This is a genomic window from Asanoa ishikariensis (genome assembly GCF_900107455.1).
GTDB lineage: Bacteria > Actinomycetota > Actinomycetes > Mycobacteriales > Micromonosporaceae > Asanoa > Asanoa ishikariensis.
The window spans coordinates 2498318-2729003 of the sequence record NZ_FNQB01000001.1; the positions used below are offsets into that span (position 1 = coordinate 2498318).

208 protein-coding genes, 1 other RNA gene and 2 pseudogenes (1 of these 211 only partly in view) are annotated in these 230686 nt (G+C 72.0%); 122 read left to right on the forward strand and 89 right to left on the reverse strand.

Annotated elements, in window-relative coordinates:
- From BLV39_RS11825 to BLV39_RS11845, 5 genes are all read left to right on the forward strand, one after another.
- Positions 1-1783: the 3' portion of a DUF1800 domain-containing protein gene (locus BLV39_RS11825; RefSeq protein WP_090790155.1), read on the forward strand. Its footprint begins 203 nt before the window's first position; 1783 of the gene's 1986 nt are visible here — the last part of the coding sequence; its start codon lies beyond the left edge, outside the window; its stop codon occupies positions 1781-1783.
- A 17-nt stretch (positions 1784-1800) separates the two neighbouring features.
- A complete protein-coding gene (locus BLV39_RS11830) occupies positions 1801-3168 on the forward strand; it encodes a DUF1501 domain-containing protein (protein ID WP_239083942.1) in 1368 nt (455 codons plus the stop codon).
- A 79-nt stretch (positions 3169-3247) separates the two neighbouring features.
- A complete protein-coding gene (locus tag BLV39_RS11835) occupies positions 3248-4588 on the forward strand; it encodes a ferredoxin reductase family protein (RefSeq protein ID WP_090790160.1) in 1341 nt (446 codons plus the stop codon).
- A 9-nt stretch (positions 4589-4597) separates the two neighbouring features.
- Complete coding sequence (locus tag BLV39_RS11840; RefSeq protein WP_090790162.1) at positions 4598-5146, forward strand: FMN-binding protein; 549 nt, start codon at positions 4598-4600, stop codon at positions 5144-5146.
- Positions 5147-5165: 19 nt separating this feature from the next.
- On the forward strand, positions 5166-5876 hold the full coding sequence (locus BLV39_RS11845; protein ID WP_090791421.1) for an FAD:protein FMN transferase: 711 nt from the start codon (positions 5166-5168) through the stop codon (positions 5874-5876).
- Between the two features lie 344 nt (positions 5877-6220).
- On the opposite strand, the gene BLV39_RS11850 is transcribed toward BLV39_RS11845, so the two are convergent.
- Positions 6221-6883, reverse strand: a complete 663-nt coding sequence (locus BLV39_RS11850; protein WP_090790164.1) for a bifunctional DNA primase/polymerase — start codon at positions 6881-6883, stop codon at positions 6221-6223.
- Positions 6884-7128: 245 nt separating this feature from the next.
- Here BLV39_RS11850 and BLV39_RS11855 point away from each other — a divergent pair, with 245 nt between their 5' ends.
- The 7 genes from BLV39_RS11855 to BLV39_RS11885 all read left to right on the forward strand — a co-directional run bounded on the left by BLV39_RS11855 (position 7129) and on the right by BLV39_RS11885 (position 13943).
- Entirely contained in the window at positions 7129-8358 is a 1230-nt protein-coding gene (locus tag BLV39_RS11855; RefSeq protein ID WP_090790166.1) for a helix-turn-helix domain-containing protein, read from the forward strand.
- Positions 8359-8365: 7 nt separating this feature from the next.
- The gene (locus tag BLV39_RS11860) at positions 8366-8932 is read left to right on the forward strand and encodes a flavoprotein (protein WP_090790168.1); all 567 of its coding nucleotides are present in this window, start codon (positions 8366-8368) and stop codon (positions 8930-8932) included.
- 143 nt (positions 8933-9075) lie between these two features.
- Positions 9076-9915, forward strand: a complete 840-nt coding sequence (locus BLV39_RS11865) for a Nif3-like dinuclear metal center hexameric protein (RefSeq protein ID WP_090790170.1) — start codon at positions 9076-9078, stop codon at positions 9913-9915.
- A complete protein-coding gene (locus BLV39_RS11870; protein WP_090790172.1) occupies positions 9912-10652 on the forward strand; it encodes a zinc ribbon domain-containing protein in 741 nt (246 codons plus the stop codon). The genes BLV39_RS11865 and BLV39_RS11870 overlap by 4 nt, the downstream gene beginning before the upstream one ends.
- Positions 10610-11752 carry a bifunctional RNase H/acid phosphatase gene (locus BLV39_RS11875; RefSeq protein WP_090790174.1) on the forward strand — a complete coding sequence of 381 codons (1143 nt, stop codon included), beginning with the start codon at positions 10610-10612 and terminating at the stop codon, positions 11750-11752. The genes BLV39_RS11870 and BLV39_RS11875 overlap by 43 nt, the downstream gene beginning before the upstream one ends.
- A gap of 37 nt (positions 11753-11789) precedes the next feature.
- Positions 11790-13376, forward strand: a complete 1587-nt coding sequence (locus BLV39_RS11880) for a tetratricopeptide repeat protein (RefSeq protein ID WP_176984865.1) — start codon at positions 11790-11792, stop codon at positions 13374-13376.
- A 24-nt stretch (positions 13377-13400) separates the two neighbouring features.
- On the forward strand, positions 13401-13943 hold the full coding sequence (locus tag BLV39_RS11885) for a hypothetical protein (RefSeq protein WP_143049735.1): 543 nt from the start codon (positions 13401-13403) through the stop codon (positions 13941-13943).
- A gap of 30 nt (positions 13944-13973) precedes the next feature.
- Here the strand turns inward: BLV39_RS11885 and fxsT are convergent, their stop codons facing one another.
- Positions 13974-16400 carry an FxSxx-COOH system tetratricopeptide repeat protein gene (gene fxsT / locus BLV39_RS11890; protein ID WP_176984866.1) on the reverse strand — a complete coding sequence of 809 codons (2427 nt, stop codon included), beginning with the start codon at positions 16398-16400 and terminating at the stop codon, positions 13974-13976.
- 178 nt (positions 16401-16578) lie between these two features.
- On the opposite strand from fxsT, the gene BLV39_RS11895 reads away from it, so the two are divergent.
- The 4 genes from BLV39_RS11895 (at position 16579) to BLV39_RS11910 (ending at position 21293) form a co-directional block, all read left to right on the forward strand.
- Positions 16579-17904 carry a glycoside hydrolase family 18 protein gene (locus tag BLV39_RS11895; protein WP_090790182.1) on the forward strand — a complete coding sequence of 442 codons (1326 nt, stop codon included), beginning with the start codon at positions 16579-16581 and terminating at the stop codon, positions 17902-17904.
- Positions 17905-18021: 117 nt separating this feature from the next.
- The gene (locus BLV39_RS11900; protein ID WP_090790184.1) at positions 18022-18252 is read left to right on the forward strand and encodes a DUF3311 domain-containing protein; all 231 of its coding nucleotides are present in this window, start codon (positions 18022-18024) and stop codon (positions 18250-18252) included.
- A gap of 5 nt (positions 18253-18257) precedes the next feature.
- The gene (mctP, locus tag BLV39_RS11905) at positions 18258-19925 is read left to right on the forward strand and encodes a monocarboxylate uptake permease MctP (protein WP_090791423.1); all 1668 of its coding nucleotides are present in this window, start codon (positions 18258-18260) and stop codon (positions 19923-19925) included.
- 162 nt (positions 19926-20087) lie between these two features.
- Positions 20088-21293, forward strand: a complete 1206-nt coding sequence (locus BLV39_RS11910; RefSeq protein WP_090790186.1) for an MFS transporter — start codon at positions 20088-20090, stop codon at positions 21291-21293.
- 292 nt (positions 21294-21585) lie between these two features.
- On the opposite strand, the gene BLV39_RS11915 is transcribed toward BLV39_RS11910, so the two are convergent.
- Entirely contained in the window at positions 21586-22350 is a 765-nt protein-coding gene (locus tag BLV39_RS11915; protein ID WP_090790188.1) for a sulfite exporter TauE/SafE family protein, read from the reverse strand.
- A gap of 43 nt (positions 22351-22393) precedes the next feature.
- On the opposite strand from BLV39_RS11915, the gene rnpB reads away from it, so the two are divergent.
- An RNA gene (rnpB, locus tag BLV39_RS11920) (RNase P RNA component class A) lies at positions 22394-22790 on the forward strand.
- A 351-nt stretch (positions 22791-23141) separates the two neighbouring features.
- Here rnpB and BLV39_RS11925 read toward each other — a convergent pair.
- Positions 23142-23447, reverse strand: a complete 306-nt coding sequence (locus BLV39_RS11925) for an Imm32 family immunity protein (RefSeq protein WP_090790190.1) — start codon at positions 23445-23447, stop codon at positions 23142-23144.
- A 321-nt stretch (positions 23448-23768) separates the two neighbouring features.
- Here BLV39_RS11925 and BLV39_RS11930 point away from each other — a divergent pair, with 321 nt between their 5' ends.
- A complete protein-coding gene (locus BLV39_RS11930; protein WP_090790192.1) occupies positions 23769-24899 on the forward strand; it encodes a GTP pyrophosphokinase in 1131 nt (376 codons plus the stop codon).
- Between the two features lie 1200 nt (positions 24900-26099).
- Here BLV39_RS11930 and BLV39_RS11935 read toward each other — a convergent pair.
- From BLV39_RS11935 to BLV39_RS11955, 5 genes are read right to left on the reverse strand one after another with little or no spacing between them, the layout of a single operon-like run.
- Positions 26100-26744, reverse strand: coding sequence for a DNA alkylation repair protein (locus tag BLV39_RS11935; RefSeq protein WP_090790194.1), 645 nt, complete (start codon positions 26742-26744; stop codon positions 26100-26102).
- An 11-nt stretch (positions 26745-26755) separates the two neighbouring features.
- Positions 26756-27193, reverse strand: a complete 438-nt coding sequence (locus tag BLV39_RS11940; protein ID WP_204082914.1) for a cytidine deaminase family protein — start codon at positions 27191-27193, stop codon at positions 26756-26758.
- A complete protein-coding gene (locus BLV39_RS11945; protein ID WP_090790198.1) occupies positions 27186-27935 on the reverse strand; it encodes a CPBP family intramembrane glutamic endopeptidase in 750 nt (249 codons plus the stop codon). The genes BLV39_RS11940 and BLV39_RS11945 overlap by 8 nt, the downstream gene beginning before the upstream one ends.
- A 7-nt stretch (positions 27936-27942) precedes the next feature.
- The gene (locus tag BLV39_RS11950; protein WP_090790200.1) at positions 27943-28257 is read right to left on the reverse strand and encodes a hypothetical protein; all 315 of its coding nucleotides are present in this window, start codon (positions 28255-28257) and stop codon (positions 27943-27945) included.
- 29 nt (positions 28258-28286) lie between these two features.
- Positions 28287-28751 (reverse strand): MarR family winged helix-turn-helix transcriptional regulator, encoded by a 465-nt coding sequence (locus BLV39_RS11955; protein WP_090790202.1) that lies wholly within the window; start codon positions 28749-28751, stop codon positions 28287-28289.
- A gap of 170 nt (positions 28752-28921) precedes the next feature.
- Between BLV39_RS11955 and BLV39_RS11960 the strand changes: the two genes are divergently transcribed.
- From BLV39_RS11960 to BLV39_RS11980, 5 genes are all read left to right on the forward strand, one after another.
- Positions 28922-29125: a hypothetical protein gene (locus tag BLV39_RS11960; RefSeq protein ID WP_090790204.1), complete on the forward strand. Its 204-nt coding sequence runs from the start codon at positions 28922-28924 to the stop codon at positions 29123-29125.
- An 88-nt stretch (positions 29126-29213) separates the two neighbouring features.
- Positions 29214-29972 (forward strand): histone H1-like repetitive region-containing protein, encoded by a 759-nt coding sequence (locus BLV39_RS11965; RefSeq protein WP_090790206.1) that lies wholly within the window; start codon positions 29214-29216, stop codon positions 29970-29972.
- Between the two features lie 45 nt (positions 29973-30017).
- A complete protein-coding gene (locus BLV39_RS11970; RefSeq protein WP_090790208.1) occupies positions 30018-31460 on the forward strand; it encodes an RNB domain-containing ribonuclease in 1443 nt (480 codons plus the stop codon).
- 20 nt (positions 31461-31480) lie between these two features.
- Positions 31481-32173 carry an NADPH-dependent F420 reductase gene (npdG, locus tag BLV39_RS11975; RefSeq protein WP_090790210.1) on the forward strand — a complete coding sequence of 231 codons (693 nt, stop codon included), beginning with the start codon at positions 31481-31483 and terminating at the stop codon, positions 32171-32173.
- A gap of 26 nt (positions 32174-32199) precedes the next feature.
- Positions 32200-32913 carry a helical backbone metal receptor gene (locus BLV39_RS11980; RefSeq protein WP_090791424.1) on the forward strand — a complete coding sequence of 238 codons (714 nt, stop codon included), beginning with the start codon at positions 32200-32202 and terminating at the stop codon, positions 32911-32913.
- On the opposite strand, the gene panB is transcribed toward BLV39_RS11980, so the two are convergent.
- Positions 32896-33726, reverse strand: a complete 831-nt coding sequence (gene panB, locus BLV39_RS11985; RefSeq protein ID WP_090790212.1) for a 3-methyl-2-oxobutanoate hydroxymethyltransferase — start codon at positions 33724-33726, stop codon at positions 32896-32898. The two genes, BLV39_RS11980 and panB, sit on opposite strands and share 18 nt — an antisense overlap.
- A gap of 102 nt (positions 33727-33828) precedes the next feature.
- Complete coding sequence (locus BLV39_RS11990; RefSeq protein WP_090790214.1) at positions 33829-35631, reverse strand: NAD+ synthase; 1803 nt, start codon at positions 35629-35631, stop codon at positions 33829-33831.
- 142 nt (positions 35632-35773) lie between these two features.
- Between BLV39_RS11990 and glnA (BLV39_RS11995) the strand changes: the two genes are divergently transcribed.
- From glnA (BLV39_RS11995) to BLV39_RS12020, 6 genes are all read left to right on the forward strand, one after another.
- Complete coding sequence (gene glnA / locus BLV39_RS11995) at positions 35774-37126, forward strand: type I glutamate--ammonia ligase (RefSeq protein ID WP_090790216.1); 1353 nt, start codon at positions 35774-35776, stop codon at positions 37124-37126.
- Positions 37127-37208: 82 nt separating this feature from the next.
- Positions 37209-38159, forward strand: a complete 951-nt coding sequence (locus BLV39_RS12000; RefSeq protein ID WP_090790218.1) for an ABC transporter ATP-binding protein — start codon at positions 37209-37211, stop codon at positions 38157-38159.
- Positions 38156-38947 (forward strand): ABC transporter permease, encoded by a 792-nt coding sequence (locus BLV39_RS12005; protein ID WP_090790220.1) that lies wholly within the window; start codon positions 38156-38158, stop codon positions 38945-38947. The genes BLV39_RS12000 and BLV39_RS12005 overlap by 4 nt, the downstream gene beginning before the upstream one ends.
- Positions 38948-38967: 20 nt before the next feature.
- Positions 38968-40185: a sensor histidine kinase gene (locus BLV39_RS12010; protein ID WP_143049736.1), complete on the forward strand. Its 1218-nt coding sequence runs from the start codon at positions 38968-38970 to the stop codon at positions 40183-40185.
- Positions 40182-40799, forward strand: coding sequence for a response regulator transcription factor (locus tag BLV39_RS12015; protein ID WP_090790224.1), 618 nt, complete (start codon positions 40182-40184; stop codon positions 40797-40799). Before BLV39_RS12010 ends, BLV39_RS12015 begins: the two co-directional genes overlap by 4 nt.
- A 107-nt stretch (positions 40800-40906) precedes the next feature.
- Positions 40907-41332 (forward strand): DUF350 domain-containing protein, encoded by a 426-nt coding sequence (locus BLV39_RS12020; protein ID WP_090790226.1) that lies wholly within the window; start codon positions 40907-40909, stop codon positions 41330-41332.
- Here the strand turns inward: BLV39_RS12020 and BLV39_RS12025 are convergent.
- Together BLV39_RS12025 and BLV39_RS12030 are read right to left on the reverse strand one after the other, a co-directional pair.
- Entirely contained in the window at positions 41329-42447 is a 1119-nt protein-coding gene (locus tag BLV39_RS12025) for a nitrate- and nitrite sensing domain-containing protein (protein ID WP_090790228.1), read from the reverse strand. The genes BLV39_RS12020 and BLV39_RS12025 overlap by 4 nt on opposite strands.
- 134 nt (positions 42448-42581) lie before the next feature.
- Positions 42582-43457: a S66 peptidase family protein gene (locus BLV39_RS12030; RefSeq protein ID WP_090791426.1), complete on the reverse strand. Its 876-nt coding sequence runs from the start codon at positions 43455-43457 to the stop codon at positions 42582-42584.
- Between the two features lie 246 nt (positions 43458-43703).
- Between BLV39_RS12030 and BLV39_RS12035 the strand changes: the two genes are divergently transcribed.
- Genes BLV39_RS12035 through BLV39_RS12045 form a run of 3 tightly spaced genes read left to right on the forward strand, consistent with a single transcriptional unit; the run spans position 43704 to position 48808 of the window.
- Positions 43704-44465 (forward strand): type 1 glutamine amidotransferase, encoded by a 762-nt coding sequence (locus tag BLV39_RS12035; protein WP_090790230.1) that lies wholly within the window; start codon positions 43704-43706, stop codon positions 44463-44465.
- Between the two features lie 3 nt (positions 44466-44468).
- Complete coding sequence (locus BLV39_RS12040) at positions 44469-47411, forward strand: bifunctional [glutamine synthetase] adenylyltransferase/[glutamine synthetase]-adenylyl-L-tyrosine phosphorylase (RefSeq protein ID WP_090790232.1); 2943 nt, start codon at positions 44469-44471, stop codon at positions 47409-47411.
- On the forward strand, positions 47411-48808 hold the full coding sequence (locus BLV39_RS12045; protein WP_090790234.1) for a pyridoxal phosphate-dependent decarboxylase family protein: 1398 nt from the start codon (positions 47411-47413) through the stop codon (positions 48806-48808). Before BLV39_RS12040 ends, BLV39_RS12045 begins: the two co-directional genes overlap by 1 nt.
- Here the strand turns inward: BLV39_RS12045 and BLV39_RS12050 are convergent.
- The 3 genes from BLV39_RS12050 to BLV39_RS12060 all read right to left on the reverse strand — a co-directional run bounded on the left by BLV39_RS12050 (position 48798) and on the right by BLV39_RS12060 (position 51371).
- A complete protein-coding gene (locus BLV39_RS12050; RefSeq protein ID WP_090790236.1) occupies positions 48798-49322 on the reverse strand; it encodes a hypothetical protein in 525 nt (174 codons plus the stop codon). The two genes, BLV39_RS12045 and BLV39_RS12050, sit on opposite strands and share 11 nt — an antisense overlap.
- Before the next feature lie 145 nt (positions 49323-49467).
- On the reverse strand, positions 49468-50718 hold the full coding sequence (locus BLV39_RS12055; RefSeq protein WP_090790238.1) for an MFS transporter: 1251 nt from the start codon (positions 50716-50718) through the stop codon (positions 49468-49470).
- 89 nt (positions 50719-50807) lie between these two features.
- Positions 50808-51371, reverse strand: a complete 564-nt coding sequence (locus BLV39_RS12060; RefSeq protein WP_143049737.1) for a hypothetical protein — start codon at positions 51369-51371, stop codon at positions 50808-50810.
- 192 nt (positions 51372-51563) lie between these two features.
- On the opposite strand from BLV39_RS12060, the gene BLV39_RS44760 reads away from it, so the two are divergent.
- From BLV39_RS44760 to glnA (BLV39_RS12075), 4 genes are all read left to right on the forward strand, one after another.
- On the forward strand, positions 51564-51698 hold the full coding sequence (locus BLV39_RS44760; RefSeq protein ID WP_275414304.1) for a hypothetical protein: 135 nt from the start codon (positions 51564-51566) through the stop codon (positions 51696-51698).
- A 41-nt stretch (positions 51699-51739) separates the two neighbouring features.
- Positions 51740-54973, forward strand: a complete 3234-nt coding sequence (locus tag BLV39_RS12065) for a helix-turn-helix transcriptional regulator (protein WP_090791428.1) — start codon at positions 51740-51742, stop codon at positions 54971-54973.
- Positions 54974-54983: 10 nt separating this feature from the next.
- Positions 54984-55679, forward strand: coding sequence for a DUF4191 domain-containing protein (locus BLV39_RS12070; RefSeq protein ID WP_090790242.1), 696 nt, complete (start codon positions 54984-54986; stop codon positions 55677-55679).
- A 315-nt stretch (positions 55680-55994) separates the two neighbouring features.
- The gene (glnA, locus tag BLV39_RS12075) at positions 55995-57419 is read left to right on the forward strand and encodes a type I glutamate--ammonia ligase (protein WP_090791430.1); all 1425 of its coding nucleotides are present in this window, start codon (positions 55995-55997) and stop codon (positions 57417-57419) included.
- Positions 57420-57660: 241 nt separating this feature from the next.
- Here glnA (BLV39_RS12075) and BLV39_RS12080 read toward each other — a convergent pair whose 3' ends face one another.
- A complete protein-coding gene (locus BLV39_RS12080) occupies positions 57661-58527 on the reverse strand; it encodes a DUF4253 domain-containing protein (RefSeq protein WP_090790244.1) in 867 nt (288 codons plus the stop codon).
- Between the two features lie 126 nt (positions 58528-58653).
- Here BLV39_RS12080 and BLV39_RS12085 point away from each other — a divergent pair, with 126 nt between their 5' ends.
- The 6 genes from BLV39_RS12085 (at position 58654) to BLV39_RS12110 (ending at position 63450) form a co-directional block, all read left to right on the forward strand.
- Positions 58654-59160: a hypothetical protein gene (locus BLV39_RS12085; protein ID WP_090790246.1), complete on the forward strand. Its 507-nt coding sequence runs from the start codon at positions 58654-58656 to the stop codon at positions 59158-59160.
- 109 nt (positions 59161-59269) lie between these two features.
- Positions 59270-59566, forward strand: a complete 297-nt coding sequence (locus BLV39_RS12090; RefSeq protein WP_090790248.1) for a hypothetical protein — start codon at positions 59270-59272, stop codon at positions 59564-59566.
- Positions 59567-59587: 21 nt separating this feature from the next.
- Entirely contained in the window at positions 59588-60091 is a 504-nt protein-coding gene (locus BLV39_RS12095) for a DUF2199 domain-containing protein (protein ID WP_239083929.1), read from the forward strand.
- A gap of 15 nt (positions 60092-60106) precedes the next feature.
- Entirely contained in the window at positions 60107-60697 is a 591-nt protein-coding gene (locus tag BLV39_RS12100; RefSeq protein ID WP_176984869.1) for a tetratricopeptide repeat protein, read from the forward strand.
- 39 nt (positions 60698-60736) lie between these two features.
- Entirely contained in the window at positions 60737-60988 is a 252-nt protein-coding gene (locus BLV39_RS12105; RefSeq protein WP_090790252.1) for a hypothetical protein, read from the forward strand.
- A gap of 167 nt (positions 60989-61155) precedes the next feature.
- Entirely contained in the window at positions 61156-63450 is a 2295-nt protein-coding gene (locus BLV39_RS12110) for a tetratricopeptide repeat protein (protein ID WP_176984870.1), read from the forward strand.
- Here the strand turns inward: BLV39_RS12110 and lipA are convergent.
- A complete protein-coding gene (gene lipA, locus BLV39_RS12115; protein WP_090790256.1) occupies positions 63447-64379 on the reverse strand; it encodes a lipoyl synthase in 933 nt (310 codons plus the stop codon). The two genes, BLV39_RS12110 and lipA, sit on opposite strands and share 4 nt — an antisense overlap.
- 347 nt (positions 64380-64726) lie before the next feature.
- Here lipA and aspS point away from each other — a divergent pair, with 347 nt between their 5' ends.
- Positions 64727-65986 carry an aspartate--tRNA(Asn) ligase gene (gene aspS, locus BLV39_RS12120; RefSeq protein ID WP_090790257.1) on the forward strand — a complete coding sequence of 420 codons (1260 nt, stop codon included), beginning with the start codon at positions 64727-64729 and terminating at the stop codon, positions 65984-65986.
- 55 nt (positions 65987-66041) lie between these two features.
- Here the strand turns inward: aspS and lipB are convergent, their stop codons facing one another.
- A complete protein-coding gene (gene lipB / locus BLV39_RS12125; RefSeq protein WP_239083928.1) occupies positions 66042-66680 on the reverse strand; it encodes a lipoyl(octanoyl) transferase LipB in 639 nt (212 codons plus the stop codon).
- Positions 66681-66734: 54 nt separating this feature from the next.
- Here lipB and BLV39_RS12130 point away from each other — a divergent pair, with 54 nt between their 5' ends.
- Positions 66735-67151: a hypothetical protein gene (locus BLV39_RS12130; protein WP_090790261.1), complete on the forward strand. Its 417-nt coding sequence runs from the start codon at positions 66735-66737 to the stop codon at positions 67149-67151.
- Here BLV39_RS12130 and BLV39_RS12135 read toward each other — a convergent pair.
- A complete protein-coding gene (locus BLV39_RS12135) occupies positions 67139-68935 on the reverse strand; it encodes a DUF6311 domain-containing protein (RefSeq protein ID WP_090791433.1) in 1797 nt (598 codons plus the stop codon). The two genes, BLV39_RS12130 and BLV39_RS12135, sit on opposite strands and share 13 nt — an antisense overlap.
- 89 nt (positions 68936-69024) lie before the next feature.
- Here BLV39_RS12135 and BLV39_RS12140 point away from each other — a divergent pair, with 89 nt between their 5' ends.
- From BLV39_RS12140 to BLV39_RS12150, 3 genes are all read left to right on the forward strand, one after another.
- Positions 69025-69987, forward strand: coding sequence for an ATP-binding protein (locus BLV39_RS12140; RefSeq protein WP_090790263.1), 963 nt, complete (start codon positions 69025-69027; stop codon positions 69985-69987).
- Positions 69988-69997: 10 nt separating this feature from the next.
- Positions 69998-70381: an SCO5389 family protein gene (locus BLV39_RS12145; protein WP_090790265.1), complete on the forward strand. Its 384-nt coding sequence runs from the start codon at positions 69998-70000 to the stop codon at positions 70379-70381.
- Positions 70382-70481: 100 nt separating this feature from the next.
- Positions 70482-71657: an extracellular catalytic domain type 1 short-chain-length polyhydroxyalkanoate depolymerase gene (locus tag BLV39_RS12150; protein ID WP_373315407.1), complete on the forward strand. Its 1176-nt coding sequence runs from the start codon at positions 70482-70484 to the stop codon at positions 71655-71657.
- Between the two features lie 8 nt (positions 71658-71665).
- Here the strand turns inward: BLV39_RS12150 and BLV39_RS12155 are convergent, their stop codons facing one another.
- The gene (locus BLV39_RS12155; RefSeq protein ID WP_090790266.1) at positions 71666-73366 is read right to left on the reverse strand and encodes a hypothetical protein; all 1701 of its coding nucleotides are present in this window, start codon (positions 73364-73366) and stop codon (positions 71666-71668) included.
- Between the two features lie 47 nt (positions 73367-73413).
- Positions 73414-74310 carry a TIGR01777 family oxidoreductase gene (locus BLV39_RS12160; RefSeq protein ID WP_090790268.1) on the reverse strand — a complete coding sequence of 299 codons (897 nt, stop codon included), beginning with the start codon at positions 74308-74310 and terminating at the stop codon, positions 73414-73416.
- Between the two features lie 65 nt (positions 74311-74375).
- Between BLV39_RS12160 and BLV39_RS44765 the strand changes: the two genes are divergently transcribed.
- Entirely contained in the window at positions 74376-77123 is a 2748-nt protein-coding gene (locus tag BLV39_RS44765; protein WP_275414299.1) for an ATP-binding protein, read from the forward strand.
- Here BLV39_RS44765 and BLV39_RS12170 read toward each other — a convergent pair.
- The 7 genes and pseudogenes from BLV39_RS12170 to lpdA all read right to left on the reverse strand — a co-directional run bounded on the left by BLV39_RS12170 (position 77088) and on the right by lpdA (position 87340).
- On the reverse strand, positions 77088-78836 hold the full coding sequence (locus tag BLV39_RS12170; protein ID WP_090790272.1) for an NACHT domain-containing protein: 1749 nt from the start codon (positions 78834-78836) through the stop codon (positions 77088-77090). The two genes, BLV39_RS44765 and BLV39_RS12170, sit on opposite strands and share 36 nt — an antisense overlap.
- A 973-nt stretch (positions 78837-79809) precedes the next feature.
- Positions 79810-80460, reverse strand: a pseudogene (locus BLV39_RS45105) (NACHT N-terminal helical domain 7-containing protein); the annotation flags it as partial.
- The gene (locus BLV39_RS12175; protein WP_090790274.1) at positions 80382-81584 is read right to left on the reverse strand and encodes an MFS transporter; all 1203 of its coding nucleotides are present in this window, start codon (positions 81582-81584) and stop codon (positions 80382-80384) included. The pseudogene BLV39_RS45105 and the gene BLV39_RS12175, both read right to left, overlap by 79 nt.
- Entirely contained in the window at positions 81581-82777 is a 1197-nt protein-coding gene (locus BLV39_RS12180) for an MFS transporter (protein ID WP_239083927.1), read from the reverse strand. The genes BLV39_RS12175 and BLV39_RS12180 overlap by 4 nt, the downstream gene beginning before the upstream one ends.
- Before the next feature lie 42 nt (positions 82778-82819).
- Positions 82820-83992, reverse strand: a complete 1173-nt coding sequence (locus BLV39_RS12185) for an MFS transporter (protein ID WP_090790279.1) — start codon at positions 83990-83992, stop codon at positions 82820-82822.
- A 72-nt stretch (positions 83993-84064) separates the two neighbouring features.
- A complete protein-coding gene (gene sucB, locus BLV39_RS12190) occupies positions 84065-85876 on the reverse strand; it encodes a 2-oxoglutarate dehydrogenase, E2 component, dihydrolipoamide succinyltransferase (RefSeq protein ID WP_090790281.1) in 1812 nt (603 codons plus the stop codon).
- A 36-nt stretch (positions 85877-85912) separates the two neighbouring features.
- Positions 85913-87340 (reverse strand): dihydrolipoyl dehydrogenase, encoded by a 1428-nt coding sequence (lpdA, locus tag BLV39_RS12195; RefSeq protein ID WP_176984871.1) that lies wholly within the window; start codon positions 87338-87340, stop codon positions 85913-85915.
- A gap of 104 nt (positions 87341-87444) precedes the next feature.
- Here lpdA and BLV39_RS12200 point away from each other — a divergent pair, with 104 nt between their 5' ends.
- Positions 87445-87768, forward strand: coding sequence for a hypothetical protein (locus BLV39_RS12200; RefSeq protein WP_090790283.1), 324 nt, complete (start codon positions 87445-87447; stop codon positions 87766-87768).
- A gap of 56 nt (positions 87769-87824) precedes the next feature.
- On the opposite strand, the gene BLV39_RS12205 is transcribed toward BLV39_RS12200, so the two are convergent.
- Complete coding sequence (locus BLV39_RS12205; RefSeq protein WP_090790285.1) at positions 87825-89393, reverse strand: leucyl aminopeptidase; 1569 nt, start codon at positions 89391-89393, stop codon at positions 87825-87827.
- A 147-nt stretch (positions 89394-89540) separates the two neighbouring features.
- Between BLV39_RS12205 and gcvT the strand changes: the two genes are divergently transcribed.
- Positions 89541-90650 carry a glycine cleavage system aminomethyltransferase GcvT gene (gene gcvT / locus BLV39_RS12210; RefSeq protein WP_239083926.1) on the forward strand — a complete coding sequence of 370 codons (1110 nt, stop codon included), beginning with the start codon at positions 89541-89543 and terminating at the stop codon, positions 90648-90650.
- Here gcvT and BLV39_RS12215 read toward each other — a convergent pair whose 3' ends face one another.
- Both BLV39_RS12215 and BLV39_RS12220 read right to left on the reverse strand, forming a co-directional pair.
- Positions 90651-91397 carry an adenosylcobinamide-GDP ribazoletransferase gene (locus tag BLV39_RS12215; protein WP_090790289.1) on the reverse strand — a complete coding sequence of 249 codons (747 nt, stop codon included), beginning with the start codon at positions 91395-91397 and terminating at the stop codon, positions 90651-90653.
- Positions 91390-93483, reverse strand: coding sequence for a bifunctional adenosylcobinamide kinase/adenosylcobinamide-phosphate guanylyltransferase (locus BLV39_RS12220; protein WP_090790291.1), 2094 nt, complete (start codon positions 93481-93483; stop codon positions 91390-91392). Before BLV39_RS12220 ends, BLV39_RS12215 begins: the two co-directional genes overlap by 8 nt.
- A 94-nt stretch (positions 93484-93577) precedes the next feature.
- On the opposite strand from BLV39_RS12220, the gene BLV39_RS12225 reads away from it, so the two are divergent.
- Both BLV39_RS12225 and BLV39_RS12230 read left to right on the forward strand, forming a co-directional pair.
- Positions 93578-93778, forward strand: coding sequence for a hypothetical protein (locus tag BLV39_RS12225; protein ID WP_089251232.1), 201 nt, complete (start codon positions 93578-93580; stop codon positions 93776-93778).
- The gene (locus tag BLV39_RS12230; RefSeq protein WP_090790294.1) at positions 93775-94566 is read left to right on the forward strand and encodes a site-2 protease family protein; all 792 of its coding nucleotides are present in this window, start codon (positions 93775-93777) and stop codon (positions 94564-94566) included. The genes BLV39_RS12225 and BLV39_RS12230 overlap by 4 nt, the downstream gene beginning before the upstream one ends.
- 48 nt (positions 94567-94614) lie before the next feature.
- On the opposite strand, the gene BLV39_RS12235 is transcribed toward BLV39_RS12230, so the two are convergent.
- Entirely contained in the window at positions 94615-95643 is a 1029-nt protein-coding gene (locus BLV39_RS12235) for an aldo/keto reductase family protein (RefSeq protein ID WP_090790296.1), read from the reverse strand.
- Between the two features lie 52 nt (positions 95644-95695).
- The gene (locus tag BLV39_RS44770) at positions 95696-100270 is read right to left on the reverse strand and encodes a WG repeat-containing protein (RefSeq protein WP_280515076.1); all 4575 of its coding nucleotides are present in this window, start codon (positions 100268-100270) and stop codon (positions 95696-95698) included.
- Positions 100271-100520: 250 nt separating this feature from the next.
- Between BLV39_RS44770 and BLV39_RS12245 the strand changes: the two genes are divergently transcribed.
- Genes BLV39_RS12245 through BLV39_RS12255 form a run of 3 tightly spaced genes read left to right on the forward strand, consistent with a single transcriptional unit; the run spans position 100521 to position 103064 of the window.
- Positions 100521-101300 (forward strand): ABC transporter permease, encoded by a 780-nt coding sequence (locus tag BLV39_RS12245; RefSeq protein ID WP_176984872.1) that lies wholly within the window; start codon positions 100521-100523, stop codon positions 101298-101300.
- Positions 101301-101310: 10 nt separating this feature from the next.
- Complete coding sequence (locus BLV39_RS12250) at positions 101311-102102, forward strand: ABC transporter permease (protein ID WP_090790299.1); 792 nt, start codon at positions 101311-101313, stop codon at positions 102100-102102.
- Positions 102102-103064 (forward strand): ABC transporter ATP-binding protein, encoded by a 963-nt coding sequence (locus BLV39_RS12255; protein WP_090790302.1) that lies wholly within the window; start codon positions 102102-102104, stop codon positions 103062-103064. The genes BLV39_RS12250 and BLV39_RS12255 overlap by 1 nt, the downstream gene beginning before the upstream one ends.
- Here the strand turns inward: BLV39_RS12255 and BLV39_RS12260 are convergent.
- Positions 103048-103602, reverse strand: coding sequence for a helix-turn-helix domain-containing protein (locus tag BLV39_RS12260; RefSeq protein WP_090790304.1), 555 nt, complete (start codon positions 103600-103602; stop codon positions 103048-103050). The genes BLV39_RS12255 and BLV39_RS12260 overlap by 17 nt on opposite strands.
- A 68-nt stretch (positions 103603-103670) precedes the next feature.
- On the opposite strand from BLV39_RS12260, the gene BLV39_RS12265 reads away from it, so the two are divergent.
- Positions 103671-104363, forward strand: a complete 693-nt coding sequence (locus tag BLV39_RS12265; RefSeq protein ID WP_090790305.1) for an AzlC family ABC transporter permease — start codon at positions 103671-103673, stop codon at positions 104361-104363.
- A gap of 118 nt (positions 104364-104481) precedes the next feature.
- A complete protein-coding gene (locus BLV39_RS12270; RefSeq protein ID WP_090790307.1) occupies positions 104482-104790 on the forward strand; it encodes an AzlD domain-containing protein in 309 nt (102 codons plus the stop codon).
- Between the two features lie 126 nt (positions 104791-104916).
- Here the strand turns inward: BLV39_RS12270 and BLV39_RS12275 are convergent, their stop codons facing one another.
- The 3 genes from BLV39_RS12275 to nadA form a co-directional block, all read right to left on the reverse strand.
- Positions 104917-105510, reverse strand: a complete 594-nt coding sequence (locus tag BLV39_RS12275) for a DUF3043 domain-containing protein (RefSeq protein WP_090790309.1) — start codon at positions 105508-105510, stop codon at positions 104917-104919.
- Between the two features lie 100 nt (positions 105511-105610).
- On the reverse strand, positions 105611-106966 hold the full coding sequence (murA, locus tag BLV39_RS12280) for a UDP-N-acetylglucosamine 1-carboxyvinyltransferase (RefSeq protein ID WP_090790311.1): 1356 nt from the start codon (positions 106964-106966) through the stop codon (positions 105611-105613).
- Positions 106967-107188: 222 nt separating this feature from the next.
- Positions 107189-108358 (reverse strand): quinolinate synthase NadA, encoded by a 1170-nt coding sequence (gene nadA, locus BLV39_RS12285; protein ID WP_090790313.1) that lies wholly within the window; start codon positions 108356-108358, stop codon positions 107189-107191.
- A gap of 68 nt (positions 108359-108426) precedes the next feature.
- On the opposite strand from nadA, the gene BLV39_RS12290 reads away from it, so the two are divergent.
- The 4 genes from BLV39_RS12290 (at position 108427) to BLV39_RS12305 (ending at position 111680) form a co-directional block, all read left to right on the forward strand.
- A complete protein-coding gene (locus BLV39_RS12290) occupies positions 108427-109554 on the forward strand; it encodes a glycerate kinase family protein (RefSeq protein ID WP_090790315.1) in 1128 nt (375 codons plus the stop codon).
- A gap of 149 nt (positions 109555-109703) precedes the next feature.
- Positions 109704-110069: an iron-sulfur cluster insertion protein ErpA gene (erpA, locus tag BLV39_RS12295; RefSeq protein ID WP_089251258.1), complete on the forward strand. Its 366-nt coding sequence runs from the start codon at positions 109704-109706 to the stop codon at positions 110067-110069.
- Positions 110070-110199: 130 nt separating this feature from the next.
- Positions 110200-111177, forward strand: a complete 978-nt coding sequence (locus BLV39_RS12300) for a carbohydrate kinase family protein (protein WP_090790319.1) — start codon at positions 110200-110202, stop codon at positions 111175-111177.
- Positions 111174-111680 carry a P-loop nucleotide/nucleoside kinase family protein gene (locus tag BLV39_RS12305; protein WP_090790321.1) on the forward strand — a complete coding sequence of 169 codons (507 nt, stop codon included), beginning with the start codon at positions 111174-111176 and terminating at the stop codon, positions 111678-111680. Before BLV39_RS12300 ends, BLV39_RS12305 begins: the two co-directional genes overlap by 4 nt.
- Before the next feature lie 8 nt (positions 111681-111688).
- Here the strand turns inward: BLV39_RS12305 and BLV39_RS12310 are convergent, their stop codons facing one another.
- Positions 111689-111904, reverse strand: coding sequence for a sulfurtransferase TusA family protein (locus BLV39_RS12310; RefSeq protein ID WP_090790324.1), 216 nt, complete (start codon positions 111902-111904; stop codon positions 111689-111691).
- Positions 111901-113040, reverse strand: coding sequence for a cysteine desulfurase family protein (locus BLV39_RS12315; RefSeq protein ID WP_090790325.1), 1140 nt, complete (start codon positions 113038-113040; stop codon positions 111901-111903). Before BLV39_RS12315 ends, BLV39_RS12310 begins: the two co-directional genes overlap by 4 nt.
- Before the next feature lie 121 nt (positions 113041-113161).
- Between BLV39_RS12315 and ctaC the strand changes: the two genes are divergently transcribed.
- The gene (gene ctaC / locus BLV39_RS12320; RefSeq protein ID WP_239083925.1) at positions 113162-114076 is read left to right on the forward strand and encodes an aa3-type cytochrome oxidase subunit II; all 915 of its coding nucleotides are present in this window, start codon (positions 113162-113164) and stop codon (positions 114074-114076) included.
- Between the two features lie 10 nt (positions 114077-114086).
- Entirely contained in the window at positions 114087-114512 is a 426-nt protein-coding gene (locus BLV39_RS12325) for a cytochrome c oxidase subunit 4 (protein WP_090790330.1), read from the forward strand.
- A 342-nt stretch (positions 114513-114854) separates the two neighbouring features.
- Here the strand turns inward: BLV39_RS12325 and trpD are convergent, their stop codons facing one another.
- The 3 genes from trpD to BLV39_RS12340 are packed head-to-tail and all read right to left on the reverse strand — an operon-like array spanning position 114855 to position 117325.
- Entirely contained in the window at positions 114855-115916 is a 1062-nt protein-coding gene (gene trpD / locus BLV39_RS12330) for an anthranilate phosphoribosyltransferase (RefSeq protein ID WP_090790332.1), read from the reverse strand.
- A gap of 47 nt (positions 115917-115963) precedes the next feature.
- The gene (locus BLV39_RS12335) at positions 115964-116380 is read right to left on the reverse strand and encodes a response regulator (protein ID WP_090790334.1); all 417 of its coding nucleotides are present in this window, start codon (positions 116378-116380) and stop codon (positions 115964-115966) included.
- Between the two features lie 18 nt (positions 116381-116398).
- A complete protein-coding gene (locus tag BLV39_RS12340; RefSeq protein ID WP_090790336.1) occupies positions 116399-117325 on the reverse strand; it encodes a cytochrome c oxidase assembly protein in 927 nt (308 codons plus the stop codon).
- A 103-nt stretch (positions 117326-117428) separates the two neighbouring features.
- Here BLV39_RS12340 and ctaE point away from each other — a divergent pair, with 103 nt between their 5' ends.
- From ctaE to BLV39_RS12365, 5 genes are all read left to right on the forward strand, one after another.
- On the forward strand, positions 117429-118028 hold the full coding sequence (ctaE, locus tag BLV39_RS12345) for an aa3-type cytochrome oxidase subunit III (protein ID WP_090790338.1): 600 nt from the start codon (positions 117429-117431) through the stop codon (positions 118026-118028).
- Between the two features lie 73 nt (positions 118029-118101).
- Positions 118102-118932 (forward strand): cytochrome bc1 complex diheme cytochrome c subunit, encoded by an 831-nt coding sequence (gene qcrC / locus BLV39_RS12350; RefSeq protein ID WP_090790341.1) that lies wholly within the window; start codon positions 118102-118104, stop codon positions 118930-118932.
- Entirely contained in the window at positions 118929-120065 is a 1137-nt protein-coding gene (gene qcrA, locus BLV39_RS12355; protein WP_090790343.1) for a cytochrome bc1 complex Rieske iron-sulfur subunit, read from the forward strand. The genes qcrC and qcrA overlap by 4 nt, the downstream gene beginning before the upstream one ends.
- On the forward strand, positions 120062-121666 hold the full coding sequence (qcrB, locus tag BLV39_RS12360) for a cytochrome bc1 complex cytochrome b subunit (RefSeq protein ID WP_090790346.1): 1605 nt from the start codon (positions 120062-120064) through the stop codon (positions 121664-121666). The genes qcrA and qcrB overlap by 4 nt, the downstream gene beginning before the upstream one ends.
- A 167-nt stretch (positions 121667-121833) precedes the next feature.
- Positions 121834-122019, forward strand: coding sequence for a hypothetical protein (locus BLV39_RS12365; RefSeq protein ID WP_090790348.1), 186 nt, complete (start codon positions 121834-121836; stop codon positions 122017-122019).
- A gap of 13 nt (positions 122020-122032) precedes the next feature.
- Here the strand turns inward: BLV39_RS12365 and BLV39_RS12370 are convergent, their stop codons facing one another.
- The 7 genes from BLV39_RS12370 to BLV39_RS12400 all read right to left on the reverse strand — a co-directional run bounded on the left by BLV39_RS12370 (position 122033) and on the right by BLV39_RS12400 (position 128696).
- Positions 122033-122467 carry a hypothetical protein gene (locus BLV39_RS12370; protein ID WP_090790350.1) on the reverse strand — a complete coding sequence of 145 codons (435 nt, stop codon included), beginning with the start codon at positions 122465-122467 and terminating at the stop codon, positions 122033-122035.
- 10 nt (positions 122468-122477) lie between these two features.
- Entirely contained in the window at positions 122478-123323 is an 846-nt protein-coding gene (locus BLV39_RS12375; RefSeq protein WP_239083924.1) for an alpha/beta hydrolase family protein, read from the reverse strand.
- Positions 123310-123597: an Lrp/AsnC family transcriptional regulator gene (locus BLV39_RS12380; protein ID WP_090790352.1), complete on the reverse strand. Its 288-nt coding sequence runs from the start codon at positions 123595-123597 to the stop codon at positions 123310-123312. The genes BLV39_RS12375 and BLV39_RS12380 overlap by 14 nt, the downstream gene beginning before the upstream one ends.
- A gap of 33 nt (positions 123598-123630) precedes the next feature.
- Positions 123631-124443, reverse strand: a complete 813-nt coding sequence (locus BLV39_RS12385; protein WP_090790354.1) for a nucleotidyltransferase family protein — start codon at positions 124441-124443, stop codon at positions 123631-123633.
- Positions 124436-125002, reverse strand: a complete 567-nt coding sequence (locus BLV39_RS12390; RefSeq protein WP_090790356.1) for an NUDIX hydrolase — start codon at positions 125000-125002, stop codon at positions 124436-124438. Before BLV39_RS12390 ends, BLV39_RS12385 begins: the two co-directional genes overlap by 8 nt.
- Positions 125003-125049: 47 nt before the next feature.
- Positions 125050-126831 (reverse strand): RelA/SpoT family protein, encoded by a 1782-nt coding sequence (locus BLV39_RS12395; protein WP_090790358.1) that lies wholly within the window; start codon positions 126829-126831, stop codon positions 125050-125052.
- A gap of 155 nt (positions 126832-126986) precedes the next feature.
- Positions 126987-128696, reverse strand: a complete 1710-nt coding sequence (locus BLV39_RS12400) for a DEDD exonuclease domain-containing protein (RefSeq protein WP_373315408.1) — start codon at positions 128694-128696, stop codon at positions 126987-126989.
- A gap of 131 nt (positions 128697-128827) precedes the next feature.
- Between BLV39_RS12400 and BLV39_RS12405 the strand changes: the two genes are divergently transcribed.
- From BLV39_RS12405 to BLV39_RS12420, 4 genes are all read left to right on the forward strand, one after another.
- On the forward strand, positions 128828-130204 hold the full coding sequence (locus BLV39_RS12405) for an NYN domain-containing protein (protein ID WP_090790364.1): 1377 nt from the start codon (positions 128828-128830) through the stop codon (positions 130202-130204).
- Positions 130205-130276: 72 nt separating this feature from the next.
- Positions 130277-130510, forward strand: a complete 234-nt coding sequence (locus BLV39_RS12410; protein WP_090790366.1) for a hypothetical protein — start codon at positions 130277-130279, stop codon at positions 130508-130510.
- A 36-nt stretch (positions 130511-130546) separates the two neighbouring features.
- Positions 130547-131806 (forward strand): M48 family metallopeptidase, encoded by a 1260-nt coding sequence (locus BLV39_RS12415; RefSeq protein ID WP_090790368.1) that lies wholly within the window; start codon positions 130547-130549, stop codon positions 131804-131806.
- Positions 131807-131810: 4 nt separating this feature from the next.
- Positions 131811-132935 carry a glycosyltransferase family 4 protein gene (locus BLV39_RS12420; RefSeq protein WP_090790370.1) on the forward strand — a complete coding sequence of 375 codons (1125 nt, stop codon included), beginning with the start codon at positions 131811-131813 and terminating at the stop codon, positions 132933-132935.
- Between the two features lie 461 nt (positions 132936-133396).
- Here the strand turns inward: BLV39_RS12420 and BLV39_RS12430 are convergent, their stop codons facing one another.
- Positions 133397-134050 (reverse strand): class I SAM-dependent DNA methyltransferase, encoded by a 654-nt coding sequence (locus BLV39_RS12430; RefSeq protein WP_090790374.1) that lies wholly within the window; start codon positions 134048-134050, stop codon positions 133397-133399.
- 73 nt (positions 134051-134123) lie between these two features.
- On the opposite strand from BLV39_RS12430, the gene BLV39_RS12435 reads away from it, so the two are divergent.
- Both BLV39_RS12435 and BLV39_RS12440 read left to right on the forward strand, forming a co-directional pair.
- Complete coding sequence (locus BLV39_RS12435) at positions 134124-134759, forward strand: thioredoxin family protein (protein ID WP_239083923.1); 636 nt, start codon at positions 134124-134126, stop codon at positions 134757-134759.
- A gap of 110 nt (positions 134760-134869) precedes the next feature.
- On the forward strand, positions 134870-135319 hold the full coding sequence (locus BLV39_RS12440) for a DUF4395 domain-containing protein (protein WP_239083922.1): 450 nt from the start codon (positions 134870-134872) through the stop codon (positions 135317-135319).
- Here BLV39_RS12440 and BLV39_RS12445 read toward each other — a convergent pair.
- The 3 genes from BLV39_RS12445 to BLV39_RS12455 form a co-directional block, all read right to left on the reverse strand.
- Positions 135316-135984, reverse strand: coding sequence for a response regulator transcription factor (locus BLV39_RS12445; protein WP_089251312.1), 669 nt, complete (start codon positions 135982-135984; stop codon positions 135316-135318). The genes BLV39_RS12440 and BLV39_RS12445 overlap by 4 nt on opposite strands.
- Positions 135985-135991: 7 nt before the next feature.
- Complete coding sequence (locus BLV39_RS12450; RefSeq protein ID WP_239083936.1) at positions 135992-137626, reverse strand: sensor histidine kinase; 1635 nt, start codon at positions 137624-137626, stop codon at positions 135992-135994.
- Between the two features lie 65 nt (positions 137627-137691).
- Positions 137692-139485, reverse strand: coding sequence for an AMP-dependent synthetase/ligase (locus BLV39_RS12455; RefSeq protein ID WP_090790380.1), 1794 nt, complete (start codon positions 139483-139485; stop codon positions 137692-137694).
- A gap of 121 nt (positions 139486-139606) precedes the next feature.
- Here BLV39_RS12455 and BLV39_RS12460 point away from each other — a divergent pair, with 121 nt between their 5' ends.
- Genes BLV39_RS12460 through BLV39_RS12485 form a run of 6 tightly spaced genes read left to right on the forward strand, consistent with a single transcriptional unit; the run spans position 139607 to position 144646 of the window.
- The gene (locus BLV39_RS12460; protein ID WP_090790382.1) at positions 139607-140062 is read left to right on the forward strand and encodes an SRPBCC family protein; all 456 of its coding nucleotides are present in this window, start codon (positions 139607-139609) and stop codon (positions 140060-140062) included.
- Positions 140063-140091: 29 nt separating this feature from the next.
- Positions 140092-140733 (forward strand): hypothetical protein, encoded by a 642-nt coding sequence (locus tag BLV39_RS44120; protein WP_090790383.1) that lies wholly within the window; start codon positions 140092-140094, stop codon positions 140731-140733.
- Positions 140734-140779: 46 nt separating this feature from the next.
- Complete coding sequence (locus BLV39_RS12470; RefSeq protein WP_090790385.1) at positions 140780-141727, forward strand: ROK family glucokinase; 948 nt, start codon at positions 140780-140782, stop codon at positions 141725-141727.
- Positions 141724-142392 carry an endonuclease/exonuclease/phosphatase family protein gene (locus tag BLV39_RS12475; protein WP_090790387.1) on the forward strand — a complete coding sequence of 223 codons (669 nt, stop codon included), beginning with the start codon at positions 141724-141726 and terminating at the stop codon, positions 142390-142392. The genes BLV39_RS12470 and BLV39_RS12475 overlap by 4 nt, the downstream gene beginning before the upstream one ends.
- Positions 142393-142424: 32 nt before the next feature.
- Positions 142425-143840, forward strand: a complete 1416-nt coding sequence (locus BLV39_RS12480) for a flavin-containing monooxygenase (protein ID WP_090790389.1) — start codon at positions 142425-142427, stop codon at positions 143838-143840.
- Entirely contained in the window at positions 143837-144646 is an 810-nt protein-coding gene (locus tag BLV39_RS12485) for an alpha/beta hydrolase (RefSeq protein ID WP_090790391.1), read from the forward strand. Before BLV39_RS12480 ends, BLV39_RS12485 begins: the two co-directional genes overlap by 4 nt.
- A 160-nt stretch (positions 144647-144806) precedes the next feature.
- Here BLV39_RS12485 and BLV39_RS12490 read toward each other — a convergent pair whose 3' ends face one another.
- Both BLV39_RS12490 and BLV39_RS12495 read right to left on the reverse strand, forming a co-directional pair.
- Complete coding sequence (locus BLV39_RS12490) at positions 144807-145847, reverse strand: LacI family DNA-binding transcriptional regulator (protein ID WP_090790393.1); 1041 nt, start codon at positions 145845-145847, stop codon at positions 144807-144809.
- 112 nt (positions 145848-145959) lie between these two features.
- Complete coding sequence (locus BLV39_RS12495; protein WP_239083921.1) at positions 145960-149346, reverse strand: galactose-binding domain-containing protein; 3387 nt, start codon at positions 149344-149346, stop codon at positions 145960-145962.
- Between the two features lie 170 nt (positions 149347-149516).
- Between BLV39_RS12495 and BLV39_RS12500 the strand changes: the two genes are divergently transcribed.
- Positions 149517-150833: a GH1 family beta-glucosidase gene (locus BLV39_RS12500; protein ID WP_204082910.1), complete on the forward strand. Its 1317-nt coding sequence runs from the start codon at positions 149517-149519 to the stop codon at positions 150831-150833.
- Here the strand turns inward: BLV39_RS12500 and BLV39_RS12505 are convergent.
- Together BLV39_RS12505 and BLV39_RS12510 are read right to left on the reverse strand one after the other, a co-directional pair.
- A complete protein-coding gene (locus BLV39_RS12505; protein WP_090790398.1) occupies positions 150830-152245 on the reverse strand; it encodes an alpha,alpha-trehalose-phosphate synthase (UDP-forming) in 1416 nt (471 codons plus the stop codon). The genes BLV39_RS12500 and BLV39_RS12505 overlap by 4 nt on opposite strands.
- A gap of 227 nt (positions 152246-152472) precedes the next feature.
- Entirely contained in the window at positions 152473-153318 is an 846-nt protein-coding gene (locus BLV39_RS12510) for a DUF308 domain-containing protein (RefSeq protein ID WP_090790400.1), read from the reverse strand.
- A 174-nt stretch (positions 153319-153492) separates the two neighbouring features.
- Between BLV39_RS12510 and BLV39_RS12515 the strand changes: the two genes are divergently transcribed.
- Positions 153493-154221, forward strand: coding sequence for a lysophospholipid acyltransferase family protein (locus BLV39_RS12515; RefSeq protein WP_090790402.1), 729 nt, complete (start codon positions 153493-153495; stop codon positions 154219-154221).
- On the opposite strand, the gene BLV39_RS12520 is transcribed toward BLV39_RS12515, so the two are convergent.
- On the reverse strand, positions 154218-157748 hold the full coding sequence (locus BLV39_RS12520; protein ID WP_090790404.1) for an AAA family ATPase: 3531 nt from the start codon (positions 157746-157748) through the stop codon (positions 154218-154220). The genes BLV39_RS12515 and BLV39_RS12520 overlap by 4 nt on opposite strands.
- Positions 157749-157907: 159 nt before the next feature.
- Between BLV39_RS12520 and BLV39_RS12525 the strand changes: the two genes are divergently transcribed.
- Positions 157908-158180: a hypothetical protein gene (locus BLV39_RS12525; protein WP_090790406.1), complete on the forward strand. Its 273-nt coding sequence runs from the start codon at positions 157908-157910 to the stop codon at positions 158178-158180.
- Between the two features lie 48 nt (positions 158181-158228).
- Here BLV39_RS12525 and BLV39_RS12530 read toward each other — a convergent pair whose 3' ends face one another.
- Positions 158229-158921 carry a Crp/Fnr family transcriptional regulator gene (locus BLV39_RS12530; protein WP_090790409.1) on the reverse strand — a complete coding sequence of 231 codons (693 nt, stop codon included), beginning with the start codon at positions 158919-158921 and terminating at the stop codon, positions 158229-158231.
- A 300-nt stretch (positions 158922-159221) separates the two neighbouring features.
- On the opposite strand from BLV39_RS12530, the gene BLV39_RS12535 reads away from it, so the two are divergent.
- Positions 159222-160091, forward strand: coding sequence for a phosphotransferase enzyme family protein (locus BLV39_RS12535; protein WP_090790411.1), 870 nt, complete (start codon positions 159222-159224; stop codon positions 160089-160091).
- Here the strand turns inward: BLV39_RS12535 and BLV39_RS12540 are convergent.
- A complete protein-coding gene (locus BLV39_RS12540) occupies positions 160088-160915 on the reverse strand; it encodes a DUF1028 domain-containing protein (protein WP_090790414.1) in 828 nt (275 codons plus the stop codon). The genes BLV39_RS12535 and BLV39_RS12540 overlap by 4 nt on opposite strands.
- 50 nt (positions 160916-160965) lie before the next feature.
- Between BLV39_RS12540 and BLV39_RS12545 the strand changes: the two genes are divergently transcribed.
- The 4 genes from BLV39_RS12545 to BLV39_RS12560 all read left to right on the forward strand — a co-directional run bounded on the left by BLV39_RS12545 (position 160966) and on the right by BLV39_RS12560 (position 164001).
- Entirely contained in the window at positions 160966-161469 is a 504-nt protein-coding gene (locus BLV39_RS12545) for a polyadenylate-specific 3'-exoribonuclease AS (RefSeq protein WP_090790416.1), read from the forward strand.
- 170 nt (positions 161470-161639) lie between these two features.
- On the forward strand, positions 161640-162668 hold the full coding sequence (locus BLV39_RS12550; protein ID WP_090790418.1) for a 6-phosphofructokinase: 1029 nt from the start codon (positions 161640-161642) through the stop codon (positions 162666-162668).
- A 28-nt stretch (positions 162669-162696) separates the two neighbouring features.
- A complete protein-coding gene (gene proC / locus BLV39_RS12555; protein ID WP_090790421.1) occupies positions 162697-163509 on the forward strand; it encodes a pyrroline-5-carboxylate reductase in 813 nt (270 codons plus the stop codon).
- A gap of 108 nt (positions 163510-163617) precedes the next feature.
- A complete protein-coding gene (locus tag BLV39_RS12560) occupies positions 163618-164001 on the forward strand; it encodes a hypothetical protein (RefSeq protein WP_090790423.1) in 384 nt (127 codons plus the stop codon).
- An 83-nt stretch (positions 164002-164084) separates the two neighbouring features.
- Here BLV39_RS12560 and BLV39_RS12565 read toward each other — a convergent pair whose 3' ends face one another.
- The 4 genes from BLV39_RS12565 to BLV39_RS12580 form a co-directional block, all read right to left on the reverse strand.
- On the reverse strand, positions 164085-164396 hold the full coding sequence (locus tag BLV39_RS12565) for a hypothetical protein (protein WP_090790425.1): 312 nt from the start codon (positions 164394-164396) through the stop codon (positions 164085-164087).
- Between the two features lie 24 nt (positions 164397-164420).
- Positions 164421-165152 (reverse strand): class F sortase, encoded by a 732-nt coding sequence (locus BLV39_RS12570; protein ID WP_239083919.1) that lies wholly within the window; start codon positions 165150-165152, stop codon positions 164421-164423.
- 6 nt (positions 165153-165158) lie between these two features.
- Positions 165159-166031, reverse strand: a complete 873-nt coding sequence (locus BLV39_RS12575; RefSeq protein ID WP_176984873.1) for a DUF4397 domain-containing protein — start codon at positions 166029-166031, stop codon at positions 165159-165161.
- A 218-nt stretch (positions 166032-166249) separates the two neighbouring features.
- Entirely contained in the window at positions 166250-166735 is a 486-nt protein-coding gene (locus BLV39_RS12580) for a glutathione peroxidase (RefSeq protein ID WP_090790429.1), read from the reverse strand.
- Between the two features lie 122 nt (positions 166736-166857).
- Here BLV39_RS12580 and BLV39_RS12585 point away from each other — a divergent pair, with 122 nt between their 5' ends.
- From BLV39_RS12585 to tuf, 4 genes are all read left to right on the forward strand, one after another.
- Positions 166858-168486, forward strand: coding sequence for a glycosyl hydrolase family 18 protein (locus BLV39_RS12585; protein ID WP_090790431.1), 1629 nt, complete (start codon positions 166858-166860; stop codon positions 168484-168486).
- Positions 168487-168642: 156 nt separating this feature from the next.
- Positions 168643-169062 carry a YciI family protein gene (locus BLV39_RS12590; RefSeq protein ID WP_090791450.1) on the forward strand — a complete coding sequence of 140 codons (420 nt, stop codon included), beginning with the start codon at positions 168643-168645 and terminating at the stop codon, positions 169060-169062.
- Positions 169062-170270 (forward strand): RNA polymerase sigma factor, encoded by a 1209-nt coding sequence (locus BLV39_RS12595; RefSeq protein ID WP_090790434.1) that lies wholly within the window; start codon positions 169062-169064, stop codon positions 170268-170270. The genes BLV39_RS12590 and BLV39_RS12595 overlap by 1 nt, the downstream gene beginning before the upstream one ends.
- A gap of 346 nt (positions 170271-170616) precedes the next feature.
- Positions 170617-171804: an elongation factor Tu gene (tuf, locus tag BLV39_RS12600; protein ID WP_090790436.1), complete on the forward strand. Its 1188-nt coding sequence runs from the start codon at positions 170617-170619 to the stop codon at positions 171802-171804.
- An 85-nt stretch (positions 171805-171889) separates the two neighbouring features.
- On the opposite strand, the gene BLV39_RS12605 is transcribed toward tuf, so the two are convergent.
- Entirely contained in the window at positions 171890-172552 is a 663-nt protein-coding gene (locus BLV39_RS12605; RefSeq protein WP_176984874.1) for a DUF4389 domain-containing protein, read from the reverse strand.
- A gap of 165 nt (positions 172553-172717) precedes the next feature.
- On the opposite strand from BLV39_RS12605, the gene BLV39_RS12610 reads away from it, so the two are divergent.
- From BLV39_RS12610 to BLV39_RS12625, 4 genes are all read left to right on the forward strand, one after another.
- Positions 172718-173182 carry a hypothetical protein gene (locus BLV39_RS12610; protein ID WP_090790438.1) on the forward strand — a complete coding sequence of 155 codons (465 nt, stop codon included), beginning with the start codon at positions 172718-172720 and terminating at the stop codon, positions 173180-173182.
- 24 nt (positions 173183-173206) lie between these two features.
- Positions 173207-174613, forward strand: a complete 1407-nt coding sequence (locus tag BLV39_RS12615; RefSeq protein ID WP_090790440.1) for a class II 3-deoxy-7-phosphoheptulonate synthase — start codon at positions 173207-173209, stop codon at positions 174611-174613.
- Positions 174606-175634 carry a threonine aldolase family protein gene (locus BLV39_RS12620; RefSeq protein WP_090790442.1) on the forward strand — a complete coding sequence of 343 codons (1029 nt, stop codon included), beginning with the start codon at positions 174606-174608 and terminating at the stop codon, positions 175632-175634. The genes BLV39_RS12615 and BLV39_RS12620 overlap by 8 nt, the downstream gene beginning before the upstream one ends.
- Before the next feature lie 80 nt (positions 175635-175714).
- Positions 175715-177253: a GGDEF domain-containing protein gene (locus BLV39_RS12625; RefSeq protein WP_090790444.1), complete on the forward strand. Its 1539-nt coding sequence runs from the start codon at positions 175715-175717 to the stop codon at positions 177251-177253.
- Here BLV39_RS12625 and BLV39_RS12630 read toward each other — a convergent pair.
- Positions 177224-178204, reverse strand: coding sequence for an ArsR/SmtB family transcription factor (locus BLV39_RS12630; protein ID WP_090790446.1), 981 nt, complete (start codon positions 178202-178204; stop codon positions 177224-177226). The two genes, BLV39_RS12625 and BLV39_RS12630, sit on opposite strands and share 30 nt — an antisense overlap.
- 59 nt (positions 178205-178263) lie before the next feature.
- Between BLV39_RS12630 and BLV39_RS12635 the strand changes: the two genes are divergently transcribed.
- Positions 178264-179448 (forward strand): MFS transporter, encoded by a 1185-nt coding sequence (locus BLV39_RS12635; protein ID WP_239083918.1) that lies wholly within the window; start codon positions 178264-178266, stop codon positions 179446-179448.
- A gap of 9 nt (positions 179449-179457) precedes the next feature.
- Here BLV39_RS12635 and BLV39_RS12640 read toward each other — a convergent pair whose 3' ends face one another.
- The 3 genes from BLV39_RS12640 to BLV39_RS12650 all read right to left on the reverse strand — a co-directional run bounded on the left by BLV39_RS12640 (position 179458) and on the right by BLV39_RS12650 (position 183048).
- Positions 179458-180291 (reverse strand): deoxyribonuclease IV, encoded by an 834-nt coding sequence (locus BLV39_RS12640; RefSeq protein WP_090791454.1) that lies wholly within the window; start codon positions 180289-180291, stop codon positions 179458-179460.
- On the reverse strand, positions 180291-182282 hold the full coding sequence (pknB, locus tag BLV39_RS12645; protein ID WP_090790450.1) for a Stk1 family PASTA domain-containing Ser/Thr kinase: 1992 nt from the start codon (positions 182280-182282) through the stop codon (positions 180291-180293). The genes BLV39_RS12640 and pknB overlap by 1 nt, the downstream gene beginning before the upstream one ends.
- 73 nt (positions 182283-182355) lie before the next feature.
- Positions 182356-183048, reverse strand: a complete 693-nt coding sequence (locus BLV39_RS12650) for a hypothetical protein (RefSeq protein ID WP_090790452.1) — start codon at positions 183046-183048, stop codon at positions 182356-182358.
- 69 nt (positions 183049-183117) lie between these two features.
- On the opposite strand from BLV39_RS12650, the gene BLV39_RS12655 reads away from it, so the two are divergent.
- The 3 genes from BLV39_RS12655 to BLV39_RS12665 are packed head-to-tail and all read left to right on the forward strand — an operon-like array spanning position 183118 to position 184163.
- Positions 183118-183483, forward strand: coding sequence for an Rv2175c family DNA-binding protein (locus BLV39_RS12655; RefSeq protein ID WP_090790454.1), 366 nt, complete (start codon positions 183118-183120; stop codon positions 183481-183483).
- Between the two features lie 3 nt (positions 183484-183486).
- On the forward strand, positions 183487-183810 hold the full coding sequence (locus BLV39_RS12660) for a lycopene cyclase domain-containing protein (protein ID WP_090790456.1): 324 nt from the start codon (positions 183487-183489) through the stop codon (positions 183808-183810).
- Complete coding sequence (locus BLV39_RS12665; RefSeq protein ID WP_090790458.1) at positions 183807-184163, forward strand: lycopene cyclase domain-containing protein; 357 nt, start codon at positions 183807-183809, stop codon at positions 184161-184163. Before BLV39_RS12660 ends, BLV39_RS12665 begins: the two co-directional genes overlap by 4 nt.
- Here BLV39_RS12665 and mptB read toward each other — a convergent pair.
- From mptB to BLV39_RS12680, 3 genes are all read right to left on the reverse strand, one after another.
- Positions 184100-186028, reverse strand: a complete 1929-nt coding sequence (gene mptB / locus BLV39_RS12670; protein ID WP_143049738.1) for a polyprenol phosphomannose-dependent alpha 1,6 mannosyltransferase MptB — start codon at positions 186026-186028, stop codon at positions 184100-184102. The genes BLV39_RS12665 and mptB overlap by 64 nt on opposite strands.
- A gap of 89 nt (positions 186029-186117) precedes the next feature.
- On the reverse strand, positions 186118-187101 hold the full coding sequence (locus tag BLV39_RS12675; RefSeq protein ID WP_239083934.1) for a polyprenyl synthetase family protein: 984 nt from the start codon (positions 187099-187101) through the stop codon (positions 186118-186120).
- A 341-nt stretch (positions 187102-187442) separates the two neighbouring features.
- The gene (locus BLV39_RS12680; protein WP_176984875.1) at positions 187443-188828 is read right to left on the reverse strand and encodes a helix-turn-helix domain-containing protein; all 1386 of its coding nucleotides are present in this window, start codon (positions 188826-188828) and stop codon (positions 187443-187445) included.
- 238 nt (positions 188829-189066) lie between these two features.
- Between BLV39_RS12680 and metF the strand changes: the two genes are divergently transcribed.
- Both metF and BLV39_RS12690 read left to right on the forward strand, forming a co-directional pair.
- A complete protein-coding gene (metF, locus tag BLV39_RS12685) occupies positions 189067-189984 on the forward strand; it encodes a methylenetetrahydrofolate reductase [NAD(P)H] (RefSeq protein ID WP_090790462.1) in 918 nt (305 codons plus the stop codon).
- Between the two features lie 30 nt (positions 189985-190014).
- Positions 190015-190692 (forward strand): CDP-alcohol phosphatidyltransferase family protein, encoded by a 678-nt coding sequence (locus tag BLV39_RS12690; RefSeq protein WP_090790464.1) that lies wholly within the window; start codon positions 190015-190017, stop codon positions 190690-190692.
- 268 nt (positions 190693-190960) lie between these two features.
- On the opposite strand, the gene BLV39_RS12695 is transcribed toward BLV39_RS12690, so the two are convergent.
- The 7 genes from BLV39_RS12695 to BLV39_RS12725 all read right to left on the reverse strand — a co-directional run bounded on the left by BLV39_RS12695 (position 190961) and on the right by BLV39_RS12725 (position 196723).
- Complete coding sequence (locus BLV39_RS12695) at positions 190961-191548, reverse strand: GrpB family protein (protein ID WP_090791459.1); 588 nt, start codon at positions 191546-191548, stop codon at positions 190961-190963.
- 5 nt (positions 191549-191553) lie between these two features.
- A complete protein-coding gene (locus BLV39_RS12700; RefSeq protein WP_090790466.1) occupies positions 191554-193002 on the reverse strand; it encodes a phytoene desaturase family protein in 1449 nt (482 codons plus the stop codon).
- 15 nt (positions 193003-193017) lie between these two features.
- Positions 193018-194142 carry a glycosyltransferase family 2 protein gene (locus tag BLV39_RS12705; protein WP_090790468.1) on the reverse strand — a complete coding sequence of 375 codons (1125 nt, stop codon included), beginning with the start codon at positions 194140-194142 and terminating at the stop codon, positions 193018-193020.
- A complete protein-coding gene (locus BLV39_RS12710; protein ID WP_090790470.1) occupies positions 194139-194888 on the reverse strand; it encodes a carotenoid biosynthesis protein in 750 nt (249 codons plus the stop codon). Before BLV39_RS12710 ends, BLV39_RS12705 begins: the two co-directional genes overlap by 4 nt.
- Positions 194885-195439 carry a GNAT family N-acetyltransferase gene (locus BLV39_RS12715; protein WP_090790472.1) on the reverse strand — a complete coding sequence of 185 codons (555 nt, stop codon included), beginning with the start codon at positions 195437-195439 and terminating at the stop codon, positions 194885-194887. The genes BLV39_RS12710 and BLV39_RS12715 overlap by 4 nt, the downstream gene beginning before the upstream one ends.
- Positions 195436-196131 (reverse strand): monooxygenase, encoded by a 696-nt coding sequence (locus tag BLV39_RS12720; RefSeq protein WP_090790474.1) that lies wholly within the window; start codon positions 196129-196131, stop codon positions 195436-195438. The genes BLV39_RS12715 and BLV39_RS12720 overlap by 4 nt, the downstream gene beginning before the upstream one ends.
- Positions 196132-196231: 100 nt before the next feature.
- Positions 196232-196723 (reverse strand): YbaK/EbsC family protein, encoded by a 492-nt coding sequence (locus BLV39_RS12725; protein ID WP_090790475.1) that lies wholly within the window; start codon positions 196721-196723, stop codon positions 196232-196234.
- Positions 196724-197196: 473 nt separating this feature from the next.
- On the opposite strand from BLV39_RS12725, the gene BLV39_RS12730 reads away from it, so the two are divergent.
- The 5 genes and pseudogenes from BLV39_RS12730 to BLV39_RS12745 all read left to right on the forward strand — a co-directional run bounded on the left by BLV39_RS12730 (position 197197) and on the right by BLV39_RS12745 (position 204579).
- Positions 197197-197640 carry an SAV_6107 family HEPN domain-containing protein gene (locus tag BLV39_RS12730; protein ID WP_090790477.1) on the forward strand — a complete coding sequence of 148 codons (444 nt, stop codon included), beginning with the start codon at positions 197197-197199 and terminating at the stop codon, positions 197638-197640.
- 193 nt (positions 197641-197833) lie between these two features.
- Positions 197834-198586, forward strand: a pseudogene (locus tag BLV39_RS12735) (hypothetical protein); the annotation flags it as partial.
- A gap of 491 nt (positions 198587-199077) precedes the next feature.
- On the forward strand, positions 199078-199323 hold the full coding sequence (locus tag BLV39_RS42300) for a hypothetical protein (protein ID WP_143049739.1): 246 nt from the start codon (positions 199078-199080) through the stop codon (positions 199321-199323).
- The gene (locus BLV39_RS12740; RefSeq protein WP_090791460.1) at positions 199316-200887 is read left to right on the forward strand and encodes a DNA polymerase Y family protein; all 1572 of its coding nucleotides are present in this window, start codon (positions 199316-199318) and stop codon (positions 200885-200887) included. Before BLV39_RS42300 ends, BLV39_RS12740 begins: the two co-directional genes overlap by 8 nt.
- A 335-nt stretch (positions 200888-201222) precedes the next feature.
- On the forward strand, positions 201223-204579 hold the full coding sequence (locus tag BLV39_RS12745; RefSeq protein WP_090790479.1) for an error-prone DNA polymerase: 3357 nt from the start codon (positions 201223-201225) through the stop codon (positions 204577-204579).
- Here the strand turns inward: BLV39_RS12745 and BLV39_RS12750 are convergent.
- Positions 204551-205324: an alpha/beta fold hydrolase gene (locus tag BLV39_RS12750; RefSeq protein ID WP_090790481.1), complete on the reverse strand. Its 774-nt coding sequence runs from the start codon at positions 205322-205324 to the stop codon at positions 204551-204553. The genes BLV39_RS12745 and BLV39_RS12750 overlap by 29 nt on opposite strands.
- A 75-nt stretch (positions 205325-205399) precedes the next feature.
- Complete coding sequence (locus tag BLV39_RS12755; RefSeq protein WP_204082908.1) at positions 205400-206059, reverse strand: TetR/AcrR family transcriptional regulator; 660 nt, start codon at positions 206057-206059, stop codon at positions 205400-205402.
- A gap of 120 nt (positions 206060-206179) precedes the next feature.
- Here BLV39_RS12755 and BLV39_RS12760 point away from each other — a divergent pair, with 120 nt between their 5' ends.
- From BLV39_RS12760 to BLV39_RS42960, 5 genes are all read left to right on the forward strand, one after another.
- Positions 206180-206923, forward strand: coding sequence for a methyltransferase domain-containing protein (locus BLV39_RS12760; RefSeq protein WP_090790485.1), 744 nt, complete (start codon positions 206180-206182; stop codon positions 206921-206923).
- Positions 206920-208065, forward strand: a complete 1146-nt coding sequence (locus BLV39_RS12765; protein WP_090790487.1) for an alkaline phosphatase family protein — start codon at positions 206920-206922, stop codon at positions 208063-208065. The genes BLV39_RS12760 and BLV39_RS12765 overlap by 4 nt, the downstream gene beginning before the upstream one ends.
- A gap of 206 nt (positions 208066-208271) precedes the next feature.
- Positions 208272-209558 (forward strand): DNA polymerase IV, encoded by a 1287-nt coding sequence (gene dinB, locus BLV39_RS12770; RefSeq protein ID WP_090790489.1) that lies wholly within the window; start codon positions 208272-208274, stop codon positions 209556-209558.
- A 78-nt stretch (positions 209559-209636) separates the two neighbouring features.
- Entirely contained in the window at positions 209637-210020 is a 384-nt protein-coding gene (locus tag BLV39_RS12775) for a DUF3040 domain-containing protein (RefSeq protein ID WP_090790491.1), read from the forward strand.
- A 103-nt stretch (positions 210021-210123) separates the two neighbouring features.
- Complete coding sequence (locus BLV39_RS42960; protein WP_176984876.1) at positions 210124-210300, forward strand: hypothetical protein; 177 nt, start codon at positions 210124-210126, stop codon at positions 210298-210300.
- 248 nt (positions 210301-210548) lie between these two features.
- Here the strand turns inward: BLV39_RS42960 and BLV39_RS12785 are convergent, their stop codons facing one another.
- The 3 genes from BLV39_RS12785 to BLV39_RS12795 are packed head-to-tail and all read right to left on the reverse strand — an operon-like array spanning position 210549 to position 215333.
- Positions 210549-212981 (reverse strand): transglutaminase TgpA family protein, encoded by a 2433-nt coding sequence (locus tag BLV39_RS12785; RefSeq protein WP_090790495.1) that lies wholly within the window; start codon positions 212979-212981, stop codon positions 210549-210551.
- Entirely contained in the window at positions 212978-214285 is a 1308-nt protein-coding gene (locus BLV39_RS12790; RefSeq protein WP_090790497.1) for a DUF58 domain-containing protein, read from the reverse strand. Before BLV39_RS12790 ends, BLV39_RS12785 begins: the two co-directional genes overlap by 4 nt.
- Before the next feature lies 1 nt (position 214286).
- Entirely contained in the window at positions 214287-215333 is a 1047-nt protein-coding gene (locus BLV39_RS12795; protein ID WP_090790499.1) for an AAA family ATPase, read from the reverse strand.
- Between the two features lie 298 nt (positions 215334-215631).
- Here BLV39_RS12795 and BLV39_RS12800 point away from each other — a divergent pair, with 298 nt between their 5' ends.
- The 4 genes from BLV39_RS12800 to leuS all read left to right on the forward strand — a co-directional run bounded on the left by BLV39_RS12800 (position 215632) and on the right by leuS (position 221848).
- Positions 215632-217095 carry an APC family permease gene (locus BLV39_RS12800; RefSeq protein WP_090790501.1) on the forward strand — a complete coding sequence of 488 codons (1464 nt, stop codon included), beginning with the start codon at positions 215632-215634 and terminating at the stop codon, positions 217093-217095.
- A 34-nt stretch (positions 217096-217129) separates the two neighbouring features.
- Positions 217130-218134 (forward strand): acetamidase/formamidase family protein, encoded by a 1005-nt coding sequence (locus BLV39_RS12805; RefSeq protein WP_090790503.1) that lies wholly within the window; start codon positions 217130-217132, stop codon positions 218132-218134.
- A gap of 28 nt (positions 218135-218162) precedes the next feature.
- Entirely contained in the window at positions 218163-218789 is a 627-nt protein-coding gene (locus BLV39_RS12810; protein WP_176984877.1) for a GOLPH3/VPS74 family protein, read from the forward strand.
- 197 nt (positions 218790-218986) lie between these two features.
- Positions 218987-221848, forward strand: a complete 2862-nt coding sequence (leuS, locus tag BLV39_RS12815) for a leucine--tRNA ligase (protein WP_090791462.1) — start codon at positions 218987-218989, stop codon at positions 221846-221848.
- A gap of 104 nt (positions 221849-221952) precedes the next feature.
- On the opposite strand, the gene BLV39_RS12820 is transcribed toward leuS, so the two are convergent.
- Complete coding sequence (locus BLV39_RS12820; protein ID WP_090790507.1) at positions 221953-222627, reverse strand: VOC family protein; 675 nt, start codon at positions 222625-222627, stop codon at positions 221953-221955.
- A gap of 107 nt (positions 222628-222734) precedes the next feature.
- Here BLV39_RS12820 and BLV39_RS12825 point away from each other — a divergent pair, with 107 nt between their 5' ends.
- Together BLV39_RS12825 and BLV39_RS12830 are read left to right on the forward strand one after the other, a co-directional pair.
- Positions 222735-223496, forward strand: a complete 762-nt coding sequence (locus BLV39_RS12825) for an SDR family NAD(P)-dependent oxidoreductase (RefSeq protein ID WP_090790509.1) — start codon at positions 222735-222737, stop codon at positions 223494-223496.
- Positions 223493-223936 carry a GNAT family N-acetyltransferase gene (locus tag BLV39_RS12830; RefSeq protein WP_090790511.1) on the forward strand — a complete coding sequence of 148 codons (444 nt, stop codon included), beginning with the start codon at positions 223493-223495 and terminating at the stop codon, positions 223934-223936. Before BLV39_RS12825 ends, BLV39_RS12830 begins: the two co-directional genes overlap by 4 nt.
- Here BLV39_RS12830 and BLV39_RS12835 read toward each other — a convergent pair.
- From BLV39_RS12835 to BLV39_RS12845, 3 genes are all read right to left on the reverse strand, one after another.
- Positions 223869-224564, reverse strand: coding sequence for a TVP38/TMEM64 family protein (locus tag BLV39_RS12835; protein WP_239083932.1), 696 nt, complete (start codon positions 224562-224564; stop codon positions 223869-223871). The two genes, BLV39_RS12830 and BLV39_RS12835, sit on opposite strands and share 68 nt — an antisense overlap.
- A gap of 74 nt (positions 224565-224638) precedes the next feature.
- Positions 224639-225349 carry a type 1 glutamine amidotransferase gene (locus BLV39_RS12840; protein ID WP_090790513.1) on the reverse strand — a complete coding sequence of 237 codons (711 nt, stop codon included), beginning with the start codon at positions 225347-225349 and terminating at the stop codon, positions 224639-224641.
- The gene (locus tag BLV39_RS12845; RefSeq protein ID WP_090790515.1) at positions 225339-226559 is read right to left on the reverse strand and encodes a MurT ligase domain-containing protein; all 1221 of its coding nucleotides are present in this window, start codon (positions 226557-226559) and stop codon (positions 225339-225341) included. The genes BLV39_RS12840 and BLV39_RS12845 overlap by 11 nt, the downstream gene beginning before the upstream one ends.
- A gap of 524 nt (positions 226560-227083) precedes the next feature.
- On the opposite strand from BLV39_RS12845, the gene BLV39_RS44125 reads away from it, so the two are divergent.
- The 4 genes from BLV39_RS44125 (at position 227084) to ftsL (ending at position 230544) form a co-directional block, all read left to right on the forward strand.
- A complete protein-coding gene (locus BLV39_RS44125; protein WP_239083917.1) occupies positions 227084-227884 on the forward strand; it encodes a C40 family peptidase in 801 nt (266 codons plus the stop codon).
- Between the two features lie 389 nt (positions 227885-228273).
- Complete coding sequence (mraZ, locus tag BLV39_RS12855) at positions 228274-228705, forward strand: division/cell wall cluster transcriptional repressor MraZ (RefSeq protein WP_089251465.1); 432 nt, start codon at positions 228274-228276, stop codon at positions 228703-228705.
- Positions 228706-228901: 196 nt separating this feature from the next.
- Positions 228902-230011, forward strand: a complete 1110-nt coding sequence (gene rsmH, locus BLV39_RS12860) for a 16S rRNA (cytosine(1402)-N(4))-methyltransferase RsmH (protein ID WP_090790517.1) — start codon at positions 228902-228904, stop codon at positions 230009-230011.
- Complete coding sequence (ftsL, locus tag BLV39_RS12865) at positions 230008-230544, forward strand: cell division protein FtsL (RefSeq protein ID WP_090790520.1); 537 nt, start codon at positions 230008-230010, stop codon at positions 230542-230544. Before rsmH ends, ftsL begins: the two co-directional genes overlap by 4 nt.
- The last annotated feature ends 142 nt before the right edge of the window (positions 230545-230686 follow it).

Sequence of the window (230686 nt, forward strand, 5' to 3'; positions counted from 1 at the left end):
CGGCCCCGACAAGGGACGGCGGCGGGCGCTGCTGGCCCTCGGTGGCGCGGTCGCGCTGGCCGGTGGCGGCGCCGCGCTGAGCTTCACCTCGCAGGGCCAGGACCTGCTCGACAAGCTGCTCGGCGACGGCGGGGTGGACACCACGGCCGAGCAGCTCAACAACGCGATCTCGAACTCGCCGGCCCAGCAGCAGCCGAGCCAGGTGCGCACCTACACCGAGCAGAACGAGTCCTACATGGGCTCGCGGGCCGGCAACGAGCTACGCAAGAACGCTCCGGCCACCGGGCGCGCCTACTCCTCGCCGAGCGCCGCCGCGGCCAACACGAAGGTGACCGTCAAGACGGTCCTCGCCAAGGACCCGATCCGGCACCTGGCCAGCCGGGCGACGTTCGGGCCGACGCCCAAGGTGCTCAGTGACATCCGCCGGCTCGGCATCGACGGGTGGATCCGGGCCCAGCTCGCGCCGGACAAGATCGCGCCGACCCCGGGCGAGCTCAAGCTCGCCGAGCTCAGCACGCTGACCATGTCCATCCCGCAGCTCCGGGCCAACCGGGAGGCGCTCAACCAGAAGGGCACCCAGGCCGACCAGGAGGTCGTCGACGCCGCGGTCGGTCGGATGATCTTCTCGGAGCGGCAGCTCTTCGAGGTCATGGTCGACTTCTGGAACGACTTCCTGCACGTCGGGCCGTTCTTCGACGGTTCCGACATGGTGCGGTCGAGCTTCGACCGGGACGTGATCCGCAAGCACGCGCTCGGCAACTACCCGGAGATGCTGGTGGCAGCCAACCGCCACCCGGCGCTGCTGATCTACCTCAACCAGAACCAGTCCTCGAAGGACAACGTCAACGAGAACCTGGCCCGGGAGAACCTGGAGCTGTACTCGGTCGGCGTCGACGGCGGCTACACGGAGAAGGACGTCAAGCAGGCCGCGCTGCTGCAGACCGGCCGGGGCGTGCGCGAGGACCAGTACGTGTACCAGCCCGAGCGGCACCACGTCGGGCCGGTCAAGATCATGGGCTTCAGCCACCCGAACTCGACCGCGGACGGCGGTGAGGCGGCGAGCGACGCGTACTTCCGGTTCCTCGGCCTGCACCCGTCGACCGCGCGCTACGTCGCCATGAACCTGGCCACGCGGTTCGTCTCCGACGCGCCGCCGAAGTCGCTGATCGACCGGCTGGCCAAGACCTACCTGACGCACAGCGGTGCGATCAAGCCCGTGCTGATGACGATGTTCAGCTCGTCGGAGTTCTGGGCCGCGGTCGGCCAGAAGGTGCGCCGGCCGATGGAGTACCTGACCGCCACGTACCGCACGCTGGGCGTCTCGCCCGTTCCCAGCCCCGGCTTCCAGCAGGGCAACCGCGACCGCACCCCGTTCGCGGAGGGGCTGCGGCAGATCCGCAACAAGATGGACGAGCTCGGCCAGTTCCCGACCGGCCAGGCGACGCCCAACGGCTACCCCGACGTCTTCGTCGCCTGGACCTCGGCCGGCACAATGATCAACGGCTGGAACGAGGCGCTCGACATCGTCAACGGCAACCGCCGGATGTTCTCGTACCTGAAGCCCGAGCGCTTCGCCGGTGCGAACCCGCCGGACACCGCCGGCGCCTACGTCGACGCGCTGTCCAAGCGCCTCGTGCACCAGAAGCTCAGCGCCAAGGAGAAGGCGGCGATCCTCAGCATCGCCGGCGTCACCGCCAACACCAAGGTCGACGCGTCGTTCAACGGCGCGCTGACGTCCGTCGTGCGGGCGCTGCTCGCATCCCCGCAGCACCACCTCCGGTGAGTCCCTTGGAGAGCAGCGTGTCCACTTTTCCGATCCACCCGGACTGCCCCGACCTGGCGCGGCTGGCCGACAACCCGGTCGACGCCGTGCTGCGCGCGGAAGCGGCGGCCGTCACGGCCGAGGACACGGCCGAGCGCGACCGGCTGCAGGACCTCAACGAGCTGGAGGAGGCGCAGCAGGACGGCCGCGGCGTCACCCGGCGGAGGTTCGTCACGGGCGCGGCCGCGACCGCCACCGCACTGGCCACGACGCAGTTCATCTCGACCCGGGCGTCGTTCGCGGCGACCAAGACCGGCACGCTGATCCACGTCTTCCTCTACGGCGGGCTGGACGGCCTGGCCATGATCGCGCCGGCCGACGACCCGGTGCTGGCCAAGGTCCGCCCGGACCAGCTCATCCCCGAGAACGGCGGCATCGCGCTCCAGCGCGGGTTCCGGCTCAGCGGCTCGTTCGCGCCGCTGAAGAAATATCTGGACGCCGGGCAACTGGGCTTCGTGCCGGCGGTGACCGACCCGCGCCTGTCGCTGAGCCACTTCCAGGCCGCCGACGCCTGCAACCTCGGCGGCCTGCCGGGGGAGACCGGCGGCCGGGGCTGGCTGGACAGCCTCGTCGACGCGCTCGGGCCGGGCACCGCGTTCCGCAGCGTCGGCATCGGCAGCACGCTGCCGCGTTCGCTGGTCGGCAACAACGGCGCGATCGCGCTGAACAGCGTCGGTTCCTTCAACCTCAACGGCGACCAGCGCTTCAAGGACGCCACCGCCAAGGCGATCAAGACCCTGTTCACCGGCATCAACCACCCGGTGCAGGAGTCGGTGCAGGAGGGCCTCGCGGCGCTCACCCTGGCGCAGAAGCTGGCCGCCGACGGCTACGAGCCGCGCGCGGGCGTGGAGTACCAGGGCATCGGCAACGCCTTCCGGCAGCTCGCCCAGCTCATCAAGGGCGGCGCGAACGTGCGTGTGGCCACCATCGGGATGGGTGGCTGGGACACCCACGAGAACCAGGGCACCCAGGGCGGCTACGTCTTCAACCACATGGGCGAGCTCGCCGGCGCGATGGCCGCGTTCTTCGACGACCTGGGCCCGGCCGCGGCCGACGTGACCGTGATGGTGTCCAGCGAGTTCGGCCGCCGGGTCAGCCAGAACGGCAGCGGCACCGACCACGGGCATGGCGGCGTGATCTGCGTGCTGTCCGGCAAGAAGCTGTCCGGCAACCTGCTGGGCCGGTGGGACGGACTCGAGAAGCTGGACGGAGGCAACGTCCCGGAATACAACAACATGTTCAACGTCTACGGTGCCGTCGCGCAGGGCCGCTTCGGTCTGACCAACGCCGAGGTGGACAAGATCTTCCCCCGACAGAAGTACGCCCCGGTGAAGCTCTTTGCGTGACTACCCTTCGGGCACCGTAGTAGCGGGCCGCCGTCGGACCGGGGACCCCCCGCCCCGGTCCGACGGTCGCCCCGCGACCGTGCCCGCCAACGTTCCCGCGCGGCGTGGTGCCACCGGCCGCCGTGTGCTGGTGCTGTTCTTCTGGGCGGGCCTGGTGCTCGCCGTGCTGCCGTGGTGGCTGGCCACCCCGGCCGGCTCGCTGTCCGACACCGGCGCGGTGACGCTGGCCGCAGGTCGGATCGTCGGCCTGGTCGCGGGCTACGTGATGCTCGTCCAGGTGCTGCTGATGAGCCGGCTGCGGCTGCTCGACCGGCTGGCCGGCGAGGAGCTGATGACCCGCTGGCACCGGGACATCGGCGGCGCGCTGATCGTCGCGGTGCTGGGCCACATGGCACTGATCCTGGTCGGCTACGGCGCGCTCGACGGCTTCAACCCGCTGGTCGAGGCCCGGGTGCTGATCACCGGCGTGCCCGACATGCTGACCGCGTTCCTGTCCGCCGGCATCCTCACCGCGGTCGGGCTGTTCTCGATCCGGGCTGTCCGCAACGCCATGCCTTACGAGCTGTGGCGCTGGCTGCACATGTCCACCTACCTGGTGCTCTACCTGTCCTTCGGGCACCAGTTCTCGTTGGGCCAACAGCTTTTCCAGCCCGGCGTCGTACGCACCGGCTGGCTGGCCGCGTACGTCGGCGTCGTGGTCGTCCTCGCGTACGGCCGGGTGATCGCGCCCGTGTTCTTCAACCTGCGCTACCGCCTGCGGGTGGCCGACGTGGTCGCGGAGGGCCCGGACACCATCTCCATCTACCTGACCGGCCGCCGGCTCGACCGCCTCAAGCTCCTGGGTGGACAGTGGTTCCGGTTCCGGTTCATGGGCCGCGGACTCTGGTGGCAGTCGCACCCGTTCTCGGTCTCGGCCGCCAAGAACGGCCGGTGGCTGCGGCTGACGGTCAAGGTGGTCGGCGCCTACACCCGCGAGCTGAGTGAGCTCGACTCCGGTGGCCGCGTGTGGGCGATCGGCCCGCGTGGCTCGTTCACCGCCGCGCAGCGCACCGCGCAGCGCTCGTTGCTGATCGCCGGCGGCATCGGCATCACGCCGATCCGGGCGATGCTGGAGGAGTTGCCGCCCGGCGCGACACTGATCTACCGGGCCAGCACTCCCGCCGACGTGGTGCTGCAACGGGAGATCGACTGGCTGGCCCGGGCGCGCGATCTCGACGTCTGGTACGTGATCGGTGCCCGCACCGACCCCGGGCCGCGCCAGGTGATGAGCCCCAACGGCCTCCGCCGGCTCGTGCCCGACCTGGCCGGCCGGGACGTCTGGCTCTGCGGCCCGCCGGGGTTCGTCGAGTCGGCGCACAAGATCGTGCGGCGGTCCGGCGTGCCGCGCAAGAAGATCCACCTCGCCGCCTTCGAACTCTAGGAGCTTCTCGTGCGCCGTGCCGTGCTGGCGGTCGCCGGTCTTGCCGCCGGCACCTCGTTGCTGGTCGTGGTCAAGGGTGGTGCCGGTGCCGCGCCGGACACGGTGGCGGCGGCCAACGCCGGCCCTACGCCGTCGTCGTCGGCTGGCACTCCGGGCTCACCCGACCCCTCCGCCCCGGCCAGCAAGGCGCCGGTCGCCAAGAAGACCACCGCCAAGCCCAAGCCCGGCAAGAACAACACGGCCGCCGCGCCGCCCCCGGCCGCACCGAAGTCCAACAAGGTGGTCGGGCCGCGGGTGGAGAACCCGTACGGCGCCGTCCAGGTCGTCCTGGAGCTCGACGGCAACCGGATCGTCAACGTGCGCACATTGGAGATGCCCGACCAGGAGGCGCGTTCGGACCAGCTCAGCGCGCAGGTCGAGTCGCAACTGGGTGACGAGGCGGTGCGGGAGCAGGGCGCCGACCTTGACACCGTCTCCGGCGCGACCGAGACCAGTGAGGCCTACAAGGAGTCGCTCCGGAAGGCCATCGACCGGATGAAGAAGGGCGAGCGTGACTGAGTTCCGCGTCCGTGAGTGCATGGGCACGGTGATCAGCGTCGAGATCGCGTCCGGCGGCTCGGCCGCGCTGCTCGACGAGGTCTTCGCCTGGTTCGACGAGGTCGACGCCAGGTTCAGCACGTTCAAGGCCGACAGCGAGGTGTGCCGGTTCGATCGGGGCGAGCTCGGGCTGCCGGACGCCTCGGCCGAGCTGCGCACGGTGCTCGACCGCTGCGCCGACCTGTGGCGGGAGACCGACGGCTACTTCGACGGGTACGCCTCCGGCCGGCTCGACCCTTCGGGCTTCGTGAAGGGTTGGTCCGTGCAGGTCGCCTCGGACCGGCTGCTGGCCGCGGGCGCGGTCGACCACTGTGTGAACGCCGGTGGGGACGTGCGGGTCCGCGGGCAGTCGCCGGCGGGCCGGCCCTGGCGGGTCGGCATCCGGCATCCGTGGAACGCCTCGGCGACCTGCCACGTGGTCTCCGGGTCGGACCTGGCCATCGCCACGTCCGGCGTCTACGAGCGCGGTCACCACGTCGTCGACCCGCACACCGGGCGCCCGGCGACGGGGCTGCGGTCGGTCACCGTGGTCGGTGCCGATCTTGGCACCGCCGACGCGTACGCGACCGCCGCGCTCGCGATGGGCACGGCCGGTGTGCGGTGGCTGGGCGGGATCGTCGGTTATGCCTGTGTTGTCGTCACCGACGAGGGACGCAAGCTCAGTTCTTCCGCCCTATCGTCGGTAGCTTAAGACAACTACCATGGTAACTCGTGTATGGTCAGCGCCTGATCGGACGGTGGGTACCCGCGGGTCGTGACCCGTTCGGGCGAGATCCGTTCGGCCGCGATCCCGAGGGACGCGTGCCGGCCCATCGTTGGCATCGACTTCCGCCGTTCAGGGGGTCGACCTCGGCGGACACCACCGTTACCTTGTCACCTAGCATGAGCGCCCCTCCCCGCCGCGCCCCCATGTGGGCCGCCACCTGCATCAACGACCGGTCAGCACACCGGACGTGCGGGTTCGCGCGTCCTGTTGACGGGATCTTCGGCAGTCTCGCCGACGGGATCCGCGATTCGCGGATCCCGGGAAGCCGGTCAGGCGGCGCGGCGCGCGGTCGACAGTTGGCGGGGCAGGTGTGGCATCGAGCCGAGCCGGGTGAACAACGAGTCCACGATCATCCGCTGCACCGCGTAGGAATCCGGCAGGCTCCAGGCGACCTCTTCCGGGGCGATCACCCAGCGCACGGCGCCCTCGGGCAGCCGGGTCGGCGGGGCGGGCACCCACGAGCCGTGGCCGTGTCGCACCACGTCGAGCGAGGTCTCGAGCTCGGGCCGCAGCGGGTCACCCGGGCGGACCAGGAACATCCACCGGCCGAGCGGGGTGGCGGCCACGGGCCCGCGCACCTGGAAGCGCCCGGGGCCGAGCACGCCGGCGTGCAGCCGCGCCGCGGCCAGCACCCGGCCGCCCAGCGTGTTGGGCACCTCGAGCACGTCGAAGGCCCGGCCGGTGGCCAGCAGCACCGCGTGTGCCCGCTGGCTCCACCACTGCTCCACTCTGGACGGGTCCGCGCTGGCCTGCCGCTCCCAGCCCTCGACCGCCGGGTGGCAGCTCGACGTCGGGCAGCCCGGCCGCTCGCACGAGAACCGGCCGCCGTCGAGCCACGCGCCGGGCACCACATCCCAGTGATGATCGGCGTAGCGCAGCGCCGATCGGCGCATCGCGACTCGGGCGAATGGTGGTCGGATATTCCACCGCATGGTCAGAAACTCCCTACGTGTGGGGTCGACTCGCCTTAGCAGGCGATCGGCGCCGTATCTCGGATCAACACGCGGTCGTTGCGTTTGACAGATAGCTGAATGCAACTTGCAATCGAAAACTACGAGTGCAGCTGTGACGGGGAACGCACTCGATGTGCGATCGGCACAAACGGGTGATATCCGCAACACCGCCCAGCAAGCCCCGAATCAGACAGCCCCTGAACGAGCGAGGGGGGAGGACGGACATGGATGAGCTTCCCATCGGCCGCCGCGTCGCTTACTGGCGCGCGCGCCGGCGCATGTCACAGCAGGTTTTCGCCGACCGGCTGGGCAAGTCGAAGAGCTGGGTCGACAAGGTCGAGCGAGGTGTCCGCCGGCTAGACAAGTTCTCGGTGGTCTACGAGATCGCCGACGTCCTCCAGTTGGACGTGCAACTCCTGCTGGGCAAGGACCCGGAGCGCCGGCCCGACGCGATCAACTGCATCGACCAGGTCGAGGTCGAGGAGATCCGCGCGGCGCTGGAGCGCTACGACTCGATCAGCGCGTTCTTCGACACCACGCCGAACCCGCAGCCGCTGACCGAGATGAAGAAGGCCGTCAGCCACGCCTGGCTGACCTTCCAGCACGCGAAGTACGGCGTGCTCGCCCGGGCCCTGCCCAAGCTGCTGCGGGACGCACAGTCGGCCGACACGGCGTACGCCGGAAGTGGTGACGCGCACGACGCGGCGCACCTGCTCGGGCAGGTCTATCAGATCGCCTCCTCGTCCCTGCGCAAGCTGGGCGAGCACGAGCTGGCCTGGCTCGCCGCCGACCGCTCGATCGCCGTCTCCCAACGGGCCGGTGACCCGCTGCTGGCGGGGATCGCCACCCACCGGGTGGGCAGCGCGCTGCTCGCACTCGGCCGGGCCCGTCCGGCCCTCGAGGTCAACGTCAACATCGCCAATCGGCTGGCGCCCGGCGGCACCAACGAGAGCACACCGGCACGGCTCTCGGTGTACGGCATGCTGCTGCTCCAGGGCGCCATGGCCTCGGCCCGGATCGGCGACGGCGCCACCGTGCGCGACCTGCTCAACGGGGCCGAGGAGGCCGCCGCCGAGATGGGCGCGGACCACAACCACTACTGGACCTGCTTCGGCCCGACCAACGTCAAGCTGCACCGGGCGGCCGCCGCCGTCGAGCTCGGCGAGGGCCGCGCCGCGGTCGAGGTCCACGAGAACATCGACCAGGCGGGCTTCAACAGCCTGCTGCCCGAGCGCCGGGCCCACCACATGCTCGACATCGCCCGGGGCTTCGCGCAGATGGGTGACGTCGAGAAGGCCAGCGAGATGCTCCTCGAGGGCGACCGGCTCGCCCCGTCGGAGATCCGCTGCCGCCCGATCGCCCACGAGGTCATGTCCGACGTCCTGCGCCGCACCAGAGGCACGCCACCGCCGGCGGTCGCCGAACTGGCGGAGCATATGGGCGTCGGAGTTTAGTGGTGGTATGAGAGGGGTCCTCTACGCGATCTGCTGCGGCTCGCCCGTCTCCCGCGGCGTCGGCCGACTGGTCGACCTGGCGAAACAGCGCGGTTGGGACGTCTGTGTCGTCACCACGCCTGACGGCCGCAAGTTCGTCGACGTCGCGGCCCTGGCCGGGCTGACCGGCCATCCCGTGCGGTCGTTCTACAAGAATCCCGGCGACCCCGACGTGCTGCCGGCGGCGGACGCCATCGTGGTGGCGCCCGCCACGGTCAACACGGTCAACAAGTGGGCCGTCGGCATCGCCGACACGCTCGCCCTCGGCCTGGTGGTCGAAGCCCAGGGCAAGGGCCTGCCGATCGTCGCGATGCCGTTCACGAACGCCGCGATGGGCGCCCATCCCGCGTTCCGCGAGTCGATGGACCGGCTCCGCTCCTGGGGCATCACGGTTCTCTTCGGCGACGAGGTCCTCCCGCTGCACCCGCCAGGCACCGGGGGCGACCTGGTCGACGTGTTCCCCTGGCAGTTGGCTCTGGACGCGCTCGACACTCGTCTGGGTGGCGACCACCACGTGTCTCTGCGGTTCTCCTGAGCGACCAGCCGCGGAGGCCGAAGCGCAGCGCAGCGGAGCGGACTCTGGCGGGAGCGACGGTCGTGCCCACGACGGACCCGAGTCATGCTGTCCCTGACCTTCGACCGTTTGAGCTCGATGAGCCACCGGTAAGATCTGCGCCGATGAGCACGACACTGGCGACGGCGGTCGCGGCGCTCGACGACCGTTATCCGCCCGCATGGGCGGAAGAGTGGGACCGGGTCGGTCTGGTCGTGGGTGATCCTTCCGCGTCGGTGACCCGCGTGCTGTGCGTGGTCGACGCCGTCCCGGAGACCGTCGCCGAGGCCCTCTCCGCCGGCGCCGACCTGATCGTCGCCCACCATCCGCTGCTGATGCGCGGTGTCTCCTCGGTCGCGACGACCACCTACAAAGGACGGATCGTCCACGATCTCGTCAAGAACGACGTGGCTCTGTTCACCGCGCACACCAACGCCGACGTGGCCTCGCCCGGCGTCTCGGACGCCCTCGCCGGCCGCCTCGGGCTGGTCGACCTGCGCCCGCTGGTGCCCTCGGGTCATGACGTCGCGGTGGGGACGGGCCGGATCGGCCGGCTGCCGGTGCCCCGGCCGCTGTCGGCGCTCACCGCCCAGGCCGCTGCCGTGCTCCCGCCTACCGCCTGGGGTGTCCGGGCCGCCGGCGACCCCGACCGGGTGATCGAGACGGTGGCCGTCTGTGGCGGCGCCGGCGATTCCTTCCTGGCCGCGGCCGCCGCCGCGGGCGTCGACGCCTATCTCACCGCCGACCTCCGCCACCACCCGGCCAGCGAGGCGGTCGCCGGAGGTGGCCCCGCGCTGCTGGACGCGGCACACTGGGCGACCGAGCGCCCGTGGCTCGACGACCTCGCCACCTACTTGCGTGCCACGCTGGAGGTCGACGTCCTGGTCTCGGACCTCGACACCGACCCCTGGACGCTGCACGCGACGTCCGCCCGTTTTTCCCCGTCGAAGGAGCCGCTTCCGTGAAGGCCGAACCAAAGGCGCAGCGCCGGCTGCTCGACCTCCAGGCGATCGACACCGCGCTGGCCCAGATCGCACACCGGCGCCGGACGCTGCCGGAGAACGGGGAGCTGGAAGGCCTGGCCCGAGAGCTCTCGGCGCTCGAGGACGAGCGGGTCCGCGCCCAGGTGGGCGTCGACGACCTCGACCGCGACATCGCCCGGATGGAAAAGGACGTCGAGCAGGTCCGCGCCCGCAAGGACCGTGACCAGGCCCGGCTGACCATGGGCAGCGGCCCGGCCCGCGAACTGGAGGCGATCCAGCACGAGCTGGTCTCGCTGACCCGCCGCCAGTCTGAGCTGGAGGACAGCGAGCTCGAGCTGATGGAGCAGCGGGAGACCGCTCAGGCCTCCCTCGACGAGGTGCTCGGCCGGCTGGAGGCCACCCGCGGCAAGCGCGGCGATACCGAGGTCCGCCGCGACCAGTTGCTGGCCGAGATCGACGCGGACGAGCAGTCCCGGATCTCCGCCCGCGGGCCGATCGCGGGCGACATCCCGGCCGACCTGCTCAGCCTGTACGACAAGGTCCGCGAGTCGTCGGGCGGGCTCGGCGCGGCCCTGCTGACCCACGGCCGCTGCGGAGGCTGCCGGATCGAGCTGTTCGGCGCCGACCTCGGCCGGATCAAGGCCGCCCCGGCGGACGACGTGGTCCGCTGCGAGGAATGCCGCCGGATCATGGTCCGCACCCAGGAGTCCGGCCTGTGAGTGCGCCCACCCGCGTCGTCATCGAGGCCGACGGCGGCGCGCGCGGCAACCCGGGCCCTGCCGGCTATGGCGCGGTTGTCCGCTCGCCGTCCGGTTCGGTGCTGGTCGAACGCTCCGAGGCGCTGGGCATCGCGACCAACAACGTCGCGGAGTACCGGGGCCTGATCGCCGGCCTGCGGGCCGCGGCCGACCTCGGCGCGGTCGAGGCCGACATCCGGATGGACTCGAAGCTCGTGGTCGAGCAGATGTCCGGCCGCTGGCAGATCAAGAACGCCGGCCTGCGCCCGCTCGCGGCGGAGGCGGCCTCCCTGGTCAGCCGGTTCGACAAGGTCACCTTCACCTGGGTGCCGCGGGACCGCAACACCCACGCGGACGCCCTGGCCAACGCCGCCATGGACGCGGCGGCCGGCATCGCGCCGGTGTCATCCGCCGAGCCGGCGGCGGCCTCGGCCCCCCGGTCGTGGGAGCCACGCCCGCTGGAGGGCGCGACCCGGATGCTCCTGGTCCGGCACGGCGAGACGGCGTTCACGTCACAGGGCCGCTACTCGGGCCGGGGAGACATCCCGCTGTCGACGGTCGGCGAGGCGCAGGCAACGGCGGCCGGCGTCCAGGTCGCGGCCCGCGCCCCGGACGCGGTCGCGGTGGTCAGCTCGCCGCTGGCCCGCTGCCGCTCAACGGCGGAGGCGATCGCCCGCGAGCTCGGCGGCGTCCCGATCCGGATCGACGACGACCTGATCGAGTGCGACTTCGGGTCCTGGGAGGGCCTCACCTTCGCGGAGGTCCGCGCCGGGTGGGCAGCCGAGCTCGACGCGTGGCTGGCCGACCCGTCGGTCGCGCCACCCGGAGGCGAGTCGTTCGCCGCGGTCGCGACCCGAGCCCGGCGAGCCACCTCGGCGTTGCAGGCGACGTACCCGTCGAGCGCGGTGGTCGTGGTCTCCCACGTCTCACCCATCAAACTGATCCTCCAGGACGCGCTGGCGGGCGGGCCGGGTTTCCTGCACCGGCTCTACCTCGACCCGGCGGGTGTGTCCACGGTGGACACCTGGCCGGACGGCGGGGTCGCGGTCCGCACGGTCAACGACACCTCACACCTGCGCTGATCTGCGGGCTCGGCGACATTGTCGTACGTTGATCGGCGTGGACGATCTGGTCGAGGCTCGGGCGCGGTCGGTCGCCGGTGACTGGTCCGCTGCCGCGGAGTTGTGGGGGCGGGTCGTCGAGGCCAATCCCGTGCACGGCACCCACTGGTGGCGGCTGGCCGAGGCCCGGGTCGCGAGCGACGACGTGGCGGGGGCGTTGGTCGCGTACGAGCGGGTGGCCGAGCTCGGCGCCTGGGACGGGCCGGCGACGCCGTTCCCGGCCGAGGTGGCGCACCGGATCGCACAGTGCCGTGCCCGCCTGGGCGACGTCGACGGCGCCTTCGACGCGCTGCGCTCGGCGCTCGAGCTAGGTTTCCGCGACCTCGGCGTGCTGGCCACCGACCCGCATCTGGCCGCCCTGCGCCGGGACGAACGCTGGCCGCTTCCCACTGCCCGCACCCGGGCCGACGATCTGGATCTCTTCGCGCGTGAGGTGAAGCGGCGGGCGTTCCGGCACACGTCGTTCGACGCCGAGGTCGGGCGGCTCCGACAGCGCGTCGACCACCTGTCGGACGCGGAGTTGCTCGTCGAGCTGTCGCGGCTCGTGGCCACGCTCGGCGACGGGCACGCCCGGGTCGAGCCTCCGGCGGACCGGGCCGACCTCCACCTGGCGATACCGGTGCGGCTGGACCACTTCGCGGACGGGGTGTTCGTCACCGCCGCGGCGCCGGAGCACGCTGACCTGCTGGGCGCCGAGGTGCTCGCGTGCGACGGCGTCGACCTCGACCTGGTGCTCGCTCGGGTCGAGGAGATCGTCTCCCGCGACAACGCCTACGGTGCCCTCGCCGGCGTGATGCGCAAGCTGCCGCGGACCGCTGTGCTGCACGCCCTCGGGATCGCCGAGCACGCCGACCGGATGACGCTGCGGCTGCGGTCCGCGGACGGCAGCGTCGCGGAGACGACCGTGCCCGCCCGGCCGATCAGCAAGGAGCAGGCGGACGCCCGGCCCTGCCCGCCGGAGTGGCGTTTCCTGCTGTCGCCGCCGCTGCCGCTCTACCTGCGCAACGTCGCAGCGCCCTACTGGTACGTCGACCAGCCCGACGACGACCTGTTGTACGTCCAGATCAACAGCGTCAGCGACGACCCGGCGGAGCCCTTCGACGCGTTCGTGTCGGGGCTCTTCGCCGACCTCGCCCGTCGGGCACCGCGCCGGTTGGTCGTCGACCTGCGCTGGAACGAGGGCGGCAACACGTTCCTCACCATGCCGCTGTTGCACCGGCTCATCGCGTACGCCGGGGAGATCTTCGTCGTCATCGGCCGGCACACCCTGTCGGCCGCTCAGAATTTGAGCACGTTGATCGCCCACCACACGCCCGCGCTGTTCGTTGGCGAGCCCACCGGGTCGAGCCCCAACTTCGTCGGCGAGACGGCGCCGTTCGAACTGCCGCACAGCCGGTTCCAGGTCAACGTGTCCGACCTGTACTGGCAGACCTCGTGGCCGATGGACCACCGGACCTGGCTGCCACCCGACATCTACACCCCACCGACCTTTGCCGCGTACGCCAGGAACCAGGATCCGGCCCTCGACGCCATCCGTGCGTACCCCCGTCAGACCCGGCCGTCGTACGCCACTCGCACGCCCTGACCTTTCGCCTGGCATCATCTGCGGATGACCATGGGGCCGGAATCATTCACTGCCGGGTGGACCAGGCTGTGGCGGTTGGCCGAACGGCTCGGGGGAGACCCGGAGTCCGTCTTCGCGCCGGTCGGCTTGTTCCTGGGCGACCCCACCCTGGCCCGCGCGTGGGCCTACGACTGCACGCCGGCGAACGCCACGACGTTTGCCGCCACGGGCGTCAACGGCGTGCACTTCTCGCTGGTGGACTGCGACGGCGTGGCCCCGGTCGTGATGACGGTGCCGATGGCGTTCGACAAACCGAACCACATCCTGGCGGGCGACATCCGCGAGTTCCTGGCGCTGGGCACGCACGCCGGCTACTACGGCCTCGAAAGCCTCGCGTACGCCTGGGACCGGCAGGACATGATCAACCGCCTGGAGCGGGGCGGGCCACCGGATGACCCGACCGAGGCCGAGTTGCTGCGGCACCTGACAGCGGAGTTCGCCCTCGAACCCGGCGAGCACATCGCGCGGCGGATGGAGCAACTGGAGACCATGTACGGCGCACGCGTGAGCCCGGCCCAGGAAGCCTAGGCGCGCCAGGCCCGACGGGCGGGCCGGCGACTACCCCGCGCGCGGGTCCGCCAGGTTGTTGGCCAGGTTCATCGTGTGCGGGTGGTCGTCGCCCTGGGTCCGCCGGCGGCGGACCAGGGTGTCCTCGTCCAGAGCGCGGGCCTGCTCATGTTCTCCCAACTTGCGCAGGACGTAGGCAAGGTTTTCGGCCGAGCTCAACGTTTGCGGATGGTCGTCGCCCAAGATCCGGCGGCGGCGGACCAGGGTGTCTTCGAACAAAGCCCGGGCGCGCTCGTTCTCTCCCAGCGCGTGCAGGGAGCTGGCCAGGCCCATGGCCGAGAACATGGTCTCGGGGTGGTCGTCGCCCAAGATCCGGCGGTACCGGGCCAGGTTGTCCTCGGACAGGGCCAAGGCTTCGTCATGCTCACCCAGCGCACGTAGGGAGACGGCCAGGCTCATAGCCGAGATCAGGGTGTTCTTGTGGTCGTCGCCTAGGGCTCGGCGGCGACGGGCAAGGGCGTCTTCGTGAAGGGCTCTGGCCCGCTGATAATCGCCCAGCTCATACAGGTCGCCGGCGAGGTGGGTAGCCAATAGCAGCGTGGCTTCGTGATCGTCGCCCCAAAGCCGGCGGCAGCGGGCCAGGGCATCTTCGTCCAACGCCCGGGCCCGCTCGTAACGGCCCAGTGCGTGGAGGCATTGCGCGACGTTGTCCGCCCCGAAAATGGTGACGAGGTCGTCTGGGCCGTGCCGGCGTTGCCATTCGGCGAGCAGGTGCTCGGCCAACGGCAGTGCTGCGTGGGCGTCACCGCGAGCGTGCAGGTGCCAGACCGCAGAGCCGGCCAAGTTACGGAGCTCGTTGTTGCTCGTGTTAGCGGGGTCGGCGGCCAGGATGTGGGGCAGCAGGGCTGTCCAGCGCGGCCAGTGGGCCGGGGTGTTGCCGTCGCCCGGACGGGCGGCCACCAACATTCGCTCGACGCGAACGCGCGTCGCCGCCTGCTCGTCGGCCGTGAGGTCGTCGCGGAGAATGGCCTGCACGAGGCGGTGCAGCAGGATCCCGTCCGGGCCGACCCGGGCCAGGCCGTAGCGACCTAGCCGGCCGACCGTCGTGGCCAGCGCCAGGGTGCCACCGGCCACCATGGCCAATGGCTCGGGCAGCACGTCGTACGGAACGGTTCCGAATAGGTCGGTCGGGATTGGCTCCGGGGCCAGAAACGCGCACAGGCGCAGCAACGTCCCGGCGGCCGTATCCTCCTTGCCCAGGCGGCCGGCGGCCAGCCGTACCGCCGCGGCCAGCGACGTCGGATATCCCACGGGTGTCCCGGCCTCGGTGACCGCCGCCGCGTGGGTGTGCAGCTCGCGCAGATACTGGCCCGCGGACAGCCCGGTTTCGGCCATCAGACGGCCGGCCTGGGCGACGGCCAGCGGGAGGTCACCCAGCTCGTCGGCGAGCGCGTCGGCGTCCGAGTCCGTCACGGTCGGTAGGTGCTGGCGCAGCAGTGCTATCGATTCAGCCCGGGCGAACACATCCACCGGTAGCGGCCGGGCGGTACCGATCCAGTTTTGGTCGCGCGAGGTGACCAGAACGTGGCCGGGGCCTTGCGGCAACCACTCGTGCACCTCGGCCGGCCCGGGTGCATTGTCGAACACGATCAGCCACCGTCCGCGGCCAGCCAACTCCGGCCGCAGCGCCTGAACACCCGCCGCTACTCCGCCCTCGGCAGAGGCCACTCCCAAAGCCACCGCCAGCCCGGCCAGGCGCTCGCCGATCAGCTCCGGCTGCTCACTGTCCACCCACCACACCACGTCGTAGTCGGCGGCGAACCGGTGCGCGTACTCGATGGCCAACTGGGTCTTGCCGACGCCGCCCCAGCCGTGCAACGCCTGCACCACCACCGGCTGCCGGGCACTGAGCCGCTCCCGCACCCCGAGCAGCATTCCGTCGCGGCCGGTGAACGCCGCGTTCCGGCCCGGCAGATTCCACACGGGCGGCAACACGCCCGGCAGCCGCGGCCCGTCGACGGCCGGGGCTCGCTGTGCCGGCGGGAAGCCTGGCGGACGACCCGGCCGACCACCGCCGGTCAGCGCCGACAGCAGCGCCACCCGCGCCGCCTCCTGGTCCAGCCCGAACAGGTCACGCCAGATGATCGGACGCAACACCGCCGGCGGCGTGACCTCCTCCAGGCGCAGCGGCACCAGCCGGCCCTGCCGGTCCGGGCCGGCCATCACCGCCGTCCACTCGTCCGTGGTGAACCGGTGCCGGTCGAAATAGGCCTGCGAATAGAGGGACACCACGCGATCGGCCCGTTCAAGCGCATCGCTGATCCGCAACACCGCGTTGTCGCCGGTCGACCAGTCCCACACGTCCAACTCGACCGAGTGGCCGGCCGCCTCCAGATGCCAGGCGACCCACTCCGCCCACGCCCGGTCCCGCCCGGCGTACGACACGAACAGTCGCTCACCACCACCGGTCCCAGTCACCGGACCAGGATGCCGCAACCACCCAGCGTCGCGCACCATCCGACCCGATCGAAGGATCCCGCTGTCGGCCCATGCCGCCGGCCTGCCCGACCGGACGCTTGACGAGCATCGATTCGACAGCCTACGTTCTGCCCGTACAGGAAAGAAGCCTTACTGTTTCCTTCCGACAGGAGTCCAGATGCGCAGAATCGCCGCCGTGGCGGCCGTAGCAACGCTCCTCGTGTCCGCTCTTGGCGCGGCGCCGGCATCGGCGACCGAACGCAAGGGCCAGAGCTTCCGCCAGGTCGGCTACTTCACCCAGTGGGGCATCTACGGCCGGGCTTTCCCGGTCAAGAAGCTCGACACCTCCGGCGCCGCGGCGCGGTTGACGCACCTGAACTACGCGTTCGGCAACGTCAGCCCTGACGGCAAGTGCTACGTGGACGGTGCGGCGCCCGAGGGCGACTCGTGGGCCGACTACCAGCGGACCGTGCCGGCCGAGGAGAGCGTCGACGGGGTCGGCGACAACTGGGGCGAGCCGCTGAACGGCAACTTCGGCCAGTTGCAGAAGCTCAAGGTCAAGCACCCGAAGCTCAAGGTCCTGATCTCGCTCGGCGGGTGGTCCTGGTCGACGCACTTCTCAGATGCCTCATTGACCGACGCCTCGCGCAAAACGTTCGTGAGCTCTTGCATCGACCTGTACCTCAAGGGCAACCTGCCCAACCCCGACGGCAGCGCGGGCGGGCCGGGCACGCTGAAGGGCGTGTTCGACGGCATCGACCTCGACTGGGAGTGGCCGGGCTCGCCCGGTGACGTCGACACGGTCTACCGCCCCGAGGACAAGCAGAACTTCACCAAGCTGGTCGCCGAGTTCCGCAAGCAACTCGACGCGTACGGCAAGGGCCAGCGGAAGCACTTCGAGCTGACCGCGTTCGTTCCGGCGAACCCGACCGCCATCGACGCCGGGTTCGAGGTGCCCAAGGTCATGAAGAACCTGGACTTCGCGACCGTCCAGGGGTACGACTTCCACGGCACCTGGGAGACGACCGCCAACCAGCAGTCGGCGCTGCGCATCCCGGCCGGGGCGCCCGGGCCGTCGTTCTCGATCGAGAACACCATCAAGGCCTGGCGGGACCGTGGCGCGCCGCGCGACAAGCTCGTGGTCGGCATCCCGTACTACGGCCACGGCTGGACCGGCGTGACCGGCGGGCGCAACGGCCTGTTCGGCACCGCGACCGGTGGCGCCGCGCCGGCGACGTTCGAGGCGGGCTCCGAGGACTACAAGGTGCTCAAGACGAAGATCGGCACCGACGGCTACCAGGTCTACCGTGATCTGCGCGCCGGCACCGCCTGGCTCTACAACGGCACCACCTTCTGGAACTACGACGACCCGGCCGTTCTGCTCCAGAAGGCACTGTGGATCCGCTCGGAGCGGCTCGGCGGTGCGATGGTCTGGTCGCTCGACGGCGACGACGACAACGCCACCCTCACCAAGACCCTCCACCTGGGGCTCTGGACGCCGTAGCCATTCGGCGCAGGTGAATAGCCGTTCAGCGCGTCGGCTCCGTTGAACGGCGAGTTATGTCACACCGGACAGTTAACCTCCGGCCGTCAAACGATCCATGACGGCCGGAGGTTTGTCATGAGTGATCCTGAAGTGCCCGCGCCAGCGGTTGCCCGCGCCAATGACAAGAACGCGTGGAACTGGCTGCTGTTCGTGCCGATCGTCATCCCGCTGATCACGCCGCTGTTCAACCATGACTCGCCGCGGCTGTTCGGCTTCCCGACGTTCTACTGGCTACAGCTGCTGTTCATCGTCCTCGGCGTGTCGACGACCACCGTCGTCTACCAGATGACCAAGAAGCGGCGGTGAGCACGATGGGCGACCACGTAACCGAGATCATCGTTTTCTCGCTGCTGTTCCTGTTGGTCAGCGGTATGGGCTTCGTCGCGGCCCGGTGGCGCGCGCCGAACGACATGGCCCACCTCGACGAGTGGGGCCTGGGCGGGCGCAGCTTCGGCGGCTGGATCACCTGGTTCCTGGTCGGCGGCGACCTCTACACCGCGTACACCTTCGTCGCGGTGCCGGCCCTGCTCTTCGGCGCCGGTGCGGCCGGGTTCTTCGCCGTCCCGTACACGATCATCATCTATCCGTTGGTCTTCCTGGTCCTGGTGCGGCTCTGGTCGGTCTCGCACCGGCACGGCTTCGTGACACCGGCCGACTTCGTGCGGTCCCGCTTCCAGTCGCCGACGCTGGCTTTGCTGATCGCGATCACCGGCATCGTGGCCACGATGCCCTACATCGCGCTCCAACTCGTCGGCATCGAGGCCGTGCTCAAGACCATGGGCGTGACCGGCGACAGCACGGTGGCCCGGCACCTGCCGATCATCATCGCGTTCGCGATCCTGGCGGCCTACACCTACCAGTCCGGGCTGCGGGCGCCGGCGCTGATCGCGTTCGTCAAGGACACGCTGATCTACATCGTGATCCTGGTGGCGATCATCTACCTGCCGTACAAGCTGGGCGGTTGGGGCTCGATCTTCGACGCGGCCGAGGCGAAGTTCAACGCCTCGCCAAACCCCAACGACGGCATCACGCTGAATGCCGGCAACCAGTGGCAATACATCACGCTGGCGCTGGGCTCCGCGCTCGCGCTGTTCCTCTACCCGCACAGCCTCACCGGCGTGCTGGCCAGCCGCAGCCGCGACGTGATCAAACGCAACATGTCCGCGCTGCCGGCCTACAGCCTGCTGCTCGGCCTGATCGCGCTGCTCGGCTTCATGGCGATCGCGGCCGGCGTCAAGCCGCTGCCCGGGGCCAAGGAGGGCTCGGTCGACAGCAACACGGTGGTGCCGCTGCTGTTCGACCAGCAGTTCCCGTCGTGGTTCACCGGCGTCGCGTTCGCCGCGATCGGCATCGGCGCCCTGGTGCCGGCCGCGATCATGTCGATCGCCGCGGCCAACCTGTTCACCCGCAACATCTACAAGGAATACCTGAAGCGCGACGCGTCGCCGGCGCAGGAGGCCAACGTCTCCAAGATCACCTCGCTGGTGGTCAAGGTCGGCGCGGTCGCCTGCATCGTCTTCCTGGACCCCCAGTTCTCCATCGACCTCCAACTCATCGGCGGCGTGATCATCCTGCAGACGCTGCCGGCGGTGGCGCTGGGCATCTACACCCGCTGGTTCCACCGCGGCGGCCTGATCGCCGGCTGGGTGGCGGGCATGGGCCTGGGCACCTGGATGCTCTACCAGATCCCCAACCAGGCCACCGGTCGCGCCCACTTCGGCGGCTCGGCGTTCTCGCTGGAGAAGTTCGGCTTCGACACCAAGACCACCGTGTACGTCGGTCTGGTCGCCGTCGCCGTCAACCTGGCCGTGGCGGCCCTGGCCACGCTCGCCCTGAGGGCCGGGAAGGTCCCGGACGGCGGCGACGACACGGTCCAGGACGACTACTTCGCCGACGAGGGCGACCCGCGGGTCTCCGTCCCGGCGCAGGCGACCAGCACCGACCCCGATCTGGACCCGGCACCGTCCCCGAAGGTCTGAACTTCGTGGGCGCCCCCTGTCGACAGGGGGCGCCCACGATCATAAGATCCACACATGTTCCTCCTCTGTGCGTAGGACGCCGGCCGCCTCTCGCGGCCTTCTGGCGTCCCTACCCACCCGGCCGCCCGCATCCTGGGCGCCGATCTCCCGAGGAACATCCCGATGTCCTATCGCGCTGTGCTGCGCACTCCGCACGCCCTTCGAACCTTCGTCGCGGCCCTGGTCGGCCGCCTCTCCTACGGCATCGTCTTCGTCTCCCTCACGGTCGCCGTCACCGGCGCGACCGGTTCCTACTCGTTGGCCGGCGTCACCATGGCGCTGTTCGGCCTCGGCGTCGTCCTCGTGGCGCCGCTGCGCGCGGGCCTGATCGACCGGTACGGGCCGCGGCGGGTCCTGCCCCCGCTGGCCGGTGCCTACGCGGTCCTGCTGGGCGGGCTGGCCGCCGCCACCTGGCGACCCGGCGCACCGGCCTGGCTCCTGCTGGCACTGACCGCCTCGGCCGGGGTGTGCTCGCCACCCCTCGGCCCGATCATGCGCGCGATGTGGAGCAACCTGCTGCCCGACCCGGCCGGGCGGCAGCGCGCGTTCGCCCTCGACACGGTCGCCGAGGAACTGCTGTTCGTGACCGGCCCACTGCTCGCGGGCGTGTTCATCGCCATCGGGTACCCGGCCCTCGGCGTCGCCGTCAGCGCCGTGCTGGTGCTGACGGGGACGCTGGCGATGGTCTCGTCCCCGGCCGCCGCCGCCTGGCCGAGACCCGCTGTCGTCGCGGTCCGCGCTCGTGTCGGCCGGGCGCTGTTCGAGCCGGTCTTCGTGGCGGGCGGGATCGGGCTGGGATTGGGTGCCGCCAACCTGTTGGTCGTCGCGTTCGCGACCGGTCAGGGCCAGACCGCCGCGGTGGCCTGGGTCGAGGCGGCCCTGGCGGCGGGCAGCGCGGTCGGCGGCATCGCCTATGGCGCACGGAGCTGGTCCCTGCCGCAACGAACCCAGCTCGCGCTGCTGGCGCTCGCGCTTTCGGCGGTGCTCGCCGTGTTCGGGTTGGCGCCGGGGATCGCGGCGTTGGCTGGGGCGGCGGCGCTGGCCGGGTTGTTTGTCGCGCCGGCGCTGACCGCGGCCTACCTGCTCGCGGACAAGGAGGCGCCGCCGGCTGCTCGTACTAGGGCCGGCACTTGGGTGAACACGGCCTTCAACGCGGGGTCGTCGGGCGGCACGGCAGCGGTCGGGCTGCTGATCGGGCGGTTGCCGCTGGCGTTGTGCTTCGCGCTGGCGGCGCTGCCGATCCTGCTGTCCGCGGTGGCCACGCTCGCACCACGGGCGCCGCAGCGGCAGCGGGTCGCGACCGCCGTCGAGGAGTACGCGAGCCAGTAGGCGCCCGGCTGACTCGCCCGCGGACCGGGATGAGTGGCGGGGTCAGCGGCACGACAGGCGGTTCTGGCTCCGCCGTGAACGGCGAACGGTGGCGGGGTCGGCCGTGGGGCAGGACGGTGGCGTTGGCTCTGCCGTCGACGGCGAACGGTGGCGGGGTCGGGGTCGGCCGCAGGTTGGAGGGCTTGCTCTGGCTCCGCCGCAGACGGCGATGGATGGCGGAGCCAGCCCGCGGCCGGGAGGCGGGCTGCCGCCCGCCGTGCGAGCCGGCCCTAGCGGTGCGGCTCGGCTTCGTTCAGATGAAGGCGTGGACGAGCAGATAGAGGCCGATGCCCGTCCCGAAGATCACGATGATCAGCTTGAGGACGCCGCTGCGCAGGCGGCGGGCCAGCCGGGCACCGAAGTAGCCGCCCACGATCGTGGCCGGCGCCAGCACCGCGACCGTGGCCCAGTTGACCGGGCCGAAGAGCGCGAACACGACCACGGTCGTCAGCCCGACGGTGGCGGACAGCAGGTTCTTCACGGCGGTGACCCGGGCCAGCGACTCGTCGAGCACCAAGGCCAGCCCGGCGACGAACATCACACCGAGGGCGGCGCCGAAGTATCCACCGTAGACACTGCCGATCGCGACCATCCCGTGCAGCAACCCCTGCTGCCGGGACGGGCTGATCCGCGCCGGATGGCCGACCACCCGGCGCAACTGGTCCTGGAACGCCAGCACGGCGGTCGCGCCGAGCACCAGGAAGGGCACCACCTTGTCGAACGCCGAGTCGGGGGTGATCAGCAGCAGCACGCACCCGGCGACCGACCCGGCGACGGCGGTCGGCAGCAGGAGCACCGTCCGCCGGACCTGCCCGCGAAGCTCGTGCCGACTCCCGTACACGCTGGCGAAGTAGCCCGGACACACCGCCACGCTGTTGCTGACGTTGGCGGGCACCGACGGGAGCCCGATCCCGAGCAGGGCGGGGAACGTGATCAGCGAACCCCCACCGGCGATCGCGTTCATCAGGCCGGCCGCGAGCCCGGCGGCGACCAGCAACACGGCTTGGGAGAGATCCATCGGAGGGCAGCCTAGCCGCACCGGTACGATGGAGCATGACGGGCGAGTCGGCTGGGCGGCCGCGTCGGTGGCCTTCGGGCCGCCGCCGAGGAACGTCCGGACTCCGCAGGGCAGGGTGGTTGTTAACGGCAACCCGGGGTGACCCGCGGGAAAGTGCCACAGAAAACAAACCGCCGGGCGTACGCGCCCGGTAAGGGTGAAACGGTGGGGTAAGAGCCCACCAGCGCACCGGGTGACCGGAGCGGCTTGGTAAACCCCACCCGGAGCAAGGCCAAAAGGGCCGTCCAATGGACGACCTGCGCAGGTGTTCGAGGGCTGCCCGCCCGAGCCTGCGGGTAGGCCGCTCGAGCCTGCTGGCAACGGCAGGCCTAGATGGATGGCCGCCACCGGCCGCCGAAAGGCGGCAGGAACAGAATCCGGCGTACAGGCCGACTCGCCCGTCACTCTCCTGGTAGCTGCCCTGTTCACCCTGCCTGACCTGCTGTATTTCCCGGCTGTACTGGTCGACGTTGGTCGATTTCGGGTGGCGTTTGACGGCCCCGTGGCGGCCCAGACGGCCCACAGACGGCCCAGCGGAGATCGTCTACAACGGTGTGTTGGCTGGCTTTTGACCTTCGCGCTGGTGGCGGTTGTGTGGGCCGGTGGGCCATCCCGTCGCGCAGGCTTCGCCCGGCTGCCTGTGGTGTGCGGCGGGCGCACCTGATCTGCCGGCCATCCCAGAGCTGCCGAGGGTCCAGGGGCGAGTAGCCCCGGCCGCCGGAGGCCACCTCCGGGTCGTAGGGCCGGAGGCCCTACCCGCCGGAGGCGTCGGTAGACGGGGCACTCGTAGCTGTCTGCGGGTCCCGCGCCAGCATCAGAGATGCGGACTCCAGCGTCAGCGGGACAGTGCCCGGGTCCAGATGGATGTGTGCGCCCGGCGGGGCGTTGCCGTCAGACAATGCGAGGCACCATCGCGCGAGGTCCCGAAGACCGGCAGGGTCGCCGAAGATCTCCACGGTGCCGCCGCGAACCTCAATAGTGATGTTCCCGCCCTCGGCGGGCGCGACGACGCCGCGACCGGGGTCGTACGCAGGGACGGCCAATGCAATATCGTCCATGCGCCAATTGTGCTGTAGTCGACCGCGGTCCGATCAGAGCTGCCCGACGCCCTCAATTAAGGCGACGTCGGGCTTCGTCGCGTCCGCTGTGCCGCCGCGTCTGCTGCCGGCTCGCGCCGGGAGCGAAGCGGCAAGGCGCGAACGGCCGGCAGGGCAGCGACGCGCGGCCCGCAGGGCCGCCTTGAAGACGCATAGAAAGTTCTCACCAGGTGGGGGCATCGTCAGGAGATCGTGTTAGATCCAACTGAGGCTCCGGGCAAACCTTCGCGATTAGCCTTGCCTAGCTACACTGTGGACCGAGAATCTGAAGGTCGATCGGAGATGAACGTGGCCGAAGAGGGCTCGCAAGTTGTGGCGCAATATGCGGTTATTCGCCCGCAGTTCGTGGATTTTGCGGTAAGAATCGAGGGTCTACTAAGGGACTTGCTTACAGAGGCGACCATCGATGTTATTCAGTTAGAAAGCAGAGCAAAAGCTGTTGATAGCTTTGAAGCAAAAATCAGGAGTAAGGGCGGTAAATACAAAGATCCGCTAGGGGAAATGACCGACCTCGCTGGCGTACGCGTTATCACATACTATTTGGAGGATGTGGAGACGGTCGAGACGTTGATAAAGCGCGAGTTTGCGGTCGACCTCAACAACTCGATCGACAAGAGTGCCCAGCTGGATCCCGATAGGTTCGGCTACCTCTCTCGCCACTTCGTCGTGTCGATAAAGTCGCCGCGATCAGACCTGCCTGAATGGGTGCAATTCAAGGATCTCAAGGCCGAGGTTCAAGTTAGAACCGCCCTTCAGCACGCATGGGCAGCGGTAAACCATAAACTGGAGTACAAGAGTGTTGAAGAGGTCCCGAGAGAGCTGAAACGCGGACTTGGCCGACTCAGTGCCCTTTTCGAGATTGCGGACAGTCAATTTTCCTACTATCGAAAAGAAGGTGAGCGCATCGCGGCCAACTATGAGTCGAGTCTTGCGAAAGGTGATTTCGACCTCGAACTTGACTTGTCTTCGTTGGTTGCTGTTCTAGAGAATGCTGAGATCGTCTCTGGTCTGATGCAGGCGGCCGCGAATGCTAACCAAGTCATCCTTCCCGATGATGGCAATGGCGGCGAGCATGCGCTGTTTATCATGTTGAGAGAATTGCGGATTACTTCAGTCGCCCAACTGCTTGAGTGGCTGAGGGAAGCCAGTGGCGACATGGCGCTCGTAGAGGCCGCAAGAGACACTGGTACGGCTAGGATGCCAGTGGACCTCGCAACGTTTATAGCGAATATGCTTCACATAGCTCATCCGGAAATTGATGGGACGGCCTCCGAGCTTTTCCGGATTTCAATCAATTCCGTTAAGGCAGCCCGAAAAGAATACCTTCGCAAAAAGCAGAATAGTCACATTCCAGAACCAAGAGCGCAGAAGCAGTCGACCCCGAATGACGCCCCGGGTTCGACCAGCCCTTAGCCACGTGAGTTCGATGCGGCCCGGTCACCCGCTCAAAATCGTCTTTCCGCCGCCACTTTGGCCGTCAAATCGCACCACACAAGCCGAAAAAAGCCCTTGAATGTCCCGGTCCCCTGGGCAGGCCCGGGGTCGTGCCGTGGTGGCTCGACCAGGCGGCCGCCATCCGGACCGGCCGTCGTCTTGGTACCGCGTTGCGGTCGACCTGAGGAGCGGGGTGCGGGATGCGCCAGCGCGAGGTGTTCGGCCTTGCCGTGGAGGACGTCGAGGTGGATGGCGGGTGGCTGCATGTCGCGCGTCAGGTCAAGCGTGTGCGGTCACGCCTGGTCTTCGGTCGCCGAAGAACGACAACGATCGCCGGGTGCCGCTGCCTAGCTCGGTCGCGGCAAGACTCGCCAGGCACATGGCCGACAACCGCCCGTCGCCCTGACGCTGCCCTGGGAGGACCCTGCCAGTTCCGAGCTGCGGACCTTCCTGCTGGTGATCCACACGACCAGGGACAACGTGGTCAACCGGGGTTGGTTCGACGAGCGCGCGTGGCATCCGTCGCTCCTGTCGGGGGGCCCGGCACCCGCGCGAGACACGGGCATGCCCGCGCTGTGGCACCTCTGCGCCTCAGCGCTGCTCGACGGCGGCGAGAGCATCAAAAGCGCTGGCCGCCTGCCTCGGCCACGCGGACTCCGGATTTACCCCTACGGACCTACACGCACCTGATGCCGGCCAGCGAGGAAAGGACCCGGCGTGCCATTGACGGTCTCTTCGGCCTTCAGCAGCCCCCACAAGGGGAAGTAGCAGGCAAAACCGAAGGTCAAGCATGTCTTCGGTAGCGAATCCGGCGTACAGGCCGACTCGCCCGTCACGCCCTGTTTCGTACGCCATTGCTGCTGGCTACTCTCTCCGCATGGGTCAGCCAGACTGGGTGGTGTTGTCGAGCCGAGGCGACTTGCCGTCGCGGGACCGGCACCGGGCCTGGCGGGCTTGACTCCGCGGCTGGGGCATCGACTGGGATCCCTTCCGGCCTGACGAGCGTCGCGTGGACCACTACCGGGTTTCGGCAGCGGATGGACAGGGCCCCGGCTGCCTATGGGTGTGGCGCGTCCGAACGACGGCACTCGCCCGACTTGGTATCGAGCCGCCCCCACTCTGACTGTGTGGAGGTGTGACACTCCAATGTGGAAATGTGGAAACGCGCGTCCCAGTGTCCTACGTGGCGTGCTGCCGCCGGACCATTTCGGTGATCCAGATCGGTGCGAACGGGGACGTGCAGCCCGGGGAGGTCGGGTAGTCCTCGAGGACCCGCAGGCGCTCGCCGATGTCGATCGCGCGGGATCGGTGGTCCGGGTGGTCGATGCCGATCTGGGCCAGGCAGTGGTTCATCGCCCACTGCAACCGCTCTGGCGCGCCCTTCATCTCCGCCTCGATGACGGACAGCAGCCCGGCCAGATCCAGACCCGCCGGCTTCTTCGTCACCCGGTCGGTGGTCAATGCCCACCCGGCGCTGGCAACGACCGGGTCCCGATCGGCGAACCAGGCCACCCGTAGCTCTTCGGCGTGCGGGCTCTTCTTGACCACATAGTTCACGAGCCAGTCATGGACCTTGGGCGCGCGCGCCGAGCCCAGCATGGCGTCCAGTTCCGGGCGCGAGAACGCCTTCGGGCGGCAGATCAGCAGCGCCAGGAGCCGTGCGGCGGTGTCGTTCGTTGCCCAGAGCTCGACCGCCAGCTCCTGCTGCGTCTTGAGCCGCTTCGCGACCGCGCGCAGCTTGCCGAGGTTCACCCCGTGGTCGTTGCCGTGCTTCTCGTTGGCCGCCCGCGCCTTCGGGTCGTCCAACGCCTCCAGCTCGGCCATTACCGCATCGATCACCGGAACACCGCCGGGTCGAAAGGCTGGGTGCCTTCTGACACCGTCCAGACTCCGCCGAAGGGCATGAGGTCCGTGATGCGGACGCTTCTGACGCCCTGGTCCGTGGGAAGCAGGACGCGGATCTTCGGGTGGTAGTCGAAGAGCACCTGGCGGTCCCGCCCGCACGGACCGACGGGGCCACGGCCCAGGTTGCCGACCGCGACGATCGTCGTCAGCTCCCGGGCTCCCGAGGCGCGCGCGTGGCCCAGGGCAACGAGCTCGGCGCACGGGCCGCCGGTGAAGTGGTAGAGGTTGATGCCGCCGTACATGCGCCCGTCCGCGCCCCGGACCGCCGCGCCCATCGTGTGCACGCCGCCGTCCCCGTCGGTGTTGGCGTCCACGATCTGGCGCGCGTACTCGATCAGCTCGTGGTCCGAAGCGGTCAGTTCACGCATGGCCAGCACCATAGAGGGCCGCGATCACGAAGGGTGTCAACAGGAGCCAGTCGTGGGCGATATGTGCCCCGGTGGCCACCCAGAGCTTCTTTGTCCGGATGTATGACCACGTCAGCGCCATCCGGGCCGCGCCGACGACGAGGACGCACATCGGCACGTTCCAGCCGTACGCCGGCAGGTGCACCAGGCCGAACCACACCGACGACACGACCCACGCCAGTACGATCGCGCGCGTACGCCCGCGGCGCGCGGCTAACCAGTGCAGCAGCGCGAGGAACGGCAGGACGGTCAGCAGCTCCTCGCCGAGCAGCTGCAGCGCGGTCCGCGGGTAGAACGTCGCCAGCCACAACGGTGGTGCGTCGGCGATCTGGTCGAAGATCGGGTTCGGCGGCACCGTGCCGACCAAAGGCCCGACGACGTAACCCGCCACGATCGTGGCGAGAATGGACAGCACGCCGTAACCGAGCATCGCGCGGACGTCGCGCCAGGTCAGGCGCGCGAACAGGCCCGAGACCCGGCCACCGGTGGCGTACGCCAGCGCGGCCAGGGGAATTCCCACGAACAGGGCGGTCGGCACGAAGACGCTGAACGGGCCGTGCAGGAAGTGGCCCACGACGAAGAACGTCGCCAGTGCTGCCAGCACGGCCAGGACCACGACCAGCCAGCGGCGGCCGCTCACCTGGCCGTAGTACGGGAAATCGGCACGACCGGGCCGCTCGAGGGAGAGCGTCAGCTCACGCACGGCGGTGCTACAGCTTGACTGGATTCCAGGTGTAGCGCGCGATCCAGTCCGGGTCCTGGCGGGCGTACGCCTGGAACGCCTCGACCACCTCGTCCAGTGCGGTGACCTCGGTGCCCACGTGGGTCTCGTCGCCGCCCGCGCGGCGTTCCAGGGCGTACCAGTCCTCCTTGACCGCCACCTGGAGGAAGGTGTCGTCGCCGAACTCGAGGATGACGAACCAGTCGTCGATCGTCAGTGCCCGCACCGCGGCCGCGATCTGGGCGGGATCCGGGTCGGGGAGCTGCGTGCCGTCCGCGGTGACGAGGGTGGGGGAGGCAGTCATGCGTGGCAGTATGCCCGGGACAGCCACGCCTAAGGGCGGCGGCGGGCCTGGCTGCGCGCGGCCAGCGCCTCGTTGAGCCGCGTGAGCATGGTGGCCAGCTCGGCCCGGTCGGTCTCCGACCACGAAGCGAGCATCTCGTCGTAGATCTCGGCGCGGGCCATCCGGACGGTCGACATCCGCCGCAGGCCCGACGCGGTGGCCGAGACCAGGGTGCCGCGGCCGTCGTTGGGGTCGGCCTCTCGGGCGATCAGGCCTTCCCGCTCCATGGCGCCGACCTGCCGCGTGACCGTCGAGCCGTCGAGGTTGAGGCGGGCGGCGAGCGCGGAGACGTTCTGTGGGCCGGCTTCGTCGAGGTAGCGCAGGATCACGTAGGCCGCACGGTCGAGGGACCGATGCGCCTCCACAGGGGTGGCCCGCCGGGTCGCCTCGGCGAAGCGCATCAGGAGGGCGACCTCGGTTTCGATCCGGCCGATGACGGAGTCGTCCGCGTTCATGACTGTATGTTACAGACGGAAAACAGCGCGAATTCACGGCCCTTCACTCGGTAGGGACACGCCAGGGGCGATTCAGTCCCTTCCCGTCGCAGCCGGTCTACAGTGGATGGGACCCCCTCTTTTTGTGTGAAACGGTGGCGCTTGGCCGTTTTGCGGTGCACAGTGGTCCCATGAGCGACAGCGGACGTGGGACGGAGTACTACTGGTGCACCCGTCACCACAGGGTCGAGACGCAGGCTGACATCTGCCCTGCGATGTACGTGCTCGGTCCCTTCGGGTCCAAGTCCGACGCCGAGAACGCCCTGCAATCCGTGCAGGAGCGCAACGAGGCGTGGGACGAAGAGGACCGCCGCTGGGCAGGGGAGGAGAGGTAAGCGCCGCGGCACTCGTACACGGCGAGCAACTCCGCGGTCTCCGCGACGGAGCCGGACCCGACGCACGTCTCGCAAGGAGGAAACCACCATGGCCGAAGCGTTGAAGGCCAAGACACCGAAGGCCGCGAAACGCGCGGCTCCGAAGAAACCCGCGGCCAAGCGTACGAGCGCGGCTTCCCGCGTCTCGAGCACCGCGCGGAAGACCGTCGTTCGAAAGAGTGTGGCCGCGCAGACGCCCGCGCGTAAGACGGTCACCAGCAAGGCAACCGCCAAGAAGGCGCCCGCGAAACGGGCTGCGGCGAAGCGGACGACCGCCAAGAAGACCACCGCGCGCAAGACCGCGACGACCCGGACGCCCGCGAAGCGCACCACCGCTAAGCGGACCACCGTGGCGAAGCGGACCACCGCGGCCAAGCGGACCACCGCGGTGAAGCGCACCGCCGCCAAGAAGACCACCGCGCGCAAGGCCACCACCGCGCGCAAGACCGCGGCCAAGAAGACCACGACGCGCCCCACGGCGCGTAAGGCCGCCACCAAGGCGCCCGCGAAGCGGGCCACTGCCAAGAAGACCGCGGCGAAGAAGACCACGGCCCGCAAGACCACGGCCAAGAAGACCAGCGCCGCGCGCAAGACGGCCACCAAGCGGGCCACCACCGCCAAGACGGCCGCGAAGCGCGCGCCGGCGAAGCGGGCAACCGCCAAGAAGGCACCCGCCAAGCGGACGGCGGCCAAGAAGACCACCACCGCCCGCAAGACGGCTACCAAGCGGACCACCACCGCGCGCAAGAGCACGGTGCGCAAGGCGGCCAGCCCGCGTAAGGCGACCGCCCGCAAGTCCGCCCGATAAAAAGATCCATCGAGCGGGGCGCTCGGCGGCTGGTATGAAGTACCGGTGGTGACCAGACGCGTCCGAGCGCCCCAGTTCGACTTCGCCGCGCTGCGTCGCGAGTTGGACCTGCCTGACAGGTTCCCGCCCGCGGCGCAGCGCGAGGCCGAGGAGGCCGCGTCCGCTCCGCTGCCGGACCGGCCCGACCGCACCGACATCCCGTTCGTCACGATCGACCCGATCGGGTCCCGCGACCTCGACCAGGCGATGTGCCTGACGCGCCGCCCGGGCGGCTATCGCGTGCACTACGCGATCGCCGACGTGGCGGCGTTCGTGCGTCCGGGCGGCGCGCTGGAGGAAGAGACCTGGCGCCGCGGCCAGACCGTCTACCTCCCGGACGGCAACGTCCCGCTGCACCCGGTCGCGCTCAGCGAGGGCGCGGCGAGCCTGCTGCCGGACCGCACCCGGGCCGCCGTGCTGTGGACGATCGACCTCGACGCGCACGGCGGCACGACCGCCGTCGCGCTCCAGCGGGCCCTGGTGCGCAGCCGGGCGCAGCTCGACTACGCCACGGTGCAGGCCCAGTTCGACGCCGGCACGGCGGCCGAGTCGATCGCCCTGCTGCCGGAGATCGGCGCCCGGCTGACCGAGCGCGGCCTCGACCGCGGGGCGATCAACCTGCCCCTGCCCGAACAGGAGATCGAACGCGACGGCGCCGGCTACCGGCTGGTGCTCCGGGCGCCGCTGCCGGCCGAGGAGCACAACGCGCAGATCTCGCTGCTGACCGGCGTGGCCGCCGCCGGCATCATGCTGGCCGGCGGGGTCGGCCTGTTGCGGACCATGCCGCCGCCGGACCCGGCGGCGGTGCAGCGGCTGCGCGCCGCCGCGCACGCGCTCGGCATCGCCTGGCCGGACGGCGCTGCGGTGGGCCGGGTGATCGCCGCGGTCGACGCCTCCGACCCGCGCGGGGCCGCGTTCCTCGACCAGGCCGCCGAGCTGATGCGCGGCGCCGGCTACACGGCCTTCGACGGCACGACCCCGGAGCAGTCCACGCACGGCGGCGTGGCGGCCTCCTACGCGCACGTGACGGCCCCGTTGCGCCGGCTGGCCGATCGGTACGCCACCGAGGCCGCTCTGGCCCTCACAGGCGGCCTGACGGTGCCCGAATGGGCGCGCGCGGCACTGCCGAAGCTGCCCAAGGTGATGGGCGGCACCGACCGGGTCACGAGCGCGGCGGCCCGGGGCGCGGTCGACCTGACCGAGGCGGTGCTGCTCCAGGACCGGATCGGCGAGACGTTCGACGCCGCGGTGGTCGACGTCGACAGCCCGCGCCGCACCGCGCCGGCGCCGGCCAACCCGGACGGCCGCCAGCCCGGCGGCACGGTCGCCCTCGACGAGCCGGCCGTTCGCGGGCGGTGCACGGGCGAGCTGCCGCTCGGCGAGCGGGTCAGGGTGACCCTGGTCACCGCGGACCCGGTCAAGCGGACGGTGCTGTTCACCCGGAAGTAAGTGTTTGGGACGATGCCCGCATGGCCTACGACCCCAGCGCGCTTCCCGACGTGTCCGGCTTGACCGTCGCCATCATCGGCGGCACCGGCGACCAGGGCCGGGGCCTCGCGTACCGGCTGGCCCGCGCGGGCCAGAGCGTGCTGATCGGCTCCCGCCAGGCCGCCCGCGCGACCGCCTCGGCGGACGAGATCTCCGCGCTGCCGGGCGTCACCCGGCCGGTCGAGGGCGGCGCCAACGCCGACGTGGCCGAGGCCGCCGACCTGACGATCATCGCGGTGCCGTGGGCCGGCCACCGGGACACCGTCACCGCGCTGCGCCACCCGCTGGCCGGCAAGCTGGTCGTCGACTGCGTCAACCCGCTGGGCTTCGACAGCCACGGTCCGTTCCCGCTGCACGTCGACGAGGGCAGCGCCGCGCAGCAGGCGGCGGCGCTGCTGCCCGAGTCGACCGTGGCCGCGGCCTTCAACCACGTGAGCGCGCCGCTGCTGGCCGACCCGGCCGTCGAGTCGATGGACCTCGACGTGCTGATCTGCGCCGAGGACCGGCACCTGGCCGGCGTGGTGGCGGGGCTGTGCGCCCGGATCCCCGGCATGCGCGGCATCTACGCGGGCCGGCTCCGCAACGCCCACCAGGTCGAGGCGCTGACCGCCAACCTGATCGCGATCAACCGCCGCTACAAGGCGCACGCCGGGTTCCGGGTGACGGACGTCTGAACGACGACCTCGGCACGCCCGTCCCGCTGGCCGGCCCGCCCCGCCGGGTCGTCTCGCTGGTGCCCTCGCTGACCGAGGCGGTCGCCCGTACCGTGCCGTCGCTGCTGGTCGGTGCGACCGACTGGTGCGTGGAGCCCGCCGGGCTCGACGTGCTCCGGGTGGGCGGCACGAAATATCCCGATCTCGACCGCGTCCGGGCCGCCGCGCCCGACCTCGTGCTGGCCAACGCCGAGGAGAACCGCCGCGCGGACGTCGAGGCGCTGCGGGCGGCCGGAGTGCCGGTCTGGGTGACCTATCCGCGGACGCTGCCCTCGGCTCTGACGTCGCTCGAACGGCTGCTGGCCGCGCTGGGCGCGGCGCCGCCGGATTGGTTGCGGTCCGCGCGGGAGGCCTGGTCACAGCCGTTCACAGGGGTACGCCGGAGCGCGCTGATCCCGGTCTGGCGGCGGCCGTGGGTCGTGCTGGGTTCGGACACCTTCGCCGGCGACCTGCTGGCCCGGCTCGGCGTGGACAACGTCTACGCGACGGCCGCCGAGCGCTATCCGCGCCCACCGCTGGCGGAGTTGCGAGCGGCGGGCGCGGACCTGCTGGTGTTGCCGGACGAGCCGTACGCGTTCACCGCCGACGACGGCCCGGAGGCGTTCCCGGGACTGCCGTACGCGCTGGTCAGCGGCCGGCACCTGACGTGGTACGGCCCATCCCTGGCGGAGGCGCGCGCGGTGCTAGAAGCTGTGCTCTGAGCTGGGGAACTGCCCGCCGCGCACCTCGTCGCCGAACTGGGCGGCGGCGTCGCGGAGGGTGCCGTGCAGGTCGGCGTAGCGCTTGACGAACCGCGGCAGCTTGCCGGTGCGCATCCCGGCCATGTCCTGCCAGACCAGCACCTGGGCGTCGGTCTCGGGCCCGGCACCGATGCCGACCGTGGGCACGCCGATCTCGTTGGTGATCCGCTTGGCGACGTGGGCGGGCACCATCTCCAGCACCACGGCGAAGGCACCGGCGTCGGCCACCGCGTGCGCGTCGGCGATCACCTCTTCGGCCGCGTCGCCCCGGCCCTGCACCCGGTAGCCGCCGAGCGTGTGCTCACTCTGCGGTGTGAACCCGATGTGCGCCATGACCGGGATGCCGGCCGCGGTGATCGCCTCGATCTGCGGCGCGGTCCGCCGCCCACCCTCGAGCTTGACGGCGTGGCAGCCGCCCTCCTTCATGAACCGCACAGCGGTCCGCAGGGCCTGGGTCGGCCCCTCCTCGTACGAGCCGAACGGCAGGTCACCGACGACCAGCGCGCGTTTCGTGGCGCGGACCACGGCCTTCACCAGCGGCAGAAGCTCGTCCACGGTGACGGCCAGGGTGGTCTCGTACCCGAACACGTTGTTGGCGGCCGAGTCACCGACGAGCAGCACGGGAATCCCGGCCTCATCGAAGATCGCGGCGGTGTACTGGTCGTACGCGGTCAACATGGGCCACCGCTCACCGCGCTCCTTGGCGGCGATCAGCTCCCGAGTGCGTACACGACGGTTGGGGGGCCCGCCGTAGAGGGACGGTTGCTCGCTCATCGCAGCTTCTCCTCTCGCCTCAAGGCCGCTCCGGTGCGGTCCCTGGGCACCCTCCGATCGTCCCACCGGAGTCCCGCCGAGGAGAGACGAGCGTGGAATCTTTCACACGCCGGACGGGTCGATCTCGCGCCAGCGGCTCGTGATGGGTAGGCGGCGGTCGCGGCCGAAGGCCTTGATGGAGATCTTGGTGCCCGGGGCCGACTGGCGGCGTTTGTACTCCGCCAGGTCGACCAGGCGCAGCACCCGGTCGACCAGGGCCGGGTCGTGGCCGGCGGCGATCAGGTCGGCGCGGCCCTGGTCGCCGTCGACGTAGGACAGCAGGATCGCGTCGAGTTGGTCGTAGTCGGGGAGCGAGTCCGTGTCGAGCTGGTCCGGGCGCAGTTCCGCGCTCGGTGGCTTGGAGATCGAGTTCTCCGGGATCGGCGGCTCCTCGCCGACCCGCAGGGCCTCGTCGTTGCGCCAGCGCGCCAGCTTCCAGACCAGCGTCTTCGGCACGTCCTTGAGCGGGTTGAAGCCGCCCACCGAGTCGCCGTAGAGGGTCGAGTAGCCCACCGCGAGCTCGCTCTTGTTGCCCGTGGTCAGGACCAGCGGGCCCTCCTGGTTGGAGATCGACATCAGGACGACGCCGCGGACGCGGGCCTGGAGGTTCTCCAGGGCCAGGCCCGAGAGCGACATCTTCGTCTGGAAGCTGTCGACCATCGCCTGGATCTCGTGGATCCGCAGCTCCAGGCCGGTGCGCTTGGCCATCTCGGCGGCGTCCTCGCGGGAGTGCGACGACGAGTGCTGGCTGGGCATCGACACGCCTATCACGTCCTGCGCGCCGATCGCGTCGACCGCGATCGCGGCGACCACCGCCGAGTCGATGCCGCCCGAGACGCCGAGGACGACCTTGTGGAACCCGTTCTTGCGGACGTAGTCGCGCAGGCCCAGCACCAGCGCCTGCCAGACCTCCGCGTCGTCGTCGAGGCGCACGGCGTGGCCGCCCTGGACCGGGGGCTCGCCGAGCGCGGGGTGCGGGTCCGAGACGTGCACCCGCTCGATGCCCATCTGGTCGCCGCCCACCTCGGCCCTGATCGGGGGCGTGGAAGGCGGGCTCGACGGTGGCGGCGGCAGCAGGCCCAGCGGCAGGTCGAGGTCGTGGATCAGCAGGTGCTCGGCCATCTGCGGCGACCGGGACAGCACCTCGCCGCCGGCGGTGACGATCATGGAGTCGCCGTCGAAGACGAGCTCGTCCTGGCCGCCGACCATGTTGAGGTAGGCCACCGTGGCGTCCGCCTCGGCCGCGCGCCGGCGGACCAGCGCCAGCCGGGTGTCGTCCTTGTTGAGCTCGTACGGCGAGCCGTTGATGGTGAGCACCAGGCCCACGCGCGCCCGACGGGCGGCCGCGAACGGGCCGCCGGCCTGCCACATGTCCTCGCAGATGGTCAGCGCCACGTCGATGCCCTCGATCCGGACCACGACGAGCGTGTTGCCGGGTACGAAATAGCGGTCCTCGTCGAAAACGCCGTAGTTGGGCAGGTGGTGCTTGAAGTAGCGGGCCACCACCCGGCCCCGGTGCAGTACCGCGGCCGCGTTACGGGGACCGGCGCTCGGGTCGGTCGCGGAGTTGACGGCCGGCGGGCCGTCGGCGTCGAGGTAGCCGACCACGACCGGGGTGTCGCCGAGCCCGTCGGCGTCGAGGTCCCCGGCCAGCCGCTGCAGCGCGGAGCACGTCGCGGCCAGGAACGACTGGCGGAAGACCAGGTCCTCTATCGGGTAGCCGGTCAGCATCATCTCGGGGAACACGACGAGACGGGAGCCCGCGTCGACGGCGGCGCGCGTGCTGGAGCGGACGATCGCGGCGTTGCCGGCGAGGTCGCCGACCGTCGGGTTCACCTGCGCGAGCGCGATACGCAACGTGGGCATGCGTCAATCCTTCCACCCGCGAGCGAGTGTGTGATCACCACGAACCCGCCGCATCGGCGGGCATCGTCCTACCGTAACGTTGCCGTAACGACACCGAGCAACACTGGTCGGCTAGCACACATGCAGCTCAGAGGGGTTGGCCGTGGATCGTCAGCAGGAGTTCGTGCTCCGTACGTTGGAAGAGCGCGATATCCGGTTTGTCCGGTTGTGGTTCACCGACGTCCTGGGCACTCTCAAGAGCGTCTCGGTAGCGCCGGCCGAGCTCGAATCGGCCTTCGACGAGGGCATCGGCTTCGACGGCTCGGCGATCGAGGGCTTCGCCCGGGTCTTCGAGTCCGACATGATCGCCATGCCCGACCCGACCACCTTCCAGGTGTTCCCGTTCGAGGGCGGCGTCAGCGGCGAGAGCGCCCGGATGTTCTGTGACGTGCTGCTGCCCGACCGCACCCCGTCCTGGGCCGACCCCCGGCACGTGCTGCGCCGCATGCTGTCCCGGGCGGCGGAGAAGGGCTTCACCTTCTACACCCACCCCGAGATCGAGTTCTTCCTGCTGGAGGACGGTCCCAACGACGGCTCGGTGCCGGTGCCGGTCGACGCCGGGGGTTACTTCGACCACACCACCCACGCCGTGGCCCGCGACTTCCGCCGCCAGGCCGTGCTCGCGCTGGAGCGGATCGGCATCTCGGTCGAGTTCAGCCACCACGAGGTCGCGCCCGGCCAGCAGGAGATCGACCTGCGCTACGCCGACGCGCTGACCACCGCCGACAACATCATGACGTTCCGGCACGTGGTCAAGGAGGTGGCGCTCAGCCACGGCGTCCAGGCCACCTTCATGCCGAAGCCGTTCACGGACCAGCCGGGCAGCGGGATGCACACGCACCTGTCGCTGTTCGAGGGCGAGCGCAACGCCTTCCACGACGCCGGCGACCCGATGAAGCTGTCGAAGGTCGCGCGCGCGTTCATCGCCGGCCTGCTGGTGCACGCCCGGGAATACACCGCGGTCACCAACCAGTGGGTCAACTCCTACAAGCGGCTGTTCCCACAGGCACTTCCGGACCGGATCACCGAGTCTCCGGCGTACGTCTGCTGGGGTCACCTCAACCGCTCGGCGCTGGTCCGGGTGCCCGCCTACGGCAAGCCGAACTCGGCGCGGGTCGAGGTCCGCTCGATCGACTCGGCCGCCAACCCCTACCTGGCCTTCGCGGTCATGCTCGGTGCCGGGCTCAAGGGCATCGAAGAGGGCTACGAGCTGCCGCCGGGCGCCGAGGACGACGTGTGGGCACTGTCCAATGCGGAGCGCAAGGCCGCCGGCTACGAGACGCTGCCGGAGAACCTGGCCGAGGCGATCGACGTGATGGCCGGCTCGGAGCTCGTCGCCGAGGTGCTGGGCGAGCACGTCTTCGACTACTTCCTGCGCAACAAGCGCGCCGAGTGGGAGCAGTACCGCCGCGAGGTCACGCCGTACGAGCGCGAGCGGTACCTCGGCGCTCTCTAGATCAACATCCCTGACATTTGTCACGGTCGCCTCGTGACGCGCGGCCCCAGCTCAGGGGCCGCGCGGCCGCGACAGTGGTCTCATGCGAACGGACACTCTCGCGGCTAGCGAGATCACGGGGACCCGCACTCCAGCCGTGCTTCTGCGGGGTCTGACCAAGAAGTTCGGCTCGGTGACCGCGGTGAACCAGCTCGACCTGCGGATCGAGCAGGGCGAGGTGGTCGCGTTCCTGGGGCCAAACGGCGCCGGGAAGACCACCACCATCGACATGATGCTCGGCCTGGGCCGCCCCACCGAGGGCTCGGTCGAGGTGTACGGGCTGACGCCGACCGAGGCCATCAACCGCGGCAAGATCGCGGCCGTGATGCAGACCGGCGGCCTGCTCAAGGACGTGTCCGTCGCCGAGATCGTGCGGATGACCGCGTCGTTCTTCGCGCACACGCGGCCGGTGGCCGAGGTGCTGGAGCGCGCCGGCATCGCCGACATCGCGGACCGCCGGGTGGCCAAGTGCTCCGGCGGCCAGCAGCAGCGCCTGCGGTTCGCGCTCGCGCTGCTGCCCGACCCGGACCTGATGGTCCTGGACGAGCCGACCACGGGGATGGACGTCGAAGGGCGGCGGGACTTCTGGAACGCCATCCGCGCCGACGCCCAGGCCGGCCGCACGGTGCTGTTCGCGACCCACTACCTGGAAGAGGCGGACGCGTACGCCGACCGGATCGTCCTGATCCGCAAGGGCCAGGTGGTCGCGGACGGCACCGCCAGCGAGGTCAAGGCGCTGGCCGCCGGCCGTCAGGTGCGGGCGACGCTGCCCGGCGCCGACGAGGTGCGGCTGGCCGCGCTGCCCGGCGTCGACCGGGCCGAGGTGCGCGGCGAGACCGTGCTGCTGCACACCAACGACTCCGACGGGGTCGCCCGCTACCTCCTGAACCAGACGTCCGCCCGCGACCTGGAGATCACCTCGCGCAACCTCGAGGACGCCTTCCTGGCCCTGACCAGCGGCGAGGACACCGACCTGGAAGGGATTTCCCGATGACCGCCGCCGCCCTGCCCCGCACCGAGATCGACCGGCGACCGGCGTTCGGTGGGTTCTCGCTGACCTACCTGGGCCTGGAGATCCGCCGGGTGCTCCGGAACCGCCGCAGCCTCTTCTTCATCCTGGTCATGCCGGCGGTGTTCTTCCTGCTCTTCGGCCTGCCGCAGAAGGGCCAGAACATCGACCAGGCCAACAGCGCGGCCGCCATCGCGTACATCATGATCAGCCTGGCCGTGTACGGCGCGATGACCGCCTCGACGGCGACCGGTGGCGCGGTGGCCGTGGAGCGGGCCCAGGGCTGGAGCCGCCAGCTCCGGCTGACCCCGCTGCGCCCGCCGGCGTACGTGGCCACGAAAGTCCTGTCCGCCCTCTCGCTGAGCCTGCTCTCGGTGGTCGTGGAGTTCGTGGTCGGCTCGATCGGCGGCGTGCGGATGCCGGCCCACGTCTGGCTGCTGGCCGGCCTCGGCGCGTGGCTCGGCTCCCTGGTCTTCGCCGCCCTCGGCCTGTTCGTGGGCTACCTGGCCCCGGCGGAGAACGTGATGCAGTTCATGGGCCCGATCCTGGCCCTGCTGGCGCTGTTCGGCGGCCTGTTCGTGCCGTTGGAGGTGCTGCCGCACGTGATGCAGACGATCGCGAAGTTCACGCCCGTCTACGGCGTCGGCTCGATCGCCCGCAGCCCGCTCACGCACGACTTCCAGTGGGTGGCCGTGCTCAACGTGGTGCTATGGACGGCCGGCTTCGGCCTGGGCGCCGCGCTGCTCTTCCGCCGCGATACCGCCCGGGTCTGAACGCGGTTAGCGTGTTCGGCATGACGGCCATGTCCCCGACGACCGGCCCGGCTCCCGCCGGGCCGGCGTCGGTGCACGACCAGGGCAACGGGATCCGCCCGACCCACCTGGCGGGCACGCACACGTTCGGGCCGCCGGTCCCGAAGCCGAGCCCGTTCTTCCAGCACGGCTTCGGCTGGCTGGTCGGCTCGGTCTGGCTCTTCTACCTCGGGCAGCCGCTGGGCACGATCCTGAACCATCCGGGCGGCTTCGCGAAGTGGTTCAGCCTGGGGGCGCTCGTGGCGTTCGGGCTCTCGTACGTCCTCGTGTTCCTCTGGACCCGGCGGATGCACATCGAGGAACGCCAGCCCCGGCTGCGCGACGGGCTGGTCTGGCTCGGCGTCACCCTGGTCCTCGGGCTCGCGATGCTGCCCGGTGCGGGCGGCGACTGGATGGTCGGCCTGGTCTACATCGCGGCCTCGGCGGTCATGGTGCTGCCACCGCGGGCCGCCGTCGTGGCCGTCGCGGTGGTCGCCGCACAGCCCCTGCTGCTGCCGGTGCTGGTGCCGGAGTGGAAGCACGAGAACGGGCTGTTCTTCTCGATCGTGCTGGCCGCGTTCGCGATGTTCGGCGTGACCCGGATGATCGACCACAACATGCGGCTGACCGCGGCCAACCGGGAGATCGCCCGGCTCGCGGTCGCCGAGGAGCGCGCTCGCGCGGCCCGCGACCTGCACGACATCCTCGGCCACTCGCTGACCGTGATCACCATCAAGGCCGAGCTCGCCGGTCGGCTGCTCCCGGACGCGCCGGACCGCGCCAAGACCGAGGTCAACGACATGGAACGGCTGGCCCGGGAGGCGCTGGCCGACATCCGTCGCACGGTCGGGGCGTACCGCGAGGTGTGCCTGGAGGAGGAGTTGGCCAGCGCCCGCTCCGCGCTGTCGGCGGCCGGCATCGAGGCCCAGGTCCCGCGCTCGGCGGACGTGCCGGAACCGCGCGGCACGCTGTTCAGCTGGGCCGTCCGCGAGGGCGTGACCAACGTGGTGCGGCACAGCGGCGCGACCCGCTGCGTGATCACGGTGCGCCCCGACGCGGTGGAGATCGCCGACAACGGCAGTGGTCCCGTGGCCGCGGCGGGTGCCGGTGGATCCGGCCTGCGCGGTTTGCGCGAGCGGGCCGAGGCGTGCGGGGGACAGCTCTCCGTCGGCCGGGCGCCGGGCTCCGGGTTCGTGCTGCGCGTTAGCGTCCCCGCGTGACCGACACGCCCATCAGGGTCCTGCTCGCCGACGACCAGGCCCTGGTCCGCGGCGCGCTGGCCGCGTTGCTGTCGCTGGAGCCCGACCTGGAGGTCGTCGCCGAGGTGGGTCGGGGCGACGAGGTGGTCGAGGCGGCCCGGCGGACCGGACCCGACGTGGCGCTGGTCGACGTCGAGATGCCCGGCGGCGACGGGATCGCCGCGACCGCGGCCCTGGCCGACGCGGTGCCCGGCTGCCGGGTGCTGGTGGTCACCACGTTCGGGCGACCCGGCTATCTGCGCCGGGCGATGGAGGCCGGTGCCAGCGGCTTCGTCGTCAAGGACACCCCGGCCCGGCAGCTCGCCGAGGCCGTCCGCCGGGTGCACGCCGGCCTGCGGGTGGTCGACCCGTCGCTGGCCGCCGAGACGCTGGTCGCCGGGCGCAGCCCGCTCACCGCGCGGGAGACCGACGTGCTGCGCGCCGCTCGCGACGGCGGCACGGTCGCCGACCTGGCCGCCGTCGTGCACCTCTCGGAGGGCACCGTGCGCAACCATCTGTCGGCGGCCATCGGCAAGACCGGGTCCCGGACCAGGGCCGAGGCGGTCCGCATCGCGGAGCAGAACGGCTGGCTCTGACACCCGAACGGGCCGATCGGGCATAGCCCGGCTTGCATGATCGCGCTATCGTCCCCTGAACGCCACATGGGTGGCATCGACGGGCCTGGCTTTGGAGGACGTGCACCATGTGGGAGGACCTGTTCACCGGCGCCTGGCACAGCATCGTCTACGGCGTGGTCGGGATCGCCCTGATGGCGGCCGGCTTCATGCTGGTCGACATGCTCACCCCCGGCAAGTTGCGGGAGCTGATCTGGATCCAGCGCAACGCCAACGCGTCGCTGCTGCTCGCCGCCAACCAGCTCGGCATCGCGGTGATCGTGTTCACCGCGATCATCACGAGCTACGCCGACTTCGGCTACGGCCTGGCCTCGACCGTCCTCTTCGGACTGCTCGGCATCGTGCTGATGGGCCTGGCGTTCCTGGTGCTCGACATGCTGACCCCGGGCAAGCTCGGCGAGATCATCTGTGACGACCAGCCGCACCCGGCCGCGCGGGTCAGCGCGGCCAGCCACTTCGGTGTAGCCCTGATCGTCGCCGCCTGCATCGCCTAGGCGCCGCCGGCCCGGGTCGTCGCCAGCGGACGGTCCGGGTTGTCCGCCCGGTCGCCGGGCTCGTCCCGCCGCCGCGTTGTCGCCCGCAGGACCAGCCAGGCGACGAGCAGAGCGAGCAGCAGGGCCGCGCCGGGCACGCCGGTCCGGACGAGCAGGCCGCGGCGCTCGTCGTCGGCGGCTTCGGCCGCGGTGTCGACGAGCGCGGTGTCGAACTTGCGCTCGACACCGCGGATCGCCCGGCCGTATTCGAGCAGCGCGCTGTCCCAGATGTCGATGTTGAACGGCGCGCTGGTCAGCGCGCCGGTGGTCGGCATGGCGCCGATGATCCAGGTCTCGAAGGCGGTCGACGAACGCAGGTCGGGCCCCGCCACGGCCTGGTTGAAGTCGTCTTTCTCGCCTTCCGTCGCGACCGAGGCGAACTGCTTCAGCGCCTCGCGGCGGCCGGCCTGCGCGGCGACGAACTCGCTCCTGAGATTCGCGTTCAGGGCGCCGGCACCGTAGCCGTGCAGCACGACCAGCCGTTCCTGCGAGAGGAGCTCCTTCTGTCGCGACACCGTCGAGGTCGCCCGCATCCGCTGGGCGAGGTTCGGGTCGGCGGTCAGGTTGGCGACGGCGTCCCGGAACTTGAGCAGGTTGTCGACCAGGGCGTTGTAGGCGTTCGCCGCGTCGGTGAAGGCGAGCTTGAAGCCGACGATGGCGCTGCGGTGCGCGGCCAGATCACGCAGCCCGTCGTCGATCTGGCTCAGCGTGGTCGCCAGGCCGCCGGGCAGGTCGGTCAGGGCGACGCGCCGGGTCGTGTAGGCGCTCACCGCGCCGTCCACCGCGCCACCGGCGTCTTCGAACGCGGCACGATATCGCGACAGGCCCGGGGATCGGTCGTTCGCCAACATCATGGCCGCCGCCGCCCGCTCGTCCTGGACGCCCTGGACGAGCCCGCCCGTGGCGGCCACGACCGTCGTCAGCGCGCGCATCTCGTCGGCGTGCCGCGTGGAGTCGCGCCCTTCGCGCAGCCCGGTGCCGACGAGGGCCACCGTGGCGAGGATCGGCACGAGCATGACGAAGCCGATCTTCGGCCAGATCGATCGACGCGCTGTGCCCTTCGGCCGCTCGCTCATGGCCGCCGCCTTCCGCGAATGGGCGCCGGTAGCCACACGGACACCGCGATGCGCCCGACCCGAGCGGGCCGGAACCCGGGCATTCCACCACGTCGATCGACGTGGCGTGACCCGCGCGGGACATTCCGTGAAATTCAGCCGACTGCGGCCTCGACGGTCAGCACGCCGGCGGTGGCGTCCACGGTGGCCAGCGCGCCCACCGGCACGCTGAGCTGACCCTGGCCGTGCCCGATCGGCAGCCCGCCCAGCACCGGCACGCCGAGGTCGCCGAGCCGGTCCAGGAGCATCGCGGCCAGGCCGGTTCCCCAGTCGTCCGAGCAGTCCGTGAACTGGCCGAGCGCGACACCGGCGAGGCCGTCGAGCGCACCCGCCCGGCGCAGGTGGGTGAGCATCCGGTCGATCTTGTAGAGCGGCTCCTGCACCTCCTCGACCAGCAGGATGGCGCCAGTCAGGTCGGGCATGTCCGGGGTACCGACGGACGCGGCGATCAGGCAGAGGTTGCCGCCGAGCAGGGGGCCGGCGGCCAGGCCGGGCACGCGTACGCCCGCGGTGTCCTCGGTCGGCAGGCTGGCGACCGTCACCGGGTCCGTGCTCATCAGCGCCGACCGCAGCGACTCGGCCGATTCGGCCGGTGTCCGCTCGTCGTTCCAGGCCACACCCGGGCCGTGTACGGACGCCAGCCGCGCGCCACGCCAGAGCGCGAACTGGAGCGCGGTGATGTCGGAGAAGCCGGCCACCACCTTGGGGTCGCGCCGGACGGCGGCCATGTCGACCGCGTCGACCATCCGCTGCGCGCCGTAGCCGCCGCGGGTGCACAGCACGCCACGGATCCGCGGGTCGGCGAACGCCTGGTTGACGTCGGCCGCCCGGGCCGCGTCGTCGCCGGCCAGATAACCCGTCCGGTCGTACGCGTGTGGCCCGAGCACCGCCCGCAGCCCCCACGACTCGAGCAGTTCCAGCCCGCGCTCCATCCGCTCGGGTCGGGTCGGACCTGCCGGTGAGACCAGCATCACGGCGTCGCCAGGACGCAGAGCAGGGGCCTTGATCGCGTGCACGACCCGACCTTAAGGGGGTGCCTCGTGGGCCAGGGCGGCACCCCGCCGGGTCCAGGCGGTGTCCGACCGCACGCGGGGGCCGGCCAGATACAACACCGGTATCCGACCGACCCCCGCGCACGCCCGGACACCGCCTGGACCTCGCCGGGCCACCACCCTGGCCCACGAGGCACCCCCTTGTCTCCCGATAAGGTCGAACCCGTGGCTACCGCACTCGTGATCGAGAACGACCCGACCGACGGCCTGGGCCGGCTCGGCGACTGGTTTACCGAGGGCGGCCTGGAGCAGCACGTGCTCCGCCCGTACGACGACGACCAACTACCCGAAGACCTGAGCGGCTACGACGCGTTCGTGGTGCTCGGCGGCGAGCAGAACGCCTACCCCGACCCCGACGGGGTCTGGGACGGTTGGTGGCTGCCGAAGGTCGAGGGCCTGCTGCGCAAGGCGGTCCGCACCAACCTGCCGACGCTGGGCCTCTGCCTGGGCGCGCAGTTGCTGGCCACCGCGCACGCCGGCGCCGTCGAGCGCAGCGCGTCCGGCCCCGAGATCGGCCCGGCGCTGGTGGCCAAGCGGGACGCCGCCGACCACGACCCGCTGTTCCGCTGGGTGCCGATCGCGCCCGACGTGTTGCAGTGGCACCAGGACGAGATCACCGAGCTGCCCCGGGGCGCGGTGCTGCTGGCCGCCTCGACGTACTACCCGAACCAGGCGTTCCGGCTGGGGGAGCGGGCCTGGGGCCTGCAGTTCCACATCGAGTGCGACGCCGACATGATCGCGTCCTGGGCGGCCGGCTCGACCGAGCTCGCGGAGCTCGGGCTGTCCGAGGAGGCGGTGGTCGGCGCCTGCGCGTCGGTGCTGCCCGACATCGAAGACGTGTGGCAGCCGTTCGCCATCCGGTTCGCCGCGCTCGCGGAAGGCGAGCTGGACCTGCCCCGGACGACGCTCCCGCTGCTCGGGCGGTGAGCCGTGGCCCGGCCGGCGAGTGAGCGCACGAACCGGCTGGCCCGGTTCGGCTTCGGAGAGCGGGCCGCCGACGTCCTCGGGCCTGGCGGCCTGGGGCTCTGGGACCCGACGACCCAGGAACCCGCCGGCGAACAAGCGGCCAGCTTGATCGCGGCGCTGTCCCGCGCCGCCGACCCCGACCTGGCGCTGCGGCAGTTGCACCGGCTGGTCGAGGCCCTCGACCGCACCGGCGGGCGCCAGGAACTGCTGGACGCCCTGCTCGTCGACAACGGCGTGCGGCGCCGGCTCGTCGCGGTGCTGGGTGCGTCGTCGGCACTCGGCGACCACCTGGTGGCCAACCCGGGGCAGTGGACGGCGCTGCGCGACCAGAACGGCCAGGCACCCGACGCCTCCGGCGAGCTCTCTCCGGTGGAGGGTCCGAACGCGGTGGCCGCGCTGCGACTGGCGTACCGGCTGGCGCTGTTGAAGATCGCCTCCGCGGACCTGACGGGTGGGCGCGGGCTCGAGCAGACGATGGCGGCGCTCTCGGCACTGGCCGACGGGACCCTGCGGGCGGCGTACGCGATCGCGGCGGCCGAGGTCGGCAGCGACCCCCGACTCGGCGTGGTGGCCCTCGGCAAGTGCGGCGGCAACGAGCTCAACTACGTGTCCGACGTGGACGTCATCTTCGTCGCGGCCACCGACGACGACCTGCCCGCCGCCACCGGCATCGCGACCCGGCTGATCGAGATCTGCGGCCTGGTCGCGTGGCCGGTCGACGCCGCGCTGCGCCCCGAGGGCAGCCGTGGCCCGCTGGTCCGCACGCTGGCCAGCCACCAGGCCTACTACCAGCGCTGGGCCCGCACCTGGGAGTTCCAGGCCCTGCTCAAGGCCCGCCCGGCGGCCGGCGACACCGCGCTGGCCCAGGAGTGGATCGACACGCTGGCGCCGCTCGTGTGGCACGCCGCCGAGCGGCCGGAGGCGGTCGACGACGTGCGGGCGATGCGGCGGCGGATCGTCGACAACGTGCCGGCCCGCGAGCTGGAGCGGGAGATCAAGCGCGGGCCGGGCGGGCTGCGTGACATCGAGTTCGCCGTCCAGCTCCTCCAACTCGTGCACGGCCGGGCCGACGAGACGCTGCGGGTCACCGGGACGATGCCGGCGCTGCGCGCGTTGGTCGGCGGTGGCTACGTGGGGCGGGCCGACGGCGAGACGCTGCTGCGGGGCTACCGGTTCCTGCGCACCGTCGAGCACCGGCTCCAGCTCCAGGCGCTGCGCCGCACCCACACCGTCCCGGCCGACCCGGCCGGGCTGCGCTGGCTGGCCGCCGCCATGGGCTACACCGCCGAGCCCGGGCGCGACGCGGTCGAGTCGTTCAAGGCCGACTGGGTGGCGCACGCCAGCGAGGTGCGCCGGTTGCACGTCAAGCTGCTCTACCGGCCGCTGCTGGAGGCCGTCGCCCGGGTGCCGGCCGAGTCGCTGCGGCTGACCCCGGAGGCCGCCCGGCGCCAGCTCGAGGTGCTCGGCTTCGCCGACCCGACCGGTGCGTTGCGGCACCTGGAGGCGCTCACCGGTGGCGTCAGCCGCACCGCCGCGATCCAGCGCACGCTGCTGCCGGTGCTGCTCCAGGAGTTCGCCGACGCCGCCGAGCCGGACCGCGGCCTGCTCAGCTACCGCCAGGTCTCCGACACCCTCGGCTCGACGCCCTGGTACCTGCGCCTGCTGCGGGACGAGGGCCCGGTCGCCACGCGGCTGGCCCGGGTGCTCGGCCTGTCCCGGTACGCCGCCGACCTGCTCGCCCGCGACCCGGAGGCGCTGCGGCTGCTGGCCGAGGACGCGGAGCTCGCGCCCCGCCCCGGCGACGTGCTCCGCGACGGGTTCGGCGCCGCTGCGGACCGGCACGAGGACCCGGTCGCGGCGATCCGCGCGGTACGCGGACTGCGCCGCCGCGAGCTGTTCCGGATCGCCTGCGCCGACGCGCTCAGCCACGGTTCGCTCGCACCGACACCGGTGCTCGACATCCGCGGCGTCGGCACCGCACTGTCCGATGTGGCCGAGGCGACACTGGGCGCGGCGCTGCGGGCGGCGGCCCGGGTCTATCCGCTGCCGGCGGGGCTGACCTTCGCCGTGATCGGGATGGGCCGGCTGGGCGGCTTCGAGCTCAACTTCGCCTCGGACGCCGACGTGCTGTTCGTCTACGACCCGCCGCCCGGTGTGCCCGACGGCGCCGCGTCGGCGGCCGCGCACGCCGTCGCCGAGGAACTGCGCCGCCTGCTCGGCATGGCGGCCCCCGACCCGCCGCTGGGCGTCGACGCCGACCTGCGCCCCGAGGGCCGGCAGGGTCCGTTGGTGCGCAGCCTGGCCGCGTACGCGCAGTACTACTCCCGCTGGTCGAAGGTGTGGGAGGCGCAGGCGCTGCTGCGGGCGCGACCGGTGGCCGGCGACGTCGCGTTGGGCGCGCGGTTCGTCGCGATGGCCGACCGCGTGCGGTACCCGGCCGCTGGGCTGACCCGGGAACAGCACGTGGAGATCCGGCGCATCAAGGCCCGGGTGGAGAACGAGCGGCTGCCGCGCGGTGCCGACCCGGCCACGCACGTGAAGCTCGGCCGGGGCGGGCTCGCCGACGTCGAGTGGGCCGCGCAGGTGCTCCAGCTCCGGCACGCGGGCGCGCACGCGTCGTTGCGTACCACCCGCACCGTCGACGCGATCGCGGCCGCCGACGAGGCCGGGCTGCTCTCCGCCGCGGACGCCGCCGTGCTGGCCGCCGGTTGGCTGCAGGCGGCCCGGGCACGCGACGCGCTGACCCTGGTCCGTGGCCGGCCGGGCGACCAGCTACCCCGGCACGGCGTGGAGCTGGCCGCCGTGGTGCGGTTGCTCGGACGCGACGACGCGGGCGAGTTCCTCGACGACTATCTCCGGACCGCGCGCCGGGCGCGGACGGCTCTGGAGCACGTTTTGGAGGGCTAATGGATCCTCTGCACGACGACGGTACGGACGCCGCACTGCACGCGGTGTTCTCGGCGGCCGGGCCCTATCTGTCCTCGTTGGCGGATCGGCCCGTCTACGCGGGTTCCGAGCGGGTCAAGGAGCTCGGCGGCTCGCTGCCCGCCGACGGCGCGGGGGCGGCCTTGGTCGCCTCGCAACTGCTGTCCGTGGGCATGGAGTCGGCGACCCATTCGGCCGGGCCCAGGTTCTTCCACTTCGTCACCGGCGGCGTGACGCCCGCCGCGCTGGCCGCCGACTGGACCGTGTCGCTGCTCGACCAGAACGCCTTCTCGCGGGCCGCGTCGGAGTTCGCGACGTCGGTGGAGACCACCGCGCTGGACTGGTTGCGGTCGCTGTTCGGGCTGCCGCCGTCGTTCGGCGGTGCGCTCGTGGCCAGCGCGACGTTCGCGAACTTCACGGCCCTGGGCGCGGCGACGCACTGGTGGGCCTCCCGGCACGGCGTGGACGTGGCCGCGGCCGGCCTGCACGGGCTGCCCAGGATGCCGGTGTTCTCCGGCGGCTACGTGCACGCCAGCGCGCGCAAGGCGCTCCAGATGCTCGGCCACGGGCGGGAGTCGGTGTCGGTGCACGGCGCGGGGCGGATCGATCTGTCCTCGTTGGACCGGGCGCTGGCGTCGTCCGGCCCGGCGGTGGTGATCGCCAACGCGGGTGAGGTCAACGCGGGCGACTTCGACCCGCTGGCCGAGCTGGCCTCGGTGGTGGCGCGCCATGACGCGTGGCTGCACGTCGACGGGGCGTTCGGGCTGTTCGCCGCGCTGTCGCCGCGGACGGCGCACCTGGTCGAGGGGCTCTCTCAGGTCGACTCGATCGCCTGCGACGGGCACAAGTGGCTCAACGTGCCGTACGAGAGCGGGTTCGCCTTCCTGCGCGAGCCGGTCCGGCTCGGTGCGGCGTTCGGGATGCCGGGCGCCCCGTACCTGCCGGGCGCGGACTCGCCGCGTGGCGGCTACGGCCTGCTCGGGCCGGAGTCGTCGCGGCGGGCGCGGTCGGTGCCGATCTGGGCGACGCTCGCGGCGTACGGGCGGTCCGGCTACCGGGCGATGGTGGAGCGGCACCTGGACCTGGCGCAGGAGCTGGCCGGGCTGGTCGACGCGGCACCGGACCTGGAGCGCTTGGCCGATGTGCCGCTGTGCATCGTCTGCTTCCGGGTGCGTCCGCCCGGGGTGCCGGAGTCGGCGCTCGACGACCTCAACCGGCGGGTGGGCGAGGCGCTGCTGGACGACGGGCGGGTGTTCGCGGGCACGACGGTGTACGAGGGCAAGGTGGCCCTCCGACCGGCGATCGTCAACTGGCGCACGACGTCGCGCGACATCGAGCTGTTCGTGTCGGTGGTCCGGGAGCTGGCGGCTACGGTGTGAGGTCCGCGGCGGTGACGGTGAGGGTGTTGTCGCCGAGGGGTTTGTAGCCCCCGGCCGGGTCGACCTCGTACTGAGCCTGGTCGGGGTTCAGCAGCGACGCCGCCGCGTCCGGATAGGTCTCCAGGAACAGCAGATATGGGGTGCCGTCCCGGAACGGCACCTGCTCCGGTTGCTCGTAGACCACGCCGTCGATCTCGCCGCCCATCTGCTTCACCTGGACCACCTGGCCGACACGCGCCGATCCCTTGTGGACCTTCGTCACGGTGGCGTCGTAGACGGTGATGACGACGGCCGTCTCCTCCGTCTTCTCGCCGTCGGTGGGATAGAGCTTGTCGAACCTCGGGTTGGCCGTGGTCGCCTCGACGACGAGGGTGGCCCTCTCCAGGAGCTCGGCGACGCTCTGGTAGCGGGGATAGTCGCCCTGGTAGACGACCCGCCCGCCGAGGGCCTTCCCGCACCCGCCGGCGGCGAGCAGCGCGACGACGGCGACAGCGACGATTCTGCGCAAGGCCATGACAAGTAGACGCGGTGGCGCGTGATGTCGTTCCGTCCGTGGTTTGTCCGGCGACCCGCCGCGGACCTGCCAGCGCAGCGCAGCGGAGCGGTCCCCGGCGGGAGCGACGGTCGCGCCCCCGACGGACCCGGGACCGCTCGGCTCTTCACGCTCTTGCCGTTGCGACATCGGCGGTCGCCTTGCTATCCCTGAGGTTGCGGATGGCGGGAAGCGTCAGCAACGCGAGCCCGGAGAGCACCTGCCACATGACGCCTGTCGCGAGGACGGCGGGGATGCTGGTGGCGGTGGCGACGGGACCGGCCAGGGCCAGGCCGATCGGGCCGACGGAGAACGAGCCGAAGACCACATAGGAGTTGACCCGGGACATCGCCTCTTCGGGTACGCGCTGGTGGATCGCGGTCATCCAGAGGGCGCCGAAGATGGCGCTGACGATGCCGGCCAGCAGTGCGCCGCCGCAGACCACCAGGAGCGGGGCGCGGGCGGCCAGGGCCGCGGACGGTGCCGCCCAGAGGATGGTGGCGGCCGTGGCGACCAGCAGTGGGCGGGTGGGTTTCCAGCCGAGCACGACGAAGCCACCGAGGATCGCGCCCGCGCCGTACGTCGCGGTGATCGCACCCCAGGCGCCGGCGCCGCCGTACCAGCGGTCCGCGGAGACCGGGCCGAGCACCAGGTACGGCGCCCAGAGCAGCAGGTTGAACAGGGTGAACTGGAGGGTGATCGTCCACAGCCACGGCAGGGACGCGAACAGCCGCCAGCCCGTGCGCAGGTCCCGCAGCATCGACGGGCGGTCGACCCGGTCCGGGTCCGGAACTTTCAGCACGAGCAGGGCCAGGATGCTGGGTACGTAGGTGATCGCGTCGACCAGCAGCACCGTCGCGGGTGAGGTGACGACGACCAGTGCCGCGGCGACGGCGGGGCCGGCGACGTTGGCGGTCGACTGGACCAGGCCGATGAACGTGTTGGCCTCGTGGCGGCGGTCGGCGGGCACGAGTTGCGGCACCAGGCCGTCGAAGGACGGGCGGAAGACCGCCTCGCCGAGACCGCCGAGCGCGGCGAGGATAAGGAGCAGGCTGAGGTCCGGGATGCCGGCGAAGAACAGCACCGCGATCGCGGCCTGGGAGACGGCGCGCAGGATGTCGGCCCAGAGCATCACCAGGCGGCGCGGGAAGCGGTCGCCGAGGACGCCGGCGAACGGCAGGATGGCGACCATCGGGACGATCCTGGCGGCGAGTACGTAGCTGAGGGTGGCGGGGGAGCCGCCGCTGTGGAGGACGGCGAACGCGAGGGCCACGCTCGCCATCTGCGTGCCGATCATCGACGTGACGTAACCGCCGACGAAGATGCGGAAGTCGCGCAGTCGCAGCACCGCGAAGCGCGCGCCGAGAGTCGGTCGCACGTGTCCTCCCCAGGACCTTGAGCCGTTGCGACTCAGATCCTGGGGTTAGGTGGGGTGGCGTGTCAACCGTTGGTTGAGTCTGGTCGGCTTTAGGTCAGGGCTTTCCTCAGGTCGTCGGCCGCCTTGGTGATCGGTAGCGGTAACGCGGTTTCGGTGGCTTGTCGCAGGTCGTCGATCACGCTGCTGGCCAGGGCGAACAGGGCGCCTGGCGGTGCTTCGGCGGCCATTCTGAGGGTGTCTTTGGCGAGGGCGGCTCGGGTGAATCGGCTCGTCCAGGCATCGTCGGCCTCGACTCTGCGGAGGAGGGCGCGGGTGGCGGCGCGGAGGGTGGCGATGGCTGGGCCGTGACTGGTGTCAACGGATCGCTGACGCTGTCTGGTGATTCGGCTCGGCGCCACGTCGCGGTTCTGGTCGCCGGTGAGCCTCAGGTAGCGCTGCTCGGCTGCCTGACGGCTGGCCAGGCCCAGGGCGGTGGCGACGGTAGCCCAACTCGCCCCGCCGGCGCGGGCCGACTCGATCAGCGCGCGTTCGGTGGCGTCCAGTCGCTCACGGACGCCGCGCAGCAGGGTGAGCGCGTCGAGCGCCGGGTCGGGGTCGTCGCTCCTGGCGGCGGTCAGCAGCGTGTGCAGGTCGCGTTCGACGTCGGGCTCCACGGCGTTGATGGTCTCGTGCTTTCGTGCGTTGGTCAACGATGCGTTGACGACTGAGTACCTTACCTTCCTCAGGCGGGGTCGGACGGGGAGGTAAGGAGGGCGGGATTAGGGCTGGTGCCGGGTGTGGCGGGGCTACCTGCGCGCGGATGGTCAACGTCGACACCACCGACGGCCCGTTCCGAGGAGCTCGCGATGATCAACGACCCGTACCTGACCCTGGAGCTGCACCGCGCCCGCGTCGACGCGTTGACCGAGGACGCCCGCGCCGGCCGGCTGATCCGCGCCCTGCGCAGGCGGGCGTCCACGAAGCGGCGCCGGCCGGCTTGAGCGCGGGAAATCTCGGCGGCGACATGTCGTACCCACATGGCATCCTCGATGCCGTGACCACTCGCACCCGCAGCACCGCGTTCGTCGGCCGTGACGCCGAGATCGCGGCGCTGCGCGAGGCACTCAAGCGGGTCCGCACCGACGAGCCGGCGATGGTGCTCGTCGGTGGCGAGGCCGGGGTCGGCAAGACCCGGCTGCTCGAAGAGTTCGCCAAGCACGCGGCCGGCGCGCGTTTCCTCACCGGGCAGTGCCTCGAGCTCGGTGAGGAGGGCCTGCCCTACGCACCGTTCGCGGGCATCGTGCGCGAGCTGGTGCGCGCAGAGGGCGTCGCGGTCCTCGACGGCCACGAGGCCGAGTTCGCCCGCCTCCTGCCGGAGCTGGGCGCCGTCTCGCCAGAGCCCGACCGTGGCGTGCTCTTCGACCGGGTCTCGACGCTGCTCGCCCGGCTGGCCGTCGACCAGCCGCTGGTGGTGGTCCTCGAAGACCTGCACTGGGCCGACCGGTCCACCCGAGACCTGATCGACTTCCTGGTCCGCGCCGCCCGCACCGCGCGGGTCCTGCTGGTCTGCACCTACCGCACCGACGAGCTGCACCGCGGCCACCCGCTGCGCGGCTTCGTCGCCGAGCTCGACCGGGCGCGCGGCGTCGAGCGCCTCGACGTCGGCCGCCTCGACCGCGACGGCACGGCCGAGATCCTGGCCAGCGTCTACGGCGCCGAGCCGGGTCAGCGAGCGATCGACAAGGTGCACCAGCGCGCCCAGGGCAACCCGTTCTTCGTCGAGGAGCTGGCCGCCTCGGGCGACCCGGCCGCCTGCGCCGACATCCCCGAGAGCCTGCGCGACCTGCTGCTCGCCCGGGTCGACCGACTGCCCGAGTCGGCCCAGCCGGTCCTGCGGATCGCCGCGGCCGGCGGCAACCGCATCGGTCACGAGCTGCTCAGCACCGTGGCGGCCATGCCGGAGGCCGCGCTGGATGCCGCGCTGCGGACGGCGGTCACCGCACAGCTCCTGGTCGCCGACGCCGAGGGCGGCTACGAGTTCCGCCACGCGCTGGTCCGCGAGGCCGTCCACGACGACCTGCTGCCGGGCGAGCACGCGCGCCTGCACGCCCGCTACGCCGCCGCCATCGAGGCCGACCCGGCGCTGGTCGCCGCCGGGCGCGCGCCGGCCGAGGTCGCCCACCACTGGTACGCGGCCCACGACACCCCACGCGCCCTGGTCACCTCGCACGCGGCGGCGGTCGCGGCCGGCGAGCGCTACGCACACGCCGAGCAGGCCCGGCTGCTGGAGCGGGTGCTCGAGCTGTGGGAGCAGGTCCCGGACGCGGCCGACCGGCTCGGCCTCAACCACCTGACGCTGCTCGAGGAGACGCTGGTCGCCACCTACACGGCCGGCGACTTCAAGCGGGCGCTGAGCCTCAACCGGGCCGCGCTGCACGCCATCGACGAGTCCGCCGAGCCACTGCGGGCAGCCCGGCTGCTCACCCGGCGCGGCAAGCTGCTGGCCTCGCTGGGCAAGAGCGACGGCGTCGCCCAGCTCCAGGAGGCCGTCACCCTCGCCGAGACCGCACCCGACGACGCGGCCCGGGCGATGCTGCTGGCCGACATCGCCTACCAGATCAGCCGCGCCGACCGCGACGAAGGAGCGCGGATCGCCGCGCTGGCCCGCGCCGCCGCCGAGTCGCTCGGCCACGACGGCGCGGCGGTCCACGCGACGCTCACGATGCAGCGCGCCTGCAACCGCATGGTGTCCGCCGAGGTCGGCCTGCCGGACCTACGCCAGGCCGAGGCCAGAGCCAAGTCCCTCGGCGACGTGGAGGGCCTGGTGCACGCCCGCATCAGCATCTCCGACGCGCTCTTCGAGGTCGGCGACTACGCGGGCTCGGCCGAGTCCGCGGCCCTGGGCACCAAAGACGCCGGCAAGGTCGGCGTCGACCGCTCCAGCGGCGCGTTCGTCCGCTCCAACCACGCCGAGGCGCTGATGGCCCTGGGCCGCTGGGACGAGGCCGACGCGATCTGCGCCGAGTCCGCCCGCTTCGACCCACCGGGCCACCTGGGCCTGCACTGGCTCCAGCTACGCGCGGGTCTACGCCTGGCCCGCGGAGACGCCTCGGCGACCGAGCTGGTGGGGCGCTCACTGGCCTTCCTGGCGCGGCCCTACGTGAGCCCCCAGCACCGGCTGCCGCTGCTCACACTCAAGATCGAGGCCGCACTGGCGGCCGGCGACGCGACCGGCGCGGCGGAGGCCGCGCGCGGCGCGCTCGGCAGCTTCGGTGGGGGCATCGCCGGGTTCGCGGCTCCCGCACCACGGGGCGGCGAATCGCACGTCGGCCGCATCGCGGCTCCCGAGCCATCAGGCGGCGCTGGCGTCGCGCGCGGGGCTGCGGGAGCCAACCACCTGGTCGGCGGCGGGCGGGACCTGGACACGGGGGCCGAGGTCCCGGCCGGCGTCGCTGACCTGCTCGTCAATCCGCGCTACGCCTGGCCGCTGCTGGCGGCCGCGGCGCGGGCCGCTGTCGCGGCCGCCGACCGGGACCTCGGCGCCGCGGTCAAGGGTCTGGTCGGGCGGGTCGAGTGCCAGTATCCGGCCGAACGCGCCTACGCGGCCGAGATCGCCGCGTGCCTGGGCGACGACACGGCGGCACATGCCGGCCATGCGTCGCCCGGTCACGCGTCGGCCGGTCACGCGTCGGCCGGTCACGCGTCGGCCGGTCACGCGTCGCTCGGTCACGCGTCGGCCGGTCACGCGTCGGCCGGCCACGAGCCGCCGGCCGGAGGCTCGGCGCCGACCGCAGGTGTCATCGAGCGGTGGGTCGCCGCGGTCGAGGCGTGGCGCACCGACGGCCAGCCCTACGCGTTGGCCCGGGCGCTGGTCGGCCAGGCCGAGGCGGCGGCGGCCGCGGGCGACCGCACCACGGCCCGCGAGGCGCTCGAGGAGGCCGGCGCCATCGCCGCCGATCTCGACGCCCGTCCGCTGCGCGACGAGGTCGCCCGACTCGCCCGGCGGGTCGGGTTGCGCGGGGCGGTGCGGGCCGGGCCGGACGTGCTGACCGCCCGCGAGCGTGACGTGCTCCGCCTGGTCGCGGTCGGGCACAGCAACAGCCGAATCGGTGCGGAGCTCTATCTGTCGCCGAAAACGGTCAGCGTGCACGTTTCACGCATCATCGCCAAGTTGGAGGTCACGAATCGGATCGAAGCGGCAGCAGTCGCCCACCGCCTTGGTCTGCTCGGGCCGGACATGATTGCCGGCGGACAGACGACGGCATCCGGCCATTAGACTGCGTCGCATGGCCAGGGCAGAAGAGAAGGTGTCGTTCGGCGGACGCCTTAAGCAGATCGGGATGGTTTTCTCGTTCACCGCTAAACAGGACAAGATGTTCATCCCGTTGGCGGCCGGAGCGGTGCTCATCCCGCTGCTGCTCGCTGCCCTCGCGGTGGTGCTCGGCTGGGGCCTCATCTTCATCCCGCTGGGCATCCTGATCGCCCTGCTCGCGCTGCTCATCGTGCTCAACCTGCGCTCCAACCGCGCCATGATGAACGCGGCCGAGGGGCAGCCCGGTGCCGCCGCGTCGATCATCGAGAACATGCGCGGTGACTGGCGGGTCCGCCCGGCGGTGAGCTCCACGACCGCGATGGACATGATCCACCTGGTCGTCGGCAAGCCCGGCGTCATCCTCCTCGGGGAGGGCAACCCCCAGCGCGTACGCGGCATGCTCGGTCAGGAGAAGCGCCGCCTCGCCAAGGTCATCGGCAACGCGCCGCTGCACGACTACGTGATCGGCAACGGCGAGGACGAGGTCCCGATCCGCAAGCTCCGGATGACCTTGACCAAGCTCCCGCGCGCCCTGACCGGCAAGGACGTCAACTCCCTCGACAAGCGCCTCACGGCCCTGGCCGCTGCCCGGCCGCAGATGCCGAAGGGCGCGATCCCCAAGAACATGCGCCCGTCGAAGGGCGCCTTCCGCCAGACCCGCGGTCGCTGACCTGTCCGATGGAACCCCGCGCCTCCGCCGTTCACACCACGGAGCGCGGGGTTCCGCATATCCGGGGACCACGGAACGAGCATGGGCGGCGTCACTTGGTCGGCGAGTCCACAGGTCGTACGCACCCGCGGGTATATGTTCGGTTTTGATCGGTTCCATCGCCGGTCAACGCGCATTCCTGGCGGCTCGCGGGTGACGTAACACGGCAGAAACTTTTGCGACACGCTCGGGCAACGGCCTCGCCATAGCGTCGCTGCCAGCCTTGCCGAAGAGACAAAGCCGCAAGCCAAGTAAGCGACGTGCCAGGAGGACGTGTTGTTCGCCAATCCCGAGGAACTCCTGCGATACCTCAAAGACGAGGACGTGAAGTTCGTCGACGTCCGGTTCTGTGACCTGCCCGGCGTGATGCAGCACTTCAACGCCCCGGTCGAGTCCGTCGACGACGACATCTTCACCACCGGCCTCGCGTTCGACGGTTCGTCGATCCGTGGTTTCCAGCAGATCCACGAGTCCGACATGCTGCTGCTGCCGGACGTGGCTTCCGCGTTCATCGACCCGTTCCGGGCGCAGAAGACGCTGGCCCTCAACTTCTTCATCCACGACCCGTTCACCCGCGAGGCCTACTCGCGTGACCCGCGGAACGTGGCCAAGAAGGCCGAGGCCTACCTGGCGGCGAGCGGCATCGCCGACACCGCCTACTTCGGTCCCGAGGCCGAGTTCTACATCTTCGACTCGATCCGCCACGAGACCAGCGCCCACCAGGCCTTCTACTACATCGACTCGGTCGAGGGCGCCTGGAACACGGGCCGCGAGGAGCCGGGCGGCAACCGCGGTTACAAGACGCCGTACAAGGGTGGCTACTTCCCGGTGCCGCCGGTGGACCACTACGCCGACCTGCGCGACTCGATCGTGCGCAACCTGGTCGACAGTGGCTTTACCGTGGAGCGCTCGCACCACGAGGTCGGCACCGCCGGCCAGGCCGAGATCAACTACAAGTTCTCGACGCTGCTGCACGCGGGCGACCAGCTCCAGCTTTTCAAGTACATCGTCAAGAACACCGCCTGGGCCGCCGGCAAGACCGCGACGTTCATGCCCAAGCCGCTGTTCGGTGACAACGGCTCCGGCATGCACACCCACCAGAGCCTCTGGCTCAACGGCGAGCCGCTGTTCTACGACGAGACCGGCTACGCCGGCCTGTCCGACATGGCCCGCTGGTACATCGGTGGCCTGCTGCACCACGCCCCGTCGCTGCTGGCGTTCACCAACCCGACGGTCAACTCGTACCGTCGCCTGGTGCCCGGCTTCGAGGCCCCGGTCAACCTGGTCTACTCGCAGCGCAACCGCTCGGCCTGCACCCGCATCCCGGTGACGGGCAGCAACGCCAAGGCCAAGCGCGTCGAGTTCCGCGTGCCGGACCCGTCGGCCAACGTCTACCTGGCCTTCTCGGCGATGCTGATGGCCGGCCTCGACGGCATCAAGAGCAAGATCGAGCCGCCGGAGCCGATCGACAAGGACCTCTACGACCTGCCGCCGGAGGAGTACAACTCCGTCAAGCAGGTCCCGGGCTCCCTGCCCGAGGTCCTCGACTCGCTCGAGGCAGACCACGACTACCTGCTCGAGGGCGGCGTCTTCACGCCGGACCTGATCTCGACGTGGGTGGACTACAAGCGCGCGAACGAGGTCGACCCGGTCCGCCTGCGTCCGACCCCGCACGAGTTCGCCATGTACTACGACGTCTGAGTTGGTAAACCGCTGACCTGGGGCTAAGCATCTTCGACACCCCCCGGGAACAGCACGGGAACATCTGGCGAGCCATCGACCAAGCCGGACAAGGCGCGGTCGATGGCTCGCCGCACTCTGTCCGGCGTCGACGCCATCAGATGCGCGGGGTTGGTCGGCGAGATCGTGTTAGCTGTCCAGCCCTCGGCAGATCAGCGGCACCCGGACCGGCTGGCCGAACTCATCGATCCCGGGCGCCGGGTCAGGGGCGGTCGTGCAGGAACCAGGCGTCGCTGCGAGTCAACGCAAGAGCCAGCTTCCAGGCTGGTGTTTCGAGACTGCCGCCGACCGCCAGGTGCTGGAGAGCGAGCTGCCACGCCTGTTCGCCCAGGGCGGGCTGCCTGCTGACGACGAACTGCAGCATCGTCCCCCAGGACGCCACCAGTTCGGCGCCCCACTGCTGCTCCCATTGACGGATCGCCGCAGCGAGCCCGTCCCGGCCGGGGTCACCACCACGATTGCCCAGCGAGATCGCACCCCAGTAGTCGAACCATGCCGGGGCAAGCCACTGCACCGGCGTCGGCAGCAGCACTACATCGGCCCCTTCGAGGGGCGTGAACCAGCACCGGGTGCCGACATACGGCGCAGTTTGCGGCCAAGCCTGCTCAAGGGCCGTTGGGTCGGCCAACAGCCGCTCCCAGATCCACCGCTGGACCGCGACCGGTGTCGTGGGTGGGCTGAGATCCCGCCGGGCCTGCTCCGCGGCGTCCTGCCCCAGGAAATCGGGCAGCCGCAGGTGCAGCTGATCGGGCTCGATATGGGAGTGTGCGTCAGCCCCCCACCATTGATAGACCGTCCACGGATCCACCGTCCGGGCCGCACGCTGAAGCGCCTCGATCTGCTCGCGTTCGGGGTCCAGCCACTGCCCGTCGACCATGGCGAGGACGGGCCATCGGCCGGTCTGTGCCGTCGCCGCCCGTGCCGCCCGCCAGGCGGGAAGTAGCTGGCTTTTGTCGACGCCGGTGACTACCCAGGTGTCGCCGAGGCCCTCCTCGATCGAAAGCCCGTCCAATACAGTCCCCCGGAATACGGCGGCGATCTCGTCGGGGTCGTCCAACACCGAAGTCACGCCGCGAACCGTAGCCCTTGGCGGCAATCCCGATGACCCGGCGGCGTCGACGCCGATCGCGCGGCCTAGGCGCAGGGCATGCGCTCACGGCCGGCGCGGTGGCGGTGAGGTGCGATCCTGACGCGCATGGGCATCGCGCGGGCGGACCAAGCTGCGATCTTGGGCGCCATCATCGCCGTCTTCTTCACTCTGGACAACAACGAAGGTCGTTGGTCGGGGACCGACGCCCTTGTCGGCGTCGCTGCGGGCCTGATTCTGCTGGGGTTCGCTCACCTGCCAAGTCGTCCCTGGACGGTCCGCGGAGCGGCGCAAGCAGCCGTCATCGCCGTCGTGGGCTCGCTGTGTCTGTTCCTCGTCGTCTCGCCGATCGGCCAGACCCCGTCCCTGCCGTTCGTGGTCGGCGTCGGTTTCCCGTCGATCCTTGCCGCACTTGCCGGGGGTGACCGCTGGTCGCTTGCCCGCAAAGCGGTCGACAAGATCAACCACTACCTCGGCGTCCTGACCCGACCCCCGGCGAGCAGCACGGACCCGCTCGCAGCCGCACAGCTGGAACCATCCGACGACACGGCGACGACCCACCGCGTGGAGCAACGGACCGACAGCGAGGGTGGCCGGGCCGGATCGCGCGGCTGACCGGCACCAAGAACCCGTCAAACCAGGCAAACCACCACACCGACGGCGGCGTACGCGGGAAACTGTTTAACGGCCTGGGATTGGTGGCCGGACACAAGGGGGAACCGCGATGCGCATGGTCATGACGATGCAGATGGAGACCGAGGCCGCCAACCGCGCCATCGCCGACGGGAGTCTGGCCACGGTCATGGACTCCATGATGGAGCGGGTCAACCCGGAGGCGGTCTACTACACCACCCGCGACGGCATGCGGACCGCGTACGTGTTCTTCGAGCTCAACGAGCCCGCCCAGATGATGGACGTCGCCGAGCCTCTGTTCGTCGGTCTGAAAGCCAAGATTGACTTCGCTCCGGCCATGACTCCCGACGATGTGCGCCAAGGGATGAGCAGGCTGTCGAAGCGCTGAGCCGCGCTGTACTGTGCCGCAGTGATCGAGACGAGTTTTCGCTGTCGTTCCTGTGCCGCGGAGCATGAGGGGCCGCCGTTCTCCTACGGTTCGGACGCGCCCGCCGTCTGGAGCGACCAGTTCGCCGCCGACGACAACAGCGAGCTCGACGGCGAGCGGTGCGTCATTCGCGGCGAGCACTTCTTCGTGCGCGCCCGCATCCTGATCCCGGTCGTAGACGCGGACACCACCTTCGACTGGGGCGTGTGGACCACGCTGAGCGAGCCGAACTTCCGGCGTATGAGCGAGCTGTGGACCACGCCCGGCCGTGAAGAGGAGCCGCACTACTTCGGGTGGTTGTCGACGGACCTGCCGGGCTACGAGCGCTCGACGCTCTGGCTCAAGGCCCACGTGGTCACCCAGCCGGTCGGTGAGCGCCCGATCCTGCGGCTCGAACCCACCGACCACCCGTTGGCCGTCGAGCAGCGCGAGGGCATCACGACCGCCCGGGTACGGGAGTTCGCCGAGCTGCTCCTGCACGCGTGAGCGAGGATGGGGACCATGGCGGGTGCGGAGCGGTGGCTGCGACGGGCCGCCGAGGGCGGCGACACTGACGCGATGGCCGCCGTCGGGCAGATCCTGCAGGACCGGTGGGACCTGGCGGAGGCCGAGGAGTGGTACCAGCGTGCCGCCGACGCCGGGCATTCCGGCGCGATGGTCAACCTCGGTGTCCTGCTGACGATGCGCGGCGAGCTGGCCGAGGCGGAGCGCTGGTACCGGCGGTCGGCCGAGACGGCGGACACCGACGCGATGATCAATCTGGCCGGGCTGCTGGCGGACCGTGACGACCGGGCCGGCGCCGAGCAGTGGTTGCACCGCGCCGCCGACGCCGGTGAGACCGACGCGTTGGTCAACCTGGGCATCCTGGCCGGGACCGGCGGCGACGCGGACGAGGCCCGGCGGTGGTTCGGCCTCGCCGCCGACGCCGGCAACGCCGCCGGCATGTTCAACCTCGGTGTCCTGGCCGAGGAACGCCGCGACCTGACCGCGGCGGAGGAGTGGTACCAGCGCGCCGCCGCCGCCGGGAACCACCACGCTCAGGTCAACCTCGGCAGCCTCCGCGCCTCCCGGGGTGACTCCGGCGGATTCTGACTCTCGCGCGCGCGGCACGCGGGGGACTAACCTGCGACGATGGCGGACGAGTTCACGCGGGCCCTGCTTCTGATGCGACGACGTGACCCGCAGTTGGCCGAGGACGGCTTCCAACGGCTGCGCGGCCTCGCCGCCGAGCACGTCGACCGACTGATCGACGAGTTCCGCCGCGAGCCCGCCCACGACGTCCGCAGCCGGCTGTTGAAGCTGATCGCCGAGACCGGCACTCCGCGCGCGCTCGAGCTCATGGCCACCCAGGCGCACGACGATGGGAAACAGCCCGGAATCTAGGGAGATCCCGGGTTCGTCGTGGGCGCGGCCGTCGCTCCCGTCGGGGACCGCTCCGCTGCGCTGCGCTGCCAGGTCCGCGACGGGTCGCGGTCACGGCACGAGCGGGCCGGCAAATCGAGCCGGACGGTGGCTCGTCCCGGCTGGACGGGATGAATGACCATATGGCCATGCGTCCACGAAGGCTGATGTGGTGGGTGGCCGCCATCGGCCTCGCTGTCGTGGTCTTCTACGTCTTCCGTGACCTGCGTGATCTGGGCCCGGACTGGCTCGGCGCGCTCGGTGGGCTGCTCGTCCTCGGCGGGTTCGTCGGCGCGCTGGCCTGGCCGGGCGACCGCCGCGCCGGCACGGCGTCCACTGCGGACAGTCAACTGCCGGCGCGGGCCGAGGCCGGTGACGTCGAGGCCATGGTCGCCCTCGGGCGCGAAGCGGCGCGCGAGGACCCAGCGGCGGCCACACGCTGGCTGGAACGGGCCGCGGAGGCGGGCGACACCAGCGCGATGGCCGAGCTCGGCATGCTGCTCGAACGGCGGGGTGACCGGGCCGGCGCGCTGCGCTGGAGCCGCCAGGGCGCCGACGCCGGCGACACCGACGTGATGGTGGTGCTGGGCCGCCTCCTGCGAGCGTCCGGCGAGGTCGGCAAGGCGAGGAGGTGGCTCCGGCGGGCGGCGGACGCCGGAGACAGCGTCGCCATGTACCACCTCGGCGAGCTGCACGAGGAGCACGGCGACCTGGCCGAGGCCGAGCGGTGGCATCGGCTCGCCGCGGAGGCCGGCGACGAGGACTCGATCGTCTGGCTGGGAGGTGCGCTGGAGCAGCGGGGCGAGCCGGCCGAGGCCGAACGGTGGTACCGCCGCGGCGCGCTGGAGGGCCAGGCCGAATCCATGAAGCGTCTCGGCCGCGCACTGCTGGACCGGGGCCAACCGGACGAGGCCATGCGGTGGTTCCGGCGCAGTGCCGAGGCCGGCGACGGCGAGGCCATGGTCCGCCTGGGGAACCTGCTCGACGACCGCGGCGACGCGGTCGGTGCCGAGCGCTGGTTCAGGGCCGGGGCCGAGGCCGGCGACGTGATCGGAATGGTCAACCTCGGCCTGGCCCTCGATCGGCGCGGCGACCTCGCCGAGGCCGCGCGATGGTACCGAAGAGCGGCCGACGAGGGCGACCCCGACGCGATGGTCAACCTGGGCGCGCTGATCGGCCGGGACGACCCCACGAGCGCCGAGGCCGAGCAGTGGTTCCGCCGGGCCGCCCGCAGCGGCAACGCCGCCGCCATGGTCAACATCGGTACCGCCATGGCCCGGCGGGACAACCCGGCCGCGGCCGAGGTCTGGTACCGGCGGGCGGCCCGGGCGGGCGACGCCGGCGCCATGCTCCAGGTCGGCTACCTCGTGCACGGTCGCGGGGAGCCGGCCGAGCCGTGGTTCCAGCGGGCCGCGGACGGCGGCGACATCTGGGGGATGTGCGAGCTCGGCAACCTGCTCCAGGAGCGCGGCGAACGCGACGAGGCCGAGCGGCTGTTCCGGCGTGCGGCCGAGTCGGCGGACCCGACCGCGTTGTTCAACCTCGCCGCCTTCTACGACCGCCAGGGTGAGCGGCCGGATGCCGAGCGCTGGTTTCAGAAGGCGGCCGAGGCCGGCGACACCGACGCGATGAGCCGGTTGGGCGACTACTGCCACGAGCGCGGCGAGACGAAGACGGCCGAGCGCTGGTACCGGCAGGGCGCCGAGGCCGGGAACGCCGCCGCGATGGGCGGCCTGGGCGCCGTCCGCTGGGAGCGCGGCGACCGGGCGGAGGCCGAACGGTGGTGGCTGCGGGGCATCGAGGCCGGCGACCCGGCGTCGTTCTACTACCTCGCCGACCTGACCCAGCACCGCGTCGACGAGGAATCGGCCGAGCGCTGGTGCCGCCCGGCCGCCGAAGCCGGCCACCCGGACGCGATGCACGTCGTGGGCTGGTCGCTGCGCGAGCGGGAGCCGGTGGAAGCCGAGCGGTGGTACCGGCGCTCAGCCGAGGCCGGTGGCGCCGGGGGGATGAACAGCCTGGCCATCCTGCTCAGGAGCCGAGGGGAACGCGTGGAAGCCCGGCGCTGGCTGCACACCGCCGCGGAGGCCGGTCATCCCAACGCGATGTTCAACCTCGGGCTGCACGACCAGGAGGACGGCGACCTGGCCAGCGCCCGGCTCTGGTACGAACGTTCCGCCGACGCCGGCAACCCCTTCGCCGGCTACAACCTGGGCCGGTTGCACGAGAAGGCCGACGAGTTCACCGAGGCCGAACGCTGGTACCGGCAGGGCGCCGACGCCGGTGACCCGCTCGCGATGAACGGCCTCGGCATCCTGGCGGAGCGGCGCGGCGACCAGCGCCGGGCGAACCGGTGGTACCGGCGCGCGACGCGGGCCGCCACCCCCGACCAGTTGGTCGAGCTGCGTACGGACGCCGAGGAGCGGGCGAAGCTGAGCGGTTAGACGGCCGGCGTACGCGCGGCGAGAGCCTGCTTGTAGAGCCGACCCGCGCGGTAGCTGGACCGCACCAGCGGGCCGCTCATCACGCCGGCGAAGCCGATCTGCTCGGCCTCCTGCGCCAGCTCGACGAACTCCTCCGGCTTGACCCAGCGCTCGACCGGGTGGTGCCGCGGCGACGGGCGCAGGTACTGCGTGATCGTCACCAGCTCGGTCCCGGCCTCGTGCAGGTCGCGCAGCGCCTGGGAGACCTCGGAGCGCTCCTCGCCCATGCCCAGGATCAGGTTGGACTTGGTCACGAGCCCGAACTCACGCGCCTGGGTGATGACGTCCAGCGACCGCTCGTAGCGGAAGCCCGGCCGGATCCGCTTGAAGATCCGCGGCACGGTCTCGACGTTGTGGGCCAGCACTTCCGGGCGCGACTCGAAGACCTGAGTCAGCAGCGACGGCGTGCCGTTGAAGTCCGGGATGAGCAGTTCGACGCCGCAGCCCTCCTGGAGGGCGTGGATCTGGCGGACCGTCTCCGCGTAGAGCCAGGCGCCGCCGTCGGGCAGGTCGTCGCGGGCCACGCCGGTGACCGTCGCGTAGCGCAGGCCCATCGTGGCGACCGACTCGGCGACCCGGCGGGGCTCGTCGGCGTCGAACTCGGCCGGCTTGCCCGTGTCGATCTGGCAGAAGTCGCAGCGCCGGGTGCACTGGTCGCCACCGATCAGGAAGGTGGCCTCGCGGTCTTCCCAACACTCGTAGATGTTGGGACAGCCAGCCTCCTGGCACACGGTGTGCAAGCCTTCGCGCTGAACCAGACCGTGGAGCGAGGTGAACTCGGGGCCCATCTTGGCCTTGACCTTGATCCACGGTGGCTTGCGCTCAATAGGCGTCTCGGCGTTCCGCGCCTCGATGCGCAGGAGCCGGCGGCCTTCTGGAGCGATCGTCACGAATCCGAGCGTATCCCGGTGTTCATCCTTCCTGCATACGGGGCGACACGGAACACATGTGCAACAGACCTGTGACGGCGGTCACGGTGCTAAACGGTTGGCGCCATCCGGTAATCTCGGCCGCAACGGCGCAGACGGAACCAAGTAGCGATCGACCACGCCGGCAGAGAGAGCCACCAGCAGCTGTGACGGTGGCCCGGCGCCCGGTCGCGAAGACACTCCCGAGCCGAGCACGACAAATGAGGCCCCAGCGCCGAAACGCGGGGGCGAAGGTGTGGTGGCACCGCGAGGAACCCGCTCGCCCACACCTCCCGGGGATCGCGTTGCGATTGACGAGGAGGTCCACCATGCAACGCATCCTGTCCAGCCAGCTACCCGCCTACGCGGGCCGCACCGTCACCGTCGCCGGCTGGGTCCATCGCCGCCGCGTGCTGAAGGCGGTCGCCTTCCTGATCATGCGCGACCGGGCCGGCCTGGTCCAGATCGTCATAACTGACCCCAAGGTGCGCGAACAGCTCGAGCGGCTGACCGAGGAGACGGTCGTCGAGGTCACCGGCCTCGTGACCATCAACAGCGCCGCCCCTCTGGGCGTGGAGCTCACCCAGCCGGTGGTACGCGCGTTGAGCGCCGCCGCCGCACCGCCCCCGTTCGACCTCTACCGGCCGCTGCTCACGGCGAACCTGCCCACGCAGCTCGACCACGCGTCGGTGGCCCTGCGGCACGCGACCCGCCGCCGCGCGGTCACGGCCGCCGCGGCCGCCGCCGAGGGGTTCCGCGCGACCCTGGACGAACGCGGCTTCACCGAGATCTTCACGCCGAAGATCGTCGCCTCGGCCACCGAGAGCGGCGCCAACGTCTTCGGCATCGACTATTTCGGCAGCCAGGCCTTCCTCGCCCAGAGCCCGCAGTTCTACAAGCAGCTCATGGTCGGGGTCTTCGAGCAGGTCTACGAGGTCGGCCCGGTGTTCCGCGCCGAGCCGCACGACACCGCCCGGCACCTGGCCCAGTACACGTCGCTGGACGTCGAGCTGGGCTTCATCGACGACCACCGCGACGTGATGGCGGTGCTGCGCGACGTCGTGGCCGGCATGACCGACGCGGTCTCCAACCGGCTGCCGGGCGTCAAGATGCCGGTCGTGCCCGCCGAGATCCCGGTCGTCCACTTCACGACCGCGCTGGAGATCGCCGGGGCGCCGGACGACGAGCCCGACCTGGCCCCCGCGCACGAGCGGGCGTTGGGTGAGTGGGCGCTCCGCGAGCACGGCTCGGACTTCCTCTACGTGACCGGCTACCCGATGCGCAAGAGGCCGTTCTACACGCATCCCGAGCCGGGCCGCCCGACCCACTCGAACTCGTTCGACCTGCTGTTCCGGGGCCTGGAGATGGTCACCGGCGGGCAGCGGCTGCACGAGCACGCCGACTACGTCGCCGCGTTGAAGGGCGACCTGACCGGCGTCGAGACCTACGTCGAGGCGTTCCGGCACGGCATGCCGCCGCACGGCGGTTTCGCCATCGGCCTGGAGCGCTTCGTGGCCCGCCTACTCGGCGCGACCAACGTGCGCGAGGTCGCCGTGTTCCCGCGCGACCTGCACCGCCTCACGCCGTAAGAGAACCGGGCGTGCCGGCGCTCCTCAGCCGAGGAGCGTCGGCAGGCGCCGCGCCTTAGCCCAGGAGCGTCGGCAGGCGCCGCTCGACGATCGGCAGCACGTCGTCGACCGTCACCTGTCGGCCGAGCTCGGCGGTCAGGGACGTCGTCGTGGCGTCGCGGATGCCACAGGCCACGATGTGGTCGTACGCCGCGAGGTCGCAGTCGGCGTTGATGGAGAACCCGTGCTGGGTGACGCCCCGGGAGACCCGGATGCCGATGGCGGCGACCTTGCGGGCCGGCCCTCGGTCGTCCTCGGCCACCCAGACGCCGCTGCGGCCCTCGATGCGGGTGGTGGTCAGGCCCAGCTCGGCGCAGGTGTCGATGAGCAACTGCTCGGTGCGCCGGACGTAGGCGACCACGTCGATCGGGGCGGGCAGGCGCAGGATCGGGTAGCCGACCAACTGACCCGGCCCGTGCCAGGTGATCTTGCCGCCGCGGTCGACGTCGATCACCGGGCTGCCGTCGGTCGGCCGGTCCCAGGGCTCGGTGCGCTTGCCGGCGGTGTACACGAACGGGTGGTCCAGGAGCAGCACGGTGTCGGGAGTGACACCGTCGGCCACCTCGTCGTGGAGGCGGCGCTGTTCGTCCCAGGCGACCTGGTAGTCGATCGTGCCGAGACGGCGGGCCTGAAGCTTGGGAAGCACGCTGGTCACGCCCCAAAGCGTAGCCCTCGCCCGGCGGCGCGACCCCCTGACATGATTCGCGTCATGGTGACCCGGGCGCTGGTGCTGATCCATGCGGGGGTCGCCGCGCTCTGGCTCGGCTCGATGGCCTACAGCCTGTTCGTGGTGCAGCCCAAGCTGCGCGCGATCGCGCAGGACCACGAGGACGCCCAACGCACCCTGGCCCACGGCAACCGCCGCCCGGTGGTCGCCATGATCACTGTGCTCTGGGTCACGGGCATCGCGCTGACGGCGAGACAGCCCAGCGCCACGGCGGCCGCCAAGGCGGGATTGCTCGCCGCCGCCACCGCAGTGTTCTGGTGGGTCTCCTGGCGCGGCTGGCCGCGCCGGGTGTTCGCCCTGCCGGCCGAGCTACCGGCCCTCCAGCGCCGCTTCCGGGCCGCCGCATTGGCGATGTTCGCGCTGGTCGGCGCCGCTTTCGCGATCAGCTACCTCTGGTGAGGTGACATCCGCCAGACCCAGACGTCGTCCACCCGCTCGCCGGGGCCGAACAGCGCCCGGGTCGCGGTGAGCAGCGCGTCGTGCTGGACCGGCCACTTCGAGCCGTGGATCCGGTCGGCCAGCACCAGCGCGTCGACCCGCCAGTAGGCCACGTCCGCCCGCGCCTGGGCCTGCTCGGCCGGCCCGATCGGCGGGACCACCCCGCTCTGGGCCACCTCGTAGAGCATCCCGTCGGTGTACCGCGGCACCGGCCCGATCCGGCCCCGCCCGTCCGGGCCGCCCGGGCCGAGATAGAAGCCGGACGCGAGCGAGAACTCGCCCTGACCGTGCGTCCACGCGTACGCCTGCCAGCGTTGCCCGTCCGGAACGGTGTCGAGCGTGAACGGCACTGTGGCCATGACCCCGCCCGCAGGCACGACCGACGTCCAGTTGCCCGACGTGATGAAGGTCGGGATCGGCTCGCGGGCGACCGTCAGCAGGTTGACCGGCAGGATCGGCACCAGCGCCACCGCGAAGGCGGCCAGCCAGACCCGGCCGCGCGGCCGGGCGTCGACCAGCAGGGCGAGCAGCAGCCCGACGATCGGGGTGACCACCAGCGCCAGTCGTTGCGGCAACGCGGCGTTGAAGACGGGGAGCGGGTTCAGCAGCGCGTACGGCAGCGGAAAGTCGGTGTAGTTCTTGAAGATCTTCACCGCCGGTCCCCAGGACAGCACGGCGAAGACCAGCGCGGTCACCCCGAGCGCGCGCAGCGTGGCGCGGCGGCCCGGCGCGGCGACCCGCCAGAGGTACCAGAACGCGGCGATCGTCAGCAGCACCAGCGGCAGGCCGAAGAACGAGTTCTCCTCGGTCTCGTTGGGCGCCAGGCGGGTGTCCAGGCCCGCGATGCCGGCCAGCGAGCGCTGCGGGAACGCGAAGTACCCGGCGATGTCCTCGCTGTGCACGCGGGCGTCGAAGCCGGTGCCGTGGAACCGCTGCGGACCCAGGAAATGCATCCAGATGGGGTACGCGAGCAGCGCGAACCCGACGACCGCGGTGACGCCGAGGCCGCGCAGCACGCCCGGCAGCGCGGCGCGCGCCTCCGCCCGGGTCGCCTTCGACAGTGACCAGACGCCGAGGAAGACCAGGCAGGCCAGGGCGATGAAGAAGAGCCCCTCGGCGGCGATCGAGAACGCGACCGCGACCAGCACGCCGAGGATCGCGCCGTCGCGCAGCCAGCGTCCGTCGCGCAGCCGGAGCACCCGCCAGACCACGATCGGCACGAGCCAGCCGGCGGTCCAGTTCAGGTGGGCGTTGGCGTGGGAGACCATGCTCGGCGCGAAGGCGATGAACAGCGCGCCGGTCGCCGCCGCGAGCTTCGCGCTGACCAGGTGCCGGGAGAGCAGCCAGAACCAGGCGTACGCGGTGGCGACGAGGTTGAGGGTCAGGATCACCAGGAAGGTCGCCGGGGCGCCGACCAGGAACGTCAGCGGCGCGAACAGCACCGCGTACACCGTGATCGAGGTGTTGACGGCCAGGTTGGCGCCGTCCGGGAAGCCGATCAGGTGGGTGAAGAACGGGTTCTCCCCGTGCGTGATCGCCCGTGCGCCGTAGGAGAGCAACCACTCGAACAGGGCCTGGTCGCTGGAGTTGACCTTGATCGCGCGGCCGTTCGGGTCGATCCACAGGCCGCTGGTCACCCAGACCGCCAGGACCAGCGCTATGCCGGTGACCAGCAGGTCCGCCCGCCAGCGGGAGGCGCGTGCGGGTATCGCCGGTGCGACGTCTGGGTGAGCGGGGGACGCGATCGACACGGGCGGAGGCTACCAATCGGGACGACACGCCCAGGAAGCGCCCGTTGTTTGTGAACTTATTGAAAATGACTTCCAATATCACTATGAAAATCGCCTTCGTCGGGAAAGGCGGCAGCGGCAAGACGACGCTGGCCGCCCTGCTCGCCCGCCACCTGGCCGCGGCGCCGGACCGCCCGCCGCTGCTCGCCGTCGACGCCGACATCAACCAGCACCTCGCCGCCGCGCTCGGCGGAGGCGAGGACGCGGTGCTTCCGGCGCTGGGTGACCACCTGACGGAGCTCAAGGAGTACCTGCGCGGCGACAACCCGCGGATCGCGTCCGCCGCCGCGATGGTCAAGACCACGCCCCCGGGTCGCGGCTCGCGTCTGCTCACCGTCGCCGGCAGCAATCCCGTGTACGACGCGACGGTCCGTCAGGTGCGGGGCGTGCGGCTCGCGGTGACCGGGCCGTTCGCGGAGCGGGACCTGGGAGTCGCCTGCTACCACAGCAAGGTCGGCGCGGTCGAGCTTCTGCTCAACCACCTGGTCGACGGCCCGGGGGAGTACGTCGTGGTGGACATGACCGCCGGCGCCGACTCGTTCGCGTCCGGGCTGTTCACCCGCTTCGACGCGACGTTCCTGGTCTGCGAGCCGACCCTGCGCAGCGTCGGGGTCTACCGGCAGTACCTCGGCTACGCCCGGGACCACGACGTGCGGGTGCACGTGGTCGGCAACAAGGTGGCCGACGCGTCGGACGTGGAGTTCCTCCGCGCGCACGCCGGTGCCGACCTGCTGACCTGGTTCGGCCGCTCCGACTGGGTGCGGGCGGCGGAGCGCGGCGAGGTGCGGTCGCTGGACGCCCTGGAGCCGGACAACCACGCGGCCCTGCACCTGCTTCGCGGTGCCGCCGACGCCGCGGAGAAGGACTGGCCGTCGTACGCCCGGCAGGCCGCCGAGTTCCACCGGCGCAACGCGACCGCCTGGGCCAACGACCGGGCCGGCGCGGACCTGACCGACCAGATCGACCCGGACTTCGTGCTGGGTGACCACCACCTGCTCGTCCACTGAGGAGAGAGTCATGTCCCTGACCGTTCCCACCGACCTGCTCGACCGCGCCGAAGCCGGCCCCGTCGACGACGCCGACTTCGTCGACTGCGTGCGCACGTCCCTGCCGTACGCCTGGGAGGTCGTCTCCGACGTCGCGTCCCGAGCTGACACCGATCTCGCGGAGCACGCCGTGCCGCCGCCGAGCGAGGCCGAGCGTGGCCAGTTGCTGCGCGCGCTGGCCAGCGACGCGATCCGGGGGGCGCTGGAGCGGCACTTCGCCGTCAAGCTGGCGTTCCAGAACTGCCACCGGGTCGCCGCGTTCCCGCCGGCCATGGTGGACGGCGCCGACTACCGCGAGTTCGTCTCGCCGCGCGCCCAGCTCCGCAACCAGTCACCCGAGCTCCGGGACTGTTAGCCACGCCACATTCCGGGTCGACGGGTTGTGGGTTCGCCGGCCATGTCATATCGACGGTCGCGAATCATAACCTCCCTGAAACACCTAGAGGGAGGTCCCCGTGACCAAACGAATCCTGTCCCTCTGTGCCGCCGGCGCGGCGCTGGTCGTCGCGGCTGTGCTCGCGCTGGCCGCGCCCGCGCAGGCGGCACAGCTCTCCCCGGTCAGCGGCTTCGGGTCCAACCCCGGAAACCTGGCCATGTACGCGTACCGGCCCGACGGCCTGCCCAGCGGCGCGCCGGCCGTGGTGCTGCTGCACGGCTGCGGCCAGGACGCCAACGGCTACTTCACCAACAGCGGCTGGCGTACGTTCGCCGACCGGTGGCGGTTCGCGCTCGTCATCCCGCAGCAGAACAGCGGCAACAACTCGACGTCGTGCTTCAACTGGTTCGAGACCGGCGACATCAGCCGGGGACAGGGCGAGGCGGCCTCGATCCGCGCCATGGTCGCGTACGCGGTGAGCACCTGGGGCACCGCGGCCAACCGGGTCTACGTCAGCGGGCTGTCGGCCGGCGGTGCGATGAGCGCGGTCATGCTCGCCACGTACCCGGACGTGTTCGCGGCGGGCTCGGTGGTCGCCGGCATCCCGTACCGCTGCGCCACCAGCATGGTCAACGCGTTCAGTTGCATGAACCCGGGCGTCGACAAGACACCGGCGCAGTGGGGCGACCTGGTCCGCGGCGCGTACTCCGGTTACACCGGCGCCCGGCCGAAGGTGGCCGTCTGGCACGGCACCTCCGACTTCACGGTCGCGACCGCGAACGCCAACGAGTCGCGTGACCAGTGGACCAACGTGCTCGGCATCTCCGCGAGCCCGACCGGCACCTCCGCGCTGACCGGTGGGACCACGCTGGAGCGCTACGGCAACGACCAGGTGCGGGTCTACCGGGTCTCCGGGATGGGGCACGGCACGCCGGTCGATCCCGGCAGCGCGGCCGACCAGTGCGGCACGGCGGCGGCGTACTTCCTGGACACCATCTGCTCCGCGTACCACGACGCGACGTTCTTCGGGTTGAACACCGGCGGGCCGACCACACCGCCCACGACCACCCCGCCTCCGACCTCCGGTCCCTGCGTCACCGCCACCAACTACGCGCACGTGTCCGCCGGACGGGCCTACCAACAGCTCGGCTACGTGTACGCCCGAGGCTCCAACCAGGCGATGGGCCTCTACAACGTGTTCCAGACGAACGCCCTGCGGCAGACCGGCCAGAATTACTGGGTGGTCGGCTGCTGAAGCCCGCTTTACGCCGCGCGGTCCCGGTCTCTGGTGCCGGGGCCGCCGAAGCGGCTGCCGTACGGGCGGCCGGTCTGGTCCGGCGCGTGCACGATGCCGCCGAGCAGCGCGCACTCGAGACCCTCGGCCGTGGGCGGTGTCCAGCGCTCCACGTCGGCGCGGGCCGCGGCCAGCGACTGGTTCGCCAGCGACTCGGCCGCGCGGGCGGCGGCCAGGGCCTCCACCGGTTCCGCCTCGGTGGCCACGGCCGCCTGGCCCAGCTCGCAGCGGGCGGCGAAGAGCCGGGTGCGGGCCCGGGCGCCGACCGCGCCGCGCCGGGTGACCAGGAAGCCGGCCGCCGCGTCGATCGTGGCGCGGGCCGCGAACATCGCCTGGTCGAGCTGCTCGCGGGCGTGCGAGACGCGGGAGGACGGGTCGCGGACCGCGCCGAGCGACTCGCCCAGCGGCCCGGAGGCCGCCTCCAGCCGTCGAAGGCCGGCCACCGGGTCCGGTCGCGCCTCCGCGAGCTCGGTGGCCAGGGCGCTGGCGGCCTCGTCGGCCCGGGTCACGTCGGCGGCCAGCCCGACCTTGTCGCCCCGCGCGTTGCCGGGCGGGCGGCCGGCCATCGCCAGCACCGCCTTGCCGGCCGCGACCTCGGCGTGCAGGTCCGCGAGGAGCTCGGCCGCGGCGTCCTCGGCGGTGGCCAGGTCGGCGGCGTAGGTGTCCAGCGCGTCCAGCAACGCCTCGGCCTGGCCGAGCGCCTGCTGGGCGGTCCGCAGGCCGGTCCGGCGGCCCTCCTGCTCGATCTCGGCGCCGGCGAAGTCGATCCGGGCGGCCGCCTGCGCCAGGTTGTCGGCGATCGGCCGCAGCGCGCTGTCCGCGTACGCCGCGGCCAGCTCCTTCCAGGTCGTGCCCGCGACCGTCAGCCGGGTCCGGGCCTCGTCCCGGCGGACCGTCAACCGGCCGCCGAGGCGCGCCTCCTCGCTGGACCGGAGCAACTCGAACGGCTCGGCCCGGGCGTCCAGGCGCTGGCCGGCCGCCGCGCAGTGCTCGACGATCGCCCGCAGCACGCGCCGCCGGCTGAACTCGTCCTCGGGCTCGTGGTCGTCGAGGTGCTGCCGGATCCGGAACGCCTCGGCGACGTCGGCCCGGGCGGCGGTGACCGCCTCGACGAACGCCACCGTCGCGTCCCGGCCGTGCTGGGCCTGCGCGAACGCGAGCTCCTGCTCGCTGGTCGACAGGGCGTTGTCGGCGGCGACCAGCGCCGCGTCCGCCTGCGCGAGCAGCCGGGCCGTGGGCAGGTCGCCGCCGAGGTCGAGGGTGTCGGCGTCGTCGCGCGGACCGGCGCGCTCGGCCGGACCCGCCGGGCCGGCCGGTTGGGTCGTGCCGCCGGTGTCGACGCTCGGTGCCCAGCCGCCCTGGTCCGGCGGCGCCCAGGCCGACGCGGGCGGTTCGTCGAAGATGTGCACGGGCTCCGGCGGAGCGGTCGCGACCGGCTCGGCGGCCTGCTCCGCCGCCGCCTGCTCCGCGCGCTGCCGTTCGCGCCGGAAGAGGTTCCTGCGGCGGCGGTGGCCCGTGTGGCCGGAGTCGCGACCGAGGCGGTGCCGGGGCCGGGCGCGGTCGCCCGCGCGACGGCGGGCCACCGCCAACGCGACTATCACCACTCCCAGGACGAACAACACGCACGCCAACAGCGAAAGCGCGTTGTTGTCGCCCGATGCCGCCGACATGCGGTCAGGCTATTCGGGCGCGGTTGCGCAGTCTGCCGAATAGGCAGTCACCGATCCGTCAGGGCCTCCGTGAGCGCGGAACGGACGTCCTGGTGTCGGAACGTAAAACCGGCTCGGCTCAACACGCCCGGCACGGCACGCGTGCTCATTACAGCTAGTTCGGCCACGCCGCCCACGACCAGCCGCACACCGAACTCGGGCACCGGCAGCAACGCCGGGCGGTGCAATGCCGCGCCGAACGCCTTGGTGAACTCGGCGTTGGTCACCGGCACGGGAGCGCAGACGTTGACCGGGCCGGTGAGGTCGGTGCGCTCGGTGAGCACGAAGCCCACGGCCCGCAGCCAGTCGTCCAGCGAGATCCACGGCACCCACTGCCGGCCGCCGGCGATCGGACCGCCGATGCCCAGGCGGAACGGGAGCATCTGCGGCTTGAGAAAACCTTCGTCCTTCTCCAGGGGTACGCCGCTGCGCAGCAGGACCACCCGCACACCGGCCTGCTCGGCCGGCCGGGTCGACGCCTCCCAGACCCGGCACAGATCGGGGAAGAAGCCCTCGCCGGGCGTGTCGGACTCGTCGACCACCCGGTCGCCGGTGTCGCCGTAGATGTTGATGCCACTCGCGCTGATGAAGGTCATGGGGCGCTGGCTGTGCTTGGCGATCGCTTCCGCGAGCGTGCGGGTCGGCTCGACCCGGCTGTCCCGCAGCAGCCGCCGGAAGGCCGGGGTCCAGCGTTGGTCGCCGATGTTGGCGCCGGACAGGTTGATCACCGCGTCGACGCCGTCGAGGGCGGCCGGGTCGAGCTGGCCGGACGCGGGCGTCCAGCGGATCTCGTCCGCGCCGCGCGGCGCCCGCCGCACCAGCCGGACGATCTCGTGGCCGCGCAGCGGGCCGGTGATGAGCCGGTTGCCGAGAAAGCCGGACGCGCCGGCCATGAGAATCCGCATGCCGGCATTCTCCCCCGGTTTTCGCGGGCTGCGGAGTTGTCGGTGCCCACGGGTAGCCTGTCGGCGTGCGGACGACGCGGGGAGGCGCCAGCCCGGTGATGATCGGGCGCGATCGCGAGTTGCGCCAGCTACGAAAGCTGGTCGCGGCCCGCCGATCCGGCGTGGCCATGATCGCCGGCGAGCCCGGCGTCGGCAAGACGCGACTCGTCCGCGAGCTGCTGTCCACTCTCGACGCCGACGCCGTGGTGTTGGTCGGCCAGGCCGAGCCGGGTTCGCTGTCGCGGCCCTACGAGGTGCTGATGGACGCCCTCGACGGCCGCGACGGGGTCGACCCCGCCCTGCTGGCCGAGCTCGGCGACTCCGCCCGCAGCCCCGTCGAGCGCCTGCACAGCGGCGTCCGCCTGGTGACCGAGCTGATCGCCGGCCGACCCGCGGTGATCGTCTTCGAAGACCTGCACTGGGCCGACTCCGAGAGCGCCGCGCTCTTCGAGCGCATCGCCGACATCGAGGGTCCGCAGGTGCTGATCGGCTCCTTCCGGCCCGCCGAGGTGACCGGCCGCGACCCGGTGACGGCGCTGCTCGCCCGGCTCGGCCGCCGCCACTCGCTGACCCGGCTCGACCTGCACCCGTTCGACGAGGCCGACACCGCCACCCTGCTCGCCGCCGTCACCGGCCGCCCCGCACCGCCGCGTGCGGTCGCCGCCCTGCACCAGCGCACCGGCGGCAACCCGTTCTTCCTCGAAGAGCTGCTCCGCGGCCACGAGAGCGACGACCTCGAAGCCGTCTACGAGCAGCCCCTGCCGTGGAGCCTGGCCGAGGTCCTCCGCCGGCAGGTCGACGACCTCGAGTCCGAGCAGCGCCGCATCGTCGAGGCCGCCTCCGTGCTCGGCCACCGGGTGCACTTCGACCTGCTGGCCGCGGTGACCGGCGCCGGCGAAGACGAGCTGATCCGCGCGCTGGGCGCCCTGGTCGCCCGCGACGTGCTGGTCGAGACCGGCGACGACGAGTTCAGCTTCCGGCACGCCCTGCTCCGCGAGGCGATCGCCGGCCACCTGATCGGCCGCCAGCGCCGCCGGCTGCACGAGGCGGCCCTGGAGGCGTTGCTCGCCGACACCGAGGGCCGCTTGCCGCACGACCCGGCGATGCTCGCGCACCACGCCCAGGCGGCCGGGCGCTACGAAGACATGCTGGCAGCGGCCCGCAAGGGCGTCGCGCTCTACCTGTCGATCGGCTCGGCCTACCAGGCGCTCGAGCTGGCCGAGATGGGCCTGGCCGAAGACGCCGAAGACCCGTCGCTGCTGGCCGGCGCCGCCCGCGCGGCCTGGCTGGCCGGCCTGCTGCCCGACGCGATCGGCTACGCCCGCCGCTGGCGCGACCGGGCCCGCTCGGCCACCGACCGCAACGACGCGCTCTACCTGATGATCCGGCTCGCCTGGGAGGCCGACGAGGTCGCCGAGATGGACGAGCTGACCCACGAGGTCGAGCTGCTGATCGCCGAGCTGCCGCCCGGCGCCGACCAGGCACTCGCGATGACCGCCGTGGCCCAGTCGTCGATGCTGCGCGACGAGACCGCCGAGGCCGTCGCCTGGGCCGACCGCGCGCTGGCCCTCGCCGAGGAGCTCGACCTGCCCCGCGTCCGCCTGGCGGCGCTGGTCGAAAAGGGCCTGGCGATGACCGAGTGGCCGTCCACCGCGGCGGAGGGCCAGGCCATCCTGGCGGGCCTGGTCGACGAGGCCGAGAAGGCGGGCGAGTGGGTGCTGGCCGCCCGCGCCCTCAACGAGCTGGTCCAGGGCGTGCCGCCCAACTCCCCGGCCGAGCACGCCGAGCTCCTCGAACGCATGCGGGTCGACGCCGAGCGGGCGGGCTTCGAGTCGCTGGCCGTCGCGGCCTACTTCCAGGGCCAGGCCCGGATCGCGGTGCGCGAAGGTGACCTGGGCCGCGCGATCGCCGCGCTGGAGCAGGGCCGCGAGCGCGACCGCAGCTACCTGCGGCGGGGTCGCTGGGCCGACTACCACGCGGTGTTCCTGGCGGGCCTCTACCTCGAGTTGGGCTCCCACGACGGGGTCGCGACCATCATCGAGTCGCTCCGTTCCGGCCCGACGGTCGAGCCGTTGACGGTGCCGGGTCTGGCCTTCCACCTGGCCTGCCGGCGCACCGGCGCCGGCGACGTTCCCGCGTTGCTCGACGAAGTGCTGGCCGCGGTGGCCGACCAGAGCTGGCGCAGCGGCTCCCAGGCGCACGACCTGCTGGCGGCGGCCATCGAGGGCGGCCTGCCGGGGGAGCGGCTGACCCAGCTCACCCGCGCGCTCCTCGACGACAACGTCTGGGACGACTACCGGACCCTGGTCGACGCGCAGCTCGCCGAGGTGGCTGGGCGCCTGCCCGACGCGCTGGCCGGCTATCAGGCCGTCTGCGGGTCGTTGATCCTGCCGCCGTCCGTGCGGGGGAGCGCGGCGGTGGGTGCGGCGCGGTGTGCGCTGGCGCTCGATCGGCCTGGCGTCGCCGCCGCCGAGGCTGCTCGCGCGAGCGAGCTGCTGGCCCGCTGGGGCGGGTGGCGGGTGGCCGCCCTCGACCGGGTCCGCGACCAGCTCGGCCTCACCCCGCGTGACGGAGAGCGCGGGGTCACCGGTGCGGCGGCGTTGACACCACGGGAGCGTGAGGTCGCGTTGCTCATCGCCGACGGCCTGACCAACGCGGAGCTCGCGCGGCGCCTCTACATCTCACCCAAGACGGCCGCGGTCCACGTCAGCAACATCCTGCACAAGCTGGGCGTCACCTCACGCACCCAGGTCGGCGACGCCGTCGGTCGCTAGGCCGGTCCGCATCGCGTCGAGGCGCCGGGCCAGGTCCGGACGTGCGGCCAACGTGTCGGCCCAGTTCTCCATCCGTGCGTTCTCGACGAGCAGGCCGCCCGCGAACCCGAGCTCATGGAAACGCACCACCGCCTCGATGACGAGGAGGTCCCTGGGCGGGCTCAAGACGTACGCGTAGCTCCGCACATAGCGGGAGAGGATTCCGAAGAGGATCGGGTCGGTCTCGCGATCCCGTCCGATCAACGCCAGCAGGCATCTGACGAACGGGTTCGGCAGGGACTCCTGGAACTCGAGGTCAGGGTCCGCCGCGAGCCTTCGCACCACTTCCGTGGCGAGCGCCGCCGGGGCGTGGTCGTCGGTCGTGATCCGGTCGAGGAGCAACCTGGCGAAGTCCAACCGCTGCTGGCTGCCCCACATCGGCCAGTCGTAGGTCGCGGCCATGGCAGCCCGTTCGTACGCCACCTGCCGTTCGCCGGAAGTGAGCTCTCGCGTCGGGATCAGCCAGGCGTCCAGCAGCAGGTGCGCGGCGGATGACCGGTTGTCGGGGGACCAGACCGCGAAGCTGTGCAGGCTCACGCCGAGCGGGCGCACCAGCGGTTCGATCGCGTGGCCGATGACGTCGTCGATGCGCTCGCACTCGAAACGAGCCCGGCTGAGGAACGCGTCCGGGCCGTCGTTCCAGTGCGTGAAGGCGTGGTCTCCGCGGGCGTCGCCGGGCGGGACGTCGTATGTCCAGTATGGATCGAGGCTCGGCGGGTCCTGCTCGCCGGCCCAGGTGAGACGGAGCTCGCGGCGGCCGTCGCTCCAGCCGCGTTCGACGCGGACGACCGCGACCAAACTGCCCCACGGATCGGCGGCGAGCTGGGAACGCCACAGCAGGGCCTGGCGGCGCCAGGTGTCCACCACGTCGGCGCCGGCGGGGCAGAGCCGCGAGTACCGGACCTCCCGGACCGCGCACAGTTGCAGCAGCACGAGGTTCGCGCTGTACGCGGCGAACCGGGCCGCGTCCGGCAGGCGTTGGGGGCGGTAGTCGCCGTAGCGACGGGCGGCGGGGGCCGTTCCGGCCGCCAGGTACAGGCGGGTCGTGAGGCCGGCCAACCCGTCGTCCGTGGCGAGCTTCTCCTCGATGAAGCCAGGGATGGCCGTCGAGAAGGTCAGCGGTGTGTAGGAGAGCAGCGCGTGCAGCAGGTCGTCGTCGACCGGCGCCGCGGCCAGCGGCATCATGGTCGCCTTCTCCTGTGCCGCCAGGTTCTGGAGGACCTGGCAGGTGAGGCGGGCGACCAGGAACTCGCCGAAGGTCGCGTGCAGGAACTCGTACGTCTCGCGGCGGTCGTCGGCACCGGCCTCCGCCCGCGCGCGGTGCACGAAGAAGAACCGGCCGACCATCAACTCCGCGGCACGCAGCGGGACGCGCAGGTCCGTGCCCGGCGTCGGCACCCGGGGGATGCCGAACAACGCCGGGAGGTCCGACTGCAGCTCCTCCTGCGTGACCCAGAGGTTGCCGCGGTTGTGCATCGCGAAGGCCACGACCGACAGCGTGCGCAGCTCCTCCTCGACGGCGACGCGTAGGTCGGCTTCGGACAGGCCCGCGCGATGCTTCTCGATCTCGCGGCGGGCGAACGTGGTGAGCAGGCGTTCGTAGAGCTCGTACCGCCCGATGTCCGGACCGAGCTTCTGCAACGCGTTGCTGTCCGCGTCGTAGATCGCGAGCATCAGCAGGAGCAGCGGCTGCCGCCAGGTCGCGCTGGGCCAGGACGGAACCGGCCGACAGCGGTGCGACGCCCGCGGAGCGGAACGACGCCGCGTTGAGGCCGTTCCATAGGTCCAGCCACGCCTCGATCCTCGGCTCGTCGAACGGCTCCAGCCGGAGCAGAACCGTTCCGGTGGGCACGTACGCCCGGTCGGCGACCGCCGTGCGGCTCGTGACCACCACGGCGACGGGCCGGCCCCGGACCTCCTCCAGGCGTTGGAAATCGGCCACTTTCCGCAGGTAGTCCGTGTGACTGACGCCGACCGCCTGGAGCAGCTCGTCGAAGCCGTCGAGCAGCACGACCGGCAGGGCGCCGCCGGCCGAGGCCGCGAGGGTCGACCACTCCAGCCGTTCGCCGGTAGTCTTCCGGATCGCCTGTTCGAGCTGTTCGTGCAGGTCGGCGGCCGCGTGCACGTCCCGCAAGGGCACCCGGACCGGCATGAAGTCCGCCGGTGGCAGACGGGCGGCGAGCACCTTGGTGAGAACCGACTTCCCGGAGCCTGGCTGGCCGAGCACGAGCAGCGGAGCCGTGAGAGCGGTCCTGGAGGTGAGGTGCCCGACGAGGAACTCGTCGAAGTCGTCGCGGATCTCGTGCCGTTCCCACCAGCCTTCCTCGTTCGGCTTGTCGGCCGAGTCGGCGTCACCGACCCGGAACCGCGGCGCGAGGTAGGCGGTGCCGAGCGTGGGCACCTTGAGGTTGTCGGGCACGTCGCCGCCGGTCACAACGGGAAGATCCAGCTCCGCCCGATAGACGCGGGCGAGCGCGCTTCGCCGGGCGTCGGGGGAGTCGCCGGTGGAGCTTCGGGTCAACGCGTCCTCAAGCCGTTCCAGTCCGGCCCGCAGCGCCCGTACCTCTGTGCGGGTCTGCGTGTGCTGGCCCAGATTGATCCAGAAGCCGACCTCCGGGAAGTCCACGACGAGCTGCCGCAGGAGCTCGGAGTACCGGCGACAGGCGGCCTCGGGCAGCGCTTCGAGCCGCGTCGGGAAATCCCTCTCGTCGCGCCCGGGCAACCGTTCCCACACCGCGAGCTGGCTGACGAAAAGGCGCAGGTTCACGCACATGTCCTCGTAGAAGACCGCCACGACCCGCAGGTTGCTGTCATGGCCGAAGTGGGCCAACGGAATCGGCGGTTCGGAGGTGAACAGCTCACGGAAGGCACGGCCCGTGGCGATCGTCAACTGTTCGCCCGGGGTCAGCTCGAGGTCGGCGGCGGAGAAAGGAAGGTCGGCCTCGTGCAGCGCCTCGAAGAACGCCGCGACGACGATCACCGTGTGGGCGGCCTCGAAGCGTTGGGTGCGGTCGTAGCGGGACAGGCCGCTGCGGCGTTCCGATGCCTTCCGGACAAGCTCGTGCGACAGGCGGATGAACTCGGACTTGGCGTCGAACAGGCTCAGCACCCCGGGTGCGGGAACCGACAGGCCGAGCAGGAGGCCGCCGGTGACCAGGTCGAGGGCCTTGACCAACTTGCTCTCGCCGCCGCCGAGGAGGCGTGCCGCGTACGCGTAGGTCAGCTTTTCCGCCACCCGTCGACTATGGACCAGGCGGTGTGGGCCGGAGAAGTCCCCTTTCCGGCACCGACGGCCCACACGGTCAGGGCCGCGACGCTCGTCAACAGGCCCGCCGTGGTGACGGCCGGCCAGCCGCCCACCGGCCAGAGGGCGGTGGCGAGCGCGGAACCAAGCGCGCCGCCGGCGAAGCAGGCCACGACGTACGCCGTGTTCAGGCGGCTGCGGGCCGTCTCCGAGACCGCGAGGATCCGGATCTGGTTGAGGATCGATGCGCTCTGGAAGGCCACGTCCAGCGCGACGATCGCCACGACCAGCAGCACCGCGGAATCGCCGGCGACGGCGGCCACCCCGAAGGCGACCAGGATGACCAGCCACGCGGCCCCGGTCGCGGGGACGGAGCGGCCCGCGTCGTGCAGGCGGCCGGCGTTGCGGGCGGCGACCGCGCCGGCCAGGCCGGCCAGCCCGAACAGGCCGATGACCGAGACCGGGTAGTCGAACGGCGGGGCGCTCAGCAGGAACGTCAGCGCCGTCCAGAACATGACGAAGGCCGCGAAGCCAAGAGCGGTCAGGGCCAGCGTCCAGCGGACCGTGCGGTCGCCGAACGCCACCGCGGGGATCGAGGCGATCAGCTCCGGGTACCTGATGGTCTGCTTCGGCGGCAGGGGCGGCAACGCGCGGTGCAGGACCACCGCGAGGGTCGCCGTGGCCAGGGCCGCGACGGCGAAGACCGCGCGCCAGCCCGCGGCGGCGGCGAGCAGGCCGCTGATCGTGCGGGCGGCGAGAATGCCGGTCAGCACTCCCGACACGACCGTGCCGACCACCTGGCCCCGGCGTTCCGGCTGCGCCAGGTCGCTGGCCAGCGGGATCAGGATGGGTGCGGCCATGGTGGTCAGACCGAGCAGCGTGGTGGCGACCAGCAGGACGCCGATCGTCGGCGCCACCGCGCATGCCAGCAGCGCGGCCGTGCAGCAGAACAGCAGGGCGGGCAGCAGGCGGCGGCGGTCGCGCACGTCGCCGAGCGGGACGATCAGCAGCACGGCGACCGCATAGCCGAGTTGGGTGGTGGTGACGAGCCACCCCGCGGTCGCGGTGGAGACCGACAGGTCGTCGGCGATCAGGTGGAGCAGCGGCTGCGCCCAGTAGAGGTTGCCGACCGCCACGCCGGCCGTGACGGCGAACAGGACGGTCAGGCGGCGCGTCATCGGGTCGCGGTGGCCACGACGAGGGCGCTGCGGCGGCCGGCCGCCCAGACGGTCAGCGCGAAGCAGCTCAACACGACGCCGGTGGTGGTCACCGCGGACCAACCGCCGGCCGTCCACAGTGTGGTCGCGGCCGCCGAGCCGAGGGCGGCGCCGACGAAGTTGCTGACCACGTACGCCGTGTTGATCCGGCTGCGGGCCTCGTGGGAGACGGCGAAGACCCTGGTCTGGTTGAGGATGGCGAGTGTCTGCAGCGCGGCGTCCAGGGCGACGACCACGACGAGCACGAGGGTGACCGATCGGCCCGCGAAACCAGCGACCACGAACGCGACGAGTACGAGGAGCCAGGCGGCGCCGGTGGCGGGCAGCGACCAACCCCGGTCGTGCAGGCTGCCGGCGCGCTGCGCGGCGATCACGCTGGCCAGGCCGGCGAGTCCGAAGAGGCCGATGACGGAGACCGGGTAGCTGAACGGCGGTGCGGACAGCAGGAACGTCAATGCCGTCCAGAACATCGAGAACGCCGCGAAGCCGGTCGCGCCGAGGACCAACGTCCAGCGCACCGTGCGCTCGCGGAAGGCGACCGTCGCGACCGACGCGATCAGGGCGGGATACGGCAGGTGGGCCTTCGGCTTCAGCGGCGGGAGGGCCCGGAACAGCAGGACGGCGAACAGGACCGCGACGACCGCGGCCATGGCGAAGATGGCCCGCCAGCCGGCGGCATCGGCGACCAGGCCGCTCACCGTACGCGAGGCGAGGATGCCCGTGAGGATGCCGGACGCGACGACGCCGACCACCTGGCCCCGGCGTTCCGGCGGAGCCAGGTCGCTGGCCAGCGGGGTGAGGAGCTGGCCCGACACCGTCGTCAGCCCGACCAGGGTGACGGCGGCCAGCAACAGGCCGATGGTCGGCGCGAGGGCGCAGAACAGCAGCGCGACCGCGGAGCAGAGCAGCATCGCCGGCACCAGCCGGCGGCGGTCGAGGATGTCGCCGAGCGGCACGACGAACAGGACGCCGACGGCGTAGCCGACCTGGGTGGCGGTGACCAACCAGCCCGCGCCGGTGGTGGACGCGCCCAGATCCTCGGCGATTACGTCGAGCAGCGGCTGCGCCCAGTAGAGGTTGCCGACGGCGGCACCGGCGGTCACGGCGAACAGGAACGTCAGTCGGCGGTCCATGACCGGCGGCGAGGGTTGCACCCCGCCATGCTCGCCTGCTGGCCCCCGACATGAAAAGGCCTTTCACGCGTGGGACAGCGTCACGAGTGCACCCCGGCGGCCGGCCGCCCAGACGGTCAGGGCCAGACCGGACAGCGCGATGCCGGCCGTCGTGATCGCTGGCCAACCACCGGCGGACCACAGCACCGTCGCCGCCGCCGAGCCGAGACCGCCGCCGATGAAGTTGCTGACGACGAAGGCCGTGTTGATGCGGCTGCGGGCGTCGTGGGAGATGTCGAAGAGGCGGGCGCGGTTGAGCAGCGAAGCGGTCTGCAGGGCCGCGTCGAGGGCGACGATCCCGACCACCAGCAGGACGATGGAGCGGCCCGCGAGACCCACCAGGACGAACGACAGCAGGGCCAGCAGCCATGCGGCGCCGGTGGCCGGGAGGGACCAGCCGCGGTCGTGCAGGCGGCCGCCGCGCTGGCCGGCGAGCACCCCGGACAGGCCCGCGAGGCCGAACAGGCCGATGACCGTGGCGGAGTAGTCGAACGGGGGTGAGCTGAGCCGGAACGTCAGCGCCGTCCAGAACATCGCGAACACCGCGAAGCCGGTCGCGCCCAGCACCAGCGTCCAGCGGACCGCGCGTTCGCGCAGGGCGACCGTGGCCACCGATGCGATCAGGGCCGGGTAGGGCAGCGCGGTCTTGGGCGCCAGCGGAGGGAGGGCCCGAAAGAGCAGAGCGGCGAGCAGCACCACGACCACCGCGGCGCAGACGTAGATGGTGCGCCAGCCGGCGCTGCCGGCGACGAGGCCGCTGATCGTGCGGGCGGCGAGGATGCCGGTCAGGATGCCCGAACCGACCTTGCCCACCACCTCGCCGCGCTGCGTCGGAGAGGCCAGGTCGCCGGCCAGCGGCGTGAGGATCTGGCCCGCGACCGTGGTCAGGCCGAGCAGGGCGATCGCCGCGAGCAGGACACCCATCGTGGGCGCGACCGCGCAGAGCAGCAATGCCACGGACGAGCACAGCAGCATTCCGGGTACGAGCCTGCGCCGGTCGACCACATCCCCGAGCGGGACGATGAGCAGGACGCCGACGGCGTACCCGACCTGGGTCGCGGTGATGAGCCAGCCGGCACGGGACGGCGACGCGTGCAGGTCGTCGGCGACCAGGTCCAGCAGGGGCTGCGCCCAGTAGAGGTTTCCGATCGCGACGCCGGCGGCCACGGCGAACAGGAACGTCAGTCGCCGGGACACCCGGACATGCTCGCGCGTACCCCGGGAAAGCGAAAGGCCCGGCCGAAGCCGGGCCTTTCACGAAACGACAGCTCAGGCGAGACCGAGGTCCGCCTCGAAGTTGCCGGCCTCCAGCCGCTCCTTGATCGCGGTCAGGAAGCGGGCCGCGTCGGCGCCGTCGACGATCCGGTGGTCGTACGACAGCGAGAGGTAGACCATCGAGCGCGGGACGATGACCTCGCCCAGGTCGGGGTCGTTGATGACGGCCGCCCGCTTGACCACCGCGCCGGTGCCCAGGATGGCGACCTGGGGCTGGTTGATGATCGGGGTGTCGATCAGCGCGCCGCGGCTGCCGGTGTTGGTCAGCGTGAACGTGCCGCCGGACAGCTCGTCCGGGCTGATCTTGTTGGTGCGGGTGCGGTCGGCCACGTCGGCGATCCGCTTGGCCAGCCCGGCCAGGTTGAGGTCGCCCGCGTCCTTGATGACCGGGACGACCAGGCCCTTCTCGGTGTCGACCGCGACCGCCAGGTGCTCGGCGTCGTAGTAGGTGACCTCGCCGGCCTCCATGTCGATCTTCGAGTTGACCGACGGGTGGGTGCGCAGGGCCTCCACCGACGCGAGCGCGAAGAACGGCAGGAACGACAGCTTGACGCCGTGCTGCTGCAGGAAGTCGTTCTTGGCCCGCTGGCGCAACTGCGCGATGCGGGTCACGTCGACCTCGACGACCGTGGTGAGCTGGGCCGAGACCTGCAGCGACTCGACCATGCGGGTCGCGATCGTGCGGCGGATGCGGGACAGCTTCTCGACCCGGCCGCGCAGCGGGCTCGGAGCCGCCTTGGCGGCGGGTGCGGCGGCCGGCTTGGCGGCGGCAGCCGGGGCGGGAGCGGCCGCGCGGGCCTCCGCCTCGGCCTTGGCCTTGGCAGCGGCGTCGAGCACGTCCTGCTTGCGGATGCGGCCACCGACGCCGGTGCCGCTGAGCGTCGACAGGTCGACGCCCTGGTCGCTGGCGAGCTTGCGGACCAGCGGGGTCACGTAGCCGTTGCTCTCGTCGCCGCTGGGAGCGGCGGACGGTGCCGGGCGGGCCGGAGCGGCCGCGGCCGGGGCGGGCTCGCGGGCCGGCGCCTGCCGAGGAGCCGGAGCCTTCGCCGGAGCGGGCTCGGGGGCCTTCTGCGCCGCGGGTGCGGGCTCCTCCTTGGGCTTCGCCTCCGGCTGCACGGTCTCCGTCGGCGCGGGAGCACCGCCACCGGCGGACCCGGCCGCACCGATCAGCGCGAGCACGGCGCCGACGTCGGCGGTCTCGTCCTGGGGGACCTTGATCTCGAGCAGCGTGCCGGCGACGGGCGACGGGATCTCGGTGTCGACCTTGTCGGTCGAGACCTCGAGCAGCGGCTCGTCGACGTCGACGGTGTCGCCGACCTCCTTGAGCCAGCGGGTGACCGTGCCCTCGGTGACGCTCTCGCCGAGCGCCGGCATCGTGAGCGCGGTGGAATCGCCACCGGCGGACCCGGAGTCGCCGGACGCGGCCGCCGGCTGCGGCTCGGGCTCTTCGGCCGGCTCGGCCTCGGGCTCCACGGCCTCGGGCTCCACGGCCTCGGGCTCAGCGGCCGCGGCGGGTGCCGCCTGCTCCGCCGGAGCCGACTCCTGAGCCGGGGCAGCGGCGCCATCGCCGTCGCCGTCGATCACCGCGAGCTCGCTGCCCACGTCGGCGGTCTCGTCCTCGCGGACGACGATCCGGCTGAGCACGCCGGCGGCGGGCGACGGGATCTCGGTGTCGACCTTGTCGGTGGAGACCTCCAGCAACGGCTCATCGACCTCGACGGTGTCACCCTCCTGCTTCAACCAGCGGGTGACCGTGCCCTCGGTGACGCTCTCGCCGAGGCGAGGCATGGTGACCGATACCGGCATCTCTCTCAGGACTCCTTTGTCGTGCGACCGAGGTCGTCAGGCGTGCGCGTGCAGCGGCTTGCCGGCCAGGGCGAGGTGGGCCTCGCCGAGTGCCTCCGACTGCGTCGGGTGCGGATGGATGAGCTGGGCGACCTCGGCCGGGTAGGCCTCCCAGTTGTAGATCAGCTGCGCCTCGGCGATCAACTCGCCGACCCGTGCGCCGACCATGTGAATACCCACAACGGGCCCGTCGTCCACCCGGATGACCTTGATGAACCCCTGGGTCTTGAGGATCGCGCTGCGGCCGTTGCCGCCGAGGTTGTAGTTGTAGGCGGTGACCTTGTCGTCGCCGTAGCGCTCCTTGGCCTTGGCCTCGGTGAGCCCGACGGACGCGAGCTCCGGGTCGGAGTAGGTGACCCGGGGGATGCCGGCCTCGTCGATGACCGGCGGGTTGAGCCCGGCGATCTCCTCGGCCACGAAGATGCCCTGCTGGAAGCCGCGGTGGGCGAGCTGCAGGCCGGGCACGATGTCGCCGACGGCGTAGACGTTGGGGACGCTGGTGCGCAGGCGCTCGTCGGTGGTGACGAAGCCGCGGTCGAGCGTGACGCCCTGCTCCGCGTAGCCGAGGTTGGCGGTCGTCGGGCCACGGCCGACGGCGACCAGCATGATCTCGGCCTCGATGGTCTCGCCGCCCGCCAGCGTCGCGCGTACGCCGTTCTCGGTGCGCTCGACCTTCTCGAAGGGCTTGCCGACCTTGAAGTTGATGCCGCGCTTGCGGTAGGCCCGCTCCAGCGCCTTGGACAGGTCCTCGTCCTCGGCGGCGACCAGGCGGGGCAGTGCCTCGACGATCGTCACCTCGGCGCCGAAGGACTTCCAGGCGCTGGCGAACTCGACGCCGATGACGCCGCCGCCCAGCACGATCGCGGAGGTGGGCACCCGGTCGAGGGTGAGCGCGTGCTCGCTGGAGATGACCCGCTTGCCGTCGAGCTCGAGGCCCGGCAGGCTCCGCGAGTAGGAGCCCGTCGCGAGGATGACGTTGCGCCCGGTGTAGCGGGTGCCGTCGACCTCCACGGCGTTCGGGGCCACGAGCGTGCCGTGACCCTCGACGTACGTGATGAGCTTGGAGCCCTTGACCAGGCCCTGGAGGCCCTTGTAAAGGCGGCTGACGACGCCGTCCTTGTAGGTGTTGACGCCGGCCATGTCGACGCCGAGCAGCTCGGCCTTGACGCCGAACGCCTCGGACTCGCGGGTCTGGTCGGCGATCTCGCCGGCGTGCAGCAGCGCCTTGGTCGGGATGCAGCCCCGGTGCAGGCAGGTGCCGCCGAGCTTGTCCTTCTCGATCAGCACCACGGACAGGTCGAGTTGTGCGGCACGCAGCGCTGCCGCGTAGCCGCCGCTGCCACCTCCGAGGATCACGACGTCGAAGGTTGCGTCGTTCGGCTGGCTCACAGTCATCTCCCAGGTCGCGCGGTCTACCTCGGCCATCTTGTCACTTGTGGAGCCAGGCCGCGTAACGAGGTACCCGCCGATGTGGCGTTGGGACGTACGCTTGCCGCAGTCTTCGATGTCCGTTTCGTAGGGGAGGGTCGGTGTCCTGGTTCCGACGGCGGAAGGCAACGCCCGGTCGGCAGTCGGGAAGGCCGACCGCACAGGCCGATCTCGACCATCTTGAGAACTTTGTCCGCTCCCGCCGCGGCGTCGAGGCGTTCATCGAGCCGAAGACGACGGTCACGGAGACCACAGTGATGCTGATCGCACACGACGGCGAGTGGACCCGGCGCCGCGTCGAGGGCCCTGAGGGTGCCCGTCGTTTCGCGCACCGGATGGCGATCCCCATTTACGACGTGCGACTGGTCGGATACCCGCAGCGCATGCGTGACTACAACGAGCGACGTAAGCGCGCCGCCAACTGACCTGAGCGAGAAAGGCCCCACCGCGTACGCGATGGGGCCTTCTCACTTGAGTCCGCTTATTCGGCGGCGATCCGGTCGACCAGTTCCAGCAGCGTGCGGACCGGCACACCGGTGCCGCCCTTCGACCAGTGCCCGGTCGGCTCGCCGGAGTGGTAGCTCGGCCCGGCGATGTCGATGTGCGCCCACGGGACGCCCTCGGCCACGAACTCGCGGAGGAACACGCCGCCCTGGAGCATGTGGCCGGCTCGGTCCATCACGGCGTTGACCTGGGAGATGTCGGCCACGTCGGAGTCCATGCCGGTGCGCACGTCGTCGGGCAGCGGCATCGGCCAGGCCGCCTCGCCGACGGTGTCGCCGGCGTCGCGGACCCGCTCGCACATCTCCTGCGTGCCCATCACGCCGGCCACCCGCTTGCCGAGCGCGATCACCTGGCCGCCGGTCAGCGTCGAGGTCTCGAACAGGTAGTCACAGCCGTCGGCGCAGGCCCGGGCCATCGCGTCACCGAGGATCATCCGGCCCTCGGCGTCGGTGTTGAGCACCTCGACCTTCTTGCCGTTGAACATCGTCACGACGTCGCCGGGCCGGTAGGCGGTGGCCGACGGCATGTTCTCCGCCATCGGCAGGTAGCCGGTGACCTCGACGTCGGGCTTGAGCTCGGCGACGGCGAGCAGCGTCGCGGCGACGGCGGCAGCGCCGGCCATGTCGCTCTTCATCTCCCACATGCCCTGCGCGGGCTTGATGGACACGCCGCCGGTGTCGAAGGTGATGCCCTTGCCGACCAGCGCGACCCGCTTGCGGGCGCCGTCGCCGACCGGCCGGTAGGTCAGCTTGACCAGTCGCGGCGGCGCCGACGAGCCGAGGCCCACGGCGAGGATGCCGCCGTAGCCGGCCGCCTTGAGCTGCTCCTCGTCGAGCACCTCGACCTCGAGGCCGGCCGCCGTCGCGGCCGCGCTGACCGCGTCGGCGAACTGCGGCGGGCGAAGCTCGTTGGGCGCGGAGTTGACCCAGTCGCGGCAGAGCCCGACCACGCCGGCCACCACCTGGGCGCGGGTGATCTCGTCCTGCACGGTCTTGTCGGTGGCGTCCGGCACGTGCACGGCGATGTCGCCGACCGGCCCGCGGGGCGCCGGCTTGGTCTTGTAGCCGGCGAACTTGTAGGCGCCGAGCAGCGCGCCCTCGGCGACCGCGCGCAGCGCGGCCGGGCCGTCCTCGTCGTCCGGCAGCGGCAGCGAGACCGCGACCGACGCGCTGCCGGCCAGGGAGCGGATCGCGGCGGCGGCGCCGCGGCGCAGCGTCTCGGGCGCGGGGGCCGCTCCGGACGGCTCCGGGCCGAGGCCGACGACCGCGACCACGGGGGCGGCGACGGTGCCGAGGGTGGCGACCTTGGTCACCTCGCCGGCCGCGCCGGACGCACCGAGCCGGGCCAACGTCTCCGTGAGCTTGCCGTCGAACGCCGCGGCGATGCTCTCGGCGCCGCTGGCCAGCAGCAGCGTGCCGGCCAGACCCGGCGGGCCGTCTCCACCCGCGTCGGCGACGCTGTGCACGCCGATCACGATCGCGTCGGTGGTGAGTTCGGCCGGGTCGGTGTCGACGAGGCGAAGGTCGGTGGTCAAGGGCGCGGTCACGCGGCGGCTCCGGGCTGGGCTGCGGGGCGGCCGCTCATGACGGCCGGCCGGTCAGGGGACGGTCTCTGCGGCCGAAACCTACCGACCCGGAGCCGTCTTGTCCCGCCGATGCTAACCATCCGGACCGATCCCGGTAAGTTGCCACCCATGACCGACGCCGTACCGCTCCTTTCTCCCGTCCACGACCGGCACGTCGCGCTCGGCGCGAAGTTCGCGTCGTTCGGCGGCTGGGAGATGCCCCTGGAGTACCCGGGCGGCGGCGTCATCCGCGAGCACACGGCGGTGCGCACGGGCGTCGGCATCTTCGATGTGTCACACCTCGGCAAGGCCCGGGTACGCGGCGCGGGCGCGGCGGCGTTCGTCAACAGCACCCTGGCCAACGACCTCGACCGGATCGGTCCGGGCCAGGCGCAGTACACGCTGTGCTGCGAGCCGGCGACCGGTGGCGTGGTGGACGACATCATCGCCTACCGCTACGCCGACGACCACGTCTTCCTCATCCCCAACGCGGCCAACACGGCCGAGGTCGTCCGCCGCCTGGCCGCGGCGGCGCCGGCCGGGCTGACCGTGACCGACGAGCACACCGGGCACGCGATCTTCGCGGTGCAGGGCCCGTCGTCCGCGTCGGTGCTCGCGGCGCTGGGCCTGCCGACCGAGCACGACTACATGAGCTTCGAGCCGGGCACCGTCGAGGGCGTCGACCTCGTCGTCTGCCGCACCGGCTACACCGGCGAGCACGGCTACGAGCTGGTCGTGCCGGCGGCCGGGGCCGGCGCGGTGTGGGACGCGGTGCTCGCCGCCGGCGCGGCGTTCGACATCCTGCCGTGCGGTCTCGGCGCCCGGGACACGCTGCGCACCGAGATGGGGTACGCGCTGCACGGTCAGGACCTGGGTCCGGACATCACGCCGGTGCAGGGCCGGGTCGGCTGGGCCGTCGGCTGGAACAAGCCGGAGTTCTGGGGCCGCGAGCCGCTGCTGGCCGAGAAGGCCGCCGGACCGCGCCGCACGCTGCGTGGCCTGGAGGCGGTCGGCCGGGCGATCCCCCGCCCGCACATGACCGTGTACGTGGGCGACGAGGCGATCGGCGAGATCACCAGTGGGACGTTCTCGCCCACGAAGAAGGTCGGCATCGCGCTGGCCCTGCTCGACACGGCCGCCGGGCTCAAGGACGGCGACACCGTCGAGGTCGACATCCGCGGCCGCCGGGCCGAGATGAAGGTGGTCAAGCCGCCGTTCGTCACGCCGTCCGTGCGCTAGCTAGCGCAACACCAGCACCACGAGCGCCACGCTGGCGGCGGTTTCGACCGCGGCGCCGAGCACGTCGCCGGTGATCCCGCCGAAGCGACGCACGGCGTGCCGCACCAGCTGCAGGCTGGCCGCCAGTCCGGCGGCCACCGCCAGCGGTCCCTGCCACGGCCGCCCCGGCACCGCGGGCACCGCGACGGCGGCCGTCAACAGGGTCCCGAGGGCCAGTGCGGGCGTGCCGACCGTGCCGGCGACCAGCGCGCCCAGCCCGTCCGGCCGAGCCGCCGGCACGCCTCGGCGGCAGGCCCAGCTCACCGCGACCCGCCCGGTGGCGAACGCGGCCGTCCCGGCCAGCACCGCGGCCGTCCCGGAGAGCCCGCCCAGCGCGCCCGCCTGCAGCAGCACGGCGACGACCAGCGCGACCACGCCGAACGGGCCGATGTCCGGGCGCTTCATGATCTCGAGCGCGGCCGGGCCGGAGCGATAGGAGCCGAGGCCGTCGACGGTGTCGGCGAGCCCGTCCAGGTGCAGGCCGCGGGTCAGCAAGGCGGCCAGCCCGACGCCGGCCGCGCCCGCGACCAGCCCGGGTGCGCCTCCGGCGTGCAGCAGGGCGGTCGCCCCACCGGCCGCGGCACCGAGGCCGGCGCCGACCAGCGGTGCCAGGCCCATCGCGGTCGCCGCGGCGGACCGGTCGACCCGGCCGGCGCGGACCGGCAGGACGGTGAAGGTGGTCAGCGCGAGCCGCAGGCCGTCAGGCACCGCGGGTCGGCTGGTCCGTTCCGGTGTCGGCGGGCTCCGGCTTGGCGTCGAACCAGGTCTCCAGCGCGGACGGCCTCCGCTCGGGCTCGACCGGAGCGGTGCCGTTGCCGGCCGCGTGGTCGTCGTCGTTCTCCCGCTGCGCGGGAACCGCGTCGGCCTGGACGGGCCAGGTCGAGGTCGGCTCGGCGGACGGGTTCGACCAGGTCGTGGCCGTCGCGTCGACCGGGTCCGGGTCCGGGTCCGGGTCCGGGTGGCCCTGCCAGGCCGACGGCGGAAGCTCGGCCGGGTCGGCCGGCTCGTCGAAGGAGTCCGCGGCGGCCAGCGTCTCGTCGTCGGGCGCCACGGCCGGGTGCACCGGCAGCCCGGCGGCCAGCGCGAGCGCGGAACGCAGCAGCGGCAGGGCGGCCAGCGAGGTGGCACCCTCGCCGAGCCCGAGCCGCAGGTCCAGCACCGGTTGCAGGCCGAGCACGTCGGCACCGAGCTTGACCGCCGGGTCGTTGCCGTGGTCGGGCAGCAGGCACCAGTGCCGGGCCTGGCCGGCCAGGTCGCGGGTGACCAGGCCGGCGGCGACGCCGACCGGCCCGTCGAGCAGCACGGGGACACGGCGCGCGGCGGCGCCGAGGATCAGGCCGGTGGCCACCGCGATGTCGCCACCGCCGACGTCGACCAGCACCTGCTTGGCGCTGCGGGCGCTGCGCCGCACGCGGTGCATCGCGTCGCGGACCGCCGCGCAGCGGATCATCCAGGCGTCGTCGTCGATCTCGGCGCCGGGCACCACGACCCGGCCGAGGACGGCGGCCGGCTCGGCGCCGGTGGTCGAGGCCAGGACGGCCGCGGCGGCCGCCTCCGAGCCGCTGCCCACGGCGCCCAGGACCAGCACGTCGACGCCGTCGTCCGAGGCCTCCTCAGCCAGCCGCCAGCCGTAGCGCAGCGCCGACTCGACCTCTTCCAGCGTCAGGACCTCGCGCTCCTCCATGGCGGCGCAGGCGGGCGCGTCGACGACCTGGAGGGTGGCGCCCGCGGCGGCAGCCAGGCGGGCGACCGGGCCTTCGCCGGCCCGGGCCTGGTCGGCCCGCCGGCGGGACTCGCCGGGCAGCGTGCCGGCGGCGGCACCGCCGTTGTGGTCGCCCCGGATCAGCACCACGCGGGGCTTCCGCCACGGCTGCGGCACCGCGCGGCCCTGGGTCGCGGCGGCGAACTCGACGACCCGCTGCAGGCCGCCGAAGCCGGCGCCGCCCAGGTCGAGGGTGCCGAGCCGCTCGCGGGACAGCGGCGGGGTGTACTCGTCGGGCATCGGCAGGGACATGCCCTGCTGGATGACCAGCCCGGTGGCGAGCGCGGGCAGCGTCATGGTCGGCGCCGACCAGGCCGGCTGCCCGTCCGTGCCGGAACCGTTGGCCGCCGCGGCCGGTGCCGGCGTGGGGGTGAGCACCTCCGGCGACGTGGCCGGCACCACAGGCGTGGCCGCGGGCTCAGTCGCAACAGGGGCGGGGGCGGCTACAGCGGGGGCGGCCACCGCGGCGGCGGCCTGCTTCAGCCAGGTGACCTGGCCGGCGACCACGAGTGCCACCGCGTCGGCCGCGCCGGCGACCGCCTGGTTCGTGGCGCCCAGCGCGTCGGTGTAGGCCCGCCCGACCGTGGTCAGCGGCACCAGGGAGAGGCCGACCTCGGAGCTGACCAGGATCAGTCGCGCCTTGCTCTCGCGTACCGCGGTGGCCAGGTCGGCGATCGTCGCCACGTCGTCGGCGGGCTGCCGCTCGGGGTCGATCAGCCCGGTCACCCAGCCGCCGAGATCGTCGACCAGCAGCGTCTCGCCGTCCTCGGCCGCGGAGATGAGCTCCAGCAGGCGGGTCGGGTCGGCGCCGGTCTCCTCGGTCGGCCAGGACGCCGGCCGCCGATCCCGATGAGCGGTGATCCGGGCGTCCCAGTCGGGGTCCTCGGTGCCGTCGGCGCGCGGGCCGGCAGGGGAGCCGGTGGCGACATAACGGACAGGGCCGCCCTCGCCAACCAGGGATTCAGCGAACTCTGACTTACCGGACCGGATCCCGCCGAGGACGAGAACGGAGCGCCAGCCGACTACGGACATGCCCCGTACCTTACGGGCGCGCGCTATGGCTCGGGGTAGCGGTGGTCGCCCGACTAGGCTGTGTGCTGTCCGGATCACGAGGGGAGTCGACACGATGCCGTGGAGCTGGCGGTACGAGGGAGCGGACGGCAAGCCGGTCACCGGTCCTGCCGAGACGTTCGGGAGTCAGGCCGATGCCGAGTCCTGGATCGGGCAGACCTGGCGCGACCTCGCCGGCGCCGGTGTGGCGACCGTCGCGCTTGCCGAGGATGACAGGGTCGAATACCGGATGCCGTTGGCACCGGCGGGCGAATGAGCGATTGGCGCCGGGGCGACCCGTTGGTGCTCGGCCTGCCCCGGGCGGCGTTCCGGCCGAGCGGCATCTTCCTGGCGCTGGTGGCGATCTTCGCCGTCAGCGGGTTCATGGCGTGGCATCAGGTCACCCCGCGCTTCGCGGTGTTCCTGTTCGTCATCTCGGGCTGGCTGGTCTCGCTGTGCCTGCACGAGTACGCGCACGCCCTGGTCGCCTACCGCTCCGGGGACACGGATGTGGCCCACCGGGGCTACCTGACGCTCAACCCGCTCAAGTACAGCAACGTCCTGCTGTCGATCATCCTGCCGTTGCTGGTGGTGCTGCTCGGCGGCATCGGCCTGCCCGGCGGCGCGGTCTGGGTCGACCATGCGGCGATCCGGGGCCGGCTGCGCAAGTCATTGATCAGCCTGGCCGGCCCGGCGGTCAACCTGGCCTGCACGCTCCTGCTGCTGATCCCGTTCGCGTTCGACCCGGACGTCTGGCTGCACCTCGAGTTCTGGTCCGGTGTCGCGCTGCTGGCCTTCCTGCAGCTCACCGCGACCGTGCTCAACCTGCTCCCGGTGCCCGGGCTCGACGGTGGCAACGCGCTGACGCCCTGGCTGAAGCCCAACACCCAGCGGATGTACAACGTCCTGGCGCCCTACGGCTTCATCCTGCTGTTCGTGCTGCTGTGGCAGCCGGAGATCAACCGTTACTTCTTCGACTTCGTGTTCTTCGTGGGCGACGGGCTCGGGCTTCCCGACCAGTTGTACGCACTGGGCCGCGAGCTGATCCGGTTCTGGCAACGCTGACGGCGGCGCGGCCGGGCCCGAGAGGGTCCGGCCGCGCCACCGCCGCTGTCACGCGCGGATGTTGCGCGGCGACTCGGTCTTGGCCGGGTCGCGCTCGACCAAGCCGCCCAGCGCCTCGTCGATCTGCTTGAGGAGGCCCTCCTCCAGCTTCACGCCGGCCGCCTTGACGTTGTCGTGCACCTGCTCCGGGCGGGTCGCACCGACGATCGCCGACGCCACGTTGGGGTTCTGGAGCACCCACGCGACCGCGAGCTGGGCCATGGTCAGCCCGGCCTCGTCGGCCAGCGGCTTGAGCTTCTGCACCGCGGTCAGCACCTCGTCGGACATGAACCGGGAGATGAAGTTGGCGCCCGACTTCTCGTCGGTCGCCCGCGAGCCCGCCGGCGGGGGCTGGCCCGGCAGGTACTTGCCGGTCAGCACGCCCTGGGCGATCGGCGACCAGACGATCTGGCTGATGCCCAGCTCCTCGGAGGCCGGAACGACCTCGGTCTCGATGACCCGCCACAGCATCGAGTACTGGGGCTGGTTGGAGACGAGCGGGATGCGCAGCTCGCGGGCCAGCGCGTGGGCCGCCCGGAGCTCCTCGGCCCGCCACTCGGAGACGCCGATGTAGTGCGCCTTGCCGGAGTGCACGACGTCGGCGAACGCCGACATCGTCTCCTCCAGCGGCGTGCCGTAGTCGAACCGGTGCGCCTGGTAGAGGTCCACGTAGTCGGTCTGCAGCCGGCGCAGCGACCCGTCGATGGACGCCATGATGTGCTTGCGCGACAGACCGCGGTCGTTGTGACCGGGGGTGACGGTGTCGTCCGGTCCGCTGGGGACGGCCGGCCAGTACACCTTGGTGAAGATCTCGAGGCCCTCGCGGCGCTGGCCCTTGAGGGCACGGCCGAGCACGGCCTCGGCACGCGTGCCGGCGTACACGTCGGCGGTGTCGAACGTGGTGATGCCCGCGTCGAGTGCGGCACGGACGCAGGCGCCCGCGGCGTCCTCCTCGACCTGGGAGCCGTGGGTGATCCAGTTGCCGTACGAGATCGCGCTGACCTGAAGGCCCGATCGGCCTAGGTGACGGAATTCCATGTGGGACACATTAACCCCGAACGAAGTTCCGAACCCACGCGGATGATCTTGCTTACAGTACGGGCTTGGTGTCCGCGAGTAACCGGTCGATCTCCTCGGTCACCGCGGCACGGCTGCCGTGGATGATGTCGATCAGCGGCTCGCCCCGCCGGTCGAGCGCGCCCCACAGGCCCTGCCCGCCCCCGACCAGGAACGCGACAGGGTGGATGACCAGCGCGGGGAAGCGCGGCGGCACCAGTACCCGGCCGTTGCGGTCGACCACGCCCTTGCGCCCGCCGGAGTCCACGACGGCCAGTCCCTCGTCGGTGAAGCCGTCCACGTAGCGGCCGTCGGTCAACGCCGTCGCGAACCCGGTGTACTGGGGCGGCAACACGGTGCGACCACCCTTGTCGATCGCACCCCAGGCGCCCCGCTTGACCGCCGCGACCCCGCCGCGGAACGGGCGTACGTCCTCGAAGCCGATGTTGATGACGACGTCGCCGGACTTCTCGATGGCCAGCCAGTTGCCCCGGCCGTTGTGCGAGACCCACGCGAGTCCGTCGTGGAACGAGCCGACGCCCAGGTAGCCCAGCGACGCGAACAGGCGCACCTCACCCGACTCGTCGATCAGCTCCCACGGCTCGGTCTCCGGCCGGCGCACCCAGGCGACACCCTCCCGGAACGGCTGCACCTCGGCGTAGCTCGGCGCGATCGCCCACTCACCCTCCGCGTCCACGTACCCCCAGCGCTGCACCTTCTCGCTGAACCTGGGCTTGGGCGGCTTGTGGATCTGGAGGATCTCGTCCTCGTCCCGCGGGTACGGGCCGAGACCGTTCGTCGCCACCTTGGCCAGGACCGCGTCGAGCGCCTGCTCGGTCCGGGCGATCAGCTCCGGGTCGTCCACCTTGCGCAGGTCGAGCGCCTTCTCGAAGTGGTTGCAGGCCTCGATGTAGCGACCCTGGTCGTAGCAGGAGCGCCCGGCGTGCTCATGCATCGTCGCCCGCAGCCGGTCGGGCAGCTCGGGGGAGTTGGCCAGCGCGTTGAGCCGGTCCGCCTCCGCGTAGTCACCGCGCCACTGCAACACGTGCGCCAGCCGCGCCTGCGCGATCGAGATCCGGCGCAGCTCGCCGGTCGCCTCCGCGTGGGCCAGCGCGAGCTTGCCGTCGGCGAGCGCCTTGCCGAGGTCACCGAGAATCCGCGAGACGACCGCGCGCAGGCTCAACAGCCGGGCCCGGGAGGCGTTGTCCGTCGCGACGTCCACCTTCACGGTGAGCTGGTCACGGATTGTCCGCAGCTCGTCCGGGTCCTCGACCAGCTCGCGCAGGGTCTCGTGGTGGAACCGCCACTGGTACCCGGCCAGCACCTGTTCAGGGTCCTTCGGCTCGTCAGGTTTCGGCTCGTCCTCGTCGTCGGTCGTGACGACCGGGTGCAGCATCGTGGGCGCGCGCAGGGCGGTCGCCGCACCGGCCGCGGTGCCTTCCGGCACCGGCAGCACGGTATCGGCGGACGCCTGCATTTGCTCAGCCGCCGGAGCGCCTTCCGGCTCGGGGGCTGGTTCCGGCTCGGGCGCGGGTTCCGGCTCGGGGGCCGGTTCCGGGTCGGGCGTCGGTTCCGGTTCGAGGGCCGGTTCCGGTTCGAGGGCCGGTTCCGGGTCGGGCGTCGGTTCCGGTTCGGGGGCCGGTTCCGGGTCCGCGGTTGCTTCTGGCTCATCCTGGGATACGGGCGACGGTGCCGGACCGGTGTCGTCGGTCGTGCTGTCGTCCGGTGCTGGTTCCGCCTCACCCGCGGCTGGCTCGTCCGTGCCCGCGTCCGCCGGGGTCGGCGTCTCGATGATGCCGCCGTCCGCCGGCGTGGCGTCCTCGGGTTCCGTGGTCGGCTCTGCCGACGCGGTGGCGTCGGGCTCGGCTTCTTCCGCCTCCGCGATCGGCTCTGGCAGCGGAGCCGGCTCTGGTTCGGCCGGTTCGGTGGCCGTCGGGGCCTCGGCCGGGGTGGTGGCCTCCACCGGCTCGGCCTCGGCCGGTGTTGCCTCTTCAGCGGGCTCTGCCGATTCGGTGGGCGTTGCGGCCTCGACCGGCGGGGTGAGCTCGACAGCCTCGACCGGCACGGGCTCCGCGACCGGCTCGGGCTCCGCGACGAGTTCCGGCTCGGGCTCCGCGACCGGTTCTGGCTCCGCGACCGGCTCGGGCTCCGCGACGAGTTCCGGCTCGGGCTCCGCGACTGGCTCTGGCAGCGCGACCGGTTCCGGCTCGGGCTTCGCGACTGGCTCTGGCAGCGCGACCGGTTCCGGCTCGGGCTCCGCGACGGGTTCCGGTTCCGCGACGAGTTCCGGCTCGGGCTGGGCGACGGGTTCCGGTTCCGGCTGTGCGACCCGGTCGAGTTGCTCGACCGGTTCCGCCGGCTGGGCAGGTTCGGTCGGCTCGGTCGGCTCGGTGGGTGTGGTGGGTTCGGCGAGGGCGGCCGCGAACCAGCCGGAGTCGCCCCGCGGCTCGACCGGTGCCGGCGCCTCTTCCGTCGGTGGCGCGGCGTGCAGCTCGGCATCCGAGATCCGCCGGGGGTAGGCGGGCGCGGAGTCTCCCGTGCGCGGCGCCGGCACGCGGACGCCAGTGGCGGCCTCGGCCGCCGGTGGCACCTCGGCCACCGGCAGCTCGACAGCCGGCACCTCGGCCGGCGGGGGCACCTCGGCACGCACCGGCACGTCGGCCACCGGTGCGACGGCGGGCGCGGGTGTGCGCTCGCCGAACTCCGGCACGAACGGCGGCGGCGGTGCCACGAGCCACGGCTCGGGGGTACCACCGTCGCGGGCGGCCCGCGTCGGTGTGTCGCCCAACCGCTCCGGCTGGCGCGGCGGGGGCGGGGACAGCGGCGCGGTCGGCAGGTCGTCGACCAGCGGCGGCCGTGGAGCGACCCGCTCGTCGTGGCGCGCGGCGGGCCGCTGGTCCACCCGGGGCGCGTCGGTGAACGGCGCGGGCTCGCGGAACGCGGCCGGGCGCTCGTCGCGGCGCGGCGGCTCGGCATACGGCGGCACCGGCTCGCGGCGCGGCGCGGGCCGCTCCGGTCGGCGCTCGGGCACGTCGGCGTGCGGCGGCGGCTCGCGCCGCGCGGCCGGCCGTTCGTCGCGGCGTCGCTCGTCGGGCTCGCGGAACGGCACGACGCGCTCGTCGCGGCGGCGCTCGTCGGGCTCGCGGAACGGCACGACGCGCTCGTCGCGGCGGCGCTCGTCGGGCTCGCGGCGCCGCTCGTCCGGGAACGGCACGACCCGCTCGTCACGGCCCGGCGCGTGGCGCGGTGGCGCCTGGTCGCGGTAGGCGGCCGGCCGTTCGTCACGGCGCGGTCCGTCGGGCGCGTCGGACCAGGGCGGCGGCGGTCCGGGCTGGCGGAACGCGGCCGGGCGCTCGTCGCGGTGCGGCCGGCGGTCCGGCTCGCCCCGGCGGACGGGCTCGTCCGGGTAGGCGGGCGAGATCGGCTCGACCGGCCGGTCCCGGTAGCCCGGAGGCGGCCCACCGCGCCGCTCGTCCCAGCCACCCGGGCGGTCCGGACGGCGCGGACCGTCGCGGTCGTCGAACGGCGCGCGGTCGTCGTAGGGACGGCCACGCCGGGTCTCGTCGTGCAACGCCGCGGGCCGGTCCACCTGGCGGGGCGGCCCCGCCGGGCGACGGGCGGGCGGCCGCTCGTCCGGGAACTGCTCGTGCGGGTAGCCCGGCGACACCGGACCGGCCGGCCCGCGCCGGCCGCCGTCGACGGGCGGCCGACCGCCGCGGTCCCACGGCTCCGCTCCGCGCTCGTCGTGGAAGGCGGCCTCACGTCCGGGTGGCGCGGTGCGCCGGTCGGGCCGCGACTGTGGCCGGTCGTCCCAGCCCGGTCCGGCCGGCGACTGCGGTCGTTCGGCCCAGCCGGGTCCGGCGGGGGACTGCGGCCGGTCGGCCCAGCCGGGAGCGGGCGCGCGTCGGTCGTCGGACACCCGGCCGCCCCGCGTGGGGTCGTCGTGCGCCGGGCCGCGCCCGCGCTCGTCGTGGAAGGCGGCCTCGCGCCCGGCCGGTGCGCTCCGGCGGGCCGGTGGGCCGTCGACGCGCCGGCCCACGCCGTCGACCGGCGAGATCGGGTGCGGCGCGCGGGGGTCGGGCATGTGTGGGTCGGTGGCGCTCGGGTCGGCCAGCCGGGGGTCCGCGTTGTAGGACTCGTCGACCGGATCCGGCGCCGCGCCGGCCCGGCCGCGCACCACGGCGCGCCCGGACGAGCGCCCGGGGCGCTGAGGCGTCTGGTCGCCCGGGTAGCGCTCGCCGCTGGCGGCCGCCCATTCGTCGGTGCGCTCGCTCACCCAGGAGGGCTCGGTGGACGCCACTCGCCGGGGTCCCGGGCCGCCGCCCGGCTGACTCGGCGGCTGGCCGGGAACATCGTCCCAGCCGGGCCCGCCGGGGCCGGCCGGTACGCCGGTCGGTTCCCAGCCGGGCGCCGGTGGGCGGTCCTTGGCCCAGGCCCACGGGTCGTTGGGGTCCTTGTATCCGCTGCCGCCGCTGGAGCCGCTGTCACTGCGGCCGAGCTCGCGGAGCCAGCCGTCCTCGTCGCCTAGTCGGTCGTCGTCGCCGCGCCGGTCACGGTCGCGACCCCGGCCGCCGTCGCGGCGCCGCCGGTCTGCCCGTTCGTTGCTCATCCGGGCACACCGATCCGCCGGGCGTTTCCCGCGCGCGAGCCGCTGGAGCGCGGTTCGCGTCGATCGTTCACGGCGGGTCACCTCGTCGGAATTTGTGTCGCGCGGCATCCGCCGGCACCCGATACTGTCATGCGGCCCGATACGGCGTATGTCGCGGATGGAGGGTAACGGCGTGGACTTGGTCACCGCCACTGTCCCTCGCCCGCGTTATGCGAATGTCGCCAGTGATATCAGGACATTTTTGGCGCTAATGGGCGCTGGATTCCGCCGATACTCGACCTATCGGCAGGCCACCATCGCAGGCGCGTTCACCAACACCGTTTTTGGCTTCCTTCGCTGCTACGTGTTGCTGGCCGTGGTGGCCGGCGCGGGCACCGCGACGGTCGGCGGCTACGACGCCGCCCGCCTCGCCACGTTCGTCTGGTTCGGACAGGGTTTGCTGGCTGTCGTCCTGCTCTGGGGCTGGACCGAGCTCGCCGACCGGATCCGCACGGGTGACGTGGTCGCCGACCTGCTCCGCCCGGTCGACCCGGTGACCCGTTATCTGGCCACCGATCTCGGCCGGGCCGGTCATGCCGCGGTGACGCGACTCGTACCCCCGGTGCTCACCGGTCCGTTGTTCTTCCCTTTCTATGTCCCGCACCGCTGGACGACCGTGCCGCTGTTCGTCGTGTCGGTGGTGCTGGCCACGGTGCTCTGCTTCGGTTGCCGCTACCTGGTGAACGCCACCGGCTACTGGCTGCTCGACATCCGCGGCCCGATGATCCTGTGGGCGCTGGTCTCCGGCGTACTCGGTGGGCTCTATTTCCCGTTGCGCTTCCTGCCCGACGCTCTCGTCGTGCCGCTGTGGGTGCTCACGCCGCTGCCCAGCCTGTTCCAGACGCCGCTCGACATCATGGTCGAGATCGACTCGACCCCGCGCCAGCTCTGGCTCGTGGCGCTGCAGGCCGCCTGGGTCGCGCTGGTGCTCGTGCTCTGCCGCGTGGTGCAGCGCAGGGCCGAGCGCCGCTTGGTGGTGCAGGGTGGCTGACCCCGGCGCCATGCGCGCGTACTGGGCCCTGTTGCGCGGCCAGGCCCGCAGCCAGACCTCGTACCGGCTGTCCTTCGCCATCGACTTCGTCTCCAACGTCTGGGCCACCGTGCTCGACGTGTTCACGGTGTTCGTGCTGTTCGGGGTGACCCGCAGCCTCGGCGGACTCGACCTGCGCGAGGCGCTGGTGGTCACCGGCATGTCCGCGTGCGCGTTCGCCACGGGCGACATGCTGGTCGGCAACATCGAGCGGATCACCTTGTACGTGCGCACGGGCCGCTTCGACGCCGTGCTGGTCCGCCCGCTGCGGGCGCTGCCGCAGCTCGTACTGCTCGACCTGCCGTTGCACAAGCTGTCGCGGGCCGCCTTCGGCACCACCGTCTACCTGGTCGCGCTCGGCGCCGCCGACGTCGCCTGGACACCGTCCCGGGTGCTGCTGGCCGTCGTCGCCCCGGTCGGCGGCGTGGTCTTCTTCGGCGCGGTATTCGTCATCACCGCCTCGGTCGCGTTCTGGTGGACCGAGTCCGGCGAGTTCGGCAACGCCTTCACCTACGGTGGCCGGGACTTCACCAGCTATCCGATCAGCGTCTACAGTGGATGGTTTCGGAACGCCTTCGCGTACGGGCTGGGATTCGCCTTCGTCTCCTACTACCCGGCGCTGGCACTGCTGGGCAAGCCCGACCCGATCGGCCTGCCGGGCTGGGTCGGCTGGCTCGCGCCGCTGGTCGCCCTGCCGGCCACCGCCGCGGCCGCGCTGATCTGGCGGGCGGGCCTGCGGCGCTACACGAGCACGGGGTCATGATGACGGTCATAGCGGCGCACGGGTTGCGCAAGGAGTTCACGGTCCGGGTCAAGGTCGGGTGGCTGCGGCGCGACCGGCGCACGGTGGCCGCGGTCGACGGCGTCGACCTCGCGATCGAGCGGGGCGAGATGGTCGGCTACATCGGCCCCAACGGCGCCGGCAAGTCGACGACGCTCAAGATGCTCACCGGCGTCCTGACGCCGACCGCCGGACAGATCAGTGTCTGCGGGTTCTCGCCGGTGCGGCAGCGTACGCGGCTGGCCCGTCGGATCGGTGTGGTCTTCGGCCAGCGCAGCCAGCTCTGGTGGGACCTCCCGTTGCGCGAGTCCTTCGACCTGCTCCGGCACATCTACCGGGTGCCGCCGGCCGAGCACGCCGTCCGGCTGCGGCGGTGCCGGTCACTGCTCGACCTCGACGAGTTCCTCGACACCCCGGTCCGCCAGCTCTCGCTGGGCCAGCGGATGCGCGGCGAGCTGACCGCGGCGCTGCTGCACGGCCCCGAGGTGCTCTTCCTGGACGAGCCGACGATCGGTCTGGACGTGGTCAGCAAGCAGGCGGTCCGGGGCTTCCTGGCGGAGCTGGGCGCGACCGGCGACGTGACGCTGATGCTGACCACCCACGACCTGGCCGACATCGAGAAGCTGTGCCGGCGGTTGCTGGTCATCGACCACGGGCGGGTGGTGCACGACGGCACGATCGAGGCGCTGCACGCCCGCTACGGCTCGCGCCGGCGGGTGGTGGTCGAGCTCGAGTCGCCGGAGGCGCCGCCCGAGGTGCCGGGCGCGACGCTCACCGTGGTCAGCCCGCTGCGTTTCGAGTACGACCTGACCGGTGCGACCGCCGGTGAGCTGTTGGTCCGGTTGGCCGGGCTGCCGATCCGCGACGTGTCCATCGTGGAGCCCGACATCGAGGACGTGGTGGCCCGCCTCTACACCGGTGTGCCCGTCACGGATGCTCCATGACCAGCACGGCGAACGTGCCCGGGGCGAGCGCCTCGTAGGTGTGCGGCACGTCGCCCGCGAAGGTGGCGTAGTCGCCGGGGTCCAGGTCCACGGTCTCGCCGGCCGGCCCGGTGCGCAGCCGGCCCGCGGCCACCACGATGTGCTCGACGCTGCGGGGCGTGTGCGCCTCGGCGTGCCGCACCGCGCCCGGCTCGATGGTCATCACGTAGATGTCCCGCCGCACCGCCCGCGACCCTGCGGCGACCAGCGTGCCGGTGTAGTCGAGCTGGTCCGACTTGATCCGAGGCCCGTCGCCGGCCCGGATCACCCGCAGCGCCGGCACGGGCGGCTCGACGAGCCGGCTGAACGGCACGTCGAGGGCGACGCCGAGCGACCAGAGGGTCTCCACGCTCGGGTTGCCGACGCCGCTCTCGAGCTGGGAGAGCGTCGACTTCGCGATGCCGGCGCGGCGGGCGAGCTCGGTCAGCGAGATCCCGGCCCGCTCCCGCTCGTGCCGCAGCGCGGCGGCGATGGTGGCGGCGATGGTCGGCTCGGTCACTCGTTCGCTCCATCGGTCGCTTTGTTCGGCTTGACGAACGTTACCCCGTGCGGGCACGATCGGTAACCATGACTGTCGGCGCTCGGTCCATCCTGGGCGATCGCTCCCTGGTGCGCGACGTCGCCGCCCTCGGTCTCGCGGTGTTCGCGGTGAGCATCTCGTTCGGCGCGATCGCGGTCGCGGCCGGCATCCCCGCCGGGCTGACGATCCTGATGTCGCTGGTCGTCTTCGCCGGCGGCTCGCAGTTCCTGGCCGTCGGGCTGATCGCGGCCGGCAACCCGTTCGCCGCGATCTTCGCGGGCCTCCTGCTCAACGCCCGGCACCTACCGTTCGGCCTGGCGATCGGCGAGGTGATCGGCACCCGCTGGTGGCAGCGGCTGGTCGGCGCGCACCTGCTGATCGACGAGTCGGTCGCGTTCGCCCTGGCCCAACCCGATCCCGTGCGCCGCCGCCTGGCCTACTGGGCCACCGGGTGCACGCTGTTCGTCCTGTGGAACATCGGAGCATCCCTCGGCGTGCTGCTCGGCAACGTGGGGGACCCGGCCCGGCTCGGCCTCGACGCGGCGTTTCCCGCAGGGCTGATCGCGCTGCTGCTGCCCACCCTCCGGGATCCAACCGTTCGGCTGGTCGCGTTGACGGGGGCCCTGGTCGCCCTGGTCACCACACCGATCCTGCCCGCCGGCCTGCCGGTCCTCCTGGCCCTGACGGGCCTGCTCATGGTGGCGCTACCGCGCCGCACCGGCCCGGAGGCGGCGTCATGACGCCCGCGATGGGCGCCGACCTGGCGCTTGCACCGCGCGGTGGCGGAGGTCGCGTCGTGAGGCCCGCGATGGGCGCCGGCTTACCCCTGACGCGCGCCGCTCTGCCGGAGGTTTCCTCATGATCCTGGCGGTGATCGTCGGCCTGGCGATCGGCACCTACGCGTTCCGTCTGGCCGGTGTCGTCCTGCGCGAGCGGGTCGCCCTGCCGGAGCGCGTCCAGGTCCTGCTCCCGATGGCCGCCGCCGCCCTGCTCGCCGCGCTGGCGGCCACGGCGACCTTCTACGACTCGGGTGTCTTCGCGGGCGTGGCGCGGCCAGCCGGCGTCGCGGTGGGCGCGCTCCTGGCCTGGCGCCGAGCCCCGTTCGTGCTGGTGGTGGTCGCGGCCGCCGCCACCGCCGCCCTGCTGCGCCTGGCCGGCCTGGACTAAGCAAGGGCCCCTTGTTAACGCTTTCCGCAGAGGAAGGGCCCCTTGTTAACACCTGGCCCGCGGCCAAGCGTTAACAAGGGGCCCTTCCTATAGCGAAAGCGATAACAAGGGACCCTTGCTTCAGCGTCAGACCTTTTCGCCGAACTTCACGGCGGGGCCGGGCACGCGCATGCGGCGGAAGGTGAGCGACCGCATGATCGCGTACATGTAGAGCGAGCCCATCTTCTGCTCGGTCTTGGGGTAGCGCTCGGCGACCAACCGCTTGATCTTGCGTGCGATCAGGACCGCGTCGACGACCACGGCGAGCAGGAGGACGCCCCACAGTGAGGTGGCGACCGTGCGCACCAAGTCGGGCATGGCGCCGTTCGAGCCGATCAGCACGATCAGCGCGCCGCCGAAGAAATAGGTGCCGGCGGTGCGGCGGGAGTCGACCACGTTGCGGGCGAGTTGGCGCTCGGGGCCCCGGTCGCGCGGGCCGCCCTCACGGCGGTACTCAGCCGCGGCCTCCTGGCGCAGCGTCCGCTTGCGCTCCTTGGACTCTTCCTTGGTCAGCGCCTTGGCGTTGCCGGCCGGTTGGCGCCCAGCGGTTGGGCGCTTCGGAGTCTCCCGGCCCTTGGCCGGCGTGTAGCCGGCCTTGGCGCGGCCAGACTCGACCGACTCGGGAGCCCCAGAGGTCTCCTCGACCACATCAGATGACTTGCGGCGAAACAGCGACTGCACGGGATGCCCTTCTGCGGCGCGGCTTACCAGAAGGTTAACCGGCCCGGGCGCACCGAGACGAGCCGACCCCAAGATCAGCTCGCCTCGGCATCGACCAAGGTCAGGGGCGTTCGACGTGCGCGCCCAGCGCGGAGAGCTTGCTCTCGAAGTCCTCGTAGCCACGGTTGATCAAGTCGACACCGTAGACCCGCGACGTGCCCTCCGCGGCCAGGGCGGCGATCAGGTGGCTGAAACCGGCCCGCAGGTCGGGGATGACCAGGTCGGCCGCGTGCAGCTTGGACGGGCCGGCGATCACCGCGGAGTGCTTGAAGTTGCGGCGCCCGAACCGGCACGGCGTGCCGCCGAGGCAGTCCCGGTAGACCTGGATCGTCGCGCCCATCGTGTTGAGCGCCTCGGTGTAGCCCAGCCGCTGCTCGTACACGGTCTCGTGGACGATCGACAGCCCGCGCGCCTGGGTCAGGGCGACCACCAGCGGCTGCTGCCAGTCGGTCATGAAGCCCGGGTGCACGTCGGTCTCCAGGGCCACCGCGCGCAACTCGCCGCCCGGGTGCCAGAACCGGATGCCGCCCTCGGTGCCCGGCGAGGAGCCGCGCGGCGGGAGGGTGTCGGTGACCTTGTATTCGCCGCCGATGGAGCGGAAGACGTTGAGGAAGGTCATCATGTCGACCTGCTGCGCGCCGAGCACCTCGATCTCGCCCCGGGTGGCCAGCGCCGCCGCCGCCCAGGAGGCCGCCTCGATCCGGTCGGGGATCGGCCGGTGGGTGTAGCCGCCGAGCCGCGGCACGCCCTCGATCTCGATCACCCGGTCGGTGTGGACCGTGATGATCGCGCCCATCTTCTGGAGCACGCAGATGAGGTCGATGATCTCCGGCTCGACGGCCGCGTTGCGCAGCTCCGTCACGCCGTTGGCCAGCACCGCGGTCAGCAGCACCTGCTCGGTCGCGCCGACGCTGGGGTACGGCAGCTCGAACTTGGTGCCGTGCAGGCCCGCGGGCGCGGTCAGGTGCATGCCCTCGGGGGTCTTGTCGACCACGGCGCCGAACTCGCGCAGCGCCTGGATGTGGAAGTCGATCGGGCGCGGGCCGATGTGGCAGCCGCCCAGGTCGGGGATGAACGCGTGGCCGAGGCGGTGCAGCAGCGGGCCGCAGAACAGGATCGGGATCCGGCTGGACCCGGCGTGCACGTTGATCTCGTCGGTCGACGCCCGCTCGACGTTGGCCGGGTCGAGGATCAGCTCGCCGTCCTCCGCGCCGTCGGTGACCTTGACGCCGTGCACGCCCAGCAGTCCGCGGACCACCTCGACGTCGCGGATCCGGGGCACGTCGAACAACCGGCTGGGCTCGTCACCGAGCAGGGCCGCGACCATCGCCTTGGAGACGAGGTTCTTGGCTCCGCGGACCCGGATCTGACCATGCAGGGGCGTGCCGCCGTGTACGACCAGGACGTCATCGGGCAAGGCAACCTCCGGGGCGGGCAGCGATCCAACACGTAGGCCGTAACCAATGCGTGGAATCGCGGGTTGATCGGGAGTGGCGCCCGGGCAGCATAGCGCTCGGTGATGGGCCTGGGGCCACACACACCGGGTTGTCTGGCACGAAATCAGGACGACTGTGGCACCCGGTAACGTCGGCCGCCACGATCAGTTACGGCCGCCCGGTCAGCCCGGGCGGCGCCGGCCTCACGGCAGGGCGAGCATCTGGTCCAATGCGGATCGCGCCTCGAGCGCGGTCTTCGGATCGACCGTGATCTGATTCACCAGCCGCCCCTCCGCCAACTCCTCCAGCGCCCACACCAGGTGCGGCAGGTCGATCCGGTTCATCGTCGAGCAGTAGCAGACCTGCCGGTCGAGGAACATGACCTGCTTGTCGGGGTGGGCCAGGCCCAGCCGCCGGACCAGGTTGAGCTCGGTGCCGATGGCCCACGCGGAGCCGGCCGGCGCGTTCTCGATGGCCTTGATGATGTATTCGGTGGAACCGACGTAGTCAGCGGCGGTCACCACGTCGTAGCGGCACTCGGGGTGGACCAGCACGTTGACGCCCGGCACCCGCATCCGCACCTCGTCGACGGCCGACTTGGTGAACCGGCCGTGCACCGAGCAGTGCCCGCGCCAGAGCAGCATCTTCGCCTCGCCGAGCTGCGCCTGGGTCAGGCCGCCGTTGGGCTTGTGCGGGTCGTAGAGCAGGCAGTCGTCGGCATCGAAGCCCATCTCCAGCACGGCGGTGTTGCGGCCGAGGTGCTGGTCGGGCAGGAAGAGCACCCGCTGGCCCCGCTCGAACGCCCAGGTCAGCGCCGCCTTGGCGTTGGACGACGTGCAGACCACGCCGCCGTGTCGGCCGACGAAGCCCTTGATGTCGGCCGAGGAGTTCATGTAGGTGACCGGGACGGTCGAGTCGGCGACACCGGCGTCGACGAGCGCGTCCCAGGCCGCCTCGACCTGCTGGAGCTGCGCCATGTCGGCCATCGAGCAGCCCGCGGCGAGGTCGGGGAGCACGACCTTCTGCGCGTCGGTGGTGAGGATGTCTGCGGACTCGGCCATGAAGTGCACGCCGCAGAACACGATGTATTCGGCGTCGGGGCGGGCCGCGGCCTCGCGCGCCAGCTTGAACGAGTCACCGGTCACGTCGGCGAACTGGATGACCTCGTCGCGCTGGTAGTGGTGGCCGAGCACGAACACCTTCGAGCCGAGTTTGGCCTTCGCGGCGGTGGCTCGGGCCACGAGATCGGGGTCGCTCGGCGCGGGCAGGTCACCCGGGCAGTCGACACCTTTCTCGGACGACGGGTCGGCGCCACGCCCGAGCAGCAGCAGGGCGGTCGCCGTGTTGGTGGGTTCGGTCCAGGTCGACGTCACCGATCAATCTTCCCACCGTCACGCCCGCCCCCAGCGGCCTGGTGACTGTGGGCTGTCACACTGCCGCTATGCGGATTCTGGTCTGCCCCGACAAATTCGCCGGCACGATCTCGGCGCCCGAGGCGGCCCAGGCGGTCGCCGACGGGTGGCGGGAGCACGCGCCGGGCGACGAGCTCACCCTGCGGCCGCTCTCGGACGGCGGTCCGGGCTTCGTCGAGGTGCTCGCCGCACCCGTGGGTGGCGCCAGGATCCCCGTGCGCACGACCGACCCGCTGGGCCGTCCGGTCGACGCCGAGGTGCTGTTGAGCCCGGACCGGGCGACCGCGTACGTGGAGAGCGCCCAGGCCTGCGGCCTGCACCTGCTGAAAAGCGACGAACGGGACCCCAAGGCGACCACGTCGTACGGGCTGGGCGTGCTGATCCTCGCCGCCGTCGAGGCCGGCGCCCGCACCGTGGTGATCGGCCTCGGCGGCTCGGCGACCAACGACGCCGGCGCCGGCATGCTGGCCGCGCTGGGTGCCGCACCGCTGGACGAACACGGCGCCGCGCTGCCCTACGGCGGTGCCGCGCTGGCCCACGTGGGCGGGCTCGGCGGCCTGCCGATGACCCGCGGCGCGACGCTGGTCGCGGCCACCGACGTCGACAACCCGCTGACCGGCCTGCACGGCGCCTCCAACGTCTACGGCCCGCAGAAGGGCGCCGACCGCGCCGACGTCCTGCTGCTGGACGCGGCGCTGGAGCGCTTCGCCGGCGTACTCGTGAAGGATCTTCCGAACTGCCCCCCGGACCTCGCGGCGCTCCCCGGTGCCGGTGCCGCCGGTGGCCTCGGCGCGGCCGTCCTCGCGCTCGGCGGGCGCTGCGAATCGGGCATCGGCCTCGTCACCCGGATGATCGGGCTGGAAGCGGCCCTCGACGCCGCTGACCTGGTGATCACGGGGGAGGGCTCGTTCGACCACCAGTCGCTGCGCGGCAAGGTGGTGGCCGGGGTGGCCGGCGGCGCCCGGGACCGGGGCGTGCCCTGCGTGGTGCTGGCCGGCCGGGTCAGCACGGGCCGCCGGGAGGCCGCCAACGCCGGTGTGACCGAGACCTACAGCCTCGTAGATCACTTCGGCGACGAGGCCCAGGCCATGACCCGCCCGGCTGCTGGACTGCGCGAACTCGCTACCCGACTCGCGGGGCAGTGGTCACGCCAGTGACATTCGCCTCACCAGGCCCGGCAACGGCGACAAGGGTAGAATTTGGCGGCGACCCTGATGGGGAATGCCCGGCCGACGGGCTAGCGTTGGCCCGAGAGACCACGTTGGTCTTCAGGGACCGGCGATCGCAGCGAGCAGGGAGATCCCACGTGACCACTTCAGCGCAGACCGGGTCGGCCGAGACCGCGGCTACGACCGTTGTCCTCACCGACGTCGCGGCGGTGAAGGTGAAGGCCCTGATCGAGCAGGAAGGCCGCGACGACCTGCGGCTCCGCGTGGCCGTCCAGCCGGGTGGCTGCTCGGGCCTGCGTTACCAGCTCTTCTTCGACGAGCGCTCGCTCGACGGCGACATCGTCAACGCGTTCGGTGGCGTCGAGGTCGTCATCGACCGGATGAGCGCGCCTTACCTCACCGGCGCCACGATCGACTTCGCGGACCGGATCGACGCTCAGGGCTTCACGATCGACAACCCCAACGCGCAGAACTCGTGCGCCTGCGGCGACTCGTTCCACTAGCCGCACCAACACCGTCGACGAACGGGGCCGCCTCCTCCGGCGGTCCCGTTCGTTGTGTCTGACCGGCCGGTAAGCTACCCCGCGCACCGCAGCCCGATGCCCATCTGTCCACCGACCCCCGAGGGCCGAAATGAAGATCGCCGTTAGCGGCTCGATCGCCACCGACCACCTGATGCACTTCCCCGGTCGGTTCGCCGACCAGCTGATCGCCGACCAGCTCCACAAGGTGTCGCTCTCGTTCCTGATCGACGACCTGGTGGTCCGGCGCGGCGGGGTGGCCGCCAACATCGCCTTCGGAATGGCCCGGCTCGGGCTGCGACCGGTGCTGATCGGCGCCGTCGGCACGGACTTCGACGACTACCGGGCCTGGCTGGAGCGCCACGGCGTCGACTGCGACTCGGTGCACGTCTCCGAGGTGCTGCACACCGCGCGCTTCGTCTGCACCACCGACGAGGACATGTGCCAGATCGCCTCGTTCTACGCGGGTGCGATGAGCGAGGCCCGCAACATCGAGATCGCCCCGGCCAACGACCGGGTGGGCGGCTTCGACCTGGTGCTGATCAGCGCCGACGACCCGCAGGGCATGGTGCGCCACTCGCAGGAGTGCCGGGACCGCGGCTACCGCTTCGCGGCCGACCCGTCCCAGCAGCTCGCCCGGATGGGCGGCGAGGACATCATCTCGCTCATCGACGGCGCCGCCTACCTGCTCACCAACGACTACGAGAAGTCGCTGCTGGAGAGCAAGACCGGCCTGTCCGACGCCGAGGTGCTCGACCGCGTCGCGGTGCGGGTCACCACGCTGGGCAAGAACGGCGTCGAGATCACCGGCAAGGACATCGAGCGGATCCACGTGCCGATCGCCCGCGACGTGCAGCCGATCGACCCGACCGGCGTCGGCGACGGCTTCCGCGCCGGCTTCTTCGCCGGCCTGTCCTGGGGCCTCGACCTCGAGCGCTCCGCGCAGATCGGCTCGCTGCTCGCCGGGCTGGTCCTCGAGGGCGCCGGCGGCCAGGAGTACGACCTGCGCGCCGACACGTTCCTCAAGCGGCTCGGTGACTCGTACGGGCAGGAAGCGGCCGACGAGGTGCGGCCGCATCTGAAGGGGTGACTCCCCGCCTGGTCGTCTTCGCCGGCCTGCCCGGGGTCGGCAAGAGCACCCTGGCCGCCCGGGTGGGTACGGCGCTGGCCGCACCCGTGCTCACGGTCGACCACGTCGACCGGGTGCTGCGCGCGCACGAGGTCGTCGAGACCGCGCCGGGCGTCACCGCGTACGACGTGGTCGCCGCCCTGGCCGAGGCCCAGCTCGCGATGGGGCTGACCGTCGTGGTCGACGCCGTCAACGCGGTCGCCGCCGCCCGGGCGACCTGGCCGGCACTCTGCGAACGCCGCGGGGCGGCGCTGCGCGTCGTCGAGGTCTGGTGCGGCGACATGACCGAGCACCGGCGTCGCGTCGAGACGCGCCACGCCGCCGCACCCGACGGCAACCCGACCTGGGAGCAGACGGTGTTGCGGATGGCCGAGTACGAGCCGTACATCGGCCGCCGCCTGGTCGTCGACACGTCGATCGCCGGCGACCCGCTGCCCGGCACCCTCTCCTGGATCGAGGACTAGGACACGCCCTAGACGTCGCGCCGCACGTCGAACGCGTGCGGTGACGGCGAGCCCAGGTACTGCTGGCCGCGCATCCGGCACCAGGCCGGGATGTCGGTCGCCGCGGCCGGGTCGTCGGCCAGCACCCGCAGCGTCGCGCCGACCGGCAGGTCCGGGAGGCGGCGGGCCAGCGCGATCACCGGCAACGGGCAGCGCTGGCCCCGGCAGTCGAGCACCTCGGTCATAGGTCCACCACTCCGGCCTCGGCGCGCAGGTCGGCCACGATGCCGGGAAGCTCCGCCAGGAACCGGTCGACGTCGGCCTCGGTGCTGTCGCGGTGCAGCGAGACCCGCACGTTGCCGTGCGACAGCACGCCCATCGCGACCAGCACGTGGCTCGGGGTCAGCGTCGACGAGGTGCACGACGAGCCGGACGACACCGCGAACCCGCGCCGGTCCAGCGCGTGCAGCAGCGCCTCGCCGTCGACGTAGAGGCACGAGAACGTCACCAGGTGCGGCAGCCGGTCGTCCGGGTCGCCGACCACCTCGACGTCGGGCACGGTCGCGGCGACCGTCGCGCGGATCCGGTCGACCAGCACGCGATGCCGTTCGGCGAGCGCCGCGGCCTCCGCGTGGGCCGCCCGAAGGGACGCCGCGGCCGCCACGATCGCCGGCAGGTCGGTGGAACGGTCGGTGCGCTCCTCGGAAGGGCCGGGCGGCACGAACCGGGTGCCCTTGCGCACCACCAACAGTCCGACGCCGGGCGGTCCGCCCCATTTGTGCGCACTGGCGCTCAGCAGTGACCAACCGAACGGCAACGGCACGCGTCCGACCGACTGCGCCGCGTCCACATAGAGCGGCACGCCGTGCTCCGCGCAGGCCTCGGCCGCCGCTTCGACCGGCTGCACCGTGCCGACCTCGTGGCTCGCGCTGATCAGCGCGGCCAACGCGGTGCCCGGCTCGGCGACGGCGTCCGCGAACGCCGCCAGGTCGACCCGGCCGAGCCGGTCCACACCCACCTCACGCACCGTGCCACCGGCCGCGGCGTGCCGTTCCGCCGCGTGCAGCACCGCCGAGTGCTCGATCGCCGAGTGCACGAACCCGCGGCCGACGCGTTCCCGGCCGGCGAGCCCGCCGAGCACTGCCGTGTGCGCCGCGGCGGTGCCGCCCGACGTGAACGACAGCTCGTCCGGACGCACCCCGAGCACCTCGGCCGTCGCGCCGCGAGCCGCGTCCAGGAGCTGTCGGGCCCGCCGCGCTCGTGAGTAGAGCCGAGCCGGATCGGCCCAGCCGTCGTCCAGCGCCGCGGCTAACGCCTGCCTGGCCGCCGGGTGCAGCGGAGCCGCGCTCGCGGTGTCGAAATAGGCTTCTGAAACCCCCACGATCAAACGTTATCCCCGGACGGCGCGCCGACCCCCGGAGCGGTGTGACGACCTTGGTCGAGTAATGTGCGACCGTCGGTGACGGCAGGTGCGAGAGGGGCAGGACCACAACGTGTCCGCAGTGCGTTCGAAAGCGCGGTCGACGGCCGTCCGGTTGGCCGGTGTCGGCGTCGGCGGTGCGCTGCTGTTGCTGCTCTCCGGTTGTGACGTCGGCAGTCACGTCGACGGCTTCGGGTGGCCGCAGAACGGCATCACCGAGCAGTCCAAGCGGATGTACGACCTCTGGATCGGGTCGACCGTCGCCGCCCTGATCGTCGGCGTGTTCGTCTGGGGCCTGATCTTCTGGTGCGTCATCCGCTATCGCAAGCGGGGCGACAAGCTTCCGGTGCAGACCCGGTTCAACATGCCGATGGAGTTCCTCTACACCATCGCGCCGGTGCTCGTGGTCTCGGTGCTCTTCTACTACACGGCGATCGTGCAGACCGACGTGAACAAGACCACCGCCAACCCGGCCGTGACCGTCGAGGTCGAGGCGTTCAAGTGGAACTGGCAGTTCAACTACCAGTCCGGCCCGACCGAGAACGGCAAGGTGGGTGAGACGGTCACGTCCACCCTGGGCACCACCGAGATCATCCCGATCCTGGTGCTGCCGACCGGCCGCACGATCCGGTTCGAGGAGACCAGCCGCGACGTCATCCACTCGTTCTGGGTGCCGGAGCTGCTGTTCAAGCGCGACGTCTTCCCGGGCAACGTGCGCAACGTCTTCGAGGTCACCATCGACCAGGAGGGCGCGTACGTCGGCCGCTGCGCGGAACTGTGCGGCACGTACCACTCGATGATGAACTTCGAGCTGCGCGCCGTCTCGGGCGACAAGTACGACCAGTTCCTCGCCGCGAAGCAGGGCGGGCAGACCACGCAGCAGGCGCTCGAGACGATCGGTGAGGACCCGCTGGCGTCGACCACGTCACCGTTCCCGACGCGACGTGACCTTTCGAACTTCAACCCGGGCGGCACCGCCGCCGGCACGGGCAACTGAGAGGCCGGCCATGCGCACCGAGTGGAAACTGTTCAGCGTCATCTCCGCCTTCCTGTTCGTCGCGACGTTCGTCTACGCCTTCTGGACCAACGCGCAGACCCAGGGCATCGACTGGGTCGGCACGGTCGCGCTCGCACTGAGCTTCCTGCTCACGACGATGTGCGGCGGCTTCTTCTGGTTCGTCAGCCGGCGCATCGAGCCGCGCCCGGAAGACCGCTCCGACGGCGAGATCGCTGACGGCGCCGGCGAGATCGGCTTCTTCAGCCCGGGCAGCTACTGGCCGTTCGGCATCGCCCTGGCCGCCACGATCGCGGGCCTCGGCCTGGTGTTCTGGCAGGTCTGGCTGCTGGCCATCGGCCTGATCTGCGTGATCCTCACGGCCTGCGGCCTGATCTTCGAGTACTACACCGGAACCCGCCGCACCGCGGAGCACTAGCTCATTAGTCGAAGTCCTTGGTTGAAAGGCCGGCCCGGATTCCGGGTCGGCCTTTCGCCTTTCCCGGGTCCGCGTTGGTCCCGACCGTCGCTCCCGCCGGAGACCGCTCCGCTTCGCTCCGCTGCCAGGTCCGCGCTGGGTCGCGCTTCCGAGATCTAGGTAAACGGCTGCTGCTCCCGCAGCATCCCTTTACCTAGATCTGCCACCAGAGGGGCTTTCGGCGGCGTGCCGGCCGCCGGGTGGGTCGCTCCGCCGACGTGAGTGGGTGGCTGGCTGCGCCGATGTGGGTGGGTGCAAAAGCAGAAGGCCGCCCCGTGGGGCGGCCTCTCGCACGGGAAGGGGTTACAGGCCGTCGGCCTTGGCTGCCTGGGCGACCTCGACCCAGCGGTCCAGGAGGGCCGCTGCGGCGCCGCTGTCGACGGCGGCGGCCGCGCGCTCCAGCGCCACGCCCAGGGCCGGCAGCAGGTCGTCGGCGCCGCCGGCGTGGGCGACCAGAGCCGCTGCCGCGTTGACCAGGGTGGCGTCGCGGACCGGGCCGGGCTCGCCGGCCATCACCCGGCGGGCGGCGTCGGCGTTGAAGGCCGCGTCGCCGCCGCGTAGGTCGCCCGGTGCGGAGCGGGGGAGGCCCAGGTCGACCGTGTCGAGGCGGGTCTCGCGGACCGCGCCGTCGTGGGCCAGCCAGACCCGGGTCGGCGCGGCGGTGCTGATCTCGTCGAGGCCGTCCTCGCCGCGGACCACGAGCACCGAGTCGCCGCGGCCGGCGAACACCGCGGCCATCACCGGGGCCATCCGCTCGTCGAAGCAGCCGACCAGGCCGGAGCGGGGGCGCGCCGGGTTGCTCAGCGGGCCGAGGAAGTTGAACGCGGTCGGCACGCCGATCTCGCGCCGGGTCGGGCCGGCGTGCCGCATGCCCGGGTGGAACCGGGCCGCGAAGCAGAAGCCGATGCCCGCCTCGGCCACCGTGCGGGCGACCCCGGCCGGGCCGAGCTCCAGCGGGATGCCGAAGTGCTCCAGCAGGTCCGCGGTGCCGCACAGCGACGACGCCGCGCGGTTGCCGTGCTTGACCACCCGCACTCCGCAGGCGGCCACCACCATCGCCGCCATGGTCGAGATGTTGACCGTGTGTGCCCGGTCGCCGCCCGTGCCGACCACGTCGACGGCGTCGGCCCGGACCGACTCCGGCAGGTCGACCGTGACCGCGGCCGTGAGCATCGCCTCGACGAGGCCGCCGAGCTCCGCCGGGGTCTCGCCCTTGGCCCGCAGCGCCATCATGAACGCGGCGATCTGGGCGGGGGTGGCCGAGCCGGCCATGATCTCGCCCATCGCCCACGCCGTGTCAGGGGTGGCGAGGTCCTCGTCGCGCAGCAGCGCGGCGAGCAGGTTGGGCCAGGTCCGATCGCCCATGCCGGGCCTCCCGTGTCGGGCCGGAGGTATTGGGGGAGTGGTGCCCGTCAGGCGGTGGTGACCGGCCCGCCGGCGGCGTACGTGCGGAGCATGGCCGCGACGGTGCGGCCGGTCTCGATCGGGTCGAGCGGGAACATCAGGGTGCCCTCGACCTGCGCGTAGGCGGCCAGCCAGCGGTCGGCGGCCCGGGCCAGCACCAGGCAGACCGGCGGCGAGGCGTTGGGGCGGTCGTCCTTGATCTGCCGGGCCAGGCCCAGGCCACCGGCCGGGGTCGCCTCGCCGTCGAGCAGCATCAGGTCGATCTCGTAGTCGTCGACCAGGCGTACGCAGGCGTCGTAGTCGTCGGCCTCGACGAACTCGACCCGCAGGTCAGCCGCCGGCCGGGTGCCCACGGCCAGGCGCATCCGGTCGCGCACCTTCGGGTCGTCGCTGTAGAGCAGGACGGTGTACGTGCGGTCGGTCATCGAAAGGCTCCCACGTGGTTAGTCGTGCGCCGCAGATCGTACCGCCGCATCGTTTTGATCTTGAGCCCGCTCCCGGGCCTCCTGCCGGTCCAGCTCGCGGTCGATCCGGCGGGCCTCCCGCTCGGAGGCGCGGATCCACTGCACCACCAGCACCGCGATCATCGTCACACTGACGAACTCGCCGCCCGCCCAGAGGATGCCGCCGGCGGCCCGCTGGTCGTCGAACGGGTTGGCCCAGGCCAGGTGGAGCGACGGGTACCAGTCGCCGCCGAGCAGCGTCGTGCTCTGCATGATGGTCAGCCCGAGCACCGTGTGGAACGGCACGGACAGCAGCATCAGCAGGGCGCGGGCCGGGTACGGCCAGCGGCCGGGCAGCGGGTCGAGGCCGAGCAGCGGCCAGAAGAACAGGCAGCCGACCAGGATGAAGTGCGCGTGGGTGAGCTCGTGCAGCCACTCGTGCCGGAGCGTCTGCTCGTAGAGCCCGGTGAAGTAGAGCGCGAACGGGGTGGCCACGAACAGGCCGAACGCCACGAGCGGGAAGGTGAGCACCTTCGCCACGTGGCTGTGCACGACCGCGAGCAGCCGGCGCCGGGGCGCGCCGTGCAGCACACGCAGGGCCAACGTCATCGGCGCGCCGAGCGCGAGGAAGATCGGCGCGACCATGGACAACACCATGTGTTGCACCATGTGGACCGAGAGCAACGTCGTGTCGTACGCGTGCAGGCCACTGACCGTAACCGAGGCGATACCGCCGAGGCCCGGGAACAGGAAGAACACCGTGCGGGAGACCGGCCACCGGTCGCCGCGCAGGCGGAGCCGGTGCACGCCGTACAGGTACAGCCCCGCCGCCACGACCAGTAGGACCGACAACCAGCTGTTGAGCCGGATCTCGGTGAACACCGACGCGATGGTGAACGGCGGGGGCGTCGCTTCTGCCAGGACCACGCAGCCAGGTTAGTACCGGGTAGGTTGGTGGCATTTGCCGGGCCACGGCGCGGCGGATGCACCCCCGCGATCGTCTTCGCTCGTGGAGCGCAATAATGACCGCGTGACTGCGGCCCCAGCGATCGACAAGAGCCGGATCCATTCCCTGACGAGACCAAACATGGTCTCGGTGGGAACGATCGTCTGGCTCTCCAGTGAACTGATGTTCTTCGCGGCTTTGTTCGCGATGTACTTCTCGATTCGCGCTGCGGCGCCTGAGCTCTGGGCGGAACACACGCCAGAGCTCAACATCCCGTACGCGACGACGTTCACGGTCATCCTGGTGCTCTCGTCGATCACCTGCCAGATGGGCGTGTTCGCCGCCGAGCGGGGCGACGTCTACAAGCTGCGGCAGTGGTTCACGCTGACGTTCTTCATGGGTCTGACGTTCCTGTGCGGCCAGCTCTTCGAGTACCACACGCTGGTCGGCGAGGGCATCAAGATCAACACGGACGGCTACGGCTCCATGTTCTACCTGACCACCGGCTTCCACGGCCTGCACGTGGCCGGCGGTCTCCTCGCCTTCATCATCTACATGATCCGGACGACGATGGGGCGCTTCACCCCGGCGCAGGCGACGACGGCGATCGTCGTGTCGTACTACTGGCATTTCGTCGACGTCGTGTGGATCGGCCTCTTCCTCATGATCTACGGTCTCCAGTGATCATGAGCGTCACGTTTCCGACCCCAGCGCCGTCCCAGGGACAAGGTCGCACACCCGTGAAGGACAAAGCCTGATGACATCTCCGCACCGGTCCGGCGGTCTGCTCGCCCGGATGCGCAGGAGGCGCGCCGTGCCGCGGAGCCGGGCCCGTCGCCGAGCCGCTTCGGCGCTCCGGCTGATCGCGGCCCTCGTCTTCGCCGGTGGCCTCTACACGGCGTTCGCGCCGGCCATCTCCGCCCAGGACGCACCGCTGTCCCCGGCCGCCATGGAGGGCAAGGCGCTCTTCGACACGAGCTGCATCAGCTGCCACGGCATGAACGGCCAGGGCATCGAGGGTCGCGGCCCGAGCCTGATCGGCGTCGGCGGCGCCTCGGTCGAGTTCCAGGTCAGCACCGGCCGCATGCCGCTCGGCTCGCAGGGCGCGCAGGCGCTGGAGAAGCCCCCCGTCTTCAACGAGGAGCAGACCCGCCAGCTCGCGCAGTACGTGCAGGAGCTCGGCGGTGGCCCGCAGCTACCGGAGGGCAACGACCTGCACTCGGGCGGCGACATCGCCGCGGGAGGTCAGATCTTCCGCCTCAACTGCTCGTCCTGCCACGCCTTCGGCGGTGGCGGCGGCGCGCTGTCCTCGGGCAAGTTCGCGCCGCGGATCAGCGACACCGACGACCGGGTCATCTGGGCCGCGATGCTCTCCGGCCCGCAGAACATGCCCGTGTTCGGTGACAACCAGCTCACCCCGGACCAGAAGCGCGACGTGATCGCGTACATCCAGGAGACGCTGAAGGACCGCGACCCGGGCGGCTTCAACCTCGGCCGGCTCGGCCCGACGACCGAAGGCCTCGCGGTCTTCGTCGTGGGCATCACCGCGCTGATCTTCACGGCACTGTGGATTGCGGGGAAGTCATGACCGTCCAGACCACCGGAGGCAACGGCAACGGCCACGGGTCGTCCGTTCCGGAGGAGATCGACTACGACGACCCGCGTACGACCCGGTTCGAGAAGGTCAAGGCCGCCGCCCGCCAGGACGGCGTCGACATCGTGCACTACGAGCCGCAGTTCCCCGAGCGGGGTTCGCGGCTCGAGAAGCGGATGTCCCGCAACGTCTCGTTCATGTTCCTGCTCGTCGGGCTGTTCTCGACGGCGTTCATCGTGCTCTACATCGTCTGGCCCTGGCGCTACAAGCAGGGCGACGTGATGATGAAGTACTACACGCCGCTGCTCGGCATCACGCTCGGCCTGGCGCTGCTGTTCCTCGCCTTCGCGATCCTCACCTGGGGCAAGAAGCTGCTGCCCAAGGAGGTCTCGATCCAGGACCGGCACGACGGCGGGGCGCCCGAGGGCGACCGCCGGGCGGTCGGCCAGACCCTGGCCTACATGGTCGAGGAGCTCGGCGTGAAGCGCCGGCCACTGCTCGGCCTCGCGGCCGCGGCCGGGCTCGCCCCGGTGGCCGCGGTCGTGGCGGCACCGCTGATCGGTGGGTTGATCAAGAACCCGCACGCCGACAACCAGATGTTCGTCACCGGCTGGGCGCCGATCAAGGAGCCCGACGGCAGCACCCGGCTGGTCCGGCTGACGCGCGACGACGGCACCCCGATCCGGCCCGCCGACGTGAGCGCCGGCGGCCAGATGACGGTCTTCCCCGGCATCCCCGAGGGCGCCACCAACGTGCACGCCGACTCACCGACGCTGCTGATCCACCTGCGGCCCGACGACGCGGCCGTGTCGCGAGCCAACAACGTCAAGGGCACCGGGCACGACAAGTTCGACCGCGGCGACTTCATGTACGGCGACTACATCGCGTACTCGAAGATCTGCACGCACGCGGGCTGCCCGGCGAGCCTCTACGAGCAGCAGACCAACCGGCTGCTCTGCCCCTGCCACCAGTCGCAGTTCCTCATCACCGACAACGCCAAGCCCGTCTTCGGCCCTGCGAGCCGCAGCCTGCCGCAGCTTCCGCTGGACGTCGATGACGAGGGATACTTCGTGGCGAGGTCGGACTACCAGGCCACCGTCGGCCCTGACTTCTGGGAGCGGCCGTGAAGCGCCGAAAGATTGACCTGAAGACCCTGCCGGCCAAGGCGGGCAACGAGGTCGAGGACCGGCTCGGCGTAGCCACCCCGCTGCGCAGCATCATCAACAAGGTCTTCCCCGACCACTGGTCGTTCCTGCTGGGCGAGATCGCGCTGTTCTCGTTCATCGTCCTGCTGCTGACCGGCACGTTCCTGACCCTCTTCTTCGAGCCTTCGCTCAAGGAGGTCACGTACGACGGCAGCTACACCCCGCTGCGGGGTGTGCACATGTCGGCGGCGTACGCCTCGTCGCTGGACCTGTCGTTCGACGTCCGCGGTGGTCTGGTCATGCGCCAGATGCACCACTGGTCGGCGCTGGTCTTCATGGCCGCGATCATCGTGCACATGCTGCGCATCTTCTTCACGGGTGCGTACCGCAAGCCGCGTGAGGTCAACTGGATCATCGGTTCGCTGCTGTTCTGGATCGGCTTCCTCGCCGGCTTCACCGGCTACTCGCTCCCGGACGACGCGCTCTCCGGCACGGGCCTGCGGATCGCCTCGGCGATCATGCTGTCCATCCCGGTGATCGGCACGTGGCTCACCTCGTCGATCTTCAACGGCGAGTTCCCGGGCGACATCATCATCAGCCGGTTCTTCATCGCACACGTGCTGCTGATCCCGGCGTTGCTGGTCGCACTGATATCCGTGCACCTCGCGCTGGTGTTCAAACAGAAGCACACCCAGTGGCCCGGCCCCGGCCGGACCAACACCAACGTGGTCGGCGAGCGGTTCTTCCCCCGCTACACGATCAAGCAGGCCGGCTTCTTCATGGCCGTCGCCGGCGTGATCGCGGTGCTCGCCGGTGTGCTCCAGATCAACCCGATCTGGCTGTTCGGCCCGTACGAGGCCGGTGTCGTGTCGGCGGCGTCGCAGCCTGACTGGTACGTCATGTTCCTCGACGGCTCGACCCGGTTGATGCCCGCCTGGCAGATAAACATCGGCATAGGCAACGGGTACGTCATCCCGCCGATCTTCTGGCCGACGGTGGTGCTGCCCGGCATCCTGACCACGCTGCCGCTGGCGTATCCGTTCATCGAGGCGCGGCTCAACAAGGACAACAAGATCCACAACCTGCTGCAGCGCCCGCGTGACGTGCCCCAGCGCACCGCACTCGGCGCCATGGCGGTGGCGTTCTTCCTGGTGCTGACCCTGTCCGGCGGCAACGACGTGATCGCCGACAAGTTCAACATCAGCCTGAACGCGATGACCTGGGCCGGCCGGATCGGCTTGCTGATCCTGCCGCCGCTGGCCTACTGGGTGGCCTACCGGATCTGCCTGGGCCTCCAGCAGCACGACCGCGAGGTGCTGGCACACGGCGTCGAGACCGGCATCATCCGGCGCTCGCCGGACGGCCGCTTCTACGAGGTCCACCAGCCGCTGGGCCACGACCACGAGGCGCTTCCTTACGCCGGCTGGGTCGTCCCGAAGAAGATGAACCGCCTGGGCGCGCTCGGCCCGGCGCTCAAGGGCTTCTTCCGGCCGCTCGAACGCCCCGCCGAGGCTCCGGTCTCACCCGGCCACCCGCCGGTCGAGGCGGCGCCCGAACGGCGCGAGATCGAGTCCAAGCACTGAGGTTGGCTTGGCGAAGGGCGAGGATCCCGCTGGGATCCTCGCCCTTCGCGTGTGCGGCGACACGCCGACCCACTTCCCACGGTGCGACCACGGAGCGTGGCAGCGTGGCCCGTGAGTGGTGATGACGGCCACTCGCGTTCGGGTTCCGCTCTTCGAAAGGAGACGCCATGCGTGGCGAAGAGGAACTCACCTGCTCCGTGTGTGGCACAGCGCTGCCGTTCGGTCACCCGACCGACAGCCCGGAGCTGATGTGCGAAGGCTGCGGCGCCGCCGTGGTCGTCGCCCCGATCACGGTCTGGCTGCGCTACAGCCGCAAGGGCGGCGTAGCACCGGTGCAACGCAGCGCGGCCTAGGCCGGGTGGCTGCTTAGGTCGGTGTGGCCGTCCGGGCCAGCGGGTCGGTCTCTCCCTGCAGCGCGGGGTTGCCCATCGGCTCGACGGTGTCGTCGGTTCGGGCGTAGCGCTGGCTGAGCAGCGCGCTCTTGGCCAGGCCGACCTGGTGTGCCTCGACGAACACCGCCTCGCTGCGGTTGCCGTCGACCGTCAGGTAGCCGTCCCAGGCCAGGGCGACCGCCGTAGTGCCGGCCGGCACAGTGGCCAGTGCCGCCCGGCCGGCGTTGACGCTGTCGGTCAGGTCGCCGTCCGCCACGAAACGGGTCAGGTCGCGACTGCCGTCGGCCCGGTCGAGGAACGCGAACGGCACGAAGCCTTCGGGGGCGATCGCGGCGTTCTCCAGCGCGTAGTCCAGGGCGGCGAAGAGCAGGTCCAGGCTCGACTCCGACATGTCGTCCAACACCGTCATGCCGAGCAGACTAGGTGATCTTCTCTGCGGCGTCCGACCCGTTCAGGCCGGCGAACCAGTCCTGGATCAGGGCGGTGACGGGCTCGGGCGCGCGTACCCACGAGAAATGGGCCGGCCGCCCCTCCGCCTTGACCCGCGCGATGCGCTCGCGCCGGACCGGCGCCCGGCGCAGCTTGGCGGCCGTGTGGTCGACGGCCTCGTGCGGCGTGTAGATGTCGCCGTCGATGCTGATCGCGAGCACCGGCGTGGTCACATCGGCCACGGCGGCGTCGGCGCCCGGGAACCGGCCCGTGCGCGCGGTCCGCGCCCAGTCGGTCATCACCCGGCGGGCCTGCCGGCCGCCGAACGTCCAGCCGGGCCAGAAGCGGAGGACCGTCGAGACCGCCCCGATCGCCTGCGTGGACGCCCAGATGACCAGGCCGTGTCTCGGGTACGCCCGCCAGTAGGGCACCGCGGCCGCCACCAGGGCGATCCCGTCGACCGGTGCGTCCGGCGTGGTCGCGAGGTGCAGCAGCCCGGCCTGACCGCCGAGCGAATGCCCGATCAGCAGGACCCGGCGGTCGTCGGCCTTGAGCTCGGCGAGCACGGCGCCGACGTCGTCGGCCAGGTCGGCGTAGCCGTAGCGGGACGAGCGCCCGGCCCGCGGCCTGCTGTCGCCGGTGCCGCGTAGGTCGGCGACCACCACCGCGAAGCCCGCGGCAACCAGGGACTCCGCCAAGGGCCGGTAGAAGCGCGCGGCGGCACCCATCGCGGGCAGCACCACGGCGACCGGCGCGGTCGGCGAGGGCGAGGGGTAGTGGTGCAGCGCGAGCCGATCGGACCCGCGGTCGAGGAACTCCGGGTCAGTCGGACTCACGGAGACCGATCGCGAACGCCTCTTCGAGGTCGTGCTGCGAGTAGGCCCGGAACGCGATGTGGGTGTCGGTGCTGATCACACCGTCGACCTTGGAGATGCCGCCCGCGATCACGTCGGCGATCTGGTCGAACTCGCGGACCCGGACGATCGCGATCAGGTCGACGCCGCCCGCGACGGAGTAGACCTCGCTGACGCCGTTGATGTCGGCCAGCTTCTCGGCCACCTCGGGGATCGAGTCGGCGGCGCAGTCGATCAGGACGATCGCGGTGATCACCGATGGGCTCCTCTCGTCGTGCCTGGAGGCATGCTATCGGCCCGGCACGGTCAACTGCCGGCCCGCCCGGATCACGTGGTCGAGCCGTTCGCCCGCCGCGACGACCGCGCCCGGCCAGACGACGCTGTCGGTGACGTCGCCGGCCACGGTGGCGCCCGGTCCGACGACGGACCGCACGCAGCGCCCGGTGACGGTGCCGGCGACCAGGTTGCCGCCGCCCGCGGCGTGCAGGTTGGCGGCCAGGTAGTCGCGCGGCGTACCCGTGTCGAAGAAGACCCCGTCGAAGGGGACCACCTCGAGCTCACCGTCGGCCTCGGCCGGTCGCCAGACCGTGTGGACGAGCTCGGTCGGGGTGGCGTCGAGGTCGCGCACGCGGCGCCAGGGCAGCAGCGAGAGGCCGACGAACCGGTGCCCGCTGAACAGGCCCGGCCGGGTTTCGCTGACCGGCTGGCCGAGCAGCCGGACGGTCTCGCCGTCCCAGCCCTCCAGGAGATCGCGTGGGTCGCCGCCGGCGAGATAGGCGTCGGCGTTGCCGACCAGCACCCCGCGGCCGCCGATCCAGTCGCGCAGGTTGCCCAGTCCGCCGGAGGTGCCCAGCGGGTGGTCGGGCTCGACCGACAGGTGGGCCCGGTCGCCGGTGTGCGCGACCACCTGGCCGCCGAGGTAGCTGGCGTTGACGGCGACGTCGGCCGATCCGCTCAGCCCGAACCCGGCGACGCGGGCCAGGGCAAGATCGAGCAGGGGTACGTTGCCGACCGGGCAGAGCGCCTTGGGCACCGTGTCGGTTAGCGGGCGCAGCCGTCGCCCCTCGCCGGCCGCCAGCACGACCGCGCAGAGGTCACCCATCGTGGTGCGCGGCGTCGGGTGCGGCGGGCCGCGCCATGCTGGTCGGGTCGTCCGGCGCGACCAGCGGGCCGATGCCGTAATAAGCGAGCAGGCGCGCGGTCGACAGGGTCAGCCGGGGCAGGTCGTCGATCGGGAAGAAGGCGGCCTCGTAGACCTCGGCGCCGTCGACCTCCAGCGTCGTGGTCGACGCCGGCACGGACAGCTCGAAGACCATGTCGACCCAACCCTTGGCGTGTACGACCGCGTTGGGCACGGCCGGCGTCAGCTCCCGGGGGTCCACAGTGATGCCGGACTCCTCGGCCAGCTCCCGCGCCGCGCCCACGATCGGCGCCTCACCGCGGCGAAGCAGCCCGGCCGGCAGCCCCCAACCCTTACCGGGTGGCTGGCGCAGCAGCAGCAACCGCCCCGGCGCCGGTGCTTCAGAGTCGCGGACCAGGGTCACGCCGCCGACGATGTACTTGGGCACGAACGTCCGCACGATTCGCCTGCGCACCGGATGCGGAAGCCGGTAGAAGACTCCGTAGACGAGAGCGCGCAGCGCGCGGCGGCGGGGATCCACAGAGCAAGGCTAAAGGCAGCGAGCTAGGTCACCCGGGCGGGTCGGTGCTATTCCCGGCGGTCCACGAGGGCGACCAGGCGGTCGACCACGGACTCCGGTGTGATGGCGCGGTCGAAGACGGCGACCAGGAGGGTCTCCAGGTCGGGGTAGCCCAGCTCGTCGGCGAGCTGCCGCAGCGGCTGGTCGTTGGCCAGGCCGCGGTCGTGGCGGCGCAGGGCCAGGCCGACCGTGGCTCGGCCGAGCCGGACCTTGTCGGGGATGCTGATGCCGGGCTCGTCGTGGTCGGCGAACCAGCGGTTGATCTGCATCTGGGCCTGCGGCGACTTGACGAAGCCCAGCCACTCCTTGCGGGGGCCGGCCGACACCGCGGTGCTCTCGGTCGAGTCGGCCTCGGTGAAGATCTCGACGACGTCGCCGTCGTTGAGCTCCGAGGACAGGGGCGCCAGGCGGCCGTTGATGGTCGCGGCCAGGCAGTGGTCGCCGCGCTCGGTGCCCAGCTCGTAGGCCAGGTCGACCGGGGTCGAACCGGACGGCAGGACGATCTGCTTGCTCTCGGCGAACACCTGGATCTGCGACTCGGCGAGGTCGCAGCGCAGCGACTCGAGGAACTGCGCGGCGTCGGAGGTGGCCTGCTCCCAGTTGAGCACCCGGCGCAGCCAGGTCAGCTGCTCGACCCGGGACTCGGCCATCGCGGCCGGTGTCTTCGGGTAGCGGAAGTGCGCGGCGATGCCATATTCCGCGAGTTGGTGCATCGCCTCGGTGCGGATCAGCACCTCGACCGAGCGGTCGTCCGGGCCGATCACGGTGGTGTGCAGCGAGCGGTAGAGGTTGTTCTTCGGTGACGCGATGAAGTCCTTGAACCGGCCTGGTACCGGCCGCCAACAGCCGTGGATCGCGCCCAGCGCGGCATAGCAGTCGGTGTCGTTGCCGTCGACGACGACCGCGATCCGGGGCAGGTCGTGTGGCACGGCGTAGCCGGCCTCGACCGTGTCCTTCCAGATCGAGTAGTAGTGCCGGGGCCGGGCCGAGACGGTCGCGGTGACCCGGCCTCGGCGCAACGTGGTCTTGGCGCGCAGCGCGACCTCGGTGACGTATTCGTCCCAGCCGGTGCGCGCCTGCACGTGCTCGTCGACCGAGGCGTAGCCGTCGGGCTCGAGGTGGAAGAGCACGACGTCGTCGAGCTCGCGCTTGAGGAGCTGGATGCCGAGCCGGTCGCAGAGCGGCACCAGCACGTCGAGGGTCGCCTTGGCTATCCGGGCCCGCGAGGCGGGGGAGCGGGCGTCGAGGGTGCGCATGTTGTGCAGCCGGTCGGCCAGCTTGATGATCAGCACCCGGACGTCCTTGCCGGCGGCGACCAGCATCTTGCGGATCGTCTCGGCCTCGGCCGCCTTGCCGTAGAACGCCTTGTCGAACTTGGTCACACCGTCGACCAGGTGGGCCACCTCGGGACCGAAGTCGCCGTCGAGCGCCTGGAGCGTGTAGCGGGTGTCTTCGACCGTGTCGTGCAACAGCGCCGCGACCAGCGTGGTGGTGTCCATGCCCAGCTCGGCCAGGATCTGCGCGACCGCGAGCGGATGCGTGATGAACGGCTCGCCGCTCTTGCGGAACTGGCCGCGGTGCATGCTCTCGGCGATGCCGTAGGCCCGGCGGAGCACACCGGCGTCGCCCGCGTGCACCTCGCGGTGGCTGCGGACCAGCCGCCCGACCGGGTCGTCGTCGGATGTGGGCCAGGACAGGAACGTCCGTAGCCGGCGGGAGATGGGCAGGTCGCTGGACTGGACAGGCACCACACGACCCAGCGCGGCGCCGTGACCGGCGTCGACATCCACGCCCGCACACCTCCTGACGAGGCCAGCACCCGCGAATCGTGCCTTCGCCCGGGAAATCGGGCGAGACAGTCACGAGTGCATTTCTCTACCAGAGTAAGTCACGCACCGTAGTCCAAATGGTCAGTTGCTTCTGTGCGAACGGGTGAGTCTGCGACTTAGGCCAGGGCTTCCGCCTTTCGGAGCAACTCCCGGTAGCGGGCTGCTCCACGGACGGGCGACGCCCAGCCGGTGGACGCCTCCACCAGTCGGGTGTCGGGTTTCTCCAACCAGGACAAAATTCGCTCGGTCTCCTCGGCGGTCGCGCTCGGCACCGGGCCGTGGCCGGGCAGCACGGTCTCGGCCGTCGCGCGGAGCATCTCGATCGTCGCGCGTGGATGCACCCGGGGCGGTGAGTTGCCGGCCGCCGCCAGCCGGCCCTGCCGCACGATCGCCAGCTCCCAACCGCCGTCGCCGGCCCGCCGCGCCGCGACGAGCTCGGTGATCGCGGTCAGGCCGAGGAGCCGCTGCATCCGGACGGCCGCCCGTAGGACCGCGGCCAGCCGGCCGCGGATCACCGCCGCGTCTTCGTAGCGCTGTGCCTCGGAGAGCGCCGAGATGCGGCTCAGCAGCGCCTCGACGACCGCCCTCGGATCGCCGGTGGTCGCCGAGCGGAAGGGCGCGGCCGCGGCTTCCTCGTACGCCTCGGTGCTGATCTTGTGCTCGCACGGCGCCGCGCATTTGCCCAGCTCAGCCAGCGCGCAGGCGGGCGTCGTGGTCTTCGCCGAGAGGCGCAGCGTGCACTGCCGGAGCGGGATTGCGTCGTGCACCGCCGCCGCGGCCAGGTCGGCGGCGCGCTTGGAGGTGAAGGGCCCGAGGTAGGCGGTGTCGCCCTCGGCCAGCGCCCGCACCACCGACAGCCGCGGGTAGGGCTCGTCGGTGAGCTTGAGCCAGACCACCCGCTCCGGGAACTTCGAGCGGCGGTTGTAGGGAGGGGCGTGTGCCGCGATCAGCCGTAGCTCGCGGATCTCGGCCTCCAGCCCGTGCGCGCACTCGACGGCGTCGACCCGCTCGGCGGCATTGAGCATCTCGGAGATCCGGGCGCGCTTCTCGGCCGCCGTGAAGTAGCTGCGTACCCGGGTCGCGATGTCGACCGACGTGCCGACGTAGAGCGGGCGGTCGTCGGCGGCGCGGAAGATGTAGACCCCCGGCCCGTGCGGCAGGCCCTCGGCCAGGTGCCGCTTGCGCCGCTGCGTCGGGGTGACCGCCTTCTGGAACTCGATCGCGTCGCCGACCGTGGTGACGTTGTGGCTGCCCAGCCGGCCGATCATGGCGTGCAGCACGTCGACGGTGGCCAGCGCGTCGTCGAGCGCCCGGTGGGTGGGCTGGCGGGCGGTGCGGAAGTGCGCGGCCAGCGTGCCCAGCTTGCGGTTGGGCACCTCGTCGCGGATCAGGACCCGGCGGGCCAGCGCGGCGGTGTCGAGGACCCGCGGGTTGGGCCAAGTGTAGCCGAACTTGGCGCACGCGGCCTTGAGGAAGCCGACGTCGTAGGGCGCGTTGTGGGCCACCAGCACGGCGCCCGCGATGAACTCGAGGAACGGCGGCAGCACCTCTTCGATCCGCGGCGCCGGAAGCACCATCGCCTCGGTGATGCCGGTCAGCACCGTGATGAACGGCGGGATCGGCTGGCCCGGGTTGATCAGCGTCGCCAGCACGCCCAGCTCGTCGCCCCCGCGCACCTTGACCGCGCCGATCTCGGTGATCCCGCCGCCGTCGGGCGCGCCGCCGGTGGTCTCGAGGTCGACCACCACGAAGGTCGTGTCGCGCAGGCTGGTCGCGGCAGCGGTCAGCACGCCGTCGAGCGTGCCCTGGACGAAGAGCGGTTCCACCACGGGCAGGACGTTAGAACGGTGGTACGACACTTCTGTCGCACGGGTCCCAGGCGTTGTGTCGTACCCGTTGAGAAAAGATCGACTACATCGACGGGCGCCGGAGTGGCGGTCGGTGGGAGACTTGCTCCATGTCCGAGCCCGAACCGCGCGACGGCCGCCTTCCCGAGGAAGCGGTCCCGCCGTCGTCCGCCGGTCCGGAGCCGGAAGCCGAGCCTCTCCTGCCCGAGCCGGTCCGCCAGCGCGTGGTCGCGCTGGCCGCATCCGCCCTGCCCGGGTTGCCCTTCGACGAGCAGCCCGTGCCGCTGCGCCGGGTGGCCAAGTTCGCGCCCAACCGGCGGGCCCGGCTGGGTGGTCCGGCGATCGCCGCGCAGCTCTCCGCCGACTCGCTCTTCCGCCAGCGGATCTCCACCCGGGTGATCGCCGAGGTCGGTGACCTGGGCGCGGCCGTCCTGGAAGGCATCTGCCCCGCCGCCGCCGACCCGGTCGAGGTCGCCGCACTGGCTTATCTGGCCCGACCGACCGGCTGGCGCGAGCTGGTCGAGGCGGCGGGCGAGGCCGTTCGCGCCGAGGCCGACAGCGCCGCCATAGCGGGCCTGGTCCGCGACGCCGAGCAGCGCAGCGCCCGCGCCGAGCACGACCGCGCCGTGGCCCGCAGCGAGGCCGACAAGCTCCGCGACGAGCTGTCCCGGGTCAGTGCCGAGCTCGGCCAGCTCCGCGAGGAGCTGCGGGTGCAGGCGCGTTCGCTGCGCGAGCTGCAGACCCGCGAGCGCAAGGCGACCGAGATGCTGGCCACCGAGAAGGGGCGGGCCGCCCGCGCCGCCGCCGACCACGACGCCGAGCTGCGCCGCGTGCGTGCCCGGCTGGCCGAGGCCGAGACCGTGGCCGGCAGCGCGCGCCAGAGTGCCAAGGAGGCGCGCTCGGTCGACGACGCGCGGCTGTGGCTCCTGCTGGAGACCATCGGGCAGGCCGCGGTCGGGCTGCGCCGCGAGCTGGCTCTGGAGCCCACCGACCGGCGCCCGGCCGACTATGTCGCCGAGGCCTATGGCGACCAGCCCGGCACCCCCGCCTCCACCGCCCGGGCGCTCGACACCGACGACCCCGCGCGCCTCGACCAGCTACTCGCCCTGCCCCGCGCCCATCTGGTGGTCGACGGATACAACGTCACCAAACGGGGGTACGGCGAGATGTCGCTCGAGCAACAGCGCAAGCGGCTGATCACCGGCCTGGGCGGGATCGCGGCGCAGACCGGCGACGAAGTGACGGTGGTCTTCGACGGCGCCGAGCGGGTGCACGGGCTGCCGCCGGCGCCGCGTGGTGTCCGGGTGCTTTTCTCCCGCAAGGGCGAGACCGCCGACGAGCTGATCCGCCGGCTGGTCCGGGCCGAGCCGGCCGGGCGGCCGGTGGTGGTGGTGAGTTCGGACCGTGAGGTCGCCGACGGGGTACGCCGCCACGGCGCCTACCCCTTGGGCGCGGATGCCCTGGTCAGACGGTTGTCCCGGAGCTGACCCGGCATTTTTGTCGGACCCGCTCGCTAGCGTCTACATCACAGACGGTGTCTTCCTAGACAGGAGCCTGTGATGCTCATCGACTGCTCAACCTGCGCGGTGCGCGGTGCGGCGTGCCGAGGATGCCTGGTCACCGCACTGCTCGACGCTCCCGCCGAGATCGAGGACCTAGATGCCTCCGACCTACGCGCGATCGAGGTGTTCGCGCGGGCCGGCTTCGAGGTCGAGGTGGTCAGCGCCCCGCCGGCCCCGTTGCGGATGGTGCGCCCCCGCCCTGGCTCGCGATCCGGGTCCAGGGTCGCCTGACCTTTACTATGATCCGATGCTCGCGGGAGGTGCCTGGTGACGCCGAGGGTCTGGGCGGTGGTCGCCTTCTGCGTGCTCGCGGTCGCCCTGGCGGTGACGGTGCTCGTGCTGGTGCCCTGGCACCGCCCGCCCGCGCCGCGGGCCGACCAGGTCGCGGCGCTGCGTTCGCTGCCCGCCGACCAGGTCGCCGCGGGCAAGGCTTTCCACTCGGCGCTGCGCCCGGCCGGCTACGGGAGCCTGCTGCTCGGCTTGGCGGTCGCGCTGGTGCTCGGCCTGACCCCGCTGGGCGCACGGCTGATCGAGGCGGTCGGCCGGCCGTTCGGTGACCACTGGGTGGCCCAGGCCATCCTCGGTGCCTTCGCCGTGCTGCTGGTCGCTGACCTGCTCACTCTGCCGTTCGCGGCCTGGCGGCACGTGGTGGTGTCGCGCTACGGGCTGTCCACCCAGGGCTGGAGTGGCTGGACGGTCGACCTGCTCAAGGGCTACGCCGTGTCCGCCGTCATCGGCGTGGTGGCGCTGCTCGGCTTCTACGCGATCACCCACTTCGCACCCCGCTGGTGGTGGGCCTGGGGCGCGGCCGGCGCCGCGACGCTGGCGGTGCTGCTCTCGTTCGTGCTGCCGGTGCTGGTCGAGCCAGTGTTCAACAAGTTCACTCCGATGGCCGCCGGCCCGTTGCGCACCGAGCTGATGCAGCTTGCCGAGACCGACGGCGTCCCGGTCCGCGACGTCCTGGTCGCAGACGCGTCCCGCCGCACCCGCGCGGTCAACGCATACGTCTCGGGCCTCGGTCCGACCCGGCGCATCGTCGTCTACGACACCCTGCTGCGCGAGGCTCCGCCGGCCGAGGTGGTCAGCGTGGTGGCACACGAGCTAGGGCACGCCAAGGACAACGACGTGCGCACCGGCACGCTGGTCGGCGCACTGGGCGCGGCGCTCGCGGTGGTCTCCCTGTTCCTGTTGGGCGGCTGGACGGGCCTGCTGCGCGCCGCAGGGGTGACGTCGATCGCCTCGCCCACCGCGTTCGCGCTGCTGGTCGCGGTGGTCGCGGTGGCCGGCCTGGTCTCGTCACCGGCCCAGGCGCTGATCTCCCGCCGGGTCGAGGCGCGGGCCGACGCCCACGCCCTCGCGCTGACCAGCGATCCGGCCACCTTCGAGGCGATGCAGAGCCGGCTGTCGTCGGTCAACCTCGGCGACCCCGACCCGCCGCGCTGGGAATACCTGTTCGGCGCGTCCCACCCATCCACCGTGGAGCGCATGGCCGCGGCCCGCGCCTACGCCCGCGGCGAAAGGCCCTAGACCGGTGAGTCGCACCCTGCTCGTCACCAACGACTTCCCACCCCGACCTGGCGGGATCCAGAAGTTCGTGCACCAGCTCGCGGTCCGGCAACCGGCCGGCTCGGTGGTGGTCTACTCGTCGACCTGGCGGGGCGCCGACAAGTTCGACGCCGACCAGCCCTTCGAAGTGGTCCGCGAGTCGACCGGCGTACTGCTCCCGACCCCGGCGGTCGCGCGCCGCGCCGCCGAGCTGGCCCGGGCACACGACTGCGACACGGTCTGGTTCGGCGCGGCCGCACCGCTCGGCCTACTGGCCGACGGCCTGCGCCGCCGAGCCGGCGTTTCCCGGGTGGTCGCCCTGACCCACGGCCACGAGATCGGCTGGGCGGCTCTGCCCGGCGCCCGCGGGCTGCTACGCCGGATCGCCCGCGGCGCCGACGTGGTCACCTACCTGACCGACTACCAGCGCACACGCCTCGAACGCGCCCTGCACGGCCTGACCGACCTGCGCCGCCTCGCACCGGGCGTCGACGTCGACCTGTTCCACCCGAGCGTCGACGGCAGCGCGATCCGAGCCCGGCACGGCCTCGAGAACCGCCCGGTCGTCGTCTGCGTCTCCCGGTTGGTGCCCCGCAAGGGCCAGGACGCCCTGATCCGGGCAATGCCCGCCATCATCAAGGCCGTCCCCGACGCCGCGCTGCTGCTGGTCGGCGGCGGCCCCAACCACGAACGCCTTCGCCGCCTGGCCACCTCCCTAGGCGTGAACGACAACGTGGTCATCACCCGCGGCGTCCCGTGGGAGGAACTACCGGCCCACTACGCGGCGGGCGACGTCTTCGCGATGCCGTGCCGCACCCGCAACCGCGGCCTCGACGTCGAAGGCCTCGGCATCGTCTACCTGGAGGCCTCGGCCACCGGCCTCCCGGTCGTAGCCGGCGACTCAGGCGGCGCCCCGGACGCGGTCCGCGAGGGCGAAACCGGCTACGTGGTCGACGGCCGAGACATCACCCAGATCGCCGACCGCGTCGCCACCCTGCTGGCCGACCCGGACCTGGCCCACCGCATGGGCCAAGCAGGCCGAGCCTGGGTCGAACGCGACTGGCGCTGGCAAACCCAAGCCACCCGCATGCGCGCCCTACTCACCCCCTGACCCAGCCACCCCGCCACGCCCGGGGTCCCAGCACCGCAACGCGGCTTGGCCACCCGCGACCCAGCTTGGCCACCGCGACGTAGCTTGGCCACCCTCGAAATGGCTCGGCCACCGCGACCCGGTTTGGTCACCCGTGGCCCGGGCCGGCCTGGCTACCGCGACCCGGCTTGGCCACCCGCGCTGTGGCCTGGCCACCCGGGACCTGGCCTGGGCTGGCCAGCGCGACCCGGTCCGGTCACCGGACCCGGCGTCGATGGACGGCCGGAACCGGTGGCCGCTTCGCGGCGACCAGGTCGCGTTTGCGGCGGTCGGCATGCCCTTGCCCAGGTCCGCATGATCGCGCTTTCCGGCGCTCGGCGTGGCGACTCGGCGGCGGAGCTGCTCGCCAGGCCGCACATGTTTTGGCATGTACCTACGTGTCAAAACGTGTGCGGTCGCGGGCGAGACCCGGCCGGCGTCTGTCAGAGGACGTCGGAGTCCGGGCGTTTGCGGGCCACGAGGATGGTGTGCGGGGTGAGCTCTCCGTCTTCCGGCTCGCGGACGACACGGAGCCGGAGCTCGAAGCCGGCCGCAGACAGGGCCGCGGCCAGGAAATCGGGTTGGCGGCGGCGGAAGACCAGGTCGATCTCCTGTCCGTAGGCCTCGGTCATGTGCCGGGGCTCGTCGCCGACCTGGTGGGCCACCCACAGGTAGCCGCCGTTGCGCAGGGCCCGGTGGAATCCCGCGAGGATCTCCGACAGCGCTTCGTCGGGGACGTGGATCAGGGAGTAGTTGGCCAGCAGGCCGGCGAGGCTTCCGGGCTTCTGGTCCAGCGCGAGCATCGTGCCTTCGGTGAAGCGGATGCCGGGGTTCTCCGCCCGCGCGATGGCCAGGAAGCCGGGGGAGAGGTCCACGCCGGCTACGTCCACGCCGAGGGAGTGCAGCAGGCCGGTGGTGCGGCCGGGGCCGCAGCCCACGTCCAGGACCGGGCCATCGCCGACGAGTTCGGCGAACCAGGTCAGTAGCGCGCGGTGCAGCGGGTACCGCTGGAACTCGTCTTTGAACTGCGTGGCGTAGCCGTCGGCGATCGTGTCGTAGGACGTCCGGGTGTTGATTACGAAGTCGGGTTCGAGCACGGTCGTCGACCTTACGCGGTGAGACGTGGGCCACGTCATGGCGCCACGGGGGTGATCGTGGCAACTTAGAGCCGTGGGTTCCTCCGCTGTCACCGGGCTCGTGGTGGCCGTCGCCGTGTTGGTGATGGCGACCGCCTTCGGCCTGTGGCGCAACCGTCACGACGGCCGCCTACGGCCCGTCGCCGCGGGAGCCGCCGCCCGCGCTGGCGACACACCCGCCGCCGGAGGAACTGACGGCCCGACCGCCACTGGCCACCACCGACCGGCCGCCGTCGCCACAGGCGCGGGATCGGCCGCTCGGAGCGGCGCCGTGGACCGCTCAGGGGCCGGAACCTCAGCGTTGCCGAGCGACGACCGCCCCGCGACCCTCGCCGCTGACGACGCGCACCCCGCGGCCGACCAGATCCTGCTGGATCTCGGCGTCGACCCGGCCACCCCGGTGACCCTGCTGCAGTTCTCGTCCGCCTTCTGCGCACCCTGCCGGGCCACCCGGCGGGTGCTCGCCGACGTCGCCACGATGGTCGACGGCGTCACGCACCTTGAGGTCGACGCGGAGAGCCACCTCGATGCCGTGCGGGCGCTCGACATCTGGCGCACACCTACGACGTTGATCGTCAGCGGCGGCCGGGTCGTGCAGCGGGCCAGTGGCGTGCCCGGCAAGGCCCAGGTGGTCGCCGCCGTCGCGCCGATGATCGGGTCGGTGGCGTGATGAACGACAAGCTCACCCGACGCCGCGCCGTCGACCACGGGCGTCTCGCCGCCAGTCTCTGTCGCTGAGCACCAGCGACTTCAGACCTGACGAGACGACCCGAAAGGCGCATGATGCTGCTCGACCCCCGTGGCCCGCGCTTCGCCGCCGGCCTTACCGCGATCGTCTTCGTGTTGATCCTGGTGACCGGCGCCTGGTGGCTCGCCCTCGCGCAGGCCGTCGTGTTCGCGATCACCGCGATCGACCCACGCAAGGGTCCCTACTCACTGCTCTTCCGCACGCTCGTGGCACCGCGGCTCGGCCCGACGACGGAGCGCGAGCCCGCCGAGCCCGTGCGGTTCGCGCAGGCGCTCGGCGGCGTGTTCGCGATCGTCGCGGCCATCGGCTTCGGCGCCGGCGGAACGGCCGGCACGGCAGTCGGAATCGTGGCGGCCGCGTTCGGGTTGGCCGCCGCGTTCCTCAACAGCGCGTTCGGGCTGTGCCTCGGATGCGAGCTCTACCTCGCCGTGCGCCGGATGACCGGACGGCCGATGGCCGCCCGCATCATCACCAACGACTAGAACTTGGGGGCGTCCGGTGCTTCGAGCAGGCCGAGGCGCAGCGCGGTCATCAGGGCCTGGGCCCGGTTGGCGGCGCCGAGCTTCTCGTAGAGCTTCGAGATGTGCGTCTTGGCCGTCGACTCGCTGACGAAGAGCTGCTTGGCGATGCCGGCCACCGACATGCCGTCGGCGAGCAGGCGGAGCACCTGGCCCTCGCGCGGAGAAAGCTGCGGGCCCGAGGGGGCCAGCCGGCGCTTCATCGCCTCCGCCAGATCGGCGGCGGTGAACGCCGACGGCGACGACGCGGCGTGCCGGGCGGCGGCGACCACCTCGTCGGCGGGGGCGGTCTTCGGGACGAACGCGCTCGCACCCGCTTCGAGGGCGCCGAACAACTGGTCGTCGCCCGCGTACATCGTCAGCACGACGATGCCCATCGTCGCGCTGGACTTGCGCAGCGCGCGGGTCGCCTCGAGGCCGCTGCCGTCGGGGAGCCGCAGGTCCATGATCACGACATCGGGCTGCAGAGCGCCGGCCTGGCGTACGCCCTCGGCGGCGGTGGCGGCCTCGCCCACGACCTCGAACTGGCGGTCGCGCTCGAACGCGTGCCGCAGGCCCTTGCGGATCAGGTCGTGATCGTCGACCAGGAGGACCTTGGTGCGAGTGGCCGGCGATGGGCTGGTCGTCATGCTCGGGTTACTCCCCTTCTGATGCGGTGACGCTATCGCGCACGCTACCGCGCCGCGGTGGCGTGCCGACTACCACCGCCACGGTCGTGCCGGACGGGCTTCGCGGACTGATCTCCAACCGGCCTCGGATACGTTCCGCTCTCTCCGCCATGATCGCAAGACCGTAGCGGCCGTCTGGACGCTGGTCGGCGATGCCCTGACCGTCATCCGACACTTCGATCTGTGCATACGGTGGATCGATGGAACACGAGACCCACAGGTTAGTGGCTCCCGCGTGTTTTCGGGCGTTCGTGATCGCTTCCTGTGCGATCCGGAGGAGTTCGGCCTCCGTGGCGGCGGGCAGCCGGGCGGTCGACTCGTCCAGTGTGACGTGCACCCGCAGGCCACCCGAGGCGCCGACGGTGCGCGCGTACTCGGAGATCGCCGCAGCCAGACCGCCCTGCCGGTCGACCTCCGAGCGAAGCTCGAACAGCGACAACCGCAACTCGGTGATCACGCGTGTCACCTCGCCGCGCAGGGTCCGCAGTTCCTCGGCCGTCTCCTTGGCATCGTCGGGGAGGGTGGCGAGCGCGTTGTCGATCCCGTACCCGACCATGACCAACTCCTGCGCGACCCCGTCGTGGATCTCGCGCGCGAGCCGCTGCCGTTCCTCGTTGGTGGCCAGCGAGCGGACCTCGTCGAACAGCAGTGCCGCCTCCAACCGCAGCGCGGCGGGACCGGTCAGCGCGGTCACCTGCTGCACCACGACCGGCGGGTAGGCACCGGATACGTCGGCCTCGATGATCACCAATCCGACGGTACGCAGGCCGGCCACCAGCGGCACCACCAGCGCGGAGACGTCGCCGCGGCGGTGCGAGCGGGCCTGCGAACGGCTGGCCGTGTACGGCTGCTGGCTGGCCCACGCCTCGGCGATCGCGGAGTCGGCGTCGAGGCTGGTCTCCCAGTCGACCCGGTCGACGCCCGCCTGGGCGAGCACCACCAACCGTCCGCCGCCGCTGGCGGAGAGCACCGCGGCGCGATCGGCCCGGGCCACCCCGCGCAGCTCTTCGACGAGGTGCTCGGAGATGCCACCGGGGTCGAGCGTGGCGCCGGGAAGCTGTCGGGCGACGCTGCGGAGCTGGGTCAACAGCCGGGTCGCCTCCGCGTACGGCTGTGGTCGCCCGGCCTTCTCGCGCTGCTGCATGATCCGTTGCAGGGTCGACGCGGCCAGCGTGCCGAGCGAGGCCAGGATCAGCCACTGCGCCGCGACGACCAGGTAGCCGGGCTTGGCGATCAGCGGGTCGCCGCCGGTCGAGCTGATCGTGCCACCGACGACCAGCGCCACGGTGGCCGTGGCGAGCAGGGCCGCGCTCTCCCGGGACCGCCGGCGCAGCGCCGTCACGGTCAGCGGCACCGACAGGTACGGCAGCAGTGCGGCCGCGCCGATGCCCTGGCCGAGCGCGTTGCTGGCGGTGTGCTCGGCGACCTGGCTGGCACCGATGCCCACCACGATCACCTCGGCGAACCGCCCGAGCGGGGCGAGCACCGGGTGCCGGGGCGCGATCACGGCGGGCAGCCCGGCGACGATCAGCAGCGCCACCCACCACAGTTGTTCAAGCTGTTGCGTGGTGAGCAGCACGAGGACGGCGACGAGCGCGAGCATGACAATTCGCGCGGCCACGGCGAGCGGATGGGCGCGGATCGGCGTCGGTGCGGGCGCCTCAGATGTCATCGGCGATAGATCTCGTCAATCTCGGCCTGATGCGTCTTCAGCACGACGCCCCGCTTGACCTTGAGCGACGGCGTCAGCTCACCGGTCGCCTCGGTGAAGTCCGCCGGCAGGATGCGGAACTCCTTGATCGCCTCGGCGCGCGAGACGGCCTTGTTGGCGTCGTCGACCGCGCTCTGGATCTCGGCCCGCAGCTTCTCGTCGGTGCGCAGGTCCGCCACGGCGGTGTCGGCCGGCAGCCCCATCGACTCGAGCCAGCGGGGCAGGGACTCCGGGTCGATGGTGACCAGCGCGGCGATGAACGGCTGCCGGTCGCCGACCACCATCGCCTGGCTGACCAGGTAATGCGCCCGGATCCGGTCCTCGAGCACGGCCGGCGCGACGTTCTTGCCGGCGGCGGTGACGATGATCTCCTTCTTCCGGCCGGTGATGGTCAGGAAGCCGTCGTCGTCGAGCTCGCCCAGGTCGCCGGTGGCGAACCAGCCGTCGTCGTCGAGCACTTCGGCGGTCGCCGTCGGGTTGCGCCAGTACTCCTTGAACACCAGCGGGCCCTTGACCAGGATCTCGCCGTCGTCGGCGACCCGGACGGTGACGCCGGGCAACGGGCGGCCGACGGTGCCGATCCGGGTGGCGCTCTCCAGGTTGGCGGCGATCGCCGGGGAGGTCTCGGTGAGGCCGTAGCCCTCGTACACGGTGACGCCGATGCCCCGGAAGAAGTGCGCCAGGCGGGCACCGAGCGGCGCGCCGCCCGAGATCGCCCGGGTGCACTTGCCGCCCATCGCGGCCCGCAGCTTGCCGTAGACCAGCTTGTCGTAGAGGGCGTGCTGCATCCGCAGGGCCAGCCCGGGGCCGGAGCCCTCCATCGCGGTCGAGTACGCGATCGCGACCTGCTCGGCCTTGTCGAAGATGCCGCCCTTGCCCGAGGCCGCCGCGCGCTGCTTGGCGCCGGTGTGCACCTTCTCGAACACCCGCGGCACGGAGAGCACGAACGTCGGCTGGAAGTCCTGGAGGTCCGCGACCAGCGTCTTGGTGTCGGGCAGGTGCCCCATCGTGGCGCGGGCGTGCACCATGCCGATCTGGATCAGCCGGGCGAAGGAGTGCGCCAGGGGTAGGAAGAGCAGCGTCGAGCCGCCCTCGTGGAAGAGGTCCGGCAGCACCGGCACCGCGTTGGCGATGTCGGAGAGCAGGTTGCGGTGGGTCAGCACGCAGCCCTTGGGCCGGCCGGTCGTACCGCTGGTGTAGATGATCGTGGCGATGTCGTCGGCGGTCGAGGTGCGCCGCTGCTCCTCGATGACCGCGGCGTCGACCGTCGCGCCGCGCTCGCGGATCTGGTCGAGGTCGTCGGACTCGATCCGCCACACCTCGGTCAGGTCGGGCAGGTCGGCGCGCACGCCGGAGACCAGCGACGCGTGCGCGTCGGTCTCGACGAACAGCGCGACCGCGCCGGAGTCCTCGAGCATCCAGCGGACCTGCTCGGCGCTCGACGTCTCGTAGACCGGGACGGTGACCGCGCCGACGGACCAGATCGCGTAGTCGACGAGGGTCCACTCGTAGCGCGTGCGGCTCATCAGCCCCACGCGTTGGCCAGGTTGAATGCCGGCGGCGACCAGGCCGCGTGCGAGCGCGACGACCTCGTCCCGGAACTGTCCGCAGGTGACGTCGAACCATTCGCCACCGCGGCGCCGCCGGAACTGCACCGTGTCAGGTGCCGCGACGGCGTTGTCCCAGACCGGATCGGTCAGGTTCGCCGCGTCCCCGATCGTCACAACGGGGGGAACGGAGAATTCGCGCACCTGGCCTCCTACAGAACGCGATCAGCTAAATGCAACCTACCCGTATCGACATCGAGTCCGATCCGGGGGACCAGCGAGCCGTCAGCCAGTCGACAGCGCCCAAAGGGGTAGCCTGCCCCACATGGCGGACTCCTCCACCCAGTCGATTGAGATCGAGGCCACCCCGGCCCAGGTCGCGGCGGTGATTTGCGACTTCGTGCGCTACCCGGAGTGGACCACGGCGATGAAGTCGGTCGAGGTGGTCGAGGAATACGAAGACGGCTATGCGAGTCAGGTGCGGTTCGTGATCGACGCCGGCGTGCTGGTGGACGAATACACCCTCCAATACGAGTACGCCGAGGACATCTCGCGCATCGAATGGCATCTGGTCGCGCCGTCGAAGATGCAGAAGACGCAGAACGGTTCCTACGACATCGAACCGGTCGGCGAGCGTGGGAGCGAGGTCACGTACACGCTCGAAGTCGACCTGGCGGTGGGCATGCTTGGCATGTTCCGCAAGAAAGCCGAGAAGATGATCATGGATGCCGCCCTGAAGCAGCTCAAGGGCCGGGTGGAGTCTCTCTACCCGCGCGCCTGACCGGGCCCGCACCTACCTGAGGAACGACGATGGCACCGCAACCCGACCCCACGTCCGCCCGCGGCGAGGCCGAGCGCCTTGTCGCCGCAGCGCTCGCCATGGCGCGCCGGGCCGGCGACGGCCCTGGCCTCGCGGCGGGCATGAGCGCGCTCGGCTCGCTGACCGACGTGCTCGGCAGCGCTTTCGGCGGCGACCATCACCCATCCGGGGGTACGCACGCCGCCGGCCCGAAGATCGCCACGGGAACTGAGCCAAAGATCGCCACCGGCGATGCAGAGTGCTGCGTCTGTCCGATCTGCCGCGTGATCGTGGCATTGCGCGACCCGAGTCCGGAGTTCGCCGAGCGGCTCGCGACCGGCGCCGGCGACTTCGCCGCCGGGGTGGCCAGCCTGCTGCGGGCGGTCAACAGCTCCACCGCCGTGCGGGATCCGCAGCCGCCGCCGGCGCCCGCTCCCCGGTTCTCCGACGACGAGATCTGGCGCGCGGCCACCCGTACCCGCGATGATGTTGGACCGGGCCCCGCGGCCGGTGACGTCTGGGCGGCGGCCACCGCGGCTGGCGGCGCGGTCGACGACGAGGTCGAGCCGCAGCCGAAGCCGGCGAAACCGATGGCCCGCAAGGCCGTCAAGCGGACGGCGCCACCGGCGCCACGGTCGGACGACGACGCCTGACGGCGCCGTCGACCCGACGACAGCACAGCAGAGGGGAGCGGCAGCGGTGACGCTGACCATCGGAGTCGACGTGGGTGGCACCAAGGTCGCCGGTGGGGTGGTCGACGAGAACGGGACGGTCATCACGACCGTCCGGCGGGACACCCCCGCGGACGACGTCGCCCGCACCCGGGACACGATCGTCGAGGTCGCCGCCGAGCTCGCCGCAGCCCACCCGGCCACCGCCGTCGGCATCGGGGCGGCGGGCTGGATCGACGCCTCCCGCTCGACCGTGCTGTTCGCACCCAACATCGCCTGGCGCGACGAGCCGCTGCGCGACTACGTCAGCGACAAGGTCGGCCTGCCGGTCATCGTGGAGAACGACGGCAACGCGGCGGCGTGGGCGGAGTTCCGCTACGGCGCGGCGCACGACGCCGAGGACTCCATGGTGATGTTCACCATCGGCACCGGGGTCGGCGGCGCCATCGTGCTCGGCGGTGAGCTGGTCCGCGGCACCAACGGCATCGCGGCCGAGCTCGGCCACATGGGCCTGGTGCCCGGCGGGCACAAGTGCGGCTGCGGCCGGCTCGGCTGCATCGAGCAATATGCCAGCGGCAACGCGTTGGTCCGGTTCGCCCGGGCCGGCGCCCGGCAGGAGCCGACCCGCGCGGAGCGGCTGCTCAGCCTGGCCGGCGGCGATCCGGACCGGGTCAGCGGCCCGATGGTGACCGCCGCCGCCCGCGACGGCGACGAGGTGTCCCGCGAGGCGTTCGCCCAGATCGGCACCTGGCTCGGCATGGGCCTGGCCGACATGGTGCAGGTGCTCGACCCACAGGTCCTGGTGGTCGGGGGCGGGGTGGTCGACGCGGGCGAGCTGCTGATGGGTCCGGCCCGGGCGTCTTACCAAGAGTCGCTGGCCCAGCGCGGCCGCTGGCCGGTCGCGGACCTGCGGGTCGCGAAACTGGGCAACGGAGCGGGACTGGTGGGCGCAGCCGACCTGGCCCGGCGCCGATGACGGCTCGGGTGCGGGTCGTCTCGTACAACATCCATAGCTCCAAGGACGACCTGCGCGCGCTCGCCGCGGTGGTCGCCGACCTCGCGCCCGACGTGCTGATCGTGCAGGAGGGTGCCCGGCGGTTCCGCTGGCGCCAGAAGAACGCGACCCTGGCCGACCGGCTGCGGATGGTGGTCGGCGGCGGCGGCCTCTGGTCGCTCGGCAACCTGGTGCTGACCACGCTGCGGGTACGCGTGCTGGAGACCCGTGACGTCCGCTACCCCCTGGTGCCCGGCCACCACATGCGCGGCGCGGTGTTCGCCACCTGCGCGGTGCCCGGTGCCCGGTTCGTGGTGACCGGCTCCCACCTGTCGACCGACCCGGCGGTGCGCCCGGTGCAGGCGGCGGCCTGGCGGGCCGAGATGCGCGGCAGCGACCTGCCCGTCGTGGCGGCGGGCGACCTCAACGCGGAGCCCGGCGACCCGACCTGGGCCGCGGTCGCCGACGGGCTGCACATCGCGGGAACGGCACCGACCCACCCGTCGTCCGGCCCGCGCCGCGCCATCGACGGCGTCTTCGTCGACAAGCGCATCGAGGTGGCCAGCTTCCGGGTCGTGGATTCCGAGCAGGCCCGCCGCGCCAGCGACCATCTCCCGATAGCCGTCGATCTGGTGCTACCCGACTAGACAGGACACGCGGCCACCGGAAGGATCGGGCGGTGTCCACCGCCAACGACAGCTTCGACCCTTCCACCACCCTCTGGCGCGACGGCCGTCCGGTCTATGACCGGCGCGACACGGTCTGTGTGGTCGGTGCCGGCGCCAGCGGCCTCGCCGCCGTCAAGAACCTGCGCGAGCACGGCTTCGGCGTCGACTGCTACGAGCGGGAGACCAGCGTCGGTGGCGCCTGGAACTGGCGGCACGACCGCAGCCCGGTCTACGCCAACACCCACCTGATCTCGTCGAAGCCGTTCACCCAGTTCCCGGACTTCCCGATGCCGGACACCTGGCCGGACTACCCGCACCACAGCCAGCTCCTGTCCTACCTGGAGCGGTACGCCGACCACTTCGACCTCAACTCGCACGTCTGGTTCGGCACCGAGGTGGTCAAGGTCGAGCCGGCCGACGACACGAGCTGGGACGTGACCACCCGCAGCGCCGGCGGTGTCGGCTCCGAGCGGACCCACCGCTACCTGGCCGTCGTGCTGGCCAACGGGCACAACTGGGCGCCGAAGCAACCGGCCTACGAGGGCCTCGACGAGTTCCGCGGGCAGACCATCCACGCTTCCGCTTACAAGGACCCCAAGGAGCTGCGCGGCCGCCGGGTGCTGGTGGTCGGCGGCGGCAACACCGGCTGTGACATCGCGGTCGAGGCGGCGACGTCGGCGAGCCAGACCTGGCACTCCACCCGGCGCGGCTACTGGTACCTGCCGAAGTATCTGCTCGGCCGCCCCGCCGACCAGGTCAACGACCAGATGCAGGCGACCCGGCTGCCGCTGGGAGTGCGGCAGTGGCTGGCCGCCCGCACGCTGCGGCTCACCGTCGGCGACCAGAGCCGGTTCGGGCTGCCCAAGCCCGACCACAAGGTCTTCGAGACCCACCCGATCTCCAACAGCCAACTGATCTATCACCTCGGCCACGGCACCATCACGCCCGTGCCCGACGTGAAGCGCTTCCACCGGAGCGGGGTCGAGCTCACCGACGGCCGCCAGGTCGAGCCCGACCTGGTCGTCTTCGCCACCGGCTACCTGCCCCGGTTCGAGTTCCTCGCGCCCGAGATCCTCGGCGCCGACGAGCACGGCCGGCCCACCCTCTACCTGCACGCCTTCCCGCGTACGTACCCGACGCTCGCCGTCGCCGGCCTGCTGCAGCCCGACTCCGGGCTGTTCCCGCTGGTGCACTGGCAGACCGTGCTGATCGCGCGCTGGCTGCGGCTGCGCGACCGCGACCTGGAACGGGCGGCCGCGTTCTGGTCGCGTGCCTCGGCCGACGTGGGCAAGCGCTGGAACCGGGCCCGGGTCAAGGACTCCACCCGGCACTGGTTCGAGGTCAACCACGTCGACTACCTGCGGGCCCTCCAGGGCGCCCTGGACGAGCTCTCCCCGGCCACCGCGACGGCAAGGAGCACGCGATGACCTCCGTGCGGATCATGCGTACCCGCGACTGGGCCCACCCGGTGCCGCCCGCCCGCCGCGAGGTGCTCACGGCGACCCCCGAGCTGCCCGACGACAGCAAGCCACCGGTGCTGTTCGTGCCGGGTTTCGGGCACGGCGCCTGGGCGTACGCGGAGCACTGGCTGGAGCACGCCGCCGGGCGCGGCTTCGCGGCCCACGCGGTCAGCCCGCGCGGCCACGGCAACAGCGAGCCGGCGCCGAAGGCGGAGCTACGCGCGTACGCGCACGACGTCGTGCAGGTCGCCGCCGGACTGCCGCGCCAGGCGGTGCTGGTCGGCCACGGCGCCGGCGCGCTCGTGGTGGCGCACGCGCTGGCTCGCTATCCCGCCCGCGCCGGTGTGCTGGCCGCGCCGGTGTTCGGCGGCTGGGCGACGCTGGGCCTGGCCCTGCGCCACAACCTGTTCGGCACCCTGCCGGCCGCGTTCGGTGGGAAGCTGCGGCTCGCCCGGCGGCAGTTGTTCAGCCGGGCCCTGCCGGAGCCGGCCGCCCGGGAGTACCTGCGGCGGATCGGCCACGCCTCGCCGCGCGCCCAGTGGGAGCTGTTGCGGTCCCGTCCGCCGGAGGAGCCGGTCGGTGCCCCGCCGGTGCTGGTGGTCGGCACCCCCGACGACCGGGTGGTGCCCCGGTCCGCGCTCGACAAGGTGGCCCGCCGCTACGGTGGCGCACCGCTGCTGTTCCCCGGCATGGGCCACGACCTGATGCTCGACGCCCGCTGGCCGGAGCCCCTCGACGCGATCCTGGACTGGCTGGAGAAGGGCGAGCACTAGGGGTGTCTCGTGGATCAAGGCGGCACTCCGACGGCCCCAGACGACGCCCGACCGCACGCGAAGAGCGGCCAGATACAACACCGGTATCCGACCACTCTCCGCGCACGCCCGGACGCCGCCTGGGCCTCGCCGGAGCACCACCTTGATCCACGAGACACCCCTAGCTGCTGGAACGGACCACCAACGTCGGCTCGAAGACGACCGCGGTGGTCTCGCGCCGGGGCTCGTCGATGAGGGCCATCAGCATCCGGGCCGCCTCGGCCGCCATGTCCTCCAGGGGCTGGCGGACCGTGGTCAACTGCGGGCGGGCGGCCAGTGCGGCGCTGCTGTCGTCGAAGCCGACGACCGCGATCTCGTCGGGCACCCGGCGGCCGAGCTCGTGCAGCGCGCCCAACCCGCCCTGGGCCATCAGGTCGTTGGCGACGAAGACGCCGTCGAGGTCGGGATATTCCGCCAGCAGCTCGCGCATGCCGCGGTCGCCGCTGTCGTAGGTGAAGTTGCCGGTGACCGACGGGACGAACAACTGGCCGTGCCGGGCCATCGCCGCGCGGAAGCCGCTGCTGCGGTCCACGCTCGCGGGCACGTCGATCGGGCCGGTGATCATGCCGATCCGGCGCCGGCCACGGGCCACCAGGTGGTCAGCGGCGAGCGCGGCACCGCGGTCGTTGGCCACGTCGACGTGGCTGATCGGCACGGGGCGGGCCGGGCGACCGATCACCACGCCGGCGAGCCCGGCGTCGGCGAGGAGCTGGGGGAGCGTGTCGCCGGGGTGCAGCGAGAGCACCACCGAGCCGTCGGCCTGGCCCTGGCGCAGGTCGCCGACGAGCTGGCCGCGGGCCTGGTCGGCGCCGACGAGCTGGAGCGCGAGCTGGATGCCGGCCGGGCGCAGCGCGCTCATCAGGCCGCCGACGACCCGGCCGAAGAACGGGTCGCTGAAGAACCGGCTCATGAACGGGTCGTCGTCGTGGCTCTCCGAGTCGGAGACCACGAGGGCGATCGTGCCGGTGCGCCGGGTGACCAGCGAGCGGGCCGCGCGGTTGGCCACGTAGCCCGTGGCGTTCACCGCGCTCCACACGACCTCGTGCAGCTCCGGGTTGACGTTGCGGATGCCGTTGATGACGCGGGACACGGTGGCGCGGGAGACCCCGGCCAGCCGGGCCACGTCCTCCAGGGTCGGCAGGCGTGCGTTGTCAGTGGTCACGTCGCGCGTCGGCCCTCTCGTGTCGGACCGGCAGGGGAGAGCGCTCTCCGCCGCCGGCGTGGCCAACGCTAGCAGGGTGGCGGACACCGGAGCGCCCGCCACCCATGCGCGCTCACCGATATACGCCGAACTCCCACAGCGAATAGCCGTACGCGGTGGCCCGGGTCTGTCCGTTCATCCGGACGTAGCGGCCGGTGCCGTTGATCGCGAGGCTGTCGAAGCCCCCGTTGCCGGACGTCGTCGCGTACACCGTGCTCCAGGTGTTGCCGTCGTTCGAGGTCTGCACCTGGTAGCCCGTCGCGTACGCCGCCTCCCATGCGAGCTGCACGTGGTTGAAGGACTGCACCGAGCCGAGGTCCACCTGCACCCACGCCGTCGGCACCCACTCGCTGGCCCACCGGGTGGCGTAGTCGCCGTCGACGGCGTACGCCGGAAGCTGTGGGCCGTTGGTCCCCGTCGGCTGGTACGTCGACGCGGTCACCGGCCGGCCCCGGGCGAGGTTGGTGCCCGCGACGGTCGGCGGCACGACCTTGAACGAGCGCTGCTCGATGCCCACGTTGCCCTGGCCGTCGAACGCGTAGACGTAGACCTTCCACACGCCGAGCTGCTCGGGCGCCCGCACGGAGAACGTGCCGTTGCCGGTCTCCGTGAACGTGACGTTCGAGAAGCCCGTGCCGCCGGTGATGTGCTTGTTGCTGAACATCAGGTGGTAGCGGACCAGGTCGCCCTGCGGGTCCGTGGCGGCGACCGACAGCGGGAACGTGCCGCCGGCCGGCACCGCGGTCTGCGAGCCGACGGTCATGCCGGTGATCTCGGGCGGTGTGTTCGGAGCCGGCTGGCCGGAGTACGCCTGCCGGAGCGCGTGGTAGCCCCACCGGCGCCAGCCACCCGTGCTCACGTTGAGCCAGACGCCGCCGAAGTCGTTCTCGAGTCCGTAGTGGAACTCGGTGGCCCCGAGCGCGACACCCGGGTGCGACTTGATCGCCGCCCAGCTCGCCGCGTACCCGGCCCGCTTCTCCAGGTCCGACGGCTCGTCCGGCACGCCGTTGACGTCGTTCGGGACCTCCCACTCCCCGTCGGGTCCGGCCTCGGTGACGATGTACGGCTTGGTGTAGCCGCCCGCGATCCAGTCGTTCTTCACCCCGCCGATCGCGCCGTACGAGTTGACGGCGAGCAGGTCCAGCGCCGGCGAGTACGGCTTGTAGTACGTCCAGGCGTGGGTGTACGCGTCGGTCGAGGTGACCGGGTGGTTGGGGTCGGCGGCGTGGATGGCCACCGCCACCTCGTTGACGAACCGGGCGTACGCCACCCGCCGCGCCTCGACCACGTCCGCCGCCAGTCCGTGGTCCTGCATGGTCAGGATGACCTCGTTGCCGACGTCCCACATCAGGACGCCCTGCCGACCCTTGAGCGCGTTGACCCGGGCGACGATCTCGGCCTTGACGCTGTTCTTGTACGCGGTGTCGTTGACGTAGTCGGCGCCCTGGTTGAGCCAGTGCCCGACGACCACCTTGATCCCGTGCCGGGCGGCGGTGTCCAGCAGCACCGGGGTCTGCGCGTCGTCGACGCCCCAGGTGCGGATCGTGTTGACGCCCATGTTCTTCAGGTCCCGCATATACCCGTCGGCCGCGCCCTGCGGCGGGCCGTAGGTGAGGCCACGCACCTCCCACGGCGCCCCGTTGACCTGGAGCTGCCAGTTGCCCTGCGTCCCGGTGACCCGCACGACACTGGGACCGGCCGGCACCGCCGGGTCGGTCATCGCGGCCGGCGTCGTGCCGGTGGCCCGGGCGACCGAGACCGAGTCGACGCTGAGCACGCCGCCCGAGGTGGTCTCGGGCGTCGGGACGGTGAAGCCGGCGATGCCGCTCGGGTACAGGCCACCGATGGCCAGGTCGAACCGCAGGTAGAAGCCGTGGTGCACGGCCGCCTGCCAGGCGGTGACGCCGACCTGGCTCTCGCGGACGACCCAGGTCTGCCGCCCGTCGAGGTAGAACCGGATCTCCTCGTCGGTCTTCGTGCGGTCGATCACCTGGCTGTACTCGTGGTAGCCGGCCTGGCAGCCGGTGCAGGACGCGAGCCCGCTGGTGCGGCCGTTGTACTCACCGCACGGACCGTCCGGAGCGGTGCCGCAGTGCAGCGTCTGCGAGAGCTGGTTGCGCCCGTTGACGCCGCTCATGATGTCTGTCTCGCCGACGCCCGGCCAGTTGGTGTAGTTGCCACGGAAGGCGGCGCCGGTGGCCCGGAACGCCGGCCAGTAGCCGAGGCCGTTGGCGACATCCGGCTGCTTGAGCACCGCGCTGAACCGGGTGAGCTGGCCGGGTTGTGGGGCGAAGTCGGTGCGCTGGGTCTCGATGCGACCCGAGGTCCAGTTGCCGGCGCCGTCCTTCGTCGCCCGGATCGAGAGCCGGCCCGCGCCGTCGAGGGTGGCGTTCGCGGCGCTGGCGGTCTCGACCGAGCCGGTGCCCCAGTTGGCCGCGCCGCCCGGGTACTGCGTGCCGGTGCGGACCAGCCAGTTGGCGGCCGAGGGCGCGGAGTTGGCGGCGCCGGTGAAGTCGTCGCTCCAGACCGTCTGCCAGGTGCCGGGGTCCGGGTCGGGGTTCGTGCTTCCGCCGGTCGTGAAGACCTGGAGCTCCCACAGCGAGTAGCCGTAGCCCGATCCGCGGGCCGTGCCGTACATCCTGACGTAGCGACCCGTGCCGGTGACGCTCAGCGTCTGCGTGCCGCCCGCGCCGGTCGTGGTCGCGTACACGTCGGTCCAGGTGGTGCCGTTGGTCGAGGTCTGGATCTGGAACGCGCGGCCGTAGGCGCCTTCCCACTGCAACACGACCCGGCAGACGCTTTGGCTGGAGCCCAGGTCGACGTGGATCCACTGTGGATCGGCGAAGACGCTCGACCAGCGGGTGCCAGGGTTGCCGTCGACGGCCATCGCCGCGTCGACGCCGGCGCCTTCCGTCGAGGAGGCGGTGGCGGGCCGGCCCTGCGCGGCGTTCGTGGTGCCGCAAACGCCAGGGTTTCCGGTGCCGCCGATCGTGCCGTGCACCTGGAACTCCCACAGGGAGTAGCCGTAGCCGCTGTTGCGGACCGTGCCGTACATCCGGACGTAGCGGCCCGAGCCGGTGACGGCGAGCGTCTGTACGCCGCCCGGGCCGGTCGTGGTCGAGTAGATGTCGGTCCAGGTCGTGCCGTTCGGCGACGTCTGGAGCTGGAAGGCGCGGGCGGACGCGCCCTCCCAGTTCAGCGTGATCTGCGTGATGGAGGCGGTGGCGCCGAGGTCTACCTGGATCCACTGGGGATCCGCCCAGGCCGAGCCCCAACGGGTGCCGGCGTTGCCGTCGACGGCGGCGGAGGCGGGCACGTCGGCGCCCTGCGCGGAGGACGCGACCGCGGGTTTGCCCTGGGAGATGACGGCGTCGGCGGCGTTGGCCGCGGGTGCGGCGACCGCGAGCCCGGTGACGGTGAGAAGGGCGGCCACTGCGGCCGTGAGCAGGCGAGTTTTCACGGGGGACTGCCTTTCCGGAGAGGGGACGGAGCTCTTTGGAGAGCGCTCTCCAGTGCTGGCAGTGTTGCGCTCGACATTCATCGATGTCAAGGCATGTGGCCTTGACAGGAGATCGGTCGTACCGGACGCTGGAGAACGTTTCGGAGAGCGCTCTCCAAGGGAGTGATCAGATGGCTTTCCCGTCCACCTTCTGGTGGGGCGCGGCCACCGCCGCCTATCAGGTCGAGGGCGCCGTGGCGGAGGACGGCCGGGTGCCGTCCATCTGGGACACGTTCGCGGCGACGCCGGGCGCCACGGTCAACGGGGACACCGGCGCGGGGGCGGCCGACCACTACCGCCGCTTCGCTGACGACGTCGACCTGATGGCCTCGCTCGGCCTGACCGCGTACCGGTTCTCGGTGTCCTGGCCCCGGGCGGCCGACCTGGGCTTCTACGACCGGCTGTGCGACGCGCTGCTCGCCCGCGGCATCAAGCCGGTCGCCACGCTCTACCACTTCGACCTGCCGCAGTGGGTCGAAGACACCGGGGGCTGGACCCACCGCGACACCGCCTACCGGTTCGCCGAGCACGCCGCGGAAGTGGCGAAGCGGATCGGTGACCGGGTCGCGATGTGGAACACCCTCAACGAGCCGTGGTGCTCGGCGTTCCTCGGCTACGGCACCGGCGTGCACGCGCCCGGCCGGCGGGCCGACCCGTTCGCGGCCGTGCACCACCTGCTGCTGGCGCACGGGCTCGCCGTCCCGGTGCTGCGGTCGGCGTCACCCGGGTCCATCGTCAGCATCGCGCTCAACGCGGGCACCGTGCGGGCGGTCACCGATGCGCCGGCCGACCTCGACGCCGCGCGCCGGATCGACGGCCTGCTCAACCGGATCTTCTTCGACCCGGTGCTGCGCGGCGCGTACCCGGCCGACGTGCTCGCCGACACCGAGGGGGTCACCGACTGGGCGTTCGTGCGCCCCGGCGACCTGGCCACGATCGGTGCGCCGCTGGACGCGCTGTGCGTCAACTACTACCAACCCGACCTGGTCGGCGCGGCCGCCTCTCCTGTGGACGATGGCAGCCCCTACCCGACCGGTGGCCGCGTCGTGCACCATCAGGCGCCCGGCCCGGTGACCGAGATGGGTTGGCCGATCGACCCGACCGGGCTGCGCGACATGCTGCTGCGGGTCACGGCCGACTACGGGCCGCTGCCGCTCTATGTCACCGAGAACGGCGCCGCCTTCGTGGACACGGTGGTCGCTGGGCGCGTGCACGACGTTGACCGGATCGACTACCTGCGGACCCACCTGGCGGCCGCGCACGAGGCGATGGCGGCGGGCGTCGACCTGCGGGGCTACTTCGCCTGGTCGCTGCTGGACAACTTCGAGTGGGCGCTGGGCTATGGCAAGCGGTTCGGGCTGGTGCACGTCGACTACGAGACGTTCACGCGTACGCCCAAGGACAGTGCCCTCTGGTATCGCGACGTGATCGGTCGTGGCGCGGTCTAGACCTGGGTCAGGCGGGCGGCCAGGCTGCCGGTGCGGTCGAGCGCGGTGAGATAGGAGCGGGCCCAGGCCCGGATGTCGTGCACCCGCAGGTGGTCGCGCATCGCCCGCATCCGGTCCTCGACGTCGTCGGGGCCGGCCCGCATCGCGTGCATGAGCACGGCCTTGAGGCCGTCGAGGTCGTGCGGGTTGCAGAGGTAGGCCTGGGTGAACTCGGCGGCGGCACCGGCGAACTCGCTGAGCACCAGCGCCCCGCTGTCGTCCACTCTGGACGCGACGTATTCCTTCGCGACCAGGTTCATCCCGTCGCGCAGCGGGGTGACCGCCATGATGTCGGCGACGCGATAGAGGGCCGCGAGCTCCGCCCGGTCGAACGGCTGGTTCAGGTAGTGGATGGCCGGCTCACCCACCCGCCCGTACTCACCGTTGATCCGCCCGACCTCACGCTCGACCCGCTCGCGCAGCGCCCGGTTGTGCTCGACCCGCTCGCGGTTGGGCACCACGACCTGGACCAGCACGGCGTCGCGAACCTTGACCTGGCCGCTGTCGAGCAGCTCGCTGTAGGCCTTGAGCCGCTGCTCGATGCCCTTCGTGTAGTCCATCCGGTCGACCGAGAGGATCACGTGCCGCGGGTCGCCGAGATCGGAGCGCAGCCGTCGGGCCCGGGCGACCACGGGGCCGCTGCTGGCCAACGAGCCCATGTCGGCGGTGTCGATCGAGACGGGAAACGCGCCGACGCGCACGATCCGGTCGTCGACCGCGATCCGCCGGTCACTGGCCTGCAACCCGAGCACCTTGACGGCGAGCTGGGCGAAGTTGTGCGCGGCCTGGGCCCGCTGGAACCCGACGAGGTCGGCGCCGAGAATCCCGCGCAGCAACTCGGCGCGGCGGGGTAGCTGCATGAACAGCTCCGGCGGCGGGAACGGGACGTGCATGAAGAACCCGATGGTCAGATCGGGCCGCAGATCACGCAGGATCCCGGGCACCAGTTGAAGGTGGTAGTCCTGCACCCACACCACCGCACCGGGCTCAGCCATGGCGGCGGCGGCCTCCGCGTACCGCTGGTTGATCCGCTGGTAGGCCTCCCACCACCGGCGGTGGTAGACGGGTTGCTCGACCGCGTCGTGATAGAGGGGCCACAAGGTGGCGTTGGCGAACCCCTCGTAGTGCTCGGCGATGTCGTCGGCACTCAACGGGACGGAGTGCATGTGCACCCCGTCGAGGTCGGGCACCTGCCGCGCGGGCCCGGTCCGGCCGGCGAACCCGACCCAGGTGGCGGGACTCTTGCGCAGAATGGGATGCAGCGCACTGACCAACCCACCCGGCGACCGCCGCCACTCACAGGCGCCATCGGGCGCGACACTGTCATCGACGGGCAAACGATGTGCGACGACCACGAGGGCGCTTCTTCGCATGGGGCAGCAGGCTCCGCTCAAGCGCTGACGACGGGGACAGTCGTCATTCCTACTGACGCCACGTTACGCGACGATTACCACCCGGCGTGCCGGAGAGTAACTCACCGTCCTATTTATACATAATAGAAAGATTTGCTCGGGCCCGCCTGGCGCACGACCGCCGCCCCCGCCAGACACCGCTCGCGCGCGGCCGCGGACCACCGCGGACCCGAGTAATCGAATCCGGGTCACACCTTCGCGCCCTGGTCCGGGTCCCAGTCGTCGTCTTCGCCGCCGTGGCGGAGGCGGGAGACCAGGGTGACGAAGCCCGCCAGGATGGCCAGGAAGGCGACCACCGTCACGATCGAGCGATCGATCGGGACCACACCCGGGAACATGAAGAGCAGGAAGCCCAGGACGATGCCCAGGACGCCGGCTATCGCGTATTTCGAGATGCGGGGGAGTGGCGGCGGGGGTGGTGGGGTGTAGCCCTCGTCGTCGGTCGGCTCGCCGGGTAGGTCGTTGCCGAACGTGTCGAGGCCGTCGAGCAGGCTCGGGCCGTCGTCGGTGCGGGGGCCGACCGCGACGCCGGAGAAGTCGGTGGCCGACGGGCGCCGGGCCGGGGACGAGCTCGGCGGCGCGTCGGCCGGGCGGGTCGGGTCGCTGGCGGCCGCGAGGGTGCCGGCGGTCGCGTCCGGCGGCGGGAGGTTCTCGGAGGCTGGCCAGGTCGCGGCGACGGGCTCCTTGTCCCAGCCTTCGACTATCTTCGCCCAGGCGGCCTCGACGTCCGGATCGTGTCCGTTCGTGCGCGCCGGCGGCTCGTCGTCGGACCCCAGCTTCGCCAGGTAACCGCGGGCCGTCTCCACGTGGGCACTGTCGACGTAGAGCCGGTCGACCGGCCGCGGTGGCACCGTGGTGGTGCGGGTCACCGGGTTGAGGTCGGATGAGGGCTGGAGATAGGCGGCTATGCCGCCCGCACCGAGCACGTCCAGAATGTGCTCGCCGACCCGTGGGTCGACGTCGCCGGCCACGGCGAAGTCGGCCGCGTCGAGACCGTTGTCCCGCCGGCCACGGCGGGCACCACCCGCAGACACCGCATGTCCTCCTACCTGGCGCCGGGGTTCGCCCCGCGCCGTGCCGCCAATCGTGACACGTGCGCAGCCCCTTCCAGTAGTCCGTTGTGGCATGGCGTACGCGCTTCGTAGGCTCGATGTCGTAGCGTCAGCTCGCAGGACGTGAGGCAGGCCGGGTTGGCGGAAGGACATCGGTTGCTGTACTGGCTGCTGAAGTACGTGATCCTCGGCCCGTGGGTGCGCCTCGTCTTCCGGCCCATCGTCGAGGGGCGCGACAACGTGCCCGCGAACGGCGCGGCGATCATCGCGAGCAACCACCTGTCGTTCTCCGATTCGATCTTCATGCCTTTGGAGGTACGGCGAAAAGTCACCTTCGTGGCGAAAGCCGAGTACTTCACCGGTAAAGGGATCAAGGGCTGGCTGGTGAAGATGTTCTTCATCAGCACGGGCACGATCCCCGTCGACCGGTCCGGTGGGCGGGCCGCCCAGGCCGCCCTCGATACCCAGCTCCGGGTCCTGCTGGCCGGCAACCTGGCCGGCATCTACCCGGAGGGCACCCGGTCGCCGGACGGCCGGCTCTACCGGGGCAAGACAGGTGTGGCGAGGCTCGCACTGCTCAGCGGCGCCCCCGTGGTGCCGGTGGTGATGCTGAACGCGGACGAGATCCAGCCGCCGGGGAAGGTCATCCCGAAGATCAAGCGGGTCCGGATCCGGTTCGGCGAGCCGATCGACTTCGCCCGGTACGCGGGCATGTCCGGTGACCGGTTCGTCGAGCGGGCGGTCACCGACGAGATCATGTACGAGCTGATGGAGCTCTCGGGCCGCGAGTACGTCGACATCTACGCGCAGAAGGCGAAGAGCGCCGCCGCCCGGGTGCCCGGCCCGGCCAAGGCCAGCGATCCACCCACAGCCGTGGCCGCCTAGCTGGCCATGGTGGCTTCCGGCGCCGTCGTGCCGGTGAGCCGCAGCAGGCCCGGTGCGCGGTTGCGGGTCGCGAACGCCCGCACCTCGGTCAGTGCCACCTCGGCCGCCGCCGACTCCTGGGCGTTGGTGAAGCTGCCCGCGGCCAGGGCGAGTGCCATCATCCGGTCGGTGACGGCGGGGATCTGCCCGTAGATGCCGGCCGCCGCCGCGTAGAGCTGGCCCGCGCGGGCCTCGTCGCCGGCGGACGCGGCCAGCGCCGCGCTCACGGTCCGCAGCGCCGCCTCCGCCCATGGGGTGCGGTGGCTGACCCGGTCGAGCATGCCGCGTACCCGGACCGCCGCGTCGCGGCCCGCGAGCGCCGCCGCGAAGGCGGCCGCCGAGATCCACTCGCCGCTCGCCAGCGCGGGCACGGCCGACCACGACTCGGCCAGCTCGTCGAGCAGGGCCGCCGCGGTGTCGAGGTCGCCCTGTAGCGCGCGGACCTGGGCGGCCAGCCCGAGCGTCGTCCAGCGCGGCCGGTAGAAGCCACTCTCGCGGGCGAGCTCCAGCGCGTCGGCCATGTCGTCGGTGTCGCCGACGGTCGGCACCGGCTGGTCGCGCAGCACCCGCAGGAACGCCCGCAGCCCGCGGACCTGCATATCCCAGCGCCCGTCGGGGGTGTCGACGAACGCGTCGGCCGCGCTCAGCAGGCGGTCGAACTCGCCCGCGAAGTAGGCCCGCATCACGTCGCCGGAGTAGTTCGTGTTCAGCGAGTGCCCGTCCTGGAGGGCGGAGTCGGCCTGCGAGACCAGCTCCTTGGAGCCGACCCAGTCGCCTTCCTCGCTGAGCGCGTACGCGAGATTCTGGATCGCCCGGGTCAGCGCCAGCAGCCCGTGGGTGCGGCAGAAGTCGGTGACCGCGTGGAGCTCGGCGAGCGCGCCGCGGTCGCCGGCCTGGTAGCGGGCCATCGCGACGGTGATCCGCGCATTGGTCTGGGTCTCCACGTTGCCGAGCCGCTCGGCGATGTCGCCGGCCGCCTCGGCCGCGGCGATCGCCGGCTCGCGCTCGTAGTTGAGCATGTGCAGCCGACCCAGCTCCGCGTAGGCGTCGGCCTTCTCGCTCGAGTCGGGTACCCCGTCGAACAGCTCGACCGCGCGGTCCAGGCAGGACAGCGCGGCCCGCCGGTCGGCGCGCAGCCAGGCGGCCTGGCCGAGCAGGGTCCAGGCGCGCGCCGCGCTGGCCGCGTCGTCGTGCGCGCTGAGCCGGTCGGCGAGCGCGACGAGCTGGTCGGGCCCGCCGCCGCTGAGGAACTCCGTGCGGTCGCGGTAGAACGAGATCTCGGTGCGCAGCAGCTCGAGCTGGAGGCGGCCGCCCGGGTCGGACTGGTCGGCCAGGGCGATCGCCCGCTCGACGTGGTTCGCCGCCGCGTCCAGGGCGTGCAGGGCGTACGCCCGCCGCGCGGCCCGGTGCAGTGCCTCGCGGGCCGCGGGTGCGAACGGGGCCGGGTCGACGCCGAGCGTACGGGCGATCTCGTGGGCCGCCCAGCGGTGGTGGGAGAGCACCTCGGCGAGGTCGGTGTCGCGGCCACGGGACAGCGCGTCGAGCCACTCGGCGGTGCGCTCGTGCCGGGCCACCCGCTCGGTGCGCGGCAGCCGCTGGTAGCAGACGTCGCGGACCAGCACGTGCCCGAAGCGGAACTCCTGCTGACCGGCCATCGTGGACGTCGGCTGCTCGTGCACGAAGTCGCGCTGCTCCAGGCGGCGCAGCGAGCGCTCGACCGACTCGACGTTGCGGCCCAGCGCGGCGGCGACCGCGCCCGGCCAGAAGACCATGCCGACGACCGACGCGGCGAACAGCACCGTGCGGTCCTTGGGGTCGAGCAGGTCGACCCGGTTGGCGATGACCGCGTGCACGCTGTCGGGCATCGGCAGGCTGAGGTGCTTCTCCAGGGACCAGCCCCGGCCCGACTGGCGCAGGGCGCCCTGCTCGATCAACATCCGCACGTACTCGTGCGCGTAGAGCGGGTTGCCGTCGGCCAGCTCGACCAGCGGGCTGAGCATGTCGGCGGAGAACGCGGCCTGGCCGAACATGTGGGCGTAGAGGGTGGCGATGCCCGTGGCCCGCAGCGGCGGGAGCGTGATGGTCAACGAGCCGGTCAGCGAGCCCGCCCAGCCCGGGTCGCGGTCGATCAGCTCCGGCCGTGCGGTGCAGAGCAGCAGCAGGGGTACGTCGCGGGCGGACGCGCCGAGCAGCTCGACGAAGCGCAGCATGCTCTCGTCGGCCCAGTGCAGGTCCTCGAAGACCAGCACGGTCGGCCGGCGCGCGGCCAGCGCCACCAGGAAGCGGCGCCAGGCGGACTCGGCGTCCTCCGCGGCGAGTCGGCTCGCCGGCAGGCCGACCAGCGGGCGCAGGGCGTCGATCAGCCGGTCGGCCTCGCCCGGACCGACCAGGTCGGACACCGCCTTGGTGAGCCGTTGCGCGGCGGCCGCGGCAGGGTCGGTGTCGAGGATGCCCGCCTCGGCCTTGACGATGTCGGCGAGCGCGGCGAACGCCACGTTCTCGCCGAACGGCGGGCAGCGGCCGGTGCGCCAGGTGACCGGCTCGTCGAGCAGCCGTTCGGCGTGCTTGAGCAGCTCGCGGACCAGCCGGCTCTTGCCGATGCCGGCCCGGCCGAACACGGTGACCACCTGCGGCACCCGGTCGTGCATCGACCGGTGCAGCGCGTTGACCAGCAGGCCCAGCTCGTGCTCGCGGTCGACCAGCGGGGTGCTGTCGGGCTCCTTCTCGACGTGCGTGCGGCGCCGCGGTGCGACCGCGAGCCAGACCTCGGTCGGCGTCGAGCGGCCGCGCAGGGTGACCGCCGGCTGGTCCTGGTAGCGGACCGTGTCCTTCGTCAGCGCATAGGTGTTGCCGCAGACCAGCACCCCGCCGGGCGGCGCGGACGACTGGAGGCGGGACGCCGTGTTGACCACGTCGCCGGCCACGATCGCCTGGCCGCCGTCGCGGGCCGCGGCCACGTCGACCAGCGCCTCGCCGGTCGCCACGCCGACCCGGAACCGCATGCCGGCGGCGTCGGCGCCGTCCGGTGCGAAGCGGGAGAGCACCCGCTGCAACTCGAGGCCGGCGCGCACGCAGCGCAGCGGATCGGTCTCGGTGGCGACGGGCGCGCCGAACAGGGCCATCACCGCGTCGCCGATGTATTTCTCGACGACGCCGCCGTACTGGCCGACGACCCGGCGGGCGGCGGAGAAGAAGCCGTTCTGCATGGCCCGGACCTGCTCCGGGTCGGCCCGCTCGGCGTACGGCGTGAAGTCGATCAGGTCGACGAACAGCACGCTGACCCGCCGCCGGTCCTCGCTGTTGTCGCTGTTCACCTCGGTGCGCGCGCCGCCTTCGCGGGCTGTGCCGCAGCTCGTGCAGAACGCGGCGTCGCCGGGGATCGGGCGGCCGCACTGACGGCACGGCGGAGCCAGCTCGGCACCACAACCGCCGCAGAACCTGTCGTTCTCGGCGGGGGTCCGGCCGCACCGCGCGCAGGCAGCGGGAATGGCGCACTCCTAGCGACGTATCACCCGGTCAAGGGCTCGCAGCCTACCTACGTCCACCTCCTGTCAGGAACTGTCCTGTTGGCTAGTGGACAGTCCATTTCGGCGGACGGTCGGTAAAGTCGGCCGCGGCCGAGATCCACTCATGACAGGAGAGCATCGATGGTTCACGCACGTCTGGAGCAGGACTGGACCGACCCGGCCGGCGTCGCGCACGCCGCGGGGGCGAGCGTCGACGTCGACGCCGCGACGCTGGCCGACCTGCAGGGCAAGGGCATCGTGGCCGGCGACGTCGAGGCGAAGGGCTGGATCGGACCCACCTCGACCGGTGGCGACGTCAAGGCGCAGGGCTGGATCGGCCCGACGTCGGAGCCGAAGCCGAAGCAGCCGAAGACCGACGGTTGGATCGGGCCCACGTCGGAGCCGGCGAACTGACCTGGCTGTTCTAACGAGGGCCCTCGGCGCGAGCCGGGGGCCCTTCGCTCATCGGTCGGGCATCCCGGCGCGGCGGCGCAGGGCGGCGACGTCGGTGACGACGATCCGCCGGCCCTCGGTGCGCAGCCAGCCACGGCTGGCGAACGAGCCGATCGCCTGGTTGACGCTCTGCCGCGAGCCGCCGGCCATCTCCGCGAGCTGGCTCTGGTTGAGCTCGATCGTGATCATCGGCGCCTGGCTCTCGCCGGCCAGCCGGACCAGCGTCTTGGCCACCCGACCGGGCAGGTCGAGGAAGACGTGGTCGGCGTTCTGCTCGGTGAGCCGGCGGATCAATGCGCCCAGCGAGCGCATGACGGCGTCGAGGATCCGTGGGTTGGAGTGCACGAGCTCCATGAACGCCGAACGCGAGAGCGCGAGCGCGGCGCAGTCCTCGATCGCCTCGGCGGAGGTCGACCGGGTCGACGCGTCGAGCAGCGACACCTCGCCGAGTGTGCCGGGTGGACGGACGACGGAGAGCACGGCCCGCTCGCCGGTCGGCGCGGTGACGAACACCGCGACGGCGCCCCGGCGCAGCACGATCAGCGACTCGCCCGGGTCGTTCTCGACGAAGAGAAGCTGGCCCTTGCGATAGGTGCGGGGCACGGCGGCGGCGATCACGCGCTGCCGCACTTCGGGCTCCAGGCCGGCGAACAACTCGACACCGGTCAGAGCGTCGCCAGGATCTGGCAGGCGACCCTCCACAGCCCGACCCCTCCCTAGGACACATCCCACTGACCGACCCTTTGGCCGGCAACACATCAGATCATGTCGTTCCTGTCGCGTGCTGTACACCCCTGAAATCGCTTCCGTGACAGTCCCGTGTTGTCCGTTCGGGCAGGCTGACTGCCAGACCCGCTGCTGGTGGGGGCCATACGGGGGAACGGCGGGCCCTCAGGGGGGCGCGGGGCGGACCGGTCGGAAGAGATCACTGGGGGGTGTCTCTTCCGGCCGTTCGCCCATTTCCCGGCGTGCGCACCCACCGGCAGCGGATAATCCCCACCCGTGGCAGACGACGAGGCCGCACTCTCGGCCCTGCGTGGCGGATGGCAGCACGTGCCCTGCCGCCTCGACCCGGTGTCGCTCGGCGGCACCGCGGCCACCGCCTGGGTGGCCAGCATCGCCGGCACGTGTCACCTGGTCACCCGGGTGGCGCTCGGCAAACGGCTGCGGCTGGAGGCGGGCCTGACCGCGGCCTGCCATCTCGCCGAGCGTGGGGTGGCCGCGGGCGAGCCGGTGCGCGCCCTGTCCGGCGCGCTGGTCGCCGAGCACGACGGCTGGGCGTACGCCCTGGTCCGTTGCCCGCCCGGCCGGCCGCTGTCGGCCGGCGACCCGCTCGACCAGCAGTGGTGGGGTGACGCCCTGGGCCGTCTGCACTCCGGAATGGACGGTTTCGCGCACGCCGGCCTGGCACCGTGGCACCGGGTCCGCCCGGACGCGCCGCATCTCGACGTGCGGCCGTGGCTGCGCGCGGCGGTCGGGGCCGCCTACGCCGCGCTGACCCGGCTGACCGTCACCGACCGGCTCACGTACGGGGTGCTGCACGGCCAGCCGAGGGCCACCGCGTTCCGGCTCGACCCGTCGACCGGCCGCACCGCGGTGGTCTGCTGGGGTCCGGCGGCCACCGGCCCGCTGGTCGCAGACCTGGCCTCGGCCGTCACGCACGCGGACGGTGCGGGCACCGAGGACCTGGTCGACGGGTACGCGGCGGCGGGTGCGGTGCACCGCGACGAGATCGAGTCCGCGCTGCCGGTGCTGCTCCGCTTCCACTGGGCGACCCGGGCCGACGCCGCCGCCCGCCGCCTGGTGTCCACCCCGGACGACGACGCGGCGCGGGCGACGCTGTCCGCCGCCCACGCCGCCCTCGCCGTTTAGGCCCCGCGCAGGTGTGCCAGCACCAACGGGTCGATCTTGCCCGGGACGATTCGCTCCTCGAGGTTCTCGACGCCGGCCCAACTGGCCAGGGCGTCGTCCAGCGAGGCGCCCTCGTGGCCGGCGGCGACCAGCCGGCCGCGCACCTCCGCGGCCAGCGCGCCGTCGAGGGCCAGCAGGGTGGCCGGGTCCGGCTTGCCGAACAGCAGCTCGTGCATGTCGAGCAGCCGGATCAGCTCGGGCACCGGCTCGGTGTGGTCGTCCACCCGCAGGTCGGCCACCACGTCGCTGGTGCCGCCGTAGCCCTGGCCGCGGGCGACCACGAGCAGCGCGGCGCTCTGCCGGCCGCGCTTGTCGCCGCCCGCCTCGTCGCCGGCGCGCAGCGCGGCCAGCAGCCGGCGGGCCAGCGGGGCGGCCGGGTCCGAGGCCAGCCAGGCGTCCCGCATCCGCTCCACCACCTCGGGGCCGACCAGGATGTTGCCCTGGATCGCGAACCCGTCGCCGGCCACGCCGCCGGCCCAGTCGTGGCAGTCGGCGCCGGTGTAGGTGGCCCCGTCGCCGGTGGGGCCGACCACGCCGACCTGGCGCTGTGCCCGCCCCTCGTCGGCGGCGGTCAGGCCCGCGACCACCCCGGCCGCGTCCACGCCGGTGCGCAGCAGGGCCAACCCCTGTGGCCGGTAGGCCAGGTTGGCGTAGGACTGCGTCGCGACGGCGCCGGTCTGTGCCTCGGCGGCCGGCACGGCGGAGCCGACCGCGAGAAACTTGCTGGCGACGGCGATGCCGTGGGAGTGCCCGTCGGCCGACCGTGCCACGATCGAAAACGTCATGACCGGGCACGGTAACGAATCTTCGTGCGGATGGGCCAGGATGGAACTCGATGACCTATCGCTACTTCTACGACTGTGAGTTCATCGAGGACGGCCGCACGGTCGACCTCGTCTCGATCGGCGTGGTCGACGAGCACGGCAGGGAGTTCTACGCCGTGTCGACCGAGTTCGACGACTCACGGGCCGTGCCCTGGGTGCGCCGCAACGTGCTCGACAAGCTTCCGTCGCCCAGCGACAAGGCCTGGCGATCACGCGAGCGGATCCGTGACGACCTCTACGAGTTCCTGGTCGCGCCCCTGCGCGGCAACGGCAGCAACGACACCCTCGAGCTGTGGGCCTGGTTCGCCGCGTACGACCACGTGGTGCTCGCCCAGCTCTGGGGCGCGATGCCGGCGTTGCCGCGGGTGATACCGCGGTACACCAAGGAGCTTCGGCAGCTTTGGGACGATCTGGGCAAACCGCCGCTGCCGCCGGCCGGGGCCGACCAGCACGACGCCCTCGCCGACGCCCGGCACAACCTGGCCAGGTGGAACGCCATGCGGACCCCCGGATAGTTCACCGACCGTTAGGTGGGTCGCGCTGGTCGCCGTTTTGACCGGCGACTACAGTGCGCAGTTGTGCGGCCCGCCCCGGGCCGGCAACGACGCCGATTATCGATCCTGGGGCTTTCTGGCCATGTGTGCCCCTTTGGGGCGAGGATCGCAATCAGGAGGATGAGCAGATCATGCGAATCGGCGTGCTTACCGGCGGCGGAGATTGTCCCGGTCTGAACGCGGTGATCCGGGCGGTCGTCCGCAAGGGCGTCTCCACCTACGGGCACGACTTCGTCGGCTTCCGTGACGGCTGGCGTGGTCCGCTCGAGGGCCTGACCATGCCGCTGGGCATCCCCGAGGTCCGCGGCATCCTGCCGCGCGGTGGCACCATCCTCGGCTCCTCCCGCACCAACCCGTTCAAGATCGAGAACGGCGTCGAGCAGATCAAGAGCAACCTGGGCGCGATGGGCGTCGACGCGCTGGTCGCGATCGGCGGCGAGGACACCCTCGGCGTCGCGACCAAGCTCGGTGAGCTCGGCGTGCACGTCGTCGGCGTGCCGAAGACGATCGACAACGACCTGAACGCGACCGACTACACGTTCGGCTTCGACACCGCGGTCAACATCGCGATGGAGGCCATCGACCGCCTGCACACCACTGCGGAGAGTCACCACCGCACGCTGGTCGTCGAGGTCATGGGCCGGCACGCCGGCTGGATCGCCCTGCACGCCGGCCTGGCCGGTGGCGCCAACGTGATCCTGCTCCCGGAGCGCAACTTCGACGTCGAGCAGGTCGCCGGCTACGTCGAGAAGCGCTTCCAGCACCAGTACGCGCCGATCGTCGTGGTCGCCGAGGGCGCGCAGCCGCTCGACGGCCAGATGGTGCTCCACAACCAGGAGCTCGACTCCTTCGGTCACGTCCGGCTCGGTGGTATCGGCCAGTGGTTGGCCGAGCAGCTCGAGGCGAAGACCGGCAAGGAGGCCCGCACGGTCGTCCTCGGTCACATCCAGCGCGGTGGCACCCCGACCGCGTTCGACCGGGTCCTCGCGACCCGCCTGGGCCTGCACGCGATCGACGCGGTCAACGACGGCGACTGGGGCAAGATGGTCGCCCTCCAGGGCACCGACGTGGTCCGCGTCCCGCTGGTCGAGGCGACCCGCGAGCTGAAGACCGTGCCGCTGGAGCGCTACACCGAGGCCGAGGTCTTCTTCGGCAGCTAGTCCACAAAGCGTGAGGGGGCGGGCAGCCATGACGAACAAGACGGTCGCCGTGATCGGCGCGGGCAAGATCGGTGAGCTGATGCTCTCCGGGCTGCTGCGCGCGGGATGGCCCGTCGACCGGCTGCTCGCCACCTCACGCCGCACGGAGCGCGCCGACGAACTGCGCCAGCGGTACGGCGTGCGGGTGGTCGACAACCTCACCGCGGTCGCCGAGGCCGACGTGCTGGCGATCTCGGTCAAGCCGCAGGACGCCGCCACCCTGCTCGCCGAGATCGGCCCGAAGGTGCCCGGCGACAAGCTGGTGATCTCGCTCTGCGCTGGCCTGCCGACCAGCTTCTTCGCCAAGCGGCTCCAGGACGGCGTGCCGATCGTCCGGGTGATGACCAACACCCCGGCACTGGTCGACGAGGCGATGACGGCGATCTCGGCCGGTCCGCACGTGACGGCCGCGCACCTGGCCCTCGCCGAGGAGATGTTCAAGCCGCTCGGCGCGACGATCCGGGTGCCCGAGTCGCAGCAGGACGCGGTGACCGCCCTGTCCGGCTCCGGCCCGGCGTACTTCTACCTGCTGGTCGAGGCGATGATCGACGCCGGCATCCTGCTCGGCCTGCCCCGGCAGGTGGCGCACGACCTGATCGTGCAGACCGCGATCGGCTCCGCGGTGATGCTCCGCGACTCCGGCGAGCACCCCGTCAAGCTGCGCGAGGCAGTCACGTCGCCGGCCGGCACGACCATCTCCGCGATCCGCGAGCTCGAGAACCACGGCGTCCGCGCGGCCCTGCTCGCGGCGCTCGAGGCGGCCCGCGACCGGGCCCGTGAACTGGCTGAACAGAACTCCTGAACACCCATTCGTGGTGATTCACTCACGCTGTCGAGACTTTCGCGCCGCCGGGCCAGGGCCTTACCTTCATTACAGATGGTGAAGCCCTGATTGCACGGAGGTACGACCATGCGACGTCTCGCCACCGTTGTCGCCGCCACCGCCGCGGCCCTCTGGATCTCCGCGCCCGCTTCCGCCTTCGCGCACGCCAACGTCGTCAACCCGTACCTGCACACCGCACTCGACGTGTTGACCGTCGGCGTCGTGACGGCTCCGCTGTGGACGGCCTACTTCTGGACCGGTCGCCGGCTCCCGCTGGTGGCGCTCATCGCGATCGTCCAGGTACCGGTGGCCGTGTTCGGATTCGTGCAGATCCCGAACCCGTTCTGGCACGCCGCCGCCCTGGTCGCCGCACTCACCCTGACCTTGTTCTCGCTCGTCACCGTGCGGCGGCTCGCCACCGCCCACGCGGGCACGGCCGTCGCGGCACCCGCCACCGCGCCGGCCGACTAGCCCGGGCCCGGGACCGGTGCCCCGCCCGGGGAACGCTGGAACCACGACCGGGGATTCGCGGTCCCTGGTGCCGACACGTGGTCTCAGTGGGGAGTGGGCACCGGCCCCAGGGTGGCCAACAGGTCGCGCACCGCGTCGACGGAGGGGCAGCCCCGGCGCGGTGCGCCCCACCCTTGTGGGCCCGCGTACGCGGTGAACCGGCAGTGCGGTTCGTCCACGTACCCCCAGGCCATGAAGATCTCGATGCCGGCGTAGCGGTAGACCCCGACGGACTCGGTCCGGGAGCCTTCCGCACGCCGGTGGAACGTCGCGGACAGGCCCGGCAGCACAGTCCCGTCGAGGTCGACGTCAGCCGCCTCCCGGTGCCGCTCGAAGTGCGTCAGATCGGGTAGCACGTCATGGTCAACGAGCCGGCGGCCTCACTGCCACTGCGTCGGTCCGTGGCCCTTTGTCCGGGGCAGTTCGGGCACTCGCGCGTCGACCGCGTAGACCACGACGTTGTCGCGGTAGGAGCGCTTGTCCCGGTCGAACTCGCCACCACAGGTGATCAGTCGTAGCTCGGCGCCGGGCGTGGCGCCGTACACCCGCGAGGTGGGGAACTTGTCCTTCGGGTAGTGGCCCGTGGCGACCACCCGGAACGGCAGCCACTGCCCACCGCGGCGCACCTCGATGGTGTCGCCGGGGCGCAGCTCGCGGAGCCGGAAGAAGACCGCCGGGCCACGGTACGAGTCGACGTGGCCGGCGATCACCGCCGGTCCGGGCTCGCCGGGCCGGGTGCCCTGCTCGTACCAGCCGGCCTTGGCGAAGTCGACCGGCGCTTCGAGCTCGCCCTTGCTGTCGAGGTCGAGGCCGACCAGCGCGGACCGGATGTCGACGCGCGGGATGCGGACCTCGGACGGCGGCGGCAGCGCGGCCAGCGGGTCGGCGACCACGGCCGCCTCGACGGGCCGGACGCAGCAGCCGAAGTGCCAGCGCGCGGTCGGTGGTGGTGCGGCCGAGTCGCCGACGGCCAGGCCGAGCGTGGTGCCGGCCGCGGCGCAGAGCGCGAGCGCCGTGACCGTGAGGCCGACGACGCCGAACCGGCCGGCGGGCACCGGCCAGCCCCCGCGGTGCCTGATGACCGCGGGGGACGACCGGTCGACTGTGCTCAACCAGACCTACCAGGTGCGGCGGGCGGCCCTGCGCCGGAGCCCGACCGCGGCCACCCCGACGACTCCGGCCAGTGCGACCAGGCCGAGACCGCCGACCAACGCGATCGTGCCCGTGCCGCTGGCCCCGCCGGCTCCGGTCTCCACGCCGCCGACCGGGGTGATCTCGCCGGCCTTGGCGTCGACCTTGAGGTCGGTGGTCAGCCCGTTCTTGCCGTCGAGCACCAGCAGCGAGTACGTGGTGCCGCCGGCGAGGCGGCACGTCGCCTTGGCGGCCGACCCGGCCTGCGGCTGGAGGTCGAGCGTCCAGTTGCCGGGCTTGACGTCGCGGTAGGCGCTCGTCGTGGCGAACTGGAGGCCCATGCCGACCTCCTGGCCACCGGTGGTCTTGATGTCGAGCGACGGCGCCTTCACCGAGGCCTGCAGCACGCGGATCTTGGCCTGGTCGGCCGGCGGCGCGCTGATGTCGTCGTCGATCACCGACAGGCCGAGCTCGGCGAAGCGGCCGGTGCCGGCGACGGTGTGCGCGCTGCCCTCGGTGACCTTGACGTCCTCGGTCAGCACCGGAGGCGACTTCGGGTCGGCGGCCACCTTGCGCATGGACACCGCGTAGGTGCCCGGCGGCACCGACAGGTAGTCGGACATGACGCCGTAGGCCACGGCGTCGAACTTGAGCCCCTTGACCTTGCCGGACAGGTCGTCGACGTAGACGTCGACAGGTGGGGTGTCGGGGGAGAGGTGGGCGAGGCGCACGTAGCCCACGCCGGCCTCGGCCGACGCGGGCACGGCGATCGCGGCGGACAGGCCGGCGCCGAATAGGACGGCGCCGGCGGCGGCGGTCAGCCGACGCAACGCGCGGGGGGCGGGACGCGCAGAGGTCATGACATCTCCTCCTGCTGACGAGAATCGCAGCACGCGAAACAGAGTCCCGTCAGTCGGACCGGACCGCAAGTCCTGAAAGGTGGAAAAATCTGACAATGCACGGATCATGTCCGGTCGGTCGACCGGGTGGGCCGAACGGCGTCCCCCGAGCGGATCTCGTGACTTGATCTCGCGAAAGGGACCGCCGCCCCGCCCGCCGTGCGGCATCTGTCATGTCTTCAGGGAAGCTGGCGCTCGATGGCCTCGACGAGCTCCGGCGCCTCCGGCTGGACCTGCGGGCCGAACCGCGCGGCGACCGTGCCGTCGGCCGCGACGAGGAACTTCTCGAAGTTCCACCGGACGTCGCCGCTGTGCCCGTCGGCGTCCGCGGTGTCCACCATGGCCGCGTAGAGCGGGTGTCGGTCGGCGCCGTTGACGTCGACCTTCGCGGTCAGCGGGAACGTGACGCCGTAGTTGACCGAGCAGAACTCGGCGATCTCCTCCGAGGTGCCGGGCTCCTGGCCGTTGAACTGGTTGCACGGCACGCCGAGCACGACCAGGCCGCGCTGCGCGTACGTGTCGTAGAGCCGCTGGAGGCCCTCGTACTGGGGGGTGAGGCCGCACTTCGATGCGACGTTGACGACGAGCACGGCCTTGCCCGCGTACTGCTTGAGGTCCGCGGACCCGCCGGTGAGGGCGGCTATATCGGTGTCGAGCACTGTCATGCCGTGAGGCTACTAGATCAACTTTGCCATCGAAACATGTACATCTTGACGAGGTGTTGAACCGCTGGGTAGCTTCTCATCATTATCTATTTGGAAACTTTCCTAATTAAAGGAGACGCCTTATGAGAACCTCGGTGCGCCGGGCCCTCTGGGCCGGCGTCGCGGCGGTGGTGGTCGCCGCCGCCGTGCCGGTCGCCTCCGCGTTCGGCGCCGGCACCGTCACCGCCACCTTCGCCGTGGCCTCCGACTGGGGCAGCGGGCACGAGGCGCGGGTGACCGTGGCCAACGGATCGTCGGCGGCGCTGTCGACCTGGCGGATCGAGTTCGACCTGCCGTCCGGCACCACGATCGGCAGCTTCTGGGACGCCGACGTGACCCGCAGCGGCAACCACTACGTCGCCGTGAAGAAGAGCTGGATGGGTCCGCTCAACCCCGGCGCCTCGGTGAGCTGGGGCTACAACGGCACGGGCGCCTACCGGGCGCCGCTCAACTGCACGATCAACGGCGCGTCCTGCTCCACCGGCACGACGCCGACCAACCCGCCGACGGGCAACCCCACGAACCCGCCGACCGGCAACCCGACCAACCCGCCCACCACCAACCCGCCGACGAACCCCCCGACGAACCCGCCGACCGGCGGCAAGAAGCTGATCGGCTACTTCGCCGACTGGGGCGTGTACGCCCGCAACTACCACGTCAAGAACATCCACACGAGCGGGTCGGCGGCCAAGCTGACGCACATCCTCTACGCGTTCGGCAACACCACGGGCGGGCGCTGCTCGATCGGCGACTCCTACGCCGACTACGAGAAGGCGTACACGGCCGCGGACAGCGTCGACGGCGTCGCGGACACCTGGGACCAGCCGCTGCGCGGCAACTTCAACCAGCTCCGCAAGCTCAAGCGGATGTACCCGAACCTCAAGGTGATCTACTCGATCGGCGGCTGGACCTGGTCGGGCGGCTTCACCCAGGCCGCGCAGAACCCGGCGGCGTTCGCCGAGTCCTGCTACCAGATGGTCGAGGACGCGCGCTGGGCCGACGTGTTCGACGGCATCGACATCGACTGGGAGTACCCGAACGCCTGCGGCCTCTCCTGTGACGCCAGCGGACCCAACGCGTTCAAGAACGTGATGGCCGCGCTGCGCTCGCGGTTCGGCTCGTCCGCGCTGGTCACCGCCGCGATCACGGCCGACGGCTCGAACGGCGGCAAGATCGACGCGACCGACTACGCCGGCGCGGCGAACTCGGTCAACTGGTTCATGCCGATGACGTACGACTACTTCGGCGCCTTCGCCCCGCAGGGCCCGACCGCCCCGCACTCGCCGCTGACCTCGTACACCGGGATCCCGCAAGCGGGCTTCAACTCCGACGCGGCGATCCAGAAGCTGAAGAGCAAGGGCATCCCGGCCAGCAAGCTGCTGCTCGGGGTCGGCTTCTACGGCCGCGGCTGGAGCGGGGTGACCCAGGAGGCGCCCGGTGGCACCGCGACCGGTCCGGCGACCGGCACGTACGAGGCGGGCATCGAGGACTACAAGGTGCTCAAGAACACCTGCCCGGCGAACCGGACGATCGGCGGGACGGCGTACGCCAAGTGCGGTAGCAACTGGTGGAGCTACGACACCCCGGCCACCATCGGCGGCAAGATGTCGTACGCGAACGGCCAGGGCCTGGCCGGCGGCTTCTTCTGGGAGCTGTCCGGCGACACCGCCAACGGCGAGCTGATCTCGGCGATGAAGAACGGCCTGGGGTAGCCACCTAGGTCAACGCAACACCCCACGGGGAGCGGAGGGTCGGTCGATGGCCCTCCGCTCTCTATTTCTGTGCGGGAGGATGTCCGGAGCGGGCGACCGGCGCCGACGTCCCGGGTGGAAGGCGCCAGCGGGGCGCCGCACACCGAGGAGACGACGATGAAATACATGATCATGCTGACCGGCTCGCAGCGCGACTTCGACATGATCACCGGAACCGGCGCGGACGGCACGGTCTGGACCGGAGAGGACCTCGCCGCCCTGCACGAGTTCATGACCAAGTGGAACAACGAGCTCGTCGAGTCCGGTGAGTTCGTCGACGGCCAGGGCCTGGCCGCGCCGGTGCACACCCGCCGGGTCTCGCTGCGCGACGGGGTGCCGGTGGTCACCGACGGCCCGTACGCGGAGACCCAGGAGGTGCTCGCCGGCTACACGATCGTCGAGTGCGCGAGCTTCGACCGGGCCACGGAGATCGCCGCCAAGCTGGCCGACACCCCGCACCCGTCGAGCGCGCAGCTCGCCAACGAGTGGTACGTCGACGTGCGGCCGATCGCCGGAGCGCCGGAGTTCGGCGACTGATGGCGCTGGCACCGGGGGAGGACCTGCTGCGCCAGCTCGCGCCGCAGGTCCTCGGTGCGGTCGTGCGCCGCTACGGCCACTTCGACACGGCCGAGGACGCGGTGCAGGAGGCGTTGCTGGCCGCCGCCCGCCAATGGCCGGCGCAGGGGGTGCCCGACAACCCGCGCGCCTGGCTGATCCGGGTCGCGGCCCGCCGCCTGACCGACCTGCTGCGCGCCGACCAGGCCCGCCGCGGCCGGGAGGACACGGTCGCGGCCTGGCCGGTCCCGGCGCCCGGCCCGGCCACCGACGACTCGCTCGTCCTGTTGTTCATGTGCTGCCACCCGTCACTGTCGCCGGCGTCGCAGATCGCGCTGACCCTGCGCGCGGTCGGCGGCCTCACCACGACGGAGGTGGCCCGGGCCTTCCTGGTGCCCGAGGACACGATGACCCGGCGGATCACCCGGGCCAAGAAGTCCATCAAGGACAGTGGTGTGCCGTTCGGCCTGCCGCCTTCCGCGGAACGGGCCATCCGGCTGGCCGCCGTGCTGCGGGTCCTCTACCTGGTCTTCAACGAGGGCTACGTCGGCACGACCGGCCCGACCCTGCAACGCGTCGAACTGTCCACGGAGGCGATCCGGTTGGCCCGGCTCGTGCGGCGGCTGCTGCCGGAGGACGCCGAGGTGACCGGCCTGCTCGCGTTGATGCTGCTGACCGACGCGCGCCGGGCCGCCCGCACCGCTCCGGACGGCACTCCCGTGCCGATGGACGAGCAGGACCGGCGGCGCTGGAACCGCGCCCAGATCACCGAGGGCGTGGCGCTGGTGTCGGAGGCACTGACCCGAGGCGACCCGGGCCCGTACCAGATCCAGGCCGCGATCGCCGCCGTGCACGACGAGGCGGCGCGGGCGCAGGACACCGACTGGCCCCAGATCATGCTGTTGTACGAGGTCCTGCTCGCGCAGGGCGACAACCCGATGGTGGCGCTGAACCACGCGGTCGCGGTGGCGATGGTCCGCGGACCCGAGGCCGGTCTGGCCCTGCTGGAACCGCTCGGCACCGACGACCGCCTGGCCGCCGACCACCGCTGGCACACGGCCCGCGCGCACCTGCTGGAGCTCTCGGGCGATCTCGCCGCCGCGCGCGCCGCCTATCTGTCCGCCGCGGCGAAGACCATGAGCCCACCCCAACAGCGCTACCTCCACACCCGAGCCGCCCGCCTGGCCTGACGGAATACGTTCGACATGATCGGCGTTGGCTCGTAGCGTGATGGTCATGTTCTTCAGCAGCCCCGTGCGGCCCGCAGGTCTTCACCTGCGTTGTGCCGCCGACGGCGCTGATCTCTGACCCTTTCCCGCAGCAGCAGAACCCGCGGGGAGGGGTTGGTCCCGGCCCGGTTCTGGCGCGGAGTCTTCTGTCATCACGGCCCCTTGAATGCGGCCCCGACGCGGGGTGGCGCCCGCCCGCGCACGTCAACGGCCCGTAGGGCCGAGGGTTCTCCATGCCGACTGACAGTCCAGGCATCGGTAGCAGCCCTGCCCTCCTTTCATCCAGTTCAGGAGGACTGAACCAATCATGGCGAAGAGCCAGTACCTACGCACCAAGCCACACCTCAACATCGGCACGATGGGGCATGTCGACCACGGCAAGACGACCCTGACCGCCGCGATCACCAAGGTCCTCGCCGAGGCCGACCCGGCAACCAACCGGTTCGTCGCCTTCGACGGGATCGACCGGGCTCCGGAGGAGACCGCGCGGGGCATCACCATCAACATCGCCCACGTCGAGTACGAGACCGCGACGCGGCACTACGCGCACGTGGACATGCCCGGCCACGCCGACTACGTGAAGAACATGATCACGGGGGCGGCGCAGGTGGACGGCGCGATCCTGGTCGTGTCCGCGCTCGACGGTGCGATGCCGCAGACCCGGGAGCACGTGCTGCTCGCCAGCCGGGTCGGGGTGCCGCACCTCGTGGTGGCGCTGAACAAGGCCGACGCGGTCGAGGACGCCGAACTGCTGGACCTGGTCGAGCTCGAGGTTCGGGAACTGCTGTCCGAGTACGGCTTCCCGGGCGACGAGCTGCCGGTCGTGCGGGTGTCCGCGCTGCGGGCGCTGGAGGGCGACCCGGTGTGGACGCGGTCCGTCGTGGACCTGCTCGACGCGGTCGACCGGTACGTGCCGGTGCCGCGCAGGGCCGTCGACGAGCCGTTCCTGATGCCGATCGAGAACACGCTCACGATCTCCGGCCGGGGCACGGTGGTGACCGGGGCGATCGAGCGCGGCACCCTGCGGGTCGGCGACCAGGTCGAGGTGATCGGTCTGGGCGACACGCTCCAGACGGTCGCGACCGGGCTCGAGACGTTCGGCAAATCGCTGGTCACGGCCGAGGCCGGTGACAACGCGGCGATCCTGCTCCGTGGGGTCAAACGCGACCAGGTGCAGCGCGGCCAGGTCGTGGCGGCGCCCGGTTCGGTCACGCCGCACCGCCGGTTCACCGCGCGGCTGCACGCGTTGACCGCGGCCGAGGGTGGGCGGCACACGCCGTTCCTCGCCAACTACCGGCCTCAGTTCTACTTCCGGACCACCGACGTGGCCGGGGCGATCGAGCTGGGGGAGGGGGTCACCATGGTCATGCCCGGTGACACGGTCGACCTGACCGTCGAGCTGAGCCGGCCGGTGGCCATGCACGTCGGGCTCGGCTTCGCCGTCCGCGAGGGCGGCCGGACGGTCGCGGCGGGCACGGTCACTCACATCTCATAAAACGAACGCTCGTTTAGTTTGGCCTTCTGGGGGCTTTGCCCCTAGAAGGCCATCCTAAAACGAGCGTTCATTCAGTTTAGGCCCCTCAGGGGGCCAAACGGAACGGCGGGTAGCGGTCGGTGGCCAGCGTGAACGCGTACGCGGTGACCCGGTTCTGCCAGCGCAGCAGCCCCTCCACATAGGCGAACAGCCCCCGCGGGTAGCGCCCCGTGAACAGGATCGCGAACCACGCGATGATCACCGCGACCACGCCGCCGATGTGCAGGAAGAACAGCACGATGTAGTGCGGTATCGCGAGGAGCCACTTGACGATCGGCAGGAAGCGGTTGAGCGTCCCGCCCGGGTAGTCGTAGTCCAGCCGCACCGACTGGTGGTCGTCCGTGGCCGGGTAGCGGTCGTCCATCAGTGCGAAGTAGACGGTGACCCGGTTGGCGAAGCGCTGGAGCTCCAGGTTCCAGTCGAACCACCAGCGCGGGTACTTCTTGCGGAACAGGATCATCAGCAGCGGCCCGAAGAACAGCACACCGCCGAAGCCGTACGCCACCGTCTCGGCGCTGTTGCCGTCGTCGCCGCCCCACTGGCCCCACTCGGCGCCTCCGCTGTAGACGGTGCCGAGCAGGATCACGATCGGTATCACCATGAACAGCCGGAAGAAGCTGGTCAGCCGGTTGAGCGGCCGGTCCGGATAGGCGACGGAGAAGTTCACCGGGTGCGGCTGCACCGCGTACGTCGGGTCGTTCGGTTGCATCGGCTCGTCCCCTTCGTACCCCGCGAAATATCCGTTATGTCCATCCTGCGGGGTCTGTGGGGCCCTGGGGCCGGAATCCCGAACGGCCGTCGATCCGGTACCGCTACGTCACAGGAATGTGTGCCAGACTCACGAACCGTGTTGTCCCCACGTCGTGTCCTGATCGTGGCGACCCTGGCTGTCGCCCTGGTCGCCCCGCTGGGTGGCTGCTCGGTCGCCAAGCAGATCGTCGGAGCTGATCCGAAGCCGGTCGACGAGAGCCCGCAGAAGGCCCGCGAAAAGGTGGAGGCCTACCTGGCCGCGATGGGCAAGCGGGACGCGGCCGCCGGTCGCAAGGAGCTCTGCCCCACGTTGGCCGGCACGTTCGACAAGACCGCCACGGGCGACGGCGGCGACTTCAACAAGAAGACCAAGGTCTCCGGCGGGATCGTGACCGACGTGCGGGCCGACGGCAACGGTCAGAAGGTGACGACCGCGATGCTGGTCACCCCGCCCGGCGGCAAGCCCACCCCGGTCGGGGTCGTTTTCCTCGTCACCAACATCGATACGGGCTGGTGCATCGCGGGTGAGGACCCGGCAGTGGTACTCCCGTCGATGCCCTCGTCGTCCAGCCCCACGCCTTCCCAGTGAGCGGACAGCCGTAGTCTTGCGGGCATGCGCCAAGAGTGGCATCAGTTGAGCTATCCCGGGGTGGCCGGCCTCGGTCCGCAGACCTCCCGACCGACCGCCGACTCCGCCGAAGACCAGGCACTGGGCCTCGATCGGTGGCGTGACCTACCCCGCGACCAGATGCCGCCGTGGCCCGACCCGAAGGTCGTCGCCGAGGTCTGCCAGGTCCTCGACAACGTGCCGTCGGTGGTGGCCCCCTACGAGGTCGACCAGCTCCGCGAGCGGCTCGCGCAGGTCTGCGAGGGCCAGGCGTTCCTGCTCCAGGGCGGCGACTGCGCCGAGACCTTCGTCGACAACACCGAGAGCCACCTGCTGGCCAACGCCCGCACGCTGCTGCAGATGGCGGTCGTGCTGACCTACGGCGCCTCCCTGCCGGTGGTCAAGGTGGCCCGGGTCGCCGGGCAGTACACGAAGCCCCGCTCGTCGGCGACCGACGCGCTCGGCCTGCCCGCCTACCGCGGCGACATGATCAACTCGCTGGAGACGACGCCGGGCGCCCGCGTGGCCGACCCGCAGCGGATGATCCGGGCGTACGCCAACTCGGCCGCCGCGATGAACATGCTGCGCGCCTACCTCTCCGGCGGGCTGGCCGACCTGCACGCCGTGCACGACTGGAACAAGGGCTTCGTCCGCGACTCGCCGGCCGGTGAGCGTTACGAGGCGATCGCCCGTGAGATCGACCGGGCGCTGGCGTTCATCCGGGCCTGCGGCATGACCGACGACGAGGCGCTGCGCACCGTCACCCTCTACTGCTCCCACGAGGCGCTGGCGTTGGAATACGACCGGGCGTTGACCCGGGTCTCCGACAGCAAGGCGTACGGGCTGTCCGGGCACTTCCTGTGGATCGGCGAGCGGACCCGGCGGATCGACGGCGCGCACGTCGACTTCCTGTCGCGGCTGGTCAACCCGATCGGCGTCAAGCTCGGCCCGAGCACCAGTCCCGAGCAGGCGATCGAGCTGTGCGAGAAGCTCAACCCGGACAACGTGCCGGGCCGGCTCACCCTGGTCGCCCGGATGGGCAATCATCGGGTACGCGACGCGCTCGCCCCGATCGTCGAGAAGGTCACCGCCGCCGGGGCCAAGGTGGTCTGGCAGTGCGACCCGATGCACGGCAACACCCACGAGTCGTCCAACGGCTACAAGACCCGCCACTTCGACCGGATCGTCGACGAGGTGCTGGGCTACTTCGAGGTGCACCGCGGGCTGGGCACCCACCCCGGTGGCCTGCACGTCGAGCTGACCGGCGAAGACGTGACCGAATGCCTGGGTGGCGCCCAGGGCATCGAAGACCTTGACCTGCCCGGCCGGTACGAAACGGCGTGTGACCCACGGCTGAACACCCAGCAGTCGCTGGAGTTGGCCTTCCTCGTTGCGGAGATGCTGCGTGGCTGAGTTCGTGGACCTGCGGTCCGACACCGTCACCCAACCGTCCGCGGGCATGCGCGCCGCGATGGCGTCCGCCCTGGTCGGCGACGACGTCTACGGTGAGGACCCGACGGTCAACGCCCTCGAGGCGTCGGTCGCCGCGTTGTTCGGGCACGAGGCGGCGCTGTTCGCGCCGACCGGCTCGATGGCCAACCAGATCGCCATCCAACTCTCCGTGCCGCCGGGCGAGGAGCTCCTCTGCGACGGCGACGCGCACGTGGTGACGTACGAGATCGGCGCGGCGGCCGCGATCGGCGGCGTGTCCACCCGCACCTGGACGCCGGTCGGCGGTGACATCGACCCGGACGTGGTGATCGACATGATCCGCCCCGCCGGCTACCACGCGGTGCCGACCCGGGCGATCGCGGTCGAGCAGACCCACAACCGGGGCGGCGGTGGGGTCATCCCGCTGTCCACGTTGGAGACGCTGCGGGCCGCCTCTTCCGCGGCCGGGGTCGCGCTGCACTGTGACGGTGCCCGGATCTGGCACGCGCACGTGGCCGACGGGGTTCCGCTGCGCACCTACGGCGCGCTCTTCGACACCCTGTCGGTCTGCCTCTCCAAGGGCCTGGGTGCCCCGGTCGGCTCACTGGTCGTCGGCTCCGCCGAGAAGATCGAGCGCGCCCGGGTGATCCGCAAGCGGATGGGTGGCGGCATGCGCCAGGCGGGGGTGCTGGCCGCGGCCGGCGCGTACGCGCTGGAGCACAACATCGACCGGCTCGCGCAGGACCACGCGAAGGCGGCCCGGCTGGCCGAGGCGCTGGCCCCGTTCGGCGTGGTGGCCGGTGCCGTGCGCACCAACCTCGTCCCGCTCGACCTGCGCAAGTCGCCGCTCGACGCGCACACCCTCGCGGCGGCCGCCCGCGAGCGCGGCGTGCTGGTCTCGGTGCTCGGCCCGAACGTCGCCCGGCTGGTCACCCACTTCGATGTCGACGACGCCGCGATCGACCGGGCCGTCGATGTCCTGCCAAAGATCTTTCGCGATTGACAGTTTCGCGTGCTTTGCTGAGTAGTTGACGTCCGGTTCCTTCCGGGGGCCGGCGTCGGCTCAGCGAAGCGGGGGTTGGCATGGCCAACACCGGCCTGTGGCGGTGGTCCGCCTGGGCCTTTCTGGCGGTCGCGGGCGGATTGGTGCTCGCGACGCTGGCGGGGGCTGCCCCCGTACTGAGCGTGGTGGCCGCGGTGGCCGCCTTCGTGGTGGCGGGGGTCGTCCTGGTCGTCCGCCGACCGCCCCGGGTGACCGCGTGGACCTCGCTGACCGTCGCGTCCGGATCGGTGGCCTTCTCCCGGGTCTACGGCGCGGTGACCGGCCCGTCGATGACCGGCGGTCGCGGCGGGCTGGCGGGCGGGGACATCCGTGCCCTGGTTCTCTACCCGGCCCTCGTGATCGGGTTGGTCCTGCTCGGCGGGACCGGCACCGCCGCCGACCTGACCGACAGCCTCGACGCCTCCGTGGTCACCCTCGGGGTGTTCGTGCTGCTGTGGCTGTTTCTGTTGCACGGCCAGGTCGTTCCGACCGGCAGCCGGCTCGCGGTGTCCGCGCTGCGTCCGGTCGCGATCGCGGTCGTCCTCGGCGCACTGGTCCGGCTGCTGTTCGTCATCCGGCCCCGGGCTCCCGCGATCAGGCTCGTGGTGGTCGGGATCGTTCTGGCGCTCGTCGGCGCGATCGGGCTGGTGGCCCGGCAGGCCGGCTACGACGTGGACGGCCGGCTCTTCGGCGGTGGGATCTTCGCCGTCGGGTTCGCCATCCTGATCGCCACCGCCCTGCTGCATCCCTCCTCCGCCGCGGTGCCGGAGCGCCGTGGCGAGGGCCGTCCGAGCGCCCGGCTCAGCCGGGGTCGGGCGACGCTGTTCATCGTGCTGACCCTGCTCGGCCCGCTGGCGTGGGTGACCGCCGTCGCCTTCGGCCAGTTCGACCCCGGCTCGCCGGAGGACTTCGGGCCGCCGGTGCTGGCCGCCGCGTTGATCGCGCTGCTGCTCCTCTGGCGGCTGTCGCTGCTGGCCCGCGTAGCGGACCGGCGCGCCGACGAGCTCGGGGTGGTGGTCGGTGAGCTGCGTGGGCTCCAGGCGGAGCTGGCCTACCGCGCGTCACACGACCCGCTGACCGGCCTGTCCAACCGGTCGGTGCTCATGGAACGGCTGACCTCCCTCCCGCCACGGCGGCCGCACGCGCTGCTGCTGGTCGACCTCGACGGGTTCAAGGAGATCAACGACTCGCTCGGCCATCCCACCGGCGACGAGCTGCTGGTGTCGGTCGGCCGCCGCCTGACGGAGCTGGCACCGCCCGGCGCCACCCTGGTCCGGCTCGGCGGTGACGAGTTCGCACTGCTGCTGCCGGGCACGGCGGAGGCCGGTGGCCTGGCCGTCGGAGGCACGATCTGCGCCCGGTTGCGGTTGCCCTATCCGTCCACGCAGGGCGAGCTGGTCGTCAGCGCGAGCGTCGGGGTGACGGCCGGGCCGCTGGCCGCGCGCTCCCCGGCCGACCTGCTGCGCGAGGCCGATCTGGCGCTGTACGCGGCCAAGGCGGCCGGCAAGGACCGGGCGGCGGCGTACCGGCCGGATCTGGCGCCGCCGGGCCTAGGTTTCGGGGTCCAGCGTCGCCAGTAGGTCCGTGCCTCGCTGAGTGAGGCGATAGACGACGGCCCGGCCGACCCGGCCGCCGGCCACCACTCCGGCGTCGCGGAGCACGGACAGGTGCGTGCTCACCGTGCCCAACGACACGTCCAGGGTGTACGCGAGCTGCGTGCTCGTCGCCTCCCGGCGCAATTCACGGACCACCCGGGCGCGGCCCGGCCCCAGCAGCGCGCCGAGCGGATCCCCGGCCGGGCCGGCCACCTCCGCCGCCGGGCCGCGGGCCGGATAGACCAGCGCGTACAGGGGCGGACGCTCGCAGGTCCAGGAGCCGACGCCGGCGGTCTTCGGCACGAACACCAGGCCCTCGTCGGTGATCCAGCGGTCGGGGTAGTCCTGCTCGCTGAACCGGATCGCGTCGTCACCGACCCAGACGGAGTGCCGGGTCATGTTCCGGACCGCCTCCTTCCAGCCGTACGCGGCGAGCAGACCGGCGCGGTGCATGATGTCTCGCTCCAGTAGCGCGCGGCGGCGGGGCCAGTCCGGCGCGACGTGCCGCCGCCAGCCCTCGGCCAGCACGGCGGCGGTCCTGCGCCCGAGGTCGTCTCCGCGGAGCCAGCCGGTGTTCTGTGGCTCCCAGCTCGCGGCGACCGACGTCGCGACCGTCTTTCGGATCTCCTCGTCGGTGAACGTGGCGACGCTGTCGAGCTCGTCGCTGAGTCGCGTCTTGGTGCCACCGGTGGGCGGGACGGCGACCATGTCGGGCAGCCACTTGGTGGCCGAGACCAGCGCGAGCAGGCCGGCGGCGAACGGGTCGCCGGCCAGCCATTCGTGGAAACCGGGACGGTGCGCGGTGTGCCAGCTCTTCAGCCATGGCTCCGGCGCCGGCCGGTGCAGCGCGATCAGCGAGCCCAGCGTCTCGGCGAGCGGGGACAGCGCGAACCGGCAGCGGGCCAGCGCGGTGGGGGACAGTCTCAGCAGAGTCATCGTTACGCCTTTCGCCGCAAGGTTAGCGGCCGGCCCGGCGCGGCCGGAATGCTCCCGTGGTGCTGTTCACCCCTTCCTTCCGCGCCTTCTACCTAGGCCGCCTGGTGTCGCTCGCCGGCGGCGCGATGACCCCGATCGCGCTCGCCTTCGCCGTGCTCGACGCCAGCGGTCGGCCCTCCGACCTCGGCATCGTGCTGGCCTGCCAGTTGGTGCCGCACCTGGCCCTGCTGCTGGTCGGCGGCGTCGTCGCGGACCGGCTGCCCCGCCGCGCCGTTCTCGTCGTGGCCAACCTGGGCGCGGGCCTGACCCAGGGCGGGATCGCGCTCGTGCTGATCACCGGCGGCTACCGGCTCTGGTTGGTGGCGGGGCTGGCGCTGCTGGCCGGTGGGTTGGAGGCGTTCACGTCGCCCGCGTTGCGCGGCATCGTGCCGGAGCTGGTCGGCTCCGACCAGCTGCAACGGGCCAACTCGTTGTTGTCGGCGACCCGCAGCGCGGTGCTGATCGTCGGCCCTACGGTCGCGGGCCTGGTGGTGGTCGCGGCCGGGGGCGGCTGGGCGATCGCCGTCGACGCGGTCAGCTTCGTCGCGGCGGCCGCCTTCCTGTCGCGGCTGCCCCGGGTCGCACCGGCGCCGGCGGCCGGGGCCGGACTGCTGCACGACATCCGCGACGGCTGGCGGGTGTTCGTCGCGATCCCGTGGGTGTGGCCGGTCGCGCTCGCGTACGCGGTGATCAACCTGGTCAACGTCGGTCCCTGGCAGATCCTCGGGCCTTCGCTGACCCAGCAGCGCTCCGGCGAGGCCGCCTGGGGCATGGTGCTCAGCGTGCGGGCCGTCGGGCTGCTGGTGATGAGTGCCGTGATGTACAAGCTGGCGCTGCGCCGCCCGCTGCGCTTCGGCCGGCTGGCCGGCGCGCTCGGCGCCTGCTCGCTGCTGGCGCTGGGGCTCGGCCTGCACCCGGTCGCCCTGGCTGCCTGCGCGTTCCTCGGCGGGGTGGGCTTCGCCGCGTCGGGGATCACCTGGGAGAGCGCGGTGCAGCAGCATGTGCCGTCGGCCCACCTCGGCCGGGTCTCGTCGATCGACGACCTGCTGTCGTTCGCGGCGATCCCGGCCGGTCAGCTCCTGGTCGGCCCGGCCGCGGCCGCCTGGGGCGGGGCGAAGGTGGCGCTCTGCTGCGGTGTGGCGTTCGTGGTGGCGGCGCTGGCGCCGCTGGGCGTACGGGCGGTCCGCACGTTGGCGGCGACCTGAGCGCGCCCGTTACGGCATCAGGTCGCGGAGGGTGGCGATGTCCGTCGCGTGGCCCTCGTGGGCCTTGCCGGACGGGGTCTCGACGATGACCGGAAGGCCCTCGGTCGACGGGTGCCGGAGCAGCTCAGCGAAGGCCGCGGTGCCGATCGTGCCCTTGCCGATCGTCTCGTGCCGGTCCCGCAGCGAGCCGCAGGTGTCCTTCGAGTCGTTGGCGTGCAGCAGCTTGAGCCGGCCGGCACCGACCGTCGCGGTCAGCAGGTCCAGCGTCGCCGTCATCCCGCCGGGCGCGGCCAGGTCGTGGCCCGCCGCCCAGGCGTGGCAGGTGTCGAAGCACACCCCGAGGCGGGGGTGCTGGTCGACGGCGTCGAAGTACTCCGCCAGGTGCTCGACCCGTGACGCCAGCGACCGGCCGCCACCGGCGCTCGGCTCGACCAGCAGCAGCGGTCCGTCCTGGTCGAGCAGCGGCAGCAACGCCTCGCGGACCTGCTTGAGCGCGGCGTCGTAGTGCGCCGGGTCCACCGAGCTGCCGGCGTGGAAGACCACCGCGCGGGCACCGATCGCCGCGCCCCGGGTCAGCGCGTGCGCCAGCGTCGCCGTGGAACGCTCGACCGTCTCCGGCGTGGGTGAGCCGAGGTTGACCAGCAGCGACGCGTGCACGTAGACCGGCACGCCGCGCTCCTCGCAGCCGGCCCGGAACAGCGCGTCCTGGTCCGGGTTGCCGGGCGGCAGCGCCCAACCGCGCGAGTTGGACACGTAGACCTGGGCGGCCTCGGAGCCGGCCGCGTCGAGGTAGGGCAGCGCGGTCTTCGCGATGCCCCCACCCGTCGGCGTGTGCGAGCCGATCACTGACAAAAGAGGACGACCTGGCTCTGCGGTTCGACCGGCGTGTTCTCGTTCGGCTGTTGCGCGAACACCGTGCCGTTGGGGTTGAGCTGCGGGTTGGGCGTCAGGCCCATCCCTTGCACCTGCTGCACCGCCTGCTGGCAGGGCAGGCCGATCAGCCGGGGCACGACCACCTGCGGCGGGCCCTCGCTGACCTCCAGCTCGATCTTCGCGCCCGGCTCGACCCCGGCGCCGTCGCTGGGCGTCTGCTTGGTGACGGTGTCGCGAGGCTGGTCGGATTTCTTGTACGAGATCAGCGGTTCCAGGCCGAGCGCAATCAGCTCGTTGCGGGCGTCGTTGAGGTTCTTGCCTACCACGCGCGGCACCGACAGCGGCGCCGTGCCCTTGCTGACGAACACGGTGACCTTGTCGCCGGGCTTGGTCTCGGTGTCCGCCGCCGGGTCGGTCGCGACCACGGTGCCCTTGGGCAGGTTGTCGTCGTAGCGGTCGGGGCCCTTGACGATCTGGAGCTTGCGCTCCTCGAGCTCGGCGGTGGCCAGTTGGAGCGTCATGCCGGCCACGTCCGGGACGGTGTAGCGCTCGGCGCCCAGCGAGAGCACCAGGGTGATCGTGCCGCCCTTGAGGATCCGGCCGGCCGCCGCGGGTTGCTGGCTGAGCACGACGTCCTTGTCGACCTTCTCGTCGAACTGGGCCTCGCCGTAGGCGATCGTGAAGCCGCCCCGCGTCGCTTGCTGCTCGGCGGCGGCCTTGGTCATCGAGGCGAGCTGCGGGGCGACCGTGTAGCGGCCCATGCCCCACCACCAGCCGCTGATCGCGAAGACGAGGCCGAGCACCACGATCGAGGCGGCCACCGCCATCCGGCCGCGCGGGTTCGCCATCACCGTGCGGTAGCGCTCGCCGAGCTTCGACCGCAGGCCCGGGGCGCTGTCGTCGTCGTAGTCGTCGTACGCGGGCTCGGGTGCCCGGCGCCGGCCGCTGGGCGGCGGCTCGGCCTGGCCGGGCAGGCGCGACCAGGTGGGCCGCGCCGGCTCCGCGGTGGGCGCGGTGACCCGGGGGATCGTCACGGTACGCGCGGACACCTGCCGCAGCACGGCGGTGTTGGCGTTGGCCGTGCCGAGGTCGTCGCGGGCGGTCTGCACCTCGGAGAGGAACGCGCCGGCGTCGGTCGGCCGGCCCTGCGGGTCACGCCGGGTGGCCCGGGCGACCAGCTCGTCGACGACCGCAGGGATGCCCGGCACGAGCGTCGAGGGCGCCGGGACGTCGCGGTCGACGTGCTGCCAGGCGACCTCGACCGGCTGGGCGCCGTCGTACGGGACCCGGCCGGTGAGCATCTCGAACAGCACGATGCCGGCGGAGTAGACGTCGCTGCGCGGGTCGGCGCGGCCGTCGGTGACGAGCTCCGGCGCGACGTAGGCCACGGTCGCCATCAACTGGCCGCCGTCGCCGTCGGTGGCGCTGGCCTCGACGGCGCGGGCCAGGCCGAAGTCGGCCACCTTGACCACGCTGTCGATCAGGTTGCCCGGCCCGCCGCTGGGTGCCTCGGCGACGAGCACGTTCTCCGGCTTGACGTCACGGTGCACCAGGCCGGCGCGGTGGGCGGCGGAGATCGCGGCGAGCATCTGCTCGAGGATCGCCAGCGCCTCGCCCGGGTTGAGCCGTCGCCGCTGGGCCAGCACCTCGCGCAGGGTGTGGCCGCGCACGAACTCCATGACAAGGTACGGAAGCCCGGCGTGGCGGCCCTGGTCGTAGACCGCGACCACGTTCGGGTGAGTGAGCCGGGCGATCGTCTTGGCCTCGTCGGTGAACCGTTCGAGGAACTCCGGATCGCGCGCCTGCGTCGGATGAATGATCTTCAGGGCGACCGTGCGCTCGAGGCGTTCGTCGGTCGCGGTGTAGACGGTGGCCATGCCGCCACGGGCCACCCGGCCACGGATGCGGTACCGCCCGTCGACCAGTGTGCCCAATAGCGAGTCAGCCACCTGGATGTCCATCGGCAGGCAGTCTATGTGCCCGCCCGGGCGGGGCGACACAGCCGTGCCGGCAAAGTCACCGGTAACCCCGCAATCAGGGGTTTTCGTCCTGGTCATGGCGGTGATGCCGGTGACGCTTCCGACCCTCGTCCGTGGGTTCGTCGTCCGGGCCGGACGCGCTCGGCGTCGGGCTGGGTGACGCGGACGGCTCTTCGGTCGGTTCGGGGGTCGGTGTCGGGCTGGGGCTCGGCGCCGGCGGGTCGACCTGTGGCGGGGCGTCGTCGGAGTCTTCGGGCACCGGTGCGCCCTTCGGCGGCACCGGCTCCGCGGCGGGTCCGTCGCCGCCCGGGACACCGTCGTGCGTATCCCATGAACCAGCGCCACCGGCCGAGGCCGCGCGGCCGGCCACGGTCAGTGGCCCACCCTGGCGTGCGATCCGCACGGTCCGCTCCGGCCGTGCCTCCGCCGCGGCGGCGGGGCGTTGGCCGGTGCCCTCGCCGACAGCCACGACGGACGCCGGCGTCTCGCCCTGGCCGGTGGTGTCCGTCGCCAGCAGCGCGCCCAGACCGTTGACGACCGCGAAGTAGGTGCCGACCGCACCGACCAGGCTGGCCAGGGCGAACCCGCCGGTGGCCCGCAGCCGGCGCGGTGGCCGGGCCTGCTCAGGGAAGATGAGCTCCGTGGTCTCTTCGCCGTCCTTGCGGCGCGACCGCGCCCGGGTCAGGTCGTACTGGACCGACCGCCACGCGCCCTCGAGCTCCTTGCGCACGCCCCGCCAGGTGGTCACGAGAGTTCCTTCCGAATGATCGGCCGGTACGGCCATACCCCGTACCGGGTGGTTCGGTGGTGTCACGCCATGTCGACGTGGCAATGTGAGCGGGTGACCGAAACCGTTCCCGCTCAGTGGCTGCCGTTGCCCGACGTGGCGGAGCGCCTCGAAGTGTCGATCAGCAAGGTGCACCAGATGGTCCGCGACGGCTCGCTGCTCGCGGTCCGCCGCGACGGCGTCCTCCGGGTGCCGGCCGAGCTGGTGGCGAATCGCACCGTGCTCAAGCACCTGCCTGGCGTCATCACGTTGCTGCACGACGCTGGGTACAACGACGAAGACTGCTTGCGGTGGCTCTACGCGCCCGACGAGACGTTGCCGGGCTATCCCGCGGCTGCCCTCGGCGGTGACAAGGCGACCGAGGTGAAGCGCCGAGCCCAGGCGTTGGGCTTCTAGGCTTTGCGCCTCGTCTACCTGGCGGTCCTGGCGGGCTGCCTGGCCGGTGCCCTGTGGCTGGAACCGACCCTGCGGGTCAACGTCCTGCGCCGCTGGCGCCGTCTGCTGTTGACCCTGGTGCCGGTGATGGCGGTGTTCGCGGCCTGGGACATCGCCGCGATCGCCGCCGGCCACTGGTCGTTCGACCCTCGTCAGACGACCGGTGTCCTGCTGCCCGGCGGCCTGCCGCTGGACGAGCTGCTGTTCTTCCTCGTCGTGCCGCTGTGCGCCATCCTCGGCTTCGAGGCGGTCCGCGCAGTGACGCGGCTGCCGGCGGGTGACGAGTGACCTACACGACGGCGGCGCTGCTCGGCGCACTCCTCGCGCTGGCGTTGGACCTGCTGGTGCTGCGGACCCGCCTCGTCCGCCGGCGGGTGTTCTGGACCACGTACCCGATCATCGTGTTCTTCCAGCTCTTGTCCAACGGGGTGCTGACGGGGCGCGACATCGTCCGCTACGACCCGGCCGCGATCGTCGGGGTGCGGCTCGTGTACGCGCCGGTCGAGGACCTGGTCTTCGGGTTCGCGTTGGTGTTGTCGACGTTGTCGCTGTGGGTGTGGTGGGGGCGTCAGGGCGTTCAGCGGGAGCCGTCGGCGGGGACCGGGTCGTCGTGGTTGTTGCGGTGGTTGCGGAAGCGGTAGGCCAGGGCGGCGACGATCGCTACGTCGAGGATGGCTCCGGGGAGTTTGGTCAGTACCGGCAGGCCCAGGCCGTTCGGAAGAGTCAGCACGGTGACCGCGATGGCGGCGGTCGCGAGGGCTGTTCTGGTTCGGCCCGGTGGGGTGGCGCAGGCGAGGACGGCCAGCGGGACCAGGGCGTACCAGGGGTAGAACACCGGCAGCAGGACCGCGGCCGCGACGAGCGCCCATCCGCACGCGGCGACCACGTCTCGGCGGCGTTTTGCCTCGTCGGTGTCTGGGTGATCTGGCGAGGTTTCTGGTTCAGCGCGTGAGATGACCCGGCTGGATCCGGTGACGGGCTCGTCGTCAGCGGCCGCGTCGGGTCCGCCTCCGGCGGGTGTGGTGGCCGGCTCGCGGTTGGCGGTCCCTGGCTGCGACAGGACTCCGGCGGATTCCGCGCCAGCGCTGCCTGGGGTGGGGAGTGCGTTGGCCGGGTGGAGCGCGAGTGTGGCGCGGAGTGCGCGCCAGCAGAGGGCGAGGCCGATGACGGCGAGCGCGACGATGCCGCCGGCGCGGGCGACGTCGATCGTCGTGTCGACGGCGCCCGGGTAGCCCGCCGCGCGGAACACGTAGCCGGCCGCCATGCCGATGCCTGTCGGCAACGACGTCCACTGCACGAGGCTGCCGGTGTCGGAGAGCGCGCCGATCCAGCCGAGATCGAGCCCGGTGGCCAGGGTGGCGGCGGTGAACACGAGCGCGCCCGTGCCGGTCACGGTGAGCCCGGCCTGCGCGATGGTGGCCCAGGCGGGGGTGTTGCGGCGTAGCCGCCAACCGGCGACCAGGAGGATGACGAAGGGGAGGGCGAGGATCGCGGTGACCTTGACCCCGACCGCGAGCCCGAGGAAGGCGCCGGCCCCGACGGCCGAGCCCCACGACAATGCCCGGTCGGCCAGGAACGAGATCCCCGCCGCGTTGGAGGCATAGTTCGGCGAGGGCGCATCACCTGTTGACGTGTGCGGGGAGTGCTCCCCGATTCCCGGATCCGGGATATTTGACCTGGTGGCGACCGGTCCGGAGACCGCGTCGGGTGCACCGCGCGCGGACGTGGCGAGGACCACCGCAGTCGGTCGGCGAGACGCGACGGCTGGCACGGCGACCGCCAGCGCGGCGACGATCAGACCGGCCATGAGGGCGTCGTTGTGCGCGCCGGAGACGAGGTGGACCGCGACGAGCGGCGAGAGCAGCCCGAGCCAACGTGCGGACGCCGGCCGTACGCCGACGGCGTTGGCCAGCCGGCCGGCGTACACGGCGATCAACACGCCACCGACCAGCGCGACGAGCCGGAGCAGGGTGACGGTCACCAGCAGTTGGTGGTCCGCCGATCCGCCCACGACGCGGGCGACGGCAGCGGCGGCACCGGAGAGCGCGATGCCGACCGGTCCGTAGGGTGCCGGCGTGTGCTGCCACAGGTCCGGCACCGCGCTCGACCAGAGGCATCCACCGTCGGCCGCACCGACCGCGTACGGGTCCAGCCCCGATCGCCAGATCTCGCCCTGGCAGGCGTAGGAGTAGACGTCGCGGCTGGCCAGGGGCGGTGCGAGCAGCAAAGGCACGGCCCAGAGCGCAGCCGTGGTGACCAACCAGCGGCTGCTGACGCCGCCCAACCGCGAGCCGAGCCGCCACCAGGCGCCGGACAGGATCGCCAGCCCGACCACCCACGCGGCGAGGCCCCACCAGAAGCCGGCGCCGGGCGTGCCTGGACCGCGCAGGCCCAGACCGGGATCCCGCCCCGGCAATGCCCCCGCTCCATATGCCCCGGCGGCGACAACGGCGACCCCGACAAGCCCGGTGACGCGCAGACCCCACGGGCTGTCCAGGCCACGCACGCCATCGATGATCCCACGCCGGTCGCGGACCGCAACGGCGCTGGCCTCCACGGACGCGGGCCAGCGGGTCGGCCGCGGTGTTCCGTGGGTCAGTCGGTGCGGGTGGTGGCGGCGTGGGCGAGGTCGATCAACGCCGCTCGGGCTTCGCCGTCGATCGGTGCCGACTCGATCGCCGTCAGCGCCGAATCGAGCAACGCGCTGATTCGCCGCTCGGTCCGTTCGGCGGCGCCGCTGGCCACGATCACCTCGCGGAGGTGGGCGATGCCGGCCGCGTCGAGGTCCGGTGAGCCGAGCAGGCGCTGCAGGTCACTTCGGCCGGCCTCGTCGGCCGTTTCGAGCGTGGCCGCCACCAGGAAGGTGCGCTTGCCCTCGCGGAGGTCGTCGCCCGCCGGTTTGCCGGTCAACGCCGGGTCGCCGAACACACCCAGGAGGTCGTCGCGCAGTTGGAAGGCCTCGCCGAGCGGCAACCCATAGCCGGAGTAGGCGGTCCCGACCTCCGCGGGTGCCGCGGCCAGGGCGGCGCCGAGCAGCAGCGGTCGCTCGACCGTGTACTTCGCCGACTTCAGGCGCGCGACCTTGCCGGCGCGCTCGACGGACGTGTCGCCGGTCGCCTGGGTCAGGACGTCCAGGTACTGGCCGATCGTCACCTCCGTGCGCATCTCGTCGAAGACCGGGCGGGCACGGGAGAGCGCCGCCGGGTCGAGGCCGCCCGCGTGCAACAGCTCGTCGGACCACACCAGGCAGAGGTCGCCGAGCAGCACGGCGGCGGAGTCGCCGAAGCCGTCGGCGTCGCCGGTCCAGCCGTGGGCCCGGTGCCGGGTCGCGAACCGGCGGTGCACCGCCGGCTCACCACGCCGGGTGTCGGAGCGGTCGATCAGGTCGTCGTGGATCAACGCGCTGGCCTGGACCAGCTCCAGCGCCGCCAGGGCGGTGACGACCTGGTCGGAGTCGTTGCCGCCGGCACCGCGGAACCCCCAGTAGCCGAATGCCGGCCGCAGCCGCTTGCCGCCGCGCAGGACGAAGGCCTCGATCGCGTCGGCAACGGGCGCCAGGGCGCTGTCGACCTCGGCCATCCACGCCCGCCGGTCGGCCAGGAACCAGGCCAACGACTTGTCGACCCGCTGCCGCAGGCCGAGCCGGTCGGTAGCGGGCAGGCTCGGGGCGGCGATCGGCCAGCCTGAATCGGCGGGAACCGCGCCGGCGGCGTCGGAAGGGCTCGTCGGCTCGGTCACGCCACGACGCTAGGGTCAATCCGCCTGAACGACAACCGCAGCGGTCTCCGGCGACCGGCAGATCACCGCCGCAGCCGTCCGGCGGACCGCGACCGAGGCCACATCCAGGGCGCGGCCGAGCCCGGTGCGCCCCCCGACCAGCGCCCAGGTCACGCCGCCGGGCGGCCGGACCGCACGACCCGTCAGTCATCGCCGGCCGCCCGATGACCCCCGACCGGCTCGTCGCACAGCGGCCGTGGCAGGTAGGGCCGCGCCGCCACCAACAGGTCGGCATAGTCACGCGCGGCGGGCAGCCGGGCATGCGGAGCGATCCGGTCCCCGAAGGCGGTGAGCAGGTCGAGGGCCCGCGTCGACCCCGAGCGGATCGTGTCGAGCACCGCCGCACCGGCCACCAGCAACGCGCCCTCGGCCTCGCCCGCGTCGAGCCGCGCCCGGGCCAGCCAGGCCTTGTCCAGCGCGGCGGTGCGCGGCTGACCGGAGCGCGCCGCCGCCCTCGACAGCAACGGAAGCGCGCGGGCGGGCCGGCCGAGCGCGACCAGGCACCGACCGGCGAGCGCGTCGAGCTCGCCCTCGTCGAGCCAGTAGAGCCAGGGCGGGTCGTGCTCCGCCGCCCGCCGCTCGGTGGCCCGCTGCGCCGCGACGAGCGCGGCCTCGGCGGCACCGCGCAACCCGGCCGCCGCCGCCGCGAACGCGATCCGGTGCAGCAGCAGCGCCCGCCCCGACGCCGACAGCGCCCGCCGCGACCCCGCGTAGGCGGTGCGCGCCAGGAGCAACGCCGGCGCCGGGTCGCCGGAACCGGCGAGCAGGTGGCTGGCCGAGCCCAGCACGTGGCCGGCGAGCGGCCGGTCACCCGCGGCGGCCGCCGCGCCCAGCGCCGCCCGATAGGCGGACAGCGCGCCCAACGGATCGCCCGCGTCGGCCAGCGTCCACCCACGGAGCTGGGCGACCTCGGCCCGCAGCCGCGCCGCCCTGCGGGTCAGGGTGGCACCGGTCGGCGGCGTCGTGGCCCGGGCGGTGGCCGCCACGAGCCGGTGCACGGCAGCGGCCAGGTCGGCCCCGCCGAGCACGTCGTCGAGCCGGCGAGCCGCGACCAGCCGGGCGGTCACCTCGGTCACGGTCGGCCGCTCGCACCAGCCGGCGGCCGGGGGAGCGGACCGCGGCGGACCGATCAGCGCCGGCGGGTCGCCGGCCAGCCAGGTGTGCGCGAGCCCGAGCAGGTCGAGCCCGACCCGGTCGCGGCTCTCCGGCCGCCCGGGGCCGGCCCGCCCGGGCGCGACCAGGCGGTGGCGCAGCCGGCTGCGCTCCGCCGCGGCCGCGAGGCCGTCGACCGGTGTGTCGAGCACGGCGGCGAGCCAACCGAGCCAGAAGTCGGCCGGCAGCCGGTCCTCGCGTTCCCAGCGGCTGACCTCGTGCCGGGTCACGGTCGGGCTGCCGGAGGCGGCGCAGAGCTGCTCGGCCAGCCGGAGCTGGCTCCAGCCCCGGCGTAACCGAAGCTGAGCCAGGTAGGGACCGAACGGCGGACGCGGACCGGCCGCGTCGAACGGGTGCGGTGGCGACGCGGACATCATGGACCCTCCCCGAAGCAGCGGTGCACGCCTGTGGCCCCCGGATGCCGCGAACGGCACCCCACGCGCCGACCAACGGACCATGGGGACGGCCCGCGGCGCGTAGAACATATGTACCCCTCGGGTGCGACGTTTTCCCGTCCCCATCCCACTGGCAGCGCCGTCACCAGCGCGAACGCGTGTTATCCACAGGCGCCCGGTGCGCCGACCCGCCGAGCCGCCCAGCCGGTACGCTCGACCCGTGGCGCTCGGACTCCCCTCGATCCTTCCGGGATCGCAACCATCGATCGGTGACCTGATCCGCGAGGCAGGCCCGACCTTCTCGTTCGAGTTCTTCCCGCCCAAAACACCTGAGGGCGAGGTGCAGCTGTGGCGGGCGATCCGTGAGCTCGAACCACTACACCCGTCCTTCGTCTCGATCACCTACGGCGCGGGCGGCACCACCCGCGACACCACCGTCTCGGTCACCGAGCGGGTCGCGACCGAGACCACGCTCCTGCCGATGGCCCACCTGACCGCCGTCAACCACTCGGTCGCCGAGCTACGCAACGTGATCGGCCGGCTGGCCGCGGCCGGCATCCGCAACATCCTCGCGGTGCGCGGCGACCCGCCCGGCAACCCCAACGGTGAGTGGGTGCGCCACCCGGAGGGCGTCGACTACGCCGAAGATCTGGTCAAGATCATTCGCGAGTCCGGTGACTTCTGCGTCGGCGTCGCGGCCTTCCCCTACAAGCACCCGCGTTCGTCCGACATCGCCAGCGACACCGACTACTTCATCCAGAAGTGCCGCGCCGGCGCCGACTTCGCGATCACCCAGATGTTCTTCGACGGCGACGACTACCTACGCCTCCGCGACCGGGTGGCCGCCGCCGGCTGCGACACCGCGATCCTGCCCGGCGTCATGCCGGTGACCCGGATGAGCACGATCGCCCGCTCCGAGCAACTGTCGGGTGCGCCGTTCCCGCCGGCGTTGGCGGAGCAGTTCGCGCGAGTCGGCGACGACCCCGAGGCGGTGCGCAAGCTCGGCATCGAGCAGGCCAGCGAGATGTGTGCCCGGCTGCTCGAGGAGGGCGTGCCCGGCATCCACTTCATCACCCTCAACCGGTCGACGGCGACCCGCGAGGTATGGCAGCACCTACGGGTCGACGCGGGCGTGTGACCTCGACCGCCGATGGACGGTTGAGCTGACGTGGGCACACGGCTGGGTTGGCACGAATACGCGTCCCGATGGGCGGCACTGCACGGCGGCTTCGACCCGAGACAGGCGGGCGCGGTCGTCCGAGGCTGGATCCGTCTCTCCTACGAGATCGGCTCCCGCCTAGGCCGCCTGCGGATCTCCCCGACGGCGGTCACGGTAGTCGGCCTGGGCCTCTGCGCGGCCACCCCGATCGCCGCCACCCGAGCCCCGTCGGGCCTGGTGACGGCCGCGATCCTGGTCCTGCTGGCAGCCGTCGCCGACAGCGTCGACGGCGCGGTGGCCGTAGCCTCCGACCGCACCACCCGCCTGGGCTACGTCTACGACTCGGTCGCCGACCGCCTGGGCGAGATCTTCTGGCTGACCGCCTTCTGGGTAGCCGGCGCCCCCGCACCCCTGGTCGTCACCGCCGGCGCGCTGTCCTGGCTGCACGAATACATCAGGGCCCGGGCCACAGCCGCCGGCATGAGCGAGATCGGCACGGTCACCGTCGGCGAACGCCCGAGCCGCGTCAGCGTCACCACGGTCGCCTTCCTGGCAGCGGCGGCCGCCGGCACCCTCGACCGCGACCTGACCCCAGGCACCCTGACCGTCTTCCTGGCGATCTGGATCCTCCTGGCGACCTTCGGCCTCGCCCAACTCCTCCGCGCGGTCCGCCGCCTCCTGCGCTGAGACCCGAAGAGCCGAACAGATCCAAGCTGGACTCGGGTCCGTCGGGGGCACGACCGTCGCTCCCGCCAGGGACCGCTCGCTCCGCGTCACTGCCAGGTCCGCGCTGAACACCCGACCTGGCTGCGCTGACGCAGGCCCTGTCCAGGCGCGAGGTCGCCGAGCGACTCGGCGCGGGACTGCCTGACCTCGGCCGGAACAACCCGGTCGTGCCCCGTCGTCGGGGTCTGACCCGGTCGCCCGCCTGACCGCCAAGGAAGCGGGTTCGGCGTCAGGTCAGGCCGGCGCGGCGGAGGATGTCGACGATGACCGTTGACTTCTGGCTCGCGTACTCGGCCATGTAGGTCACGCCTGACCTCGCGATGCGGCGCTTTTCCTCCGCGTAGCGGGCGCGGTCTTCGGGATGGTCGCGCAGCCAGTCGCGCAGGATCAGGTGGCGTAGGTGTTCGTCGCAGTCGGGTGGGAAGACGTGCACGTTGGTCATCGGGTCGAAGCCGTGCAGCAGCCGGTGTTCGTACCAGTCCGGCTCGCGGATCCGCAGCACGTAGCCCGCCGCCTCCAGCGCCGGTAGATACGCGGCTTCCGCCCGCGGATCCTCGATGATCACGTCGATGTCGATGCGGAACTTGGCCGCCATCCCTGGCACCGCGGTCGAACCCACATGCGCCACCGCCAGCGCTGTCGGGCCGAGCGCGCCGCGGATCCGGTCGGCGTGCCGGGCGTACAGCGCAGGCCAGGACGGGTCGTACGCCACGATCTCGATCGGGCCCGGCAGTCGCGGCGGCTCGCCGACATTCCGGGAACGCAGCCATTCCTCCGTGACCGGGGGCTCGGGCTTGGGCAGCGGCGGCAGGCGCATCGCGGTCACGCCGGACCGATCTGTTCCGCGACGATGCGGGCCGACAGTGCGACCATCGGCAGCCCGCCGCCCGGGTGGGTCGAGCCGCCCACCAGGAACAACCCGGGCACCGGGCCGCGGTTGGCCGGCCGCAGCAACCCGCCGGCGGTGCCGTAGATCGCCCCACCGGGGGCCGCGGCGGAGGCCTCGAGCGAGGCCGGCGTCAGCACCTCCCGGAACAGCACCCGGTCGCGGACGTCGACGCCGCGCGCGGCGAGCACCGACAACACCCGGTCGGCGTACGCGGACGCCAGCCCCGGCCGGTTCCAGTCGACCGCACCGCGGCCGACACCGTGTCGCGGCGCGTTGACCAGCACGAACCATGCCTCGTGGCCGGGCGGGTGAACCGAAGGGTCGTCGGCGACCGTGACGAACACCGCCGGGTCCGGGGCGGGCCGCCCACCGAACACCGCGTCGAACTCGGCGTCGTAGTCGGCCGGGAAGAACACCGTGTGGTGAGCCAGCGCGGGGGTGCGGCCCGCGACGCCCAGCAGCAGCACGAAACCCGCCAGGCTGCGGTCGCTCAGCCGGGCCAACCGGCGCGGCGTCGGCAGCAGGTCCCGGTACAGGGTCAAAGCGTCCACGTTGGACACCACCACGTCGGCCGGTACGAAGGTCGTGCCCACCCGCACCCCGGTCACCCGGCCGCCGCCCGTCGCGATCCCGGTCACCGTCGTCCCCGTGTGCACCGACACGCCCAGCGCGACACACCGTTCGAGCAGCGCGTCGCCCAGTGCCCCGAGCCCGCCCGGCAGGTACCAACCCCCGAACGACAGCTCCGCGTACGGCACCGCCGCCAGCGCGGCCGGAGCCCGGCGGGGGTCCGCTCCGGTGTAGGTCGCGTACCGGTCCAGCAGCATCCGCAGCCGAGGATCCCGCAGCCGCCGCCGGCCCAGGCCGCGCAACGACTGGCCCGGGGCCACCGCCGCCAGGTCGCCGAGCCGCCACGCCAGCCCGGCCAGCGCGGTCGGCGAGTCGACCGGGCGGCGCAGGATGTCGCGCCACGACGCGTCCCAGACCCGGCCGGCCCGGCGCCACAGCCCCTGCCAGTCCGCCGCGGCCTCGGTGCCGAGCGCGGCCGCGATCCGGTCGGCGAACTCGGCCGGGTCGGCGCACGAGTCGAGCACCGTGCCGTCGGCGAACACGTGCCGGACCACCGGGTTCAGCGGCACCAGCGACGGGGTCACCCCGCCGAGGTCGGCGAACAGCTCGTCGAACACCTGCGGCAGGGTCAGCAGGCTCGGCCCGGTGTCGAACCGATAGGTGCCCTCCGGCCGCTCCACCACCCGGCGGCCGAGCTTGCCACCGACCACCGTGGACCGCTCGTACACGGTGACCTGATGTCCGGCAGCGGCCAGCCGCGCCGCACAGGCCAGCCCGCCCACGCCGGCGCCGACCACGACGACCTCAGCCACGCGCGCCTCCCCGGATCACAGCACCACCGGCCGGTCCCGCCACCGCAGCGCGCCGGCCCGCCGCAGCCGGAACGAACGGACCACCAACCAGCCGAACAGCAGCACCGAGACCGGCTGCGCCAGCGCGTCCGGCCACCACCGCCCGCCCGTGGCGGCCGCGCTCGCGACCCGGCCCAGCACTCCCAGTGCATATCCGATGCAACCAGCCAAAACCAACAGGGCAGAGGACGACGCCAACCCAGCGACAGTCAACAACACGGGTACGACGTAAACGAGCAGAAGCAGCCCCACCACGGCCGAAGCACCGAACGCGGAGCCGAACGACGCCCACAGCGACTTCGTGTAGCCGGCGGCCAACTCGCCCCACGACCCGTACATCCGGCATGCCGCGACCCGCGAACCGTCGGCCAGCGCGATCCGCCCGCCGGACCGTTTGACGGCCCGGGCCAGCTCGATGTCCTCCAACACCGACGACCGCACGCCCGCGTGCCCGCCGGCGGTCCGATAAGCCGAACGATCCACCACCAGGAACTGCCCACCCGCCGCGGCCAGCGACGGTCGGGCCGAGCGCTCCAGAGCCCGCAGCGGCAGGAACGTCAGCCACGACCACTGCAACAGCGGCTGCACGAGCCGCTCACCCCACGACCCCACGACGATGCGGGGGTACGGCGACAGCAGCCCGACGCCGGCCGAGCGCAGCAACGCCGCCGCACCCGCCACCGCACCGGGCTCCAGCACCACGTCGGCGTCGACGAACGCCAACACCGCGGCGGAAGGGTCGGCGGCGTCGGCGAGCTGTTGGCAGGCGTGTGGCTTGCCGAGCCAGCCCGGCGGCAGCGGCGCCCCGGTGAGCAGCCGGACCCGCGGGTCGTCGCCGGCCACCGCGCGTACCAAGTCGGCGGTGCCGTCGGTCGAGCCGTCGTCGAGGACCAGGATGGCCAGTTCGGGCACGCCTCGCTGGCCCAGCAGTGACCGCAGGCACGGCTCCACCCGGGCCGCCTCGTCGCGCACCGGGAGCAGCACCGCGACCGGCTCCGGGAAGTCCACCGCGACGGGGCGCCGCAGCAGCCTGGCGTTCACCACGGCATGCAGCGCCAGGACCCCGGCCAACGCGGCCGGCAGCCAGGCGAGCGCGCTCACCCGCGTACCCGAAGAGAAATGGCGAGCGGAAGCGCGACCAGGCCCATGCCCAGGGCGCCCCAGCCGGCCGACGCGGGCAGCCCGAGGAAGGCGGCGTGCGCCAGGATGCTGGAGAGATAGGTCCACAGGTAGAGCGCGTACATCGGCGCGTCCCGCCCAGGGACGATCGCGGTCGGGCCGGCCAGCCCGTTGAACACGGTCATCATCAGCACCGCGACGACCAGCCAGCCGGCGTAGTTGCCCAGCGGCACGTCCGGCACCCCGGGCAGGCTCGGCGACGCGTTGGACCAGGTCCAGTAGCCCTCGGCGACCATCTGGGGATCGAGGAACAGGTCCCACGCGGCGAGACCGACGCCGGCCACCCCGACCCGCAGCACGGGGTGCCGGACCAGCCGCACCGCCGCGAGCCAGGCCGGCCACGCCATCCACGTCCAGGCCAACGGGATCACCCACGGCACACCGGCGATCTTCGGACCGAGCGCTCCGGAGTACGTGTAGTCGCCGAACGGCACGCCGCTCGCCACTCCCGCCGCCTCCACGAAGAGCCCGCCACCGGTGGTGACCAGCACCAGCACGGTTGCGACCCGTGGGCCGCGGGTCAGCGCGGCGTGCCCGACCGACAGCAGGTAGCCGAGGACGACCGTCGTGACGGTGACCGCGGCGCGGGCACCACCGTCGGTCAGCGGATAGCAGATCTGGGCGAGGATCAGCAGACCCAGCCCGTACCAGGGCAGCCTTCGGGTCATTCCCTGGATGGCGCGCGCACCGGCAGGTCGCGGCCGAGCACCGCGAAGGCCCGCTCGTCGCCGGGAAAGCGGAAGTCGCGCAGCACGTCGACGAAGTCGAAGCTGCGGTAGAGCCGCCAGGCGCGGGACCGTTGTTCGTTGGCCTCCGGTGTGGACAGCAGCGTGGTCGCGCCCTGTGCCATCCCGAGCAGCGCGCGGAGCTGGCGGGCTCCCACGCCGTGACCCTGCGCGGCCGGGCGGACGTGCAACTCGACGACCTCGAAGCAGTCGGTCAGCCAACGCTTGCGGTGCTCCTCGCTGAGCGCGGAGCGGACCTGGTCGTGCCACCACTGCCCGGCCCCGGAGACGTAGCCGTAGCCGAAACCGGCGAGCTGTCCTTCGGTGGTCAGCGTGGCGACCGCGCGGAAACCAGAGCGGCGCACGTGCGTGGCGATGATCCCGCGCCGGGCCTCCATCAGCTCCGGCCGGTAACCCATCGCTTCTCCGTAGACGGCCACCACGTCGTCGAGCCGACGTGCCAGATCGTCCGGCTTCCACGGCACCAGCCTCATGCCGGATCGCTCCTTGTCATCTGTTCCCAGCCGAGCACCCTGCGGTCACCCATGATGCCGCATACCGCGAACCGGGCAAAAAGCTCCTCGGCGTACCAGCCGACCTGCGCCGTGCGCGCGATGGCGGCACGATGCTCCGGCTGACGGTACGCGAAGCCGACCAGATCCGTTGTGCTCCGCCACACGGTGACCGTGCCCTGCCAGCCGATCGGTGCCTCGCCGATGCCGAACCGGGCGAGCAGTCCCGGCGCGTCGCGCAGGGTTGCGGCCACCGGGGGGATGGCGCGCCAGAAGGTCGCGGCCCGCGACGGCCTCAGGCGGGCCCGGGTCAGAGCCAGGACCATTCCGTCGGTACGGGTGTGCGGGGCTGCCTCGAACGGTTGGCGGCCGCTCCAGGTGCCGCGGCTGGCGATCGGGGCGAGGTCGATCTGGGCGTGGGCCGTGCTGAGGTCGGTCCAGCTCTGGATGGCTTGTGGCGTTTTGTTTGGTTCGTGTACGAGCAGGGCCGCCCAGCGCGTGGCGTCGACGTCGCCCGGGCCGAAGCCGAGGCCGGTGCCCGTGCCGAGCAGTTTGGCGAAGCGGACGCCGGGGTGGCGGCGGAGCCGGGCGCGGTCGGTCGCCATCCGGGCGAGCACCTGGGGGAGGGCCCGCGGGGGCATCCGCCAGACGTGCAGGGTGACGACCGTGTCCATCGCGCCCAGTCTCCACCGTTCGTGGCCGGGCTGCTTTCTGGGTGGCCCTGGTCTTGGGCGGCCCTGGTCTTGGGTGGCCCCGGTTTCGGGTGGGCCTGGGTCAGGCGACGTCGGTGACGGTGCCGCTGGTCAGTCGCTCGAGCTCGGCCGGGGTGATCGGGAAGACCGCGTGCGGGATGCCGCCGGCGGCCCAGACCTCGGCGAACGCGAACAGAGCGGTGTCGACGAGGGTACGCATGGCGGGCTTGCCAGGGTGGACGGGCGCCACGCCACCGATCGCCTGGCCGGTGTGGTCCCGGACGAAGTCGGGGCTGGCCCGGCGGACCTTCCCGATGCCGTGCTCCTTGGCCACCCGGGCGGTGTCGACCCGGTGTGCGCCGCTGGTCAGCACCAGCAAGGGCGTGCCGTCCGCGTCGAAGACGAGCGAGTTGGCGATCTGGCCGACCTCGACGCCGAGCTGGGCCGCGGCCGCGGCGGCGGTGGGCGCGGCGTCCGCCAGGATCCGGACCTGGCTGGGGCGGCCGGCGGCGTCGCGGGCACCGGCGGCGTCGAGCGCGTCCTGGACGGCGCGGACGTTGGGATGCGGTTGCATCGGGACACGCTCTCATGCCGCGCGGCCCGTGCGCGCCCGGTTTCCGCGAAGTGGCGTTCCCGCTGGTGGGCCGCGTGTTTTCGGCGCTTCGCGGGTGCTGGCGAACATCAGCCGACATCAGCGCGCGGCACGTTGCTTTTTTGTCAGACCCAAGGTGTACTCTTCTTGTAGTTAGAACGCGTGTTCGATTAGCTCGCACACTCGTTCTGGCGGTCCGGTAGGCGCGATTCGCGGCGCGGCTTCCGGAACGTGCGGCTTCGCGGGCCGCACATCAGGCAGGACCGTCGCCCGCCGCCCTCGACCCCCGGGCGGTGGGCGACGGACCAGCCGACCTGCCGGTCGGGTGTGGTGTGGGGAAGCGTCACGCCCGACCGGCAACTAGAACGACCGCTGCGCCTTCCTCCGCTGCGGGGCACGTCCGCGGGTCCTTCCGGGGCCCGTGCACAGGCTGCAAACGCGGAGGAGACAGGTTCATGACGACAGCCCAGGCGCCGACCGTGCCGGCCCACGTGCTGCCGCACCGCACGCCGGCCCAGCTACTCGCGATCGCCCGCAACGGCCTCGCCGAGGCCGCGCAGACCCGTCCCGACGGCCTGCGCTACGCCGCCGCACACCTAGCCGCCCTACGCGCGGCCGCCGCGATGCTCGCGGCCCGGGCCCGCCCCTCGCCGACCCGCCGCAACCGGATCACCAGCGTCTGGGCGCTGCTCGTGATGGTCGCGCCGGAGCTCGACGACTGGGCGACCTACTTCGCCGCCGGTGCGACCAAGCGCGCCGCCGCCGAGGCCGGCATCCCCCGGGTCGTGACCGCCCGCGAGGCCGACGACCTGCTCCGCGCCGCCGAGCAGTTCGTGGCCGTGGTCGAGGTCGCGCTCGGCATCTCCCATCAGCCCTCCCTGGACGGCCTGGCCGCCTAGGCCGGGTCTTGCCGCTCATCGCGGCCTGCGATTGGCCGGCTGCCGCCTGGCGGCGTCCCGGGCATCAACCCGGGTTCCCGGGCCACCACCAGACAACGCCTGGACTCCGTCTCGGCTCACGATGATCGGCCGGACCCGGCTTACCACCGCAACACGGCACAACCAGCACAACCAGCACGACGGGGGTGAGCGCATGGCGGGGCAGATGACGCTGGGATCAGCGGCATTGTCGGGTCTGGTCCGGCCGGCCAGCGCCGCGCCCGACGACGCGCACCGCACGTTGCCGGTGCCGGCCGAGCTGCGCGGGCTGCTGCCCGGGCGCGGCCTGCGCCGGGGCAGCACCGTGGCGGTGGGGACCGGCCCGCGCTCACCCAGCGGCGGCACCTCACTGGTCCACGCACTGATCGCCGAGGCGTCCCGGGCCGGTTCCTGGTGCGCGGTGGTGGGCGTGCCGGCATTCGGCGCGGTCGCGGCCGCCGACGGCGGCGTCGCCCTCGAGCGGTTGGCGCTGGTGCCCAACCCCGGCCCCGAATGGGCCACGGTGGTGGCTGCCCTGATCGACGGCGTCGACGTCGTGGTGCTCGCCGTCCCGACCCAGGGCGCCGTCGCGAGCACGGTCACCGCCCGGCTGGCCGCCCGCGCCCGGCAACGCGGCAGCGTCCTGGTGCCCTACGGCCAATGGGACGGCGCCGACCTCACCCTGCGCGTCACCCGCGGTCGTTGGGAGGGCCTGTCCGCAGGCCGCGGCCGGCTTCGCCGGCGAGAGGTCACCATCGTCGCGCGCGGCCGAGGCGCCGCCACCCAACCCCGCGAGATCACTGTCTGGATGCCGGGCTACCGCCCGCTGACCGGCACCGTCGCGATCGCACCGTTCGAACCCGTCGCCCTGCCAGCCCTGCACGCGGTCCCCGACCCGACCCCACCCGCCGCCGAGCTGCCGGGCCCGCCGTCCGGCGGCGATCAGGGCACTGTGGCGGGTGGCCGGGTTATGGGCAGGGCGCCGGGTTCGTCGCAGGCGAGCGACCGGGGTGTCGCGGCGGATGGCCGGGAGCCGGGCGATCCGCGGGCATCGTCGGGGTCCGGGTTGCCGGCTTCAGCCGAGGTTGAGCGGTCGTCTGGGTCCGTTGGCGGCGACGCGCCGGATCTGCCAGAGGGCCGGCCTGCCGGCGCTGACCCGGACGCGGGGTGGAGTGCGTCGTTGTTCGATCTGGTCGCGACCGGTGACCATGCTGGGCTGCCGAATGACACGGATCCGTCGGTCCGTGGGGAGCAGGATCCGGTCGATGACGAACTTTCGGTGGGCGTCCGGGAGATGGCCGCGACAGGCGGATCACCGCGGGCCGCGCACGACGAGCCGGCCAGCGCCGACTCTGCCGGCGCCGATCCGGCCGAACCGGAGCAACGGCCGCGGCTCAAGCTGGTCGCGGGCGGGGCCCGATGACCGGCCGGCGGGTCGCAGCCACTGGCGCTCCGGGTGCCGCGGGCGAGTCAGCCGCCACGGGCAAGTCGGGTGCCGCGGGCGAGTCGGTCACCACGGGCAAGTCGGGTGCCGCGGGCGAGTCGGCCGCCACGGGCAAGTCGGGTGCCGCGGGCGAGTCGGGGGCCGCGGGCAAGTCTCGCGCTGCGGGCCCGCCGGGTGCGGGGCAGGGCGTGGGTGTCGGGCGGGGTGCGGGCGGTGGGTGATGACGGTGCGGTGGCGCGTACCGCGGTGCTCTGGTGTCCGGACTGGCCCGTCATCGCGGCCGAGATCGTCGACGGGGTTCCGGCGACCGGTGCGGTCGCGGTGCTGCACGCCAATCGGGTGGTGGCGGCGTCCGAGGTGGCGCGGGCCGACGGCGTGCGGCGGGGGCTGCGCAAGCGGGAGGCGCAGAGCCGGTGTCCCGGCCTGGTCGTGGTCGACCACGACCCGGCGCGTGACGCGCGGGCGTTCGAGCCCGTCGTCGCCGCCGTCGAGGAGATGGTCGCGGGGGTCGAGGTGGTCCGGCCCGGGGTGTGCGGGTTCGCGGCGCGGGGGCCGGCCCGCTACTTCGGCGGGGAAGAACCCGCCGCCGAGCGGATCGTCGAGCACGTCGCGCAGGCGTGCGGGGTGGAGAGCCAGATCGGGGTCGCCGACGGCGGGTTCGCGGCTGGGCTCGCGGCCCGGGAGGGGCTGATCGTCGGGAGCGGGGAGACCGTGGCGTTCCTGGCGGGCCGGCCGGTCGAAGCGCTCGCCCGCCCGACCCTCACCGAACTGCTCCGCCGGCTCGGGATCACCACCCTCGGCGCGTTCGCCGGGCTGGGCCGGGGCGACGTGCTCGCGCGGTTCGGTTTCGACGCCGCGCTGGCGCATCGGCTGGCCGGGGGCGGTGACGAGCGGCCCCTCGCGGTCCGGCGGCCGCCGCCGGACCTGGAGGTCAGCGAGGACTACGGCGACGACCCGCTGGAACGGGTCGACGTGGCCGCGTTCGCCGCACGGATGCTCGCCGAGCGGCTGCACGAGCGGCTGGCCGGCTACGGGCTGGCCTGCACCCGGCTGTCCATCGGCGCGGTCACCGCGCACGGCCAGGAGCTGCACCGGGTCTGGCGGCACGACGGTCTGCTGACCACGGCCGCGATCGCCGACCGGGTGCGCTGGCAGCTCGACGGCTGGCTGTCGGGCACTACCCGCCGCGGCGCCCGGACCGCGCCGGCCCGGCCGACCGCCGGCATCATCCGACTGCGCCTCATGCCCGAGGGCGTGCTGCCGCACGCCGGACTCCAGCCTGGGCTGTGGGGCGAGACGGGGGAGGAGAAGGAGCGGGCGCACCGTTCGTTCAACCGGATCCAGGGCATCCTCGGCCCCGAGTCGGTGGTCACCGCCGTGCTCGGCGGCGGTCGTTCCCCGGCCGACCAGGTGCGCCTGGTGCCCTGGGGCGACGAGCTGACGCCCACCCGGCCCGCCGCGCCCTGGCCGGGCCGGCTGCCGTCGCCGGCCCCCGCGCTGGTGCTGCCCGCACCGCTGCCGGCCACCGTCCGCGACGCGGCCGGCGAGCCGGTCGGCGTGTCCGCCCGCCTGCTGGTCACCGCCGCACCGGCCCACCTCACGATCGGCAGCGGCCCGCCGGTCGAGATCGTCGGCTGGGCCGGTCCCTGGCCGGTCGACGAGCGCTGGTGGGCGCCCGCCGAGGCCCGCCGCCGTGCCCGGTTCCAGGTCGCCCTGGCCGACGGCAGCGCCTTCCTGCTCTCCCTGGCCGCCGGCCAATGGTCCGTGGAGGCCATCTATGACTAGGGATCTGTCTCGAAGTGCCGACCGGGCCGCGGCGGACCCAGGCGCTGCCTGGAACAACGCCGGTCACGACCGGATACGACACCGGTATCCGGCCGCGCCCGGAGTGGCCCCAGCCGGCGTCTGGGCCTCGCCTCGTTCCGGCCCCCACCTCGAGCCGGACCCCGACCAGCGGATCATGAACCGCTTCGCAAGGTCATCTCGATGTAATGGTTATGAAGACGCGGACCTGGCAGCGAAGCGCAGCGAGCGGTCCCCGGCGGGAGCGACGGTCGCGCCCACCGCGGACCCGGGACAGGCTCTTGCGTTCTTCGCTCCTGAGGTCCGGGGGTGTGCCCATGGGCTTCAATAACCCCGGCATCTCGTGGTCGCAGTTGGAGGGGACGCTCTCCGGTCGGCACCTGCACGTCGTCGACCCGCTGGCGGTCGACGCCGACGGTGGCGACTCGCCGGCGTGGACCCGCAAGCGCCCCCGTTACGAGCCGCCGCCGGAGCCGCCGCCCGAGCAGGGCACGGTGCCCTATGCCGAGTTGCACTGCCACTCCAACTTCAGCTTCCTCGACGGGGCCAGCCACCCCGAGGAGCTTGCCGAGGAGGCGCGGCGGCTCGGGCTGACCGCGCTCGCCATGACCGATCACGACGGCTTCTACGGTGTGGTGCGGTTCTCCGAGGCGGCGCGGGCGCTCGGGTTGCCGACCATCTTCGGTGCGGAGCTGTCGCTGTCCGAGGGGATACGGGGCCGGGACACGGTGATCCGGTCGGGCGAGCCCGACCCGCACGGGCGGCACCTGCTGGCGTTGGCGCACGGCCACGAGGGCTACGCGCGGCTGTCGTCGGTCATCGGGCAGGCCCAGCTCGACGGCGGTGAGAAGGGCCGGCCCGAATACGGCTCGCTGGAAGACGTCGCCGCGCAGCTGCGTGACCACGTGTTGGTGCTGACCGGGTGTCGCAAGGGGACGGTGCCGGCGGCGCTGCTCACCGAAGGGGTCGACGCGGCGGCGCGCGAGCTCGACCGGCTGGCGCGGCTGTTCGGGGAGGACAACGTCGCGGTCGAGCTGACCGACCACGGCGATCCGACCGACGGCGACCGCAACGACGTGCTGGCCGCGCTCGCCGCCCAGCGCGGGCTGCCGACCGTTGCCACCAACAACGTGCACTACGCCACGCCGGCGCGGCGGCGGCTGGCGACGGCGGTGGCCGCGGTGCGGGCGCGGCGCAGCCTCGACGAGATCGACCCGTGGCTGCCCGCCGCGGCGACCGCCCACCTGCGCACGGGTGCCGAGATGGCGCAACGGTTCGCGGCCTATCCGGGTGCCGTGGCGCGCGCCGCCGAATACGGGCGTGACCTGGCCTTCGACATCCAGCTCGTGGCGCCGAAGCTGCCGGACTACCCGGTCGATCCGGGCGAGTCCGAGATGGACCATCTGCGCAAGCTGACGATGGAGGGTGCGCTGGTGCGCTACGGGCCGCGGGCGGCCCATCCGGATGCCTACCGCCAGCTCGACTACGAGCTCACGATGATCGAGCAGCTCGGCTTCCAGGGCTACTTCCTGGTCGTCTACGACATCGTCAAGTTCTGTCGCGACAACAGGATCTACTGCCAGGGGCGGGGGTCGGCCGCCAACTCCGCGGTCTGCTACGCGCTGTGGATCACCAATGTCGACGCCGTCCAGCACGGGCTGCTGTTCGAGCGCTTCCTCGCACCGGAGCGCGACGGGCCGCCCGACATCGACGTCGACATCGAGTCCGACCAGCGGGAAAAGGTCATCCAGCACGTCTACACGAAGTACGGCCGGCGGCACACGGCCCAGGTCGCCAACGTGATCTCCTACCGGCCGCGGTCGGCGGTGCGCGACATCGCCAAGGCGTTCGGGTTCTCGCCCGGCCAGCAGGACGCGTGGAGCAAGCAGATCGACCGGTGGGGCTCGGTGGCCAAGATCGACGTCGACGACATCCCGGAGCACGTCGTCGACTTCGCCAACGAGCTGCAGACCTTCCCCCGGCATCTGGGCATCCACTCCGGCGGCATGGTGATCTGCGACCGGCCGATCATCGAGGTCTGCCCGGTCGAGTGGGGGCGGATGCCGGGCCGCACCGTGCTCCAGTGGGACAAGGACGACTGCGCCGCCGTCGACCTGGTCAAGTTCGACCTGCTCGGGCTGGGCATGCTGTCCGCGCTGCGCTACGCGTACGACATGATCGAAGACGAGCTCGACATCAGCACGATGCCGCTCGACGACCCGGAGATCTACGACATGCTGTGCCGGGCCGACTCGATCGGGGTGTTCCAGGTGGAGAGCCGGGCCCAGATGGCGACGCTGCCCCGGCTGAAGCCCCGCGTGTTCTACGACCTGGTGGTCGAGGTCGCGCTGATCCGGCCGGGCCCGATCCAGGGCGGCTCGGTGCACCCGTACATCCGCCGCAAGAACGGCAAGGAGAAGTGGGAGCACGACCACCCGCTGATGGCGAAGGCGCTCGACAAGACGCTCGGCGTGCCACTGTTCCAGGAGCAGCTCATGCAGCTCGCCATCGACGTCGCCGGCTTCGACGCGTCCGGCGCCGACCAGCTCCGCCGGGCCATGGGCTCCAAGCGGTCCGCCGAGCGGATGGCCGAGATTCGCGACCGGCTCTACGCGGGCATGGCCGCGCGGGGCATCACCGGCGCGCTGGCCGACGACATCTTCCTCAAGCTGTCGGCGTTCGCGAGCTACGGCTTCCCCGAGAGCCACGCGATGAGCTTCGCCTACCTCGTCTACGCCAGCTCCTGGCTCAAGCGCTACCACCCGGCCGCCTTCCTCGCCGCGCTGCTCAACGCCCAGCCGATGGGCTTCTACTCGCCGCAGACCCTGACCGACGACGCCCGCCGGCACGGCGTCGAGGTCCGCCGCCCCGACATCAACGCCAGCGACGCCCAGGCGATCCTGGAGTCCACCAGGGACACCCGCTGGGGCAGTGGGCCGGGCGAGCCGCCACACCAGTGGGGCCTGGGCGGTCCCGCGGTCCGGGTGGGCCTGGCCGGCGTACGCACGATCGGCGCGGAGCTGGCCGACAAGATCGAGCAGGAACGGGTGGCGGCCGGGCCTTATCGCGACATGTCCGACCTGGCCCGCCGGGTCGGCCTCACCACCGCCAACATGGAGGCCCTGGCCACCGCCGACGCCTTCGCCTGCTTCGGCCTGACCCGCCGCGAGGCGCTGTGGGCGGCCGGCGCCGCGGCCCAGGAACGTCCCGGCCGGCTACCCGGCACGACCGCCGCGACCCAGGCGCCGGTCCTGCCCGGCATGGGCGAGGTCGACCGCCTGGTCGCCGACGTCTGGGCCACCGGCCTGTCGCCCGACAGCCATCCGGCCCAGTTCATCCGCCCGCAGCTAGCGGCGATCGGCGCGATCCCGATCGCCCGCCTGGGCCGCTACGAGCACGGCCAACGCGTACGCGTCGGCGGCATCGTCACCCACCGCCAACGCCCGGCCACCGCCGGCGGGGTCACCTTCATCAACCTCGAAGACGAGACGGGCATGCTCAACGTCACCTGCTCACCGGGGCTGTGGCTGCGTTATCAACGGGTCGCCCGGCGCAGTGCGGCCCTGGTCGTCCGTGGGCAGTTGGAGATGGCGGAGGGGGTGGTCAACCTGCGCGCGGACCGGCTCGACGCCATCACACCCCCGGTCACCTCGGCATCCCGCGACTTCCGCTGACGAGGTCGGCGATCGCCTCGGCGACGAGGTCCGGGTGGCGGAGGGGGAGCAGGTGGTCCGCCTCGGGGATCACCGACAGCTCGCAGTGCGGGAGCCGCGCGGCCACCGCGTGGCCGCAGTCGACGACGCTCGGATGGTCGAGCCCGCCGATCAGGACCCGGCTCGGTGCGGTGATGGTGTGCAGCCGGTCGAAGGCGGGTGGGTCGGGCTGCTGCAGGTCGCCGCAGGCGACCATGGCCGCCACCGCCCCACCGACCTGAGCCCGGGCGGCCGGCCCGGGGTCGGCCCGCGCCCACGTCCGCAACCCGAGCTCGACCAGCCCGTCCCGGTCGTCCGCGGCGAACAGCGCCTCGAACCGCGCGAAGTAGTCGTCGGGAGGCCAGGGATAGTCCGCGACGCCAGGAGTGACGGGGAGAAGCGAAGCGACCCGCTCAGGGTGCGAGAGCGCCAACCCGATCGCGGCGGCCCCGCCGCCGCTGTGGCCGACTACTACGGCGCCGGCCAGATCGGCGGTGACCGCGACCAGGTCGTCGTGCCAACTGAACGGTCGGGTGGGTGCGGGCGAGCGCCCGTACCCCCGGTTGTCGTAGCGGATCGGTCTGATCGATCCGGGCAGCCGGTCGAGCACCCCGTCCCAGATGCTCGCGTCGCCCCAGCCCGGATGCACGAGGACCACCGGCGTGCCCGAGCCACCGGGATCGCCGACCCAGACCGAGTCGGCGCCGACCGCGAGGAGCCGCTCCACGGCCGGAGCCTAGCCCGGCACCGATCCCCGCTCGATGCCCGAGCGGGACCTCGGCCGCCGAGCCAGTGGTGGTGCCTAGCCCGGCACCGGCCTCGCTCGATGGCCGAGCAGGGCGTCGGCCATCGTCTCGCCGAGCCAGCGCTCGAACCGGTCCAGCGACCACCTCCGCCGGCGGACCAGGCGGTAGAGCACGTCCGGGGAGGTCAGGGTCCACAGGATGTCGGCGGCGTCCTCGACCGACAGCCCGGCGCGCAGGCCGAACCGGTCGGCCACGTGCTGGGCGATATTGGTGGTGCCGAGCGCGCGCTCGTTCTCGATCGTGTCGATGAACGTGCGGACCTCGCGGTCGCCGGCCGCGCCCTCGGTCAGCAGGATCGGCACCAGCGGACCGATCCGTTCGTAGATCTCGCGGCTCATCCGGGCGTACAAGGCCAGGCATTCGCGTCCGTCAGAGGCAGCGCGCAGGGCCCGCCCCGTCGCCCGGTCGATCATCGGGATCGGGTCCGCGTCGCCGGCGATGGTCACGTCGTACACGGCTTTGAGCACCGCCGCTTTGCCGCCCACCGTGTTGTAGACGGTCTGCACGCTCACCTGCGCCCGACCCGCGATCGCCTCGACGGTCGTGCCGGCGTAGCCCCGGCGGACGAACAGGGCCCGGGCCGCCTCGAGCACCCGCTGCCGCGTGGCGCGGGACTGCTCGGCGCGCACCGAGCTCTGGTAGCGCCGGGTGGTCACCCCACCAGTGTTCCCCGGCGGACCGCGAATCATTGGGACTGGAGTGATCCGTGAGCGGGTTCTGGCCAACGCGGATCGGCACGCCACGCCCGCCAAGCACGCGACCGTTAGGCTCGGCGCGTGGAGCGAACAACGGTCCGTCCCGGCCCCCGCACCGCGGTCGTCTGGCAGGTGCTGCGCCGCGAGCTCGACCGTGCCCCCGAGGGCGGCCTCACCATCCTCGACGTCGGTGGCGGCACCGGCGGCTTCGCGGTGCCGCTGGCCGAGGCCGGCCACCGCGTCACCGTCGTCGACGCCAGCCCGGACGCGCTCGCGGCGCTCAACCGCCGTGCCGTCGAGGCCGGCGTCGCGCCGCGCGTACGCGCCGTGCAGGGTGACGGCGACGCCTTGACCGGCCTGGTCTCCCCGGGCTCGGTCGACCTGGTGCTCTGCCACGCCGTGCTGGAAGTCGTCGACGACCCGCGCGGGGTGGTCGCCGCGATCACCGCCGCGCTGCGTCCCGGCGGCGCCGCGTCGGTGCTGGTCGCGTCCCGGGCCGCCGCCGTGCTGGCCCGCGCGACCGGCGGCCACCTGGCTGCCGCCGCCGCGCTGCTCGCCGACCCGGACGGCCGCACCGGCCCGCGGGACCTGTTGCGCCGCCGCTACGACGCGGACGGCGCGGCGGACCTGCTCCGCGGTGCGGGGCTCGAGGTCGAGGACATCCACGGCGTACGCGTGGTCGCCGACCTGGTCCCCGCCGCCGCGGCCGACGAGGACCCGCGGACCCTGCTGGACCTCGAGCTGGCGGCCGCGGCCCGGTCGCCGTACCGGGACATCGCCGCCCAGCTCCACCTGCTCGCCCGCCGCCCCGCCGACCCGGTATGAGCGAGTTCGACCAGGTCGTCCCGAGGTACGGCGCCGACAGCCTGATGGACGTGCTGCCGAGCGCGCTCGCGCACCTCGGCGTCCCGGGCGTCAGCGACATCCTCGGGTTGGAGCTCGCCGGCGTACGCCGGATCGCGGTCCTCCTGGTCGACGGCCTCGGCTGGCACCAGATCCCGACCGCGGCCCCGTTCGCGCCGACCCTCGCCGACCTCGCCGCCCGCGCCCCGCGGATGATCACGACGGGCTTCCCGTCGACGACGCCCACCAGCCTGGTCTCGCTGGGCACCGGCGTCAGCCCCGGCACGCACGGCGTACTCGGCTTCCGCGTCGCCATCCCCGGCACCGACACCGTCCTCACGCACACCCACTGGCGTAGCGACCCGGATCCCGCCGACTGGCAGCCGGTGCCCACGCTGTTCGAGCGGGCCGAGGCCACCGGGCTGGCCGTCAGCGTCGCGAACCGTCCCGAGTTCGCACACAGCGGCCTGACGGTGGCCGCCAACCGCGGCGCCGCGTACCGCTCCGCGTCCGACGTCGACGAGCTCGCCGAGGCGATGCTCAAGGGCCTCGGCGACGCCGGCTCGCCGCCCGCGCTGTCCTACGGCTACTACCCGGACCTGGACCGCTACGGCCACGTCTTCGGCGTCGACTCGGAGCCGTGGCGCGAGGCGGCGGCCCAGGTCGACCGCCTGCTCGACCGGGTCCTGCACGGCCTGCCCACGGACGCGGCCCTGCTGGTCACCGCCGACCACGGCCAGCTCGACGTGCCGGCACACCACCGGTTCGACTTCGACGCCGACCCGCGGCTGCAGGCCGGCGTCCGCGTCGTGGCCGGCGAGCCCCGGGTCCGCTACCTGCACACCTTGCCCGGCGCCACGGACGACGTCCTGGCCACCTGGACCGAGGTCCTCGGCGACGCCGCCTGGGTGGCCCGCCGCGAGGACGTCATCGCCCAGGGCTGGTTCGGCCCGGTACCCGACCGCAACGTCGAGCGCATCGGCGACGTGGTGGCCATCTGCCACGGCACCCACGCGGTCGTGGCGCCCCACTCGGAGCATGCGATCAAGGCGATGCTGATCGCCTACCACGGCGCCTACTCGGCGGTGGAGATGGAGATCCCGCTGCTGGTCGCGCGTCCTTAGGGCGACAAGCAGGAGGTCCCGGGCCCGTCGTGGTCCGGACCGTCGCTCCCGCCGGAGACCGCTCCGCTTCGCTGCGCTGCCAGGCCCGCGGCAGCCAAGCTCAAAGCCCGGCCCCGATGTCCGAATACGCGAATACCGGTTGCGCGAATTGATCATGCCGACGCGGCCTCCGGAGTTTCGTCGTACCCCCTGGTTAGCCTCTTCTCGTGGGACGCAGTCAGGTGGTGCCGCGCGGGGGTGACCCGCGGTTCGGGGCCGGTGCCGATGACACCGGGTGCCCGATCCTGCACGTCGACATGGACGCGTTCTACGCGTCGGTCGAGGTGCGCAAGCGGCCAGACCTGGCCGGGCGGCCCGTCGTGGTGGGCGGCATCGGTGTGCGCGGGGTGGTGAGCTCGGCCAGCTACGAGGCGCGGGCCTACGGCGTGCGCAGCGCGATGCCGACCGCGCGGGCGCGGGCGCTCTGCCCTGGTGCGGTGTTCCTGCCGGTCGACTTCGAGGCCTACGGAGAGGCCTCGCGCGCGGTCATGGCGATCTTCCACGACGTCACGCCACTGGTCGAGCCGCTCTCCGTCGACGAGGCGTTCCTCGACGTGGCGGGCGCGGCGCGACTACTCGGGCCGCCGGCCGCGATCGCCGCGTTGATCCGCCGGCGGGTGTCCGACGAGCTGGGGCTGAGCTGCTCGGTCGGCGTGGCGTCGACCAAGTTCGTGGCCAAGCTGGGCTCGGCCCGGGCCAAGCCCGACGGCGTCGTGGTCGTGCCACGTGACCAGGTGCTCGACTTCCTCCACCCGCTGCCCGTCGACGCCTTGTGGGGCGTGGGGGAGAAGGCGGCGGAAACCCTGCGCAGGCTGGGTCTCGCGACCGTGGGCGCGGTGGCCGAGGCGCCGGTCGGGCTGTTGCGGTCGGCACTCGGCGACGCCGCCTCGGCACACCTGCACGAGCTGTCCTGGGGGCGTGATCCGCGGCGGGTCTCGACGGAGCACGTCGAAAAATCGATTGGGGCCGAAGTTACTTTCGACACTGACGTCGCCGACCCCGAAGTGATCAAGCGTGCGCTCCTGGAATTGTCGACCAAGGTCGGTGTCCGACTACGACAGGCCGACCAGGCCGGCCGCACGGTGTCCATCAAGGTCCGACTGGCTGACTTCCGCACCGTCAACCGCTCCCGCACCATGGGCACCCCGACCGACGTGGCACGCGAGATCTTCGCTACCGCGTGGGCGCTCTACCAGGCGCTCAACCCCGGCGACCGGATCCGCTTGGTGGGGGTGCGGGTGGAGGGTCTGGCGATCGCATCGGGTGCCGCGCGGCAGCCGGAGCTCGGTGCCCCGGAGCACGGTTGGCGAGAGGCTGAAGCGGCCGCTGATGCGGCCGCTGCCCGATTCGGGCGGTCTGTCGTCCGGCCGGCCAGCCTCCTCACGGGCGAACGGCAGGAAATTCGACCCCGGCCGTCGGTCGTCCCGCTTTCCGACCCGCGAAGCCCCTCGTAGACTTGCGGGTAAGCAGTCGGTTGACTGTCACGGTCTGTCGGCCCGCCCGGGTCGACCTCGCGACCGGGGAGGAGTGCCGTGCCGCTCTCTGAGCACGAGCAGCGGCTGTTCGAGCAGATCGAGCAGTCGCTTGCCGAGGACCCAAAGTTCGCCTCGGCCGTGCGAGCCAGCGACCCGCGTTTCCACGCGCGCCGTCGTCTGCTCTTGGCCGCCGTCGTGATCATCGCTGGCTTGGCCCTGGTTGTCTTCGGCACGGTGAACAAGACACCGCTGCTCGGCGTGGCGGGTTTCGTCGTCATGCTGGGCGCCGCGGCGTTCGCCATGCAGTCGCACCGCAAGGGGCAGCAGCCCGACCTGCACGTCGTGGGCGGCACCGCCAGCCGCCGCACGCGCGTCCGGCGTTCGGGCCTGATCGACCGTCTCGAAGAGCGCTGGCGGCAGCGCCCGGAGGGACACCGCTGACGACCCGCTGAGGCGGCGTTCTGGCCGCCACACCGGGGCACTCTCTGGTGGCGTCGGACCATGCGTCCGACGCCTTTTTCTGGCTCCGGAAGGCCGTCCCCCGGTGCTCTTCCGCACCGCCGTGAACACCGACATCCCTGACGTCGCGGCCCCGCACGCCGACAGTTGGCGCCGCTTCTACCGGGGCGCCGAGAGCGACGAGTACCTCGACGGCGCCATGCCGCCGAAACGCCTGACCGCGTGGTCGCTCCGCTTCACCGCCCCGGACCCCGGCACGTGACGATCGCGGCCGAGCTCGAACTCACGAGCTTCGCCCACGTCGGTGTGACGACGATCCGGACCATCCGCTCGTCGAGCTCCACCGCGTACCCGGAAGTGGCCCTCACCGGCGCGCCGCACACCGGCGCGGCGAAAGCGTCCGGAACCCGACAGGACAGCGCCGCCGCCGGCCTGGTCCACCTCGTCGTCGGAACCAACGGAAAGGCCGCGCCACCGAGCAGGTCGGTGGCGCGGCCTTCGGACAAACCGTCAGCGGGCCCGGTTGGTGAGCAGGCGGCGTGGGCTCAGCCGGCCGACCTGCTCTCGTGCCCGGGACATCGCCGTGACCACCGCCGTCGAGGCGTCGACCACCGCGCCCCGCCAGCGGCCAAGGACCGACGGCGGGAACATCGCCGCGACCAGGCGGGTGCGTCGGCTGGCCCGGTTCGCCAGCCCGCGGCGGACCGACCGGACCGCCTCGGGCAGGCCGGGGCCGGCCAGTGGGCTCCGGGCGTAGCGCGCCCGCTCCTCCGCCTGCCCCAGCAGCCGCACGCCGTCGCCGCCGGTCGAGTCGTCGCGTAGCTCGGCCGTCGCCAGTCGTTCGGCGGTCGCCCTTGGCGTCTCGGTGCGGTCGATCGGGATCCGGAAGTCGACGAGCGTGTCCATCAACTCGTCCCAGGCCGCGTGCGCGTGTGCGCGGCTGCGCCGGGCCACCTCGCTCGTCGGGATCACCGTCGCGGCGCCCGGCTCCAGGTTTGCCGCGGCCGCGGTCGAGGCTCGGCGTCTGCGGCGCAGCGCGCCCCGGCGGAACGCCGGCAGGCCGAGCAGCAGCACGGCCAGCAGGACGGCGCCCGCGGTGTAGAACGGCCACTTCGGCACCGTCGGGGCCGGGCCGCTGGGCAGGGCCTCGTTGCCGCCCGGGTCTTCCTTGCCGGGCAGGTCGTCGGAGTTGTCCGACCCGGCACCGGCGGACGCCGAGGGGAGCGCCGACGGGGTGACGATCGGCGCGTCGGGGTCGGGGGCGTAGTTGGGGCGCACCGCGCCCGGTACTCCCGTGCGCGGCGTCGCGTCGAAGGGCACCCAGCCGTACTCCGGACCGAAGTAGACCTCGGTCCAGGCGTGCAGGTTGAGGTTCGTCAGCACCATCGCGTCGCCGTCGCGGGAGGTGCCGTTCGTGAAGCCGAACGCCACCCGGGCCGGGATGCCGGCCGCCCGGACCATCCAGGCCATCGTCGCCGCGTACTGCTGGCAGTAGCCCTTCTTGTTGTTCAGGAAGTTGAGGATGTCCTCACCGGAGGTGCCGCCCTCGGTCTGCAACTCGTAGCGGAAGCCGTTGGACGAGGAGAAGTAGCGGTAGATCGCCATCACCTGGTCGTAGGTGTTGGTCTTGCCGCCGACCAGCTCGTCGACCTTGTTCTGCACCTGCCGGACCGACGGCACCTGGGTGAACCGCTTGACCTCGAGGCTGTCCGGGTCGGGCGTGGGCGCGTCGCGCAGCGCCTCTTCGGTGTAGCGGCTGCGGACGAAGTCGAACCGGAAGTCCTTGCCGTTGACCTTCGCCTTGTTGGAGAAGATGACCTGCTGGTTCGTGTCGTACAGCCACTGGTTGTCGAGCCCGTCGGTGGCGATCGGGATGCCGTAGGTCGGCGCGTACGACATCTGGAAGTCCGACGAGATCTCGACCTCGGCCGAGTACTGCTCGTAGCTGACCCCCGTGCGCGGCTCCTCCCGCGGGTCCTCGAGCTGGAGCAGGCTGCGGCCCTGCGGCGAACGGCTGCGGAAGCCCTCGGAGCTGATGTCGTCGGCGACCGCGAACCGCAGGTAGAACGGGTCCGGGTCGGTGGTCGTCACGCGCGCGAAGGTGACCAGGTCGGACTGCCGCAGCTGGCCCGAGAGCGCCGCGAACAGGTTGACCCGGCCGGGGCGGCCGGAGCCGTCGCCGAGCCCGACGCCGTCACCGGAGCCGCCGTTGAAGCGGGTCAACAGACCTGAGGTCATCCCGGGTACGGCGACCGGCAGCGCGACCGCCGCCAGCACACCGACGATCGCGAGCCGGCGCCCGGCGGCGGCCAGTGGCGACGGCTCCCAGACGTCGACGTCGCGTCCGTCGCCGGTGAACCGGCGGCCGAACCGGCGCACCCCGTCGACCTTGTCGGCGACCAGCAGCCAGAGGAAGCCCATCGCGCCGATCACGAACGGCAGGAACGAGACGCTGGTCGGGTAGACGGCGACGGGCACCGAGTAGATGGCCAGCATCGGCAGCCCGGCCAGCGCCGGTTTGCGCAGCCCGACCACCGCGAGGTCGACCATCACCGCGACCGCGCCGATGCCCAGCACGGTGACGAACAGCAGCGGGTCCCGGTCGGGCACGGGGACGGCGAACGTGCGCATGTCGTCGCCGGACTGGGTCAGCAGGGCACCGAAGTGCTCCAGCGTCCCGGTCCACGGCAGGATGCCGGCGAACTCGTCGCCGCTGGGGAACAGCCAGGTCAGCGACAGCAGCAGGGTCACCAGCATGGTGATGAACTGGACCCAGACCGGCGCCCGCGCGGTGCGGGCGAGCGTGGCGGCCCCGGCGATCAGGGCCACCGCGATCGTGCACTGGATCAGCCAGGTCCACTGCTCGAAGATCATGCTCAGGGGTGCCGAGGCCATCAGCGTGGCGATCGCCGCCACGAGCCCCATGTGCCGCCGGCTCCTCATCGCGCCACTCCCAACGTGCCGGCAACGGTTTCGGCCATGGTGGCCCGGTAGGCGAAGCCCTGCGAACCGCGTGCCGCCTGCGGCCAGAGCGCCGGCAGCTTGTCGCCGTGTGCCGCGCCGACGACCCGCCAGCCGCTGCTGAGCAGGCCGAGCGCGGCCGCCTCGCGGGCGGCGTCGGCCTCGACCCGGGCTTCGGGTGCGAGGTTGAGCCAGGTCGACGTGTCGACCAGGACCGCGATGCAGGTCGCGTTGTTGCCGCGCAGCGCGGCCAGCAACTCGGTCTCGCCGGGCTCCAGCCCGCCCAGCACGGCGATCACGAGACCGCCGTCGGAGCGTCGCCGGACCCGCTCGACCAGGAGCCCGACGTCGCCGCGCGGGGACAGCTTGACCTCGGCCAGATGGTCGAGGAGCGCTCCCTCGCCGCCGGCCTCGGCCGCGTCGACGTCGATGGTGCCGTCGGTGACGAGCCGCAGCTTGTAGCCGGCCGCGCGCAGGTGCACGGCGATCGAGGCGGCGGCCGAGACCGCCCACTCGAAGCTGGAGGTCGGCCCCTCGCCGCGGTGCCCGTGCTGCCGGGTGTCCAGCACCACGGTGGCCCGGCTCTCCCACGGCTGTTCCTCGCGGCGCACCATCAGTTCGCCGACCCGCGCGGTCGACTTCCAGTGCACCCGGCGCAGGTCGTCGCCGCGCCGGTATTCGCGGGTCGCGGCGTCGTCCTCGCCGTGCACGGCCACCGACCGGGCCCGGCTGTCGCCGGTGCCGGTGTACTCGCCGACCAGGCGGACCGACGGCAGCGGCACCACCTGCGGGATCACGGTGAGCCGGTCGACCGACGGGAACGAACGGGACAGCTCGCACAGCCCGAACGGGTCGGTCAGCCGGACCACCAGCGGGCCTACCTCGTAACGGCCGCGAACGTCGGCCCGCACCGTGTAGGCCACGGAGCTGGCCTGGTGCGCGCCGAGCCGTTCCAGCACCACCCGTGGCCGGCTGCCCAGGGCGTACGGCAGGCGGTCCTCGAGCAGCAGGGTGCCAGTGGGCAGCCGGGACAGGTTCTGCAGGCGCAGGATGACCCGGGAGCTGGCGCCGACCTGCACGCGGTGCGGTTCCAGCGACCGGCTGCAGGCCAGCTTGTAGCGGCTGCGGCCGACGTAGGCCGCCGCGAGCAGCGGCAGGATCGCCAGCAGCACGGCCACCCGGAGCAGATCCTTCTCACCCAGGATCAGCGCCGAGAGGGCGGCCGCGCCGCCGGCGGCGAGGAACGAGCGACCGCGCGTGGTCAGCCCGCGCAGCGCTTCGCGCACGTCACATCCTCCGGTAGTCGCCGCGTCCGTCGGTGGACTGTGGCCGGGTGTCGTATGGGGACTGGGCGCGGTGGTGGGGGAGCGGCAACCGGTGCACGATGTCGGCGACGATCGCGTCGGTCGTGCGGCGGGCGAGCTGGGCGTCGGCGGTCGGGATGATCCGGTGCGCGAGCACCGGCACGGCCAGCGCCTGGAGGTCGTCGGGGAGGACGTAGTCGCGGCTTTCGAGGGCGGCGACGGCCCGGGCCGTGCGGATCAGGTGCAGCGCCGCGCGGGGCGACGAACCGAGCCGCAGGTCGGGCGCCTCGCGGGTGGCGGTGACCAGGTCGACCGCATATTGCTTCACCGCGTCGGCCACGTGCACGTCGCGCACCGTGGCGATCAGCCGCCGCACGGTGTTGGCGTCGGCGACCGGCCGCAGCGCCTGCAGCGGGTCGTGCGCGCCGTGCGCGTCCAGCATCGCGAGCTCGGCGGCGGGGTCGGGGTAACCCATCGCGATCCGGGCGGTGAACCGGTCGCGCTGCGCCTCGGGCAGCGGGTAGGTGCCTTCCATCTCGATCGGGTTCTGCGTCGCGATCACCATGAACGGCGTCTGCAGCTCGTAGGTGGTGCCGTCGACGGTGACCTGATGCTCTTCCATGCACTCCAGCAGCGCCGACTGGGTCTTCGGCGAGGCGCGGTTGATCTCGTCGCCGACCACCAGGTTGGCGAACACCGCGCCCGGCTTGAACTCGAAGTCGTGGTTCTCCTGGTTGTAGACGCTGACCCCGGTGACGTCGCTGGGCAGCAGGTCCGGAGTGAACTGGATGCGTCGCACGGAACAGTCGATCGACCGGGCCAGCGCCTTGGCCAGCTTGGTCTTGCCGACGCCGGGGACGTCTTCGATCAGCAGGTGGCCCTCTGCCAGGAGGACGGCGAGCGCTAGTCGCACCGTTGCCGTCTTGCCTTCGATGACCTGCTCGATGTTGGTCACGATGGCGTCGCTGGCAGCTCGGAACTCGGGACCGGGCAATGGTGCGCCCAGATCGTCCCAGGTCTGCTGTGTCACGGGCCTCCTCCTCGGGGGTGTTGCGGCTTCATACTCAAGAGCGTCTGGGCCCGTGGTTTGGTTCACCCGGTGCGGGCAGAATTCGGCAGGCCGCCGCAACACCGCCGGCCCCACCCGTCCCATCAGGCTATCTGGATTTTTCGGCGGCGCCGACCCGGCTGCCCCCGCTGTCCAGGATGGGTGGTTTGGCCGCGCGAGAGGGTCTTCGCCGGATAATCGGAAACAACGACAAACCGCGCGGTGAAATGGCGGATTGATATCTTTCATAAACGATCATCGACCACTATCGTGATGCGCCATGGCTTCCCCTCAGGCGGACTCGCGTCCGCAACCGGCAGAGGGCCCGGCGTCCCTCGAGAACTTCGGTTACCGCCAGGAGCTTCGGCGGGAGCTCCGTTTCATGGACATGCTGGCCTACGGCCTCGTGTTCATGGTGCCGATCGCACCCTTCGCGATCTTCGGCTCGGTCTTCCAGGTCTCGGGCGGCATGGTCGCCCTCACTTATCTCGTCGCGCTCGTGGCGATGCTGTTCACGGCCAACTCGTACGCGCAGATGGTGAAGGCCTTCCCCATGGCCGGATCCGTCTACAACTACGCGAGCCGTGGAATCGCGCCACCGGTCGGATTCGTCGCGGGTTGGGCGATTCTGCTCGACTACATCCTCGTTCCCAGCCTTCTCTACGTGGTCGCGGCATTCTCGATGAACGCGATCGTGACCGCGATTCCGACAGCGGTATGGCTGGTCCTCTTCGTCCTCGTCAACACCGTCGTCAACTACCTCGGCATCAAAATCACCGCGACCGTGACCCGCTGGTTCCTGATCGCCCAGCTCATCGTGCTGGCCCTGGTGGTCGTCGTCTTCCTGATCGCGCTCGGCCAGGGCAAGGGCAACGGCCTGTCCGCCGGCACCGCGCTGTTCAACGGTGACCTGTTCGGCTGGTCCCTGATCTTCGCCGCCGTCGGCGTCGCGATGCTCTCCTTCCTCGGCTTCGACGGCATCTCGATGCTCGCCGAGGAGAACCGCGAGGAGGCCAGCAAGATCGGTCGCGCGATGGCCGGCGCCCTGATCGTCGCGGGCGTGCTGTTCGTCCTGCAGACCTGGCTCGGCTCGATGCTCGTGCCGAACCCGGATGCCCTGCTCAACGGCGGCCCGGTAGCCGGCGACGAGTTCGCCGCGGCCGCCGAGTCGGCCAGCGGGCACTGGATGTACGTGCTGACCTCGCTGGCCACCGCGCTGGCCTGGGGCATCGCCAACGCGATGGTCGCGCAGGGCGCCACCTCACGGCTGCTCTTCGCGATGGCCCGCGACAAGCAACTCCCGTCGTTCCTGGCCAAGGTGTCGCCGAAGCACGCGGTGCCGACCAACGCGGTGTTCCTGGTCGCCGGTCTGTCCCTGGTGCTCGGCCTGACGCTCTGGTTCACCCGGGAGGCCGACGCGATCGCCGACCTCGGCCGCCTGGTGAACTTCGGTGCGCTGGTCGCGTTCATCGTGCTGCACGTGACGGTGTTCTGGTGGTACGTGGTCCGCAACGGCAGTCGCGACTGGGTGCGCCACGCGATCCTGCCGGCGCTCGGCCTGGGCATGCTCGTCTTCGTCGTGATCAACCAGAAGATCTTCGCCCAGTTGATCGGCGGGATCTGGGTCCTCCTCGGCATCGCCGTGGTCGCCTTCCTGGTCGCCACCAAGCGCACGCCGATGCTCTCCGGCATGTCCGAGGAGACGACGGTGGACCCCGACGACAACCTGACGCCGGCTCCCTAAGATCACGAGCACAGCACACACGGAAGGCGGAAGCGTGACCGACGTTCTCCGCTACCGGCCGACGGCCGCCGAACTGAGCTACACGTTCGGCGGCCGTGAGCCGGTGGCCCGCATCAAGTCCGGGGACATCCTGGACACGTACACCGAGGACTGTTTCGGTGGTGTCGTCAGGGGTGTCGGCGACCTGCCCTCGCAGGTCTGTGAGTTCCCCTACCTCAACCCGGTCACCGGACCGTTCTACGTGGAGGGTGCGGAGCCCGGCGACACGCTCGCGCTGCACTTCGTGTCGATCACGCCGGCCCGCGACTGGGCCGTCTCGTCGACGTTCCCGCACTTCGGCGCGCTCACCGCGACGCACACCACGGCGATGCTGCACGAGCCGCTCGAGGAGCGGGTCTGGGTCTACGAGATCGACAAGACCAACGGGCTGGTCCGGTACACGGCCCGCAACAGCGACTTCACCGTCGACCTGCCGCTGGACCCGATGCACGGCACGGTCGGGCTCGCACCGGGCGCGTTCGAAGCCCGGATGACCATCGTCCCGGACGTGCACGGCGGCAACATGGACACCCCGGAACTGCGCGCGGGCAGCACCGTCTACTTCGGTGTCAACGTGCCGGGCGCGCTGTTCGCGCTCGGTGACGGGCACGCCCGCCAGGGCCAGGGCGAGGTCAGCGGTGTCGCGGTCGAGGCGGCGATGAACACCGTCGTCGCGGTCGAGCTGATCAAGGGTGTGGCCACGCCGACTCCGCGGCTGGAGACGGACGACCACCTGATGTCGGCGGGTTCGGCGCGACCGCTGGAGGACGCGTTCCGGATGAGCCAGCACGACCTGGTCACCTGGGTCGCCGACGCCGGCAAGCTGGACGTCCTCGACTCCTATCAACTGATCAGCCAGGCGGGCGAGGCACCCGTGGGCAATGTGTGTGACGCCAACTACACGATGGTCGCCAAGGTGGCCAAGCGCTATCTTCCCTCCGTCGACATGTATCAGGGCGCCCACGCCCGACTGCGCGCCCTCGCCGACAGCTATCGCTGAACGCCGTCGAGGGGGAGGGACGGATTCGGTGCGGCTGCGCGAAGAACTGTTCGTGCTCGGCTTCGACAACGCCGGCAAGCCGGCCGTTCACCCGGAGAGCCTCGACATCGGAGTCGCCGGTGCCCGGCTGGTCGAGCTCGTGCTCGCCGGCCGGGTCGGCGTCTCCGGTGGTCGGCTCGGCGTGATCGAGGCGGTGTCGACCGGCGACGCCGAGACCGACGCCCTGCTGGCGGCGATCGGGCGCGCGACCAAGCCGCCACCGCTGGCCGGGGCGCTGAACCAGCTCCGCACCGGAGCCGGCGACACCGTCCGGGCCGACCTGCTGGCCGAGGGCGTGCTCACCAAGGTCGCCCAGCGCCGGCTCGGGCTGCTGTCGGTGACCCGCTACCCGGTCGACGAGACGGTGGTCCGGTCGATCACGGTCCGGATGTGGTACGCGGCACACGGCCGTTCGCAGCCCGACGAGCCGACCGCCGCCCTGTGCGGTCTGGTGCACGCGGTGCTGCTGCACGACCACGTCTTCGTCGCCATGCCGCTGGCCGGGCTCGACCAGCGCCTGCGGGAGATCCGGGGCAAGCTGTCCGACCCGGTGCGGGAGATCATCGATGCCGTCGGCACGACGGTGGCGAGTGCGGCGTTCGCGATCTATCGCTGACCGGGGTATTATGCCCCCATGGCCAGGGCCTTCCTGCTCCTTATCGAGCCGTGCTGACGCGCTGACGCGACCGGCACGGCTACCCCTCCTGTGTGAGGGGCTTTTTTATGCCCTTCTTAGCTTGATCAAAACCGCCGATCATTCACCCCGCGCGACGCGGTGCTGGCCCTGACGATGAAAATACCGAGGTGGCGAACATGAGCGAGGCAGCCGAGCGTTCCGACCAGGACGTCCCTCCGTTCCGATACACGGCCGCGCTGGCCGGCGACATCGAGCAGCGGTGGCAGGACTACTGGGAGGCCCGGGGCACGTTCCGGGCGCCGAACCCGGTCGGCGAGCTGGCCGACCCTGAGCACCCCCGGGCCGGCGCTCCCAAGATGTACGTGCACGACATGTTCCCCTACCCGTCCGGCGACGGCCTGCACGTCGGTCACCCGCTGGGCTACATCGGCACGGATGTCTACACCCGCTACAAGCGGATGACCGGCTTCAACGTGCTGCACCCGATGGGCTTCGACGCCTTCGGGCTGCCCGCCGAGCAGTACGCGGTGCAGACCGGCACCCACCCGCGGATCACCACCGAGCGCAACATGGTCCGGTTCTGGGCACAGCTGCGCCGCCTGGGCATGGGCTACGACGAGCGCCGGCGGGTCGCGACCAGCGAGCCGGAGTTCTTCCGCTGGACCCAGTGGATCTTCCTGCAGATCTTCAACTCCTGGTACGACGCTGCCGCCGGCAAGGCACGGCCCATCGACGACCTGATCGCCGAGTACGCCGCCGGCACCCGGCCGACTCCCGGTGACAAGCCGTGGGCCGAGCTGTCCGGTGTGGAGCGCCGCGCGCTGCTGGACGAGCACCGGCTGGCGTACGTCTCCGAGGCGCCGGTGAACTGGTGCCCGGGGCTGGGCACCGTGCTGGCCAACGAGGAGGTCACGCCCGACGGCCGCAGCGAGCGGGGCAACTACCCCGTCTTCAAGCGCCGCCTGAAGCAGTGGATGATGCGGATCACCGCGTACGCCGACCGGCTGGTCGACGACCTGGAGACGCTGGACTGGCCCGAGCCGGTCAAGATGATGCAGCGCAACTGGATCGGCCGCTCCACCGGCGCGCACGTCGACTTCCCGTTCGAGACCGCGGCCGGCGCCGAGGGTGAGATCACCGTCTTCACCACCCGACCCGACACGCTGTTCGGCGCCACCTACATGGTCGTCGCGCCGGAGCACCCGATCGTCGACACGCTGACCGCCGCGCACTGGCCGGAGGGCACCCACGCTCCGTGGACCGGTGGGCACGAGACGCCGGTGCAGGCGGTTGCCGAATATCGGCGGGCCGCCGCCCGCAAGACCGAGGTCGAGCGGGCCGCCGAGGCGCGCGACAAGACCGGCGTCTTCACCGGCACGTACGCGGTCAACCCCGTCAACGGCGCGCGCGTCCCGGTGTTCATCGCCGACTACGTGCTGGCCGGCTACGGCACCGGCGCGATCATGGCGGTGCCCGGCCAGGACGAGCGGGACTGGGAGTTCGCGGAGGTCTTCGAGCTGCCGATCATCCGCACGGTGCGGCCGACCGACGGCTTCGACGGCAAGGCGTTCACCGGCGACGGTCCGGCCATCAACTCCGCCGCACCCGACCGTGACCTGGTGCTGGACGGCCTGGGTGTCACCGAGGCCAAGGCGACCATGATCGCCTGGCTGGAGGCGCGCGGAGCCGGCACCGGCGCCACCACCTACCGGCTGCGCGACTGGCTGTTCAGCCGCCAGCGCTACTGGGGCGAGCCGTTCCCGATCGTCTACGACGAGACCGGGCTGCCGGTCGCCCTGCCCGACTCGATGCTGCCGGTCTCGCTGCCGGAGGTCGACGACTTCGCGCCGCGCACGTTCGACGCGGACGACGCGGGCAGCAACCCGGAGACGCCGCTGTCCCGGGCCCGCGAGTGGGTCGACGTCGAGCTGGACCTGGGCGACGGCCCGAAGCGCTACGTCCGTGACACCAACACGATGCCCAACTGGGCCGGCTCGTGCTGGTACTCGCTGCGCTACCTGGACCCGCACAACGACAAGCAGGCCGTCGACCCGGAGAGCGAGGCCTACTGGATGGGCCCGCGCCACGAGGGTGACCCCGGCGGCGTCGACCTGTACGTCGGCGGCGTCGAGCACGCCGTCCTGCACCTGCTGTACGCCCGGTTCTGGCACAAGGTCCTGTTCGACCTGGGCCACGTGTCGTCGTTCGAGCCGTACCGCCGCCTGTTCAACCAGGGCTACATCCAGGCGTACGCGTTCCGCGACGAGCGCGGCATGGTGGTGCCGGCCGAGGAGGTCGAGGACCGCGACGGCCACTGGTTCCACGAGGGCGTGGAGGTCAAGCGCGAGTACGGCAAGATGGGCAAGTCGCTGAAGAACGTCGTGACCCCGGACGAGATGTGTGAGGCATACGGTGCCGACACGTTCCGGGTCTACGAGATGGCGATGGGCCCGCTGGACGTCTCCCGCCCGTGGGAGACCCGCGCCGTGGTCGGTGCGCAGCGCTTCCTGCAGCGGGTCTGGCGCCTGGTGGTCGACGAGGAGACCGGCGCGACCCGGATCAGCGACGAGCCGGCCGACGAGCCGACCCGCCGCGTGCTGCACCGGATCATCGACGGCGTCCGCGGCGACCTGGACGACCTGCGCTTCAACACGGGCGTGGCCAAGCTGATCGAGCTGACCAACACCCTGACCGCCCTGGGCGGCACGGCGCCGCGCGAGGTGGTCGAGCCGCTGGTCCTGATGACGGCGCCGTTCGCCCCGCACGTGGCCGAGGAGCTGTGGCAGCGGCTGGGGCACACGGAGTCGCTGGCCTACACCGACTTCCCGGTCGCCAACCCGGCACTGCTGGTCGCCGAGGAGGTCACCTATCCAGTGCAGATCAACGGCAAGGTCCGCGGCCGTGTCTCCGTGGCCGTTGACGCGGCCGAGGACGAGGTGCGGGCGGCGGCCCTGGCGGCGGTCGACGAGGCCCTGAGCGGCAAGGCGCCGAAGAAGGTCATCGTCATCAAGGGCCGCATGGTCAGCGTCGTCGTCTGAGCGACCTCCAGATCCAGAGATTGAAGTCCCGGGTCCGTCGGGAGCGCGACCGTCGCTCCCGCCGGACCCGGCCTCCGTCGTTGGTCCCTCGGTCCCAGTGCGGGTTAGTCGTCGCGGCCCTGCCAGGTGGTGATGCAGGCCTCGTTGCCCTCGGGGTCGGCCAGGACCCAGAAGGCCGGGGCTTCCGCCGACGAGACGAGGCGGCCGCCGGCGGCCAGGGCCGCCTCTAGTCGGCCGGCGGCCTCGTCGTGGGGGACGCACACGTCGAAGTGGATGCGGTTGCGTTGCGGGCGGGGCTGGTCCATCTGCTGGAACCAGATCGCCGGGCCCTGGCCGAACGGGTCGACGAGGACGATGTCCGCGTCAGGCTCGGGCGCGTAGCCGAGCACCGCCGCCCAGAACGGCCGGATCGCCGCGATGTCCAGTGCGTCGATCGCGATCTCCAGGAGCTGGACCGCTCCGGCTCCGATCGCCGGGTCTGTCCGTAGGCCCAAGTCGGACAGCGCGGCGGTGAGGCGGCGGGCCAGGTCGACGTCGCGGGCGGTCACGGCCGCCCGCTTGCGCGACTGGAGCGTCAGGACCACGCGCTCCGGGCGGAGGTCGACGCGTAGGTGGTCGTCGGCCTCGCTGCCGCACGTCGCGACCGCATGCGTCGCCGCCGAGGCCGCCTGGGACAGCGAGCTCACCGGGACGCTGGTGCGCAGTGTGCCGAGCAACAGGCGCCAGCCCAGGTGGCTGACCGCGTCGGAGGCTTCCTGGCGGCGCGACGTCTCTTCCATGCCGGGGATCGTCGCATGGACCACCGACAATTCCGCCGGGGAGACAAGGCTCACCGCGGCGGTGCGCGGTGTCGGGTGCGGAAAGAGCGGTCAGTAGGAATACGACCATGAGATTTGACGGTCGGGTTGTGCTGATCACCGGGGGCGCCGGAGTGATCGCCGGTGCTACGGCGCAGGCGTTCGCGGAGCGGGGTGCGACCGTCGTGCTGGCGGGGCGGGACGGCAAGAAGCTCGCGGCGGCGGCCGGCCGGCTGGACGAGGGCGACGGCGACGGCGAGATCGACTGGGTCGCGGCCGACGTCACCGACAGCGGGCAGTTGGCCACCCTGGTCGCGGAGGTCGTCCGGCGCCACGGCGGGTTGCACGTGGCCTTCAACAGCGCGGGCGTCTTCACCCCGCCGGCGCCGCTGGCCGATGTGGACGAGAAGGACTGGGCGCGGCACGTCGACGTCAACCTGACCGGCGTCTTCCTCGCGATGAAGCACGAGATCAGGCACATGCGGACCAACGGCGGCGGGGTCATCGTCAACATGGCGTCCAACATCGGGGCGCACGGCCGCCGGCCGGGCATCGCGGCCTACGCGGCGACCAAGGCCGCCGTCAGCGTGCTGACCCGCACCGCCGCCCGCGACCACATCGGTGACGGCATCCGGATCAACGCGGTCAGCCCCGGCGCCAGCGACACCCCGATGTCCTTCCGGCCCGGCGAGACCCGGGAGGACCGGGACGCCCGGATCCGGACCACGGTCCCGGCCGGCCGGGTCAGTGAGCCACGGGAAGTGGCCCAGGCCGTGCTCTGGCTGGCGTCCGACGAGTCCAGCTTCGTGGTCGGCCACGACGTCGTCGTCGACGGAGGCACCACCGCGTGACCACGTGGTCGCTGCGCCCCGCGACCGCGGCGGACGTCGAGCCCGTCGCGGAGCTCAGGGCGGTCGTGCTGCGCGCGGACCTCGAACGGCTGGGCCGATTCGACGAGCATCGCGTGCGCCAGCGGCTGCGGGACGGCTTCGAGCCGCAGCACACGTCGATCATCGTGGTCGACGGCGCCTTCGCCGGCAGCGTCGCCATGCGCCCCGCCGACGACGGCCGGCGGCTGGAGCACTTCTATCTCGCGCCGGCCCGGCAGGGTCAGGGCCTCGGCTCAGCCGTCCTGCGCACCGTGCTGGACCAGGAGCGCGACACCGTCCGCCTCAACGTCCTGCAGGGCAGCAAGGCCCGCCGGCTGTACGAACGGCACGGCTTCACCGTGGAGCGGGAGGATCCGATCGACGTCTGGATGGTCCGCCGGAGCGGCGCCAGCGCCAGATGATGACCGCCGTGGCGAACAGCCCGAACGAGGCCGGCGCCACCGCGAACCAGTTGATGGAACCCGGCGACACCACCGCCGACCCGATGGCCGCGTAGCCGAAGGCGGACGGCGTCGAGGCGATCACGCTGCCCACCAGGTAGGGAGCCAACCGCGCCCCGGTCGTGCCGTAGCCGTAGCTGACCAGGCCGAACCCGCCGATCGGCAGGAGCCGGACGGTGATCACGCCGAACACGGACTGCCGGGTGAACCAGCCGTCGAGCCGGGCCAGCCGGCCCCGCACCCGTTCGAGGACGAAGTCCCGCCCCAGCCAGCGGCCGATCCCGAAACCCAGCAGCGCGGCCAGGAACGCGGCCGCCAGCGTGTAGCCGGCGCCGCCCAGTGGACCGAACAGCGCACCCCAGGCCACCGTGATCAAGGTGCGCGGCACCAGCACGATCAGCAGCGCGGCACCCACGCCGACCGCCGCCACCGGCGCGAACGGCCCCAGCCGGTCGACCGCGTCCGGGATCGCCCGCAGGTCGGGCGGGGCCACCAACAGAAGCAGGCCGAACGCGCCGAGCATGGCGACCAGGATGGCGAACCGCAGCACCGGGTGCCAGCGCCGGCGGGCGCCGGCCGTCAGGGCCAACCGGGCCGGGCCAGGCGGAAGCGCGGGCCGGGCCGGCGGCGCCTCGATCGCCGGCCGCGGCTCCGGCGACTCGGTCACGGTGCGACGGCGACCTGGCGCTCATGGCGCAGGCGGTCGGTCCAGGTGTCGTCGAGCGGCGGCAGGTAGCCCGCTCCGGTCGCCCAGCGCAGCAGCAGGTCCGCCAGCGCCGGGTTGCGGGACAGGGCAGGACCGTGGGAGTACGTGCCGATCAGGTTGCCCCGCCACGCACCCTCGCTGGTGCCGTCGTTGCCGATGCCCGTGGTCACCTGGGCCAGTGGGGAGACGCCCGGGCCGAGATGCGTACGCCCGCCGTGGTTCTCGAAGCCGGACAGCGGCGGCAGGCCCAACCGCGGGTCGATCACCCCGTGCAGCTCACCGACGGCCCGGGCGGGGCCCCGGTCGGACTGGAGGTCCAGCAGCGACAGGCCGGGGTAGGAGGAGCCCTTGGCGAAGAAGGACGTGCCGAGCAACTGGTAGCCGGCGCACACCGCGAACACCACGGAGCCCCGCGCGACCGCCCGGTGCAGGCCGCCGTCGGCGTTGAGCCGCTGGGCGGCCAGGGCCTGGGGGCCGTCCTCGCCGCCGCCGATCAGGTAGAGGTCGGCGGAGTCGGGGAGCGCCTGGTCGGAGCGGATCTCGATGGTCTCCACCGGGATGCCACGGCCCCGCGCCCGGGCGGCCAAGATCAGCATGTTGCCGCGGTCGCCGTAGGTGGACAGCAGGTCCGGGTAGATCCAGACGATCCGCAGGTCTTCAGTTGACACGGTCCAGCTCCGCTCGGATGTCCTGGAAGGCGGTGTAGTTGGCGATCACTTCGAGCCGGCCGGGCGGCACCGCCGCGAGCGCGTCGGGGAAGGAGGTGACGTGCTCGAAGGGGATGCCGTTGACCTGGAGGCGCACGGCCAGGTCGTACGCGCGGTCGCCGGTGATCAGCACGCGCCGGCCGTACAACGGGGCGAAGTCCACGTCGAACAGCCACGACGTGTCCAGGCCGTCGGGGTCCCGGGCGTTGATGGACAGCAGGGTGGGTGCCGCCTCGGCCATGTCGAAGGCCTCGAGCCAGCTCGCCGGGTTCTTCGCGAGCAGCAGCCGGATCAGCCGCCCGTCGCGCTCGACCTGGGCGTAGCGGCCGGCGACCGAGGTCACCGTGCTCAGTCGCATGACCGCGTCGGCGGGACGGACGCCGAACTGCGCGGCGACCGCGAGCGCGGTGGCCGCGTTGCCGATGTTGACCGTGCCGGGGAGCTGGAGCTTCACCTGGTGCCACGCGCCGGTCGGGTCCACGACGCCGTCCTCCTCGACCACCCAGTGCGGCCTCGGCCGGCGCAGCGGGCACGTGGTGCACCGCCAGTCGCCGCCCGCCCGCTGGATGGCGCCGCCGCACTCGGGGCAGACCCAGGAGTCGTCGTGCCAGCGCTGGCCGGCGCTGAACCAGGTCACCGAGGGGGAGCCGAGCGCCGCCCAGGTGACCATCGGGTCGTCGGCGTTGGCGACGATCTGCACGCCGGGGTGGGCGGCCAGCGCGGTCCGCCACATCTGCGCCATCATCGCCACCTCCTTGGCCCGGTCGAGCTGGTCGCGGGAGAGGTTGAGCAGCGCGACGACCCGCGGACGGGTCTCCTCGAGTACCCGGGCCAGGTAGTGCTCGTCGACCTCGAGCACCGCGTACGGCGTCGAGCCGGCCTTGGCCAGCGCGGAGGTGTGGCCCGTCGGCATGTTGGCGCCGAACGCGTTGGTGGCCACCCGGCCGGCGCTCTCGAGCGCGGCCACGGTGAGCTTCGTCGTGGTGGTCTTGCCGTTGGTGCCGGAGATCAGCGCCACCGACCGCCCGGCGGCGAGGTGGGTGAGCAGCTCAGGGTCGATCTTGAGTCCGATCCACCCGCCGATCACGGAACCGTCACCGCGCCCGGCGGCGCGGGAGAGCGCCGCCGCGGTGCGCGACACCGAGCTGGCCACCTTCGCCCGCAGGGGCATTTTCGCGTCCGTCACGCGAGCGAGGTTACCGGACAGGACATAGCACGCGGCTGGTCGCGCGCAGACGTCGGGACCGGGAAAATGTCCGATTTATCCCTGGGTACCCGAACGAGTCGTGTGCCTATCGTCACTGATCGTTATCACGGACTGCGGATCGGACAGTGACCCACTGTCGGTGAGGAATCGGGCACTGCCTGTCTATCTGGGCGAGGTGCCGCGTGCCAACTTCATTGGGTAATGAATCGGTCTCGCTACGTATAACACCCGATCGGCTACAAACTGAGGGCCGGTCACGTTAATCGCGTGGCCACCGTGCCGCATGGGGACACGCCTCACCCCGCTCATCCCCGCGGTGCAGTCCTTGACGTCGAGCCCACGGCAAACCAGAGCGGGGATGGGGGGAACCAGCGTCGCCACTCCGCCGCCAGCGGACGGGGCGGACGCCGGGGGTCGTCCGGCGCGGCAACAGCCGCGCCCGTACACCCGGCGGCGCCTTCCGTACGCGTGCCGGAGGGATCTCGTAAGTGCTAGAGCTCCGTTCACGCCGTCCGGGTCGGTCCGCCGCCCGAGCCGGCAGGATCGTCGCTACCACCGCCGCCGCGTGTCTGTGCGCCGGCCAACTGATCGCCACGTTGCCGGCGCGGGCCGCAGCGGCCGAGGCCGCAATCCGGCCGGCGATCGCCGCGAGCAACACGCGGCCGAAACTCCCGTGGGGCAGCGCCGCGACGTTGCGGATCACCGTGACCGACCCCAAGACCGGCAAGCCCGCGGGCGCGGGGACGGCGGTGGCACTCGAGCAGTGGTCCGCCGCCTCGCGGACCTGGCGGGCCAGGGGAACCAAGGCGTTGTACACCAACGGCTACAACTGGTTCTCGGTCAAGCCGCTCTCCACCACCTCGTACCGCATCGTGTTCAAGGGTGGTGGTGGCTACGCCAGGTACTGGTCGCCGACCATGCGGGTCACCGTCACGCCGAGCGGCGCGAAGGTGCTCGCGGAAGCCAAGAAGCACGTCGGCAAGCCGTACCGGTACGCGGCCTCCGGGCCGTCGGCCTTCGACTGCTCCGGCTACACGATGTACGTCTACCGCAAGGCGGCGGGCAAGAAGCTGCCGCACAAGGCGAACAGCCAGCAGCGGTACGGCCGGGCGGTGTCGAAGTCGGCCGCCCGCCCCGGTGACCTGATCGTCGTCCGCAGCGGTTCGTACGGCACGCACGCCGGCGTCTACGCGGGAGGCGGCTACATGTACGACTCGCCGCACGCCGGCAGCCGGGTGGGCAAGCACAAGATCTGGTCGCGGAACTACGTGGTGCGCCGGCTCGTCTGACGTTCCTCGTAGCGATTCCCGTGGGGGCACGGCGGCCTGGCCGCCGTGCCCCCACTTCGCTCCACCACTTGCCGAGGAAATCCCTCCACCAAGCCCCGAGAGGCCCCCAAACGTCCGTAACGGGTGTGGCTAACGAGGCGATTGTGCAAATCGTTACGCGCTCAATGGAGCTTGTCGGTATTTGGACAAGCAGTGGGCCGGCTCGGCCCTCCACTCCGCCCCACCCCTCTCGACCTGCGGTTTTACGCGCGGTGCGGCGGGATGTGAAGGCGGATTCTGGTTGCGGGTGGAGGGAAGTGGAGTAGAGTGGGGATCAATGGCGGGGCCGGGAGGGTCCGCCGGCCTCGGGTGGACCGCGAATCCGCCCGCCGCGCGAGGGGGTGGGCCGAATGTTTCTCGGCACGCATACCCCACGCCTGGACGAAAAGGGCCGGTTGATCCTGCCGGCGAAGTTCCGGGACGAGTTGGCGGGAGGTGTCGTGATCACCAAAGGGCAGGAGCGCTGTCTCTACGTCTTCCCGACTCCCGAGTTCCAGCGGATCGCGGGGCAGTTGCGCGAGCAGCCGATGACCCACAAGGCCGCACGGGCCTACAGCCGGGTCTTCTTCGCCAGCGCACATGACGAGGTGCCCGACAAACAAGGTCGGGTCACCATCCCAGCACACCTGCGGGAATACGCGGGTCTGTCCCGGGAGCTGGTCGTGATCGGCGCCAGCACCCGGGTCGAGATCTGGGACAAGCAGGCCTGGGACACCTACCTCGCGGAGAGCGAAGACGACTTCGCCGACATCGAGGAGGGGGTGCTGCCCGGCGGACTGTAGGGCGACGTCGCACCGGGTTCCGCGAAAACCCGGTACCGCCGCCGTTCGCCCGCCGTACCGCGAGATCTCCACCCGCTCCGTCCCTGGCGTCCCTTCCCCGGTGCCAGGCATGGGGGCGGATGGGGATCTGGCGGTACGGCGAGCGATGCAGCCGTCTGGCACGACGGAAGACGGCGGGTCACTGGGGGGACAACCGATGCAGGAGCCACGCGGCACTCACGTGCCGGTGCTGCTCGAGCGGACGCTCGAGCTACTCGCTCCGGCGCTCGGCCGTCCAACCCGGCAGGGCCCGCGCGTCCACGTCGACGCCACCCTCGGTCTCGGTGGGCACGCCGAGGCGATTCTCACCGCGCACCCCGACGTCCTGTTGATCGGGCTCGACCGCGACACCGAGGCGCTGGCGGCGTCCCGGCAGCGGCTGGCCCGCTTCGACGACCGCGTCCGGCTGGTGCACGCCGTCTACGACGAGCTGCCCGCGGTGCTCGACGACCTCGGCATCGCGTCGGTCGACGGGGTGCTGATGGACCTCGGTGTCTCCTCACTGCAACTCGACGTCCCGGACCGGGGCTTCGCGTACGCCCAGGACGCGCCGCTGGACATGCGGATGGACCAGACCCGGGGCACCACGGCCGAGACCGTCGTCAACACCTACAGCCCAGGGGACCTGATCAGGGTGCTGCGGGTGTACGGCGAGGAGAAGTTCGCCAACCGGATCGTGGACGCGATCGTGCGCGAGCGGGCCAAGGCGCCCATCACGTCGTCGGCGCGGCTGGCCGAGCTCGTCCGCGACGCGATACCGCAGGCCGGCAAGCGGACCGGCGGGCATCCGGCCAAGCGCAGCTTCCAGGCGTTGCGGATCGAGGTCAACGGCGAGCTCGAGACGTTGGAGCGGGCGGTGCCGGCGGCACTGGACGCGCTCGACCTGGGCGGCCGGATCGTCGTGCTGTCGTACCACTCGCTGGAGGACCGGATCACCAAGCGGGCCATGGCCGGCCGCGCCCGGTCCACCGGGCCGATCGAGCTGCCGGTCGAGCTGCCCGGCACCGGGCCGACGCTGCGTCTGCTCACCCGCGGCATCGAGCTGCCGAGCGAGGACGAGGTGACGGCGAACCCGCGGGCCGCGTCGGTGCGGCTGCGGGCGGCGGAACGGATCGATCCCGACGCGGTCACACCGGACCGGCCACGCCGGGTCAAGGCATTGCACCAGCCCGCCGCGCGAACGGCGGGTCGGACCGGAGCCGGCGACCGCCGTGCTCCGGCCGCGGAGTCCCACGAGGACGACGAGAACCAGGGGGAGGGAACATGACAGATCAGAAGCGCGCACCGCGGTCGGGGGGCCGGACCACGGAGCGCCAGGTCGGGCGGGGGATCCGCGCGCACCGGACGGACCCGCGCGCGGCGCGGCAGTTCCCGACGGAGGGCACTGCCGCCCTGCGTCCGAAAGAGCGGACGACCGCTCCCGCGGCGGGGGTGCCGCGGCTGAAGGTCGCACCGCCGCTGCCCGTGACGGGTCCGCGCGTGCCGTTCGTCGCGCTGATCCTGCTGCTGGTGGTCGGTGGCGTGCTCGGCATCCTCGTGGTCAACACGAAGATCGCCGAGAACGCGTTCCGGGTCGAGAGGCTCAAGGAGACCGGCAGCGCACTCGATCTCCAGGAGCAGGAGCTGCGGCGGGAGATCGCCCAGGCGCAGGCGCCGGGCAACCTCACCGCCCAGGCCCGCAAGCTGGGCATGGTCGGCGGCGGCGACCCGGCCTACATCCGACTCCAGGACGGCAAGATCATCGGTATTCCGAAGCCGGGTGCGGGCGCGCCCTCGGTGACCAGCAACCAGGGGCGGTGAGCGTGCCGCCGCGGACGCCGGACCCGCGGCGCGATCCGTCCGGGGCGCGCCGGAACCCGCCCCGCGCGGGTCGGCCGGCCGATGACGACGGACCCGCCCCGGCCCGCAGTGGCCGGGGCGGGATCTTCGAGGCACAGGCATA

Bases quoted from the DNA above. Each gene is read 5' to 3' on its own strand.
- BLV39_RS11845 (WP_090791421.1), top strand. From the start codon at position 5,166: ATGGGCACGGTGATCAGCGTCGAGATCGCGTCCGGCGGCTCGGCCGCG.
- BLV39_RS11850 (WP_090790164.1), bottom strand. From the start codon at position 6,883: ATGCGGTGGAATATCCGACCACCATTCGCCCGAGTCGCGATGCGCCGA.
- BLV39_RS11855 (WP_090790166.1), top strand. From the start codon at position 7,129: ATGGATGAGCTTCCCATCGGCCGCCGCGTCGCTTACTGGCGCGCGCGC.
- BLV39_RS11860 (WP_090790168.1), top strand. From the start codon at position 8,366: ATGAGAGGGGTCCTCTACGCGATCTGCTGCGGCTCGCCCGTCTCCCGC.
- BLV39_RS11865 (WP_090790170.1), top strand. From the start codon at position 9,076: ATGAGCACGACACTGGCGACGGCGGTCGCGGCGCTCGACGACCGTTAT.
- BLV39_RS11875 (WP_090790174.1), top strand. From the start codon at position 10,610: ATGCCGCCGGATCATGGTCCGCACCCAGGAGTCCGGCCTGTGAGTGCG.
- BLV39_RS11885 (WP_143049735.1), top strand. From the start codon at position 13,401: ATGACCATGGGGCCGGAATCATTCACTGCCGGGTGGACCAGGCTGTGG.
- BLV39_RS11895 (WP_090790182.1), top strand. From the start codon at position 16,579: ATGCGCAGAATCGCCGCCGTGGCGGCCGTAGCAACGCTCCTCGTGTCC.
- BLV39_RS11900 (WP_090790184.1), top strand. From the start codon at position 18,022: ATGAGTGATCCTGAAGTGCCCGCGCCAGCGGTTGCCCGCGCCAATGAC.
- mctP (WP_090791423.1), top strand. From the start codon at position 18,258: ATGGGCGACCACGTAACCGAGATCATCGTTTTCTCGCTGCTGTTCCTG.
- BLV39_RS11910 (WP_090790186.1), top strand. From the start codon at position 20,088: ATGTCCTATCGCGCTGTGCTGCGCACTCCGCACGCCCTTCGAACCTTC.
- BLV39_RS11915 (WP_090790188.1), bottom strand. From the start codon at position 22,350: ATGGATCTCTCCCAAGCCGTGTTGCTGGTCGCCGCCGGGCTCGCGGCC.
- BLV39_RS11925 (WP_090790190.1), bottom strand. From the start codon at position 23,447: ATGGACGATATTGCATTGGCCGTCCCTGCGTACGACCCCGGTCGCGGC.
- BLV39_RS11930 (WP_090790192.1), top strand. From the start codon at position 23,769: ATGAACGTGGCCGAAGAGGGCTCGCAAGTTGTGGCGCAATATGCGGTT.
- BLV39_RS11935 (WP_090790194.1), bottom strand. From the start codon at position 26,744: ATGGCCGAGCTGGAGGCGTTGGACGACCCGAAGGCGCGGGCGGCCAAC.
- BLV39_RS11940 (WP_204082914.1), bottom strand. From the start codon at position 27,193: ATGCGTGAACTGACCGCTTCGGACCACGAGCTGATCGAGTACGCGCGC.
- BLV39_RS11950 (WP_090790200.1), bottom strand. From the start codon at position 28,257: ATGACTGCCTCCCCCACCCTCGTCACCGCGGACGGCACGCAGCTCCCC.
- BLV39_RS11955 (WP_090790202.1), bottom strand. From the start codon at position 28,751: ATGAACGCGGACGACTCCGTCATCGGCCGGATCGAAACCGAGGTCGCC.
- BLV39_RS11960 (WP_090790204.1), top strand. From the start codon at position 28,922: ATGAGCGACAGCGGACGTGGGACGGAGTACTACTGGTGCACCCGTCAC.
- BLV39_RS11965 (WP_090790206.1), top strand. From the start codon at position 29,214: ATGGCCGAAGCGTTGAAGGCCAAGACACCGAAGGCCGCGAAACGCGCG.
- npdG (WP_090790210.1), top strand. From the start codon at position 31,481: ATGGCCTACGACCCCAGCGCGCTTCCCGACGTGTCCGGCTTGACCGTC.
- panB (WP_090790212.1), bottom strand. From the start codon at position 33,726: ATGAGCGAGCAACCGTCCCTCTACGGCGGGCCCCCCAACCGTCGTGTA.
- BLV39_RS11990 (WP_090790214.1), bottom strand. From the start codon at position 35,631: ATGCCCACGTTGCGTATCGCGCTCGCGCAGGTGAACCCGACGGTCGGC.
- BLV39_RS12000 (WP_090790218.1), top strand. From the start codon at position 37,209: ATGCGAACGGACACTCTCGCGGCTAGCGAGATCACGGGGACCCGCACT.
- BLV39_RS12005 (WP_090790220.1), top strand. From the start codon at position 38,156: ATGACCGCCGCCGCCCTGCCCCGCACCGAGATCGACCGGCGACCGGCG.
- BLV39_RS12010 (WP_143049736.1), top strand. From the start codon at position 38,968: ATGACGGCCATGTCCCCGACGACCGGCCCGGCTCCCGCCGGGCCGGCG.
- BLV39_RS12020 (WP_090790226.1), top strand. From the start codon at position 40,907: ATGTGGGAGGACCTGTTCACCGGCGCCTGGCACAGCATCGTCTACGGC.
- BLV39_RS12025 (WP_090790228.1), bottom strand. From the start codon at position 42,447: ATGAGCGAGCGGCCGAAGGGCACAGCGCGTCGATCGATCTGGCCGAAG.
- BLV39_RS12030 (WP_090791426.1), bottom strand. From the start codon at position 43,457: ATGCTGGTCTCACCGGCAGGTCCGACCCGACCCGAGCGGATGGAGCGC.
- BLV39_RS12045 (WP_090790234.1), top strand. From the start codon at position 47,411: ATGGATCCTCTGCACGACGACGGTACGGACGCCGCACTGCACGCGGTG.
- BLV39_RS12050 (WP_090790236.1), bottom strand. From the start codon at position 49,322: ATGGCCTTGCGCAGAATCGTCGCTGTCGCCGTCGTCGCGCTGCTCGCC.
- BLV39_RS44760 (WP_275414304.1), top strand. From the start codon at position 51,564: ATGATCAACGACCCGTACCTGACCCTGGAGCTGCACCGCGCCCGCGTC.
- BLV39_RS12070 (WP_090790242.1), top strand. From the start codon at position 54,984: ATGGCCAGGGCAGAAGAGAAGGTGTCGTTCGGCGGACGCCTTAAGCAG.
- BLV39_RS12085 (WP_090790246.1), top strand. From the start codon at position 58,654: ATGGGCATCGCGCGGGCGGACCAAGCTGCGATCTTGGGCGCCATCATC.
- BLV39_RS12090 (WP_090790248.1), top strand. From the start codon at position 59,270: ATGCGCATGGTCATGACGATGCAGATGGAGACCGAGGCCGCCAACCGC.
- BLV39_RS12100 (WP_176984869.1), top strand. From the start codon at position 60,107: ATGGCGGGTGCGGAGCGGTGGCTGCGACGGGCCGCCGAGGGCGGCGAC.
- BLV39_RS12105 (WP_090790252.1), top strand. From the start codon at position 60,737: ATGGCGGACGAGTTCACGCGGGCCCTGCTTCTGATGCGACGACGTGAC.
- BLV39_RS12110 (WP_176984870.1), top strand. From the start codon at position 61,156: ATGCGTCCACGAAGGCTGATGTGGTGGGTGGCCGCCATCGGCCTCGCT.
- aspS (WP_090790257.1), top strand. From the start codon at position 64,727: ATGCAACGCATCCTGTCCAGCCAGCTACCCGCCTACGCGGGCCGCACC.
- BLV39_RS12130 (WP_090790261.1), top strand. From the start codon at position 66,735: ATGGTGACCCGGGCGCTGGTGCTGATCCATGCGGGGGTCGCCGCGCTC.
- BLV39_RS12140 (WP_090790263.1), top strand. From the start codon at position 69,025: ATGAAAATCGCCTTCGTCGGGAAAGGCGGCAGCGGCAAGACGACGCTG.
- BLV39_RS12145 (WP_090790265.1), top strand. From the start codon at position 69,998: ATGTCCCTGACCGTTCCCACCGACCTGCTCGACCGCGCCGAAGCCGGC.
- BLV39_RS12155 (WP_090790266.1), bottom strand. From the start codon at position 73,366: ATGTCGGCGGCATCGGGCGACAACAACGCGCTTTCGCTGTTGGCGTGC.
- BLV39_RS12160 (WP_090790268.1), bottom strand. From the start codon at position 74,310: ATGCGGATTCTCATGGCCGGCGCGTCCGGCTTTCTCGGCAACCGGCTC.
- BLV39_RS12170 (WP_090790272.1), bottom strand. From the start codon at position 78,836: ATGCTCGCGATCTACGACGCGGACAGCAACGCGTTGCAGAAGCTCGGT.
- BLV39_RS12175 (WP_090790274.1), bottom strand. From the start codon at position 81,584: ATGACGCGCCGCCTGACCGTCCTGTTCGCCGTCACGGCCGGCGTGGCG.
- sucB (WP_090790281.1), bottom strand. From the start codon at position 85,876: ATGCCGGTATCGGTCACCATGCCTCGCCTCGGCGAGAGCGTCACCGAG.
- lpdA (WP_176984871.1), bottom strand. From the start codon at position 87,340: ATGGCCGAGGTAGACCGCGCGACCTGGGAGATGACTGTGAGCCAGCCG.
- gcvT (WP_239083926.1), top strand. From the start codon at position 89,541: ATGACCGACGCCGTACCGCTCCTTTCTCCCGTCCACGACCGGCACGTC.
- BLV39_RS12220 (WP_090790291.1), bottom strand. From the start codon at position 93,483: ATGTCCGTAGTCGGCTGGCGCTCCGTTCTCGTCCTCGGCGGGATCCGG.
- BLV39_RS12225 (WP_089251232.1), top strand. From the start codon at position 93,578: ATGCCGTGGAGCTGGCGGTACGAGGGAGCGGACGGCAAGCCGGTCACC.
- BLV39_RS12230 (WP_090790294.1), top strand. From the start codon at position 93,775: ATGAGCGATTGGCGCCGGGGCGACCCGTTGGTGCTCGGCCTGCCCCGG.
- BLV39_RS12235 (WP_090790296.1), bottom strand. From the start codon at position 95,643: ATGGAATTCCGTCACCTAGGCCGATCGGGCCTTCAGGTCAGCGCGATC.
- BLV39_RS44770 (WP_280515076.1), bottom strand. From the start codon at position 100,270: ATGAGCAACGAACGGGCAGACCGGCGGCGCCGCGACGGCGGCCGGGGT.
- BLV39_RS12245 (WP_176984872.1), top strand. From the start codon at position 100,521: ATGGGCGCTGGATTCCGCCGATACTCGACCTATCGGCAGGCCACCATC.
- BLV39_RS12250 (WP_090790299.1), top strand. From the start codon at position 101,311: ATGCGCGCGTACTGGGCCCTGTTGCGCGGCCAGGCCCGCAGCCAGACC.
- BLV39_RS12255 (WP_090790302.1), top strand. From the start codon at position 102,102: ATGACGGTCATAGCGGCGCACGGGTTGCGCAAGGAGTTCACGGTCCGG.
- BLV39_RS12265 (WP_090790305.1), top strand. From the start codon at position 103,671: ATGACTGTCGGCGCTCGGTCCATCCTGGGCGATCGCTCCCTGGTGCGC.
- BLV39_RS12270 (WP_090790307.1), top strand. From the start codon at position 104,482: ATGATCCTGGCGGTGATCGTCGGCCTGGCGATCGGCACCTACGCGTTC.
- BLV39_RS12290 (WP_090790315.1), top strand. From the start codon at position 108,427: ATGCGGATTCTGGTCTGCCCCGACAAATTCGCCGGCACGATCTCGGCG.
- BLV39_RS12300 (WP_090790319.1), top strand. From the start codon at position 110,200: ATGAAGATCGCCGTTAGCGGCTCGATCGCCACCGACCACCTGATGCAC.
- BLV39_RS12310 (WP_090790324.1), bottom strand. From the start codon at position 111,904: ATGACCGAGGTGCTCGACTGCCGGGGCCAGCGCTGCCCGTTGCCGGTG.
- BLV39_RS12325 (WP_090790330.1), top strand. From the start codon at position 114,087: ATGCGCACCGAGTGGAAACTGTTCAGCGTCATCTCCGCCTTCCTGTTC.
- trpD (WP_090790332.1), bottom strand. From the start codon at position 115,916: ATGGGCGATCGGACCTGGCCCAACCTGCTCGCCGCGCTGCTGCGCGAC.
- BLV39_RS12335 (WP_090790334.1), bottom strand. From the start codon at position 116,380: ATGACCGACCGCACGTACACCGTCCTGCTCTACAGCGACGACCCGAAG.
- qcrC (WP_090790341.1), top strand. From the start codon at position 118,102: ATGACATCTCCGCACCGGTCCGGCGGTCTGCTCGCCCGGATGCGCAGG.
- qcrA (WP_090790343.1), top strand. From the start codon at position 118,929: ATGACCGTCCAGACCACCGGAGGCAACGGCAACGGCCACGGGTCGTCC.
- BLV39_RS12365 (WP_090790348.1), top strand. From the start codon at position 121,834: ATGCGTGGCGAAGAGGAACTCACCTGCTCCGTGTGTGGCACAGCGCTG.
- BLV39_RS12370 (WP_090790350.1), bottom strand. From the start codon at position 122,467: ATGACGGTGTTGGACGACATGTCGGAGTCGAGCCTGGACCTGCTCTTC.
- BLV39_RS12385 (WP_090790354.1), bottom strand. From the start codon at position 124,443: ATGGGTGACCTCTGCGCGGTCGTGCTGGCGGCCGGCGAGGGGCGACGG.
- BLV39_RS12405 (WP_090790364.1), top strand. From the start codon at position 128,828: ATGTCCGAGCCCGAACCGCGCGACGGCCGCCTTCCCGAGGAAGCGGTC.
- BLV39_RS12410 (WP_090790366.1), top strand. From the start codon at position 130,277: ATGCTCATCGACTGCTCAACCTGCGCGGTGCGCGGTGCGGCGTGCCGA.
- BLV39_RS12440 (WP_239083922.1), top strand. From the start codon at position 134,870: ATGATGCTGCTCGACCCCCGTGGCCCGCGCTTCGCCGCCGGCCTTACC.
- BLV39_RS12445 (WP_089251312.1), bottom strand. From the start codon at position 135,984: ATGACGACCAGCCCATCGCCGGCCACTCGCACCAAGGTCCTCCTGGTC.
- BLV39_RS12450 (WP_239083936.1), bottom strand. From the start codon at position 137,626: ATGCTCGCGCTCGTCGCCGTCCTCGTGCTGCTCACCACGCAACAGCTT.
- BLV39_RS12460 (WP_090790382.1), top strand. From the start codon at position 139,607: ATGGCGGACTCCTCCACCCAGTCGATTGAGATCGAGGCCACCCCGGCC.
- BLV39_RS44120 (WP_090790383.1), top strand. From the start codon at position 140,092: ATGGCACCGCAACCCGACCCCACGTCCGCCCGCGGCGAGGCCGAGCGC.
- BLV39_RS12475 (WP_090790387.1), top strand. From the start codon at position 141,724: ATGACGGCTCGGGTGCGGGTCGTCTCGTACAACATCCATAGCTCCAAG.
- BLV39_RS12485 (WP_090790391.1), top strand. From the start codon at position 143,837: ATGACCTCCGTGCGGATCATGCGTACCCGCGACTGGGCCCACCCGGTG.
- BLV39_RS12500 (WP_204082910.1), top strand. From the start codon at position 149,517: ATGGCTTTCCCGTCCACCTTCTGGTGGGGCGCGGCCACCGCCGCCTAT.
- BLV39_RS12505 (WP_090790398.1), bottom strand. From the start codon at position 152,245: ATGCGAAGAAGCGCCCTCGTGGTCGTCGCACATCGTTTGCCCGTCGAT.
- BLV39_RS12525 (WP_090790406.1), top strand. From the start codon at position 157,908: ATGGTTCACGCACGTCTGGAGCAGGACTGGACCGACCCGGCCGGCGTC.
- BLV39_RS12540 (WP_090790414.1), bottom strand. From the start codon at position 160,915: ATGACGTTTTCGATCGTGGCACGGTCGGCCGACGGGCACTCCCACGGC.
- BLV39_RS12545 (WP_090790416.1), top strand. From the start codon at position 160,966: ATGACCTATCGCTACTTCTACGACTGTGAGTTCATCGAGGACGGCCGC.
- BLV39_RS12550 (WP_090790418.1), top strand. From the start codon at position 161,640: ATGCGAATCGGCGTGCTTACCGGCGGCGGAGATTGTCCCGGTCTGAAC.
- proC (WP_090790421.1), top strand. From the start codon at position 162,697: ATGACGAACAAGACGGTCGCCGTGATCGGCGCGGGCAAGATCGGTGAG.
- BLV39_RS12560 (WP_090790423.1), top strand. From the start codon at position 163,618: ATGCGACGTCTCGCCACCGTTGTCGCCGCCACCGCCGCGGCCCTCTGG.
- BLV39_RS12575 (WP_176984873.1), bottom strand. From the start codon at position 166,031: ATGACCTCTGCGCGTCCCGCCCCCCGCGCGTTGCGTCGGCTGACCGCC.
- BLV39_RS12580 (WP_090790429.1), bottom strand. From the start codon at position 166,735: ATGACAGTGCTCGACACCGATATAGCCGCCCTCACCGGCGGGTCCGCG.
- BLV39_RS12585 (WP_090790431.1), top strand. From the start codon at position 166,858: ATGAGAACCTCGGTGCGCCGGGCCCTCTGGGCCGGCGTCGCGGCGGTG.
- BLV39_RS12590 (WP_090791450.1), top strand. From the start codon at position 168,643: ATGAAATACATGATCATGCTGACCGGCTCGCAGCGCGACTTCGACATG.
- BLV39_RS12595 (WP_090790434.1), top strand. From the start codon at position 169,062: ATGGCGCTGGCACCGGGGGAGGACCTGCTGCGCCAGCTCGCGCCGCAG.
- tuf (WP_090790436.1), top strand. From the start codon at position 170,617: ATGGCGAAGAGCCAGTACCTACGCACCAAGCCACACCTCAACATCGGC.
- BLV39_RS12605 (WP_176984874.1), bottom strand. From the start codon at position 172,552: ATGCAACCGAACGACCCGACGTACGCGGTGCAGCCGCACCCGGTGAAC.
- BLV39_RS12615 (WP_090790440.1), top strand. From the start codon at position 173,207: ATGCGCCAAGAGTGGCATCAGTTGAGCTATCCCGGGGTGGCCGGCCTC.
- BLV39_RS12625 (WP_090790444.1), top strand. From the start codon at position 175,715: ATGGCCAACACCGGCCTGTGGCGGTGGTCCGCCTGGGCCTTTCTGGCG.
- BLV39_RS12630 (WP_090790446.1), bottom strand. From the start codon at position 178,204: ATGACTCTGCTGAGACTGTCCCCCACCGCGCTGGCCCGCTGCCGGTTC.
- pknB (WP_090790450.1), bottom strand. From the start codon at position 182,282: ATGGACATCCAGGTGGCTGACTCGCTATTGGGCACACTGGTCGACGGG.
- BLV39_RS12655 (WP_090790454.1), top strand. From the start codon at position 183,118: ATGTCGACGTGGCAATGTGAGCGGGTGACCGAAACCGTTCCCGCTCAG.
- BLV39_RS12675 (WP_239083934.1), bottom strand. From the start codon at position 187,101: ATGGCCGAGGTCGACAGCGCCCTGGCGCCCGTTGCCGACGCGATCGAG.
- BLV39_RS12680 (WP_176984875.1), bottom strand. From the start codon at position 188,828: ATGATGTCCGCGTCGCCACCGCACCCGTTCGACGCGGCCGGTCCGCGT.
- BLV39_RS12695 (WP_090791459.1), bottom strand. From the start codon at position 191,548: ATGCGCCTGCCGCCGCTGCCCAAGCCCGAGCCCCCGGTCACGGAGGAA.
- BLV39_RS12710 (WP_090790470.1), bottom strand. From the start codon at position 194,888: ATGACCCGAAGGCTGCCCTGGTACGGGCTGGGTCTGCTGATCCTCGCC.
- BLV39_RS12715 (WP_090790472.1), bottom strand. From the start codon at position 195,439: ATGAGGCTGGTGCCGTGGAAGCCGGACGATCTGGCACGTCGGCTCGAC.
- BLV39_RS12720 (WP_090790474.1), bottom strand. From the start codon at position 196,131: ATGGACACGGTCGTCACCCTGCACGTCTGGCGGATGCCCCCGCGGGCC.
- BLV39_RS12725 (WP_090790475.1), bottom strand. From the start codon at position 196,723: ATGCAACCGCATCCCAACGTCCGCGCCGTCCAGGACGCGCTCGACGCC.
- BLV39_RS12730 (WP_090790477.1), top strand. From the start codon at position 197,197: ATGACGACAGCCCAGGCGCCGACCGTGCCGGCCCACGTGCTGCCGCAC.
- BLV39_RS42300 (WP_143049739.1), top strand. From the start codon at position 199,078: ATGACCGGCCGGCGGGTCGCAGCCACTGGCGCTCCGGGTGCCGCGGGC.
- BLV39_RS12745 (WP_090790479.1), top strand. From the start codon at position 201,223: ATGGGCTTCAATAACCCCGGCATCTCGTGGTCGCAGTTGGAGGGGACG.
- BLV39_RS12765 (WP_090790487.1), top strand. From the start codon at position 206,920: ATGAGCGAGTTCGACCAGGTCGTCCCGAGGTACGGCGCCGACAGCCTG.
- BLV39_RS12785 (WP_090790495.1), bottom strand. From the start codon at position 212,981: ATGAGGAGCCGGCGGCACATGGGGCTCGTGGCGGCGATCGCCACGCTG.
- BLV39_RS12800 (WP_090790501.1), top strand. From the start codon at position 215,632: ATGGCTTCCCCTCAGGCGGACTCGCGTCCGCAACCGGCAGAGGGCCCG.
- leuS (WP_090791462.1), top strand. From the start codon at position 218,987: ATGAGCGAGGCAGCCGAGCGTTCCGACCAGGACGTCCCTCCGTTCCGA.
- BLV39_RS12820 (WP_090790507.1), bottom strand. From the start codon at position 222,627: ATGGAAGAGACGTCGCGCCGCCAGGAAGCCTCCGACGCGGTCAGCCAC.
- BLV39_RS12825 (WP_090790509.1), top strand. From the start codon at position 222,735: ATGAGATTTGACGGTCGGGTTGTGCTGATCACCGGGGGCGCCGGAGTG.
- BLV39_RS12845 (WP_090790515.1), bottom strand. From the start codon at position 226,559: ATGCCCCTGCGGGCGAAGGTGGCCAGCTCGGTGTCGCGCACCGCGGCG.
- mraZ (WP_089251465.1), top strand. From the start codon at position 228,274: ATGTTTCTCGGCACGCATACCCCACGCCTGGACGAAAAGGGCCGGTTG.
- rsmH (WP_090790517.1), top strand. From the start codon at position 228,902: ATGCAGGAGCCACGCGGCACTCACGTGCCGGTGCTGCTCGAGCGGACG.
- ftsL (WP_090790520.1), top strand. From the start codon at position 230,008: ATGACAGATCAGAAGCGCGCACCGCGGTCGGGGGGCCGGACCACGGAG.